Origin of the sequence: Sphingopyxis sp. QXT-31, assembly GCF_001984035.1 — a bacterium.
GTDB lineage: Bacteria > Pseudomonadota > Alphaproteobacteria > Sphingomonadales > Sphingomonadaceae > Sphingopyxis.
In genome coordinates, this window is sequence record NZ_CP019449.1 from 171037 (window position 1) to 395237 (window position 224201).

Genomic DNA, 224201 nt, shown 5'->3' on the forward strand with positions numbered 1-224201 from the left:
CGATCGTTGTGGTCGAGAATGTCGAGCGCAATATGGAGCACGGCCTGTCCCCACGCGAAGCCGCGCACACCTCGATGGACGAGGTGTCGGGCGCGCTCGTCGCGATCGTGCTCGTGCTCTGCGCGGTGTTCGTGCCGACGACCTTCCTCACCGGCATCACCGGCGAATTCTACCGTCAGTTTGCGGTGACGATCGCCACCGCCACCGTGATCTCGCTCATCCTCTCGCTCACCCTGTCGCCCGCGCTCGCCGCGATGCTCCTCCGCCCGCGCGCCATCGAGGCGCCCGCGTCGGGATGGCGCCGCTACGCCTGGCAGGCGGGCGACAAGTTCAACCGCAGCTTCGACCGGCTGAGCGACTGGTACGCCGATACGGCGCGGCGCATCGTCGCCGCGCCGCGCAAGGCGCTCGCTACCTATGGCGGGCTGATCGCCGCGACCGCCGCGATCTTCTGGGCCACCCCCGCGGGCTTCGTCCCCGCGCAGGACCAGGGCTATGCGCTCGCCGCGGTCCAGCTCCCCCCGGGCAGCTCGATCCAGCAGACCGACGCGGTGCTCAAGAAGGTGGTGAAGAAGCTGCTCGAGGTGCCCGGCACCGAGGCGGCGGTGATGTTCGCGGGCTTCGACGGCGCCTCGGGCACCCAGGCGTCGAACGCCGGCGCCGCCTATGTCACCTTCAAGCCCTTCGCCGAGCGCGCGGGCACCGACCGCACCGAGGCGAATATCGAGAATGACATGCGCGCGGCGCTCGCCGACGTGAACGACGCCTTCGTCTTCGTCATCCCGCCGCCGGTCATCCAGGGCATCGGCAACGGCGGCGGTTACCGCATGATCGTGCAGGACCGCAGCGACGCCGGTTATCAGGCGCTCGAACAGGCGGGCGGCCAGCTGATCGGCGCCGCGCACCAGCAGCGCCAGCTCGCCAACGTCTTCACCCTCTACAACACCGCGACGCCGCGCGTATATGCCGACATCGACCGCGCCAAGTCCGACATGCTCGGGGTGCCGCCGGCGCGCGTGTTCGAGGCGCTGCAGGTCTATCTCGGCTCGGCCTATGTCAACGACTTCAACCTGCTCGGGCGCACCTTCCGCGTCACCGCGCAGGCCGATGCAGCGGCGCGCGACGATCCGGCGGACATCGCGCAGCTGAAGACGCGCTCGAACAGTGGCGAGATGGTGCCACTCGGCGCGGTCGCGACCTTCAGCGACCGGACCGGCCCCTATCGCGTCACCCGCTACAACCTCTTCCCCGCGGTCGAGGTCGATGGCGAGACCGCGCCGGGCTATTCGACCGGCCAGGCTATTTCGGTGATGGACAAGGTTGCCGAGGATCTGCCCGCGGGCTTCGCGGCCGAATGGACCGACCTCGCCTTCCAGCAGAAGGCGGCGGGCAATGTCGCCGCGCTGATCTTCGCGCTGTCGGTGGTGTTCGTCTTCCTCGTCCTCGCCGCGCAGTTCGAAAGCCTGACGCTGCCGCTCGCGATCATCCTGATCGTGCCGATGACCCTGCTCGCCGCGATGGCGGGGGTGAACGTCAGGGGTCTCGATAACAATATCCTGACCCAGATCGGCCTCATCGTGCTCATCGCGCTCGCCGCGAAAAATGCGATCCTGATCGTCGAATTCGCCAAGCAGGCCGAGGAACGCGGCGCGAGCATCGTCGAGGCGGCGGTGGCGGCGGCACGGGCGCGGCTTCGCCCGATCCTGATGACCAGCTTCGCCTTCATCCTCGGCGTCGCGCCGCTCGTCTGGGCTTCGGGCCCGGGCTACGAGCTGCGCCAGGCGCTCGGCACCGCGGTCTTCTACGGAATGATCGGGGTCACCTTCTTCGGGCTCGTCTACACGCCCAGCTTCTATGTCGTCTGCCGCACGCTCGGCGACCGCCTCGCCGCTCGCCGCGGCCGCGGTAGCGCCGCCGATCCCGTGCTGCAGCCCGCCGAATAAGGAGAAAGCCCATGCGCAATTTTCTCATCGCCACCGTGTCCGCGTTCACGCTCGCAGCGTGCGCGGTCGGGCCGGACTTCGCCACACCCTCCTCCCCCGTGACGGCGTCCGGCCCCTTCCTCTCGACGAAAGCCGGGGTCACCACCGCCGCGCCCGCCGACGCCAATTGGTGGCGGCTCTATGACGACCCGGTGCTCGACGGGCTCGTCGCCGACGCGCTCGCCGCCAACACCGACGTCCGCGTCGCGGTGGCGCGCATCGCCAAGGCGCGCGCCGCCCTGCGCGAAGTCCGCGGCGACCGGCTACCGAGCACCAACCTCAGCGCCGGCGCCAACTACGGCCGCGTCAGCGAAGGGCAGGTGCCCGCGGGCGCCGACCGCGAGGGGTGGCAGGTCGATGCCGGGCTCACCGTCGGTTACGAGGTCGACCTCTTCGGCCGCGTCGGCCGCGGGGTCGAGGCCGCGCGCGGCGACCTCGCCGCCGCCGAGGCCGATGCCGATGCGGTGCGCGTGACGATCGTCGCCGAAACCGCGCGCGCCTATGCCGATGCGGCTTCGTCGGCCGAACGGCTCGCGGTCGCCGAGAAGATCGTCGCGCTGCTCGACCAGTCGGTGAAGCTCACCGCGCGCCGCGCCGAGGTCGGGCTGACCACCCGCCTCGACACCGCGCGCGTCGCGGCTTTGCGCAACCAGCGTGCCGCCGACATCCCCGCGATCGCCGCCGAGCGCGACGCCGCGCTCTTCCGCCTCGCGACGCTCACCGGGCGCACCCCCGCCGACCTGCCGCCGATCGCCGCCGCGCGCACCACGACCTTGCGCCTCGACCAGCCGATCCCGGTCGGCGACGGCGCCGCCCTTCTCGCACGCCGCCCCGACGTCGCCGCCGCCGAGCGCCGCCTCGCCGCCGCGACCGCGCGCATCGGTGTCGCGACCGCCGACCTCTATCCGAAGGTCACGCTCGGCGCCTCGGTCGGTCAGACCAGCAGCGGCCTCGGCGACCTGTTCGGCGGCGGCCCGCTGCGCTGGCTGCTCGGCCCGCTGATCAGCTGGAACTTCCTCAACCAGGAAGCGACGCGCGCGCGCATCGAGGGGGCCGAGGCCGATACCCAGGCCGCGCTCGCGACCTTCGACGGCACCGTGCTCCGCGCGCTCGAGGAGACCGAGACTGCGCTCTCGGGCTACGCCCACATGCTCGACCGGCGCACCGCGCTGCAATCGGCGCGCGACGAAGCGCAGGTCGCGGTCCGCATCACCCGCGCCCAGCAGCGCGAAGGCGCGATCGACGGCCTCGCCGCGCTCGACGCCGAGCGCACCTTCGCCGAAGCCGAGGGCGCGCTGGCGCTGGCCGACGCCCGCATCGCCGACGCGCAGGTCGACCTGTTCCGCGCGCTGGGCGGGCGGTGGGATAGCTGAAAAAGCCCTCCCCTTCAGGGGAGGGCAACGAGACTTGGCAGCTTGCTGCCTAGTCGCAGCGGGTGGGGGCCAGCGGCGTTACGCTACGCTGCGGACCCCCACCCCAACCCCACCCCTGAAGGGGAGGGGCTTCTAAAAAAATTTGCGCCCCGCATCCAAACCTCATCCCCGCACCGTCTACTCCCTGACCGGCCCATACCGCCGGTCCTTGCGGCGGCCTCGATGCGGGCCGTCGGCGGGCAGCCGCTCTCCCCGGGGCGCCCCGCCAGACCGGCCTTGCCCGCGGCCGCCGCCTGTGGTTTCACCATGCCCCCGGGGCATGCAGGGAGGGTAAACTATGTTCCAGATTTTGGCCGCAACGCAGGCCGCCGCCACTGCCGCCGCCCCGCCGGCCGCCGCGCCCGCCGCCGCGGTCGCCGTCCCGGTCACCGTGCCCGCGCAGGCGATGCCTGCACAGGTGATCAGCCCCGCCGACGTCGCCGCCTATATCGACCCGCGCGATATCGCGGCCTATCTGCCGGCGCCGCCGCCGACCACCGAATTCGTTGCGGTCAGCGACAGCTTCTTCCGTCTGATGGAAAACATCACGATGGTGGCGCTGTTCGTCGTCGGCTTTTTCCTCGTCTCGCGGCTGATCCACGCGTGGATGATGCACCGCTCGATCCGCCGCGCGCTCGAGGCGAAATCGGACGCGGTCGCCCCGCTGATCGAAAAGCTCAACAAGCCCTATGAACATCTCGGCCCGTGGAAGGCCAGCAGCAGCACCGCGAACACCGCCAGCAACGAGGACCGCAACGGGCTCGTGCTGCTCGCGATCGGCCTCGCCATGGCGGGTTTCGGGCTGATCCAGGGCGACGGACAGACGATCCGCGAGGCCGGCGGCGCCGCGCTCTTCCCCGCCTTCGTCGGCATCGCGCTGCTGGTCCGCCGCCGCCTCGCGCGCGCGGCCGCCGCCGAGGACCGCGCTGCGGACCTCGGATGAAAGCGTGGCCGATGAGGATTTTGCCCTCAACCAGCGCGTTGCCGGGGGAGATCGCGCCGCTTTCCAGCTCCTCGTGCTTCGGCACGAGGGGCGTCTGCGCGCCTTCCTTGCGCGCGCCGCGGGCAGCGAGGCCGACGGCGACGACCTGGCGCAGGAGGCCTTCGTGCGCGCCTGGCGCCGCGCGGGCGATTATCGCGGGCAGGGAAGCTATGCCGCCTGGGTCATGGGGATCGGCTGGCGCCTCTTCCTCGACCAGCGCCGCACCGCGAAACGCCGCGAAGGTCTGGCCGCGCAGGACGAGGATGCCGTCACCAGCAGCAACCCGCACGGCGCGATCGACGCCGCGATCGACGCCGACCGCCTCCTTGCTGGACTGTCGGCAAATGAACGCGCCGCCCTCACCCTCTGCTTCGGCCATGGCTGGTCGCACGGCGAGGCCGCCGAGATCATGGGCGTGCCGCTCGGCACGCTCAAATCTTTGGTCTTGCGCGGCCGCGCCAAGGCGCAGAGACTGATCGAGGAAGGAGCCGCGGCATGACCGGACCCGACGACAGCGCGATGGACGCGATGCTGAGCGCGATGCTGGCGCCGCCGACGCGCGCCGGCGACCGCGCCTTCGCGGTGCAGGTCGACCGGGCGATCGACGCGCAGGCGGCCTACGCCCGCGCGCGATCGCGCTTCTGGTCCAGCTTCGCCTTCGAGGCGCTCGCCGTCGCGGCTTTGCTCGCGGGGCTGTGGCTCCTCTCGGGCACGCCGTTGCTCGCGCCGCTCGCCGGCCCCGCGCAATGGGGCTTCGCGCCGCCGCTGCTGCTCGTGCTGCTGCTGTGGTTCGGCGGCACGCAAAGGCTGCGCAGCGCCTGATCCGCCCAAAAGGAAGCCCGCCGGTTTCCCGGCGGGCTTCAAACGAACAGGATGGTCCCGGCGGGGCCATCCTGTCCTTGGGTCGCCCCCATGAAATGACCGATTTGACCGCGGCCCGCGCTACCCATATGGGTAGCAGGCGAAGTTTTTTGTCGCCCGCGATTACATATTGATCAGGCGCGTTTTTCCGCCGCTCCCTCCCACCGATCTTCCTGCCGGGGATATCGATGCCGAACGAAGTGCTTTCGCCCTTTCCACCCGGTCACAATGCGGTGGCCGAATGGGAAGTCCTCAATGGGCTGATCGGCGAAATCTATGATTCGGTGCTGCACCCCGAACATTGGAACGACACGCTCGCGCATATTACCAACACGCTCTGCCCGCTCGGCTGGGACGCCGCCTTCCTGCTGTGGGAAAGCGGCAACCCGCCCGCCGCGCGCTTCGTCGCCGCGACGGGGCTCGCCGCCGGGGTGCAGGAGATCTACGCCGCGGTCTATGCCGGCCGCCACGAATGGTCGCGCAAGATGATGCGCTATGCCAGCGGCAGCGTCGTCGACAGCAACGACATCATGACCCGCGAGGCCTTTGCCGAGACCGAATTTTCGCGCAATTTCCTCGCGCCCTGGGGCATCGACCGGCTCGTCGGCGTGCTGCTCGACCGGCGCGGGGGCGAGCATCTGGGGCTGATGATCCCCGGCCCCGGCGACCGCGACATCGAGAAACTGAAGCGCGGCATGCGCACGCTCGCCCCGCATATCCAGCGCGCGATGCGGATCAGCGACCGGGTGGCAACGCTCGAACTCGCCGCGGGCGCCGCGCGCGCCGCCGCCGACGTCGCGCCCTTCGCGATCTTCAGCCTCGACGACCAGCTCAACATCCTCGCCGCCAACAGCCGCGCGGAGCAATATGAGCGCGCGGGTTTCGTCCGGCTCGAGGGCGGCCGCTTTGCCTTCACCCATGCCGCCAGCCAGAAGCTCCTGCTCGACCTGCTGCGCAACCCTAACCCCGCGGGGCTCGCTTTCCAGACGTTGGGAAAGGGGGGCAAGGAATGCCCCGTGCTCGCGGCGCGGATCACGCGCCAGTCGGTGCCGCAGATCGGCGGCGTCGCGCTCGGCGCGTCGCTGATCGTGACGCTGGGCAGCGCGCCGGGCGAGACCCCGGTGGTCGCGGTCGACCGCATCGCGCAATGGTTCGGGCTCACCCCGGCCGAGGCGCGGCTCGCGGTCGCGCTCGACGCCGGCCAGTCGCTCAACGATTATGCCGCCGAGCGCGCGATCAGCCTCAACGCGGTGCGCTTTCTTTTGAAAGGCGTGTTCCGCAAGACCGGCGCGACCAGCCAGGCGCAATTGCTCGCCACACTCGCGCGCCTGCCCGCGGCGAGCGAGGCTTAGCGGGCGGGATCAGGCGGGCGCGCCGTCCTCGTCGTCGATGCCCTGATATTTGAGCTGCAGGTAACGCTCGCGCGTCGCCAGCTTGTCGAGCTCGCCCGCCGCCAGGCTGCGCGCGGCCTGCCCGATCTCGCTTTCCAGCGTCTTCAGCCCGCCGAGCAAGGTCTCGTCGGGGGTGCGCCCGGCATGGGCTTCGGTGCGCAGCCCCGCCGGGATGCGTTGATAGCCTGCGACCAGCTCGGGCAAATCCTCGCCGACCAGCTTGCGGATATTCGCCGCCGCGGGGCTCGACGCGTCGAGCGTCTGGAGCTGCGGCGCGAGCAGGTCGAGCTGCACCCCGATCCCGTCGATCAGCTGGCGCGCGGGGGCGGGCAGGGCAGGGCGCTGCGCCTCGAGCCAGATTTCGGTGCGGCCCGCGAGCTGCTTCAAATCCGCCTTGGGCAGGTCGGCCTGCTGCGGTTCGGGAAAGGGCGACCGCCCGAACAGCACCGCGACCCCGATCAGCAGCACGACCAGCGCCAGCAGCCCGGTGAAACCCAGCGGTTGGATCAGCGCACCGAACAGCGCCGCGCCGATCAGCACCACGCCCGCCGCGATCAGCATCCGGCCCAGCTTCTTGTAGAGATGCTGGCGGCGCAGCGCGACGCTCTTGGTGCCGATCGGCCGCCGCCGCTCGCGCGATCGCTCGATCGCGGAGGCGGCCGACAGCCGGACCTTGTCGACTTCGCTCATGCTCATCGTCGCCACTTATCCCTCTAGCGCCGCGAGCGGGCTCGCGGCGCCGCCGACGCTCGCCTGCGCCTGGCTCGCGCCCTCGGCGCGCGCGATATAGCCCTTCGACTTGGCGACCTCGCCCTCCAGCGTGGTGACCGTGGTCTTCATCGTGTCGAGCGCCTTCAGCTTGAAGGTGTCGATCGCGTCCATCGTGTCATAGATATTCTGGAAGGCGCGCTGCAGCGTCTCCATCGGGATCGTGCTCGACGCCGCCTGCTCGTGGATGCGCGCGGTATTGTCCTTCAGCATCTGCGACGTGCCGTCGATGATGTTCGCGGTCGTCGTATTGAGCGCGGTGATCTGTTCGAGCACCAGCTTCTGGTTGGTCATCGCCTGCGCGACGGTGATCGCGGTCTTGAGCGCGCCGACGGTGGTCGTGCTCGCGCGGTCGACGCCCTTCACCAGCTCGACATTGTTCTTCTTGACCAGGTCGAGCGCGAGATAGCCCTGCACCGTCACCGCCATCTGGGTCAGCAGGTCCTGCGTCCGCTGGCGCGCATAGAAGAGCGCATTCTCGCGGATCACCTTCGCCTTGGCGGGGTTGGTGCCGTCGAGCTCGGCCGCCTTCGCCTCGAGCCGCTCGTCGAGCTTGCCGGCGATGTGGATCATCTGCTCGAGCTTGCCCATCGCCTCCCACAGCTTGCGGCGCTCGACGTCGATCGCCGCATTGTCCATCAGCAGCTCGTCCTTGCCGTTGGACAGCGCGGTCAGGATACCGCCGATATGCGTCTGCGCGCTGCGATATTGCGCGAAATAATTGGTGATCTTGCTGCCGAAGATCTTGTCGAGGAAGCCGCGCTTGTCGAGCAGCTTGCCGTTCGCCGACGGGTCGAGCCGCTCTACGGTGTTCCTGAGCTCGATCAGATTCTGGCCGATGTCGGTGTCGCGGTCCATCGCCTTGATCGGGCGGTCGAGAAAGCGGTTCGACTGGTTCGCCGCCTCCAGCATCTCCTTACGGCCCATATTGGTGATCTGGTCGATCTTCTGGCCGAAGGCAGGGCTATTCTCGTCCTGCGCGACCAGGTCGTCGATGAAGCTGTCGACGCGCTCGTCGAGCTTGGTGCGCTGCTCGCTCGACAGCGGCACCAGGCCGGCGGCCTTCTCGGGCGTCACGGGGGGCATCGGCTCGGGCGGCGTCAGTTTCAGCTCGTCGGTCGCCGTCGCGGTTGCGGTCAGTTCGCTCATTCGTCTTCCTTCCACCCCTTTGCCGCCCGCCTATATGGCATGGCGAACTGTGTTATTCAAGCATCACACCTCGTCGATCTTGCGCAGCCCGGGCGCGAGCCAGGCCGACAGGATCAGCTGCGCCATATGATAGACGAGGATCGGGACCAGCACCATGCCCGCGACCGCGGGCGGAAACAGCGTTGAGGCGAGCGGCGCGCCGACCGCGATGCTCTTCTGCGCGCCGGCAAAGAGCAAAGTGATCCGGTCCGCCCGCGCCAGCTTCAGCAGCGCGCCCAACCCCCACGCCCCGCCGAACGCCAGCGCCAGCAGCACCGCCACGACGCCGCACACGATCCCGATCTCGCGCGCGTCGAGCAATTGCCAGATCCCTGCGACCACCGCGGCCGAAAAGGCGACATAGACCGCGATCGCGATCGCGCTGCGATCCATGAAGGTCGCCAGTTCCTTGTGCGCCAGCACCCAAGGCCGCAGCCAGCGCTGCACCAGCTGCCCCGCGACAAAGGGCAGCAGCAATATCGCGACGATGCGCAGCACCGCCTCGCCATGAATCTCGCCCGCGCTCCCCGCCAGCCCCGCGAACAGCAAAGGCGAGGCGACGACCCCGGTCAGGTTGAGCAGCGCCGCCGCGACGACGCTCGCCGCGACATTGCCCCCGGCAAGCCCGCTCGCCGCGGTCGCCGACTGCACGGTGGAGGGCAGGATGCCGAGGAACAGGAACCCCAGCGCCAGCGTCGCGGGCAGGAACGCCGCAGTCGCCGCCTGCGCGCCGAGCCCCAGCAGCGCCATCGCCCCGAAACAGAAAGCCAGCGCGCCGCCCTGGAGCTTCCAGTTGCGGATGCCGTGCAGCACCTCGTCGCGCGGCAGCCGCACGCCGTTGAGGAAAAACAGGAACACCACCGCCGCGGTCGAAACGCCCTGCGCGACGGGCACCATCGCCCCGCGCACCGGCAGCAGGCTGGCGAGCAGGATCGTCGCGAGGAGCAAAGGAACGAAACGGTCGGGAAAGATGCGCGAAAGCATGGGGCAGCGATGGCGGGGCGGCGCGGCGTTGGCAAGCCAATGATCTTCCCCGTGGCGAAGCCATGGGGAGGGGGACCGCCGCGAAGCGGTGGTGGAGGGGCCAGCAACGTCGCGCCATTACCCCTCCGTCAGCCCTTCGGGCTTCCACCTCCCCATGGCTTCGCACAGGAAGGATTAAGGGTTGCCGTTCGTCCCGAGCGAAGTCGAGGGACGTCCGGCGCCGCGCGAGCGTGTCTCGACTTCGCTCGACACGAACGGACGGGGGCTTAGACAGAAGCCATGACCGCGATTCTCATCCTCGCCGCCCTCTCCGAAGAAGCTGACGCGTTGTTCGCGGGCACCAGCACCGCGATCCACGGCGCCTTCCCCGTGCGCCGCCTCGTGGCCCATAACCACGCCATCAACATCGCCACCTGCGGCCTCGGCAAGGTCAACGCCGCGCTCGCCGCGGGCCTGTTCGCGACCGATGCCGACATCCTGCTGATGAGCGGGACCTGCGGCGCGCTCGGCGCCGAGCCGGGCCGCGCCTATTGGCTCGCCGAGGCGGTGCAGCATGATTATGGCGCGAACGAACCCGGCCTCTTCCGCCGCTACCGCGCGGGCGACTGGCCGATGGGCGAAGCGGGCGAAGCGCATTTCGCGGCGATGCCCGATCCCGGCCTCGGCCTCCCCCACGCGCGCATCGCCAGCGGCGACAGCTTCGTCGCCTGCCCCGCCGCCGCCGCCGACCTGAAGGCGAATCTCGGCGCGACGCTCGTCGACATGGAGGTCGGCGCCGTCGCACAGGTCGCCGCGCGCCTCGCCAAGCCCTGGGCCGCGATCAAGGCGGTCACCGACGACGCCAACGACGCCAGCGGCGGCGACTTCCAGGCCAATCTCGTGCGTGCCGCGCGCCAGGCCGCGGTCGAGGTCGAACGACTGGTCGCGATGCTGTGAAGCGCGCGATGGCCGCCGCGCTGCTGTTCGGGCTCGCGGGCGCCGCGATCTGGCTGCTGCTAACCCGCGCGCTCGTCCCGATCGCGGGCATCGCACCGCAACGGGACGCCGACCTCTTCGCCGCCTGGCGCCTCGGCGCCGCTTGCCGTCCCCCCGCGCAAGCTCTGGCCCGCGATGGTCCCCACCTTGCGCTATATCCGCGACGAAGTCGTCCCGGTGATCGGCCCCGTCCGTATCGTCTCGGGCTACCGCGACCCCATCGCCAACGCCTGTTTCAAGGGCGCCAAGGCCAGCCGCCACCTCCGCTTCGCCGCGCTCGACCTCACCCCCGTCCGCCCGCTCTCCCGTGCCGACCTCATCGCCAAACTCTGCCCCCTACACGCCCGCACCGGCGCGCGCTTCGACGTCGGCCTCGGCATCTACGCCATCACCCGCTTCCACATCGACACCGCCGGCCACCGCCGCTGGGGCGCCGACTATCATGCGGCGTCTTCACCATGCTGCTGAACGTCGGATCGCGGGCGGCGGCTGTTCCCTTACCTTGTCATCCCCGCGAAAGCAGGAACCTAGGGTAGGGTGAGACTATGCACGCTCTGGGTCCCGGCTTTCGCGGGGATGACGAGCAAGGATGTCCCACCCCAAAGCCGCAGCCACCGCCGCTAAACTTCGCCGGGTTTCATAATTGACAAAATAATTTGTCTATTATAGCCAGTCCCCATGAGCGACTCGCTGGCCCTTCTCGACGACGCATCGACCGCCCGCGTGGCGCTGTCGCCGATGCGCCGCGAATTGCTCGGCCGCTTGCGCACGCCAACGTCCGCCGCGGGCCTCGCCGAGGCCCTCGCCATGCCGCGGCAGAAGATCGGCTATCACCTCCGTCTGCTCGAAAAGGCGGGGTTGATTGCGGCGGTCGAGACGCGGCAGCGCCGCGGTTTTACCGAGACGCTTTTCGAAGCGCGGAGCGACGCGCTGCTGATCGACCCGATGATCCTCGCTCCCGCCGACCTCGAGACGGTCGACAAGCAGGACCGCTTCGCCGCCGACCATCTGGTGCGCACCGCCGCAGGCATTGTGCGCGACGTGTCACGGATGCGCGAGGCGGCAGCCGACGAGGGCAGCCGCCTGCTCACCTTCACCCTCGAGGCCGACGTCGCCTTCGCGCGCCCCGCCGACATCGAGGTCTTCGCCGCGCGCCTGTCCGACGCGCTCGCGATTATCGCCGCCGACTTCGCGCCTGCAGTGGAGGGGCGAAGCTACCGCGTCACCGTCGCCGGCCACCCCGCCGCCGGCACTCGTACCAAAACCACCGTGAATTGAGGGAGAGCCCAAAATGAGCGAACCCGCCGATCAGCCGACCGTCGATCGCATATTGGTTGAAATGACGATTGCCGCGCCCGCCGCGGAAGTGTGGGACGCGCTGCGCGACCCCGACAAGCTCATGCACTGGTTCGGCTGGGACGCGCCGAGCCTCGAGGAAGAGGTCGACTATATCTTCTTCCAATATACCAGGCCCGACGAGGAGGCCGGCATCCTGTGGTTCGAGGGCGTGCCCGACCGCTTCGAGGTCGAGCCGACCGGCGCCGAAACCTGTATCCTGCGCGTCGTGCGCGCCTCGCCCGCGGGATCGAGCTGGGACGGCATCTACGAGGATATGGTCGAGGGCTGGATCAGCTTCGTCCAGCAGCTCCGCCTCGCGATCGAGCAGAACGATCTCGCGCCGCGCCGCACGCTCTATCTGGAGGGCAATGCCAAGGAAGGCGGTTCGGGGCCGATCGCGGCGCTGGGCCTCACGGGCCTGCGCGACGTGCCCGACGGCGCCGCCTTCGTCGCCGATCTGCCGACCGGCGAGGTGGTCGAGGGGCAGGCTTGGCACCGCACCCCGTGGCAGCTCGGGCTCACCGTGCCGCAGTGGGGCAATGGCTTGCTGATCGCCACCGACAAGTCGGTCAAGGACACCGCTCCGCACGGCCGCGGCGCGCTGATCCTGACCACCTACGGCCTGTCCGAAGCCGCTTTCGCCGAACTCGAAACGCGCTGGCGGACCTGGTGGGACGCGCATTACGACGCGCCGCCGCCGAGCGCGGAGGCGTGCAGCTAGGGTGCAATGCGGCCTTCGTCGCGGCCGGGCATCGGCGCGACGGCGTGGAGGATCGGCACCGACAGCGCCAGCCAGCCGGCGCCGGTCAGCACGGCTGCGGTCAGCGTCGACAGGTCGGCGATCATCCCGAAAATCCACGCGCCGAGCGCCAGCGCGCCGAAGGTCACCGCCTGGTAGATCGACAGGCAACGCCCGAGGATCGCGTCGGGCGAGCGGAGCTGCATCGCGACGTTGAGCGACGTGAGCGTGCCGACCCACGCCATGCCGGCGACGAAGGCCGCCGCGAGCACCGCGAGCACCTGATCGGTCAGCGCGACGGGGACCAGCGCCGCGGCAAAGCCCAATGTTGCGACGCTGACGACCGTCTCGCTGCCCCAGCGACGCCGCGCCGCGCCGACCCATAACGCGCATATAATTGACCCCAGCCCGAAGGCGCCGAGGCAGAGCCCGTAATCGAGCTCGCCGCCCTTCAACTGGTCGCGGACGAGCGAAGGGAGTAGCGCCTGGAACGCCGCGGCGCCGAAGCCAAAGGAAAAGCCGCGCATCAGTACGCGGCGCACCGGGTTCGACTGCGCGCAGAAGCGGATGCCGGTCGCGATGGCGGCGAGCATCGGGCTGCGTTTCGGCGGCTCGGTCTCGGGCTTCCACCGCAGCAGCACGACGATGAGCACCAGATAGCTGAGCGTGTTGAGGGCGAAGGCCGGCGCGGGTCCGGTCAGCGAGATCAGCAGGCCTCCCAGCGCCGGCCCGACGCTGCGCGCGAGGTTGAAGGCGATGCTGTTGAGCGCGATCGCCTGCGGCAGATGCGCATGCCCGACCTGCTGGCGCACCGACGCCTGCCAGGCGGGCGAATTGACCGCGGTGCCGCAGCCGACCGCGAGCGTGAAGAAGAGCAAGGACAGGGGGCCGATCGCGCCAGCCCAGGTGACGACGGCGAGCGCCGCCGAGGCGGTAAGCATCCCGATCTGCGACCACAGCATCACCCTGCGCCGGTCATAATTGTCGGCGATCGCGCCCGCGAACACGCCGAGCATCAGGATCGGGATCGTCGCCCCCGCATTGACCAGTGCAATCAAGAGGTGCGACTGCGTCAGCTCGGTCATCAGCCAGGCGGCGCCGACCGACTGGATCATCGACCCCATGTTCGAGGCGAGATTGGCGATCCAGATCGCGCGGAAGGCGGGAAATTGAAACGGCGCGAGCGGCGACACCGGGGCGGGGCGCGGCTCGCTGCCCTCGGCCATCAGTTGCGGCCCCCTACCAGCCCGCGCGCGATCACCTGCGCCTGTATCTCCGCGGCGCCTTCGAAGATGTTGAGGATGCGCGCGTCGCACAAAACCCGGCTGATCTCATATTCCATCGCATAGCCGTTGCCGCCGTGGATCTGCAGGCTTGCGTCGGCGTTCGACCAGGCCGCGCGCGCGCCGAGCAATTTCGCCATGCCCGCCTCGATATCGCAGCGCTTGCCGCCGTCCTTGGCGCGCGCGGCGGCGTAGCTCAATTCGCGCGCCGTGACGAAATCGACGAGGCTCATCGCGATCTTGTCCGACACGCGTGGGAAATTGAGGATCGCCTTGCCGAATTGCTTGCGTGTCACGGCGTAATCGAGCGCCAGTTCGAGCGCGCGTCGCGCGACCCCGACCGCGCGCGCCGCGGTCTGGATGCGCGCGCCCTCGAAGGTGCGCATCAACTGCTTGAAGCCTTGCCCCTCCTCGCCGCCGAGCAGCGCGTCGGCGGGCGCCTGCATGGCATCGAACTGCAGCGCATATTCGCGCATGCCGCGGTAACCCAGCACCTCGATCTCGCTGCCGCTCATGCCGGTGGCGGGGAAGGGCGCCTCCTCGCTGCCGCGCGGCTTGGGCACGAGCAGCATCGACAGCCCGGCATAGCCCTTCGCCTCGGGCAAGGTGCGCGCGAGCAACGTCATCAGGTCGGAGCGCGCGGCGTGGGTGATCCAGTTCTTCGCCCCGTCGATCACCCAATGATCGCCCTCGGGCCGTGCGCGGGTCTGGAGCGCGCCCAAGTCCGATCCGACGTCGGGCTCGGTGAACACCGCGGTGGGCAGCACCTCGCCGCTGGCGATCCGTGGCAGCCATTCGGCCTTCTGCGCGTCGGTACCGCCCAGCACGATCAGCTCGCCCGCGATCTCCGACCTTGTGCCGAGCGACCCGGTGCCGATCCAGCCGCGCGACAATTCCTCGGTGACGATGCACATCACCAGCTTGCCAAGGCCGAGCCCGCCAAATTCCTCGGGAATGCAGACGCCGAAGGTGCCGAGTTCGGCCATCGCCGCGACCATCGCATCGGGGATCAGCGCATTGGCGAGGTGCCAGCCATGCGCGTGCGGCAAAATCTCGGCATCGGTGAAGCGGCGATATTGCTCCCGGATCGCGTCGAGATCGGCATCGTGCAGCGTCTCGCTCGGCCATTGCCCGGCAGCGAGCAGCGCGGTCAGCTCAGCGCGCCCCGCCGCGTAGTCGGCGTCGAGCAGCTCGGCGCAGTCCGCCGCAAGCTTCGCCGCGGCCTGCGCCAGCCCCAGATCGGCGGGACGGAAGATCTCATTTTGCCCCATGGGCAGCCCGCCCACGAGTTGGCCGATACCCTCGGCAAAGGCGAGCTGGGTCACCAGCGCATCGACCCGCGGCTTCTCGCCCGCCTCGACCCAGCCGAGCGTCGCTTCGAGCGCCGCCACCGTCGTCGCCACCCACGCAAAACCATGCGCCGCGCGCTGTTCGGCGTCGATCGGCGCCGTCTCCAGCCGCGCCGCGAGCGCCGCCTGCGCCGCGGTCCGATAATCCTGCGCAGCGGCCAGCGCCTGCCTCAAATCGCTCATTCGATCATCCCGTTCGTCGCGGCGGCGATGCACCGAACGCGGGCGCTCTGCAACCCTCAGTTAGTATACTATCTGCTGTTCTGCGGCCGCATTCGCCGCCGCGAAATAATCGCGCCCCGCCCACTGGCGCGCGCGGCGCCGACTGGTTACATGGGCCGCCACCAAACGAATCGCGTGTGCCGCACCTTTCGAGGGAGCCAGGCGCCGCCAAGAGCAGAAAGTGGCACCCATGGAAATCATCACCGGCCTGACCTTCGACGACGTGCTGCTGGTGCCCGGCGCGTCGGACATCCTGCCCTCCGACGCCAATCTGCAGACCCAGCTGACCAGCGACATCACGCTCAACATCCCGATCCTGTCGTCGGCGATGGACACGGTGACCGAGGCCGACATGGCGATCCTGATGGCGCAGATCGGCGGCATCGGCGTGCTCCACCGCAACCTCACCATCGAGGAACAGGCCGCCGCGGTGCGCCAGGTCAAGCGCTTTGAAAGCGGGATGATCGTCAACCCGATCACCATCACCCCCGACGCGCCGCTCTCCTATGCGACTGCGCTGATGGACCAGCACCGCATCTCGGGCATTCCGGTGGTCGAGACCGGCGGCAAGCTCGTCGGCATCCTCACCCACCGCGACGTCCGCTTCGCCGACAATCCCGGCCAGCCGGTGCGCGAACTGATGACCGCGGAGAATCTCGCGACGGTGCGCCCCGGCGTCGGGCAGGACGAGGCGCGCAAATTGCTCCACCAGCGCCGCATCGAGAAATTGCTCGTCGTCGATGACGATTATCGCTGCATCGGCCTGATCACCGTCAAGGACATGGAAAAGGCCGTCAATTTCCCTGACGCGACCAAGGACGGCACCGGGCGCCTGCGCGTCGCCGCCGCGACCAACACCGGCGACAGCGGCATCGAGCGCGCCGAGGCTTTGCTCGAGGCCGAATGCGACCTGATCGTCGTCGACACCGCGCACGGCCACAGCAAGGGCGTGGGCGAGACTGTCGCACGGATCAAGAAGCTCTCGAACCGCGTCCAGGTGCTCGCGGGCAATGTCGCCACCGGCGACGCGACCAAGGCGTTGATCGACGCGGGCGCCGACGGCGTCAAGGTCGGCATCGGCCCGGGTTCGATCTGCACCACGCGCGTCGTCGCGGGCGTCGGCGTGCCGCAGCTCACCGCGATCCTCGACAGCGTCGAAGCGGCGCAGAAGCTCGGCGTGCCGGTGATCGCCGACGGCGGCCTGCGCACCTCGGGCGACATCGCCAAGGCGCTGGCGGCGGGCGCGTCGAGCGTCATGGTCGGCTCGCTCCTCGCGGGCACCGCCGAGGCGCCGGGCGAAACCTTCCTGTTCCAGGGACGGACGTACAAAAGCTATCGCGGCATGGGCAGCGTCGGCGCGATGGCGCGCGGCTCGGCCGACCGCTATTTCCAGCAGGACATCAAGGACCAGATGAAGCTGGTCCCCGAGGGCATCGAGGGCCAGGTGCCCTTCAAGGGCCCGGCCAAGGACGTGATCCACCAGCTCGTCGGCGGCGTGAAGGCGGCGATGGGCTATACCGGCAGCCGCACGCTGAAGGATTTGCGCGAGCGCGCGAAATTCGTGCGGATCACCAACGCCGGGCTGCGCGAAAGCCATGTCCACGACGTCGCGATCACGCGCGAGGCGCCGAATTATCCGGTGGGCTGAGGCAAGTGATGCGCCCATGCGCTGATCACCCCCTCCCGCAAGCGGGAGGGGCAGCGAGACTTGGGAGCTTGCTCCCTAGTCGCAGCGGGGTGGGCAGACGCCACGCCGCTAGCCTACCCCAAACCCCTCCCGCCTGCGGGAGGGGCTTCATCGCATGACCCCCGCCGCCCGCGTCCAGACCGCCATCGAAATCCTCGACGCCATCGCCATCGCCGCACGCGACGGCGGCCCGCCCGCCGATGCGATCTTTGCCGACGCGATGCGCGCGCGCCGCTACGCCGGGTCGAAAGACCGCCGCGCGATCCGCAATCATGTCTATGATGCGATCCGCGGCGTCCGCTCGGTGCCGCCGTCGGGCCGTGCCGCCATGCTCGTTCTCGCCGATGCCGACGCGGAACTGGCGGCGCTGTTCGATGGCGCGGCGTATGGGCCCGCCGTCATCAGCGCCGACGAACCGCGCGCCGAAACCGGATTGGCGTCGAAGGCGCTGGTCAGGCTGTTCGATCCGTTGGTCGGGAAGGCCGAGCAGGCGGCGATGCTCGCCCGCGCCCCGCTCGACCTGCGCGCCAACCGCCTGCGCTCGAGCCGCGACGAACTCGCATCGATCTTCCCCGACGGCGAAGCGATCGACGGTCTCGCCGACGGCTGGCGCCTGCCCGGCGAAACCGCCGCCGTGCAGCATTCGGCCTATGCCGAGGGGCAGTTCGAGGTCCAGGACGCCGCGAGCCAGCTGGCGGCGGTCGCGCTCGGTGCCGAAGCCGGCCAGACCGTCGTCGACCTGTGCGCGGGCGCCGGCGGCAAAACCCTTGCTATAGCCTCGGCGACCAATGACGAGGCCGCCATCCTCGCCTGCGACACCAACCGCGCGCGGATCCAGCAACTGCTGCCGCGCGCCAACCGTGCCGGCGCGACGCGCATCGAGACGCTGTTGCTCAACCCTGGGCAGGAACCCGCCATGCTCGCCGCCCATATGGCCAAGGCCGACCGCGTCATCGTCGATGCGCCCTGTTCGGGCAGCGGCACCTGGCGGCGCAGCCCCGAATTGCGCTGGCGTCTCAACCCCGCTCGGCTCGACCGCCATGCCGCCGACCAGGCGAAGCTGATCGATCTCGGCGCCGATCTGGTGGCGCCGGGGGGCAAATTGCTCTATGCCGTGTGCTCGATCATCGCACGCGAGGGGCGCGCCCAGGTGGACGAATTTCTAACCCGTCATCCCGGCTGGACGGCCGATGCCGATGTGCTTCCGGCGGGTATCGGGCGCGCCGCGGGCGGCGGTTTTCTGCTCACCCCGGCGCATGACCGCTGCGACGGATTTTTCCTCGCCCGATTGACCGCACCGTGTTAGCCTCGCGGGTGATGAAGCGATGGGAGAATGCGATGCGCGTCAGTTTCCTGGCCCTTGGTGCCGGTCTTGTCCTTGCCAGCCTGCCCACGGCCTCCGATGCGCAGCGCGCCGACAACGACATATTGCCGGTCTCGATCGCGCTCCAGCAGGCGGGCGTGAAGGCACAGGGCGCGGGCGATCTCGACGGCGCAATCGACGCCTATGAGGCCGCGCTCGCCGCCGACCCGCGCAACCGCAGCGCGATCGTCGCGCTGGCGCAGGTCGCGCGCGCGCAGGGCCTGCCGGGCAAGGCGATCGGCCTTTATCGCGAGGCGTTGATCCTCGAACCCAATGACATTATTGCGCTGACCGGCCAGGGTGAGGCGCTCGCCGACAAGGGCGCGCTCGAACTCGCGCGCGAAAAGCTCGCCGAGGCGAAGCGCGTCTGCGCCGAAAAATGCCCCCAGGTCGCCGCGCTCGAAAAGACGATCAATACGAGTGCCGAAAAGAAGGTCGTCGCGGCGGAAGCGCTGGTCCCGAAGACCGTGGTGACGACCAGCCAGAATTGACCTAGCGGCTCAGCACCCGCGCCAACTCGACCCATTCCGCCACGCTGACCGTCTCCGCGCGCCGCGTCGGCGCGATCCCGCAAACGTCGAGCGCGTCGATCGCGCCCGGCATGCCCTTCAAGCTCTGCCGCAGCATCTTGCGCCGCTGGCCGAAGCCGTGCTCGGTCAGTTTCGACAGGATCCGCGGGTTCACCCCCTCGGGCTGCGCGGCGGGCGTCACATGGACGATCGCCGACATCACCTTGGGTGGCGGGGTGAAGGCCGAGCGGTGGACCTTCATCGCGATCCTCGCGTTCGAACGCCACTGCGCGAGCACCGCGAGCCGGCCGTAGGCCGAGGTATCGACCTTCGCGACGATGCGCTCGGCGACTTCCAGCTGGAACATCAGGGTCAGCGATAGCCACCGTGGCGGCCATTCCGCCGGCTCCAGCCAGCGCGTGAACAGCGCGGTGCCGACATTATAGGGCAGGTTGGCGACGATATGATAGGGCCCGCCCGCGAGCGCGTCGGCGTCGATCGCCATCGCATCGTCGGCGATCACCGTCAGCCGCCCGTCGAAGGCTTGGCTCAGTTCGCCGAGCAGCGGCAGGCAGCGGTCGTCGCGCTCGACCGCGATCACCTTCGCCCCGGCGCGGAGCAAAGCGCGCGTCAGTCCGCCGGGCCCCGGCCCGACCTCGAACACCGTCGCGCCCTCCAGATCGCCGGGCAGCGCCGCGATGCGGTCCAGAAGCTGCTCGTCGAACAGGAAATTCTGGCCCAGCGCCTTGCTCGCCTGCAGCCCATGCGCGCGCACGGTTTCGCGCAGCGGCGGCAGGACCGGGTTCGTCACGCGGCGGGGGCGCAGCTGCGGTCGCGCATCGCCGCAAGCTCCGCCGCCATGCGGATCGCGGCGATCGTCGGCCCCGGATCGGCGACGCCGGTGCCCGCGATGTTGAACGCGGTGCCATGATCGGCCGAGGTGCGTACGATCGGCAGCCCGAGCGTGAGGTTGACCCCATCGTCGAAATGCAGCGCCTTGAACGGCGCCAGCGCCTGGTCGTGATAGCAGCAGAGCAACGCGTCGTAACGTGCGCGCACATGCGGTGCGAACAGGCTGTCGGCGGCGAGCGGGCCTTCGATGGCGATGCCGTCGGCGAGCAATTGTTCGACCGCGGGGCGGATGATGCGGAGTTCCTCGTCGCCCATCTCGCCGCTCTCGCCGGCGTGGGGGTTCAGACCCGCGACCGCGAGCAGCGGCGTTTCGATCCCGAAATCGCGCTTCAGCGCGCGCGCGACGATGCGGCCCTTGGCGACGATCAGCTCGCTGGTCAGCCGCTCGGGCACCTCGGCGAGCGGCACATGGACGGTGAGCGGCACGACGCGCAGCTTCGGCCCCGCGAGCATCATCACCGCATTGGTCGCGGTGACGCCGCAGCGCTCGGCGATGAATTCGGTTTGCCCCGGATGCGTATAGCCGACGCCATAGAGCTGGGCCTTCGACACCGGCCCCGTGACGAGCGCGCCCGTGGCCTGGCCGCGGGTCAGGCCGATGCCGGTTTCGAGCGCGTGAAGCGCACAGGTCGCGCCGGCCTTGGTCGGCGATCCCGGAACGACCGGGCCGCTATCCTCCAGATGCCAGACGGGCAGGGCGCCGTCGAACAGCCGCTCGGCCTCGGCGATGTCGCCGATGCGCGCCGTGGGACCGTCCCACACCGCAGCGATCGACGCGATGTCGCCGATCGCCACGAAGGGGGGCAGGTCGTGCTCGTGCCGCGCCGCCCAGGTGCGCGCGGCGACTTCGGGCCCGACGCCGGCCGGGTCACCCAAGGTGACCGCGATCGGGCGTCGCTTGCTGTCACTAGACATCAGCTGAAGTCGATGACCGCGTCCCGGCGCAGGTCGCGCAGATAGCGCTGGGCGCGCTTCTGCACCTTTTCCTCAAGCAGGCGGTTCTCGATTTCCTCGAGATTGGGCTCGGAGGCCGTGTTGGGCAGGTCGCGGCCGCACAGCACGAGGACGCTGACACCCTCGTTCGCAGCGCCGAAGGGCTGGGTGGTCTGGCCGACCTGCAGGCTGATGAGCGTCGCCTGCAGCGGCGGCGGCAACTGACGCATCTGGATGCCGTCGCGCGACACGACCGTCGCGCCCAGGGTCTGCGCAACGCCGTCGGCGGCGCCGCAACCGGCGATGCCGCGCGTCGCCTCGGCGAACTGGCCGGCAAGTTCGGACGCCTTGGCCTCGCTAGTGCCCGCGGGGAAATCGAGCGAAATCTGCTTCAGGCTGAGCACCGCGTCGCGCGGGTCGGCGGTCAGTACCTGGCGTCGGTCGACCATCAGCATGATCGACACGCCGCCCGGAACCTCGACCGGCCCGACCAGCTGGCCGGGTTGCATCTGGCGCGCGGCATCGGCCATGCTGTCGGGCAACTGCCCGGCCTTCACCCAGCCGAGGTCGCCCCCGACGACTGCGGTCGAGGCTTCGGAAAACTGGCGCGCATAGGCGGCGAAGCTGCCGCCGGCCTGCAGCGCCTGGACGATCTTCTGGCCGTTTTCGGCGACCGACTGGATCGTTTCGGGGGTCGCGGTCAGATAGATTTCGGCAAGGTGGAATTCGTCCTGCCCCTTGGCTTCCATCGTCCGCTTGTAGATCGCATCGACCTCGTCCTTCGACACGTTGGTGGTCGACTGGACGTTGCGCGCGAGCAGGCGGTCCCACGCATATTCGCCGCGAATCTGCTGCTTCACCGCTGCGGCCGACGAGCCTTTCGACGCGAGATAGGCGGTGAACTGGTCGGGGGTCTGCTTGTAGCGGGCGGCGAGTCGCGCGAACTGGTCGTTGATGACATTTTCGTCGATCTCGATCTCGGCCGCACGCGCTTCCTGGATCTGCAACTTCTCGTCGATCAGGTTGCTGAACACCTGCTGGCGCAGCGCCTGAATCTGCTCGGGCGGCAGTTCGGCGTTGCCGTTGGCGACGCGGATCAGCCCCATGCGCTGTTCGATATCGGTCGCCGTGATGATCTCGCCGTTCACGGTCGCCGAGGGGCGATAGACGTTCGCCTTGGCATCGCCATAGACTTGGACATTGCCCGGAATGTTGAGCGCGGTGGTCGGCACGTCGTCGTCGGAAACGGTCTGCGCCAGCACCGGGGTCACGCCGATGGCAGCGACGGCGGCGAAGCCGATCAAGGTCGAGAATTTGGTCATTTTTACCCTATAAAGAAGGTTCCGGCTCGCTCCGTATCAGCGGAGACGCCCCATGGTCCAGCGCAAACGCGCCTCTGCACATCATTACGGCCGCTATACTGGCGATCCGACGCTGAACGCAAGCTGAGCGGGATGGGGTTCGTCAGAAGCCCAGATTGCGGAACGCCACGCGGAACGAGAAGCTGTTGCCGCGCCGCGCGTCGCCGGTGTCGATATAGTCGCGGCGCCAGGTCAGTGCGATCGACAGGCAGTCGTCGTCGTACGCGACCCCCAGCCGGTGGCGGATCGGCTCGAACCCGTCGGCCAGACTCAGCGGATCGTCGGCCTTGCTGGTCAGGTCGACGATCGCCGAGCCGAAGATCGACCAGCTCTTCGCCACCGCGACGCGGCCGCCGACGCGCACTTCCTCGCGGTCCTGCAAATCTTCGCCGAGCAGCGCGATGTCGCGGTTGAGCCGCGAATAGCCGAGCACGGCATAGGTCGCACGGCTGCCGATCGTCGCGTCGAACTCGTTGCGCCGCACCGCGAGGTTGTCCTTGTCGAGGCGGAAGCGGTGCGTCAGCCGCAGGAAATCCTTGTACGCGACGGTGGTGCGCCCGACGACGTCGGATGTGCGGTCGGTCAGGCCGGTGCCGTCGGGGAACAGGCTGGGCTTGTCCGACAGGCGATAGCTCTGCCCGACGATGCTGTTGATGTTGAAGCCGGGCCGGCTGTAATTCCATTCGGCGCCATAGGTGATGCGCGCGCCGTCCTCGAAGCGGTCGTAGCCGGAGAAGCGATTGATCGCGAAGAGATTGCTGTCCTCGAGATCGAAGGCGCGGCTGTCCTCGTTCGGGATGGCGAGATTCTTGATCTGCGGCGTCGCGACCAACTGCACGCGCGGGGTCAGCGTCTGCGTGCCGCCCATGAATTCGCCAACGAACGGCCAGCGCATATCGACCGCCGCGGCCGCGATGCCGCGGCCTTCCCAGCCCGACTTGCCGCGGTAGCCGGGGATGGCGGTGAGCAAATTCTCGTCGCTGTGATAGACGTCGCCGCGCACCATCGCGGTGAAGGTTACTTCCTGCCCCAGCGAGGTCAGGCGGCGAAGGTCCCAGCGCACGCCCGCAAAGGCGCGCTGGGTGTCCTGCCCCGCGGTGCGGCCGATGGCCAGCGTGTTGACCTGCAGCTCGAACTGGCCGCCGAACACGGGGTCGGTCAGCCGTTGGCGATAGTCGAGGATCGGCAGCGCGATCGGCTGCTGCCCTTGCTTGTCGCCCGCACGCAGCGTCTGCGTCGCCCAGCCGGCGATCGACAGATAGCTCTGGTTGCCGATCCGCTCGACCTCGAAGGTCGAGCGCAGCCGGTCGTCGCGCGTAATATCGTAGCGGCGCAGGAAGGTTCGGTCGCTCGCGATGCGCCCCGAGTAGGTGATGCTCCAGCGCGGGCTCAGCTGGAACTTGCCCGCGCTCTCCAGATAGCCCCGGAATTTGTTGTTGCCGCTAACCGACGGGCCGGTGAGGGGGACGGCCGAACTGTAGGTTCCATAACCGTTTACCCGGAACGAGCCGATATCGGTAAGGGCGCGGAACTCACCCTCGATCATCGGCGCGGCGCCGGTATAGAGGTGCGGCGTGATCGTTGCGTCACGGTCGGGCGCGATCCGCAGGTAATAAGGCAGAGCGATCTCGAAGCCGTTCGATCGGTCGAGCCTGATTTCGGGAACCAGCAGCCCGCTGGTCGCCTCCCCGCCGATCGAATGGCTGAGTCCGGGCAAGGGGATCAGCGGCAGGCCGAAAATCTCGACCCGGGCGCCTTTGTAGCGGACCTTGTTCTTCAGCTTGTCATAGGTCACGCGAACGGCGCGGACCTGCCAGCTGGGGTTCTTGGGACAGCCTTCGTCATCGACCACGGGGCAGGGCGTGTAAGCGGCATTTTCGAGTTCGATATTGCCGTTGTCGAAGCGCGTGCCTTTTACTGCCGCCAGGCGCGAGCCATTGTCGAGGACCACCAGCATATCCTCGACGATCCCGTCGCGCAGGCTGTCGGTCAGGACGATGCGGTCGCCATAGGCCGTGTCGCCCTCGGGATTGGTGATGGCGACGTCGCCCTCGGCAACGACTTCGCCGGTCTTGCGGTTCCAGGTCACCTTGTTCGCGCGCATCTGGATCGCCTCGCGATTCATCTGCACATTGCCGTCGGCAACGACGATCTCGGTATCACTGTCGTAATTCAGATTGTCGGCGGCAAAGCCGACCTGATCGGCGCCGGCGACGGCGGGCGCCCCGCCGGGTGGCGCGGCGATATCGGGCGTCTGGAGATCGGGCTCGCCTTGCGGCGCCGACACGACCGATGGTTCGGCGTCGGTCTGCGCGGCGGCGGGCACGGCGAATAGCGCCAGCACGCTGGCGGACGCGAGCCACAGCGGCCGGTTGCCCCCTTGGAACAAAGTCCCCTTCATTTACCGCCTTTGTCCCATATATTTGAGCCTTCGGCCCGCTTGGACCGCCCGCTTTGTTTTTGCAACTCGCAAGCGAAACCCCTATCGGTCCGCCACGTTCCAATCAATCACCGCATAAGAAAGTTAAGGCATGAACATTCAGTTTGTCGCGCAAATCGATGCGTCTGCCGACGTCGTCGCTTTCCCCGTCCGCAAGGGCGGGGCCGCTGCGCTCGGCGCGCTGCTCGGCGCCGCCGCGACGCAGGCACGCTTCGACGGCGCGGCGGGCGCGGTCGCCGAAACCGCGGCGATCGACGGCGACAAGGCGAAGCGGCTGCTGCTCGTCGGCATCGGCGAAGGCTCGGTCCAGGATCTCGAACGCGGCGGCGCCGCGCTGACCGCGAAGCTCCAGACCAGCGGCGTGACGACGGTGCACGTCGATTTCGCGAGCGCGGGCGACAGCGATGCGCAGGATGTGCTCGCTTTCGCGACCGGCGCGCTGTTGCGGAACTGGCGCCTCGATACCTATCGCACGCGGCTCGCCGACAATGCGAAGCCCAGCCTTCAGACGGTGATCGTCGCCTCGCCGCACGGCACGCCTGCGGGCTGGGCCGAGGCGCAGGCGATCGCCGAGGGTGTGGCCTTCACCCAGACGCTCGTCGCCGAGCCGCCGAACATCCTCTACCCCGAAAGCTTCGTCGAGCGCTGCCAGCATCTCGCCGACCTCGGCGTCGAACTCGAGGTGCTCGACGAGCGCCAGATGAAGGCGCTCGGTATGGGCGCTTTGCTCGGCGTCGCGCAGGGCTCGACGCGCCCGCCGCGGCTGCTCGCGATGCGCTGGAACGGCGGCGAGCCGGGCACCAAGCCGATCGCCTTCGTCGGCAAGGGCGTGACCTTCGACACCGGCGGCATCAGCATCAAGCCCGCCGCGGGCATGGACATGATGAAATGGGACATGGGCGGCGCGGGCGCGGTCGCGGGCGCGATGAAGGCGATCGCCGGGCGCAAGGCCAAGGCGAATGTCGTCGGCATCGTCGGACTCGTCGAAAACATGCCCGACGGCAATGCAATGCGCCCCGGCGACATCGTCACCACCATGTCGGGCCAGACGGTCGAGGTGCTCAACACCGACGCCGAGGGCCGCCTCGTGCTCTGCGACGCGGTGACCTGGACGCAAAAGGTCTACGAACCCTCGGTTATCGTCGATCTCGCCACGCTGACCGGCGCGATGGTGATCTCGCTCGGCCACGAATATGCCGGCATCTTCGCCAATGACGACGGCCTCGCCGACCAGCTGATCGCCGCGGGCGAGGCATCGAACAACAAATTGTGGCGCTTCCCGCTGTCGGCGGCCTACGACAAGCTGATCGACAGCCCGATCGCCGACATGAAGAATGTCGGCCCGCGCGAGGGCGGCTCGATCACCGCGGCGCAGTTCATCAAGCGCTTCGTCGACGAGGGCGTCAAATGGGCGCATCTCGATATCGCGGGCATGGCCTGGCACGACAAGGACGGCCCGGTCTATGCCAAGGGAGCCACCGGCTACGGCGTGCGCCTGCTCGACCGCTTCGTCGCGGATAATTTCGAGGGATAGGGCGGGCAAGGGATGCCCCGCGTCGATTTCTACCGCCTGACCCGCGACCCGGTCGAGCGCGTGCTGCCCGCGGTCGCGACGCGTATCCTCGCCAACGGCGACCGGCTGCTCGTCGTGGCGGGCCCCGCGATGCAGCGGCAGGCGATCGATGAGGCGCTGTGGACGCTCCAGCCGGCGAGCTTCCTGCCGCACGGCGCCGCGGGCTCGCCCGACGAGGAGATCGAGCCGATCCTCATCGCGGGCACGCTCGCCGCCGCGCCGCCCAATCGCGCGACGCATCTCGCGCTCGCCGACGGCGAATGGCGCGAGGAAGCGCTGGGCTTCGAACGCACCTTCCTCTTCTTCGACAACAGCCGCATCGACGACGCCCGCGCGCTCTGGCGCGCGCTCGCGGCGCGCGACGACGTCGACAACCGCTTCTGGAAACAGGACGAAAATGGCCGCTGGAGCGAAGGGCCATAAGCTTGCCTTGCGATGCAGCGAAAGCGCGGCTAGAGGCGCGCGCATCATAAGAACATCCACGCAGGAGCTTTCCCATGGCGGTCACCCGCACCTTTTCGATCATCAAGCCCGACGCGACGCGACGTAACATCACGGGCGCCGTCACCAAGATGCTGGAAGACGCCGGCCTGCGCGTCGTCGCCTCGAAGCGCATCCACATGAGCCGCGAACAGGCCGAGGGCTTCTATGCGGTCCACAAGGAACGCCCCTTCTTCGGCGAGCTCGTCGAATTCATGATCAGCGGCCCGGTCGTCGTCCAGGTTCTCGAGGGTGAAAACGCGATGCAGCGCAACCGCGACATCATGGGCGCAACCAACCCCGCGAACGCCGAACCCGGCACGATCCGCAAGGAACTGGCCGAGAGCATCGAAGCGAACACCGTCCACGGCTCGGACAGCGACGAAAATGCGGCGATCGAGATCGCCTATTTCTTCAAGCCCGAAGAAATCGTCGGCTGATCCCTTCGGGATAGCGAAACAGAAAAGGGCCGCCGGAGTGATCCGGCGGCCCTTTTCTTTGGTTCGCGCCGCGGTTATTCTGACCGGATGGGGAGGCGATCATGGGCAGGACAAGATCGGTCGCGGTGCAGGGCGGCAATCTCTACGAGATCGGCGAATATGACGGCACCTTCTATGTGCGCCGGGTGAAGGTGAAGCTGCTGCTCAACGCCAAGTCCGACATCGGCAAGACGCGCTCGCTCGACGATGCGCTGTCGCTGATCCGCTCGCATTCGGGGCGCGAGATCAAGAGCATCGACTGAGGCCTAGTCGAGCGCGGCGCGCGCCCAGCCGAATTGCGGCAATGGGAAGTCGGCGGCGGGGCGGCTCGCCGCGGCGGCATCGCGCAGCACCTGCACCGATTCGGGCCGGCACTTCTCGTCGAAGCCCGGAAAGCGCACCAGTTCGTCCGCCTCATCCTCGGCGGCGCCCTGGACGGGTTCATATTTTCCGCACATCACCATCCAGAAACCGATCGCGCGCAACGGCGCCGTCGTGGCGGGTTTGTTGTCGAACGCAACGAAGGTAAAGGGCGTCGGATCGACCGTGCCGTCCTCGCCGGGTTCGGATTCGAGCTGGACAATCGCGATGTCGCCGTTCGACACCACCACGGCCTCGCGCGGCACGGGCTTGGTCGCGATCCCGCTATCGCCGTCGCGCGCGAACCACTGGCCGTCCTTGTGCAGCGCCCAGGTCGCGCAGTCGGGCCAGCTTGACACCGGCTTGGCGGCATCGACCGCGCAGTCCGCCTCCTCGTCGAATTCGGGCATCAGCCATACACCGTCCGCAAATTGCGGCGCCCCCGCGGTGTCGGCGGCCGCCAGCATCGGCTTGTCGGAAACGGCGATGCCGCAGCCGCTTAGGGTGAGGACCAGCAGCGCCGCGAGAAACCGCATCGTCAAAACTCCTCCGCGACCCCCATCAGGCCGGCCAGCTTCTTCGGCGCCACCGCGAGCCAGCTCTTGCGCAGCCATTCGCCGATCGCGTCCCAGTCGGTATCGCCGAGGTCGAGGCGGATGCCGACCCAGCCGTCGCCGAAATAGGCGGGGCGGTAATAGCGCGCCTCGTCCATCTCGATCAAGGCCGCCTGCTCGTCGGCGCCGCTGATCTTGACGAGCAGCGCGATCTTGCCGTCGCCGTGATGATCCTCGGTGAAATAGGCGAATTTCTTGCCCTTAATGATCCCGAAGCAGGGCATGCCGTGCGAGGTCACCTCGTCGGCCTCGGGCAGCGCCAGCGCAAGTTCGCGCACTTGGCCGCGGAGATAATCGGGCGAGCGCTCGCGTGAGACGAAGGCGGCAAGGGTGGCGGGATAGAGCTGATGCTCGGCAAAGCGCACCCGCGCCGCGAGGCTCTCGACCGTATCGCCGGGCACGATCGCCACGCGCGTCTGCGCCAGCACCGGGCCGTCGTCGACCCCGGCGGTCACGATATGCACGCTGCACCCGCCGAATGTGTCGCCCGCGTCGATCGCCTGCTGGTGCGTATCCAGCCCCTTGTAGAGCGGCAGCAGGCTCGGATGGATATTGACCATCCTGCCCGTCCACCTAGCGACAAAATCGTCGCTTAATATGCGCATATAGCCCGCGAGCGCGACGAACTCGGCATCCACCTTGCGTAATTGCACGTCGACCAGCGCATCGAAGGCGTCGCGGCCCAGGCCCTTGTGCGACCGGCTCCAGGTCGCAACGCCCTCGGCCGCGGCGATGCCAAGCCCCGGCGCGTCGGGATCGTTGCTCGCGACCAGCACCAGTTCATAGGGGCAGTCCGCGGCCTTCGCGGCATAGAGCAGCGCCGCCATATTGGTCCCGGCACCCGAGATCAGGACGGCGACGCGCGCCTTAGCCATTATGCGTGGCGCTCCATGCGGCCAACGCGCTCCACGTCTCGGCCCCGCCGCTGACCGTGCAACCCTTCGGCCCGTCGCCGATATGCCCGATCCGGAACACCGTCTCGCCCGCCGCTTCCAGCGCTGCGGTCACCTCGGCGACGTCGGCCTCGGCCACGACCACCGCCATGCCGATCCCGCAGTTGAAGGTGCGCGCCATTTCCTCGGGCTCGATATGCCCCTGCGCCTGCAGGAATGCCATCAGCCGCGGCTGCTCCCACGCATCGGCATCGACGAACGCATGCAAATCGGCAGGCAAAATCCGCGGAATATTCTCGAGCAATCCGCCGCCGGTGATATGGGCCAGCGCGTGGACCTTGCCGCTTTTGACCAGCGGCAGCAGGCTCTTCACATAGATGCGCGTCGGCGCCATCAGCGCCTCGATCAGCAGCACTTCCTGGTCGAACAGCGCGGGGCGGTCGAGCTTCCACCCCTTGTCCGCGGCGAGCCGGCGCACGAGCGAGAAGCCGTTCGAATGCACGCCCGATGAGGCGAGGCCCAGGATGACGTCGCCCGCGGCGACCTTGTCGGCGGTCAGCACTTCGTGGCGCTCGACCGCGCCGACGCAGAAACCCGCGAGGTCGTAGTCGCCCTCGCTGTACATGCCCGGCATTTCCGCCGTCTCGCCGCCGATCAGCGCGCATCCCGCCTGCTTGCAGCCCTCGGCGATGCTCGCGACGACCGCGGTGGCGACGTCGTTGTCGAGCTTGCCGGTCGCGTAATAGTCGAGGAAGAACAGGGGCTCGGCGCCCTGCACGATCAGGTCGTTGACGCACATCGCGACCAGGTCGATGCCGACCCCGTCGTGCTTGCCCGATTCGATCGCGAGCTTGAGCTTAGTGCCCACGCCGTCGTTCGCCGCGACGAGCAAAGGATCGCTGAACCCCGCCGCCTTGAGGTCGAAGAAACCGCCGAAACCGCCGAGGTCGGCGTCGGCGCCGGGGCGGCGCGTCGCACGCGCGAGCGGGGCGATGGCACGGACCAGCGCATTGCCGGCGTCGATCGAAACCCCGGCCTGGGCATAGGTATAGCCCACGGGTTGGTTGTGCTTGGAATCCATGGCACGCGCGACTAACGGTTCCAGCCGACAAATGCCATGATTTCCTTGTCCTCGACGCGGGTTCGGGGCAGAGCATAGAGAAGTGATGATTTCGGCCGCGCCCTCCCGTTTCGCCCCCCGCTTCGACCTCGCCCGCCTTCTCGGCCGCGACCGGCGGATTGCCGCGCTTCTAGCGCTGCTCGCGCTCGCGCTCGTCGTCGGGGTGGTGCAGGGACAGATCGGCCGCGGCAACCGCGGCATCACCCCGATCAACAGCAGCGGCGACTTCCTGACCAGCGGCATCCTTGTCGACGTCACCGGCGACAATGCCGACGACGCGCGGACCAAGGGCTGGCGCGAGGCGCAGCGCAAGGGCTGGGCGCAGCTCTACCGCGCGACTAACGGCACCGACGGCCCGGCGCTCGGCGATTCGGTGCTCGACGGCATCGTCACCGCGATCGTCGTCGAGGAGGAGCAGATCGGCCCGCGTCGCTATGTCGCCAGGCTCGGCGTCCAGTTCGACCGCGTCCGCGCGGGGCAGATCCTCGGCGTCAGCGGCCGCACTTTGCGTTCGCCGCCCTTGCTCGTCATCCCCGTCTATTCGATCGACGGCATGCAACAGGTGTTCGAACAGCGCAGCGCCTGGCAGCGCGCCTGGGCCGAATATAATACGGGGCAGAGCGCGATCGACTATGTCCGCACTGCGGGCACCGGTGCCGACACTTTGCTACTCAATTCGGGGCAGATCGGCCGCCGCGGCCGCGTCTGGTGGCGCGTGATCCTCGACCAATATGGCGCGGCCGACGTGCTCGTGCCGATCGCGCGCGTCGAATACAGCTATCCCGGCGGGCCGATCACCGGCCATTTCACCGCGCGCTTCGGCCCCGACAACAAGCTGATCGGCGGCTTCACCATGACCGGCCCCAGCCCCGCGGCGCTGCCCGACATGATGGAAAAGGCGGTTGCGCGTATGGACCGCCTCTACACCGACGCGCTCGCCGCCGGGGTGCTGCGCACCGACACCTATCTGGTGCTCGAAAAGCCGGGCGAGATCGAGGAATTGCCCGAAGTGACCGAAAGCGCCGACGCGCTGCCGACCGAGATCGACACCAGCGTGTCGACCGCGCCCGTCGCGGGCGCGCAGAGCTTTACCGTCCAGTATAGTTCGCCCGACGTCGAATCGGTGTCGGCGACCGAGCGCAACATCGGCGCCATCGCAGGCGTCCAGTCGGCCGCGACCTCCAGCCTCGCGCTCGGCGGCATGTCGGTGATGCGCGTGACCTTCCGCGGCGATCTCGCCGCACTGAAGGCCGCGCTCGAAGCGCGCGGCTACAAGGTGCAGGCGGGCGGGAGCACGCTGCGGATCAGCCGCTGATGGCGCGCACCGGACAGATCGCGCTCCCGCTCGACTGGAGCGCGGGGGGCAGCAACGACGGTCCGCTGATCGTCGGCACCAGCAACGCTGATGCGGTGCGTTACCTGCGCCACGTTGCCACCTGGCCCGTGCGCACCGCGGTGCTCACCGGCCCGCGCGGCTCGGGGCGCAGCCTGATCGGCCGGCTTTTCGCGCGCGACACCGGCGGGCGCGTGATCGACGGGCACGACAGCGTCTCCGAGGAAGAGATTTTCCACGCCTGGAACGCCGCGCAGGCCAGCGGCACGCCGCTGCTGATCATCGCCGACGCGCCGCCGGCCGAATGGGGAATTGTGCTTCCCGACCTCCGCTCGCGGCTCGCCGCGGTGCCGGTGCTGGCGATTGGCGCGCCCGACGACTGCCTCGCGCGCGATCTGATCGAGGCGCTTTTCGCGCAGCGTGGCATCGCGCTCGCCCCCGGCGTCGCCTCCTATATCGTCCCGCGCATGGAGCGCAGCTATACGATGATCCACCGCATCGTCGCCGCGCTCGACGAAGCTTCGCTCGAACGCGGGCGCGGGATCGGCGTTCGTCTCGCGCGTGAAACATTGTTGTCACAAGGGCTGATCGACCCCGATCTCCTCGAAAGGCAGGATGAAGCGACATGTCGATAGCCGGTGGACCTCTTCGCGCCGACAATGATGCCGCCACGGCGGCCTCCGATTTCGGCCCCGAACGCTTCTTCAACCGCGAACTCAGCTGGCTCGCCTTCAACCGGCGGGTGATGGAGGAGGCGCGCAACCCCGCGCATCCCCTGCTCGAACGCCTCCGCTTCCTGTCGATCTCGGGCAGCAACCTCGACGAATTCTTCATGGTCCGCGTCGCCGGCCTCAAGGGCCAGCAATTGCAGGGGATCGACGATCCCAGCGCCGACGGCCGCTCGCCCGGCCAGCAACTCGCCGAGATCGAGGCCGAGGTGAATCGCCTCGTCGACCAGCAGCAGAGCGAGTGGCAGCGGCTGCACCGGCTGCTCGGCGAACAGGGGATCGTCGTCCACGGGCCCGGCTCCGACGCCGACAAGCTGCGCACCGCGCTCCGCCAATATTTCATCGACCAGATCTTCCCGATCCTCACCCCGCAGGTGCTCGATCCGGCGCATCCCTTTCCCTTCACCCCCAACCGCGGACTCGGCGTCATCTTCGACCTCGAGCGCAAGGCGGGCGGCGAGAATATCCGCGAACTGGTGATGATCCCGTCGGCGCTGGCGCGCTTCGTCCCGGTGCCGGACGAACCATCGTGCTTTGTCCCGATCGAATATCTGATCGAATTGTTCGGCGACACCTTGTTCCCCGGCTATCGCATCCGCTCGCGCGGGGTGTTCCGCATCATCCGCGACAGCGACATCGAGCTCGAGGAAGAGGCCGAGGATCTTGTGCGCCTGTTCCGCACCGCGATCCGCCGCCGCCGCCGCGGGCGCGTCATCCTGCTCGAACTCGCCGCCGACATGCCCGGCGAACTCGCCGCGGTGCTCGGCGACGATATCCAGGGGCATGAGGCGATCGTCGCCAAGATCGACGGGTTCGTCGGGCTGGCAGCGCTCTCGGCGCTGGTCGACGTCGACCGCCCCGACCTCAAATTCCCCGCCTTCTCGGCGCGTTTTCCCGAGCGGATCCGCGAGCATGGCGGCGACTGTTTTGCGGCGATCCGCAGCAAGGATATCCTCGTCCACCACCCCTATGAAAGCTTCGAGGTCGTGCTCGCCTTCCTGCGCCAGGCGGCCGCCGATCCCGACGTCGTCGCCATCAAGCAGACGCTCTACCGCGCGGGCGACCAGTCGCCGGTGATCCGCGCGCTGATCGAGGCCGCCGAGGCGGGCAAGTCGGTGACCGCGGTGGTCGAACTCAAGGCCCGCTTTGACGAGGAGCAGAACCTGCTCTGGGCGAACCAGCTCGAACGCGCCGGGGTGCAGGTCGTCTACGGCTTCATCGAGTGGAAGACCCACGCCAAGATTTCGATGGTCGTGCGCCGCGAAGGGCAGGGGTACAAGACCTATTGCCACTTCGGCACCGGCAACTACCATCCGGTCACCGCGCGTATCTATACCGATTTGAGCTTCTTCACCGCCGATCCGCGTGCGGGACGCGATGCCGCGCAATTGTTCAACTACATCACCGGCTATGTCGAGCCCGAGCGGCTCGATATGATCACCATGTCGCCGCTCAACATGCGGAAACATCTGAGCGAATTGATCGATGCCGAGACCGCGGCGGCGCGCGCCGGGCTGCCCTCGGGAGTCTGGGCCAAGATGAACAGCCTCGTCGACCCCGACATCATCGACAAGCTCTACGAGGCGAGCGCCGCGGGGGTGCCGGTCGAGCTCGTCGTGCGCGGCATCTGCTGCCTGCGTCCGGGCGTGCCAGGCTTGTCCGAGACGATCCGCGTCAAGTCGGTCGTCGGCCGCTTCCTAGAACACAGCCGCGTGTGGTCTTTTGCCAATGGCGCGGCGCTGCCCAATCGCAACGCCAAACTCTATATCTCCAGCGCCGACTGGATGCCGCGCAACTTCGACCGCCGCGTCGAATATATGATTCCGATCGAAAATCCGACCGTCCACGACCAGATATTGGACCAGGTGCTCGTCGCGAACCTGATCGACAATGAACAAAGCTGGGTTCTGCAACCAGACGGCACTTACGTGCGCGTAGTTCCGGACGATAAGCCATTTAATTTGCACCATTATTTTATGACGAACCCGTCGCTCTCGGGCCGCGGCACGACGCTGAGCCAGCGCCAGGACGTCCCGACGCTCATCCTCGACATGCGGAAAGATTGACAGCATTGCCCTTCCGCCGAACCCCCGCTTCCAAGGTTCACCGCTCCGCCGTCATCGATATCGGATCGAACTCGGTCCGCCTGGTCGTCTATGAAGGCCCGCCGCGCGCGCCCGCGGTGATCTTCAACGAAAAGGTCGCCGCCGGCCTTGGCCGCGGCCTCGCGATCGACGGCCGCATCGCCCCCGAAGACGCCGAACGCGGCCTCTATGCGCTGCGCCGCTATGCGCTGCTCGCAAAGCATATGGAGGTCCAGGACCTGCAATGCGTCGCGACTGCCGCAGTGCGCGACGCGCCCAACGGCGCCGACTTCATCGCCGGCGCCGCCGAAGCGGGGCTCGAAATCCGGCTGCTATCGGGGCAGGAAGAGGCCGAGGCGGCGGGATATGGCGTGGTCGCCGCGATCCCCGACGCGCACGGCATCGCGGTCGATCTGGGCGGCGGCAGCCTAGAACTCGCCGAAGTCGTCAATGGTCAGGTCGGCCGCCGCAACAGCTTCCCGCTCGGCGTGTTGCGGCTTCCCGCGCTGCGCGAGGAGGGCGATCAGGCGTTCGAGCGCGCGGTTCGCAAGATGCTGCGCGCCAAGGGCTGGCCGGGCGATTGCGCCGGGCTGCCGCTCTATCTGGTCGGCGGTTCGTGGCGCGCGCTCGCACGCCTCGACCTCGAACTCACCAAGGATCCGCTCGCGGTGCTCGACCAGCACACGCTGCCGCGCGCCGCGCTTCGCCGCCTGACCCGCGCGACGCGGCGGCTGAGCTTCGAGGAATTGAAGTCGATCCCCGGCATGGCGTCGAACCGCGCCGCCTCGCTGCCCGACGCCGCGGCGCTGCTCGCCGCGCTTGCCAACATCATTGACGTGCCCGAGATGACCGTATCGTCGTCGGGGCTGCGCGAAGGATTGCTCTATCAGGCGCTCGATGCCGGCACGCGCGCGCAGGACCCGCTGATCGTCGCCGCCGAGTTCGAGGGCCGCCGCCTCGCGCGCTTCGCGCCGCACGGCCCCGCGCTCGCCGACTGGATCGCGCCGCTGTTCGCCAGCGAGGACCAGGCCGACAGCCGCATCCGCCTCGCCGCGAGCCTGCTCAGCGACGTCGCCTGGTCGGCGAACCCCGACTTCCGCGCCGAACGCGGCACCGAGATCGGCCTGCACGGCAATTGGCGCGGCATCGACATCCCCGGCCGCATCCTGCTCGCGCGCGCGCTGCACGCGGGGTTCGGCGGCGCAGACGGCGATTTCCCCGCAATGGGCAGCCTGGTGTCCAGCGAGCGGCTGGCGCGCGCGCGGCAATGGGGGCTTGCGATCCGCCTCGCGCAGCGGCTGACCGGCGGGGTCGAGGCCCCGCTCAAGGCGAGCCGCATCGCGCAGGAGGATGGCAAGCTGGTGCTCCGCCTCGACGCCGGCTGGCACCATCTGGCGGGCGAATCGGTCGACCGCCGCCTGCGCTCGCTCGCGCAGGCGCTCGACGCGAAACCCGAACTCGTGCTGCTTTAGGCGACGTCGTCGATCGGCGTCGCCGCGGCGGGGTCGATGACGCTCATCACCAGCTTGCCGTTGACGACCGCAAAGCCCATCCGCCCCTCGACCAGGTCGAGTGCGGCATGGCCGAACACGTCGTTACGCCAGCCCTGGAGCATCGGAATATCGTCGCGCCGCCCCGCCGCCAGCGCCTCGAGATCGTCGCTGCGCGCGATCAGCCGCGCCGCGACATTGAGCTCGCGCGCGCGAATTTTGAGCAGCAGTTTGAGGAGGTCGGCAACGAGCACGCCCTCCTTGCCGAGCCCGGGCCCGCGCGGTGCACGGTCGGGCATGTCGTCGCGGCCGAGCGGCTGGGCATTGGCGAGCGCGTCCATCAGCCGGCTGCCGATGTCGTTCGAGCGCCATGTTGCCGACAGTCCACGCACGCGGCCGAGACCGTCCTGGTCCTTCGGCGGATGCGCGGCGAGATCGGCGAGCGTCTCGTCCTTGACGATGCGCCCGCGCGGCAAGTTCTTGCTCCGCGCCTCGCGCTCGCGCCATGCGGCGAGCGATTTCAGCCGGCCGAGTACGTCGGGCTTGCGCGACGGGATCTTGATGCGGTGCCAAACCTGCTCGGGATCGATATTGTAATTGGCGGGATCGGCGAGCTTTTCCATTTCCTCGTCGAGCCAGTGGCCGCGCCCGGTCTTGACCAGTTTTTTGAGCATCATCGGGAAAATCTTCGCGAGATGCGTCACGTCGCCGATCGCATAGTCGATCTGGCGCTTGTCGAGCGGGCGGCGGCTCCAGTCGGTGAAGCGTGCGCCCTTGTCGAGCTGGATGCCGACCCATGCCTCGACCAGGTTCGAATATCCGACCTGTTCGGCCTGGCCCAGCGCCATCTGGCCGATCTGCGTGTCGAAGATCGGGTGCGGGGTCTTGCCGGTCAGGTTGAAGATGATTTCGACATCCTGCCCACCGGCATGGAAGACCTTCAGCATCTCCTCGTTGTCGACGAGCAGGTCGAGCAGCGGCTTCAGGTCCATGTCCTTCGCCATCGGGTCGATCGCCGCGGCATGCTCGCTGTCGGCGACCTGGATCAGGCAGAGTTCGGGCCAGAAAGTGTTCTCGCGCATGAACTCGGTATCGACGGCGATGAAATCGCTGTCCTTAATCAGGTTACAGAATTCGACGAGCGCGGCGCTGGTTTCGATGAGCGGATGGACTTGCATGCCGCGCCTATACAGCTAGTTGATGCAGACGGGCAGGAAAAATTGCCCAAGCTCTTCGGGGTCGTTGAGCCGGAAAACCGGCCGGAAACGCGAAGGGGTATCGACATGCATTGGGTCGGTTGGGGGCTGGCGGCGCTGGGATTCGCGCTGCTTTTCGGGCAATATCTGGCGGGGCAGGCCGACATCTTCGTGTCGATCGCCAATCCGCGGCCGCTCGACGAGGAGCGGATGACGGTGACGATGCGCTGGTGGGGCCTCGCAGCCGAGTCGCACCAGCCGTTCGTGACGCCCGAATCCGACCATGGGCTGTGCGACGTGCGCGTCTACGCGACCCGAAAGCAGATATTGACCGCGATCGCCAGTTTCGGCGCGGTGCGTCCGGTGATGGTCGCCTGGCGCGCCAATGCCGGCATCCACCCGCTAGGAGATGCGTGATGCCGATCGTGAAGCTCGGCGCCGAGGCCGACTGGACCAATTATCACGGCACGGGCGTCTGCGAGGGCGCGGTGCGCTATGCGCTGCGCAGCGGCGACGCGGCGCGCGGGCGCGACGAACTGGCAGCGGCCTCGGCCGCGGTGCGCGAATGGCTGGCCGACGCTCAGCGAGAGGGCAAGCGCGTGCGCCCGCTCGGCGCCGGCTGGTCGCCCTCGAACATCAATATCTGTTCGCAGGCCTGGCTGCTCCACACGCGCCGCTTCAACCGCTGCTTCCGCATCGGCCCCGGCGACGTGCGGCCGGGCGTCGATGCCGCGGGGTTGATGCTCGTCCAATCGGGGGCGCTCGTCGATGAGGTGTCCGACAAGCTCGAGGAGCAGGGGCGCTCGCTCTGGACCAGCGGCGCGGGCAACGGCCAGACCTTCGCGGGCGCCGCGGCGACGGGCACGCACGGCTCGATGGTGACGCGCGGGGGCATCCAGGACCATATCCGCGCGGTGCAGGTCGTCACGCCCTCGGGCGTTCATTGGGTCGAACCCGCGGCCGGGCTGATGAGCGACGCCTTCATCGCCGCCACCGGGTCGGCGGCGCTGCGCGACGACGATCTCTTCGCGGCGGTCCAGCTTCCGGTCGGGGCGCTCGGCATCGTCACCGCGCTGGTGGTCGACAGCGTCCCCAAATTCCTCGTCCGCCCGATCCAGAATCTGCGCAAAGTCGACTGCGCGGCGCTGGGCTGGCTCGCGGTGGGCGATTTCCGGCGTTTTTCGGCGGCCTATGCGCTCGATCGCGAGCCCGATTTCGTGCAGATGATCGTCAATCCCTTCAAGCCGCTCAAGCGGCCCGCGATGCTGCGTTTCCTGTATCGCGAGGAATGGCGCCAGGACTATCCGCACGCCACGCCGGGCCAGATGGGTGCGGGTTACGACGCGCTGAGCCTTCTCGGCAAATTGCTCGATGATTATCCCTGGGCGCGCGGCGCGCTGCTCCAGTTCGCGATGAAGCAGGGCTATGCCGCGGGCCCCGATGTCGACGATCCGCCGGTGTACGGGACCTGGGGCGAGGGGCTCGACACGCACCGGCCGCTCGCGGACCTGTTCAACGCCTCGGTGACGATCGACCGGAGCGAACTGGCACGCGTGTTCGAGCTGATCTGTGCGGTCTATACCAAATATGGCGGCTCGACCGCGGTGACGATCCGCTTCATGGAGCGGGCGCAGGGGCTGCTCGCGCCCGCGCGTTTCGCGCATAATGCGGTGATCGACTTCGATGGGCCGCGGAGCCAGCGCACCGCCGATGCCTATAGGCGCGTCGTTGACCTGCTCGACCGCGAGGGTGTCGCGTTTACGCGCCATTGGGCGAAGAGCTGCCACCTCGACGCGGCACGCATCGCGGGCGACTATGGCGACGACCTGACCCGCTGGCGCGCCGCGCGCGACCGGCTGCTGCCCGACCCCGCGCATCGTGCGCTCTTCGGCAGCCCGGTGCTCGACGGGCTCGGCCTGACGGTCTGAATCGCCTACAAGTCTTGACAAATGGCGCGCCGTGCTGCCTTGGGCGCGGCCATATCGGTGCGTTTCCGCGCGCGCCTCCCCGGACATTCGAAAGACGAAAAAATGCACGCCTATCGCACCCATACATGCGCCGATCTTCGCGCCGCCAACGTCGGTGAGGAAGTTCGTCTCTCGGGCTGGGTGCACCGGACGCGCGAGCATGCCAATGTGCTCTTCGTCGATCTGCGCGACCATTATGGCATCACCCAGATCGTCGTCGAGACGGGCTCCGAGCTCTACCCGCCGGTCAATGGCGTCGGCCCCGAGTCGGTCCTGACCTTCACCGGCAAGGTTGCCGCGCGCTCGACCGAGACGCTCAACCCGAAGCTCGCGACCGGCGAGATCGAAATCTACCCGAGCGCGGTGACCGTCCAGTCGGCGGCCGATCGCCTGCCGCTGCCGGTGTTCGGCGAGACCGAATATCCCGAGGAAATCCGCCTCACCAACCGCTTCCTCGACCTGCGCCGCGAGCGGCTGCACAAGAATATCGTGCTGCGCTCGAACGTGATTTCGTCGCTGCGCCGCCGGATGATCGACCAGGGCTTCACCGAATTCCAGACGCCGATCCTGACCGCGAGCAGCCCCGAGGGCGCGCGCGACTATCTGGTGCCCAGCCGTGTCCACCCGGGCAAATTCTATGCGCTGCCGCAGGCGCCGCAGATGTTCAAGCAGCTGCTGATGGTCGCGGGCTTCGACCGCTATTTCCAGATCGCCCCCTGCTTCCGCGACGAGGACGCGCGCGCCGACCGTTCGCCCGGCGAATTCTACCAGCTCGATTTCGAGATGAGCTTCGTCACGCAGGACGATGTCTTCGCTGCGATCGAACCCGTCCTGCACGGCGTGTTCGAGGAATTCGCCGATTTCGACGGCAAGGGGCGCACCGTGTCGCCGCTGCCGTTCCAGCGCATCCCGTACCGCGAATCGATGCTGAAATATGGCAGCGACAAGCCCGACCTCCGCAACCCGCTGCTCGTCCACGACGTCGGCGCCTTCTTCAAGGGTTCGGGCTTCGGCCGCTTCGCGTCGATGGTCGAGGAAGGCCAGGTCGTCCGCGCCGTCGCCGCCCCCGAAACGCACGAGAAGAGCCGCAAGTTCTTCGACGAGATGAACAGCTGGGCGCAATCGGAAGGTTTTCCGGGCCTCGGCTATGCGACGCAGAAGGACGGCGTGTTCGGCGGCCCGATCGCCAACAACCATGGCCAGGACGGCATGAAGGCGATCGCCGACGCGATGGGTCTCGGCCCGAACGATGGCATCTTCTTCGCGGCGGGCGCCGAGGCGAAGGCCGCGAAGCTTGCGGGGCTTGCCCGCACGCGTGTCGCCGAGCAGCTCGACCTGATCGACAAGAGCCGCTTCGAATTCTGCTGGATCGTCGATTTCCCGATGTTCGAGGCCGACGAGGACACCGGCAAGATCGATTTCAGCCACAACCCCTTCTCGATGCCGCAGGGCGAGATGGACGCGCTGACGAACAAGGACCCGCTCGATATCCTCGCGTACCAATATGACATCGTCTGCAACGGCGTCGAACTGTCGTCGGGCGCGATCCGGAACCATCGCCCGGACATCATGTACAAGGCGTTCGAAATTGCGGGCTACAGCCAGGCGGACGTCGACACCAATTTCGCAGGCATGATCAACGCCTTCAAGTTCGGCGCGCCGCCGCACGGCGGTTCGGCGCCGGGTGTCGACCGCATCGTGATGCTGCTCGCCGACGAGCCGAACATCCGCGAAGTGATCGTCTTCCCGATGACGCAGAAGGCCGAGGACCTGATGATGGGCGCGCCCGCGCCGGTCAGCGAAAAGCAGCTCAAGGAACTGCACATCCGCCTCGTGGACGGGCCGAAGAGCTGACCGCATGAGCGAGCCGCGCGAACACCGGCTTGCGACGCCGGATGGCGACCTCTGCTGGTTCGAATGGGGCGGGCGCTCGGAGCGGCCGTCGGTGCTGTTGCTCCACGCGACCGGCTTTCACGCGCGCCTGTGGGACCAGGTCGTCGCGGCGCTGGCCGCGGGCACGCACGTCGTCGCACCCGACAGCCTGGGACATGGCCGCAGCGCCAAGCCCGCGGCGCTGTTCGACTGGGCGAAGACCGCCGATTTCCTGCTGCCGCTGGTCGATCGTTTTGCGGGCACGCCGCTCGTCGGTTGCGGGCACAGCATGGGCGGGTATCTGCTGACGCGGCTCGCCGCCGAGCGGCCTGCGGCGTTCCGCCACCTGATCCTGATCGACCCGGTGATCATGGACCCGGCTTTCTATGCCGATGCCGCCGGGCAGCCCTTGCCCGATCCCGCCGAGCATCCCGTCGCGCGCCGCCGCGCGCGTTGGGAGGGGTGGGAGGCGATGCTCGCGCATTTCGGCAAGCGGCCGCCCTATATGCATTGGGACCCGGCGGTTCTGGCGGACTATTGCCGTCATGGGCTGCTGCCCGCAGCCGACGGCGAGGGGTGGGACCTTGCCTGCCCGCCGGCGGTCGAGGCTTCGGTCTATCTCAGCGCGCTCCGCACCAGCCCGCACGACTGGTTCGCCCGCATCGCGGCGCCGGTCAGCGTGATCCGCGCCAAGACCGGTGAACGCGCGGGCAATCTCGACTTCTCGGTCAGCCCGACCTGGCCCGCGCTGGGCGCCGCGCTCGGTGCGGTCCGCGACGAGCAGTGGGGCGAGCTCAGCCACTTCATTCCGATGGAGGCGCCGCAGCGCCTCGCCACCCTCATCGCTGCCGAGCTTTGACAGCTCCGCCGGGCTGCGATAGCCAGCCGGTGGGATCGACGGGCATCGGGGGACAAGATGAGCCAGTTGCGATGGATGCTGGGCGCGGCGCTGATCTGCGGCGCGGTGCCGGCGGCGGCCGAGACGCTGACCGTGACGGGGACCTACCCAGCGGGCAATGGAAACGTCAACGACCTGATCAGCATCGCGGTCGACCGCTTCGAGGGCGAGGACGGCAGTGCGCTGTCGCAGGCGCTCGAGGGCGAACTCACCGGGGTGCGCTTCGGCGGACAGCCCTATTTTCGCGTCGTCGCGCCCGAATCGGGGGTGCCGACCGACGCGCTGGTGACCGGCAATGTGCGCACCGGGGTCGAGGAATCGGGCTATACCGAAAAGCGCAAGCGCTGCGTCGAACAGGATCCCGCCGACAAGAACAAGTGCCTGAAGGAAGAGGAATATGACCTCCGCTGCCGCCGCCGCGTGGCAACAGTCAGCACCAATGTCCGGCTGGTCGCGATGGACGACGGGAGCATCCGCTACACCCGGCCGTTGAATGCACGCGACGAACAGACCTATTGCCCCGACCGCAAGGCGAACCGCACGGTCGAGAGCTTCGTCGACCAGACGGTGCAGTCGCAGGTGCGCACGATCCGTTACGACCTCGCGCCGAGCAGCTTTTCGGACAATGTCCGCGTCGACGAGAATCGCAAGGGCCTGCCCAAACCCGCCGCCGAGGCGTTCAAAAATGCGATCCGCCAGACCAAGAGCGACCAGGCCGGCGCCTGCGACAGCTGGGCGGCGATCGCCCGCGACGTAGAGCCGACCGCAGCGCTCGCCTTCAACCTCGGCCTCTGCGCCGAGGCGCGGCGCGACTTCGCCGCGGCGATCGACTGGTACGGCCAGGCGCAGCGGCTGGGGTCGAAGAACCGCGACATCGGCGCGGGGCTGACGCGCATCGATCGGCACCGCCGCGCGCTCGCCGACTGGGACGCGCGCCAGCAACTGCTCGCCGGGCGGTAAGGAAGGTGCGCCGCGCTGTGCCAAAGGGCGACAGGCGATCATCGCGCGCTTGGTGATCGCGCGTTCGTTGGGCTAGGGTCGCGGCATGACCATATCGCTCTCCGACTTCGAATCCGGCGCCAAATATGACGGCGATTATTCGGGCGACCTCGCCGAACTGCAGGAGCGGCTCGGCCGCATCCAGGCCGCGCACATCACCCACGGCCAGCGCAGCGTCATCATGTTCGAGGGCTGGGATGGCGCGGGCAAGGGCGGCATCATCACCCGCCTCACCGCGCCGCTCGACCCGCGCTATTTCGAGGTGTGGCCGATCGGCGCGCCGAGCGACGAGGAAAAGGCGCGCCATTTCCTGTGGCGCTTCTGGAAGCGGCTGCCGGGCAACCGCGAACTCTCGATCTTCGACCGCAGCTGGTACGGCCGCGTCCTTGTCGAGCGCGTCGAGGGGTTCGCGAGCGAGGGCGAATGGCGCAAGGGTTATGACGAGATCAACGAGTTCGAGGCGCAGCTGACGGGCTCGTCGACGCACCTCGTCAAGCTGTTCGTCCACATCACGCAGGACGAGCAGGACGAGCGCTTCGCCGACCGGCTGAACGACCCGTGGAAACGGTGGAAGACCGGGCCCGAGGATTATCGCAACCGGTCGAAGCGCAAGGATTATCTGGCCGCGCTGCACGACATGTTCGAGCAGACGAACACGCGCTGGGCGCCGTGGAAGGTGATCGACGGCAACAACAAAAAGGCCGCGCGCATCGCCGCGCTGACGCACATCGCCGACTCGCTCGAGGCCGCGGTGCCGATGACGCCGCCCGAGCTCGACCCCGCGACGGTCAAGCTGGCGCAAAAGGCGTTCGGCTACAAACCTGAGGACTAGGTTTTTCGGGGCCTCGGCTAGCCATTGCGGCCCCCAATCGCTACATGGGGCAGATGAGCCGCGCCAAGAGATCCGACGACTGGGGTTTTCCCCGCTGGCGCCCCTATGGATCGTCGCGCGAGGCGCAGAAGGTGCGGCTGTGCGACCGGCACGGCTGCACCGAGCCCGGCAACTGCCCCGCGCCCAAATCGCCGAACAGCCCCGAACGCTGGTATTTCTGCGAAACCCACGCTGCCGAATATAATCGCGGCTGGGATTATTTCGAAGGCCTCAGCGCCGAGGACGCGGCGGCGCGCGCGGCCGAGGAAGCGCGCGGCGCGCGCAGCTATGCCAAGGCGCAGCATTACGCGTGGGGCGGATCGGGCGACGGCAGCCGCAGCGCCGACGAGATGCGCGCGCTCGAACTGCTCGGGCTCGACCCCGACGCCGATTTCGACGCGACCAAGAAGGCGTGGCGCGCGCTCGCCAAGGAATGCCATCCCGATGTGAAGCCCGGCGATGCCGATGCCGCGAAACGCTTCGCCGCGGGGCAGGCGGCGTTCGAGGTGTTGAAGCAGGCCGAGGATCGGAAGAGCTGGAGACCGGCCTAATCGGCGGTGGCCCAATCGCGATCGATGTCAATTTCTATTGACTCCATGTTATATATTTTTAACATGAGATGATCGGGAACTTGGGGGATGACAATATGCGAAGGATGATTGCCCTGCTGCTCGCTGCGGCGCTGACGACGCCTGCGCTCGCCCAGTCCGCGGGCTTTCGCGATACCGGGCTCGGACGGACCGAGGGCCTTGTCGGCATCGGCTTCACGCTCCCCTTGGGTAATGGACGGAAAGCGGAGCCGCCACGCCTCGAACTGCGGCTGGCGCGCGACACGATCAACATCGACGGCAGCCGCCAGTCGAATCGCGAGGCGCGGCGTTTCGAGAGCCGGATCGGCATCGCGCTCGACGGCCAGCAGAGCTTGCTGCTCAATGGGCGTCCGGTCGAGCGTAAGCAGCGGAACAATCTGTCGACCGAAGCCGGGATTGCGATCGGCGTCGTCGCGGTGCTGGTGATCGGCGGGCTGCTGGTCGCCGACGCGGCGCGCGACGCGTCGGAATAGGGGACGGGTTTCGGGTGGAAGCTGCCGTTCAGATCCTCCCCACGCGAAGCGATGGGGAGTTGGCAGCCCGCAGGGCTGACGGAGGGGTCGGCGACGTCAAAGGTCAGCGCTGCGCCGCGACCCCTCCACCACCGCTTCGCGGCGGTCCCCCTCCCCAACGCTTCGCGATGGGGAGGATCTTAGGGCAGCTCCCCACCGCAAACCCGCCGCTATTTATAAATGCACCCATCCAGCCCATCGCGCCCGACCACCCCGATCCGCGCGCGGATCGTGTTGCCGTATCGCCGCGTGAAGCCCGAGGGGCTGATCGCCTCACGCTTCTTGGGCAACGGTAGGATCGCCGCGATGCGCGCCGCTTCGGTCGGGGTCAGTTTCGCCGCGCCATGCTTGAAATAGCGCTGCGCCCCCGCCTCGACGCCATAGGTACCGAGCCCGGTTTCGGCGACGTTGAGATAGACCTCCATGATCCGGCGCTTGCCCCAGATCTTTTCGATCAGGAAGGTGAACCAGATTTCGGGGACCTTGCGGACGTAGCGCGTCCAGCCGCTGCCCTGCCACAGGAAGACGTTCTTCGCGGTCTGCTGGCTGATCGTCGAGCCGCCGCGCAGCCTTTTGCCCTTGGCGTTGCGCTCGATCGCATCCTCGATCGCGTCGCGGTCGAAGCCGTCGTGGCTGCAGAATTTGCCGTCCTCGGCGGCGATCGCGGCGCGCACCATGTTGCGGTCGATGTTTGACAGGCTCTCCCAATCCTTGGTGATGCCGTTGCCGTCGGTCAGCATCGTCACCGTCACCGGCGGCGGCACGACGGCATAGATCAGCACCCAGACGACCGTGACGACGACGAACCACAGCAGCCATTTGAAGGGCCGCAGATACCAGGGCAGCTTGCGGCGTTTGGGTTTCGGCTTCGCGGTGGTCATGCCCGTGTCTTAGCCGCTTGGCCGCGCGCGGCAAGCCGGTGCGTCTATGGCGTCGTCGGATCGAAAAGGATCACCGCATTGGCGGGCGGCAGGCCGTCGATCGGGCGCTGCATCTCCGCCTGCCAGGGCTTTCCCGCGTCGAAGTCGGCTTTGTCGGTGTAGCGACCGGCGATCCGCCCCGCGCCGAAATGATAGGGTAGTCCCTCGCTGTCGAGTGGCGTGGGGCCGTCGGCGACATGGAAATGCAGATGCGGCTGGGTGACATGGCCCGAGGCGCCGACCTTGCCGATCACCTGTCCGCGCCGCACACGCATGCCGGGGCGGAGGCGGAGGCCGGGGGCGAGATGCTGGTAGAAGGCATGGCGGCCGTCGGCGAGGCGCAGCACGATCATCGCGCCGGTCTCGTCCTCGACATTGGCGCGCGCGTCGGCGGCTCGCTCCGCCTTGACGGTGACGATCTCGGCATCGGCGACCGCTAGTACGTCCGCGCCCGATCCGTCGGGGGCGACGCCGGTGCCCGTCGAGACCGGATCGAAACCCACGGCGGGCATCCAGTCGATCGCGTGGCGGCCGGGAATGTGGACGCGGCCGCGTACCGCATAGGGAAAGCGGCGGTGGCCGTTGTCGACGCCGGGAAGCGCGACGGCGGTCCAGGGGCCGCCGCGCAGCGGGGCGCCCAGCCTGGCCTCGAAAGCCGGGCGCGGGTTGAAGGCCGCGCCGGCGATGGTCACCGGGTCGGACGCGCCCTCCTTGCGCTGGGGGACGAAGGTGATGTGATGGACCAGGGGCACCGCGCCGTCGCCGCTCCATGGCACCGAGAGGTAGAAGATCGCGCGCTGGCCTGGGGCGAGGTGGTTCGTGGGTCCGGTCGCGGCGCCGATCCGCCGCATCGTGCCGGCGGGGTCGATCCGCGCGACGCGCTTGTCATCGGCTGCGACGCGCACATCGACCGAGGTGATCGCAAGCGTCCGCGAAGAGAAATTGGTCGCGTGCAGCTCGTAGATCAGCCGGTCCCCGCCATCGATGCGCGCGATCGGGGGCGTGTAGGGCAGTTCGAGGTGGAGCGACTGATAGGGGCGGATGTCGGCCGGCGGCTCGGCGGGGACGGCGGCGAGGGGCGGGGCGAGCAGGACGGCGAGGAAGGGCAGCGGCATGGGGCGATCTCCAGCGGGACGGGCCCGCCGGTTGCGTCAGCCGACCGCCGCGCCGCGAGCGCCGATCTTTGAGCGGGACTATTCGGCCGGCTGGGCGGGCGGGTGCAGCAGCGTCGCCAGATTCTCGCGGAAGCGGCGGCTGAGGCGGAGGTCCTGCCCCGTCGTCAGCCGGACATGCGCGTCGCCGCGGCCGATCGGGTCGATCGCGCGGACGCGGTCGAGGCGGATCAGCGCGCCGCGATGGATGCGCGCAAAATCGTCCGCGGGCAGCCGTGCCGCGAGCGAGGTCAGCGATTCCTCGATCAGATAGGCGCGGCCCTCGCTGTGGATTTCAGCATAGTCGCCCGCGGCGCCGATCCAGTCGATCGCGGCAAAGGGGATGCGCTGCACGCGCCCGCGCGCGCGGATCAGCAGCGCGTCGTCGTTTGCCGGGCGCTGCACGGGTTCGGCGCGGCGCGGCCAGCGCGTCCAGCCGATCGTCAGCGCGACGAGCGCGGCATAGAGCATCGTGTTGCTGTCGAAATTGCGCACGAACATAAGCTCGACCATCGCGCCGCGCGTCGGCACCGCGTCGCCGCGATACACCGGCCAGTAGATCAGGCCGAAGAGCAGGACATGCGCCCCCGCCACGACGGGCCAGAGCGCGAGATAGGCGGCGAGGCGCAGCCACCAGCGGCGGATGCGGCGCTCGATTGTCAGCATCGCGCGGACGATCGGCCAACTGAGCAGCACCCAGATCGAATAGATCGCCGCGCTATAGCCGATCGACGGCCACCAAGGCTGCGGCTGGCCGCGCCAGGCGGCGACGCCATAGCCTTGCGCGGCCTGGACCAGCGCGATCAGGCTCCAGCCGAAGAGCACGACGGCGACCCACCCGCGCGGGCCCGCGGGCGCGCGAAGGCGGATCGCCGGCATCGATTATCCGGTCAGGCGCCGACGAGGCGGCGGTCGCCGGCGAGCTTGAGCATCGCCTTCTGCAGCTTTTCGAAGGCGCGCACCTCGATCTGGCGGACGCGTTCGCGGCTGACGTCGTAGACCTGGCTCAAATCCTCGAGCGTCTTAGGATCGTCGGTCAGGCGGCGTTCGGTCAGGATGTGGCGCTCGCGCTCGTTGAGCGTGTCGAGCGCCTCGTTGAGCAAAGAATGGCGGATGTCGCGTTCCTGCGTCTCGGCGACGCGCTCGTCCTGCAACGGGCCTTCGTCGCCGAGCAGGTCCTGCCATTGGCTGTCGCCGTCCTCGCCCATTGGCACGTTGAGCGAGGTGTCGCCGCCCATCGCCATGCGGCGGTTCATGCTGGTGACTTCCTCCTCGGTGACGCCGAGGTCGGTGGCGATCTTGGTCAGATGCTCGGGCGACAGGTCGCCGTCCTCGAACGCATCGAGGCTGTTCTTCATCCGGCGAAGGTTGAAGAAGAGCTTCTTTTGCGCCGCGGTGGTGCCCATCTTGACGAGGCTCCACGAGCGCAGGATGAATTCCTGGATCGAGGCGCGGATCCACCACATCGCGTAGGTCGCGAGGCGGAAGCCGCGGTCGGGGTCGAATTTCTTCACCCCCTGCATCAGCCCGATATTGCCTTCGCTGATCAGTTCGCTGACCGGCAGGCCATAGCCGCGGTAACCCATTGCGATCTTCGCGACGAGGCGGAGGTGGCTGGTCACCAGCTGCGCGGCGGCTTCATTGTCGCCATGTTCCTGGAAACGCTTGGCGAGCATGAACTCCTGTTCGGGGGTGAGCAGGGGAAATTTTCGGATTTCGGCCAGATAGCGGTTCAGGCTCGCCTCACCGCCGAGCGCGGGCACCACTGCCGGAACATTGCTTTTGTTAGCCATAGGAGAGCGTCTTCCCTATCAATCTTTGGATCAAAATATGCCGCGGTTGGCTCCGGCGGTCGAGATAGATTTTCATTCGAAACTTAAACGCGCAATTTGTCGATCAGTTGCCGCATGTCCGCGGGTATTTCGCTGTCGAGCGCAATAGCGTTACCGCTTACCGGATGAATAAAGCCCAAATGGGCGGCGTGCAATGCCTGGCGTGCGAAACCCAACGTTTTGAGCACGTCCGAAAGCGGCTTTTTGGCGCGGCCATAGACCGGGTCGCCGACCAAGGGGTGGCCGATGTGCGTCATATGCACGCGCACCTGGTGCGTCCGCCCGGTCTCGAGCCGGCATTCGATCAGCGTCGCGCCGGTGAGCGGCTCGATCGTGCGGTAATGCGTCACGGCGCGCTTGCCGCGGCCTTCGGCGACCACCGCCATCTTCTTTCGGTTGGTGCTCGACCGCGCGAGCGCGGCGTCGACCGTGCCGTTCGCGGGCATCGGGCGCCCCGTCGCCACCGCGAGGTAGCGCCGGTCGATGCTGTGCGCGGCGAATTGCTTGGCGAGCCCTTCGTGCGCCTTGTCGTGCTTGGCGGCGACGATCAGCCCGCTGGTGTCCTTGTCGATGCGGTGGACGATCCCCGGCCGCGCGACCCCGCCGACCCCCGACAATTGCCCCGCGCAATGGTGCAGCAGGGCGTTGACGAGCGTGCCGTCGAGATTGCCCGCCGCCGGATGCACGACGAGCCCTGCGGGTTTGTCGACGACGATCAGATGTTCGTCCTCATAGGCGACGACGAGGTTCAGGTCCTGCGCGACATTATGCGCCGGGGCGGGCTTCGGAAGCCGTAAGGCGAGCGTCGCGGGGACGGCCTTCGCCGCGGGATCCCAAAGCGTCGCACCCTGCGCATCGGTGACGCGGCCGCCCTTGATCAGGGTCTTCAGCCGTTCGCGCGAAAGTTCGGGCAGGGCCTCGGCAAGCGCACGGTCGAGGCGCAGGCCGGCGGCGCTATCGCCGAGCGCCACGGTCAAAACTTCGTCTTCCCCCTGCATTGGTCGGGATATGGGGTTGGGGCCCCAAAATTCAAGGGCGTGGCATTTTAGGAGCGGCGGGAATAATCGTCGATTCTTCGCGAGAAGTTGGAGCACATAGAATGGATTTGAAGGCGTTGGAAACATTGGCGCTGCTGGAACGCAAGGCATCGGCGGGGCCTTGGTACGTTCGCCGTCTGGACGACGAACTTTGCATGGGCGCGCTCGCGGTTTCGACCCGTCCAGACACCGGCGCTTGCGAAAGCATGCGTGCCGGCAATTGGCCCGGCGGGGAGATCGTCGCCGCCTGCACAATCCAGAGTCCGCCTTATGTCGTGCCCGCGGACGAGCGGGATGAAGACAATGCGCGACTGATTGCCGAGGTGAGGAACGCATTGCCGGAGCTTCTTCGGCTCGCACGGCAGGCGCTGGACGAGAAGTGATCGTCGCTGGTCGACGGCGATGCGACACCGCTCTTGCCCGATAGGGTCTGCCTGCCCTAACAGCGTCGCGAGCCGGAAACTGCCGGACCGCGGGGAGCTTTACCATCCATGTCCGACGATCGCGTCGATTTCGCCTCCATGCTGGCTTCGCGCCTGTGTCACGATCTGCTCAGCCCCGTCGGCGCCTTCGCCAACGGGCTCGAACTGCTCGCCGACGAACAGGATCCCGCGATGCGCGCGCGCTGCATCGACTTGCTCGAACAGAGCGCGCGGACTTCGGCGAACAAGCTCAAATTCTTTCGCCTCGCCTTCGGGTCGGCGGGCGGTTTCGGCGAGATGGTGCCGCCCGACGAGGCCCGGTCGGCGATCCAGGGGATCATCGGCGACCGTGCGATCGACCTCAACTGGATGATCGGCGCCGATCCGCTGCCCAAGCCCGCGGTGAAGATCATCCTCAACCTGTCGCTGCTCCTCGTCGATGCGCTGGTGCGCGGGGGGCGGCTCGACATCGGGTGCGAGCGCCAGGGCGGAGCGATCGAGATCGCGCTGCACGTCGAGGCCGAGCGCCTCTTCCTCGACGCCGACGTCGAGCGGATTCTGGCGGAGGGTGAGGGCGCATCTGCGATGACCTCGCGCACCGCGCCCGCGATCCTGGTGCAGGCGGTGGCGGCGCAGAATGGCGGCACGGTGATGCTGGCGCGCGAGACGCCGACCTCGCTGCTGGTAGGCGCCGTCCTGCGCGACTGACGCCGCCCGTATCGAGCCCGATCCCCCCGACCGCGCACTTGGCGCGTCTACCCATTTGCTCCTTCCGATTGGGCAGACCTGCCGCCGGGGGCCCACACCCTCGGCGGTCTTCGTCCGGGCGCGGCGACGCATGCGCCGAAACTGCCGGAAACGGCAGCTTTCGCGTCGATATGTAAAGCCCTCCTTAACCATTGTCCTTCATGGTGACGGCCTGATTTTGGGGGCGCACCAACACCGTGATCGACGATCTGCTGAACGATTTCCTGGCCGAGACGGCGGAAATATTGGCCGAAGCCGGCGGGGCGCTCGTCGCGTGGGAGGCCGACCCGGCCGATCGGGCGCAACTCGACGCGATCTTCCGCCTCGTCCACACGATCAAGGGCAGCTCCGGTTTCCTGTCGCTGCCGCGCGTCACCGCGCTGTCGCACGCCGCCGAGGATGCACTCGACCAGGTGCGCCGCGGCAACCGGGCGGCCAATGCCGCGCTGGTCACCGCGGTGCTCGCGATCATCGACCGCCTGTCGGGGCTGTGCTCGTCGCTCGGCAACACGGGGACCGAGCCGCAGGGCGACGACAGCGACGTCATCGGCGCGCTGGCGCTGGTCGACGACACGCCCGCCGCGGTCGCCGCCGCGCCGGTCGAAGCCGAAGCCGGCGAAGAAGATATCAACACCGACCTGCTCCAGAGCTGGCGCTCGATCCGCGTGCCGCTGCCGCTGCTCGACAGCGTGATGACCGGGGTCACCGACATCGTGCTGGCGCGCAACGAATTCGCCCGGATGCTGCGCGAATCGGGTGCCGAGGCGTCGGTCATCGCGTCGTTCGACCGCCTGTCGGACTCGATCGCGGGCATGCGCCAGTCGGTCAGCCAGATGCGCATGCAGCGCATCGACAAGCTTTTCGCGCCGCTGCCGCGCATCGTCCGCGATCTCGCGCAGGACCTGGGCAAGAAGATCCGTTTCTCGACCAGCGGCGGCGAGGTCGAGCTCGACCGCGAGATGATGGAGAATATCCGCGACCCGCTGATCCACATCGTCCGCAACGCGATCGACCATGGCATCGAGCCGCTCGACGAGCGCGTCGCCGCGGGCAAGGGCGTCACCGCCAATATCGCGGTGTCGGCGCGCCAGTCGGGCAACCAGATCGAGATCGAAGTGCGCGACGACGGCCGCGGCCTGTCGCCCGACGCGCTGGTCGCCAAGGCGTTGTCGGCGCGCGTCATCGGCGCCGCCGAGGCCAAGGCGCTGAGCCCGCGCGAGAAACTCGAACTCGTCTTTCGCCCCGGCTTTTCGACCGCCGCCAAGATCACGTCGATCTCGGGCCGCGGGGTCGGCATGGATATCGTCAAGGCGAACCTCGAGAAGATCGGCGGCGTTGTCGAACTGCGCAACGACGAGGGCCGCGGGCTGTCGATCGTGCTGCGCGTGCCGATGACGCTGACGATCATCTCGGGCCTGATGGTCCGTGCGTCGGGCCAATATTTCGCGATCCCGCGCGGATCGGTGCGCGAAATCCTGCTCGAGACGAGCGATTCGGTGCGCATCGACCGCGTCGGCGGCGGCGAACTCGTCACCGTGCGCGGCGAACAATTTCCGCTGCTGCGCCTCGAACTGGTGCTGGGCGGCGAAATCGACGCCAGCGAAGACCGCGACGACCGCGCGATCATCCTGATCCGGCCGGGGCAGGGGATGAGCTATGCGCTGAGCGTCGCCGCGATCCACGACCATGAAGAACTGGTGATCAAGCCCGCCGCGCCGATGATCATGGCGACCGGACTCTACGCCGGCACGACGCTCCCCGACAACGGCCGCCCGGTGCTGCTGCTCGACGTCCAGGGGCTGCTCGCCGCCGCCGGGGTCGACGCATCGGAGGCCGGGCGCCTGAACGACGCCGACGACGAGGCGGCCGCGGAGGCCGCGGTCGCGCGCGACGCCGCGCAGTTGCTGCTGTTCTGTGATGTCGGGGGGCAGATGCGGGGCGTCCGCCTGTCGGTGATCGAACGCGTCGAGGAGGTGCCGGCGGCGGCGCTGTTCGAAAGCGCCGGCGCCGTCCAGGTGAAGATCGGCACCGACATCTTCCCCGTCCACGCCGCCGGGGGCCCCAGGGGCCGCGACGCGGTGAAACTGCTGCGCCTGCACGACGGCCAGTCGGTGCTCTGCTATCCGATCGAGGCGGTGATCGACATCGTCCGGCTGCCCGACGCGGTGCAGACGGCACCGGCGCCCGGCCTGATTGCCGGAGTCGTGCTGATCGGCGGCCAGCCGGTCGAACTGATCGATCCCTTCTGGCTGATGGCGCAATATGAAGCGGGCGAGGCGGTGTCCGCCGGACGCCGGCCGCTCTGCCGCATCGCCGCCGACGCCGACGGCTGGGCCAGCAATTTCCTCGCGCCGATCCTGCGCAGCGCGGGCTACCGCGTCATCGGCGGCGATGAGGCGAGCGAAGAACGCCCCGACGTCCAGCTCTGCCTGACCGAAGCCGCATCGGGGCCGATCGCCGCGGATGTCCCGCTCGTCCGGCTGCGCGCCTCGCCCGCCGCGACGGGCCCCGAGGACGACAGCATCTATCGCTACGATCGCGCCGCCTTGCTCGAAGCGCTGCGCAGGCAGGTCGGAGGAGCCCGCTCATGATGGAAAAACTCTATTTGATCGCGCGCATCGCCGACACGCGCGTCGCGCTGCGCAGCCGCGCGATCAATTCGGTGGTGACGGTGGGCACGCCCGTCCATGTGCCCGCCGCGCCGTCGCATGTCGCGGGGCTGTTTGCGCTGCGCAGCCGCGTCTTCACGCTGATCGACCCGCATGTCGTGATCGGCCTGCCGCCGGTCCCCGTCGCGCCGGGGCAGCGCGTGATCGTCGTCGACGTCGGCGAGCACGGCTATGCGCTGCTCGCCGACGCGATCGAGGATGTCTGCTTCATCGAGGCGCCCGAAACGCGCGTCGCGGGCAAGCTGCTCCCCGGCTGGGCGCGCGTCGCCGACGCGATGATCGAGCATGACGGCCATTCGCTGCTGGTCGTCGACCCGTCGCATTTCATCACTTTGCCGGTCGCCAAGGCGGCGTGACATTAACGCGCTGAATACGTTTCCTGCGGTATCCCCACGCAATCCCCGGGGCACGGAGTAAATCATGTCGAAATCCTGTCTGGTCGTCGATGACAGCAAAGTGATCCGCAAGGTCGCGCGTCATATCCTTGAAAGCATGGCGTTCGAGGTGGACGAGGCGGCCGACGGGCAGGAGGCGCTGACCTTTTGCCGCGCCAACCGCCCCGACGTGATCCTGCTCGACTGGAACATGCCCGTGATGAGCGGCATGGAGTTTCTGGGCGCGTTCAACGACCTCGATTACGGGCATGAGGAGCGCCCGCGCATCGTCTTCTGCACCACCGAGAACAGCATCGATCATATCCGCGCCGCGATCGAAGCCGGGGCCGACGAATATGTGATGAAGCCGTTCGACCGCGAAACGCTCGAAGGAAAATTGCAGCTCGTCGGCGTCGCCTGAGGCGGCGCGGGTGGCGGCATCCCCAAATCTGGCCCGCGCGGCTCCGCTGGACGAGGCGATACCGGCTCCGCGCGACGTGCGCGTCATGCTGGTCGACGACAGCCTGGTGGTGCGCAGCATCCTCGAACGGATCATCGATCAGAGCGCGGGGCTGACGGTCTGCGCCTCGCTCTCCTCGGCGCACGACGCGCTCGCCTATCTTGCCTGCGAACCCGTCGATGTCGTCGTGCTCGACATCGAAATGCCGGGGATGAACGGCATCACCGCGCTCCCCCTGATCCTCGACCGCGCCGAGAAGGCGCGCGTGCTGATCCTCTCGTCGAACTGCCTCGAGGGCGGCCCCGCGGCGATCGAGGCGCTGGCGCTCGGCGCGAGCGACACGCTCGCCAAACCGGGGCGCGGCAGTTTTTCGGGGCGCTTCGCCGAGGTGCTGACCGAGCGCATCCGCACTTTGGGGCAGCAGCCGCGGCACGGCATCGGCGTGATCCGCGCCGCCGCGCCCGCGCCGGTCGCGCCCGCGCCGGTCGCGATCGACACCGACCAGCCGCTCGAATGCATCGCGGTCGCTGCCTCGACCGGCGGCATCCCGGCCTTCACCAGCTTCCTCAGCCATCTCGACCCGCGCATCGCCGCGCCGATCCTGCTCACCCAGCACCTTCCCGACGCCTTCATGGAGTTTTACGCGAAGCAGATCGCGACGATGACGTCGCGCAAGGTCGTGGTCGCGGCGGCAGGGATGCCGGTCGAGAAGAACCATATCTATCTCGCGCCGGGCGATGCGCATCTGATCGTCGTCGGCACCGGCCGGCGGCGCGAGATCGCGCTCGACCGGCGACCGGTCGCCAACGGCTGTTGCCCCTCGGCCGACCCGATGTTCGATTCGCTCGCCGAAGTCTATGGCCCGCGCGCCGCCGCGGTGGTGCTGAGCGGCATGGGCCGTGACGGCGCCGACGGCGCGGCGCGCCTCAAGGAAGCGGGCGGCACGGTGTTCGCGCAGGCGCCCGAAAGCTGCGTGATCTGGGGCATGCCCGGCGCGGTCGCCAAGGCGGGGATCGCCGCGGCGACGCTCAACCCCGATGCGATCGCGCTGATGCTGGGGAGCTTCCTGAAAGGGCGCGCGAAGTCATGATGGGCGGGACCGCCAGCGAATCGGCCTACCGCGTGCTCATGGGCGTGCTCGAATCGCGCACCGGCCAGACGCTGTCGCCCAGCCGCATCTGGCGCATCGAAATGTCGCTGAAGCCGGTGATGCAGCGCCACGGCATCGCCGACCTCGACGGGCTGGTCGCGGCGCTGGTGACCTCGACCAGCCGCCAGCTGCTCGACGATACGGTCGATGCGATGCTCAACAACGAGACCTTTTTCTATCGCGAACACAGCGTGTTCGACGACATAGCGCAGACGGCGCTTGAAAAGATCAGGGTGATCAACGCCGACAAGCGCCGGCTCACCATCTGGCATTGCGGCGTCTCGACCGGGCAGGAAGCCTATTCGATGGCAATGCTGCTCGCCGAACAGGAGGCACGCTGGGCGGGGTGGCAGGTCGACATCGTCGGGACCGATGTCAGCTATCATGCGATCAGCCGCGCACGCGTCGGCCTCTACAGCCAGTTCGAGATCCAGCGCGGGCTGCCGGTGCAGCGCATGGTGCGCTGGTTCGACCAGACCGAGGGCGGCTGGCTCGCCAAGGCGGATCTGCGCCGCCGGATCGACTTTTCGGTACAGAATATGCTGACCGACCGGCCGCCGCTCGCGAGCCCCGCGGACCTCATTTTCTGCCGTAATTTGCTGCTCTATTTCTCGCTGCCGATGCGGCAGAAGGCCTTCGCGCGGCTGCGCATGGTCGCGGCGCCGCAGAGTTTCCTCATACTCGGCGCGGGCGAGACGGTGCTGGGGCAGACCGACCAGTTCGTCGCCAGCCCGCGCCTCCGCGGGCTCTACGAACCTGCCGACCAGCAGGTGCGCCGTCCGCAAGCCGCCTGATCGCCGCCTTGCATTTTGCGTTGCGGTAGCGCAGGTGAGGGCAGGTTTTGGATGATCGGGCCGCGACACGCATGAGCGAATCTATCGAACGCTGGTCCCCCAATTTCGACGAGCGCGCGCTGCCGGTCTCGATGATCGTGCTCCATTATACGGGTATGAAGAGCGGCGACGAAGCCATTGATTGGCTTGCCAATCCCGAATCGAAAGTGTCGGCGCACTATGTCGTCAGCGAGGACGGGCAGGTCACCCATATGGTGCCCGAGGAAAAGCGCGCCTGGCACGCGGGCAAGTCGCACTGGCGCGGGATCAGGGACATCAATTCGGCGAGCGTTGGGATCGAGATCGTCAACCCGGGGCACGAGCATGGCTATGTGCCCTTTCCCGATCCGCAGGTCGCGGCGGTCGTGCGGCTGGTCCATCTGATCAAGGATCGCCACGCGATCACGCGCGGCAATGTCGTCGGCCATTCGGACATTGCCCCGACGCGCAAGCAGGACCCGGGCGAGCTTTTCCCGTGGGAGGAACTCGCGCGCCGCCGCCTCGCGCTGCCGCGCCCGACCAAGAAATTGACCGATCCCTTGTGGACCGACGCGGGTTTCCTGCTGGCGCTCGAGCGCTTCGGTTACGATGTGACCGACGGTTTTGCCGCGACGGTGGCTTTCCAGCGGCGCTTCCGGCCCGAGCTGATCGACGGCACGATCTGCGGCGAATGCCGCGCGATCCTGCTCGCGCTGCTGCTGCCGCAGCCCGAGGGCGACTAGCCCTCGCAAACCCCGCCGAAGCGCGCTATACTCGCTCCCGCCAGAGGGTTGGGCGATCGCCGCCGCGCAAGCGGGGGAGGAAAGTCCGGGCTCCACGGAAACCACGGTGCCGGATAACGTCCGGCGGCTCCGGGAAGCCGGAGCAAGGGAAAGTGCCACAGAGAGAAGACCGCCAAAGGCTTCGGCCCGGCGAAAGGTGAAAGGGTGCGGTAAGAGCGCACCGCGCGGACGGCAACGGACGCGGCACGGCAAACCCCACCGGGAGCAAGGTCGAATAGGGATGGCACGAGGCAACTCAGGGCTGGTTCCGGCCCCGCCGTCCGGGTTGACTGCTTGAGCGTCCGGGCAACCGGTCGCCTAGAGGAATGATCGCCCATCCCCCGTCAAACGGGGTGGACAGAACCCGGCTTACAGACCCTCTGGCATTTTCTCTCCCCATGCGCGCGGGAACCGCGCCGGGAAGGCCCGCGTATTAGGCGGACCAGAAAAGGAGACGAACCATGAAAGTCGTCGATGACCATGTCGAGGTGACTGAAACCGAGGCGAGCAGCGGGGTAAAAGGCCATAATGTCCGCTATGTGCTCGCCTTTTCGCTGATCGCAGTGATTATCGTGCTGTCGGCGATCTGGATCGTCCCGGCGTTGCTGCAGCCCTGATCATTTCGCTTTGGTGACGCTGATCAGCTCGAATTCGGGCTCGGGCGTATCGTCCATATAGATGGTGCGCGCCGGCCGCTTGAACTTGCGCGTGTAGAGCGTTTCGTAGCTCTTGTCCTCGCCGCTGCCCTTCACCTTGAGCAGCGAGGTCACGGTATCGCCGGTGACGACGTTCCAGCTCATCTCGTCGCCGTCATGCGCCCAGGTGCGGCTGTAGAGCGTGACGTCCATCCCGATCAGCTGCATGCGCGCCTGCCCCTTGGCGACGCGGTAGCGATAGGTGGTCGACATCGCGGTGGTGCCGCCGGTCAGATCCTCGATCACCAGCACGCCCTTCTTGATCGACAGCATGGCGCCGCCGAGCCGATCGGGCTGGAGCTTGAAGGTACCGCCCAGCGTCTGGCCGGCCTCGAACCCGCTGCGGACGCTCAGCACGACGTTGACGGTGCGCTCGTCGGGGCTGGCGACGACATAGACCGTGTCGAGATCGCCGTCGCCGTTGAGGTCGCCATCGACGCGCGCCTCGATTTCCTGCCCCATTTCGAGCCCCGCATTGAGCTGTTCGTCGGTGATCGGCGGGATCTTCATCGTCAGCGGCGAGGGTTCCGCGGCGTGCGCGGTTCCGGCGAGCAGCATGGCGGCGGCGAGAATGGCCTTCATAAAATCCCCTGGCTTCGGTCGTTCAGATTATCAGCTCCTGCCCGATCGTCCAGCGCGCCGCGGTGACGCGGCGCACAGGGCGCCTTTTTCGCTTTGCCATGCGATTTGACCGGCTTAGGGTCGCACGGGGTCGCAGAATCGAACGATAATGCGAAGGGCGATCAGGTGAACATGATATGGCGAGGCGCCTTGGCGGCGCTCTTCCCGCTGCTGCTCGGCTCGGCCGCGCCGGCGGCGGCGCAAAGCTGCGGCAGCGGCCCGCTCCACGGCGACCGCGTCGCGCTGCTGATCGGCAACAGCGCCTATGACGGTTATAGCTGGGCCGCGCTCGCCAACGCCCGCACCGATGTTGCGCATATCTGCTCGACCCTCACCGACGCCGGCTATGCCGTGCGCGTGATCGCCGATGCCGAGCATGACGACCTGCTGGCCGGGCTCGACCGCTTCGCCGCCGACGCGGCCAGCGCGGGAACGGTCGTCGTCTATTACGCCGGCCACGGCTTCCAATATGCGCAGAAAAATTACGTCGTGCCGACCGACGCGCCGCCGATGACGCGGCGCAGCGACCTCGACCTGCGCTTCGTGTCGCTCGAGACCATTGCCCGGCGCGTGATCCCCGACGGCGCGGTGGCGCTGTTCTTGGTCGATGCGTGCCGCACCGCCGACCCGATCGTGCGCCTCGCCGACCAGCCCGCGGTCGCGACCGAGGGCGGCGTCGGGCCGATCGGCCTGCTCTCGCTACCGCGCGGCGCGGTGCTCTATTCGACCGCGATCGGCGCGCCCGCCTATGACGACGCGCCCATCGGCTCGCGGCTCAGTCCGTTCGCCACCGCCGCCGGCCGCTATCTGTCGATGCCGGTGCCGCTGACCACGATGTTCGGCGCGATCGAGAGCGAAGTGCCCGAACTCACCGAGGGTATGCCGCGCGGCGAGCAGGAGCCCTTCCACTATGGTCGCAAGCTCGGCGGCCTCTATCTGGTCGAGCCGCGGAAGCTCGATCCCGCGATGGTTGCGCCGCCGTCGGTCAGCCCGGTAGCGGCGGCCGCCGCTGCTCCGGCGCAAGCCGCGACGACGCGCGGCGGCCCGGCCGCGATCGCGCCGCTGGACCTGCCGCTCGCCCGGCTGGCCGTCGAGGACGAGCCGATCATCGTCGCGAGGCTGCTCACGACCCGTTCGACCGCCGACATCGCCGCGCTCGCCAGGGGCGGCGACCCGGTCGCGCAGCATATTCTCGGCTATATGCTCGAATTCGGGGTCGGCGTGGCGCGCGACAAGGGCGCGGCGCGCGAATGGCTCGCGCGCTCGGCCGCCGCCGACTATGCGCCCGGCCAGCTCGAATATGGCTATCTGCTGATGGGCAGCGCGCCGGGCACCCCCGACCGCATCGAGGGCGAGCGGCTCTACCGCGCCGCCGCGGCGAGCGGCTACGCCAAGGCGAAGACGCACCTCGCGCATCAATTGTGGATCGGCGGCTTCGGCAAGCCCGACCTGGCGGGCGCAGAGCAATTGTTCGTCGAGGCGGCCGAGGCGGGGCACCCGGCGGCGATGTTCTTCGCCGCTGCGGTCAATCCCGCGCGCCGCGGCGACATGGTCGCCCGGCTCCGCGCAATCGCAGAGGGCGGCGATGTCGAGGGCAATTTGTGGCTGTGCGAAATCGGCGTCTACAACAACAGGATCGCCGACGCCTTCGACGACTGCGCCATCGCGGCGCGCAGTTCGGCGCTGTCGGGCGACGGAACGGGCACCGAAACCGCCCACGCCAACGCGATGGCGATCGTCGCGCTCGGCTACCAGACGGGGCAGGGCGTCGACCCCAATGCCGCGATGGCGCGCCAATGGGCGATGCGCGCGGTCGAATATCCCGATTTGCGTAGCGATTTGCGGGCGCAGATGGAGGGGATCATTGGGAAATAGCGGTCAGGCGTCCGGATACCCCACCGCCATCACCTCCAACTCCTTCGGCCCCGCGGGCAGCTGCACCGTACGCAGATCCCCCACCGCCGCGCCGCGGAGTGCGCGGGCGAGGGGACTGTTCCAGCCGATCCGGCCGGTGCCGGCATCGGCTTCGTCGTCGCCGACCAAAGTGACCGTGCGCCGTGCATCGTCGTCGTCGGCCAGTTCGACCGTCGCGCCGAACCAGATGCGGCTCTTGTCGGGCTGTTCGGCGGGATCGACGACGCGTGCCGCCTTCATCCGCCGCGCGAGGAAGCCAAGCCGCCGGTCGATTTCGCGGAGGCGTTTGCGGCCATAGATATAGTCGCCATTCTCGCTGCGGTCGCCATTGCCCGCGGCCCAGCTGATCACCTCGACCAGCTTCGGCCGCTCGTCGCCGAGCAGCGCGTCATATTCGGCGCGCAGCGCGGCATAGCCGGTGGGACTGATGATATTGGTCTTGTCCCCCGCCATTGTTCCAACCTTCGTCTGTCATTCCGGCGAAGGCCGGAATCTCGCCCGTGCGGCAAAGTCAGAGGGCGAGATCCCGGCCTTCGCCGGGATGACGATGAAATGCAACGGGCGGCTCAGCCGGGGGTGCGCTTGCCGAGGTAGAAGCTCAGCGGCGCCTGCGGCAGCGGCTGGTCGCGCAGGGTGTCGTAGACGACGGCGTTTTCGAGCACGCGCTGGACGTAATTCTTGGTCTCGAAGATCGGGATCGCCTCGATCCAGTCGATCATCTCGATCGTGCCCGCGCGTGGGTCGCCGTTGGCGCGCAGCCATTTGTTCACATTGCCGGGCCCGGCGTTATACGCCGCGACGGCGAGCGGATAGCTGCCGCCGAAATAGCGCAGCATCTGCTGGAAATAGGTCGAGCCCAACGTCATGTTATAATTGGTGTCGGTGGTCGGCGCCTCGCGGATGTACGAGAGGCCGAGCTTGCCCGCGACCTCGCCCGCGGTGCCGGGCATCAGCTGCATCATGCCGCGCGCCCCGGCGTGGCTGATCGCGGCGCGGTCGAACTGGCTTTCCTGCCGCGTGATCGCGTGGATGAAGGTCCAGTTGCCCTCGTGCCCCGCGGGGACGCGCACGGTCGGGAAGCCCGACACCTCGACCGCGTCGAGGCTGTTCGCCTGCGCGCTGCGGCCGATCATGACGCCGAGGTCGGGACGGCCGATCTGCGAGGCGAGTTGGCCCGCGAGGACATGGTCGGCGGGCGAGCTGGCCTTTTGCGCGAGCGCGCGGAGGAACAAGGACTGCTCGCGCCACGCGCCGATCTCGCCCAGCGCGCGCGCCGCGCGGACGAGGCGGTCGTCGTTGAAGGCGGTGCGTTCGGCCGGGCCGACCTGGATCGACGGGACCGGCGCGGGCTTGGGCTGCGGCCGACCAAGCCGCTCCAGCGCGAGCTGGCCGTAGAATTGGTCGTAATGCTGCGCGGCGTCATTGAAATGCGCGTTGGCGGTGTCGCTGTCGCCTGCGGCGAGCGCAGCGCGGCCGGCCCAGTAGAAGCCCTTGGTGCGCGTCTGTGCCGAGCGCGCGGCCTCGCCATATTGGCGGAACATGCGCGCCGCGTCGGCGGGGCGGCGCAGGTCCTTGAGCGCGATCTGGCCCGCGAGCCAAGCGAGGGTGGTGTAATCGTCGCGGACGCTGAGCGGGGTTTCGCGCACCACCGTGCCCGGCGGCAGCGCGTCGTCGAGCTGGCTCGCGATGTTGAAGGCGGTGCGTTTGTCGCCGCTTTCGGACGCGCCCTTCGCGTTGGTGAGCAGGGTCGCGAGCCATTCCTCGGCGTCGGTCGGTGCTTTGGCGAGCGACCGTGGCGCAGCGAGCAAAGCGCGCGCCTCGCCGGCGCGATTGGCCTTGCGCAGCCAGGTCGCCTTGTCGGTGATATAGCCCGCGTCGGTGCGCGTCAGCCCGGGGTTGGCCGCCTCGACGGCATTGGCCTGCAGCGCGGCGTCGACCGCGCCCGCGCGCATCGCGAGGCGGGCGGCGAAGACAGCGCGCCTTTCGGGCGAGACATAGGCGAGCTGGCGCCCCGCGGCGCTGGTCGCGCCCGACCACAGCAGCCGGTCCATGCGCGCGTCGTGATCGGCAGACGAAAGCGCGCCGGGGAAGAGCGACAGTACGCGGCTCGTCTCATAATCGTCGAGCGTGCCGCCAGTCCACGCGCGGCGGACGGCGGCATAGGCTTCGTCGCGGCGCCCGCTGGCGTTGAGCGCGAGCGCCTGGCGCAGATGGCCGCTCGCGGTCTGCGGCGGATAGGCCTGAAAATAGGCGAGGGTGCGCGCCGGATCGAAGCTGTCGAGCGCGATCGCCTTTTCGGCGCGGGTGCGCATCTTGGCGGCGTCGGGCCAGTCGCGATTGGCGAGCAGGAAGCGCGACAGCTGGTCGAAGGAGGCGCCCGTGTTGGCGGTCAGCCGGCGCCATTCGAGCACCGCGTCGCCGACGCTGTTGCCGCTGATCGGCGGTGTGTTCGACGCGGCGGCGAGCCCCATCTGCGCACGATACCACGCCATTTGTTCGGGGGTGAGTTCGCTCGCATGCGCGATGGTCGGGAAGAAAAGGGCGGCGGCGAGCGCCAGACGCGAAACGGGAAGCAGCGAATTCATAAGGGCCATATTAGTGGCAAACTCCTTGCGGGGCGCTGAATAGGCGTCCAATAGCGGCGCGCTGGCCAATCCTATCGGCCGCGCGGAGTCTTTGTAAAGGAGCCCAGCATGTTTTCCGGGTCGATTCCCGCCTTGGTGACACCGTTTCGCGACGGGGCGTTCGACGCTCCGGCGTTCAAACGGCTCGTCGACTGGCAGATCGGCGAAGGAACGAGCGCGCTGGTTCCGTGCGGCACGACGGGCGAAAGCCCGACGCTGGGCTTCGACGAACATTATCGGGTGATCGATAGCTGTGTCGAGGCCGCCGCCGGGCGCGTGCCGGTGATCGCGGGCTGCGGGTCGAACGATACCGCGACCGCGGTCCGCCACATGCTCTACGCGCAAAAGGCCGGTGCGACCGCGGCGCTGATCGTTGCGCCCTATTACAACAAGCCGACGCAGGCGGGGCTGCTCGCGCATTTCCGCGCGCTCGCCGATGCGTGCGACCTGCCGATCGTCGTCTACAACGTCCCCGGCCGCACCGTCGCCGACATCAGCGCCGAGATGATGAACAAGCTCGCCGAGATGCCGAGCGTGGTCGCGATCAAGGACGCGAGCGGCGACCTCGCGCGCGTCACGATGCACCGCGCCGGGGCGGGCGCCGATTTCTGTCAGCTCAGCGGCAACGACGATCTGTGGCTGCCGCACGCGGTGATGGGCGGCGCGGGCTGCATTTCGGTGACCGCCAATGTCGCGCCGCGGCTCTGCGCCGATTTCGCCGCGGCCTGCGCTGCGGGCGACTGGGCGGGGGCGCTGGTCCTGCACGACCGGCTGTTCGACCTGCACAAGGCGATGTTCAGCGATGCGTCGCCCGCACCGGCAAAATATGCCCTGTCGCACATCCACGACTGGTTTTCGCCCGAAGTGCGCCTACCTATCATCCCGGCGTCCGAAACATCGCGTGCGGCCGTCGATGCCGCACTGTCCGCGGCCGGAGTGATCTGAGCTTTCGTCATGGCCCGTCCGCAGTCCGCCGCCGAATTCGACAAGAAGAAGGTCGTCGCCGAGAACCGGCGCGCGCGCTTCGATTACAGCATCGAACAGGTGTTCGAGGCGGGCATCGCGCTGCAGGGCACCGAGGTGAAGTCGCTGCGCTTCGGCGAGGGCACGATCGCGGAAAGCTATGCCGAAGTGACCGGCGGCGAGGTGTGGCTGATCAACGCGAATATCCCCGAATATAGCCACGGCAACCGCCTGAACCATGAGCCGAAGCGTCCGCGCAAGCTGCTGCTCAACTGGCGCGAGATCAACAAGATGCACGCCGGCGTCGCGCGGCAGGGCATGACGCTCGTGCCGCTGTCGGTCTATTTCAACAGCCGCGGCCGCGCCAAGGTGGAGCTGGCGCTCGCCAAGGGCAAGAAGGCGCACGACAAGCGCGAGTCGATCAAGGAACGCGACTGGAAGCGCGACAAGCAGCGGTTGATGAAGGACCGCGGATGAGCGGCGGAGGCTCCCGCGACAAGGCGGGTCTGATGAACTGGATCCGCCGCAACTCGCCGACGCGCGAGGAGCTGCTCGAGAGCCGCTTCATCAAGCCCTTTGCCCACCGCGTGGCGCACAGCCATTTGTGGCGCTTTTCGCGTACCTCGGTCCGCCGCGGCACCGCGCTCGGGCTGTTCGTCGGCATCTTCTTCCTGATCCCCGGGGTCCAGATCTTGGGCGTCGCGCTGCTCGCGCTGCCCTTCCGCGCCAATATCCCGATCGGCGCGGCGATGACCTTCCTGTCGAACCCGGTGACCACGCCGTTCATTCTCGCCGCGTCGATTTGGGTGGGCAGCTTCCTGTTCGGGCTGCACACCAATGTGTCGAACCTCTATATCCTTTATGACGAAGGCGCCTCGCTGACCGAGTGGTGGCACTGGTTCACCGCCAATGCCGGAACCGCGCTGCTCGGCGGCCTTGCCGGGCTGTTCGTGATTTCGGCGGTGTCGGCGGTGATCGGCTATGTCCTCGCTTCGGTGATCTGGGACAATTGGATCCGCCTGCGCTGGCGGCGCAAATTGCACCGCGCACGCGACAAACGACTTGAGGCATCGACGAGCGACACCGCCGCCGGTTGAACCGGACGCGCGCGGGTTTATAGCTTCCCCATCATCGATCGCCCCGCGCGCGCCGCGGGGCCAGTATACCGGGGAAAATCATGATCCGTACCACGCACATTTCGCGCCTGCTCGCGACCGCGGCGCTCGGCGCCCTGCTGCTCGCCGCCGCGCCAGCGACCGCCAAGGACAAGGCCGCCGCGCCCGCAAAGACGGCGCAGCCCGAGCTCGGCACCTTCGGTTTCGATTCGGCTGGCATGGACAAGAGCGTCCAGCCGGGCGACGATTTCTACGCCTTCGCCAACGGCACCTGGGCCAAGAATACCCAAATCCCCGCCGACAAGTCGAATTACGGCATGTTCACTGCGCTCGGCGACCTGTCGCAGGTTCGCACGCGGGAGATTCTCGACGCCGCCAAGGCCGACCCGAACAGCATGATCGGCCGCGCCTATTCGTCGTATCTCGATAGCGCGACGGTGGAAGCGAAAGGCCTCGCCCCGATCCAGCCGTGGCTGGGCAAGATCAAGACCGTCGAAAAGGCGAACCTAGCCGCGCTGCTCGCCGAAGCCGACCGCAACGGCGTCCAGCATTTCTTCGGCGGCTTCGTCGGCCAGGACGACAAGAACCCCGAAGTCTATATCTACACCATGTTCCAGGGCGGCATCGGCATGCCCGACCGCGACTTCTATCTGAAGGACGGCGAGCGCAACACCAAGCTGCAGGCCGCTTACCTCAAGCATCTCGAAAATGTCCTGACGCTCGCGGGCGAGAGCAATGCCGCGGCGCGCGCGCAGGCGATCTACGACTTCGAAAAGCAGGTCGCTGCGGTCCATTGGGACAAGAACGACAGCAGCGACGCGACCAAGGTCTATAACAAGATGACGATCGGCGAGCTGGCGCAGGCCGCGCCGGGCTTCGACTGGACGACCTTCATCCGCGGCATCGGGGTCAAGGAGGATTCACTCCTCGTCTCGCAGCCGAGCGCCTTCACCGGCGAGGCCAAGCTGCTCGCCGACGCGCCGATCGGCGTGATCCGCGATGCGCTGATCGTGCGGAGCCTCGACAGCTTCTCGGGCGTGCTGCCCGACGCCGTCGCGCAGGAGGCCTTCTCCTTCTACGGCACTGCGCTGTCGGGAACGCCGCAGATGCAGGAGCGCTGGAAGCGCGCGGTGGACTTCACCACCGGCAACATGGGCGAAGCCGTCGGCCAGGATTATGTCGCGAAATATTTCCCGCCCGAGACGAAGGCGGCGATGGACGTGCTGGTCAAGAATGTGCTCGCCGCGATGGGCGACCGCATCGACGGCCTTGCCTGGATGCAGCCCGCGACCAAGGTCAAGGCGAAGACCAAGCTCGCCAAATTCACCACCAAGATCGGCTATCCCGACCGCTGGAAGGACTACAGCAAGCTCGAGATCAAGGCCGACGATCTGTTCGGCAACCAGCTGCGGTCGAACCATTTCGCGCACGACGACAATATCAGCCGCCTCGGCGGGCCGATCCGCCGCTGGGAATGGGGGATGACCCCGATGACGGTGAACGCTTATGCCAATTTCGGCATGAACGAGATCGTCTTCCCAGCTGCGATCCTGCAGCCGCCCTTCTTCGATCCCAATGCCGACGCGGCGATCAACTATGGCGGCATCGGCGCGGTGATCGGCCACGAGGTGAGCCATCACTTCGACGACCAGGGCGCGAAGTACGACGAGACCGGCAAGCTCGCCGATTGGTGGACGCCGGAGGACGTCAAGGCGTTCGAAGCGGCCGGACAGGCGCTGATCGAGCAGTATAACGCCTATGAAGTGCTCCCCGGCGAGCATCTCGACGGCAAGTTCACGCTGGGCGAGAATATCGGCGACCTCGCCGGCCTCGCCGTCGCCTACGACGCCTACAAGAAGTCGCTGGGCGGCAAGGAAGCGCCGGTGATCGACGGGCTGACCGGCGACCAGCGCTTCTTCCTCGGCTGGGCGCAGGTGTGGCGGCGCAACTATCGCGAGCAGAATCTGTCGCAGCGCATCACGACCGATCCGCATTCGCCCTCGATCCAGCGGACTTGGGTCTCGCGCAACCTTGACCCCTGGTATAAAGCCTATCAGGTGCAGGAAGGGCAGAAGCTCTATCTGAAGCCCGAGGACCGCGTCCGCATCTGGTGACGCCCGAGTAGAAAGTTCCGCATTGACCGCGACGAGCCTGCCTTCCGCTGATCCCGACATCGGCAGGGGGGCGGGATCGGGCGCGGTCGTGCCGATTCCGGGCGGACTGTCGCGCCTCGACGCGGCGCTGCTCGCCGGGCTCGCGGTCCTCTCGGTCGGGCTGCTCTTCTGGGCGACGCGCGACGCGGTGCTCGCCGCGGGTTTCCTCGGCGGGCTAGCGCTCGCCGCCGGCGGCGTCATTCTGTTCCGCCGCCTCTGTCCGGCCGCGGCCGCGGGCGAGGCGGCGCTGCCCGACTGGACGATGCTGCGCACCGCGGTCGATCATGACGATATCGCGGTCGCGATCACCGACCGGGCGGGGCGGCTCGTCTGCGCTAACGATTTGTTCGCGACCTGGATGGGCGGCTTCGTCACCCCGCCGGGGTTGCCGCTCGAAGGGCGCGGTGCCGAACTGCTCAAGAACGCCGGCCGCGCCGCGTGGCGCGACGGCGAGGGCCATGTCGACGAACTCGCGGTCGGCACGCTGCATCTGAGCGCGCAGGTGCTGCGCACTGGCCTGTCCGAAGATTATCTGGTGTGGCGCTTTTCGGCGGTCGAGCGGCTCGATCTGGTGACCGAGATCAGCCGCCACCTCGACGGGCCCGCGGGGCGCACGCTGGCGCAGGCGGGGGTGATGGCGGCGCTGGTCAGCGCCGAGGGGCGGCTGCGCGTCGCCAATCAGGCGTTTTTGCTCCGCGCGCTCGGCGAGGGCGACGCCAGCCATTATGCCGGGCGCGACGTCGCGCCGCTGCTGCGACTCGACGACGCCGGCACGCTCTATTTCGGGCGCGAGGGCGAGCGCGCGCCGCCGGTGCGGCTGATCCAGATCCCGCTGGTCCCCGCCGACAGCCACGGCCCGATGCTGCTCGCACTCATCGACGAGGAGATCGGCGTCGCCGACCGCGGCACCGCGCAGACCTATGTCGAGACCTTGCTGTCGCTGCTGCCCGTCGGGCTCGCGATGGTCGATCGCGACGGCCGCTTCCTCTATATGAACCGGGCTTTCATCCGGGCGGCGGGGCTCAGCGAGGCGAAGATGCCGCGCTACCCGGGCGATATCGTGGTCACCGAGGACAAGGGCCCGCTCGCCGACATGGTGCGCCGCCACAGCACCGGGCAGCAGGTCGGTGGCGACCTGTCGATCCGCCTCGCGGGGCAGGGCGACGAGCCCGTGTCGATGCGCGTCGTCGGGGTGCGCGGGCTGGGCGAGGCGGCGGTGCTGCTGAGCCTCAAGGATTCGAGCGAGGAATCGCGGCTGAAGCGCCAGGTCGCGCAGGCGTCGAAGATGCAGGCGGTCGGCCAGCTCGCCGGCGGCGTCGCGCACGATTTCAACAATATCCTGACCGCAGTGCTCGGCAGCTGCGACCTGATGCTGATGCGCCATACGCCCGGCGACAGCGACTATGACGACATCCAGCAGATCCGCAGCAACGCCAACCGCGCCGCCAGCCTGACGCGGCAATTGCTCGCCTTCTCGCGCCAGCAGACCTTGCGCCCGCAGATTCTGCAGCTGCCCGACGTGATTTCGGAGGTGTCGCACCTGCTCAAGCGCCTGATCGGCGATTCGGTGCAATTGTCGGTCCGCCACGGGCGCGGGCTCGGTGCGGTGCGCGCCGACCCCGGCCAGCTCGAGCAGGTGATCGTCAACCTCGCGGTCAACGCACGCGACGCGATGGGCGGGCACGGCACGCTGACGATGGAAACCTATCCGGTCAGCGCCGCCGAAGTCCGCGCGATGGGCAGCGACATCATGCCGCCCGCCGATTATAGCGCGCTCAAGGTCAGCGACACCGGCAGCGGTATCCCCGCCGACGTGCTGCCCAAGATTTTCGAGCCCTTCTTCACCACCAAGGATGTCGGCAAGGGCACCGGGCTCGGGCTTTCGACCGTCTATGGTATCATCAAGCAGTCGGCGGGCTTCATCTTCGCCGACAGCAAGCCGGGCGAGGGGGCGAGATTCAGCATCTACCTCCCCGTCCACCGCGCCGAAAAGGATGCGCCCGTCGCCGCGCCGCCGCCGCCCAAGCCCAAGAAGAGCCAGTGGGGCACGGGCACCATCCTGCTCGTCGAGGACGAGGATATGGTGCGCGCGGTCGCCGAGCGTGCGCTGACCCGCGCAGGCTATACCGTCGTCACCGCGTCGCAGGGTGAGGAAGGGATCGAGCGTTTCGGCAAGATGGACAAGGTCGACCTGATCCTGAGCGACGTGATGATGCCGACGATGGATGGTCCCGCGATGGTCCGCATCCTGCGCGGCCAGCGTCCGGACGTACCCGTTTTATTCATGTCGGGCTATGCCGAGGAACAATTGCGCCAGTCGATCGATATTGACCATGTGTCTTTCCTGCCCAAACCCTTTTCGGTCGCGCAGCTGACCGAGGCGACCTCGGCGGCGCTCGATGCCGCGGCGCAGCGGGCGGCGGCGCATGGCTGACCGCCGCATCCTGCTCGTCGAGGACGATGTGCTGATCGGCATGATGCTCGCCGACATGTTCGACGCGCTCGGTTATCCCGAACCCGCGCAGGCGGCGAGCGTCGAGGATGCGCTCGCGGCGATCGCCGGGGGGCCGATCGACGGCGCATTGATCGACATCAACCTCGGCGACGCCAAGGGCTGGCCCGTCGCCGACGCGCTGGCGGAGCGCGATATCCCCTTCGCCTTTACCTCAGGCGGCGGCGACGTGATTCCTGCCACGCATGCGCACCGCAAGCTGGTGTCGAAACCCTTCCGGCTGAACGAGATCGAGGCTGTGCTGGACGGGTTCTTTGGCGGTTAGCCCTGCTTCGCGGCGCGCCGAAATAATTTTTGTTCCACTCTTGTTCCAATAGAACAAACGCTGTACACAGGTCCGGCGTTGCGATGCTTCTGCCTTCGCGATAGAGCAGGAAAGGTACGGTCATGGCCGGTCAATTGTCACTCGTGGAATCGGGGAAATCAGTGAATAGCTCGGACAGGCAGAAGGCGCTCGACGCCGCCTTGGCGCAGATCGATCGCGCCTTCGGCAAAGGCTCGGTGATGAAATTGGGCTCGAAGGAAGCGATGCAGGTCGAGTCGATCTCGACCGGATCGCTCGGGCTTGACATCGCGCTCGGGGTCGGCGGGTTGCCGCGCGGCCGCGTCATCGAAATCTACGGTCCCGAAAGCTCGGGCAAGACGACGCTCGCGCTGCACACTTTGGCCGAGGCGCAGAAGGGCGGCGGCACCGTCGCCTTCGTCGATGCCGAACATGCGCTCGACCCCGTCTATGCCAAGAAGCTCGGCGTCAACATCGACGAACTGATCGTGTCGCAGCCCGACACCGGCGAACAGGCGCTCGAAATCGTCGATACGCTCGTGCGCTCGAACGCGATCGACGTGCTCGTCGTCGACTCGGTCGCCGCGCTCGTGCCGCGCGCCGAAATCGAGGGCGAGATGGGCGACAGCCATGTCGGCCTGCAGGCGCGTCTGATGTCGCAGTCGCTGCGCAAGCTCACCGGCTCGATCAGCCGCTCGCGCTGCATGGTGATCTTCATCAACCAGCTGCGCATGAAGATCGGCGTGATGTACGGCAATCCCGAGACCACGACCGGCGGCAATGCGCTGAAATTCTACGCGTCGGTCCGCCTCGACATCCGCCGCACCGGCCAGATCAAGAATGGCGACGAGATCGTCGGCAACACGACGCGCGTCAAGGTCGTCAAGAACAAGGTCGCGCCGCCGTTCAAGCAGGTCGAATTCGACATCATGTACGGACAGGGCATTTCGAAGATCGGCGAGATCCTCGACATCGGCGTCAAGGCCGGGCTCGTCGAAAAATCGGGCGCTTGGTTCAGCTATGATTCGATCCGCATCGGGCAAGGCCGCGAGAATGCCAAGACCTTCCTCAACGACAATCCCGAACTGCGCGAGCGCCTCGAAGCCGCGATCCGCAGCCGCACCGACGCGGTGGCCGAAGAAATGATGGCCGGCCCCGACGACGACGGCGACGACGACTGATAGCCTCGGCCGGTCTGCCCCCGCGGACCGGCCCACCAACGGCGGCGGGTTCCTTGCCCCTCAGGTCCGCACCCTCTCGAGGACCGGCCCGCCCGCCGTTGGCCTTGCGCGGCGCCCTTTGGCTTGCGCGGCCCTTATGAGCGGCTACAGAAGGGCGATGCCCGCGATCCGCCTCTTCGGCCTGCCAACCGACATCAACAGCAGCTTCGAGCGCGGCGCCGCCGCAGGCCCCGCCGCGATCCGCGCGCAGCTCTGGAGCGAGCGCGGCAATATGGCGAGCGAGCTCGGGCCCGAGCTCGGCACCGACATCGCCTTCGCCGACGACGGCGACCTCGCGCTCACCGAAGATACCCCGCGCGACGATGCGATGATCCGCCGCCACGTCGCTTATATATGTGAAGATGGTGAAGTTCCGCTCGCGCTCGGCGGCGACCATGCCGTGACCCTGCCGCTCGTCGAAGCCGCGGCGGCCTGCTTCGGTCCGGTGAACATCCTCCATATAGATGCGCACCCCGACCTTTACAATGATTTCGGCGGCAATCCGCGCAGCCACGCCTCGCCCTTCGCGCGCATCTTCGATGGCGGCCATGCCAATCGGCTGGTGCAGGTTGGCATCCGCACGCTGAACCGACATTGCCGCGATCAGGCTGAGCGCTTCGGGGTTCAGATCGTCCCGATGGCGGGTTTCACCCCCGACGCGGTACCGGTGCTGGGTGGCCCGCTCTATATCTCGATCGACATGGACGGCATCGACCCGTCGGCGGCGCCCGGCGTCGCGCATCCCGAGCCCGGCGGGCTGACCGTGCGCGAGCTGCTCGCCGTCCTCCACAAGCAGACCGCGCCGATCGTCGGCGCCGATATCGTCGAACATCACCCCGGCCGTGACAGCGGCGACGTCACCGCGATCCTCGGCGCCAAGCTGGTGCGCGAACTCGCGGCGCTGATCGACCGCAACGGACATTATAATCTATAAAGGAGAGCGACATGAGCCTGATCGTCCACCACCTCAACAACAGCCGTTCGCAGCGCATCCTGTGGCTGCTCGAGGAACTCGGTGCGCCCTATGAGATCAAACATTATCAGCGCGACGCGGTGACCAACCTCGCGCCGCCCGAGCTCAAGGCGGTCCACCTGCTCGGCAAGTCGCCCTTGCTCGAGGATGCGGGGCGGGTGATCCAGGAATCGGGCGCGATCGCCGAATATCTGTGCGAAAATTACGGCGGCGAGGCGCTTGTCCCGGCGCGCGGCACCGACGACCATGTCCGCCACCTCGAGCTGATTCATTTCGCCGAGGGCTCGGCGATGACGCCGATTCTGCTCAACATCTATCTCGGCCGCCTCGGCGACGCCGCCGCGCCGGTCAAGCCGCGGATCGACGAGCAGCTCGATGCGCATTTCGCCTATCTTGAAGGCGAACTCGGCGCGTCGGGCCATTTCGTAGGCGACAGCCTGTCGGCGGCCGACATCATGCTGAGCTTTCCCGCCGAGGTCGCCGCGATGGGCGGTGCGGCGCGCTATCCCAAGCTCGCGGCCTTCGTCGCGGCGATGCACGCGCGTCCGGCGTGGCAGGCGGCGCGCGAAAAGGGCGGGGCTTATTTTGTCTTCTGAGCGCGCTTCCTTCATCTCGGCGCTCCTGCTGGCACTCGGCTTGACGGCGCCTGCCGTCGCGCAACCCGCCGCCCTCGATCCGGCGGTCGAGCGCAGCGTCGAGACCTTCGGCAGCGCGGCCTTCATGCCGACACCGGACGACGAAGGCGCCGCGATGGCGCGGCTGTCCGACTATACCCTCGCGCTCGAAAAGCGCGATTTCGCGGCCGCCTATGCGATGCTCAGCCTGGCGCGGCAGGCGGTGACGCCGCGGCTCGAATGGGAGGGCAATCTGCGCAAGCAGGACGGGCTGTGGGCCGACGGCCGCATCCGCATCCTGCGCCTGCAATGGTATCTCGACCCGCCGACGCAGACCCCCGGGCTCTATGCGGCGTTCGACTTTCGCAGCGATCGTGCCGACGGGACGATGGACTGCGGCTATGTCGTCGTGCACCGCTCGGCGCCGGGCGCCGCCTTTGCCGTCGCGAGCAGCAATGTGTCGATCGTCCCGCCCGAGCTGATCGAGGATGGGGTGCCCAAGGCCGATGTGCTGCGCCAGCTGCCCTGCTACCTCGGCAAGGGCATCGCGACCGCGATCTGATCCGGCCGCGCCGAGACCCAAGGAAATTCGGCTTGCCGCGCCAGAGGTGTCGCGGCAAGGTCCCCGCGCCGCCGCCCGGCGGCTTCCGGTGGGGGAATCACGATGGCGATGATGGCACTGGCGATTCTGGCGGCGGCGGCCGCTGGGCAGCCCGAGATCAAGGTGTCGCCAGTACCTGGTAAGGGTTTCGTCGCGACCGTCGCGGTGATCGACGCCGACCAGTACGACCCGACAATCGACCGCATCAAGGTGCTGGCGACGCAGCGCTGCGGCGCGCTCAAGGTGCGCTTCGGGCGCTATTATTTCGACAACCAGATCGACGTCGATCGCGGCGTCACGGTGATCAAGGACTTCCGCCAGAATTTCTCCTGCTTCGACCCCGCAACCGATCCGTACAAGCCGGTCCCCGCCGACTGGAAGCCGAGTGCGGTCGAAGTCACCGCGGCGACGAGTTTCGCGAAGAAATTCGTCGATTATCTCGACGCCGGCAACGGCGCCGAACTGGCAAAGATGATGGACCCCGCGCTGGAATCGACGACGGCCGAGATGAAGCGCTTCAGCGACGAAGCCAAGATGCACCAGACGGGGCCGGGCGCATTCAGCGTGCGGCTCGACGGCTGGCTCAACAATCCCGAAGATGCCGCCTATCCCGGCGCCTATGCCTTTTTTGCGGTGATCAGCAGCCACGAGGGGATCGCCGGGACGTGCGGCGGGCTGCTGCTCTATCGCGAGCGGACGGGGGTCTATAAAATCTCGCAATATGATGTGCGCTATGTCTCGCAGGCGCTGATCGACGAGGAAGGTTATAGCGACGAAGAGCTCAACCGGCTCTGCCAGCGGTAAGCACGTCTTCAACCAAGCATCGCGCTTGAGAAAAGCCGCGTAGCGCACTAGATCGCGCGCATGACTTCGACCAACGACATTCGCCGCTCGTTCCTCGACTATTTTGCGGGGACCGGCCACCATATCGAGCCGTCGGCACCGCTGGTGCCGTATAACGATCCGACGCTGATGTTTGTCAACGCCGGCATGGTGCCGTTCAAGAATGTCTTCACGGGTCTCGAGAAGCGTCCGTACAGCACCGCGGCCTCGTCGCAGAAGTGCGTGCGCGCGGGCGGCAAGCACAACGACCTCGACAATGTCGGCTTCACCGCGCGCCACCATACTTTCTTCGAAATGCTGGGGAATTTCTCCTTCGGCGACTATTTCAAGGAACAGGCGATCCACCACGCCTGGACCTTGATCACCAAGACCTGGGGGCTGGCGCCCGAAAAGCTGACCGCGACCGTCTATCACACCGACGACGAAGCCTATGACCTTTGGCGCAAGATCGCTGGGCTGCCCGAGGAGCGGATCATCCGCATTCCGACGAGCGACAATTTCTGGTCGATGGGCGATACCGGGCCGTGCGGGCCGTGCAGCGAGATTTTTTACGACCATGGCGACCATATCTGGGGCGGCCCGCCGGGATCGCCGGAAGAGGATGGCGACCGCTTCGTCGAGATCTGGAACCTGGTGTTCATGCAATATGAGCAGCTGCCGGGCGGCGAGCGCGTCGACCTGCCGCGACCGAGCATCGACACCGGCATGGGGCTGGAGCGCGTCGCGGCGGTGCTGCAGGGCGTCACCGACAATTATGACACCGACACCTTCAAGGCGCTGATCGCGGCATCGGTCGACCAGACCGGGGTGCCCGCCGACGAGGCGCATAAGGCGAGCCACCGCGTGATCGCCGATCATTTGCGCGCGTCGAGCTTCCTGATCGCCGACGGGGTGCTGCCGTCGAACGAGGGCCGCGGTTATGTGCTGCGCCGGATCATGCGCCGCGCGATGCGCCATGCACATCTGCTGGGCGCCAAGGATCCGCTGATGTACCGGCTGCTGCCGTCGCTGACCGCCGAGATGGGCGCCGCCTATCCCGAGCTGATCCGCGCGCAGCCGCTGATCGCCGAGACGCTGGAGCGCGAGGAGACCAAGTTCCGCCAGACGCTCGATAAGGGGCTGCGGCTGCTCGACGAGGCGACCGTCGGCATGGGCGCCGGCGCGACGCTGCCCGGCGACGTCGCGTTCAAGCTCTACGACACTTACGGCTTCCCCTATGATTTGACCGAGGATGCGCTGCGCACGCAGGACATCGCGGTCGACCGTGCGGGCTTCGACGCGGCGATGGCGCAGCAGAAAGCCGCGGCGCGCGCGGCGTGGAAGGGCAGCGGACAGAAGGCGTCCGAAGAGATCTGGTTCGACCTCGCCGAAGCGAACGGCAGCACCGAATTCACCGGATACGGCGCGACCGTGGGCGAGGGCGAGGTGATCGCGCTGGTCAAGGACGGCGTGCAGGTCAGCGAAGCCCAGGCGGGTGACGAGCTGGTCGTGCTGACCAACCAGACGCCCTTCTATGGCGAGAGCGGCGGCCAGATGGGCGACAGCGGCACGATTTCGACGCTGGGCGGCGCATCGGCGTCGGTCAGTGACACCAGCAAACCGCTCGGGCGACTGCACGCGCATCAGGCGAAGCTGGAGGTGGGCACGCTCAAGGTCGGCGACACGGTGCAGATGACCGTGGACGCCGAGCGCCGCGACCGCATCCGCGCCAATCATAGCGCGACGCACCTGCTGCACGCGGCGCTGCGCAACCGGCTGGGCGGGCATGTGACGCAGAAGGGCAGCCTGGTTGCCGAGGACCGCTTCCGCTTCGACTTCTCGCATCCCAAAGCGCTCACCCCCGAGGAGATCGCCGACGTCGAGGCGGACGTGAACGCGCAGATCCGCGGCAACGAGGCGGTGACGACGCGGCTGATGACCCCCGACGATGCCGTCGCGGCCGGCGCGCTGGCGCTGTTCGGCGAGAAATATGGCGACGAGGTGCGCGTGCTGTCGATGGGCAAGGCGACCGAGAATCATTACTCGGTCGAGCTGTGCGGCGGCACGCATGTCCGCGCGCTGGGCGATATCGCGCTGCTCAAGATCGTCAGCGAATCGGCGGTGTCGTCGGGGGTGCGGCGGATCGAGGCGCTGACCGGCGAGGCGGCGCGCCAGTGGCTCAACGGCCGCGACGAGGCGCTGAAGGCTGCGGCGGCGGCGCTCAAGACGTCGCCCGACGATGTCCCGGCGCGTGTCGCGGCGCTCGCCGAGCAGCTCAAGAAGGCCGAACGCGAACTCGCCGATGCCAAGAAAGCCCTGGCGATGGGTGGCGGCGGCGGGGCCGCGGCGGGGCCGGCGGTCGAGCAGGTCGGCGACACCGCCTTCCTCGCGCAGGTCGTCGAGGGGCTCGACCCCAAGGAGCTGCGCGGTACGGTCGATGGCCTCAAGAAGCAGGTTGGCAGCGGCGTCGCGATGCTGGTCGCGGTCAACGACGGCCGCGCGTCGGTCGCGGTCGGGGTGACCGGGGGCGTCGCGCATAATGCGATCGACCTGGTCAAGGCCGCGGTCGCCGCGCTCGGCGGGCAGGGCGGCGGCGGGCGGCCCGACATGGCGCAGGGCGGCGGACCGAACGGCGGCGCGGCGAACGACGCCGTGGCGGCGGTCAAGGCCGCGCTGGCTTGAAACCCACCAAGAAGACGCGGCGCACCGATCATGCCGAGCGGCTGATCGCGGCGCCGCTGGTCGACGTCTTTGCCGCCTTTACCAGCGCCGACCTGCTGGCGCGCTGGCTGCCGCCCGAGGGGGCGACGGGCGAATTCGAGCATGTCGAGCTGGTCGCCGGGGGCGGGTTCCTGATGCGGCTGACGTTCGACGATTCAGGCGACGATGCCGATGTCGAGACGAAGAGCGACGACGACAGCGATGTGGTCGAGGTCCATATCCCGATCCTCGACGATGGGCGGCTGATCGTCTGGGAAGTCGAATTCGTGTCGGACGATCCGCGCTTTTCGGGGACGATGGCGATGCACTGGTATCTGTCGCGGCAGAGCGGCGGGACGCTGGTGACGATCGACGCGCATCAAGTGCCGCCGGGGATTTCGGCGAAGGATCATGTCGAGGGGCTGAATTCGTCGCTGGCGAATCTGGCGGGGGTGGTGGAGGGTTAAGGCAGCTTACAACATCGAGCGTTTTATTCGGACCGCTACCCCTCCCCGTTTGTCCTGAGCTTGTCGAAGGACCGTCCTTTTCTTCGACGCTGGAAAGAAAGAACAGCCCTTCGACAAGCTCAGGGCAAACGGTTCATATTTTGCGACGATGCTCTAGAAAAACCCGTTTGCATCGAGCGCAGTCGAGATGCCTCGATGGCGTGCACCCCATGGGTGTCTCGACTTCGCTCGACACGAACGGGATTTGAGGTGGGTTCGCTGCTATTAGCTCTCCACCCCCTTTGCCTTCCCCCACGCCCTAGCGGCGGTGTAGCCGAGATAGCCGGTGCCGAAGAGCGCGTAGAGCGGTTCGGGGATGCCGGCGAGATAGGCGTTCATGCCCTCGGCGATGCCGCGCGCCATGTCGGGGCGCGCCGCGGCGATCAGCCCCATCGGGATCGCCCACAGCAAGAGCGCGTACATGACGTAGAGGAAGCTCGGCCGCGCGCGGCTGGTCCAGGGGTCGGCGCTGTTCGCCTCGGCGACGATCGCCGCCATGCGCGTCCTGATCGCTTCCATCTCCTGGCTGCCCTCAAGCTTCAGCAGTTCGAGCTTGGCGCGGTCGCGCGCTTCGGGGTCGGGGATGATCTTGTCGATCAGCTTGGCGACGGGGCCGATCAGCCCTTCGATGATGCTCATTTCGATGCTCCTCGGTTTCAAAGTTCAGGAAAGTTCAGCCCAATGACGCGTCTTCACGCGTGGCCCTGTCCGATGCGGTTCGCGAGCCAGCCGTAGAGGAACGCCTCCTGGCTCGGGCGGCGTTCGGCGAGTGCGATATAGCGCTCGCCCTGCAGCGCCTCGATCGCGCGCAGCAGCACCGTTTCGCCTCCGGCGCCGCGCACGCGGAGGAAGGCGTCGAGCGCGGCGAGGGTGCGCGGGCCGATCTCGCGGTCGACCGCGATATCGGGATAGTCGCGCGCGGCGCGGTTGAGCGCGTTGAGCGCGCGCTGGAGGAAGCCGGTCGCGGTGCCGCTGCCCATATTGACGCCGGTGTCGAAGAGTTCGGCGGCAATGGCGGGCGCGCGGCGCGCGACGCGGTCGAAGCCGGGGCGCTGCCAATAGAGGCGGCGGTAGATCGCCGCCGCGGCCTCGCGCGGCAGGTCGCGCATCGCGCCGCCATAGCCCTCGGCGCGGGCGACCGCCTGGGTGATGCCCCAGCAGGTTGGGCCGCCGCGGTCGGCGGGGTGGTTTACATAGCGGCCTTCGCGGTCGATGACGGCTTCGATCAGCGCGTCGGCTTCGAGCTCGGATGGGTGGGGTCTGGGCATGATTCGCGTCTCCGGTTGGTTGATTCGGCTATAATGAACCATATGGGTGTTTTTTAGGAAAGGCTTTTCTCCATGCGCGCATTATTGGTCGGCGAATTGGCGGAAAACCACGGCGGTTGCGCGCTGGTCGACTTGCCCGTTCCCGAGCCGGGGCCGGGCGCGGTGCGCGTGCGCGTGCGCGCGGCGGGGGTCAATTTCCCCGACCTGTTGATGACGCGCGGCGCCTATCAGCTGAAACCCGAGCTACCCTTCATGCCGGGGCTGGAGTTTGCGGGTGAGGTCGACGCGCTGGGAGAAGGCGTGTCGGGCTGGCAAGTTGGCGACGCGGTGATCGGCGGCAACCGCTTCGGCGCGATGGCGGAATATATCGTCGTTCCCGCGACGAACCTGCGGCGCAAGCCTGAGCGGCTGAGCTGGGAGGAGGCCGCGGCCTATGGCGTCGCCTATCTCACCGCCTGGGTCGCGCTGACGCGCTGCGGGCAGGTGCAGTCGGGCGAATGGGTGCTGGTGCACGGCGCGGCGGGCGGCGTCGGGCTGGCGACGGTCGATCTGGCGCGGGCGCTTGGCGCGCGCGTGATCGCGGCGGCAAGCAGCGCGGAGAAGCGCGCGGCGGTGACGGAACTCTATGCCCCCGATGCGGTGATCGACGGCGCGCCGGGGTTTCGCGAGACGGTGAAGGAGCTGACCGATGGCAAGGGCGCCGATGTGATCTTTGATCCGGTGGGCGGCGACGTGTTTGACGAATCGACGCGCTGCATCGCCTTCGGCGGCCGGCTGCTGGTGATCGGTTTCGCATCGGGGCGCATCCCCGAGGTGTCGGTCAATAGGCCGCTGATCAAGGGCTTTTCAGTCGTCGGGGTGCGCGCGGGCGAATATGGCCGGCGCTTTCCCGCGCGCGGCGCCGAGAATATCGCCTCGATCGACGCGCTGGCGGCCGAGGGAAAGATTCGGCCGCACGTCCATGCCGCGCTCGACCTTGCCGACTGGCGCGCGGGCTTTGCGATGCTCGAGCGGCGCGAGGTGGTCGGCAAGGTGGTTCTGACCGTCTGACGCCGGGCTCCGCCCGCGGTCGAGCCGCCGTGCATTCGCGGCGACCCGCACGGCGGTCCTATGGCCTTTGAACAATCGCATCGTCATAGCCGTGCCCGGGGGGTGAAGGCGGCCCCGCCGCCAAACCCGAAAGGAATAGACGTGAAGACATTGCTACTGATCGCCGCGCCGCTCGCGCTGGCCACCGCGGCGCATGCGGCCCAGACCGCGGGCGATGGCGACGCCCTGTTCGCCAAGCTCGACGCCAATGGCGACGGCAAGATCGACAAGGCCGAGCTGACCAAGGCGCATGAGGCGAAGGCGGCCGAGAAGGGCGACAAGACCCCGGTCGACAGCGCGAAGATCGACGCGATGATCTCGCGGATCGACACCAATGGCGACGGCGCGGTCGACAAGACCGAAATGGCCGCGACGCGCAAGGCGCCTGCCGCACCGGCCGAGCCGAAGCGCTGATATCGGGGCGGCGGCCCTCGCGGGTCGCCGCCGACCGGTGGATCAGGTGAGCGCGATCTGCGCCGCCGCCTGCACCCGAAAAGCCCAGCCCGACGATGTAACGAGGGGCGCGACCGTCGCGCGCCTCGCCGATCGCTGAGAGAAGCGGGCGCCGGCCATTGTGCCCTAGAACGGTGGGCGTTTTCGAACAGATTCGTTCGGCTTGAGCTTGTCGAAGAACTGCTCTTTCGTTCCGGGGTAGAAGCGAAGCAGGGTCCTTTGACGAGTTCAGGACGAACGGTGCCCGGTGGCGATGCGGTTATAATGCAGGACGCCCCAAAGGGCCATCGCCGCGCCAGAGCGCCGTGCGACTGGCAAGCGGTGGCCGGGCTCGCGCCATCGCACACGCCATACCGATTTGATGTAATTGGTCGGGACGAGAGGATTCGAACCTCCGACCCCCACACCCCCAGTGTGATGCGCTACCAGGCTGCGCTACGTCCCGACCGGCCCTGTTGGGCAGGCGAGGCCCCTAGCGCGGGTCGGCGGGGGATGCAAGGCCCCTGCGCGCGAAGATCGCATATGCGCCTTGAACTCGCGCGCCGCGGCCCCATTTCGGCCCTGCCTGCCGCGGGGGGACGGCACGCAGCCGCCGGTTGCACGCTCCGCCCCCGCGTGATAGGCGCCGCGCCATTATCTTGCGCGCCGACCCGGGTGGGGACGGCGGTGCTTTCGAACGGAAAGATTCTCATCGATGTCGACGAATTTGCTTCTGAGCCAGGCGGCCGGATCTGGTGGTGGTGCTGCGGCCTTGGCCGCGCAGGTCGTCCCGCTGATCCTGATCTTCATCGTCTTCTGGTTCTTCCTGATCCGCCCGCAGCAGACGCGGATGAAGGAGCATCGCGCTAAGATCGCGGCGGTGAAGCCGCGCGACCAGGTGGTGACCGGCGGCGGCATCGTCGGCAAGGTCACCCGCGTCGACGATGATTTCGCCGATGTCGAAATCGCGCAGGGCGTGAAGATCAAGGTCGTCAAGTCGACCCTGTCGGACGTGCTGCAGCCCGGCGCCAAGCCCGCCAACGACTGACGCGGCGGCGCCCGCCGCGGTGGGCGCGCGCTCCTGGTATCGGACCAAAGACATGCTCGATTTCCCGCGCTGGAAAACCATCAGCATCTGCATCTCGTTGCTGCTCGGCATCCTGTTCGCCATCCCGACCTTCCTGCCGCAAAAGACCTTCGACCAGCTGCCGGGCTTTGCGCAGATGAAGGTCAACCTTGGGCTTGATCTCGCGGGCGGTAGCCATTTGCTGCTCGAGGCCGACATCGCCGACCTCAACAAGACCCAGCTCTCCAACATGGAAAAGACCGTGCGCGTGTCGATGCGCGGCGAGACGGGGCCCGACGACGATATCGCGATCGGCGATTTCAAAGCGTCGGGGAGCACGATCAGCTTCCTGGTGCGCGACCAGAATCAGCTCGACGATGCGCGCGACCGGCTGTTCCGCGAGACGCAGGGCGCCGGGCTGACCGGCCAGCGCGACTGGCAGATCGACGTCGTCGACAATACGCGGATCGTGATGACGCTGACCGCGGCGGGCCGCGACCAGGCGATCGACCGCGCGATGGAGACCGCGCGCGAGATCATCGACAAGCGCGTCAACGAACTCGGCACGCGCGAACCGACCATCATCCGCGAGGGCAGCGACCGTATCGTCGTGCAGGTCCCGGGCCTGCAGGATCCGAAGGCGCTGAAGGACCTGCTCGGTCGCACCGCGCGGCTCGAGTTCCGGATGGTCGATCCCAATGGCACGGTCGGACCAGAGGGTCCGCTCAACGTGCCGATCGGCAGCGAATTCGTGCGCTATGCCCCCAATGAGGGCGGCGGCGCGCCGGGCGAAATTTTGAGCCGGCAGGTCATGATCAGCGGCGACCAGTTGATTGACGCGCGGCAGGATTTCAACCAGCAGCAGCTGCCCGCGGTGTCGATCCGTTTCGATTCGGCGGGGTCGAACACCTTCGCGCGCGTCACCGGCGCCAACGTCAACAAGCGCTTTGCGATGGTGCTCGACGGCCAGGTGCTGTCGGCACCGACGATCAACGAAGCGATCCTGGGCGGGCAGGCGCAGATTTCGGGCAGCTTCACGGTCCAGACCGCTAACGAGCTGGCGATCGCGCTGCGCTCGGGCTCGCTGCCGGTGAAGCTCGACGTCGTCGAGGAACGCACGGTCACCCCCGAACTCGGCAAGGATTCGATCGAGAAGGGCGCGATAGCGGGGATCATCGCGACGCTGTCGGTGCTGATGCTGATGCTCGTCGTTTACGGCCGTTTCGGCGTCTATGCGAATATCGCGCTGGCGTTCAACGTGGCGCTGATCATTGCGATCATGGCGTTCTTCAACGCGACGCTGACCTTGCCGGGCATCGCCGGCTTCGTGCTGACGATCGGCGCCGCGGTCGACGCGAACGTGCTGATCAACGAGCGAATACGCGAGGAATTGAAACGCGGGCGACGCGTGTTCCAGGCGGTCGAGCTCGGCTATAGCGAGGCGAGCCGCGCGATCTTCGACGCCAACGTCACCAACGTCATCGCCGCGGCGCTGATGTTCTGGTTCGGTACCGGGCCGATCAAGGGCTTTGCCGTCGTGCTGACGATCGGCATCGTTACCAGCGTCTTCACCGCCGTCACCGTCACCCGCATGTTCGTCGCCCATTGGCTGCGCAGCGCGCGGCCGACGACGATCAACATTTAAAGGAGGGAGCAGAGAGATGCGCTTGCTGAAACTCGTCCCCGACGACACCAACATCGACTTCCTGCGCTGGCGCAAGCTCGCGTCCTTCATGAGCTTTTTCCTCGTCGCGGTGTCGATCGCGCTGGTGGCAGTGAAGGGGCTGAACCTCGGCGTCGACTTCGTCGGCGGCCAGTCGGTCCGCGTCGAATTCACCCAGACGATGCCGCCGATCGACGACATTCGCGAAAAGGTCGGCGAGATCGGCCTGGGCGAGGCGACGATCCAGCAGTTCGGATCGGACAAGGCGGTGTCGATCCGCACCGCGCTGCCCGAGGGCGACAAGGCCGTCGCCGAGCGGGCGGGGCAGCAGCTGGTGGCCGGGATCCAAAAGGCTTTCCCGACGGCCAAGACGGGCTCGGTCGAGACGGTGTCGGGCAAGGTGTCGGGCGAATTGCTGCGCACCGGTGCGATCAGCCTGGCGCTCGCGATCCTGGGCATCTCGATCTACATCTGGATCCGCTTCGAATGGCAGTTCGGGGTCGGGGCGCTCGGGCGCCTGTTCCACGAGGTGGCGCTGACCTTCGGCCTGTTCGCGGTGACGCAGATGCAGTTCGACCTGAACAGCGTCGCGGCGCTGCTGACGATCGTCGGCTATTCGCTGAACGACACGATCGTGGTCTACGACCGCATTCGCGAAAACCTCAAGAAATACCGGAAGATGGAGATCATTCCGCTGCTCAACCTCAGCATCAACGAGACGCTGTCGCGCACCGTGATGACGACCGTTGCGATGCTGCTGGCGCTCGGCGTGCTGCTGATCTTCGGCCCCGACGTGATCTTCGGCTTCACCGCGGCGATGCTGTTCGGCGTGTTCATCGGCGGCTATTCGTCGGTGCTGATGTCGACCCCGGTGCTGGTCTGGCTGAAGGTGGGGCCCGACAGCTTCGTGCCCAGGACGAGCGCCGGGATCATGGGCGGCGAACGCGTCGAGCGGAAGGACGACGGCGCGGTCGTCTGATCGCTGCGACGGTCCTGACGGAACGGTGAGGGGGGCTTCGGCTCCCCTTATTTTTGCGCGCAGCGGCGGAGATGCTCGGCGAGTTCGCGGCCGTTGCGGTCCCAGTCGAAGCGGCCGGCGAGCGTCGCGGCGACGTCGGCGGGGGCGGGCGGCGCGGCGAGAATCTCCTGCACCGCCGCGGCGATGGCGGGCGCGGTGCGCGGGGCAATGCGACCGGCGACGGGCGAAGTGACGAGTTCGGCGGCGCCGCCGGCATCGCTGATCACGATCGGGGTGCCGCAGGCGAGCGCCTCGACCCAGGCGTTGGCGAGGCCTTCGCTGGCCGAGGGCATGACGACGATATCGGCGGCGCGGTAGAGCTGCGGCAGGTCGGCATTGGCGACGGAGCCGAGGAAGTGGACGCGGTCGGCGACGCCGAGTTTGGCGGCGAGCGCGCGGTAGCGGCCTTCCTCTTCGCCCGCGCCGGCAAGCCAGTAATGGACGCCGGGGAGCGCGGGGATGGCTTCGATCACCAGCGCCTGTCCCTTGCGCGGGATGAGCGCGCCGACGGTGAGGATCGCGGGCGCTTCGCCCATGCCGAGCGCGACGCGCGCGGCGGCGCGGTCGCCGGGATGGAAACGCGCGGTGTCGATGCCGGTGTAGTGGACCGCGATCTTCTGCGCGTCGATGCCGATGGCGGCCATATCGCGGCGCATCGCGTCGGAGACGGCGAGCAGGCCCGCGGCCTTGTCGGCGGCTTCGAGCAACTGCGGTGCGGTGGCGGGGGCGTGGCCGAAATGGCTGATGTCGGCGCCGCGTGCCTTGGCGGAGAAGGGGAGACCCAGCGCTTCGGCGACGCGCATTGCAGCGGGGCCATCGGGGTAGAAGAATTGCGCGTCGATCACGTCGGCCGCGGCGGCGCGGGCGATTGGGAGAGTCGCGCGGGCGATGGCGGCAGGGTTGAAGCGCGTGCCGACCGTGGGGATCAAAGTGAAGCGCGGGCGGTGGACGGTGAGGCCGTTCCAATCCTCCGAGCGCGGGAGGCTGCGCCGCGCGCGGTAGTGCGGGTGGAGCGAGAGCGGGAAGGGGGGGAGGCCGACGGGCGCGACGACGGTGAGGGCGATCCCGGGCTGCGCGGCGAGCGAACGCAGGCTCTTTTCGACGAAGAGGCCGAAGTTCGGATGCGCGGCATCGGGGAAGAGCGTCGCGATGCTGAGGACGCTGAGGGGCGTGTCGGCGGGCACTTGGCTCAGAGGCTGCGGATCAATCGCACCGCGACCGCGGCCCAGGGCGGGTTGCTAACGACCTGCTGCCGCTGCCCGACCCCGAGCGGGAGCAGGTGCAGTTTCTCGCCGTCGACGTTGAGCAGGCGCGCGAAGAAGAAGCGGCCTGCGGGGCGCGGGACGAGCAGGTCGCGGTTGAGCGCGCCCGCCCAGTCGCCCTCGATGCGTCGGCACCAGATTTCGTCGCCCGCGCGATAATCGCCGATCGACGAGGTCACGCGCACCGCGACCATATCCTCGCCCGGGCGCGCGGTGAGCGCCTGCTCGACGCGCGTCGGCGCCTCGACCCCGTCGGCGCCGAGCAGCGCGGTGACGGTGAGCTGGGTGTCCTGCGGCAGTTGCACGAGCTCGGCGGCGTCGACGCCGAGCGCCTTGGCGATGCGGTTCATCCAGCCCAGCGACAGCGTGCGCGTGCCCGTCTCGAGGCGGCCGATCGTCTGCGCGGTGGTCGGCGGGTCGCAGCGTTGCGCCACATCTTCGAGGGTCAGGCGCTTGGCGCGGCGCACGGCGCGGATGCTGTTGATCATGGCGAACCTATCATGCAATTTTTCCGATAACCAAATCGGTTTCTTCTTTCCTAAAAAATAATCCACTGTCAAGCCGCTTCTCCAATCAGAGGAGAATCTTATGGCCGGCCCCCGACTCGAAACGCGCATCCACCCCGACGACCGGCTCGATCCGGGCAATACGGGGCCGCAGATGATGCGCCACGTCAGCGTCAATGTCGCTGAAAGTCCGATCGCCTGGCTCGCCGCGCGCGGCCATCTGAGCGCGGCGCAGCTCGGCGCGGGCGAGCGGCTGCGCGCCGATTACGAGCGCGCGGGGCTCGCGGCGCGGGTGACGATGCGCTGGGACGCCGCGGCGCCGGCCAAGACGCGCGGCGGCGCGAAGGCAGCCGATGCGTCGCTGGCGCGGATCGACGCGCGCCGGCGCTTTCACGCCGCGCTCGACGCAGCGGGGCCGGGGCTGGCCGACATCTGCTGGCGTGTGATCTGCGCGGGCGAGGGGATCGGCTGCGCCGAGAAAGGGCTGGGGTGGCCGGCGCGGTCGGGGAAGCTGGTGCTGGGGCTGGCGCTCGACCGGCTGGCGCGGTTTTACGGGACGGGGTGACGCTGCCGCAGACTAAATAATATTCGCGCAGAGGCGCAGAGGCCGCGGAGAGGATGGCCCTTCGTCTCTGCGGCCTCTGCGCCTCTGCGCGCATTAAATTTGCATGGCGTAATTCGGCGGGTTTCGGGCGGGAGCTGACAAGAGCGATCCTCCCTCAACGGGGGGGGGGGACCACCCGAAGGGTGGTGGAGGGGCACGTGAGGTTTGCGCAGCGCCAAACCGACAAGCCACCCATTTCCGGTAACGTATCTGTGATGCGTTCCGGTAAACCGCCTGTGCCCCTCCACCAGCTTCGCTGGTCCCCCTCCCCGTGCCGGGGGGGATCGGTGATGGCCGCTCGCCACCCTAAAGCGGACGGTGGGTTATCCCAATGCCTCGACGGCCTCGGCCAGTTCCAGCCAGCGGTCCTCGGCCGCGGCCTTTTCGGCGCGCAGCGCTTCGAGCTTGCCCGTCAGCGCAGTGAAGCGCGCATGGTCGCGCACGAAGAGGTCGCCGTCGGAGAGATCGGTTTCGATACCGGCCATTTCCGTTTCGATTTTCTCTATCCGCGTGGGAAGCAGGTCGTAGTCGCGCTGGTCCTTGTAGCTCAGCTTCTTGCGCGCCTGCGGAGGCGGCGGGGGGGCTTCTGCCGAAGCCGACTTTGCCTTGGCGGCGTTCGGCTTCGTACGCTTCGCTTCCCAGTCGGCATAGCCGCCGGCGACAATGTCGACCTTGCCCGATCCGTCGAGGCCGAGCGTCACGGTGACGGTGCGGTCAAGGAAGTCGCGGTCGTGGCTGACGAGGAGGACGGTGCCGGCATAGTCGGCGATGACCTCCTGCAGGAGGTCGAGCGTTTCGAGGTCGAGGTCGTTGGTCGGCTCGTCGAGGACGAGGAGGTTCGATTCGCGGGCGAATTCGCGCGCGAGCAGGAGCCGCGAGCGCTCGCCGCCCGAGAGCGCGCCGACGCTGGCCTCGACGACGCCGGGGTCGAAGAGGAATTCCTTGAGATAGCCCTGGATATGCTTCTTGACGCCGCGCACCTCTACCCAGTCGCCGCCGTCGGCGAGGATGTCGCGGACGCGCTTTTCGGGCGACAACAGGCTGCGCTGCTGGTCGATGACGATGCCGTCGAGCGTCGGGGCGAGGGTGATCTTGCCGCTGTCCGGCTCGATCTCGCCGGTGAGCAGCTTGAGCAGGGTCGACTTGCCCGCGCCATTGGCGCCGACGATGCCGATGCGGTCACCGCGCTGGACGCGGAAATCGAAATTCTTGATGATCGCGCGGTCGCCGAAGCTTTTGCTGACATTTTCGGCGACGATGACCGATTTCGAGCGGACGTCGTCGTTGGCGAGGCCCAATTTGGCGACGCCCGGGCCGCCGATCATCGCGGCGCGCGTGGCGCGCATTTCCTTCAATTTCTCGAGTCGGCCCTGGTTGCGCTTGCGGCGCGCGGTGACACCGCGTTCGAGCCAATGCGCCTCGAGCCGGAGCTTGGAGTCGAGGCGCTGCGCGGCGCGGGCTTCCTCGGCGGCGACCGCGTCGCTCCATTCCTCGAAGCCGCCGAAGCCGATCTCCTTGCGGCGGATGCTGCCGCGGTCGAGCCACAGGGTCTGGCGCGTCAGGCGGGTGAGGAAGGTGCGGTCGTGGCTGATCGCGACAAAGGCGCCGGTGTAGCGCGCGAGCCAGCTTTCCAGCCAGTCGATCGCGGCGAGGTCGAGATGGTTGGTCGGCTCGTCGAGCAGCAGTACGTCGGGATTCTGCGCGAGGGCGCGGGCGAGCGCGGCGCGGCGGCGCTCGCCGCCCGAGGCGCTCGCGGCGGTGCGGCTCATGTCGATGCCGAGCTGATCAGCGATCGCCGCGACTTCATGCTCGGGCGGGGCGTCCGTCCCGGCGATGGCGAAATCCATCAGGGTCGCGAAGGGGCGGAAGTCGGGCTCCTGCTCGAGCATCACGACATGGGTGCCGGGGACGATGACGCGCTTGCCCTTGTCGGCGTCGATCTGGCCCGCGAGCAGTTTGAGCAAAGTGGTCTTGCCCGCGCCGTTGCGGCCGATCAGCGCGAGCCGGTCGCGTTCGCCGACATAGATGTCGAGGTCCTGGAACAGCCAGCCGCTGCCCTGCACGAGGCCGAGGCCTTCATAAGATAAGATCGGGGCTGCCATGATGAACGGCTCGCTACGGAGATGTTCAGCATCATGCAAGCGCCGTGGGGGCAAAGGCCGGAACGCACTCGCTCCGTCTGCGTATGGGGCGGGCGTTCATGACGGCCGGGGGTTCCGGTCACAGGAGAAGAAAATGACGAAGCATATGCTCATCGCTATGGCCAGCGCCCTCGCGCTGACGGCGGCCACGCCGGTTCTTGCGCAGCAGCAGGGAGGTTCGACGGTGACGACAGCAAGTGTGCAGGGGCCGATCCTGAGCTTCAGCGTCAACGAGGAGGTGCGCTCGCGCCCCGACCAGGCGACCGTCGGCGCCGGGGTGCAGACCACCGCGCCGACCGCGGTCGAGGCGATGCGCCTGAACGCCGCGGCGATGGACAAGCTAATCGCCGCCGCCAAGGCGCGCGGGATCAAGGCGGAGGATATCCAGACGAGCGGCATCAACCTGTCGCCGCAGTACGACTATAATAATCAGGGCAACGGCCAGCCGCCGCGCTTCATCGGCTATCAGGTGAACAACAGCGTGCGCGCGACGACGCCCAAGATTGGCGATATCGGCCCGCTGCTCGACGCGCTGGTCGCGGCGGGCGGCACCAACATCGAGGGACCGTGGTTCGGCATGAAGGACGCCGAGGCGCAGCTGGTCGGCGCGCGCGGCGCGGCGATCAAGGAAGCCGAAGCCAAGGCGGCCGATTATGCGCGGCTCGCGGGTTTCCGCGGCGCCGAGCTGGTGTCGATCAGCGAGGGCGGCAGCTACGCGAGCCCGCCGCCGCCGATGCCGCCGATGGTGCGCCTGCAGGCGATGGACGCCAAGGCGACCCCGGTCGAGCCGGGCCAGGTGTCGAACACGCTGACGCTGAGTTTCCAGTATCGGTTGGTGAGGTAATTCCAGGCGAGGGGTCGGTGAGAGCCGACCCCTCTTTCCGTTCGTGTCGAGCGAAGTCGAGACACCATGCGGAGCGCGCGCCTTCGCGTGTCTCGACTTCGCTCGACACGAACGGGTTTTTGTGGGGCTTTAATCCAATTCCCCCTCCGCCCACGGCCACGGCCGTTCGCGGAACCATTTGGTGATGATATATTTGCGCCCCTTGCGCACCTTCATCCCGTGGTGGAGCGTGTCGTCGTTGGTCGTGCCGTCGGGGCGGACATTGTTCCAGGCGAGCAATTTGCCGGCCTCGGGCTGGTGCATCTTGCCGGTCGCGAGGAAGCGCGTTGCGCCGCCCGCGGGGGGCGCGTTGAGATAGATCATCAGGGTCCAGCTGCGCTGGCCGGGGATCGCGCAATAGGTCTCCCAGTCGGCGCCGCGCGGGTCGAAGAAGTCGGTGTGCGCCTTGAACTCCTGCCCGACGTCGTAGCGCTGGCCTTGGAGCGGCTCGCCAAAGGGAAGCGGGATGCCGGTGAGCGCGTGGAGCCGGTCGTTGACCGCGCGCACCACCGGGTCGCGGTGGTCGAGGTCGCAGGTGGTGCTGGTACGGAAAGCCTCATCGCCATTGGGATCGGCGATCGTCGAGGGGCGGACATCGCGGTCGATCTGCTCGATCAGCGCGGCGCAGGTCGCGGCGTCGAGGAAGTTCGACAGCATATATTGCTGCAGCTTCGGGGTCGGCGCGCGGCGGATGCCGGGCACGGCGGCGAGCCGCTCGGCGGTTCGGTCGGCGCCCGATGTGGCCATATCGACGATCTTGTCGGTCATAAGGCGCTTTTAAGCGGCAGATGTGACACGAACAATGCTTGACGAACCGGCACACACGCGCCTATCGCCGCGCGCTGTCGAGGCGGTTTCGCCCGGCGTGTGGCGACCATAGCTCAGTTGGTTAGAGCGCCGGTTTGTGGTACCGGAGGTCGCGGGTTCGAGCCCCGTTGGTCGCCCCATTTTTCCTGTCATCGCGCCCAAGCGCTTTAGGGGTGACTCGCCGCACTCGTTGCATTATTGCGTTTCTACGTAATTTTCTAACGCTGAGGAGTCGCGCATGTCTGCTGTCTGGGATTTCGCCGATTTCGACGATCATGAGCATGTCCACATGTTCCGCGATCGCGCCAGCGGGCTGACCGCGGTGATCGCGGTCCACTCGACCCACCTCGGCCCCGGCGCCGGCGGCGTGCGTTACTGGCATTACCCGCAGCGTAAGGCCGCGATCACCGACGCGCTGCGCCTGTCGCGCGGCATGAGCTACAAAAATGCGATGGCTGGCCTGCCGATGGGCGGCGGCAAGGGCGTCATCCTGGCCGACGAGGGCGTCGAGAAGACCCCCGAACTGCTCGCGGCGTTCGGGCGCGCGGTCGATTCGCTGGGCGGCGCTTATGTCACCGCCGAAGATGTCGGCATGTCCGTCGCCGACATGGTCACGATTTCCCGCCACACCAAGCATGTCAGCGGCCTGCCCGTGGCGAGCGGCGAAGTCGGCGGCGACCCCGGGCCGCAGACCGCGCTCGGCGTCTATCTGGGTATCCTCGCCGCGATCAAGCAGGGTCTGGGTACCGACAGTGCCAAGGGCGTCCACGTCGCGATCCAGGGTGTGGGCAGCGTCGGCGGCGGCGTCGCGCGGCGGCTGGCCGCCGATGGCGCGATCCTGACGCTGGCCGACGTCAATCTGGCGCGCGCCAAGGCGCTCGCCGACGAACTGGGCGCCGAGCTCGCCGATTCGGCGGCGATCATGGAGATCGAAGCCGATGTGCTGAGCCCCAATGCGCTCGGCGCGATCCTGACCGAAGAGAGCATTGCAAAGCTTCGCGTGCCGATCGTCGCGGGCGGGGCGAACAACCAGCTCGCGACCGCGGCCGACGGTCAGCGCGTTCACGACCGCGACATCGTCTATGCCCCCGATTATGTGATCAACGCGGGCGGTATCATCAACGTCGCGCTCGAATATCTGGGGCAGGGCAGCCGCGAAGAGGTCGAAGGCCGGATCCACCAGATTCCCGGGCGACTTGCCGATATCTGGGCTGCGAGCAAGACGAGCGGAACACCAGCGTCGGTGGTGGCGGACCGGATGGCGCAGAAATTGATCGGGCGGGGTTAGGTTTCACAGCTTACCCAAATCCGTTTGTGCTGAGCTTGTCGAAGCACCGTCCTTCCATTGCGACGCCGAAAGAAAGGACGGCCCTTCGACAAGCTCAGGGCGAACGGAGGCGAGATGGCCTTTGGGCGCAAAAGCTGGCGCGTCCCTGAATTTCCGCTAAGCCAGCCTCGCATGAAGCGGCATTTCTACCTCGTCTGCGGCTGGCTGTCGCTCGCGCTCGGCGCGATTGGCGCCTTTCTTCCTTTACTGCCGACGGTGCCGTTCGTGATCCTCGCCGCCTTCTGCTTCGCCCGCTCGTCGCCGCGGCTCGAGGCTTGTCTAGTGAATCACGCGACCTTCGGCCCGCATATCACTGCGTGGCGCGAGAAGGGCGCGATCAGCCGCAAGGGCAAGGTCGCGGCGAGCGTCATGTTCGCGGCGAGCATCGTGCTGGCCCTGCTCTTTGCGCCCTGGCCGTGGATGATGGTGCCGGTCGTCGTCGCGGCGGTGACGGGGACGTGGATATGGACAAGGCCGGAAGCTTAGCTTCCGGCCTTGCCGTTTTCCCAATGTTTCAGCGGCTTAGAAGTCGACCGAGATGCGTCCGTAGACGAAGCGGCCGTTGAAGCCGAAGGGCGACTGCGAGCTGTACGGCAGGAAGGCGTTGTTGAAGCCGTAATTGACGCCGTCGACGGTGCCGAAGGGCAGGCGGTCGGGATAGACGTCGAACACATTGTTTGCGCCGATCGCGATCTGCAGCGCTTCGAGCGGCTTGATGCGCAGCTCGACGTCGGTGACCCATTTGGGCGACAGGAAGATGTCGCCCGGCACCTCGCCCGGGGCGAGATCGATATTATTATTGTTCGCGGCGGTCGAGAAGCTGCTGGGCAGGAACACCTCGCCATAGCGGTTGGTGCGCAGCGTCAGCCCGACCATGTCATAATCCCAGTCGAGGCTGACGTTGAGCTTGTCCTGCGGCTGGCCGTCGGTCAGGCGGTAGCTTTCCTGCCGCGCGAACAGGCGCTGCGCGGTGAAGCCCGAGAAGGTCCGGCGGTCGGTGATCTTGGTGTTGTTGAGGTTGAAGCCCGCGCTGAGCCGGAAATTGCCCAAACCGAAATCGGGAAGGCGATAGGAGGCGACGATGTCGAGCCCTTCGGTCTTCGTGTCGATGCCGTTGATGAAGAAGCGCGCCGAGCTGACCCCGGTGATGCCCGCCGCGGTCAGCGTGGCGACGATGTCGGCGCCCTGCAGATTCTCGGTCAGCGTGATGCGGTCCTTGATCTTGATATTGTAATAGTCGGCGGTGATGCTGAGCCCGTCGATCATCGTGAAGCTGACGCCGCCGCCGAAGTTGAGCGACTTTTCGGGTTCGAGCGGTTCGGCCCCGAGCGCGACGGCGACCGGCGAGCTGACGGGGAAGGTCCCGATTTCGATCAGCACGCCGCCGACATTGTTGGTCGAGGTGGTCTGGAAGGATTGCTGCGCGAGGCTGGGCGCGCGGAAACCCGTCGACACCGAGCCGCGCAGCGCGAGCCCGTCGATCGGTTCGAAGCGCGCCGCGGCTTTGCCGTTGACCGTATCGCCGAAGTCGCTGAAATGTTCGTAGCGGCCGGCGAGCTGGACGGTGAACATGTCGCTGAGATCGGCGTCGATTTCGGCATAGCCCGCGAAGCTGTCGCGCGACACGTCGGTCGCGTTGCTGGGGCGGAAGCCAGGGAAGACCTGTGACCCGCCCGCGGCGCCGAAGGGCGCCGAGGAGAAGGGGCCGTTGATCCAGCTCTGTTCCTCGCCGGGGACGATCTTGTAGTTCTCGTTGCGCCATTCGCCGCCGAAGGCGAGCGAGACGCTGTTCCCGATCCCGATGTCGATGTCGCGGCGGACGTCGAGGTTGACCGAGGTCTGGCCCGAGCGCAGGCCGCCCGCGTTGAACTTGCGGTTGCTGTTGAGCCCGCCGAGCGAGGTGTTGACGCTGTTCGACACGCCATAGTCCAGCCGGTTCGAACCATAGACGAGCGAGAGGTCGTAATCCCACGCGCCGATGTCGCCGCGGATCCCCGCCGCGGCCGAAATGTCGCGAATCTCGCTTTCGATGATCGGCAGGAAGCCGTCGGCGTAGATCGGAACGAAGCTGGTGGTCGAGGCCGACCAGTCCTGGTTGCGGATGTCGAGCGAGCGGCGATAGAAGCCCGCGCCGTTGCCGTCGCGGACGCCGTAGCTGCCGAAGGTGTAGAATTCGATCGCTTCGGAGAGGTCGAAGCCGGCGTTAACGAAGAAGTTCATATCCTTCGATTCGCCGTCGCCATAGCGGTGCCAATAGCGGTCGAGCGTCGTTTCGCGCGGATCGCCCGCCGCGAAATAATTGCGCCGGATGTCGGGGCCCGAGCGGTTGGTGGGCGAGCGGTCCTTATATTCGGCGGTGAAGTTCAGATAGCCGGTTCCGCTGATCGGCAGGCCGATGTTGGTCGCGAAGGTATAGGTGTCGCCGTCGTTCCGCTTGCGGTCCTTGCCCGTGTAGGTGATCACCGGATTGTCGCCGCCGGTCACGGCGAAGAAACCGTTCGAGCCGATCGCGAAGGTCGGGTTGGTGAGCGTCGGCGCGACCGACGCGACCTGATCCACATCCTCCATCCGGGTGATATATTTGCCGTAGGAGACCTGCGCCCGCCCGCCGACGCTGCGTTTCAGCTGGACGTTGATCACCCCCGCGATGGCGTCGGAGCCATAGAGCGACGAGGCGCCGTCGCGCAGCACTTCGATCCGTTCGATCGCGAGCGGCGGGATGGTGTTCAGGTCGACCGCGGTCGAACCGCGCCCGACCGAGCCGTTGAGGTTGATCAGCGACGATTGGTGGCGCCGCTTGCCGTTTACGAGCACGAGCACCTGGTCGGGGGCGAGGCCGCGCAGCGTTGCCGGGCGCAGCGAGTCGGTGCCGTCGGTCAGCGAGGGCTGCGGGAAATTGAACGAGGGGACGAGCTGATTGAGCAGCTTGTTCGTTTCGGTGGTGCCGCTGTTCTGGAGCGCGTCGCCGCCGATGACGTCGATCGGCACGGTGCTGTCGGCGACGGTGCGATCGGTGCGGCGCGTGCCAATGACGACGATCGTGTTGCTGTCGGCGTCGGCGGCATCGTCGACCGCGGCGTCCTGGGCGAGGACCGGGGCGGACCAGACGGTCGCGGCGAGAGCGGCGGCGAGGGCGAGCGCGGAGATTTTGTTGGTATTGGGCATGATGTGCAGTCCCCTTTTTTGCGGACCCGGCGGCCCGGTGCGAGGAGGATTGACTCTAAGACGCTGTCCCGCCAGCCAAAAGCGACCGGCGGGGCGGGGTTTGTTACATTTTTGCTGCGTTTGTTGTAATTTAGTCACGTTGCCGCCCGCGGCGGCGGGCATGCGGTGGCGAGGCTGGCGACGAGACTTGACCTCGCCAGCAAGGCACGCGACAGAAGCGCCGCCGGGTCGCGCCGGGCAATTCACTGGACCGATATATCGGCCTCCCCTAAAGACGACGCGAAACCGATGCACGCTTACGCCAATCCCACCCGTTTCCTCGCGATTGCGAAGCCGCTGACGCCGTGGCTGCTCGGCGCCGGGCTGCTGCTTGTGCTGGGGGGCGCCTTTGCCGGGCTGACGGAGGTGCCGGGCGATTACAAGCAGGGCGAGACCGCGCGCATATTGTACGTCCATGTGCCGTCGGCGTGGCTCGGCATGGGCGGCTGGACGAGCCTTGCGGTCGCGGGGCTGGTGCAGTTGGTGTGGCGCCATCCGCTCGCGGGCATCGCGGCGCGCGCAATCGCGGTGCCGGGCATGCTGTTCACCGCGCTGTGCCTCGCGACCGGGTCGATCTGGGGCAAGCCGACCTGGGGGACCTGGTGGGAATGGGACGGACGGATGACCTCGATGCTGGTCCTGCTGTTCCTTTATGCCGGCTTCATCGCGCTGACGAGCGGCGATGAGGGGCAAAGGCAGGGCGGCTCGCTCTCGCGCGGCGCGGCGATCTACGCGCTGGTCGGCGCGATCAACATCCCAATCATCAACCGCAGCGTCATATGGTGGAACAGCCTGCACCAGGGGCCGAGCATCACGCTGCGCGGATCGAGCATCGACGGCGCGCTGCTGTGGCCTTTGGGCTTGACCGTGCTGGGTTTTTCCTTGCTGTTCGGCGCCATCGTGCTGATGCGGATGCGGCGGATCATCGCCGACAACCGCGTCGCGGCGCGGCTGCGGCGGCTTGCCGACGACGAGGGGAGTTGACGCGTGACGGGGGTGATCAGCGGGGGTGGCCAATGGGCCTATGTCGTGGCCGCCTATGGGCTGACCGCGCTGCTGACCGGCGCGGTGCTGTGGGCGAGCTGGCGGGCGATGAAGAAAGCCGAAAAGCGCAGCGACGCGCTGCGTAGGGACCGGACATGAAGGCGAAGCATCAACGTTTGATTCTGGCGCTGGTCGCGGTCGTGGGGATCGCGGGTGCGGGCGTGCTCGGCGCGAGCGCGCTGCGCGACGAGGCGGCCTATTTCCGCACTCCGGCCGAGGTCAAGGTGGGCAAGGCGCAAGTCGGCGAGCCGATGCGGCTGGGCGGCATGGTCGCCGCGGGCAGCATCGTGCGCCAGCCCGACGGGCTGACCATCCGCTTCGTCGCGACCGACGGCAAGGCGTCGGTGCCGGTCGAGTTCAAGGGCATCGTCCCCGACCTGTTCGCCGAGGAAAGCGGCATGGTCGCCGACGGCCGGATGCGCGCCGACGGGACTTTCGTCGCCGACCGCATCTTGGCGAAGCACGACGAGCGCTATATGCCGCCGCAGATGGGCGAGATGCCCGAGGGCGTCGCGAAGATGGCGCCGAAGGTATGAGCAACCGCCATTTCATCGTCATCCCGGCGAAGGCCGGGATCTCACCGGTGCGTATTGACGCTGACGGCGGGACCCCGGCCTTCGCCGGGGTGACGGGGGTTGGGTTGTGATCGCAGAACTCGGTCTGGCCCTGCTGTGGATCGCGGCGGCGCTCGCGTGCCTGTCGCTCGTCGCCGGGATCGTCTTCCTGCGCGGCGGGCCCAAGGATCTGGCGTCGCTGGTACGGCCGGCGAGCGTGGCGCAGGGAGTGCTGACCACCGCGGCCTTCGGTCTGCTGATCGCGCTGTTCGTGCGCTCCGACATGTCGGTCGAGCTGGTCGCGCGCAACAGCAACAGTTTGAAGCCGATGATCTTCAAGATCGCGGGGACGTGGGGCAATCACGAAGGATCGATGCTGTTGTGGCTGATGATCCTGTCGCTGTCGGGGGCGCTGATCGCGATCTTCGAGCGACGGCTGCGCGAGGATACGCTGGTCGCGACCTTGAGCGCGCAGGCGGCGCTGAGCCTGGGTTTCTTCGCCTTCCTGCTCTTTTCGTCGAACCCGTTCAACCGCCTGCCCGTCGCGCCGCCCGACGGGCAGGGGCTCAACCCGCTGCTGCAGGACATCGGCTTGGCCTTCCACCCGCCGACGCTCTACGTCGGTTATGTCGGGCTGTCCGTGGCGTTTAGCTTCGCCGTCGGCGCGCTGATCACGCGCGAGATCGGGCCGGCCTTTGCGCGTGCGATGCGCCCGTGGGTGCTGTTCAGCTGGATTTTCCTGACGCTCGGCATCACCGCGGGCAGCTATTGGGCCTATTACGAGCTCGGCTGGGGCGGCTGGTGGTTCTGGGACCCGGTCGAGAATGTCTCGCTGATTCCCTGGCTCGCGGGCGCGGCCTTGCTCCATTCGGTCGCGGTGACCGCGACGCGCAACGCCTTGCGCGCGTGGACGGTGATGCTGGCGGTGATCGGCTTCTCGATGTCGATGGTCGGCACCTTCATCGTGCGCTCGGGCTTGCTCACCAGCGTGCACAGCTTCGCGGTCGATCCTGAGCGCGGGACCTTCCTGCTGGCGCTGATGGCGATCTATATCGGCGGCGCGCTCACCTTGTTTGCGGTGCGCGCGGGATCGGTCGCCGAGGGCAAGAAATTCGCGCTGATGAGCCGAGAGGGCTCGCTGGTGATCAACAATCTGCTGCTCACGACGATTCTGGCGCTGGTGCTGCTCGGCACGCTCTATCCGATCGTCGCCGAGGCGCTAGGCGAGAAGATTTCGGTCGGTCCGCCCTATTATAACAAGGTCGCGGGGCCACTGGCGCTGATCCTGTGCCTGGTGATGGTCGCGGGGCCGCTGCTGAGGTGGCGCAAGGACGACGGCAAGAAACTCTGGTCGCGGCTGCCGATGGCGGTGTTCGCCGGGGCGGCGGTGCTGTTCGCCCTCATCCTGTTCGGCGGCAAGGTCGGCATCCTGCCGCTGCTGGGCATGACCGTCGCGGGGGTGGTCGCGGTCGCGAGCCTGGCGCCGCTCTGGGGCCGCAACCTTCGCCGCACGCCGCTGCCGACCTGGGGCATGGTGATCGCGCATTTCGGCGTCGCGGTCGCGCTCGCCGGGATGGGCGCCGAAAGCGCCTTCATCAAGGAGAAATTGGTCGCGGCGAAGCCCGGCGACGTGGTCAAGGTCGGCGATTTCGATGTCCAGTTCGAGGGCGTGAAGCCCGTCGCGGGGCCCAATTATACCGCGATCGAGGGCACGTTGGTCGCGACGACGCCGGGCGGCGGATCGCATGTGATGAAGCCCGAATCGCGGATGTTCCCCGGGCTGATGGGCACCGCGCCGACCGAGACCAACGAGGCCGCCCTGCTGACGCGGCCGGGCGGGCAGCTTTATGCTGTGCTGGGCCAGCCGGTGGTCGGTGCCGACGGCGCGGGCCGTTATCAACTGCGCCTCTGGTGGAAGCCGCTGGTGTGGTGGATCTGGCTGGGCGGCGCGCTGATCGCGATCGGCGCGGCGCTGTCGATGCTGGGCCGCGCGCAATTGCTGACGCTGTGGCGCGCGCGCCGGGCGCGCAAGGAAGAAGGTCGCTGGAAATGAAGTCGCGCTGGGTCCTGTTCGTGCCGCTGGCGATCATGGGATTGCTGTTCGGCGCCTTCATCTATCGGCTGACGACGCCCGCCGAGACGCTGATCCAGTCGCAGTGGATCGACAAGCCGATGCCCTTGTTCGACCTGCCGCCCGCGACCGCGGGCGTGGCGGGGCTCAAGAGCAGCCAGCTCGCCGACGGGCGGCCGCGGCTGGTCAATGTCTTTGCCAGCTGGTGCATCCCGTGCCGCGCCGAGGCGCCGCAGCTCGAGGCGCTGAAGCGCGCCGGCGTACCGATCGACGGCATCGCGATCCGCGACCGGCCCGAGGATGTCGCGCAATTCCTCAATGAGTTCGGCAATCCCTTCGACCGGATCGGGTCGGACATGCAGTCGAGCGTGCAGATCGCGCTCGGATCGTCGGGGGTGCCCGAGACCTTCCTGATCGACGGCAAGGGGATCATCCGTGAGCAGATCCAGGGTGTGATCCTCGAGGAGCAGGTGCCCGAGATCATCGCCAAGCTGGAGAAGATGAAGTGACGGTGCGGCGCGCCACGCTGGGCCTGCTGGCGCTGGCGGCGGCGGGGCCGCTCGCGGCGCAGGACCGGCTGCCGCCCGCGCCCTATGCCTATCAGCAGCTCGCCGACCCCGTGCAGGAGGCCAAGGCGAAGCGGCTGATGGAGGAACTGCGCTGCCTGGTCTGCCAGGGCCAGTCGATCGCCGATTCGGATGCGCCGCTGGCGGGCGACATGCGCAACGAAGTGCGCAGCAAGATTGCCGCGGGCGAGAGCCCCGAGGAAATCCGCAGCTGGCTGGTCGCGCGCTATGGCAATTGGGTCGATTACGACCCGCCGTTCGATGCCGCGACCGCCTTCCTGTGGTTCGGGCCCCTGCTGTTCCTCGCGCTCGGCGGCTGGCTGGCCTTCGGGCGCTTCCGGCGCGGCGCCGGCGAAGGGGAGGGCGAGGCATGATCTGGCTGTGGGTCCTGCTCGCCGCGGCGCTGACGATCGGCGGGTTGCTCTTCGTCGGGCGGCTGCCCGCGGCGACGCGGCCGCTCGCGGCGGCCGCAGTGATGCTGGGGCTCGCCGGCTATGCGCTGCAGGGGCATCCGTCGTTGCCGGGGAGGCCCGTAGTCCCGGTCGACAAGCTGGAGGGTTTCGGCGAGCCGATCACCGACCGCCAGCAGGGCATGGCCGACCGCTTCGGCCCGGCGTCGCAGTGGATCGCGGCCTCCGACGGGCAGATGCGGCGCGGGCGCACCGAAAATGCGGCGAAGATGCTGCAGAACGGGCTCGCCAAATATCCCGACAATGTCGATCTGTGGGTCGGCCTCGGCAATGCGCTGGTCGCGCATGGCGGGGGCATGATGTCGCCCGCGGCGGCGCTGGCGTTCGACGAGGCGGCGAAGCGCGACCCGACGCACCCGGGACCGCCGTTCTTCGCCGGGCTGGCGCTGGCGCAGGGCGGCGATCTGAAGGGCGCCGAGGCGGTGTGGAGCGAGCTCTTGGCGCGGAGCCCCGCCGATGCGCCGTGGCGCGCCGACCTCGAGATACGGCTGGCGCAGCTGCGGCAGGCGCTGGGACCGCAGCTGGCGCCGCCGCCCGTCGAAACGCCCGACGCGCCATGATGCACGTGCTTTCCTTTTTCTGCGGCTCGTCTAAAGGCGCGCGATGACTGCTGAGTCGCAACAGGCGGCCGGCGGCGCCGAAAGCGCTGCCCCCAACGCCGCCGACACCGGCCATTACGGCCACGGCCATCAAGGCGACGGCGTGCTGAAGCTCGCCGTTGGCGCGGTCGGCGTAGTGTTCGGCGACATCGGTACCAGCCCGCTCTATGCGTTTCGCGAGACCTTTGCCGGGCACCATCCGATCGAGCCGGACCGGCTGCACATCTATGGCGTGCTGAGCCTGGTCTTCTGGTCGATGATGCTGGTCGTGACCTTCAAATATGTGCTGACGATCATGAAGGCCGACAACAAGGGCGAGGGGGGCAGCCTGGCCCTGCTCGCGCTGATCAGCCGCTCGTCGGAGGGCAAGCGCTGGACCTGGCCGATCGTGCTGCTCGGCGTGTTCGCGACCGCGCTCTTCTATGGCGACTCGATGATCACCCCAGCGATGTCGGTGCTGTCGGCGACCGAAGGCCTCGAATATGTGAACCCAGGCTTTGCGCCCTATATCGTGCCGATCGCGCTCGCGATCCTGATCGCGCTGTTTGCGATCCAGTCGCGCGGGACGGCGAAGGTCGGGGCGCTGTTCGGGCCGATCATGCTCGCCTATTTCGTCATGTTGGCCGCGCTCGGCATCATGCATATCGGCGACAATCCGTGGATCATCGTCGAGACGATCAACCCGATGAACGCGCTGCGTTTCTTCTACATCGACGGTTTCACCGCGTTCATCGCGCTGGGCGCGGTCGTGCTCGCGGTGACGGGGGCCGAGGCGCTCTATGCCGACATGGGGCATTTCGGGCGCAAGCCGATCGGGGTGAGCTGGCTGGTCTTCGTGCTGCCCGCGCTGATGCTCAACTATATGGGGCAGGGCGCGATGGTGCTCGCCGCCGAGGCGGGACCGCGCGCCGAGCTGATCTCCGATCCCTTTTTCCAGATGATGCCCGACATGTGGCGCGTGCCGGTGGTGATCCTGGCGCTGCTCGCGACGATCATCGCGAGCCAGGCGGTGATTTCGGGCGCCTTCTCGCTGACGCAGCAGGCAATCCAGCTGGGCTTCATCCCGCGCCTGCGCGTCGAGCATACCAGCGCGTCGGCGGCGGGGCAGATATATATCCCGGTGGTGAACTGGTTCCTGATGATCATGGTGATCATCCTCGTCCTGTTCTTCGGATCGTCGAGCAACCTCGCCGCGGCCTATGGCATCGCGGTGACGGGGGCGATGTTCATCGACACGTGCCTGCTCAGCGTCGTGCTGTTCACGCTGTGGAAGTGGCCGGCGTGGAAGGCGCTGCCGGTGCTGGCGGTCTTCTTCATCGTCGATGTCGCCTATTTCGGCGCCAATCTGATCAAGGTGCCCGACGGCGGCTGGGTGCCGCTGGCGATCGGGCTCGTCATCTTCACGATGCTCACCACCTGGTCGCGCGGGCGCAAGCTGATGCAGCAGGAAATGGCCGAGGGCGCGATGCCGATCCCGATCTTCGTCAAGTCGGCGGCGAACAGCGCGACGCGCGTGCCGGGGACCGCGGTGTTCATGACCTCGTCCTCCGACGGGGTGCCGCATGCGCTGCTCCACAACCTCAAGCACAACAAGGTGCTCCACGAGCGGATTATCCTGCTGACGATCAAGATCGCCGACGTGCCGTTCGTCGAGGAAAAGAAGCTCTGCCAGCTCGACGGGCTGGGGCAGGGTTTCCACCGGCTGATCCTGAATTACGGCTTCATGCAGCCCGTCGACGTGCCCGCGGCGCTGCACCGCGTCACCGGCTGCGGCGGCGATTTCAAGATGCTTGAGACGAGCTTCTTCCTGTCGCGCCAAACGCTGATCGCGGCGGCGAAGCCCGGCATGCCGATCTGGCGCGAGAAGCTCTTCGCGTGGATGCTGCGCAATTCGGAAAGCGCGATGGAATATTTCCGCCTGCCGACCAACCGCGTGGTCGAACTGGGCAGCCAGGTCGCGATCTGACCCACCGGCTTGGGGCTCGATCCGCTTCGGACGCATCGCCGCAATAAGCGTTTGAACAAGACGGGCAGTCTTGCGATGCTGGCCGCCTGGGAAAAGGTCGGCCGGCAGCATGGATAGTCCCCTCCGCGAAACGATGGCGCAGCCGGCGGCGGCGACGCGGACGCCCTTTGCGTTGCTCGCCGGACCGGCGATGGCGGGCGATGCGGTCGCGGCGCTGATGCGGCGCATGGGCCTGCAGCCCGAGGTCTGTGGCGCGGATGCACTGCCGCTGCGGCTGGCGCTGGGACCGCTGACCGCGACGCTCGATCGCGCGGCGGCCGCGCTGCTCGATTTCGCCGACCCGGCGGACCGGGCGACGAGCAGCCTGGGGATCGGTCTCCTTGGGGACTGGCGTACCAAGGGGGGCTGCTGGGTGGTCGAGCTGGGTGGGGCGGATGGTGCCGCCGATGCGCCGTCGCCGCCGCTGGTCGATTATCTCAAGCTGCTCGTGCTGTTGATCGATGCCTTCGATGCGGCGCAGATTTTCTGGTCGCCGGCGCGGCTGTGGACCGGCGCGCCGCAGTTTCGCGGCGCGATCGCCGAGATGCAGGCAAGCGGCATGCCGCCGGTGCTGCACCTCGTCGCCTTTCGCCGCCGCGACGACGCGGGGGGCGAGCGTGTCGGGACGCGGGGGCTCGCGGCGTTTGCCGGGCAGGAACTGGAGGCGCCGGTGCCGCCGGGATGGGACATGGCGGCGATGGTCAAGCGGCTGGCGCGGCTGGCGCTCGACATGATGCTCAACGGCGCGGTGGCACGGGCGCAGCAGGCGCCGGGGCTGGAGCGCGGCGAAACGGTCGCTCTGACCCCGCAGCCCGCGAGCGGCGCGCGGCCGGCGACGGTGCTGGTCGAGTTCAGCGCCGATCGCTGATGGCCGGGGGCGATCCGCCCGGTCCGCCCCGTTGCCGCTGGTCCGGCGCCGCACCGGCCGAAGCCGGATACCAGCGCCACCATCTGATCCCGGTCGCGCTTCTGCAACGGCCGCAGATGGCGGCGATGTTCGCCGATCTCTGCGGCGAGGGCTTCGTGCTGCACCGCTTCGACCTCAACGGGCTGGTGCTGCCGGGGAACGAGCGGCTGGCGTGGCAGTCGGGGCATGCGCTGCACCGCGGGCCGCACCAGGCGTATAGCGACGTGGTCGCCGCGCGGGTCGAGCAGATCCGGGCATGGCATGCGGGGGCGGGCGCGGCCGACCCTCCGGCCGCGCGGCGGGTTGCGGCGATGCGGCTACGGCTGTTGCAGGACACGCTGCGCCGTGCGCTGACCGACAGGCACGGCGCGGCCTTCTGGCTCAACCGCCGCGACCCGATGCGGCTGTTCGCCGACCGGCCCTATCTAGATGCGGCGATCGAGCGGTTGTTCGGGGAGTAGCGGGTGCCGGGTTTCGGGCGGGAGGGGGCATTCCTAACCCCTCCTCTGACGAGGAGGGGTTTGAGGTCTTAAATCGAACCCAAAGCCGACCTATCCCAGAACTACAGCCGCACCTTCGCCTCCAGCTCGCGCCGGGCCGCCAGATATTGCTCCTCGAGCTGCGCGACGAACGCCGCGACCGGCAGCACGCCGCGCACGGGGCTGATGCCCTGGCCCGAGCCCCAGATGTCCTTCCACGCCTTGACCTTGGTGTTGCCGCCCGAGCCGAAGTTCATCGTCTTGAGGTCGCCTTCGGGGAGGTTGTCGGGGTCCATGCCGGCGTTGACGATCGAGCCGCGGAGGTAGTTGCCGTGGACGCCGGTGAAGAGGTTCGAATAGACGATGTCGGCGGCGCGGCCCTCGACGATGCCGTTCTTGTAGCCCGGATCGGCATTGGCTTCCTCGGTGGCGATGAAGGCGCTGCCGATATAGGCGAGGTCGGCGCCGCAGGCCTGCGCGGCGAGGATCGAACGGCCGTGGCCGATCGCGCCCGACAGCGCGATGGGGCCGTCGAACCATTCGCGGATTTCCTGCACCAGCGCGAAGGGCGACTGGACGCCGGCATGGCCGCCCGCGCCCGCGGCGACGGGGATCAGGCCGTCGGCGCCCTTTTCGACCGCCTTGCGCGCGAAGCGGTCGTCGATGACGTCGTGCAGCGTGATTCCGCCCCAGCCATGCACCGCCTGATTGAGCTCCTCGCGCGCCCCGAGCGAGGTGATGGTGATCGGCACCTTCCATTTGGCGCAGGTCGCGATGTCGGCCTCGAGCCGGTCGTTCGACTTGTGGACGATCTGGTTGACCGCATAAGGCGCCGAGAGGCGTTCGGGATTGTCGCGGTCCCAGGCGGCCAGCTCCTCGGTGATCTGGTGCAGCCATTCGTCGAGCAGGCTCTGCGGGCGGGCGTTGAGCGCGGGGAAGCTGCCGACGACGCCCGCCTTGCACTGCGCGATGACGAGTTCGGGGCCCGAGACGATGAACAGGGGCGAGCCGATGACGGGCAAGCGCAGGCGGTCGAAGATCGGGGGAAGGGCCATGGAATCACACTCTCCGGTTGCTGTTTGCAACTGACCTTAACGTAAACGGAAGGTGTGGCAAGGGGGCGCGATTATCGAAATCGCCAGCGGGTCAGAGTCGCGAAAGGTCGATTTCGCCGTGCCGATCGAGCCACTGCGGCGCCTCGGGCATCGGATATTTGAGCCCGGTCGCGCAGTTGAACAGGACGGTGCGCTCGTCGGGATCGACGAAGCCGTCCTTCACCGCCTGATGATAAGCGGCGAGCGTAGCGCCGCCTTCGGGACAGAGCAGCAGGCCGTCCTTGCGCGCGGCGGCATCGACCGCGGCGAGGATCGCGGGGTCGCCGACCGCGAGCGCACGGCCGCCCGAAGCGCGCACGGCGCGGAGGATCAGGAAGTCGCCGACCGCGCGCGGCACGCGAATGCCCGCGGCGACGGTCGCGGCATCCTCCCATCGTTCGGCATGCTCCTCGCCCGCCTCAAAGGCGCGGACGATCGGGGCGCAGCCCGAGGCCTGCACGGCGTACATGCGCGGGCGCTTCGGGCCTATCCAGCCGAGCGCTTCGAGTTCGTCGAAGGCCTTCCACATGCCGATGAGGCCGGTGCCGCCGCCGGTGGGGTAGAAGATCGCGTCGGGCAGTTCCCAGCCGAACTGCGCCGCGAGTTCGAGCCCCATCGTCTTCTTGCCCTCGATCCGGTAAGGCTCCTTGAGCGTCGAGAAATCGAACCAGCGCCCCTCGGCGGCGCCGCGCGCGACGATCGCGCCGCAATCGTCAATCTGGCCGTTGACGCGCCAGACGCGCGCGCCCTGCGCAGCGATCTCGCGGACGTTGATCTCGGGGGTTTCCTCGGGCGCGAGGACGATGGCCTCGATCCCGCAGCGCGAGGCATAGGCGGCGAGTGCGGCGCCAGCGTTGCCGTTGGTCGGCATCGCGATGCGCGCGACGTCGAGTTCGCGCGCCATCGCCACCGCCATGACGAGACCGCGCGCCTTGAACGACCCCGTGGGCAGGCGCCCCTCGTCCTTGACCAGAACTTGGGCGCCGCCCGAGCGCGGGATGGGGACGAGCGGGGTCTCGATCTCGCCGAGCGAGACGATGCTGGCGGTGCGGCGCACAGGCAGCAGCTCGCGCCAGCGCCAGAGGTCCGTGGGCCGCGCCTCGAGCGCGTCGCGGCTGAGCGCGGCGCCGGCGGCGGGGAGGTCGTAGCGGACCAGCAAGGGCCGGCCGGCGGCGGAGAGGCCGTGGAGTTGGTCGGCCGCATAGGTCTCGCCGGTCAGCGAACATTCGAGATGGGTGACGAAGGTCGGGCGGTCGGTGTGGAGATTGGCGTTTATCATCAGCGCGACCCGATGCCCGGCGCCTGCGCGTCCTTCCAGTCCACCCGATAGAGGTCGAAGCGGCGGTCGCGGAGGTTCTGGACCGCGCCGCTCTGGCGGCTGGTGAGCAGGTCGGCGAGGCTCAAATCGGCGATGGCGATCGTTTCGGTATTGGGCGCGGTGTCGGCGGCGACGCCGTCGCGCGCGAAGGCGAAGTCCGACGGGGTCAGGATCGCGCTCTCCGCATAATGAATGTCCATATTCTCGACGTTGGGCAGATTGCCGACGACGCCCGAGGTGATGACATAGCATTGATTCTCGACCGCGCGCGCATGGCAGCAATAGCGGACGCGGAGATAGCCGCGGCGCTCGTCGGTGCAGAAGGGAACGAAGAGCATCATCGCGCCCTGGTTGACGAGGTGGCGCGCGAGTTCGGGGAATTCGCTGTCGTAGCAGATCATCACCCCGATCGGCCCGCAGTCGGTGTTGATCGCATCGGCGCCGTGGCCGCCCTTGATGTTCCACCAGCGTCGCTCGGATGGGGTGGGGTGCAATTTCTGCTGCGTATGCACCGATCCGTCGCGCAGGAAGACATAGGCGATGTTGCGGATGTCGCCATTGGGCATGCGCGTCGGGTGCGAGCCGCCGATGATGTTGATATTATAGCCCACCGCGAGCTTTTCCATGAAGGCGACATAGCGGTCGGTGTAATCGGCGATCTTCTCGATCGCCTGTTGGGGCTCCAGCTTCTTCTTTTCGATCGACAGCAATTCCAGCGTGTAAAGTTCGGGAAAGACGACAAAGTCTGCCTTGTAGTCGGCGGCGACGTCGACGAAATATTCGACCTGTTCCTCGAACTCCTCGATCTTGGCGATGCCGCGCATCTGAAACTGCACGGTCGCGACGCGCACCGAGGCGGGCAGGCGGTCGGGGACCGCGCCACGCGCCTTGGGGTTCGCGGCATCCTGCGGCTCGAGCGGGTTTTCCCAGTACATCAGCACCGCATGGCCGCCGCTGTCGAGGTCGCGGCGATCATAGTGGTGAAGCACGCGGCGCGCCTCGAAGCCCTGCGCGATCTGGAAGTTGATGACGGGATCTCGCAGCTGCTTTTCGACGACGGCGTCAAGATAATCCTGCGGGTCGGGATATTTGCGGCGGCGGCGGGCATAGCCCGGCATGCGGCCGCCGAAGGCGATGCCCTTCAGCTCCCAGGATTGGCAGAGCTCCTGGCGCTTGCGGTAAAAACGCTGGCCGATACGCAGGCGGCGGTAATCGGGGTCGACGCACACCTCCATGCCATAGAGGATGTCGCCGTCGGGGTCGTGGCTGGTGCCGAAGCCGCCGCCGCTGATCGCCGACCAGCGATGGTCGGTGAAAACCTCCTCCTGCGGCACGATCAATGTTGCGCAGAGGCCGACGATCGTGCCTTCATATTCGGCGACGAACTGGCCTTCGGGGAAATTGTTGATCTGGCCGCGGATCTGCGCCGCCGAATAGCCTTCGCCGCGGCCATAGACCTTGGCGGTGAGGCGCGCGATCGCGGCGGCGTCGCGGGGGGCGGAGTTGCGGATGACGAGCTTCGCTTTGGTGGAGTCCATGGGGCCTGCATAGGGGGAGTGGGGACGGGCTGTCCATCGCCACTACTGGCGAAGCGCGGTTCGGGTTCCCATCTTGGCGGCGAAGGAGCACCGTCATGACCGAACGCAGGATGCTGATCCCCGACGCGGGCCACCCGACCACGATCGCACCGCACCCGGGGCGGGTCGAAGTAAGGATCGGCGACCGAGTGATCGCCGATACGAAAGCGGCGGTCGCTCTGCGCGAAGCGAGCTATCCCGTAGTGCTCTATATCCCCCGCGCCGACGTCGACATGGCGCAGCTGCAGGCGTCGAGCCATAGCAGCTATTGCCCGTATAAGGGCGAGGCGGGCTATTTCGACCTGCCGGCGCTGGGCGCGGCGGGGGCGAATGCGGTTTGGACCTATGAGGCGCCTTATGACGCGGTGGCCGCGATCGCGGGGCACCTTGCCTTCTATCCCGACCGGGCGACGTTCGTCGAACATCCGGCGGGATAGGCGGCCCTACTCCGCGCCGGCGATTTCGACCCGGTTGCGGCCGTTCTGCTTGGCGCGGTAGAGCGCGTCGTCGGCAGCCTTGAGCGCCGCGCGCGCGTCGCCGAAGCCGAAGATGTCGGCGACCCCGCCCGAGAAGGTGATCTGGCCGAAGGGCTCGTCGGTCTTGCGGTTGATCAGGCGGCGCGCGGCGAGATGCTCGCGCGCCTGGTCGAGCCGTTCGGCGGCGGCGGCGGGATTCTTGCCGCGGAAGAGCATGACGAATTCCTCGCCGCCGTGGCGCGCGACATGGCATTGGTCGTCGCTGATCTGCGACAGCGTATCGGCGATGGCTTTCAGTACGCGGTCGCCGGCCTCGTGGCCGTGCGCGTCGTTGATCGCCTTGAAATTGTCGATGTCGCAGAAGGCGACGCTGAGCGGTTCCATCGCCGCCTGCGCGTCGCGATACTGGCGTTCGAGCAGTTCCTCGAACGCGCGGCGGTTGGGCAGGCCGGTGAGATAGTCGATCTCGGCATCGCGCTTGGCGCGTTCGAGGCTGCGGCGGAGCGACTTCGCTTCCTCCTCGCTCTTGCGCATCTCGTCCTCGGCCTTGCGCGTGCGTTCGAGCATCGTCTTGGCGAGGTCCGCGAGGTTCGAGACGATCTGGCCGGTTTTCTGGAGCTGCTCGAGGTCGGTGACATGCTGTTCGAGCTCGCTGCCGTAATCGGCGGCGTGCTTGTGCGCGGATTTGCTCTGCGCCTGGAAGGCGTCGAGATTGGTCTCGAGCCGTGCCATCAGCCGTTCGAGCTCGGCCTGCGCCGAGCTGCCGGCGACTTCCTCGGTCAGCTCGTCGAGCCAGGCTTGGGTGACGCCGCCATTGCCGGTGCGCGCGGTGATCTGGCGCGCGAGGCGTGGGTTGTTGCCCGAAAAGGCGCTGTGCGCGAGCAGCAGATTGGGCGGCGTGACGTCGAGGCCGTTGTCGAGCAGGAAGGTGCCGATCGCCTCGATCAGGTCGCGGCGCGCGAGCCGCGCGAGGTCGCGCACCCCGCCGGGTTCGGTCGCATCCTGCTGCGAAGCCTCGCCGGCCCGGGATTGTCGAAGCCCCAGCCAGCCAAGAAGCCGCCCGACCGGCTCACCAGAGGAAGATGCGAAAGTGGTCATGCGACGTTTAACGGCCGCGGCCGGACAGGATTAAGCGCGGTTTACCATGAGCGCGCCGATCCGCGGCAAGCGCCCGATATGACGCATTTTTTTCTCCATCGACCCGCGAGATTATGGCGCGATCCGAAAAAAGATGAAAAAAAATCGCAAGGCCTGTCGATTCGAGCGCGCGCCGTTCGTCGTCTGGACAGGAGGCCGATGCCGGCTTTCGATTTTGAGGAGGAATACGATGCGTGTGATGGTTTTCGTCAAGGCGACCGAGGACAGCGAAAAGGGCCTGCCGCCGACCGACGAGATGACCGAGATGTTCGAGGCGATGGGCAAGTTCAACGAGGAACTCGTCAACGCCGGCGTGATGGTCGACGGCGACGGGCTGAAGCCCTCGTCGCACGGCAAGCGCATCGCGTTCGACGGCCCGAACCGGTCGGTGATCGACGGTCCCTTCGCAGAGACGCGCGAGTTGGTCGCGGGTTACTGGGTCTGGGAAGTCAAGGACATGGACGAGGCGGTCGCCTGGGCGAAGCGCTGTCCGAACCCGATGCCGGGGCCGAGCGAACTCGAAATCCGCCCCTTCTACGAGATGGAGGATTTCGGCGATGCGGTGACCCCCGAGATCCTGGCGCACGACCAGATGCTGCGCGACAAGCTCGCCGGCGAATAAGCGCCGCGCGCCGCCGCCATGCTTGCCTCTCCCGGCGCTTTCGCCGAGAAGGCCGGCATGGCGGAATCGGCCGCAGAGCACACCCACCGCGCGATCGAGGCGGTGTACCGGATCGAGCGCGCGCGGCTGATCGCCGGCCTCGCGCGGATGACGCGCGACGTCGACCGCGCCGAGGAACTGGCGCAGGAGGCGCTGCTCACTGCGCTGACCGACTGGCCGCGGATGGGCGTCCCCGACAATCCCCGCGCCTGGCTGATGGCGGCGGCGAAGCGGCGCGCGATCGACGGCTTTCGGCGCAGCGCGATGGCGAGCCGCAAGCATGACGAACTGGCACGCGACATGGACGAAGCCGACGACAGCGTCGCGGCGATCGAGGCTGCGATCGACGACGAACTGGGCGACGAACTGCTCGGGCTGATCTTCGCCGCCTGTCACCCGGTGATCGCGCCCGAAGCGCGCGCCGCGCTGACGCTGCGGCTGGTCGGCGGGCTGACGGTCGAGGAGATTGCGCGCGCCTTCCTGTCGAACGAGCCCGCGATCGCGGCGCGGATCACGCGTGCCAAGAAGGCGATCGCCAAGGCGGGCGTCGCGTTCGAGGTGCCGCGCGGCGCCGAGCTGGCGGCGCGGCGCGCGTCGGTGCTCGAGGTCGTGTATCTCATCTTCAACGAGGGCTATGCCGCGACCGCGGGGCCGTCGCTGGTGCGCCCGCCGCTCTGCGCCGAGGCGCAGCGGCTGGGGCGCATTCTGGCGGGGCTGATGCCGGACGAGCCCGAGGTGCTGGGGCTGCTGGCGCTGATGGAGATCCAGGCGTCGCGGCTGGTCGCGCGCGCCGGGCCCGACGGGCGCTTCGTGCCGCTGACCGAACAGAACCGGGCGCGCTGGGACCAGCTGCTGATCCGCCGCGGGCTGAAGGCGCTGGAGCGGGCCGAGGCGCTGGGCGGTGCCGACGGGCCCTATGCGCTGCAGGCGGCGCTGGCGGCGTGCCATGCGCGGGCGCGGCGCGCCGAGGATACCGACTGGGCACGGATCGCCGGGCTCTACGACCGGCTGGGGCAGGTCATGCCGTCGCCGGTGGTCGAACTGAACCGCGCGGTCGCGCACAGCATGGCATTCGGCCCCGAGGCGGGGCTGGAGCTGGTCGATGCAATCGCGGACGAGGCGCTGCTGCGCAACTATGCCCCACTGCCCGCCGCTCGCGGCGATTTCCTGTTCCGCGCCGGGCGGCTGGGCGAGGCGAAGGCGGCGTTCGAGACGGCCGCGACGCTCGCGCGCAACGACCGCGAGCGCGAATGGCTGCTGGCGCGGGCGATGCGATGTGAAACCCGGTGAGGGCGGCTTGGCCTTTCGCGCGGCTGTCGATATGGTTTTCGCCAGAGGCCGGTAAAGACTAGCGGGAGCCGATCGATGGCGGGCAATAAGGAGGTCGTGCTGCTGTCGGGCGGCAATCCGCAGATCGCCAAGGGCGACGGCGACCGGCCGGTGCAGGAGTATATCGCGGCGATGCCGGGGTGGAAGAGCGCGGCGGGCAAGAAGCTCGACGCGCTAATCGTCGCCACGGTGCCCGAGGTCGAGAAGGCGGTGCGCTGGAACTCGCCCTTCTATGGCGTGCCGGGGCAGGGGTGGTTCCTCTGTTTCCACTGCTTCAACAAGTACATCAAGATCACCTGGTTCCGCGGTCGGCAGCTCGACCCTGTGCCGCCGGTCGGATCGAAGGACCCCGATGCGCGCTATTTCCATATCCATGAGGATGAGGCGATCGACGAGGAATTGCTGGTGAGCTGGATCCGGCAGGCGGCCGCGATCCCCGGCTGGATATCCCATGCAAAGGACAAGGCGAAATGAGCGAGAAGAGCCCCTCCGAACGGATCGACGGCCGTATCGCCGAGCTCGGCGACTGGCGCGGCGACGTGCTGGCCAAGGCGCGCGCGCTGATCAAGGTGGCGATCCCCGACGTCGTCGAGGAATGGAAGTGGCGCGGGGTGCCGACCTGGTATGCGGGCGGCAAGATCGTCTGCACCGGCGAGACGTACAAGGACAAGGTCAAGCTGACCTTTGCCAAGGGGGCGGCGCTGGACGACCCCAAGCGGCTGTTCAATTCCAGCCTCGACGGCAATGCGCGGCGCGCGATCGATATCGGCGCGGGCGACGGCATCGACGAGGGCGCGCTGAAAGCGCTGTTAGTGGCGGCCGCCGATTTGAACGCAGGGCGCAGTTAGTCGTCCTCGTCCAGCGGCGGCGGCGCGGCGACTGCTTTCGGGCCTTCGACCGACGGCGCCCGCCGGGGCGCGATCCTGCGGGCTATCGCGTGGAAGCCGTCGATCACCCGATGCCGGATCGATCGGCGTAACAACAACGTGTCGGCAAGGTAGAGAAAGAGGAAGGCGATAGCGATCCCGCCGCCGATCATGTGCATCCATTCATAGGGTGCGGGCTGCGATTTGAGCAGGCCATAGCCATAATAGAGCGCCGCGACGATGCCGATGTCTTCGGCACGTTCGAGCAGTTTTCTCGTGTCGTCGCCCTGCCGGACCGATGCTTCGGTCGCCCGCTTGACCTCGCCCGTCTGTTCGACCGATGTCGCCGCCTGGAGCATGATCTCCGCTGTGTGGCGCCACGAATGGAAGCGGTCGATTCGCCGGCCGAGCGCGCCATAGCGGATGCCGAAACCGGCAATCTGTTCGAACAGCTGGAAGACATAACGGCGTGCGAATTCGTCATAGGGCTGCCAGCCCTCGATGCGCCGGATTCTGAGGTCGGGCATCCGCCGGTCATAGGCATCGGCATAATAGCGCGATCGTTCGACGCGGAAGACGAGGCCGCCGCTAGCGCAGGCGTTGATCGCCGAATAGTCCAGCGAGATGTCGAGCAGGCCATCGAACTGCCGCACGAAATCATCGGCGCCCGCTGTCCCGCCGCGGACCGCGCCCAAGGATTTCATCTTTGCCTCAAGCTGGTTCAGTTCCTCGCCGATCCGGCGGATTTCCTGCCCCGCCTGCACCAGATTGCGGACGCGCTGATATTTTTTGAGCAACTCCGGCGGCGTGTCTTCGCCAAGCGGCACCGCATATTTGTCGCGGATTTCCATCTCGAGCTCGTCGTTGCGCCGCTTGCCGTCGAAGTCCATCAGCGCCGACAGACGAAGCTCGCCCATCACATGCAGGCGGTGGATAAAGCGGCCGAGCTGTGCCTCTGACGTACCGTCATAGGCGACGAGATAATTGACCTGGCTGCGCTGATCGAATTTCATCGAAATCGGGGAGGCATAGAGCGCGCGGCCGCTGAGCATGCCGCACACCACCGCTTCGGCCGCGAATTCGTCGGTGTCTCCGCCGTCGCCGCCATGGTGCCAGCGGGCGCCGATGAAATTGCGGATGAAACCCGCATGGGTATCGGTGAATCTCTGCGTCATTTTGGTCAGTCCCTGCTCGGGCGCGGGCGCTTGATGCAGGCTGTCGACGCTGGAGAATTTGGCGGCGGCCGCGGCCGGCAGAACTAGTCCGTGAAATTCGGCGACCGCCCGCTCGAACATAGGTACCTGGCCGCCGAAACCGATCGTCGAGTCACGGAACAACCGCGCCTTGTCGCGGCCGATGGTGCCGATGGCCGAGCGCATTGCGTCGGCATCATAGGATATTTCTTCGGACATCAGTCGGCTGATGTCGGGAAAGGGCATGCCGCAGCCGCGGTCGAAAATGTCTCCGATGGCAGCGATCTGCCCGTCGCCGGCGGTCGCGGCCAGCGCGGCGTCGATCTTTCGACGGGGTTCGCAACCCGCCTCCATCTGATCGACGATGAAGGTGAAAGCCAGCGTCTCCAGATAGACCGCGACGCGCAGCCGGACCCGGTAGGCTGCGCCTGCTTCGGGCGTCAGCAGGAAGGTCGAGCTTTCGCTGGCATATTCCTGATTGGCGGCCGGCGTCTCGCCGTGGATCAGCTTGATCCAGAACAGGCGATCCTCGGTACCGCCGAACGCGGCGCGGCAGGCCGATATCGTCCGGTTCATGCGGAACAGCAGCGCCGCCCAGATGTCCTGACGGTTGGTATTGTGCGGGCGCCAGCGTGGATTGCGGCTGCCGGGGATACGAAACAGCAGGTGGCGGGTCAGCGCCGGTGCATCCATCGGCACCGAGGGGCGCTGGCTCGACACCGCGCGCCGGGCCTTCTCCCGGGCAAACTCCTCCTGTGCCGCGCGCCGCGCACCCTTGTTCATCGCCCATTCTCCCACCCTCGGTTCCGGTGCCGCTGGCCTAAGTCATCCCGGAATCATTATTATATTATTGTCTTCCTTCCGGGGCATGAGTCAAATATCTTTCAATATCGGGCCGAAAGATGACTTGAGCGATGCTTTGTCAACTTGGTCCATACCTTGATTTGTTTCCGCCCGAAGCAATTTCCCCATCCTGATCAGCGGGACGCTCACCCCGCCGGGGCCGGGGGCTTCGACGCGCTCGATCGGGGTGTAGCCGCAGGCGCGGTAGAGCGGCTCGCCCGACAGCGTTGCCATCATTTCGGCGCGGGCGAAACCGGCGGCGCGGGCGGCGTCTTCGCAGAGCTGCATCACCAGCCGCCCGACGCCGCGGCGGGCGAAGGCGGGGTGGGTGTACATGGCGCGGATGCGCGCGGCATCGACCGCGGGGTCGAGCGCGGCGGGGTCGCGGAGGTCCTTGCTGTGGTCGCCGCCGTAGAGCGTCGCGCGGTGCGACCAGCCGCCGCATCCCGCGATGGTGCCGCCCGCATCCTCGACGATGAAATAGGTGCCGTCGGCGATGAGCTGGGTATCGAGGCCCATGACGGCGTGGCTCGCGGCGATCTGCTCGGGGTTGAGAAAGTCTTTTTGCAACTCGGCGATGGCGAGCGCCATCACGGCGCGCAGCGCATCGAGGTCGGCGGGGGCGGCGCGGCGGTGGGTGAACATCGGCTTGCCATGACGCGTCCGCGCCGCCCGCGTCAATCTTGCTTTGTCGTCAATAGCTGCCCGGCGGGCCCGGGGCGCGATAGAAGCGGTGGCGCGCTACCGTGCCCTCGATGAGATGTTTCTTGAGCTTGCCGCGCATCAGTTCGGCGTCGTCCGGCGAGACGCAGACGAGGCGCGTGCCGCCGTTCGGCAGCGGTTCGATCGCGCTGATCACGATGCCGGCGGTGCGGCACATGTCGGTGACGCCGGCTTCGTCGAGCGTGACGTTCATCGCGCGGCTCATGCGGCGCCAGCCGGGACGGCCGAGGCGCGGATGATCCCGGCGACGCGGACATAACCTTCGGCGCTGGCGGTGGCGATGTCGAGCGGCCGCCCGCCGAGTGCGGGATGATCGCTGTTCAGAAAGGCGATGGCGGGATCGCGCCCGCCCATCTGGAGATAGGCGAGCTGGCTGATGTCGCCCTGGCGCCGGGCGTCGGCGGGGGGAAGCGGGGTGCCGCGCTTGCGGAAATGGCTGTTGGTGCGGCGGGTGGCGGCGGGTTTGGCGGGCGGCTGGTCCATGGGACGGCTCCTGTCGGTAAGCGGGAGCGCACGTCGGTCTCTCAGTCGCGGCGGCCTACGGATGACGTGTGCCGCGATACGAATGATATGGGGGCGCGGGGGGCGGATTGTAAGGGCGTCGGCGTGGGCGTTCGTCATGGCTTCTCCGGTGGCGGCGGCGCGGCTTTGGACTCTCGTTCGATCCGGCATGCGGTGGGCTTCGATCTGGTTCGCGCGAAGACGCGAAGGCGCGAAGAGGCTGGCGCGCATTTCGGATGGCGGTTTTGGGGTGGAAAGCTGCCGTAAAGCCCTCTCCCCTTGAGCGAAGCTTGGAGAGGGGTGCTTGGACGCTGGCGGTCGGAAACCCCTCTCAACTCCGGCTAGGCAGCAGGCTGCCAAGCCTGCGTATCTCTCCCCTCAAGGGGAGAGAGCATAACCCTGCGAACGGCCACTTCCGCCCGAAAACGGCTCTCCACGCCTCACCCCTTCCGCGTCTTCGCGGCTTTGGACGCGACGTTTTCATGCCCGCCCTCACGGTCGTTCGCGGGTTCGGGAAAGCCGAAGAAGGCGCGGCGGGCGGCTTCGCCGGCGGCGCGGAGGGGAGCGAGTTCCTGGTTATAGGCGTCCTCATAGGCCTCGATCTCGTCGGGATCGAGGGTGCGTTCGTAATCGGGGTCGCCGAACTGACCTTCCTCGTCGCCGAGAAAGTCGCCCGGCGGCGGGAAGTTGGTGCGCAGCTCGTCCTTTTCCTCGTCGTGCCAGACGGTCATCGCCTCGGCCTCTTCCTCGGGGGTCGGATCGGGGAGCGGCGCGCGGTCGGGATCGGCGGAAAACTGCGCAACTTCATTCGCGATCGGGGTGTCCTGCCACAGCGAAGCGAGGGGGTTAGCGCGATTGTCGCGGGCGGCGAGCCAGAGCGCCAGCGCGGCGGCCATGCCGGGTTGCGGGGCGCTTTCGGGGCGGTCGGCGCCGGTGTCGTCGGCGGCATGCGTGTCCGCAAGGACGGCGCGTGCGGCTTCTGCAACGTCGAAGAGCGACAGGAAGCCCGGCCAGTCGCCGGCGATGACCTGCGCCAGCATTTCCTCGCCGGCGCGCGCACGGGTTTCGACCATGCGGTCGAGCCGCGCGAGCATCGCGAGGCCGAGGCGGCTGTCGATGCGGCGGCGCTTATAGAGGCTGCGCTCTTCCTCGCGATAGACGATGGTCGTCTCCTCATGGCCATAGATGGCGCGGTCGAGCAGCTCGTCGGCGATCCGCCCGCGCGCGATCAGCACCGCCGCCGCCCAGCCGAGCCGGAACGCTGCGCCCGCGGGCCGCTGCTTCAGCTGATAGGCGGCGGTGGGCGACATGCCGACACGGTCGCACGCGATGCGCACCGATCCGGTGACGGCGACATGCTCGAGGAACTCGCGCTGGAGCCGCGGGGTCCAGTGGTAGCTGGCGGGGGTGGGGATTTGCGTGGGGTCGTGGTCGAAGTCTTCCATTGATTCGCTCCTTCGGTTAGGTGAAACCGACAGAATGAACCATATGGGTGTTTTTTAGGAAAGGGAAAATTTGATTGCTTGCCTCAATGCAAATGCTCTTGCACTTTTTGCCCCGCTGTAGGAATTTGTCGCCTTGAAAACTTTTCTAAAGGGAATTCTGTGGCCCAGATTTCTGACGAAATTGCTGTAGCTCAGCGAAGTGTCCGTACCGATGCTTATCAAATGTCGATCGGGGAACTGGTCAGCCTTTACGAAGAAGGTGACTTGATAATAGACCCGGAATTCCAGCGCCTGTTCCGCTGGGAACCTGGTCAAAAATCTAAATTAATTGAATCTCTTCTATTAGGAATACCTCTTCCCTCGATATTCGTCTTTGAGAAAGAAGACGGAAAGTGGGAACTCGTGGATGGACTTCAACGTTTGTCAACGATTCTAGAATTCATGGGAAAGCTTCGTGATCCCGATCGAGGATTGCTTCCTCCTTCGTTCCTTGAATCAACTCGTTACTTGCCTGCTCTTCACAATGCGGTTTGGGAAAGATCCGACCTAGTTGTCGGCTTGCCGGCCGAGCAGCAAATGCCGTTGGAGCGGACAGAGCAACTGGCGATCCGTCGCGCACGAATAGGTGTCGAGATTCTGAAACGTCCTAGCGATGAAGCGACCAAGTTTGACCTTTTTCAAAGGCTCAATTCCGGTGGGACTGTAGCGAATGCTCAAGAGATTAGGAACTCTATCGTTTTGATGGTTGATGCCGATTACTTCCGAGCCGTTAGAGAAGTTGCTGAATTGCCGCTCTTCAAGCGTATGGTAGGCGTTTCTGAAGAGCAGGAGCAAAAGCAGAGGCACTTAGAGCTCGCGATGAGATTTTTAGTTCATTCTTATATTCCCTATGACGGACGGCTCGATGTGGAGGAATATATCGATGAAGGCGCGATAGAATTAGCAAGGGTGGGCGAATCCCAGAGAGACGCAGGCGTGTTAAGGAAAACTTTTGAGCTCCTGTCAGAAGCTGTGGGTGAGGATGCCTTGCGGCGTTACGATAACGGTCGCCACGTCGGGAGGATCGGGTTGGTAGCAATTGAAGGAATAGCTGTTGGAGTGGGTAAGAATATAGATGCGATATTGGCCCTTCCCGATCCAGCGGGATTTGTAAAAGACCGAGTGCGCAGCTTTTGGCAGCAACCAGATGTCGCAACCTTCACGTCACCCGGCATGCGTGGTACCACTAGAGTGCAACGCACGGTGCCATTTGGGGCGAGTTGGTTTGCTCCGTGACTAAGCCGTATACGGAAGACGATCTAGCTAGCCAGTTGAGCCAAGATGTGGCTTGGCGAGTTCGAGAGATTAGCGATCTAAAGGCCGCAGTTCATCGTGCGGACGCGACAGCTAAGAATTCGCTGCTGAGGGCGCTGGTTACGATTTGTTATGCTCACTGGGAGGGGCATGTAAAATTTTCTGCTCAAAAATTCATGCAACACATCACTTTGAGAAAATTTCAGTTTTCAGCATTGGATAGGCAATTTTTGAAGAATCATTTTTTGCCTAGGTTGGGATCTCTAGCACAAAAAGGCATCTTTGATCGAAGTGAACTTATTGATCTTATCCTCGATTCTGGAAACGATAGATTTTCTAAGATAAATGACGATCTTATTAATACAAGATCTAATTTAAACTACGAAGTTTTATTAGAATTATGTCATGTTTGTGGCATAAATGGAAGTTTATTTGAAGAGAAGTCAACATTTATTGATGTGGTCTTGTTGAAGAGAAGAAATTCGATCGCGCACGGCGAGGATACGTTGGTCGGTGTTGAAGAGATTGACAGCCTGCCTGATGATACAATTGGGCTTATGCGAACCTTCTCTAACGAGCTCCAAACCAAGGCCTATTTGAAGGGCTATATGGCTGCGTAAAAGCAGTTAGGCGTCAATCTAAGCCCCATTCGCCGCCGACAAGATCGCCCGCACGCTAGCCGTCGCGACGTCGGTGTCCAGCCCGCACCCAAACAAGCTCTTCCCGTCGGCGGTGCGGCACTCCACATACGCCGCCGCCTGCACGCCGCTGCCCTGGCCGATCGCGTGCTCGCTGTAATCGACGATGTCCATGATCGGGCCGCCTGACTCGGCAAGCGCAGCGATGACGCTCGACATCAGGCCGTTGCCGCGGCCGCTGACGCTGCGGGGGGTGCCGTCGATGGTGAGCTTGCCGGCGAAGATGCGGTCGGCGCCCGAGTGGGTTTCGTGCCAGTCGACGAGCTGGAAGCGCTTGCCCGACGTCGCCAGATACTGGCCCTCGAACGCCTGCCAGATATCCTCGGCGCCGAGTTCGCGGCTCGTCTGATCGGCCAGCGCCTGGACGATGTGGCTGAAGCTCGCCTGCATCTTCTTGGGGAGCTTGAGGCCCTTGTCCTGTTCGAGCACCCAGGCGACGCCGCCCTTGCCCGACTGGCTGTTGACGCGGATCACCGCTTCGTAGCTGCGGCCGAGGTCGGCGGGGTCGATGGGCAGATAGGGGACTTCCCAGCGCTCGTCGTTCTGGCGCTCGCGCGCGGCGAAGCCCTTCTTGATCGCATCCTGATGGCTGCCCGAGAACGCCGTGTAGACGAGCTCGCCGCCATAGGGGTGGCGCGGGTGGACGGGCAGGTTGTTGCAATATTCGACCACCCCGATGACCTCGTCGATGTTCGAGAAGTCGAGTTCGGGATCGACGCCCTGCGTGTAGAGGTTGAGCGCGATGGTGACGAGGCAGGTGTTGCCGGTGCGCTCGCCATTGCCGAACAGGCAGCCCTCGACGCGGTCGGCGCCCGCGAGCAGGCCGAGTTCGGCCGCCGCGACGCCGGTGCCGCGGTCGTTGTGGGTGTGCAGGCTCAGGATCGCGGCGTCGCGGTTGGGCAGGTTCTTGCCGAAATATTCGATCTGGTCGGCGTAGATGTTCGCGGTCGAGGCCTCGACCGTCGCGGGGAGGTTGAGGATGATCGGGTTGGCGGTGGTGGGCTGGAGTATCTCCATCACCGCCTCGCAGCATTCGAGGCTGAAATCGAGCTCGGTGGTCGAGAAGCATTCGGGGCTGTACTGGAAGCGCCAGTCGGTGCCGGGCAGGCGCGCGGCATTGTCGCGCAGCTGCTTCGCGCCCTCGATCGCGATCGCCTTGATGTCGGCCTTGTCCATGCCGAAGACGATCTTGCGCCAGGCGGGGGCGACGGCGTTGTAGACGTGGACGATCGCGGTCTTTGCGCCCGCGAGGCTGTCGAAGCTGGTGCGGATGAGGTCGGCGCGGCTTTGGGTGAGCACCTGCGGGGTGACGCCCTCCGGGATGCGGCCGCTGCGCACGAGGTTCTGGATATAGTCGAAGTCGGTCGCGCCGCTGGCGGGGAAGCCGACCTCGATCTCCTTGAAGCCGGCTTTCACCAGCAGGTCGAAGAAGCGCGTCTTTTTCTCGGCGTCCATCGGGTCGATGAGCGACTGGTTGCCGTCGCGAAGGTCGGTGGAGAGCCAGATCGGCGCCTTGGTGGTGACGCGGGAGGGCCATTCGCGGTTCGTGAGCGGAACCTGCGGGAAGGCGCTATACTTGACCGAGGGGTCGCGGAGCATGGTCATGGACGGGGTTTCTTCTGCTGTCGGTTGCGTCTGTGTCGATCGGACCCTTGAGCGGGTGGCCGCGACTAGCGCGCAGCCAGTGTCACGCCCAAGGGCGTGTAAGTCGCAGAAGAAGAAGGGCGTTGCCGCGCATGGCCGTCCCAATGATGCAAAATGTCGCGGCGTGCAAGGGGGGAATGATAAAATTGCGCGGGAGGGGCGGGATCAGCCCTTGACCCACTCCACCTTCGGATCGTCGAAATCGACGACGTCGGCGAGTTCGTAGACATTGGCATAGCCATAGCCGACGAGGTTGATGAAGGTCTGGATATTGAGCGCGAGCGGCGCCGATTTGAGCGGCACGGGGCTGCGGTGGTTCGAGAAATTATTGTTGCAATAGATGAGGATCGGGCGGTCCGGGTCGGCGCCGATCACCGCGGCGAGGCTTTCGGCGGTGAAGTCGGTCAGCGGCAGGTTGACCGCGCCGGCGATATGGCCGCGCGCGAAGGCGTCCTTCGAGCGCGCGTCGAGGAGCAGCACGCCGGGCTCGGCGGCTTCGGCCTTGAAGGCGTCGAAGGGCATCAGCCGCGCCGCGCGCTGCGGCGCGACCGCGGCGGTGAGCGCCTGGAAGCCCGGATAGTCGATCTGCGGATTGGCGGGTGCCTGGGCGAGGGCGGGGGCTGCGGCGAGCGCGGCGGCGAGCAGGATGATGCGCATGATGGTCCTCCCTTGATGGAAGGATGCTAGGCGCGGCGAGCTGCACCGGCGATGAACCCCGGGCCGCCCGAGCGTCAGGCCGCTTCGTCTTCCGCGCCTTCCTCCTCTTCCTCATATTCGAACAATTCTTCCTCGATCATATTGTCGATGGCGTGGACGCGGACGCCGAGGACCCAGTCTTCGAGCGGGCCTTCCCACGCGGCCTCGACCGGGGTGAGGACGTCCGCGGCGGCTTCGGACGGGCGGTCGCCGACGAGGTCGAAGTCCTGAAAGCCGTCCTCGGGTGCGTCGATGTAGATATGCGCCTCGAGCCGGACGTTGGTCCAGCCGGCGGTGGGGGCGAGGCCCTCGGCCTCGACGGTCAGCTGCTCCTGCTCGTCGTCGCCGGTGACGAAGGCGGTGATTTCGACGATTTCGCGTACCAGTTCGCTCATGTCACGGGCTCCTGCGGGCAAAAAAAAGGGGCGGGGGCCCAAGGGTCTCTGACCCTGGCCCGCGCCCCGATTCTTAGCCGCGGCGTGTGACAGATTGGCGCGCGCCTACTGTTTTTCGAAGGCGGCTTGGATCTCGAGCTCGACCGTGTCGCTGACCGCGGGGATGCCGTAGGCGATGCCGAAGTCGCTGCGCTTGATGGTCGCCTCGGCGTTGAAACCGACGGTTTCCTTCTTGTTATAGGGGTTGGTGCCCGCGCCGTGGAAATCGACGTCGAGCGTCACCGGCTTGGTGACGCCGTTCAGCGTCAGGTTGCCGGTGACCTTGGCCTCGTCGCCATCTTCGTCGACGACGACGCTGGTCGAGACGAATTTGGCGTCGGCGGGGGCGGCGCCGAAGAAGTCGGGCTTGCCGCCGTCCTTGCCCGCGCGCAGCAGGTGGCCGGTGAGGCCGGTGCTGGCGGTGGTGACCTTGGCAACGGGGATCGTCACCTCGACCTTCGACGCGGCCGGGTTGGCGGGGTCGAGCACGAGCGTGCCGGCGACGTCGCCGAAGAGGCCCGAATATTTGCTGAAGCCGAAATGGTCGACCTCCCACACGACGAGCGTGTGGCCGGGGTCGGCGACATAAGTGCCCGCGGCGACGCGGCTCTTGTCGGGCGCGCCCGGCGGGCCGCTGTTCTGCGCGATGACGGGGACGGCGATCGCCGCGGCGATCGCGGCGAGGGGAAGGGCGGTGCGGAAGAGCTTGTTCATGACCGGGGGGACTCCGTGCAGATGGGAGGGCGCAGGCTAGGGCGGCAGCGGGGGCTGCGTCAATGCTTCGGGACGGACGGCGCGGAAACGCTGGGTTTCCGATGCGGCGGCAATCGGGTTTGTCGGCGGCGCGGGGCATGCTATCCGGGCGGCATGAGCCTTTCTGCCACTGCCCTCGCCGACGCTGCGCAGTGGGTCGCCGCCGTCGCGACCGGATCGGTCGCTACCGGCGTTGCGACGATCGCGGTGGCGGCGGTCGGCTTTGCGATGCTGGCGGGGCGGATCGACGTGCGGCGCGGGGCGAGGGTGATCCTGGGGTGCTTCATCGTCTTCGGCGCGCCGACTATCGCGGCGGGCTTCACGCAATGGCTGGGGGAGGGCGAGCAGGTCGCGGTGCAGGCGGCGGCGCTGCCCGCCGCGCCCGCGCCGCCGCCTGCGCAGCCGCATGATCCTTATGCCGGGGCTTCGTTGATTCGGTGAGCGAGTTAGCGCCGGTTTGCCCACCCCGCTGCGACTAACGAGCAAGCTCGTAAGTCTCGCTGCCCAGTGCCGGGTGAACAGTCCCCCGGACTGTTCAGGTCATGCCGGGGGCATGACCGACCCGAAACTCGCTTGCGGGAGGGGTTAGCGCGCTCAGCGCGTCGAGCGGCGTTCCGCGAACCATTGGCGCAGCATCGCGCTGGTGCAGCCGGTGAAGCCGTAGCTGCCTACCGCCGAGCAGCTGTTGGGGCGGCTCAGCCGGGCGATATCGTCGTGCGCCTCGACGGTCGAGGCCCAGCTGCCGCCGCCGCCGACATCCTCTTCGCGCAGTTCTTCGCGCAGTTCCTTGGGGACGCGGTAACGATCGGCCTCGGGCTCCTGCGCGCAGACGACGATCTCGTCGCCCTCGGCCTCGGGGCATTCGTCATTGCCATAGGCGATGAGGAAGGAGAATTTCTCGGGCGGCTGCGACGTTTGCGCCAGATCCTCGACCTGCGCCGCGGCAGGCGCGGCGAAGGCCAGCGCCGCGAGCAGCGGGAGCAGGAGGCGGGTCGGCTTGGTCATCGCGGCGTCATTCCCTCAACAAACCCCTGTCCCCGCATCTATGCTTAGGCGGCGAAGATGAACATAGGCCGAATTGCCGTGGCGCGCGCGTAACTTTCGCGGGGCGGGGGGCGAACCCAAGGCAACGCGCGCCGCGGCATCGGGCCGGGCAGCGCGAAGATGGAGATACCCCATGAAAAACCAAGCCCTGTTCGTGCTGCTCGCGGCGCTGCTCGCCCCGCTGTCGGTCGCGGTGTTCACCCCGCAGGCCTATGCCAAGCCCGTCTATGTCGGGGTCGAGGGCGGCAAGGTGGCGGTCAGCGGCTATGACACGGTCAGCTATTTCGACGGCGACGGCGTGCCGGTGAGGGGCGATGCGAATTTCGCGGTCGAGCATGACGGCGCACTCTATCATTTCGCCAATGCCGCCAATGCCGCGCGCTTCCAGGCCAATCCGCAAGCGTTCGCGCCCCAATATGGCGGGCACTGCGCCTGGGCGATGTCCCGCGGTTACCTCGCGCCGGGCGATCCGCTCGCTTACGCTGTGGTGGACGGCAGACTGTACCTGAACTTCAACCAGGAGGTGAAGGCGAAGTGGGACGCGGACCGCGCGGGCTTCATCGCGGCGGCGGAGAAGAATTGGGCGGTGGTGCCGGAGGATGCCAAGTTCGGGGGGTGAGGCTGGATTGGGGGTGGGGAGCGGACGGTCCTCTATTTCCGTTCGTGTCGAGCGAAGTCGAGACACGCTTGGAAAGCGCCGGCCTTCACGTGTCTCGACTTCGCTCGACACGAACGGGTTTTGTAGCGCGGTTTGTCCGCTTCCGCCCGATACCGGCCATTTCTAGATCGCGTCCAGCGACGCCCCGATCACGCCCCACACCTGCGCCAGTTCCTCCGCCGCGATGCAATAGGGCGGCATGACGTAGACGGTGTTGCCGAGCGGGCGGAGGAGGACGCCGCGGTCGCGATGGAAGGCGATCAGGCGCGGGGCGAGGGTCGAGAGATAGCCCGAGTCCGCCACGACGATGTCGAGCGCGGCGATGGTGCCGAGACGGCGGGGATTCGCGACGCGCGGGTCGTGGCCGAGCAGCGACAGGTGCGCGGCCTGCGCGTCGGCGAGCGCGTCGATGCGCTGCTGCACCGGCTCGTCGCGCCAGATTTCGAGGTTCGCCGCCGCCGCGGCGCAGGCGATCGGGTTCGCGGTGTAGCTCGACGAATGGTAGAAAGTTTTGCTGCGGTCGGTCGAGAAGTGCGCTTCGTAGATCGGCTCGATGCAGAGCGTCACCGCGAGCGGCAGGCTGCCGCCGGTGAGGCCTTTGGAGAGGCAGACGATGTCGGGGATGACGCCCGCTTGGTCGCAGGCGAAACGCGTGCCGGTGCGGCCCCAGCCGGTCATCACTTCGTCGGCGATGAAGAGCACGCCGTGGCGCGCGCAGATGGCGCGCATCTCGGCGAGCACCCACGCGGGGTAGATGAGCATGCCGCCGGCGCCGAGGATGAGGGGTTCGACGATGAAGGCGGCCGGCTTTTGGGCGCACGCGGTTTCGAGCGCGTCGAGGGCGGCTTGCTCCATGCCTTCGTGCGGGAAGGGAATGGTGTCGACCTCGAACAGCAGGGGCTGCCAAGCGCGGTTGTAGACGCCGCGCTCGCCGACCGACATCGTGCCGATGGTGTCGCCATGATAGCTATGCTCGAGCACGAGGATGCGGCTGCGCGGCTCTCCGATGTTGAACCAATAGCCGAGCGCCATCTTGAGCGCGACCTCGACGCTGGTCGAGCCCGAGTCCGAGAAGAAGACGCGGGTCAGCGGATCGGGGGTGATGCGGATCAGTTCGGCGGCGAGACTCTCGGCGGGCTCGTGCGTCCAGCCGGCGAAGATGAGCTGGTCGAGCCTTTCGGACTGCTCGCGGATCGCGGCCATGATGCGCGGGTGCGCGTGGCCGTGGGTGGTGACCCACCAGCTGCTGATCGCATCGATCCAGTGGTTGCCGTCGGCGTCGTAGAGGCGCGCGCCTTCGCCGCGGGCGATGAGCGGAATGGCATCGCCGAGCCCGTGCTGGGTGAAGGGGTGCCAGATGGGGGATTGATGGTCGAGTTTCATGGGCGCGCCCTATATTACATCGTCATCCCGGCGAAGGCCGGGATCTCGCCAGTACGTCATAATTCGAGGTCGAGATCCCGGCCTTCGCCGGGATGACGAATATCTATTGGAAGTCCGTGAGATCGAAGTTTGCTGCGAAAGCCTGCGCAAGAGCCTCGGGGGTCAGCGGATCGACGATCGGCAGGCGGCCGAGGCGGCGGACGCCGCTGAGCTCCGCGATGATCGCTTCGCTGTCTTCGACCGCGTCGCCGAGGAAGGCGAGGCCGTGGATCGGGACGTTGCGGCTTTTGAGGGCTTCGATGGTCAGCAGGCTGTGGTTGATCGTGCCGAGGCTGGTGCGCGCGCAGACGATGACCGGGATATGCCAGCGCGCGAAGAGATCGGCGTAGAGCAGGGCGCGCGTGACGGGGACGAGTGCGCCGCCGGCGCCTTCGACGATGAGGTCGCCGGGCGGAGGCGTCAGGGCGTCGGGGTCGATGGTGACGCCGTCGATCTCGGCGGCCAGGTGCGGCGAGGCGGGGGTGGCGAGGCGATACGCCTCGACGCGCACGGGCACGCCCGCGAGGCGCGCGACGGCTTCGCTGTCGGTTTCGTCTTCGAGGCCCGACTGGATCGGTTTCCAATAGGGGGCGTGCGTCGCGCCGGCGAGCGCGGCGCTGAAGATCGTCTTGCCGATGCCGGTGTCGGCGCCGGTGACGACGAAGCGCGTCATGCCGCGGCCATCGACGCGGCGAGCGTGTCGGCCATGCGGTCGATGTCGGCCTCGGTCACATTGAGCGTGATCGCGATGCGGAGCCGCGCACTGCCGTGCGGGACGGTCGGCGGGCGGATGCCGCGGATGTCGAAGCCCGCCTCCTGCAGCGCGCCCGCGATGCGCATCGTGCGCTTGTTGTCGCCGATGACGACGGGCAGGATCTGGCTGCGGCTGGCGGGCAGGCCGAGCGCGGCGAGGCGGGTTTCGGCGTGCGCGACGAGCGCGTGGAGATGCGCCGCGCGCTCGGGCGCGTTGGCGACGATCTCGAGCGCCTGGTGGACGAGCCACGCCATCAGCGGCGACGGCGCCGTCGAGAAGATGAAGGGGCGGCCGCGGTTGATCAGGAAATCGCGGACGATTTGCGGGCCGCAGAGGAGCGCGCCCTCGCAGCCGAGCGCCTTGCCGCAGGTGTGGAGGGTGACGAGGTTGTCGCGGCCCGCCAGCCGGTGCGCGAGGCCCTGGCCCGCGGGGCCGTAGACGCCGGTGGCATGCGCCTCGTCGACCACGAGGATGGCGTCGTGGCGGTCGGCGACCTTGGCGAGCGCGGCGAGCGGGGCGCGGTCGCCGTCCATGCTGTACAGGCTTTCGACCGCGATCCACGCCGTGCCCTTGCCGCCGCGCGCGCGCCAGGCGGCGATCGCGTCGTCGAAGGCCTGCGGATCGTTGTGCAGCGCCGATGCGCGCTCGGCGCGGCCGAGCTTCATGCCGTCGTGCGCGCTGGCGTGGATGAGCGCGTCGTGGACGATGAGGTCGCCGCGCTGGGGCAGCGTGGCGAAGAGCGCGGCGTTGGCGGCGAAACCCGTGGGGAAGAAGAGCGCGGCCTCGCTGCCATAATGGCGCGCGGCGTGCGCCTCGAGCGCTTCATGCTCGTCGTGATTGCCGCGCAGCAGGCGCGAGCCGCCCGAGCCGGCGGGGATACCGCGGCGCAGGCCCTCGGCGAGCGCCTCGTTGAGGAGGTAGGAGTTCGCGAGGCCGAGATAGTCGTTCGAGGCGAAATCGACGCCCGCGCGCGGGCTGAGCGCGCGGCGTCGGTTTTCGGTGGCGAGGCCGGCGAGGTCGGCGTGGTGCGCGGCGAAGGGGGAGGTCACCATGGTCTTCTCTCTTCGGTCTTCATCGTGCAGGCGGGCATCCCGGTCCCGGTATCTTCTCTTCGTGCCTTTGTGCCTTCGTGCGAGATTTTTTTGACTCGCACAAAGGCACAAAGGCACGAAGAGGAAAATGACGGATTTCCGCTGACGCGGGAGTGACGAAATTTGTTGAACGGCGGGTTAGGCGTTCCGCAAGGCCTGCCGTTCTTCGGCGGTCAGGCGGTGGGGCGGGGCGATCGGCTGGAGCGTTTTGGGGTCGAAGAGCGGACAGCGGCGGCGGTCGCCCGAGATCAAGTCCTTGATCATGCGCGGGAAGAAGCGGCGCATGAGCTTGCCCATGCTCATTTTGTGCAGCGCGCTGGTGTCGCCGGTGCCGTCCTGGGTGAACAGATGCCCGAGCGGGGGACCGACCAGCGCGGCGCGCTTTGCCGGGTCGCAGGCGGCGAGCTGGGTCGTGATATAGGGGATTTTCCCGTTGGCATAGGTGTTGAACAGCGGCATGCCGCAGCAGGCGGCGTACCAGCGGAGCGTCGGCTTGTCGGTCATGTGGAGGCAGGCGAGCCGCTCGCGGCCGGTGTCGAGGCGCAGGCGCGCGCAGCGCGACTGGTATAGCGCGCTGCCGCCATGCGCGTCGAGCATATCCGCAGCGTGGCCGAGGTGGCGCGTCAGCTGCTGGCAGTCGGTGCAATGGCATATCACATGATCGCCCTGGCCGGGGCCGACGTCGAGCAGGGTTCCGGAAACGCTGCCGCAGCGGCAGGCGAAGGTTAGGTCGGAGGACATGCTCGGGTCCTAGCGCTTCGCTGGCGGATGCGGAAGGGCGTTGGAACTGCTGCGCGGCTTGATCTCCCTGTCGCGCAGCGATGGGGAGGTGGCAGCGCGGAGCGCTGACGGAGGGGCATTGGCTCGACGTTGCTGCCCCTCCACCACTCGCTTCGCGAGCGGTCCCCCTCCCCATGGCCTGCGGCCACTGGGAGGATGAGACGTGTCAGTTCTTTGTCTTGTCGACGAGCTGGTTCTTGGCGATCCAGGGCATCATCGCGCGCAGTTCGCCGCCGACCTGTTCGATCGGATGCGCCGCGGCGGCCTTGCGGCTGGCCTTGAGCTCGGGCTGGCCGGCCTGGTTGTCGAGCACGAAGTCCTTGACGAAGCGGCCCGACTGGATGTCGGCAAGCACGCGCTTCATTTCCTTCTTGGTCTCTTCGGTGATGATGCGCGGGCCGGTCTTGATGTCGCCATATTCGGCGGTGTTCGAGATCGAGTAGCGCATGTTCGCGATGCCGCCTTCATAGAGGAGGTCGACGATCAGCTTGGTTTCGTGGAGGCATTCGAAATAGGCCATTTCGGGGGCGTAGCCCGCGTCGACCAGCGTCTCGAAACCCGCTTGGATGAGATGGGTGATGCCGCCGCAGAGCACCGCCTGTTCGCCGAAAAGGTCGGTTTCGCACTCTTCCTTGAAGGTCGTCTCGATGATGCCGCTGCGGCCGCCACCGACGGCGCTCGCGTAGGAAAGGGCGAGCGCCTTGGCGAAGCCGTTGCCGCTGTTGCCGGCGGCTTCCTGCGCGACTGCGATCAGGCAGGGGACGCCGCCGCCCTTCTGATATTCGCTGCGCACCGTGTGGCCGGGGCCCTTGGGCGCGACCATGAAGACGTCGATGTCGGGGCGCGCCTCGATCAGGCCGAAGTGGATGTTGAGGCCGTGCGCGAAAGCGAGCGCGGCGCCGGGCTTCATGTTCGGGCCGATGTCGTCGGCGTAGATCTTCGCCTGATGTTCGTCGGGGGCGGCGATCATGATGACGTCGGCCCATTCGGCGGCTTCCTTGTTCGAAAGCACCTTGAAGCCCGCGGCCTCGGCCTTTTTCGCGGTGGCGGAGCCGGGGCGGAGCGCGATCGCGACTTCACGCACGCCGCTGTCGCGCATATTCTGCGCATGGGCGTGGCCCTGGCTGCCGTAACCGACGACGGCGACCTTCTTGCCCTTGATCAGATCCTGGTCGGCGTCGCGATCGTAATAAACCTGCATGTCCTAAACCCCTTCGTGTATTTGCTTGATCGTCATCCCGGCGAAGGCCGGGACCCCGCCCTCGCGTCCATCTGCAACGGTGAGATCCCGGCCTTCGCCGGGATGACGAAGTTAGTGGTAAACTTTACAGCGCCTCCGACCCGCGGCCGATGGCGACGACGCCGGTGCGGCCGACCTCGACCAGCCCGCATTCGCGCATCAGCGCGATGAAGCGGTCGACCTTGTCGCTGTTCCCGGTGATTTCGAAGATGAAGCTGGTGAGCGTGGTGTCGACGACCTTCGCGCGGAAGACGTCGGCCATGCGCAGCGCCTCGATGCGCTTGTCGCCGGTGCCCGCGACCTTGACCAGCGCGATCTCGCGTTCGACATGCGCGCCCTGGTCGGTGAGGTCGGTGACCTTGTGCACGGGGACGAGCCGGTCGAGCTGCGCGATGATCTGGTCGATCACCGCGGGTGGACCCGAGGTGACGATGGTGATCCGCGATAGCGCATGGTCGGCGCTGATGTCAGCGACGGTCAGGCTCTCGATATTATAGCCGCGCGCCGAGAACAGCCCGGTGATCTTGGCGAGGATGCCCGCCTCGTTATCGACGGTGACGGCGAGCACATGGCGCTCGCCCGCTTCGGTTTTGATTTTCATGTCAGTGCCCCGCGACCGGGAGGTCGATTTTGACGGCGTGGGTTTGAACGGGTTGGAGCAGGATGGCACCGGCGCCGCCGAACAGCGCGATGGTCGCCGGGCCCCAGCCTAGGCGCTGGCCGCGCTCCGGGCCTTGAATGGTCCGAAAGGCGGCATAAAGGCCCGCAGCAAGGCATATGGCCGCAAGGACCATCGAAATCCGGAGCATGTCCATCAAACCAGTGCCTTGGCTTCGTCGTCCATCGTGCCGATGATGTCGTTCGGCTGGAGGATCATGTCGGTGTGCGCGGCTCCGCTCGGGATCATCGGGAAGCAGTTGGCGAGCTTGGCGACGCGGCAGTCGACGATCACCGGGCCCGGCGTGTCGATCATCGTCTGGATGCCTGCCTCGAGCTCGCCGAGCGTGTCGATGCGCAGGCCCGTCCAGCCGTATGCCGCGGCGAGCTTCACGAAATCGGGCAGGCTGTCCGAATAGCTGTTCGAATAGCGGCTCTCATAGGTGAGTTCCTGCCATTGGCGGACCATGCCCATCCACTCATTGTTGAGGATGAAGATTTTCACCGGCAGGCGGTACTGGCTGACCGTGCCCATTTCCTGGATGTTCATCTGGAGCGAGGCTTCGCCCGCGATGCAGACGACGAGGCGGCCGGGGTGCGCGATTTGCGCGCCGACCGCGGCGGGGAAGCCGTAACCCATCGTGCCCAGCCCGCCGCTGGTGAGCCAGCGGTTGGGCGCCGAAAAGCCGAAATGCTGCGCCGCCCACATCTGGTGCTGGCCGACCTCGGTGGTGATGATCGGGTCGCGGCCGCGCGTCGCGTCGAACAAGGCCTTCACCGCGCGCTGCGGCATGATGTCGGCCGAGGCTTCCTTCTTTTCGGGGAAGTCGAGGCAGCGCGTGGCGCGCCAGCCGTCGAGGCGGCGCCACCATTCGCCAAGGTCGCGCGGCTTGTGGCCCTTGTCCTGCCAGGCCGCGATCAGCGCATCGAGCGCGCGGCCGGCGTCGCCGACCACCGCGAGGTCGACGGGGACGATCTTGTTGATCGAACTGCGGTCGATGTCGATGTGGATCTTCTTCGAGTCCGGCGAGAAGGCGTCGAGGCGGCCGGTCACGCGGTCGTCGAAGCGCGCGCCGACCGCGATGATCAGGTCGGCGCGGTTCATCGCCATGTTCGACTCATAAGTGCCGTGCATGCCGAGCATGCCGAGCCACTTGGGATCGTCCGACGGGAACGCGCCGAGGCCCATCAGCGTCGAGGTCACGGGCGCGCCGGTCAGCGACACCAGCTGGCGCAGCGCGGCGCTGGCGTCGGGGCCGGCGTTGATCACGCCGCCGCCGGTGTAGAAGATCGGGCGCTCGGCGGCGGCGATCATGTCGATGGCCTGGGCGATCGCGTCGGCGTCGGGCTCGACCTGCGGGCGATAGCTTTGATGCTCGATCTTTTCGGGCAGCTTATATTTGCCCGTCGCGACCTGCACGTTCTTGGGGATGTCGATCACCACCGGGCCGGGGCGGCCGTGGGTCGCGATGTAGAAGGCCTCATGCATGATCGCGCCGAGCCGGTCGGGATCCATGACGAGATAATTATGCTTGGTGCAGTGGCGCGTGATGCCGACGGTGTCGCATTCCTGGAAAGCGTCGGTGCCGATCAGGTTCGTCGGAACCTGGCCGGTGAGCACGACCATCGGAATGGAATCGAGCAGCGCGTCGGTGATGCCGGTGACCGCGTTGGTCGCGCCGGGGCCCGAGGTGACGAGCACGACGCCGGGCTTGCCGGTCGAGCGGGCATAGCCCTCCGCCGCGTGGGTCGCCGCCTGCTCGTGGCGGACGAGGATGTGCTGGATCGTCGGATGCTTGTAGAGCGCGTCATAGATCGGAAGCACCGCACCGCCCGGATAGCCGAACACCGTATCGACCCCGAGGTCGACCAGCGCCTGAACCACCATGTCGGCACCACTCATTTCCGTCACGACGAAACTCCTTTTCTCACCCTGCCACGTCTTTTGATGCGCGCCTTGTGCGCTGCAGCAGGTCGGCGGGCAATAGGTGCATGATTCTATCCTGTCAACAGCCTATCTCGTAATATTATTACCAATTTCTTGATAGAATCGTTGTTTAGCGACTCTTCGTGGCGCGGCCAGTCGGCGGGGGGCTGGTGGCGGAACCACGTGAATTGGCGCTTGGCATATTGGCGGGTGGCGGCCTGCGCTTGAGCCAGCGCTTCGGCGCGGGAGATGTCGCCGCGAAGATACGCCGCGATCTGGGGCACCCCGATCGCGCGCATTGCCGGGAGATCGGGGTCGAGGTCGCGCGCGAGTAGGGCTTCGACCTCCTCGATCGCGCCGCCGTCGAACATCTGGACGAGGCGCGCGTCGCAGCGCGCGCGGAGCCAGTCGCGTGGCGGGAGGAGGATCAGCGGGGTCAGCGCGATCTCGCCGACGATGCCGCCCTCGCGCGCCTGCTGCCAGTCGGCAAGCGTGCGGCCTGTCGAGCGCACGACCTCGAGGGCACGCGCGACGCGGGTGGTGTCGGCGGGATTGAGGCGCTGGGCGGCGTCCGGATCGGCGGCGGTCAGCGCGGCATGGGCTTCGGCCACCGGCAGCGCGCGGACGGCTTCGCGTACGGCGGGGTCGATCACGGGCACCGGGGCGATGCCGTACAGGAGCGTGCGCAGGTAAAGGCCGGTGCCGCCGACGAGGATCGGCGCCGCGCCCGCTGCGTGTGCTTCGACGACCGTGGCGCGGGCTTCGCTCGCCCAGCGCGCGGCGTTATGGGCCTCGGCGGCATCGACATGGCCGAACAGGCGATGCGGCACGCCTTGCATCTCTTCCGCCGTCGGTCGCGCCGACAGGACCCCGAGGTCGGCATAGACCTGGCTGGCGTCGGCATTGATCACCACCGCCTTTTCGAGCGCCTGCGCGAGCGCGACCGCCAATGCGCTCTTGCCGCTGGCGGTGGGTCCGGCGATAAGCGCAAGTGACGGCCGTGCGGGGCCCGGGGAAGAAGGAGCAGCCATGTTCGTAGCCACGCTGATAGCAGCCGGGAAGCTGACCGACGAGGTGGTTCGCGAGGCGATCGACAGACTCGCCGCGACGGGGCACGAAGTCGGCGCGCCGCACTGGCTGGACGAGCATGACGCCGCGGACATCGTCTTTCAGGGCAGCCTGGTCAGCGCGCGCGCCGAACTGGCGAAGATGGACCATGGCGCGCTCGACGTCGTCGTCCAGCCGCTGGGCGACCGCACCAAGAAATTGATCGTCGCCGACATGGATTCGACGATGATCACCGTCGAATGCATCGACGAACTCGCCGATTACGCCGGGATCAAACCCGAGATCGCGGCGATCACGCAGCGGGCTATGCGCGGCGAGCTCGATTTCCGCGCGGCGCTGATCGAACGCGTCGCCGCGCTCGGCGGCATGGCCGAGGCGACGCTGACCGAATGCCGGATCGAACGGGTGAAGCTGACGCGCGGCGCGCGCACCCTGGTGCAGACGATGAAGGCGCATGGCGCCTATTCGGTGCTGGTCTCGGGGGGCTTCACAGCCTTCGCCGATCCGGTGGGCGAGGCGATCGGTTTCGACAAGGTGGTCGCCAACACGCTCGAGATTTCGGGCGGCAAGCTGACCGGCCGGGTGGCCGAGCCGATTGTCGACAGCCAGACCAAGCTCGAGACGCTGAAGGCCGAGGCGGCGAAGCACGGCCTGCCGCTGGCCGAGACGCTCGCGGTCGGCGACGGCGCGAACGACATCCCGATGATCACCGCGGCGGGGCTGGGCATCGGCTTCTACCCGCACGCCTCGGCGGGCGAGGCGGCGGCGGCGGTGATCCGGCACCATGACCTCACGGCCTTGCTGTGGGCGCAGGGCTATCCGCGGCGTAGCTGGGTGATGGGGTGATGGCGGGTTTCGGGTAAAATTCGACCGTCTTGATCCTCCGTGCGGCGAAGCCGTGGGGAGGGGGACCGCCGAAGGCGGTGGACGGGCCGATGCCTGAAGCGTCGGTGGAGGGTGGTCGCCCCTCCACCATGCTTCGCATGGTCCCCCTCCCCATCGCTTCGCGACAGGGAGGATCGGGTTGCCCGCCCCCCCCCAAAAAAGAGACCGTACCCGGAAAGTGGATGCCGGTCAGCTCCGGGATGACGGAAGGGCGCGTTTGGCGTAGGATCAAAAGAACATGACCAGGCACCGCATCTATTCGATCAGCGTCGCGAGCGTGTATCCGCATTATATCGCCAAGGCCGGGAAAAAGGGCCGAACCAAGGCCGAGGTCGACGAGATTTTCCGCTGGTTGACGGGCTTTGACCAGAAGGGGCTCGAGGCCGAGCTGGCGGCGAAGACGAATTTCGAGGATTTCTTTGCCAAGGCGCCGCAGCTGAACCCCGCGCGGTCGCTGATCACCGGCGTGGTGTGCGGCATCCGCGTCGAAAATATCGAAGAGCCGCTGATGCGCGAGCTACGCTACCTCGACAAGCTGATCGACGAGCTCGCCAAGGGCAAGAAGATGGAGAAGATCCTGCGGGGGTAGGGGGCGGCCGCCAATGCGCCGCCCAATAAAACCGTTCGTGTCGAGCGAAGTCAAGACACGCCTGGGACGCGCTGGCCTTCGGGGTGTCTCGACTTCGCTCCGCACGAACGGAATCAGAGGGTTGTCGGGAAACTGAGCCGAACCCGTCGGTTCGCTCACTGCACCCGCGTCACCTTCAACCCTTCGGCCTCCAGCAAATTCGGCAGGCCATCGCTACCGATCAGATGGCCAGTGCCGACCGCGACCAGTACCGTCCCCGGCCGGTCCATCCGCGCCTTGGCCCAGCGGCTCCACGCATGGTTGCGCTTGGTGAGGAGCGCCGCGCGCGCGGCGGGGACGGTGTCGATATCCTCGTTCACGATCTTTTCGAGCGCGCCGACGTCGCCGCGCGACCAGGCGGCGGTGAGCGCGCCGACCTCTGCCACGGCGTCGTCGGCACCCGCGGCGGCGTTGGTGAGCAGCGCACGCTGCGTTGCGGCGTCGAGCGTTTCGAAAGCCATCAACTGCCCTTCGGCGCTTTCGAGGCCGCCGACCGGCTTGCCCGCGTCGTTGAAACTGGCGGTCAGCACGGTCTCGACGCCGTTCGCGGGCGACAGCGCGGCGTTCTGCGCGACGCGCTGGCCCATCAGCACCATCACCGCCCAGTCGTCTAGCGGGTCGCCTCCGAAGGGTTGGCCGGACCCGCTCGCCTCGAGCGCGCGATATCCGGCAAGCGAGTCGGCGGGCAGGCGGCGCTCGACGGGGAGCGTCGCGACGCGCGGGGCGAGGCGCTGGAACACGCGGCCAACCTTGGCGAGCTCGGCGGGTGAGAGTTCGAGCACCAGTTCGTCGGCGGCGGCGATCGCGGCGCCGACCTGACCATGGTCCCAGTCGGTCGTCGCGGGCAGCGCGTGCATCGTGCCGAGCAGGTAAAGCTGGGTGTCGTCGTCCTCGACCAGCCACATCGCGGGTTTCGCGATCTCTTTCTCGGCGGGCGAGGGCGTGCCGCAGGCGGCGAGCAGGCAAGCCGAAAGGGCCGCCGCGGCGCGGCGACCCCAGCGGAAGAAAGGCTTTGCCGCGGCGTTCAATAGTCGACCCGCTGCACAGTCAGCCCGCGCTCGGTCAGATAGGCCTGGACGCTCTTGTCGCCCGCGAGATGGCCCGCGCCGACCGCGACGAAGACCGTGCCGGGCTTGTCCATGCGCGTTTTGAGCGTGTCGGCCCAGCGCGCGTTGCGATCGTAGAGCAGGATCTTCGCGAGCTCGGGGGTTTCGGTCATGCTTTCGTTCATCGTGACGGCGAGCGCGGCGGGATCGCCCTTGACCCATTGCGCGACGAGCGTGTCGAGGGTGGGTACGACCTTGTCCATGTCGCGTACGACGGTGTCGAGATAGGCGAGCTGCGACGCATCAGACAGATTGTCGAAGAAGCCGTACTGCTCCTCGATGGTTTCGAAGGCGCCGATCGGCTTGCCGCCGGCCTTGGCGGCGCCGGTCAGCACCATCTCGGGGCCGAGCTGGGGGTTGTAGCCCTTGATCAGCAGCGGCAGCACCGACAGGTTGACCGCGACGAACCAGGGTTCGTATTTCTCGAATGCCTCGGGCGGCAGGCCGACCGACACCATCGACGCGGCATAGGCGTCATGCGCTTCCTTGCTCATCCGGCTGGCCATGGTGCGGCCCGCGGGATCGATCGCCATCTTGTCGGTTACCGCCTTCACCGCGGCGGGATCCTCGGGCATCAGCATCTCGAGCATCAGCTCGTCCGAGCCGTCGAAGGCGCTCTTCACCGCCTCGTCGAACCAGCCGAGTCCGGGCTTCAGGAAATGGACGGTGCCGAAGAGATAGATGGTGGTGTCGTCGTCCTTGACCACCCAGAGGGCGGGGTCGGCGTCGACAGTCGGCGCCGCGGCCTCGGCCGCGACGGGTTCGGCGGCGCGCGCGGCACCGGTGCCGGGGAGCAGGGCGCACTGCGCGAAGGGGATGATCGCACAGGTGGCGGCGAGGGTCTTGAACAGGGATTTCATGGGAGCGGTACTTTCGGTTTGGAGGGGGGCGGGGTCAGCGGAATTTGAACCAGAAATAGACGAGGGCGTTGACGACCAGGCTGGCGACGAAAAGGATCATCGCGTCGATCGGCGGCGCCAGCCCGGCGCGGTGGAGCACCCACCAAGCGGGGCAGGGGATGACGAAGGCGTAAAAGCCCCAGAGGCCGCCAAGGCGATAGGCCTGTTGCTCATGATCGTCGATCGTGCGTTCATAGGCGATGAGCGAGAGCGCGAGCCCGACCACCCACAGGGCCGACAGCGCAACCGCGACCGTCGGCGACAGCGCGGCGTTGCTATAGAGGTCGCCGCCGCCCGCCTGGAGCGTGATCGCCGAGACCATGCCGAGCGTGCCCGCGCCGAAGATGCTGGCCCAATAGAGCCGCTTGCGCGGCGACCAGCGGCGGAAATAGTCGGCGTGGCTGCGGATATAGAGCGCGATCGCGGCCACGCCGAAGGCGATCGCGGCGACCGGCCCGACCCACGGCGCGAGCGCCGGATCGCCCGAATTGATCTGCGCCTGGTTAAAACCGGCGATCCCGCCCGCGAGCATCGCGGTGCACAGGCCGATGAACACGGGCATGATCATGTTCGGCGCGCGGGGTTCCTTTGGCTCAGTTGCCATCGTCATGTCCTTCGCCATAATCGAAAATCTCCTCGATCGGCATGTCGAACAGCCGCGCGAGCTTGAAGGCGAGCGGCAGCGACGGGTCGTATTTGCCCGTTTCGATCGCGTTCACCGCCTGCCGCGAAACGTCGAGCCGGTCGGCCAGTTCGGCCTGGCTCCAGTTGCGCATCGCGCGCAGCACTTTGAGTTTGTTGTTCATCGGCGCCTCGCCAGTCCCAGCCTTTGCTCCGCCATGGCAAGCCAGGGCGCTGTCGGCAAACGGCAATTTGGGGTCGGCCCTGCGGGCGTGGTGCTGCGGGTCGTGCATGTCCTGGCTTCCCAAGGGCTGGAGCGCCGTCGCGGAGGGCGCCCCAGCCCGGCTCGCCTGCCGACGCCGGGGAGGATCGGACGGGGCAAGACATCGAACATTGGCCTGATGCGGCTCAGCGCGCGCGCTCGAGCATCAGCAGCGCGAGCTGCGTGCCGCCCGCGGCGCGGGCGATGGCGCGGTCGGCCTGCGGCTTGGCGGCGGCGAGAGCATCGGCGATGCACTGCGTTTCGCGGGCGCGCTCGGCGGTGCCGCCGATGCCGGCGTTGCAGAGGCTGCGCGCGGCGCTCTTCACGCGGGTTTCGAGGCGCTGCTGACCCTTGGCGGTCGACAGGTCGAGGTCGGCGATGCGGACTTCGGCGGTCTGGCCCTCCGCGGCGATCGCGGGAACGGCGGCGGTCAGCGAGAGGGCGAGGATCAGGGTGCGGGTCATCATGTCGGGTCTCCTTGGGCTAGATAGTTGGTCATGGCCACCTGTCTTTGTGTCAGGTGTTGTTGACTATATGTCGCGATTCGCTGACTATGTCAATAAGACCTGACAAAAAGTTTTGCAGACCTGACAAAGGCGCCGGATTCCGGCGCGCGCGGTGGGGCACGGAGCCTTGACCGTGGCGCCCCGCTGGGCCAATGCGGCGGCGATTTTTGCACCTGCGAAGGAAGACCGGCCGTGGCCGAGGCGGACGCCAAGCAACCCCTGAGTTTCCAGGACATGATCCTGACGCTGCACGCCTATTGGAGCGCGCGCGGCTGCGCGATCCTGCAGCCCTATGACATGCGCGTGGGGGCGGGGACGTTTCACCCCGCGACGACCTTGCGCAGCCTGGGGCCCGAGCCGTGGAACGTCGCCTATGTCCAGCCGAGCCGCCGCCCGACCGACGGCCGCTATGGCGAGAACCCCAACCGATTGCAGCATTATTATCAGTATCAGGTGATCCTGAAACCGTCGCCCGCCGACCTGCAGGAACAATATCTGGGGTCGCTTGCCGCGATCGGCATCGATCCGCTGCTCCACGACATCCGTTTCGTCGAGGACGATTGGGAATCGCCCACATTGGGCGCATGGGGGCTGGGCTGGGAAGTCTGGTGCGACGGGATGGAAGTCACCCAGTTCACTTACTTTCAGCAGATGGGCGGCTTCGACTGCAAGCCCGTCGCGGGCGAGCTGACCTACGGGCTCGAACGCCTCGCCATGTATATCCAGAATGTCGACAATGTGTACGACCTGCGCTTTTCGGACGCGGTCGGTGACGTCGCGGCGGTCAGCTATGGCGACGTGTTCCTCGAGAATGAGCGCCAATTCTCGAAATGGAATTTCGAGGTCGCCGACACCGACAGCCTGTTCGCGGGGTTCAAGGCCGCCGAGGCCGAGTGCCAGCGCGCGATCGCCGCGAACGTGCCGCTGGCGGCCTATGACCAGGCGATCGAGGCGAGCCACCTGTTCAACCTCTTGCAGGCGCGCGGTGTAATCAGCGTGCAGGAACGCGCGAACTATATGGCGCGCGTCCGCGACCTCGCGAAGGGCAGCTGCAAGGCGTGGATCGACAGCCAGTCCGAACGCTGGACCGCAAAATATCCGGGATGGACGCTGTGACCGACTTTCTTCTCGAACTGCGCAGCGAGGAAATCCCGGCGCGGATGCAGGCGGGCGCGCGCGCCGAGCTTGAAAAGCTGTTCCGCGCGCAGTTGAGCGCTGCGGGTCTCGAAACCGGCGAACTCACCATCTGGTCGACGCCCCGGCGGCTGGCGCTGATCGCGCGCGATCTGCCCGAGGCGACCGCTGCGGTCAGCGAGGAACTCAAGGGCCCGCGCAGCAGTGCGCCGCCGCAGGCGCTCGAAGGCTTCCTTCGCAAGACCGGGTTGACGCAGGACCAGCTCGAGGATCGCGATGGCGTGTATTTCGCCGTGATCGACAAGCCCGGTCGCGCGACCGCCGAAGTGCTCGCCGAGGCGATCCCCGCGATCGTCCGCGGCTTTTCGTGGCCCAAGTCGATGCGCTGGGGCAAGAACAGCGCGAGCAGCGAAAGCCTGCGCTGGGTGCGTCCGCTGTCGGGCATCGTTGCGATCTTCGGCGAGGAGCTGGTGCCGTGCGAAGTGAGCGGGATTTCCGCGGGTTTCGCGACGCGAGGGCACCGCTTCCACTGCCCGGGCGAGATAACCATCGGCTCGGCGTCGGATTACACCGAGAAGCTTCGCGCGTGCCACGTCATCGTCGATCATGAGGAGCGGCAGGCGATCATCCGCGACGGCGCCGCCAAGGCCGCGGCCGATGCGGGGCTGGTGCTCGTCGAGGACGAGGGGCTGGTGATCGAGAATGCCGGGCTGACCGAATGGCCGGTGCCCTTGCTCGGCCGCTTCGACGAAGCCTTCCTCGAAGTGCCGCCCGAGGTCATCCAGCTCACCGCGCGCGTGAACCAGAAATATTTCGTCGTGAACGGGGCGGACGGGAAGCTGGCGAACGGCTTCGTCTGCACCGCGAACATCGACGCGAAGGACGGCGGCGCGGAGATCGTCGCGGGCAACCGCAAGGTGCTCGCGGCGCGGCTGTCGGACGCGCGCTTCTTCTGGGAACAGGACCAGAAGAAGACGCTCGCGCAGCACGCCGAAAAGCTCGCGAACATCACTTTCCATGAAAAGCTGGGGACGGTCGCCGACAAGGTCGAGCGCGTTGCGAAGCTCGCCGAATGGCTGGCAAGCGAGGGCATCGTGCCGAACTGCGACCCTGCGCTCGCGCGGCAGGCGGCCGAGCTGGCCAAGGCCGATCTCGTCACCGAAATGGTCGGCGAATTCCCCGAATTGCAGGGCCTCATGGGCGGCTATTACGCCCGCGCCGAAGGCTTGCCCGCCGCGGTCGCCGACGCGATCCGCGACCATTACAAGCCGGCCGGGCAGGGCGATGACGTGCCAACCGCGCCGGTGACGGTGGCTGTGGCGTTGGCGGATAAGCTGGATTCAATAATTCAGTTCTTCTTGGCCGACGAGCGGCCAACTGGTTCTAAAGATCCATTCGCACTCCGTAGGTCCGCTATCGGCGTTGCGAGCCTGCTTATGGGAAATCGCCTGAGGCTTAATTTGCATAAGGCGTTTGCTAAGCCGATGGCGGATATATTGCGCCAAGTTGCGGATGAATTTGAGGGATATGCCTCTCATAAGGAGGCCGCTGAGGCTCTCTACAGCGAACTTATGAAAACCGTTGGACGGATCGACGAAAGATTGGAGAGCCTCGATCTACCGACGTTGCGACGTTTCAAGAAGATCGTGGAGGATGCTCAACGTGCGGGGATGGTTTCACCTCGAATGTCATACTTTGCGACACTTCAGGATTATCCGGTTACGTACTTTGGAAAGGTGAGCGATTCCGCGGTGACATTCCTCGCCGACCGCCTCAAGGTCCAGCAGCGCGAGGCCGGCGTTCGCCACGACCTGATCGATGCGGTGTTCGCGCTCGGCGGCGAGGATGATCTCGTGCGCCTGCTCGCGCGCGTAAAGGCGTTGCAGGCGTTCATGGCGACCGAGGACGGCACCAACCTGCTCGCGGGCTACAAGCGCGCAGCGAATATCCTGAAGCAGGCGGGCAAAGATACCGTCATCCCAGCGGAAGCTGGGATCGCTGGCGATGGTGCTTCGACGGTAGCGGCCCCAGCTTTCGCTGGGGTGACGGAAATGGACAAGGCCCTCCTCGCCGCGCTCGACGCCGCGGAGCCTGCCGCCTCCGCCGCGGTCGCCGACGAGCGCTTCACCGATGCCATGGCGGCGCTTGCGTCGCTGCGGGCGCCGATCGATGCCTTTTTCGAGGGCGTGATGGTCAACGACCCCGACGGAGCGGTGCGCGCCTATCGGCTCGGGCTGCTGGCGCGCTTTACCGGCGCGGTGCATGGGGTCGCCGATTTCTCGAAGATCGAGGGCTGACGCCATCATGCCGCAGGAGCCGACCGGCCGGTGAAGGAAGAGTACCTCCCTTGGCTGGTCCTACTGTTTCCAGTCGTGTTCGCCTGTTTTTGGACGCTGATGGCCGGCATTCTTGCGCAAATGGGTTGGGCCAAATTCGCGCGTCGTTTTGCGTCGGACCGGCCCGTTCCGGATCGGGCGCAGCGCTATTTATGGGGATCGCTCTCCATCGGGCGCTCTTTCGGTTCGGCGAGCTACAACAATTGCATCAACATCTGGATCGACGATCAGGCGGTCTATCTGCGCCCATCGCTGCTGTTCCGCCCGTTTCATCCGCTGCTGCGCGTGAACTGGCGCGACATTGCTTCGGTCGGGCCGCGCCGAGTGTTTCTGTTCAACGTGGTCGAGTTGCAGGTGAAACAAGATTTGCCTCCTCTGCTCTTCTCGGGCCGCTCGGGCCGCGCGGTCGCCGCGCAGTGGCATTCGTATGGCGGAGGCAGCCGCGCCTGAAGCCGCTAAAGGAAAACTGAATCGACGATAGAGGGCAAGGTCCCTATTCCCCGCCAACCTCCTCCCCGGGGCAGCAGGAGCATGAAATGACGAGCATGGTGCATTTGTTCGGCGGCGCGGCCACCACGGCCGAGCGTTCGAAGGAATTGCTGGGCGGCAAGGGGTCGAACCTCGCCGAAATGGCCTCGATCGGCCTGCCGGTGCCCCCGGGCTTTACGATCACCACCGACGTCTGCACCCAATATTATGCGAACGGCGAACAATTCCCCGCGGGCCTCATCGAAGAGGTCGCGAGCGGTATCGCGCATATCGAGGGCATCACCGGCAAGCGCTTCGGCGATGCCGCCGATCCCTTGCTCGTCTCGGTCCGCTCGGGCGCGCGTGTGTCGATGCCGGGGATGATGGACACCGTGCTCAACCTGGGGCTCAACGATCAGACCGTGGTCGGCCTCTCCGAAGCGTCGGGCGATCCGCGTTTCGCGTGGGACAGCTATCGCCGTTTCGTCCAGATGTACGCTGACGTCGTCATGGGCCTCGACCATGCCGAGTTCGAGGAGGCGCTGGAAATCGCGAAGGAAGACAAGGGCTTCTACCTCGACACCGAGATGTCGGCCGAGGACTGGCAGGCGCTGGTCAAGGAATATCAGGCGATCGTCGAGCGCGAGACCGGCGCGCCCTTTCCGCAGGAGCCCAACGACCAGCTGTGGGGCGCGGTCGGCGCGGTGTTCGCGAGCTGGGAAAGCGACCGCGCGAAAGTCTATCGCCGGCTGAACTCGATCCCCGCCGAATGGGGCACCGCGGTCAATGTGCAGGCGATGGTGTTCGGCAATATGGGCGACACTTCGGCGACGGGGGTGGCGTTCACGCGCGACCCCGCGACCGGCGAGCGCGCCTGGTACGGCGAATGGCTGATCAATGCGCAGGGCGAAGACGTCGTCGCGGGCATCCGCACGCCGCAGTACCTGACCCTCGCCGCGCGCGAGCGGGCGGGAGCCAAGCCGCTGTCGATGGAAGAGGCGATGCCCGAGACCTTCGGCGAGCTGGGCCGCGTCTTCGACACGCTCGAAACGCATTACCGCGACATGCAGGACATCGAGTTTACCGTCGAACGCGGGACGCTCTGGATGCTCCAGACGCGTTCGGGCAAGCGCACCGCAAAGGCGGCGTTGAAGATAGCGGTCGATATGGCGGCCGAGGGGCTGATCACCGAAGAGGAGGCCGTGGGCCGCGTCGATCCGGGCGCGCTCGACCAGCTGCTTCACCCGACGCTGGATCCGAAGGCGCCGCGCGACGTGCTGACCAAGGGACTGCCCGCCAGCCCCGGCGCGGCGTCGGGCAAAATCATGTTCGACGCCGACAGCGCGGAAAAGGCCGCGGGCATGGGCGAGGCGGTGATCCTCGTTCGCGTCGAGACCTCGCCGGAAGACATCCACGGCATGCACGCGGCAAAGGGCATTTTGACCGCGCGCGGCGGGATGACCAGCCACGCGGCGGTCGTCGCGCGCGGGATGGGGCGTCCCTGCGTCTCGGGCGCGGGCGGGCTGTCGATCGACGGCGCGGCGCGCGTGCTGCGCGTCGGCGGGCGCGAACTGCGCGAGGGCGATATCCTCACGCTCGACGGATCGACCGGCGAAGTGATGGCGGGCGAGGTTCCGACCCTGCTGCCCGAACTGGTCGGCGATTTCGGCACGCTGATGGTGTGGGCCGACAAGGTCCGCCGCATGAAGGTGCGCGCCAACGCCGAAACCCCCCAGGACGCCCAGGTCGCGCGCGATTTCGGCGCCGAGGGCATCGGGCTTTGCCGTACCGAGCATATGTTCTTCGACGCCGCGCGCATCACCGCGGTGCGCGAGATGATCCTCGCCGACAGCGAGGACGGCCGCCGCGCGGCGCTCGCGAAATTGCTGCCCGAGCAGCGCGGCGACTTTGCCGCGATCTTCGGGGTGATGGCGGGGCTGCCGGTGACGATCCGCCTGCTCGACCCGCCGCTCCACGAATTCCTGCCGACGCGCGAGGAAGATTTCGCCGACGTCGCCGCGGCCGCGGGGGTGGGCATCGAGGCGCTGAAGGCGCGCGCCAACGAGCTGCACGAGTTCAACCCGATGCTCGGCCATCGCGGCTGCCGCCTCGGCGTAACCTATCCCGAAATCTACGAGATGCAGGCGCGCGCGATCTTCGAGGCGGCGTGCGACGTGGCCGCCGAGACCGGCGCGGCGCCGATTCCCGAGGTGATGATCCCGCTCGTCGCCACGCGCCGCGAGTTCGACCTGATGAAGGCGGTCGTCGATGCGCAGGCGAAGGCGGTGTTCGCCGAAAAGGGGCGCGAGATCGCCTATCTGGTTGGCACGATGATCGAACTGCCGCGCGCCGCGCTGATGGCGGGCGAGATCGCCGAAAGCGCCGAGTTCTTCAGCTTCGGTACCAACGATTTGACGCAGACGACGATCGGCATCAGCCGCGACGACGCGGGGCGCTTCCTGACGCAATATGTCGACAAGGGCATCTTCCTGACCGACCCGTTCGTCAGCCTCGACGTCGAGGGCGTGGGGCAGCTGATCGAGATCGCGGCGGAGCGCGGGCGGGCGACGCGCCCGGGCGTCAAGCTCGGCATCTGCGGCGAGCATGGCGGCGACGCGCCGAGCATCCATTTCTGCGAAAAGACCGGCCTCGACTATGTCAGCGCCTCGCCCTACCGTGTGCCGATCGCCAGGCTTGCCGCCGCACAGGCAGCGCTAAAGAGGGGGTAGCCCCATCTTCGTCATCCCGGCGAAGGCCGGGATCTCACCCTCGCGTCACGACGCATCGGCGAGACCCCGGCCTTCGCCGGGGTGACGGGTGAAGGAAGGGGATAGGCGCATGAAGAGCTGGCACCGCTATGCGATCACCTTGGTGGGCGGGTTGGCGGTGGGGCTCGGCGCGGCGTGGGCGCTCACCAACGGCGGGCTCGGCGACGGCGGCATCCGCAACGGCCCGTGGACAACCTCGCTCGGTTACGGGACCAAGGCGACCGATCCGCTGACGCGCGCGATGGTCGCGCGCTCGGGGCTGCTCGCGCTGCCGGCGAAGGAAACCGTCTACTGGATGGCGAAGACCGACGCGGCGGGCGCGCCGCTCGACGGCAATTGCCGTTACAGCCTGTCGGGCACGCCGCTCGACGCGCGCTGGTGGAGCGTCACCGTCTATGACGAGGCGGGCTATCTGGTGGATAATCCGGCGCGGGTCTGGTCGGTCAACGGCGCCAATGTCGCGCTCGACGCTAAGGGCGAGTGGCGCGTCACCATCGCGCCCGACAAGCCCGCGGGGGCCTGGCTGCCGGGGATCAAGGGGCAGAAATTCCAGCTGACCCTGCGCATGTACAATCCGGGCAAGGCGTTTCGCGCCGACCCCGAAAAAGCCGTGCTGCCGCGGCTCGTGAAAGAGGGCTGCTGAGATGGCCGGCTGGTTCCGTCCGCTCGTTTTCGGCGCGGTCTTTGCCGCGGCGACCGCTTGGGCCGCGATCGGCGCCATCCCCTATGCGCTGATGAACGTCGCGATGGACCGGCTGGGGCAGGGGGGCGTCAACCGCATGTCCTACGGCAATCTCGCGACCCCGGCGCGCCAGCCCGTGGTCCGGCCGAGCCCCGACCTCGCCTATTCGAGCTGCCCCTACGACCTGTCGGCGGGACCGTTGGCGATCGACGTGACCCCGGTCGCGGGGCGCTACAGCTCGCTCAGCGTCTTCGACGCGGCGACCGACGTGATCTTCGTGCGCAACGATGTCGAGGCGGGAGGCAAGCCCTATCGAATCGTCGTCGCGCGCGACGGGCAGGCGGTGCCCGCGGGGGCCGAGGTCGTGCGCACCGACCACGACCGCGGCATCGCGCTGATCCGTCTGCTGCTCAAGGATCCAGCGGAAATCGGGGAGCTCGACGCGGCGCGGCGCGAGTCGTCGTGCGCCGCGGTCACAAATCGGAAATAGGGGGTTGCGCCCCCGCGCATCGGGTCTTAAAGGCGCCTCTCCACGCACCCGTAGCTCAGCTGGATAGAGCATCAGACTACGAATCTGAGGGTCGGACGTTCGAATCGTTCCGGGTGCGCCAGCTTTTCCTAGGCCTTCCGCATTTCGGTGCGGGAGGCCTTTTGCTGCTAGCAATCACATAGCAAGCGCGGCGCCCATTTTCAGGCTTATGAGACGTTGCGAGCGGCGCGGCACTGATCGAGCTTCGCGGCTATCGCCTTCCATCGCTCCACGCCTGCCATGTCACCGGCAAGGGCTAACTCCCCGATCCGGGTTGCGATCCACAGTGGCGCGGCCTCGCCGTGCTGGCGCTCGACCAGCAGCGCACAGGCCCACAGTTCCCGCTCAGGCGTCACGTGCACTTGAATGAAGCGAGAACGGCTTCCCCGACGAGCAGGGACGCTGACATATGCCGCTTCGCCGGATTGTCCCGAAGGTAGCCCGCCACGACATCGGTTAGCTGTCCCAGCGTCACGTTCGCGGGCAGGCAAAAGCTTCCCTTGTTGAACGCCGACACCATCAGCAGCGAGTCAGCGGCTCCCGCGATGTATGCGGTACATCGACCAATTCGAGTGAAATACTCAGCGTCGCGCTCGCTCACGCGGCAATCTTCCCAAAGGTCGTTGCCAGATTTGAAACCCGCCGCCGAGGCGGGCGCGGGAATGTGCATCGCCCCCGCTGCGAGGATAGCAAGCGCGCCATACCCAAACAGACTTCTCATATCCGCCTCCCCCGAGTCACGCGGGCGAGCATAGACGGCTACTCCACCACCTCAAAGCCCGGCGGCGGCGGCGGATCGGAGCGACGACCGGCTGCGCTGCCGCGCTTCTTCTCGGGCTGCGAGGTTGGCAGCGGCTCACCGCCTAGCACGTTCGAGCGAGCGGCTTTGCGGGCATTGGTCATCACCTTCCCGATGGCGCTCTTTTGATCCTCAATCGACATCGCGCGATAGTCGGGCTGCTGGATCAATTCCGACACCCACTTATGGGCGAGCGTGCCGCCGACATATTGCAACTGGTTATAGACTGCGGGGCTGAGCTTCTTGCCCCCCACCGTCTCGTTTGGAGGCGAGATGACTGCGCCGACCCGAATAGCTTCATGCGTCGCCGGATCGCCCTTTTCGGTGCTGGTCCAGATCGGCGACATGATGTCAGGCCCGAGACCGCCCTCGCTTACCATCTCCCGCCCCCATGCGTCACGCTTGGGCAGCAGATTGTCGGACAGCCCAGGAATGCGCGACTGGATATATTCCAGCGTCCCATCGGTCTCGCGTGCGGTGGGGTCCATTGCGCGGGCGAGCTGGGCGACGCCGGTCGGCACCAGTGCGGAACCGGCGAAGCGATCGATAAAGCGCCCGCCGTAGCGTTCGGGATCGCGGAGACCCGCGAGAGCATCGGAGAGGCCAGACAACCACGTCTTGTTTGCAAGGTTGCCCATGATCGCCGCAACGACCAGCCCCGCCCCCTTGTCCTTCTGCCCGCTCGTCATCCCGTCGCCGAGAGTGACCAAGTCGGCAGCAGTGCCAATCGTCAGCGCGAAGGGATCGAGACGGCGATAGCTGTAATACTTGTCGCCGATTTTGATGCTGTAAGGCTCCCAGCCGTCCGCATCGAGCAGGCGACGCTTGTTCTTGTCCCGAGGGGCCGACCCGGTAATCAGCCCTTGTTCCGCAGCCTCCGCGACCAGCGCGCCGATCCCCGAGCCGATTGCCGCGCGAGCCACGGCAAGGTCTCGCGACGCACCACCCGCAGCGAAGTCCTTGCGCCACTCCCGCAGCAGTGGCGCCGCAGGCGAGCGCTCCACCGCAAACTTGAACAGGTTAGTGGGGGTGCGGACGAACGGCAGAACGACCTTTAGAATCGGTGCAGTTTGGGTGGCTCGCGTCACTAGTGATCCAAGCTCGCCGAGCGGGCGCTGAAAGGTCGCATAGCGCGCATAGTCCAACGCCTTCGACCACATCTCATCGGTCGGGTTCGCCACCAGTGCGGCGGCGCGCGCCTTGGCAGCTTCGCCCCGCAACCCTTCGCGCCGTGCAATGCGAACAGCCTGCCCCGCCATTTCCGAGCGGCGGGCAATCGCCTTGAACATCTCGTCCTCAATCGTGAGGGCCGAGGTCGGCAGGCGCAATACCTTACCCTTAACCCCGCTCACCGCGCGTTGGCTGTGCGCCTCGACCTTGGTAGCGAGATCGGCAGGCTCAATGTCGGCGACGGCATTACCCCAGCGCTTCGCGGTATTCCATGCGCCGGGGGCGTCCCCCTCCTTGGCGGCGAAGCGCGCCGCCAGCTCTTGCACACCCTCTCGGGCACCGGTCATCAACCCGGCTGCGCGGGCGCCGACTTCGCTAAAGGCGAGACGTTCCGCCGCCCGCTTATTGAAAGCATGGCGAGCGGCGCCGAAGGCCGCAGCGGTCGCATGCTCGGGGATTTGAGCCAGCGTCGTCATTGTGTTCGACATGACGTTAACAGCATGGGTCGCCGGGCCGCTAAGGATAAAATTGTACCAAACCTCGACCAGCTTATCTTTCAGCTTGGGCTTGTTGGCAGCCTCCACAAACTTGTTCAGGCTGGCGGGATCGCGCTCTAGCGTAATGATCATATCAGCGGCCTGGCGAACACGCTTGGTGCCGCCGCCCGCGCCAGCCAAACCCGCGAGAATGCGGCTCGGTGCGTCCTTGCTGCTCGCCGCCATCCGGAACTGTTGCAGCACGCGCCCAGCTTCCGCAGTCGCGCCGGCCACCTGCTCCTGAATCGCTACGTGACGGATCATCGCCTTGTGAAAAGCAGCCTCCAATTCATCGCCGGGATTTTCCGTGCGCTGAATTTTTCGAGCGAGTGCCACAAGCTCGTCGCCGGACTTCGACAGGATCGCGCGGGCGGCGTAGGCTTCTTCTGCGTTGAGCGCCTGCCCCTTGCGGCGGGACAGCAGATCATCGGCGGTCATCCCGAGTTGGCGGGCAAGCGCCTTGGTTTCCTCGTTCGAGATCGTGCCGCGGCGAGCAGCGTCGAAGCCTTCCGCCACGTTGTCGGCGATCTTGAGCGCCTGCGAAATGTCCTGCGCGCTATCGAGCTTATCGACGCGGATATTGCCGACCTTGGAGAGAACCGCATTGTTCCAGTCGTCATAGGCCGTTGCGGGCGGGGTGTTCGCAATCAGGTCATCAAGCGTTGCAGGGGCGGACGTGTCGGAGTGCAGCGGCGCACCCTCTTGCCGCGCACGCTCGACCGCAAGGCGCTGATCGCGGGCGCCCTCGTAGGCCTGTATCTGTCCCTCATCCTCGGGCAGGAAGCGCCGACCGACACCCCGATAGGTGTCATCCAGCGCAGCGACAAACTCGGCATTGGTCGGCGGCGCGTCCAGTTCGGGGAAGTACCCCGCGCGCCATGCGCGTTCGGCGGCTTCGTCCAGTCCGATGCCCTCAGGGTTGACCAGCTTGCCGAGGCGGTTTTCGCCCCCGGCGAAGTCCTCGCCCTTGCGCGCTGCGTTGCTGATACCGGCAGCGGTTAGCTCGCCGCCGTCATCGCGAACGCCGTTCAGCGAGCGCATGAAGGTCACAAGGTCGGTCGGACCTTTGCGGGTTATCGTGGTCTCGGGATTGGCGCGCGAGGGAAATTGCGAGGTTTCCAGATAGTCGCGTTCGCGGGGAGGCTTCACCGGATCGAGACCGCCCCGAGCCAGCGCGGCAGCTTCCGCTTCTGTTAGTTCATTGGACGGACGCGGCAGCACGTCCCCCGGCTCCACGCGGGCGGTTGCGGCGCGCATCATCGCATCGGTCGGACCCTCGCCCATAGGACGGGTGCGAGTGGCGTTGACGTCGATTACATCGCGCTCGCGGGGGCCAGTGATCGAAGGCAGCGGCTCGCCACCCATATCTGCTCGCGCGCCGGGGGCGCCGCGCGCTGCTTCGTCCGCCGCCTCAAAGGCTCGTTGCATCTGAGCTTCGCTGATTTCTGCCGCGTCGTCACCGACCTGCGTCCGCAGCGATTCCTCGAAAGCCGCAACCCGCTGACCGTCCTGCGCCATTTCCGCCGAGGTCTCACTACCGCGGAGGCGCAAGGATCGAGCAAAGCGCCCGGTCGCCCGCTTGACTAGATCGAAACCCTTGCCGAGAACGGCGCCGCCGCCAGCCCCCATCGCTGCATTCAAGGGGACGTTGGCGACACGCTGCATAAAAGTGCCGTCGCCGGACCCGAAACCATAGACGCCGCCGTATGCGCCACCGACCTTGGCGAAGCCAGCAGCGCCGCGCACACCAGCACCGACCGGCAAGGCAACTCCCGAGGTCAACTGACCGCCGAAGCGCATCCACGGGTGGTTTGTCTCGTCGTAGTCAATGATCGCGCGATTCTGGCGAACGTTGTTGTCGTAGATCTCGCCGAACGAGCGGTCGCTATTCCAGATGTTTTCGCGGTACTCGGTGCCGCCAATGGCATCGACCACACCCCCCATTTCGTCGAGGAAGCCGATAGGGTCACCGAAGCCGCGAGCAAAAGCGCCCGTCTTACCGTCGCCGGGGTTGATGATGGGAAGCGGAATAGGCGCATCCGTGCCCGCAGCCTTGGCGGCAAAGAAGGCGTCAACGTCGCGGGGATCGAAGGTCATGCCGTTCACGTCGGCGAACTGCTTTAGCGTCTCCGGCGTGCTGCCAGGCGCCGCGAGCAAGGCGCCATAGGCTTCCTGAACCTCAGGCCGCATGCCGGCGAAAGCGTTTTGCTTTTTGAAGTCCGCGAGGGTCGCGGCGTCCCAAGACGAATAGTCGATCATGCCGAACTTTTCGCCCTTGCGGATCGCCTCGATAAACTCAGGATCGGCGACCGAGGCCGCTTTGCCTTTCGACTTCCAATAGGCGTCAAGGTCGGCTTGGCTAAACGTCTGATCGCCCGACTTGCTGGCTAGGAAGCCATAATAGGCCTGCTCTTCCTCAGTCGGGAGGCGCTGAAACTCGGGGCGCAATTCCGGCAGATCGGCAGTCCATGCCAATTCCTCATCGGCACGCAGCTTGATCGGGCCGCGCTCAGCCATGCGCTGCACCTTGGGGGAAAGATGCTGCGTCCCGTGACCGCCTTGCAGATTGAGGCGTGCGAGGCGTTCCGCTTCCGTATAGATTGCGCTGCGCTCAGGGTCGGCCTTAAGATATTCGGGCGCGGCATAGCCATGACCCTCGCGAAGCATCGGAACAATCGGGTCGGCGCCGCTGTTGTCGAGCGTCACGACCGGGCGCCCAAAGGTCTTTGCGCCGATACCGCGGACGCTGGTTTGCGGCGTCACGAGACCGTCAAGGGCGCTGGTTGCAAGTTGCCCCAGCGGGACGAGGCTACCGTCAGGGGAAACCCCCGGCTGGTCGGCCTCGAATGCGTCGAAACCCTGAACCCGGCCATTGCGCTTATCGCCGAGGCGGATCGTATCGCCGTCAACCACATCGCCGGTTGCTTCCAGAGTAAAGCCAGCGGGGAGCGGCGAAACCTTGCGCTCGTCGGTTTCCCCCGGCGGTTGCGTGCCGAGGTCCACAATATCGCCAGCGGGCGTGTAGTCAGGCAAGCGCAGCGGCTTACTCTTGCGGGGGCGCTCGACTTCAAAACCGGGAGGAAGCGGGGGCAGACCTGCCATGTTAGGCATCTCCAATAGGCTGCAGGACTTGGGCCCAAAAAGTGCGGGCTTCTTTCGTGATGGCGTGAGCATACGGCTCGGACGCGTCGGACATTTCGCGCAGCCTGTTCTCCATCGCATCGAATTGCTCGGGCGGGGCGCGGTCGGCGGCTACATCGAACAGGGCCATAGCGTCCGCCTGAAAGCCGGGACGGCGTGGGCCGAGAATTGTCGGCGCCACCATTTCCGAGAGTGCCGCCGAGAGATGCGCCGCTAAATTGATGGCAGCAAAATCACCATGCGCGGCCGCCAATCGTGCAAAGCAGAGCGCGTACAGGTGAACCAGCAAGTCAAAGCCGACGTCCTCGCCGTCAGCGATCCCCATAAGGTCAAGCGCGATTGCTAACTGGCTCTTGCCGCACCCATGAGCGGCAGCGTGCAGCATCGCGGCAGGGGAGGTGTCGCGGCTCACCCCTCGGCCAGTACTTTGTCGCGCACTGCGGCGCGGTACAATTCGGGGAGGCTCATACCGAGCGATCGGGCGCGAGCCTTAGCCGCTTCGACCAGCACGCTATTAGCCCGAAAGCTAATCGCCGTGTCGTGAACCACATTGCTGACTTTCTCTTTTTCGCCGGTCATCAGTTCAACCTTTCTCGCTTGGCGGGGGCTGGCATTTCGCCGAGGGTGATGTCGGCGGGAACGTAAAACGCTGGTTCGCCCTTGGCTTGTCGGCGCTCAACAAGGCGGCGCTCTTGGCTCTGGCGCAGGGCCTCGCCAAAGGGGCTCGCGGCAATGGCGGCGAAGATGCCCATTAGAACTTCACCCATTTGCCGTTGCGCAGGATGACCCGCTGGCCGGTCTTGGGGTTGACCGCAGTGGGCGCGTTCATGTCGCCAACGGTGACCTTTTCAACCGGCTTGCCCAGCGCCTTGCCGCGCCTTGCAATCTGCCTCCGAGCCTTAGCGAGCTGAACCCCGCCCTTTGCCACAGACAGCGCGTTCTTTGCTTCCTGCCAAGCCGAGTTGCTTTCCGCCACGTCAGCGTCGGCGACCTGCTCGCGGGCTCGCCCCCCATAATAATCGGGCGCGGTCTCGGCCTCTGCCTCGGCGGTGTCCGCCTTCGCCCGCTGTTCGCGCGCACGGTCTGGCTGGACCTCCCTGTCGCGGGTCTCGTCAAAGACAGCGTTCCACATTTCGGCGGTGTTCTTTGCGCCGACGCCAGCCGCGAGGCGATGCGTCAGGATGCCGACAATCTGCGCGCGTTCTTCGGGCGTCCCGGCTTCAAGAATGCGGAGAACTTCGCGGTCGTTCTCGTCGCCTTGTCCCGCCTCAATATCCGCATCGACCATTTTGGCAGCGGTGCGGGCAGCCAAGTCCCAACGGCCATTGCGCGCCGCGCCGATGGTTTCCGCGATGAGCGAATTGCTGCGGTCGGCGTCGCGCTCGGCAGCGTTCTTGTATAGCGGTTCAAGCGCCTGATGATGCTCCGGGAAGCGCAGCGCGATCTCGCGGTAGCCCTCATAGGTGGGGTTGGTGCCTAGGGATTTGACAGCTTCAAGGTAGGATTGTTCCCGCTCGCGTGCCGCCATGAACTTTGCTGACGCAATCTGCTGCTCGCCTCGCACCCCTGCGATTTGCGCTCGGGTCAGGTCCGACAGAAGCTGTTGCTGAACCTGCGCGGCATAGTCCGGCACAAGCGACATGCCCGCTCGGATAATTTCAGCATCGTTATAAGTCATAGCAAACCCTACCTGTTGAAGATGGTCCCGAAGCCGGTCGGCAAACCCATGCCGCCGCTCGAACCGGCGGCGCCGCGACCTCCGCCGCCGAAACCACCGATGATCATTGAGAGCGCGTCATCGAAGCCTTGGCCGATGTTGCTCCAGTTCTGCGCGTTGATACCGCCACGGGTCAGGATGCCGTTTGCTCGGGCCTCGCCCTGCTGGGTCAAGAGATTGCTGACGTTGTTAGCCCTGTCGGCACCGAACGCTGCGACGGCACCAGTAGCGCCCGAACCCAAACCAGCGGCGCCCGCAAGCTGGGCCAACTGGCGGTCAAGCTCGCTCGCGTATCTATCGGCTCGGAAGTCGGCAAGGCCGCGCTGCGTGTTGCCGCCGCGAAGCCCGCCAGTCGCCGCGGCATTTGCCCTAATCGCTTCCTCGCCGTTGCGAATCTGCGCAAGAAGCTGGGGGCTGGTCTGAACGTACTCCATGAACGCTTGCTGCTTGGCGTCGCCGTTCAAGCCGATGCCATCACCAAGGCGCGACACCGAGGGCGCGAGCAGCGAGAGAAGCGGAGCATAGTCCTGCCGCGTCAAATCGAATTGGCGCGTTTGCTCGGCAATCGCCCGATCCATCGCCGCGACGCGCGCAGCTTCGGCCTTGCGGCTGGCCTTTTTCGCCTTTCCGCCGCCAATCAAGCCGCCGATTACGGAAAACAATCCCACAGTCTCAACCCTCCTAGAGAACAGGCTGGCACTTTACCGGGCGCCGTCCGGTTGAGCATTTCAACAGATTACATATGCCCCACAGGCGCCACACGCGCTCTTGTGCGGATTACAGCGTCCGCATCCTATGCCCCTGATTGCGGGGGCCGAGGGGGAGAGGGAGCGAAGCGGGCGGGCGCCCATAGAAGGCCGTACAGCGCCAAGGCGCGCGAGCGCTAGGTAGGTAGCGCGCAGGTCTGAAATCGCCCTGAGGGAGTCTCAGCGGGCGCGGAGCGGGCTAGATCGAGAGGAGGTAGCCAACGCCCGCGAAGCCGAGCGAGAACGCCACAGCAACCAAAGCCTCAGACAGTCCGTGCAGATCGGTGGGAAGCCCTTGCTTGGCCCGCCGCTCGCGGAGGACGACGAAGCGAACGAGCAGGGCGCTAGCCGCTATCCCGGCCAAGGCCGACAGTGCGTAAAGCTCAGGTATGCCCCCATCCATAATTGAGCTTGTCGCGGAGGATCGCGGGCGCGTCAAGGTTGCGCCTGGAGCGACTCCACCCTCGCTCTGTTGGCCGGTGCGAGCGAGGCTGTCCTGCCTGTTACGGCGCGAGCGCGCCCCCGGAAGCTCGAAGCTTATCGGCGAGGGTGCAACTTTACGATGATAGCGTAAAGTTGCCGACAGGCGCTAACTCGCTAGAAACAAAAGGCCTTATGTTCGCTGGGTACAGAAATGACCGCAACTTGCCGGCAGCGTCAGAGCGTCAAGGTTGCCCGCAAATGGAAATCGGCAGGGGGTACGATTCGGCGCTGGCTTGAATACCACGGAAAACCGCCAATCCCAGTTGACGCAGCCACGGTTTTCTGCGGTTTTTTATACCGATTCGGCGTCGGCAGGAATTCGCCCCGGCGGCTCGAGATTTTTCCCGCGCGCTGAGGCGGGACACCGCGCGAAACCGCCATTCCCTGCACGAGGTAAAAGGTCAGCCAGAATTACCATTTGCGGAGCGCTCCGCAGGCTCAGGCGCGCGGCCATCCATCAACGCCAGTCGTGCGTCGTCGGATGTGCCCATCGAGAGCGCCTATAGCGACCGCCGCCGAGGAAACCGGCGGGCTTGGCAGTCCGTCCCGATGTGCGGCAATCACATCGGTTATCGTCGAGCGGACCCGCCTCATAAGCTCATGCTCTTGTGGACCGCTCAGCGCGGCCTCGACTAATTGGACCTTGGTCCAGAGACCGGCAACGCCGTCATCTGTCAGTGGGCCGATAAGTGCGGCGCGAAGCTCTGCGATCCGCTCCAGCGCTTCCGTCATTCCGGCACCGTCACACCGACGCGCCCCGCCTTGTGCGAGAAGTCGGCGCCAGCTTCGACCAGCGCAGCGCGCATGGCATCAACCGAGGAAGCCGCGACTTGATTGCCGCTCTCAAAGCGGGCGATTGTTTCGCGCGTCAGGCCGCATAACCCAGCCAGATCGGCGGCGCGAAGGTTCAGCCCAAGGCGAGCCATTTTGCATTGGATCGGTGTCATCACTGTTACACCGTATGACATTTAGGGGATTGACGCAATGGTTAACGTCTGTCACACCATGTAACAGCCAAGGCCAGAAGCCAAGGCGGACCGAGGCAGGGCGGCAACCCTAACCCCGGTCCTATCGCAAACCCTGATCTAGAGGGATTACGACTATGGAGCGTACTAGCACCACCGCGCCCGAGGGCGCCACCACCTTAACCACGAACCCCGACGCGGCAATCCTCGCAGCGTTCGAGCGCAGGGCAATCGCCTTTGAGACGACCCGCGCGCTGCCGTGCGACCCCGTAACTGGGGGAGAGTCGGACGCGCAATCAGAGCAGTGGGCGATTATCGACGCAGCGGAAGAAGAAATGCGCTCGACCATCGCCACCACACCGCGCGGCGCCGAATTGCAGATATGGCTTGCAGCAACCTACTTGTTCGACTCCGACAAGGACGAACCCCGCTGCTACAGCGCCGATCTCGATTATTTCGAGGCGCAGGGCAACAAGCGCGACTGGACGGATCGCCTGCTTATCTCTGCAATGCGTTCGCTTCGGGAGCAAGGCAAGTGAGCGCCGCCGCCGCGAAACCGCACACCGCTTTCAGCATTCACGCCGTCGCGTACAAGATCGCAAGGCAGGCTTTCGAGCAGCACCGCGCAATCTGCCTTCCCGACGACGACGCGCCGCTTATGCACGACTACGAAAGCGCGTGCGCCCCGCTGATCGAAGCGCTCTTGAACACGGCAAGGAAGGCAATCCAGACCCCCGCCGCGTCGGTCGGCGAGGTATGGCAGAAGCTGACCATTTTCGCCGCCGAGGACATGCAAGACCTTGTGGATGCGAAAGACGTCATCGCCCACATCACCGCCGACGCGCTGCGGCTGGCAGGTGCGGAATGAGCGCCGCCGTTGTGAAGCTGCCCACGGCAGCGCCGCGCAAGGTGAAGAATTGCACCCATGTCCCTTCGCGATGGGCTGCCATCAAATTGCGGGAGGGGCAGGCGGTCAAGTTCGAGAAGCGCCCGCCGTCGATCCGCGAGGCCGAGCAGGTCGCCGAGGCTATCAGCCCCATGACGCCCGAGCGTTGGCTCTTGCTGGCAATGCTCCACGCCATGCCCGCCGACCAATTCGAGCGGCTGGCTGCGTTCGGGGCGCATGGTCATCCCGCGATCCGGGGATTGATGAAACTCGCCAAGGGTAACGCGGGTCTCAATCTGGACGTGATGAACGCGCTCGAAAGGCTCGGCAAGTGAGGGCGCGGCGGCAGGGGGACACCACCCCCATGACGCTCGCAATGATCGTGACGGCGTTGGGAGTGTCGTGGTTTACCGCCCAGTTGGTAGACCTCGCATTCGCGGTCCTGAAATGAGCGCCGCGAGCAAGAAAGGAGGGCAGCGCCTTTGGGCGCTGTTCACCGCCACGCCGCTCCTGTCCGATACCGAGCAATGGTCTGCGCTAGTCGAGGGGCGCAACATGCTCCCGGCAGAGCAGCGCCAGCCGAGGGAGCCGGAGAAGCCGAAGGGGCCGGGGTGGGACACCGACAACCCGCCGCCGCGTCATTGCGCCTTCGCGCAGCGCGGTCACGATCATCTGACGGTTTACTTCATCTTCGCGAATTGCACAGCGGCGCAGGCCGCAAGGCTTCGCAAGGCGATGCAGGAAGGCGCGGACACGTCCGATTGGGAATGGCCGCTGACACACGCGCCCAAGATCATTCAGCGCCTTAGCTGGAACGAGCGGCAAGAGGCGTGGCGCCTGTTTGGCGAAGGGGGCCAGCCGTGAGCGCCCGCATGGTCGTCTATGTCGGTCGGGGGCAATCGCTCCCGGCAGATATAGCCCTTTCGCTTATCCCGTCGCTGCCGCGTCCCGCGCTCGAAAGGCTTGTGCAGCGCCTTATCGACGGGCTGGACGATATGGACGCGCCCGCCGAGGATATGGAGGATGACGACCCCGCAGGCATGATGGACGAGGACGAGCTAACCACCGGGCCCGGTGTCTTTGTCGAGCATGGCACTTTCTATCGTGGTAGCGGCTGCCCGATCGCTGACCCCGGCGAATTGGGATGCACCGACTTGCCTATGGTGACCCATGACGGCGAGGATCAAACCGTCGTCGTCCTGCCCGCGCCGAGAGAGATCGAGCCTTACCGGTTTCGCGTGAGCTGATCCAACCGGCGCCAGTTACTTTGAAGGCGGGGGTTTCGGCCCCCGCCTTTTTTTGTAACCTACGCCCCGGAGTGACGTCCGAGGGGATAGGTCAGGTGCTTCGCGGGTATTTCGACGACAGCGGGACGCATGGAGACTCTGAGATTGTTGTTTGGGCTGGCGTGATCGGCACCGAGAGCGCTTTTTCAAAGTTGGATAATGCGTGGCGCAAAATGCTGGCCGAGCCGCTGCCGGGGAAGCCTGCGCTACGGAAATTCAGCTTGGGTGATTGCAGATCGGCCCAAGGCGAATTCAAAGACTACCGCCCTGTAGAGCGAGACGCGCTCCGGTATGAGGTCCGGCAGATAATCGCCGCCGCGGACCTTCACAGCATTGCCTACTGCATCCCGATAGCGACATATGACCGCATAATCCGCGGGCGGGTGCGAAAGGCGTACGGGCCGCCAGACGGCGTGGCGTTCGCGTCCTGCGCAGACTATGCACTCCAAGTCGCCGAGACACTCCGAGGCTCCCCTATCGCGTGCATATTTGATCAGGGCCAAGAGCGCCCTTGGCTCACTGCATTTCTGCGCGCAGCCGAGGAAAGGGCAAGTGCCAAAGGTATTACAACATCATACTCATTCGGTGCGGTTATAGATCATTGCGGGCTACAGGCAGCCGATACCATCGCGACAGAGCACTACTGGCAATACAAGAGGAATGCTGGCGCCGATGTGCCCGTGAGCGATCCTCACTTTGACAGCCTGCTGAGGCACAACAAGCCAGCGGGCTGGATTTTACACGAAGCGGATTTGCAGAGATTGCGGCGTGACTATCTGAGGGAGCGTCCGTTGCGAGACTACCTGAAAACGGCAAAAAAGAGGTACGATTAAGCCGGTCGCGTGAGTTGCCCTCAATCTGGTTTTTGTTCCGCTTGCACAGGTCGGCAAATTTGCCGAGGCTCGGCCCCGCTGGTCGGCGCCCGTCGTAGGAAGCAGGTGCCTCAGGGCGCGGCGTCGGGTCTCACTGTAAACTCTTACAGTGAGGGTCGCGCCCGCCAGTCACGGCCCGCCTATACTGCCTCGCAAAATTCAGCCGCTTATAACGCGCGGGCGCGATACATGCCGCAGACCTTAGGGTATCTTAGGGTGCCAGCCGTTCGGCCTTGCCGTAATCTTGCCGTCCTGGGGCTCGCCGATGTCAGGTTTTGTAAGGTCCGCGGTTTCAAGTTTTTTCAAGTCGCCTGCCCTTAATATAACGCGCGCGCGCCCGCGTTGGGCTGACAAAACTCCGGCCCCCTATACTGCCTGACAAAACTCGCCGCCTTAAACGCGCCCGCGCGTACTGCTCCACAAACCCCCACTTTTTACCCCCACCTTGGATTTCATATTCTCGGACCCTGATCCCTACCCCCACCACCCACCCCCTATAAGGGGGGGTGGGGGTGGTGGGGAAACGGTCAGGAGGGATTGCCGACCCCCACTTTCCCCACTTTCCCCACCTTGATTTTGAAGTGGTGGGGAGGCCTAGACTTCGGATGGATCGACCGCGTTGCCGACGACCACGAACGGGCGGTCATTGCCCTTGTTGTCAACGCGACGCTCGACCGCGAGCGCACCCGAGGCGAACCACGTCCGCAAGATTGCCTTGATCCGTCCCTTGTCCCGCTCAGCCGACAGGCAGGCCACTTCGGCGAGCGCATGGCCCACCCAATCTTTCGCCTGCACGCTCTCGCGATACTCCCCTGCCTTCACCCGCTGCTGCACCTCGTACAGATCGGCGGCGGTCAGGCCGTGGAATATGTCCGGCTTCTCCCACGGCGTCGCCACACCGACATAATCGGACGGCTCGCCATCCACGCCATTGCCGAGGCTCTGGCTTTCCAGCTTAATCCACGTCGCCGCGTCGGGCGGGGCCCGGTTGGCCTTGCCCATGTCGATCCGAACCAGCGACCGACGCAGTTGCGGGTCGGTAATGCCCAATTCGTCTGCCTCCCGGTCTGACATGGGATTGATCGGAAGCACGACGCGGGCGGCATCGCGAAGCGCCACAGCCCCGCGCCCGTCCTCTGCCGTGACTTCGCGACCGCCGAGCTTCTTGGTATGGTGGACCAGCACGACCGCGCAGCCAGTGCTTTTGGCAAGGCGCTTCCATCGCTTCGTGATCGCGTCAATCGCTCCGTTGTCGCTTTCCTGCGCTTGGTGGCTCGACACGAACGGGTCAACGGTGACCACCGCGATAGAGCGCGCCCGAATCGTCGCCTCAAGCTGCTGAAAGACGTCCTCAGCGAGGGCGAAACCGTCGCGATCCTCTGTTGCTGTGCAAAGGGGCTGGTCTAGCCCGCTATCGACCAGCAGGCGCCCCGCGCACTCGTCGGGACCGATGCCGTAGAACAGCGCCGCCGCCGAGATTTGCCGGTCAAGTTCCTCTTGCCCGTCCTCTAGGTTGTAGATCCACGCGGCTTGCGCTCCCCGAGGCAGAGCCTTCCCCAGCAGGGGGCGACCGGACGCGAGCGACAGGGCAATGGCGTTGCCGATCGTGCTCTTGCCCGTCCCCCCTGGCGCAATCACAACAGTGACCTCGCCGCGCAGCAGCCAATGGCCCATGAGCCAAGGGCGCGTCGGGATTTTCGACGGATCGGGCCAGCTATAAGGCGTGGCATTCAGCGGGCGTAGCGGTACGGTCGGTTTGCTGCCGACCACCCCCATACCGGGCATGAAATGCGGGCCGTCTATTTCGTCGGCAAGACTACGCGGCGGCGACATTAGCATTTCCCATCTCTACGGTTATCGGCGGCACGCGCCGGGGCTGCGACAAGCGTCTTCGCAGTCGGGCGGCAAGCATTGTCGTGTCGCAGAGGATTTCGTTCTGATCGCGCAGCGCGGCGACCTCGCAATCGGGCAGACCCCAATCAAGAATGCAGCAGGCTTGCCCCTCAGCGGCGATCCAAGCGAGCGGCGTTCCCACCACCAGCAGCTTGTCACCAGGCCAGACGCTACGCTCCATCACATCAGCCCCGAGGATCGACCCGCACCCCACCCGCCACCACCAGCGCGCAGGCTGAGACGAGCGAAAGGCAACAATGTCGATCAGCTCGCCGCGCTCGATCACCGGCACGACGAGCGCGGGCCTGCCTTCGGGATCGGGCCACCAGCGCCCAGCGTCGTCCGTGTCGATGCGCTCGACCCCGAACGGCATCTGACGCGACCCTAGCCCCGCCAAAGCGTCTGCGGACACTCCCAGCGCCAACAGGTGGTCGATGTGCGCCTGTCGCACGTTCGACAGCGCGCGGCTGCAATCATCCAGCAGGGACACGGGCGCCCCCTTTGGTTTCGTCGATGACGGGCAGCGACAGCAGCTTGGAGACCGTATCCGCAGCGGTGCAGGCCGAGAGATACCCGACATGGGTTTCCGCCACCAGCGGGCGGGGTGGGCCCGCGTCAGGAGGTAAGACCCTGACGCGGTACAGCACCCCGTCGCGGCTGAGATGGACCGCGGGCATTTCAGGCAGCTTCCCCGAACAGGTCGCCTTGGCCGTCATCGCGCGTGACGTAACGAGCGGCAATCCAAAGGTTCACGGCAACGCCAGCCTCTCCCGGTGTGCGCTCACCCTTTTTTGCGATTTTGCCCTGTTTTTTGAGGTCGCTCAGTCTGGCGCGACAGATAGCAAGCTCGCTCCACGTCGCGCCGGGCGCGCGGAATACGGCATAGCTGCCAATCCCTTCAGGTCCGGCCTGCTCGACCACGGCGAGGGCGAAGGCGCATTGCGACAATCGGGAGCCGTCGCGGTTGACCTTTCGGGCGCCGTCCTTGCTCGCGTCGTCATCGCGAAAGCCAGCCCCACGGGGATAGCGCGGCAGTTCATTATCGTTGCTCATTTGGCATCTCCCGCCAAAGGGGGGTGGCCGTTGCGTTCAAGCAAGAGCGCAAGCCAGTCCCGTTGTTTCATGGAAAGGGGGCGATCCGCGCAGCAGCATTGCCCAAGGAATGAACCATTGCGCCAATTGAGCTTGGCCTCAGGATCGTTCAGCAAGGCGAGCGCGGCAGCGCGCACGGTGGGAAAGGCGGCGCTCACGTCCGATGTTCCCGCTGCAACCGGGGATCGCGGCGAGGATAAGCCAGCCGCTTCCAAGTCGTGCGGGCGCCGCGCCAGCCGCATGACAGACGTTGCACTTCCGCGAAGGAGAGGCTATTCGACGGGAACCCAATGCCTGTCAGCTTGAGGGTTTCGAGCCGTCCCGCGCCAACGGGGCGGCTCATTCGTTTATGGGGCCGACGCCCTTTCGGATGCGGCACGGGTCAAGCCGCCTCGCTCGTCGAGGTGCGGGCACCGGCAGCGGCCCAAGCGTCCAGATCGGCGCGGGCATACACGACCCGGCGCGTTCCAAGGCGGCTCCACGTAGGCCCATCGCCGCGCACTCGCATATGGTTTAGGGTTGAGACGCCCATGCGCAGATATTGCGCCGCCTCTTCGGTGTTGAGATAATTCGGTTGCATGAAAGTCGGTCTCCGCTCGCCAGCAAGAGACAATCACTTGCGGCGACGGCATACCAACTAAGGCACGTTGCGGCCAAAGTCGCATCCACAAATTACCAGGCCGTTTATAGGGTTAAGCTACTGATCTTGCATGATAATCTGAGATAGTAGCAATGGCTACTTTGCGGCGCTGATCGGCACTACATTGTCACCAACGGCAAGCAGGCCCGCCACATGCCCGCCCCATGTCGCCAGCGCTTCCCGCTTTTCGTCGGCGAAGGCGTACCGCTGATAAGTGCCAGCCACCCCGGCCTTGCGACGATTCTGGATAGCCTCGATCCAGTCGGACGGGATGCGCAGCCGTTGCAGGCCTGTTGCAACCGAGCGCCGCAGATCGTGGAAGCGCCAAGGCAGCACGGGCGCCGCGTCATCCTCGATAAGGTCGGCAATCTCACCGTCTAGCTTGCGCTTCGCCTTGGAATAGCCCGAGACGTGCGACTTGCCGCCGTCAGTGGTCAGGACGTAACCCTTGCGAGGCCAAGCCTCACCGCCCGCCAGCGCGTCCAATTCAGCGACCGCTTGCGGCGACAGGGGAACAAGATGCTCCCTGTTGTTTTTCGCCCTGGCACTCGGCAGCAGCCATTCGCCGCGGTCGCGGTCAAGTTCCTGCCATTCGAGCGCGGCAACCTCGTCCCGGCGCTGCCCGGTGAGCAGCAGCAGGCGAACCAGCGCGCAGAAGGCGCGGGGCAGCTCGTCGCTCGCGATCCATACTAGGCGCAGTTCATTGTCGGAAAGCACGCGGTCACGACTGGCGACCGGCTTAGGCGCTTCGACACCCTCTAGCGGGTTGCGGTCAATCTCACCCCGGCCTTGCGACCAGCGGAACAGGCGATGTGCGACGGCGTAGACATTGCGGCGCATGGCAGGCCCGCCCTTGAGGTCATCGAGCAGCGCGACAATCTCTTGCCCCGTGATCGACGGCAGCGCCCGCTTGCCCAGCTTGGGACGCAGATGCAGCCGGAGCGCATCCTTGACGAACCCGCCCGACTTTACCCACCGCTTAGGCACTTCCAATGTCTCGAACCGATCCGCGACCGCATCAAAGGTTAGGTCCGTAGCTTCGCGGACACGCTGGCGCTTATCGTCGGCGGGGTTTTTGCCTTGGCTTACCAGCATCAATAGGCGCTTTGCCTCGGCCTCAGCAGCGGCAGGCGTCCAAGCGCCATGCGAGCCGATAGTATAGCGCCGAGTCGTGGCGCCCCTGCCACCCATGCGATATTGCAGCAGATAGACCCGCTTGCCCGCCGGGGTGATCTTGACCCCGAAGCCGCGCGTGTCGGTGTCCCATAGGAAGGCGTCCCGATCCCCGGCTTGCATCGCATCCACAGAGCGCTTCGTGATCTTTCCTTGTGCCATTCGCAAGCACATAGCAATCACGCGAGCGGCAAGCAACGACAACGTAGGGCAACCCGCAATATGATGGGGCGCGGAATTGCGAGGTTTAAGGGTGACAGGAACAATCGGCGGCAACTCGCGACAACGCAGACCACAAAACTACGAATCTGAGGGTCGGACGTTCGAATCGTTCCGGGTGCGCCATTTTCCTCAACGCCCCGTTATCAGGCCGGTTTTCGGCCCCGGGCGGCTTGTGCGCGAGGGGCGACGGGGCCGCGCCGGCGCTGCCGATGTTGGCCGCGAGGCCCGATGCAAGTGGATGAATACCCCGGGCAATACGTCCGAAACGTCTCGCGGTTTTTGATCGCGGGGCCTGTTATACCCCCCAGGCAGACGTCCGTGGCCGCTCCCGCGATCAACCGCCTATAGTGCGATTCGCGGCGAATTTACAGTATTGTCATTATGCCGATCGGCGCGCCGCTATTGTGCCGATCGGCGCTGTTTCTTGGCCCATCGGACAAGCCACGCATAGCTATGCCTGGTTGCCAGCCGCGGGGCCCTCGGCCAGTCTGCAAAGCGGGACAAGGCGCGGCCGCGCAAGGGAGAGATATGAGCGAGAAGATCGTCACCGTCGACATCGGCGGCACCCATGCGCGCTTCGCGTTCGCCGAGGTGGCGGGCGGGCGCTGTACCGCGCTCGGCGAGGCGGTGACGCTGCACACCAGGGACCATGCGAGCTTCCAGACCGCGTGGGAGGATTTTGCCGAGCAGCAGGGCGGCAGCCTGCCGCGCGGGGTCGCGATCGCCATCGCCGGGCCGACGCGCGGCGAGATCATCCGTTTCACCAACAATCCGTGGATCATCCGCCCCGCGCTGGTCGGCGAGAAGCTGGGTGTCGACCGCTGGTTGCTGGTCAATGATTTCGAGGCGGTGGGGCATGCGGTGGCGCAGGCCGACGCCGGCTATTTCGAGACTTTGTGCGGTCCCGACGTGGCGCTGCCCGATGGCGGGACGATCAGCGTCATCGGTCCGGGCACAGGCCTCGGCGTCGCGCATATCTGGCGCGATGGCGCCGACTATCGCGTCCAGGCGACCGAGGGCGGGCATATCGACTTCGCGCCGCTCGACAGCATCGAGGATGCGATCCTCGCACGGCTCCGGAAACGTCACCGCCGCGTGTCGATCGAGCGCATCGTCTCGGGTCCCGGCATCGTCGATATCTATGAGACGCTCGCGGCGATGGAGGGGCGCGCGGTGACGCCGCTCGACGACCGCACGATCTGGACCAACGGCACCAGCGGCGACGACAGCCTCGCCGCCGCCGCGATCGACCGTTTCTGCCTGTCGCTCGGCAGCGTGTCGGGTGACCTGGCGCTGGCGCAGGGGGCGAGCGGGGTGGTGATCGCGGGCGGGCTGGGGCTGCGGATCAAGGACAGCCTCGTCAAATCGGGTTTCCCCGAACGCTTCGTCGAAAAGGGGCGCTTCGAGGGCTTCATGAGCGCGCTGCCGGTCAAGCTGATCACCCATCCGCAGCCGGGACTGTTCGGCGCCGCGGCCGCCTTCGCACGCCTTTATCCCTGACGCGGTGCAACATCCCCTTTCGCATGGGAGTTTCGCTGGGTAGAGCAGGCGAAACGCACAAGGGGATTTCACGCATATGCCTTCAGGACTTTTCGCGTTGCTCGACGATGTGGCGACCATCGCCAAGGTGGCAGCGGCGAGCCTCGACGATATCGGCGCGGCGGCGTCGAAGGCGGGGGTGAAGGCGGCGGGCGTCGTCGTCGACGACACCGCGGTGACCCCCCGATATTTGACCGGCTTTACCCCCGACCGCGAACTGCCGATCATCTGGCGCATCGCCAAGGGGTCGATCTTCAACAAGATCGTGCTGATCCTGCCGGTGCTGCTGCTGCTGTCCGCGCTGGCGCAATGGGCGATTACGCCGCTGCTGATGGTCGGCGGCGCCTATCTCTGTTTCGAGGGTGCCGAGAAGGTGCTGCACTCGCTGCAGAAGAGCAAAACCACGCTGGCGGAAGATGCCGCCGTGGTCGCGGATGCGAACCATGAAGAGGCGATGGTGAAGGGCGCGATCCGCACCGACTTCATCCTGTCGGCCGAGATCATGGTGATCGCGCTCAACGAGGTGCTCGACGAACCGCTGGGCATGCGCGCTGCGACGCTGGGCGTGGTCGCGCTGGCGATCACCGTCGCGGTCTATGGCGTGGTGGGGCTGATCGTGAAGATGGACGACATCGGGCTTGCCATGAGCAAGGGCAAGGCCGCCGCGGGCCGCGCGATCGGGCGCGGGCTGGTGGCCTTCATGCCGAAGCTGCTCGCGGCGCTGGCCTTCATCGGCACTGCGGCGATGCTGTGGGTCGGTGGGCAGATCGTGCTGCACGGGCTCGACGAATATCATATCGGCGGTCTCGGCCACGGCCTGCACGACTTCGCGCATGCGGTCGCGGGCGGGCTGCCGGGTGCGGGGGTGTGGGAATGGCTGATCAATGCCGGCGGGGCGGGCATCTTCGGGCTGCTGCTCGGCGGGGTGATCGTCGGAGCGCTGCACCTGCTGCCGGGCAAGAAGGCGGCGCACTGAGGCGAGCGAAAGGAGGTCGGACATGCAGGGCGAGAATGATCCGCTGGCGGCCTTCTGGATGCCCTTCACGGCGAATAAGGCTTATAAATCCAACCCGCGCCAGCTCGTGTCGGCGAGCGGCATGTTCTACCGGAGCGCAGACGGGCGCGAGATCCTCGACGGGACCGCGGGCCTCTGGTGCTGCAACGCCGGGCATTGCCGACCCGAGATTGCCGAGGCGATCGCCGAGGCCGCGCGCACGCTCGATTTTGCGCCGACCTTCCAGCTCGGCCATCCCCTGGTGTTCGAACTCGCCAGCCGCGTCGCGGCGATCATGCCCGAGGGGCTCGACCGGATATTCTTTACCAACAGCGGCAGCGAATCGGTCGACAGCGCGCTGAAAATTGCCCTCGCGGTGCAGCGCGCGCGTGGGCAGGCGAGCCGGACGCGGCTGATCGGGCGCGAGCGCGGCTATCATGGCACGGGTTTTGGCGGGATCGGGGTCGGCGGGATCGGCAACAATCGGCGGGCGTTCGGGCCGGGGATCGCGGGGACCGACCATATCCGGCATACGCATGGGGTGGCGGGCAATGAATTCGCGCGCGGTTTCCCGCCGCATGGCGCCGAGCTCGCCGACGATCTGCAGCGGCTGGTCGACCTGCACGGCGCCGAGACGATCGCCGCGGTGATCGTCGAGCCGATGGCGGGATCGACCGGGGTGCTGATCCCGCCTGTCGGCTATCTCCAGCGGCTGCGCGAGATCTGTGACCGGCATGGCATTTTGCTGATCTTCGACGAGGTGATCACGGCGTTCGGCCGTGTCGGCGCGGCGACGGCGGCCGAGGCTTGGGGTGTGACCCCCGATATCATCACGCTGGCCAAGGGGCTTACCAACGCCGCGGTGCCGATGGGCGCGGTGGCGGTGAAGCGCGAGTTGCACGATGCCGTGATCGAAAGCGTGGCGGGCGGGATCGAGCTGTTCCACGGCTATACCTATTCGGGTCATCCGCTCGCAAGCGCAGCGGGGCTCGCGACGCTCGACCTCTATGCGCGCGAGGGGCTGTTCGATCGTGCAGCGGATCTCGCGGCTTATTGGAACGAGGCGGCGCACAGCCTGAAGGGGCGGCGGCATGTGATCGACATCCGCACGATCGGGCTGGTCGCGGGGATCGAGCTCGAGCCGCGACCCGGCGCACCGACCGCGCGCGCGACCGAGCTGTTCCATGCGTGCTTCGACAACGGCCTGCTGGTGCGGGCGACGGGCGACATCATCGCGCTGTCGCCGCCGTTGATCGTCGAGAAGGCCGAGATCGACCGGATGTTCGGGATGCTGGGGGATTTGGTCGAGGGGATCGGGTGAGAGCCGAAAAATCCTCCCCGCTTGCGGGGAGGGGGACCGCCGAAGGCGGTGGAGGGGGCTGCCGGCCCGAAGCGACGTCGCGTAAGCACGCGAGCCCCCTCCGTCAGCGCTTCGCGCTGCCACCCCCCCGCGAGCGGGGAGGATTTCTTGTTACCGAACCCGCAACCCGCCCTTCCACATCATCGTCGCGCGGCCCTGCACGGGCATGCCGTCGAAGGGGGTGTTGCCCGCCCAGGCGGCCATCTTCTTGGTGTCGACCTGCCACGGGGTGCCTTCGTCGATCAGGATCAGATCGGCCTCGAGCCCCGGCTCGATCCGCCCCGCAGCGACGCCGAGCAGCTTGGCGGGATTGGCGGCAAGCAAGTCGAAGAGGCGCGACGGGGTGACATGACCGTCGCGCACGAGCCCAAGCCCCATCGCGAGCAACGTCTCGGCGCCCGCCATGCCGGGCAGCGCCTCGGCAAAGGGCAGGCGCTTGTCCTCGGGGCCGCGCGGGTCGTGGCCCGAGGTGAGGATGTCGATCGTGCCGTTGGCAATCGCCGCCAGGCAGGCGTGGCGGTCGTCCTCGCTGCGCAGCGGCGGCGAGAGGCGCGCGAAGGTGCGGAAATCGCCGATCGCGGTGTCGGAGAGGAACAGATGCGCGGGGGTGATGCCGCAGGTGACGGGCAGGCCCTTGGCCTTCGCCGCGCGGATCAGGTCGAGCCCGCGCGCGGTGGTGACCTGGCGGAAATGGATCGGCGCGCCGGTCTCCTCCACCAGCATCAGGTCGCGCGCGATCGCCATCGCTTCGGCGATCGCGGGGGCCGAGGCGAGCCCGAGGCGCGTCGCCATCTCGCCGTCGGTCGCGACCGCGCCCGCGGTGAGCCCCTCATCCTCGGCATGCGCGATGACCGTGAGGCCGAGCGAGGCGGCATAGGCGAGGACGCGCCGCATCACCCCTGCGTCGGCGATGCGCCCGCGGCCGGTCGCGACGGCGCGCGCGCCCGCCTGTTTCATCAGGCCGATCTCGGCGAGTTCCTTGCCCTCGAGGCCTTTCGTGGCGGCGGCAAGCGGGTGGACCCAGAGGTCGGGTTTGCCGCCCTTCGCGGCGCGCTCGACCAGCCCGGCGCCGTCGAGCGGGCCGCTGTCGGGCATCAGCGCGGCGCGCGTGATGCCGCCGAAGTGGAAGGCGGGCTTGTCGGTCGCGAAGACGCCGAGGTCGATGATGCCGGGGGCGAGCCACTGGCCTTTCGCATCGACCGTCTCGACATAGCCGGGCGTTTCCGGCGGGTTCAGCGCGGCGATGCGGCCGTCCTCGACGCGCAGGCTGACGGTGTCGCCGCCGAGCAGGCGCGCGTTCGTGATCAGGAGCGGGTTCAGTTCCATCCCGCCACTCCCCGCTTGCGCCGCGTCAATATGTCGAGGCACGCCATGCGCACCGCGACCCCCATCTCGACCTGCTCGGTGATCGTCGAGCGGGCTGGATCGTCGGCAACACTGCTGTCGATCTCCACCCCGCGGTTCATCGGACCGGGGTGCATGACGATCGCCTCGGGCTTGGCCTTTTCGAGGCGCCTGGGGGTGAGGCCGTAGAGCGCGTGATATTCGCGCGCCGAGGGCAGGTAGGCGCCGTCCATGCGCTCGTTCTGCAGGCGGAGCATCATTACGACGTCGGCATCCTTGATGCCCTCGTCCATGTCGGTGAAGGTGGTGACGTGCATCCGTTCCATCGCCGGAGGGGTGAGCGTCGGTGGCGCGACGATGCGCACTTCGTTGCCGAGCAGGGTGAGCGCGAGGATGTTCGAGCGGGCGACGCGGCTGTGGAGAACGTCGCCGCAGATCGCGATGGTGAGGCCTTCGACGCGGCCGAGGCGGCGGCGGATGGTGAGCGCGTCGAGCAAGGCCTGCGTCGGATGTTCGTGGCGGCCGTCGCCCGCATTGAGCACGGGGCAGTCGACCTTGTCGGCGATGAGCTGCACCGCGCCCGACGACGCATGGCGGATCACCATCGCATCGGCGCGCATCGCGTTGAGCGTCATCGCGGTGTCGATCAGCGTCTCGCCCTTCTTCACGCTCGACTGCGCGGCGTGCATGTTGACGACGTCGGCACCGAGACGCTTGCCCGCGATCTCGAACGACAGCAAAGTGCGCGTCGAATTTTCGAAAAAGGCGTTGATGATCGTGAGGCCCGCGAGCCGGTCGTCGTGCTTCGCGGCGCCGCTGCGGTTGAGTTCGACCCATTGTTCGGCGGCGTCGAGGACGTAGCTGATCTCCCATGGGGTCAGCTGGGCGATGCCGATCAGGTGGCGATGGCGAAAGGCATCGCCGCCGGGCGGATAGTCGCTGGCGGGTCGGGTGGTGAAGCTTGTCATTAAAGCCGAGCGTTTAAGAGGCGGCGCGCCAATAGGCAAGCGCCGTGGCGGCCAGCGGATCGAGCAAGCCCAAGAGCCACAGGCCGAGCAGCAGAAATTGCAGGCCCAGGTAAGCGATCATGATGGCGGCGAAGGGCTGTTTGCGGGTTTTGTGGCGGACGAGCCGCGACGCGGCGAAGGCGCCGGTCGCGCCGCCGAAAAAAGCCCAGCCGAGCAATGTGCTTTCGCTGATCCGCTGGCCGCCCGTTTCGGCGCGGCGCTTGTCGACGACCATCAGGATGAAGGCGATGCCGTTCGCCGCGATCAGCCAGTAGAGGATATATTCGGTCATGCCCGCGTCAGCGCATCGATCGCGCCCTGCAGGATGAAGGCCGCGGCGGCGCTATCGACGCGTTCGGCGCGTTTGGCGCGGCTCACGTCGGCGGCGATCATCGCGCGCTCGACCGCGGCGGTCGACCAGCGTTCGTCCCAGAGCAGGATCGGCAGCCCGAGCGGCAGCAGGTTGCGCGCGAAGGCGCGCGTCGACTGCGTGCGCGGGCTGTCGCTGCCGTCCATGTTGAGCGGCAGGCCGACGACGAGGCCGGTGATGCTGTGCTGGGCGATGAGCGCCTTGAGCGCTTCGAGGTCGACCGAGAATTTCTTGCGGATGATCGTCTTGTCGGGGGTCGCGAAGCTCCAGTTCACATCGCAGAAGGCGACGCCGATCGTCTTGGTGCCGACGTCGAGGCCCATCAGGCGGCCGCCGTTCGGCAGCGCGGCGGCGAAATCGGGGGCGGCGGTGGTGATCATGGCCCGCCCTCTCTACCCGTTCGTGTCGAGCGAAGTCGAGACACCCCGAAGCGTTACGCGTCCCAAGCGTGTCTCGACTACGCTCGACACGAACGGAATTCGGGTTGGGCACCCTGAATCAGGACTTGGCTTTGTCCTTAGGCGCCTCGGCCTTCGGCGTCGCAGCCGCCGGCAACGGCAGCGGCGCGGCCGCCGGTGGAACCGGCGACGGCTTGCCCTCGTAGGTTGCCAGCCGCCGCAGCACGTCGGCGCGGACATTCGCCCAGAAGAGGGTGATGTCGAAGACATGATAGTTGTTGCCCGGCAGGACGTAGCTCGGCGCATAGTCCTTCGCGATGTCGGCGTCGCCGATCATCAGCAGTCCGCGCGTGTCGTCGCATTTCGCACCGATCTTGCCCGCGATCAGCGAGCCGCCCTTGAAGCCATCGATGGGCTTCAGCGTGCCGATATTGTCGCTGCGCCTGGCTGCGGTGTCGGGAATACCGGTGATCGGATTGGTGCACAGCATGCGCGTGTCGCGGCGCGGGCGGCCGTCGAAACCGACGGTGCCGTCATAGGCGTCGAGCACCATCTGCGGGTCGGCGGGCTCGGCGAAGCTTGCCCAGCTCAGCACGCAGCCCTTCTCCTCGGGGGTCTCGCACGCGGGCAGGCCGAGCCCCGCGATGTCGGTGTCGCGGCTGACCGGCCAGCCGATGACATAGGCCGCAACGATGCGCTTCGCGAGCGGGGTGCCCGCGATGCGGTTCTTGAGCAAAGTGGTGAGGTGGAGCGCGCCCTGGCTGTGGCCCGCGAGGATGATCGGTTTGTTCGCCGGAATATTCTCCAGGAACGCGTCGAACGCCTGTTCGACGTCGCGATAGGCGGCGTCGATCGCCTTGCCCGCGGTGACGCGGTCCTCGGCGAGGAAGGCGCCGAGCGTCGCCTGGCGGTAGCGCGGCGCCCAGACCTCGCCGGCATCGCCGAACGAGCTCGCCATGCCCTGCATGAACAGGGTCGCGCGGTGGTTGGCGTCGCGGTCGTCTAGCGGGGCGTTCCAGCTTGAGCGGCTGTAATAGCTGGTCGGATGGACGAAGAAGATCGCGGCGTCGCCCTTTGGCGCGGCTTCGGCCTCGTCGGCGGCAGCGGTCTGGGTCGCGGCGTTGGCGGGCGGGATCAGCTTGTCGGTCGCGGCCTTGGCGCTGTCGGGCGCGCGGGCATCGCCGCCGGTTGCGGGCGGGCGCCAGTCGGACGGATCATTCTCCAGCCCCGGGCGCGCGAACCACATCTTGGGATCGTCATAGGCGTTGGGCGCCGCCGCTGTCTGTTCGACGAATTCGGTGCTGGGCACCAGCGCGGTGCGCGCGAACCAGCCGGGCGCGAACTGGTAGGCGAGGCCGACGCCGAAGATGAGGAAGATGATGACGGCGATGAGATAGAGAAATTTGCGGGCCATTGGGGCTCCAGTGGGGAGGGGAGAGCGGCGAGGCGGCTTTGACTTTTAGTCCCTTTAGCCGTTCGCATCGAGCGAAGTCGAGATGCCCATCGGTCGTGCGCCGCTTCGGGGTGTCTCGACTTCGCTCGACACGAACGGGAATGGGTGCGCTATCTGGCTTGCGCGCGCGGCTTAAACAAGCCCAGATGTGGGACATGACCGACGCGCCCGCAAGCCCGCCCGCCCCCGAGTCGCCCCCGTCCTCGTCACGCCTCGACGAAAGCGACGCGCCCTGGCCGCTGCGGCCGTGGATCCTGGCGGCGATCTGCGCGCTGGCGGGGATCGCCTTTCACCTGACGATCGACTGGCGTTACGCGCCGGACCTCGACCCCGGCCGCAATGCGCTGGCAGCGTTCATCACGGTATCGACGCTGGTCTTCGTGCTCGGGGTCGAACTGCGGCGCTGGCACTGGGCGCTGGGCTTTGCGCTGATCTGGGGTGCGGTGATCGGGCTGATCGTCTGCACCTCGGCCGGATATAATATCAACGCCTCGCCCTTCGAATGGCCCTTCTGGTCGGGGCTGCTCGCGGTGCTGATCGCGACGCCCCTGTTCCAGACGCGGCGCGACGTCGCGCCCGACTGGCGCTTCTGGAAATTGTGGACGATGCCGTACGATCGGCTGCACAGCCACGCCTGGACCGACGCCGTGATCGGTGCCGCGGGGCTGGCCTTCACTGGATTGAGCTTCCTGCTCGTGCTGCTGATCGGGCAGATGTTCAGCCTGATCGGGATCGACCTGGTCATGGAGATGTTCGAGACCGGCTGGTTCCCGTGGATGCTCGCGGGCGCGGCGTTCGGCGGTGCGGTGGGCCTGCTGCGCGAGCGCGACAGGCTGGTCGCGACGCTGCAGAAACTGGTGATGATCGTGCTCGCGGTGCTGGCGCCGGTGCTGGCGGTCGCGGTGCTACTGTTCCTGCTGTCGCTGCTCGGCACGGGGCTGACCCCGCTCTGGGATTCGGGCTTTTCGACCGCGGCGCTGATGATGGCGGCAGCGGCCTTTGCGGTGCTGCTCGCCAATGCGGTGATCGGCAACGGGCGCGAGGAACGATCGGGCAATCGGCTGCTCCACGGCGCGGCGGCGATGCTGGTCGCGGCGGTGCTGCCGCTCGCGGTGATCGCCTTTTATTCGATGCATCTGCGCGTGATCCAGTACGGCTGGACCCCCGAGCGCCTATGGGGCGTCGTCGCGGCGATGGTCGCGCTTGCTTATGGCGCGGCGGGGCTGTGGGCGGTGGTGCGCGGGCGGCTCGATTTCGACGATCTGCTGCGGCCGCTCCAACAGAAGCTGGCGATCGGGCTGGCCTTGCTCGCCTTGTTCCTCGCGCTGCCGGTGATGGATTTCGGCGCGATCTCGACGCGCGATCAGCTCGCGCGACTCCAAAGCGGGACGGTGAAGGCCGACCAGTTCGACTGGGCGGCGATGGCGTTCGATTTCGGGCCCGAGGGGCGGGGGGCGCTGGCCGACATCTCGAAATCGCCCGACAAGGCGAAGGCCGACCTCGCCAAATGGGCGCTGGCGACGAAGAACCGCTGGGACCTGAACATCGCGGGCGAGCCGGTCGATGCCGCGGAGGTAAGCTTTGGCGCCAAGCCGATCCGCGAGAAGGTGCGCGTGCTGCCCGCGGGGCAGGTGCTGGCCGACGATGCCTATAAGGCGATCGACGAGCGCGGGCAGTGCCGTGCGGCGCCCTGCGCGGCCTATATGCTGGGGCCGGACCAGATGGTGGTGATCGGCAAGGGCGACAATGTCGTGCTGTTCGCGCGCGATGCGAAGACCAAGGCGTGGCAGGAGGATTATCAGGGCTTTTCGGGCGCCGCGATGGCGCAGCAGAGGGCGATCGATGACGTCGACAAGGCGGTCATCGAGGTGCGACCGATCCAGCGGCGGCAGGTCTTCGTCAACGGCAAGCCCGTCGGCGAGGATTTCGAATGAATTGATCCTCCCTGTCGCGAAGCGATGGGGAGGTGGCAGCGCGGAGCGCTGACGGAGGGCTTTGACGCGACGTCGCTGGCCCCTCCACCACTCGCTTCGCGAGCGGTCCCCCTCCCCATGACTTCGTCACAGGGAGGATCAGGACGGTTGAAGCGCGCGGGGGAGGATGCTAGCGGCCCAGCTTCTCCCGCAAAGGCACAGAGAATGGCAATCGATCAGGCAACGGTCAGGAAAATAGCGTCGCTGGCGCGCATCGCGATCAGCGATGCGGAAGCCGCCGCGATGGAAGGCGAATTGAACGGCATCCTCGGCTGGGTCGAGCAACTCGGCGAAGTCGACGTGACCGGGGTCGAGCCGATGACCGCGGTGATCCCCAACACGCTGCGGCTGCGCGACGATGTGATCGACGCCGACCCGCTGACCGGGGGCAACCGCCGCGACGATGTGCTGGCGAATGCGCCGGCGGCGATGCACGGCTTTTTCGGCGTGCCCAAGGTGATCGAATAATGACCGACCTGACCAATCTGACCGTCGCGCAGATCCGCGACGGGCACCGCGCGGGCGATTTCAGCGCCGTCGAGGTCGCCGAGGCGTTCAACGCCAATGTCGCCGGCGCCAAGTCGCTTAATGCGTTCATCGTCGAGACCCCCGAGCATGCGCTTGCCGCCGCGAAGGCGGCCGACGCCGACCGCGCGGCGGGGACGCTGAAGCCGCTGTCGGGCGTGCCGATTGGGATGAAGGATCTGTTCTGCACCAATGGGGTGCAGACGACCGCGGCGAGCCATATGCTCGAAGGTTTTGTGCCGCGCTATGAATCGACCGTCAGCCAGAAATTGTGGGACGCGGGCGCGGGGATGCTGGGCAAGCTGAACCTCGACCAGTTCGCGATGGGGTCGTCGAACGAGACGAGCTATTTTGGCAATGTGATCAGCCCGTGGAAGCGCAAGGACGGGGGCAATGCCGCGCTCGCGCCGGGCGGCTCGTCGGGCGGGTCGTCGACCGCGATCGCGGCGCGGCTGTGCCCCGCGGCGACCGGCACCGACACGGGCGGTTCGATCCGCCAGCCCGCGGCCTTCACCGGGATTTCGGGGATCAAACCGACCTATGGCCGCTGCTCGCGCTGGGGCATTGTGGCGTTCGCGAGCTCGCTCGATCAGGCGGGGCCGATGGCGCGCGACGTCAAGGACTGCGCGATCATGCTCGAAAATATGGCGGGCTTCGATCCCAAGGATGCGACCAGCCTGAATATGGCGGTGCCCGATTGGGAAGCGGCTTTGTCGAGCGATCTCAAGGGTAAGACGGTCGGTATTCCCAAGGAATATCGCCTCGAAGGCATCGATCCCGAGATCGACGCGATGTGGGATTCCGGTATCGCGATGCTGAAGGATGCGGGGGCCGAGGTCGTCGACATCAGCCTGCCGCACACCAAATATGCGCTGCCGGCCTATTATATCATCGCGCCGGCCGAGGCGTCGTCGAACCTCGCGCGCTATGACGGCGTGCGCTACGGCCTGCGCGACCTGCCCGATGGCGCGGGGTTGCAGGATATGTACGCCGCGACGCGCGCCGACGGCTTCGGGCCCGAGGTCAAGCGCCGTATCATGATCGGCACCTATGTGCTGTCGGCCGGCTTCTATGACGCGTACTATACGCAGGCGCAGAAGGTGCGGACGCTGATCGCGCGCGATTTCGAGGCGGCTTTTGCGAGCTGCGACGTAATCCTCGCCCCGACCGCGCCGTCGGCGGCGTTCGGCCTCGGCGAGAAGATGGCCGATCCACTGGCGATGTACCTCAACGACGTGTTCGCGGTCCCTGCGAGCCTCGCCGGCCTGCCCGCGATGTCGGTCCCCGCGGCGCTGAACCGCGAAGGGCTGCCGCTGGGGCTGCAGATCATCGGCAAGGCGTTCGACGAGCAGGGCGTGCTCAACGCCGGTCTGGCAATTGAAGAACGGGCGGGCTTTACGGCGCGGGCGGAGAAGTGGTGGTAACCCGCCATATCCTCTTCGCCGCGATAGTGGCTTGCGCAGCCCTGCTTTCGCCAGGTTTCGCTTTGGCCAAGGAGAGCAAGGCCTCCGCGATCGATTGTGTCGACCATGCCGACCCGATCAACCGGGCCGCCACCGCAGGCATGGTCGCATTGCTGAGCGCGAATGCCGACAAGTGGAACCCCGACTACGCCTTTTCGATCGGGGCCACGGGGAGCCTGGGACGCCTGTTCGACAGCGAAGGGCGGGCGGTTCATCCGAAGGAAATGGCACGCATGATCTCGGGCGCGCCGAGCTTTTCGGGTAAAAAGCGCAAGCGCGTGGAACTTGGCGTCAGCGACAGCGCGTCGGGCGACCGATCCTATGCGAAGGCGCTTGGCGACGCACTGGGTGTTCGTGTCGAGGGCTGCGACGGTGACGCCTATTTCCTGAGCGGCGGCGCGATGATGTGCGGCAACCGGCCGGTCTATCCCGAGGCGGCGGGGGGCGACATCGGGCGGTCGGCGCCGTCGGGCTTCGCGCTGGGCGGCAACTTCACGATGATGTTGTGCGCGCGGCCGGGCGAGTCGATCAATCCGACAAGCGCTTTGTCGGCGGCGGTCGCCTATGGTCTGTATCGCGACGAAATCGAGCGGCTCGAAGCAACGGCGGCCGGCGATAGCGCAGCGGCCTTTCGCTTGTATCAATATAATTGGATTGCGCGCCGCGACCGGGGCACCGCGATGCAATGGCTGACAACGGCGGCCGATTTGGGGCATGATGTGGCGCGGTATAACCTAGCCTATGAATATCTGGAATCGGGCGATGCCGCGAAGATGGCGAGCGCCGGGGAGATCATGGACGAGCTGGTTGCAAAGCGCTTTGCCGGCTCCGATTTGCGGGCATATTATGGTGGATGAAAACGTGACGGAATCGACATATCGCATCAAGGGCGAAACTGGCGAGTGGGAGGTCGTGATCGGCCTTGAGGTCCATGCGCAGGTCACCTCCAACGCCAAGCTGTTCTCGGGCGCCGCGACGGCGTTTGGCGCGGAGCCGAACACGCAGGTGAGCCTTGTGGACGCGGCCATGCCGGGCATGCTGCCGGTGCCGAACCGCGAGTGCATCCGCCAGGCGGTGCGTACGGGCATGGCGATCGACGCGCAGATCAACAAATGGTCGCGGTTCGACCGCAAGAATTATTTCTACGCCGACCTGCCGCAGGGTTACCAGATTTCGCAGCTTTATCATCCGCTTGTCGGTGAAGGTTCGCTGACGATCGAGGCCGATGAAAAGGCCGGTCTGCCCGAGGCAAAGGTGATCGGAATCGAGCGCATCCATGTCGAGCAGGACGCCGGCAAGCTGATGCACGACCAGCATCCGACGATGTCCTATGTCGACCTCAACCGCTCGGGTGTCGCGTTGATGGAGATCGTGTCGCGCCCCGACATGCGTTCGCCCGCCGAGGCCGGCGCCTATGTGCGCAAGCTGCGCTCGATCCTGCGCTATGTTGGCTCGTGCGACGGCAATATGGAAGAGGGCTCGATGCGCGCCGACGTGAACGTGTCGGTCCGCAAGCCCGGCGACGAATTCGGCACGCGCACCGAGACGAAGAATGTCAATTCGGTGCGCTTCGTAATGGCGGTGATCGAGGGCGAGGCGAAGCGTCAGGTCGAACTGATCGAGAGCGGCGGCACGGTGGTGCAGGAAACGCGGCTGTACGATCCCGACCGCAACGAGACGCGCTCGATGCGATCGAAGGAAGATGCGCATGATTACCGCTATTTCCCCGATCCCGATCTGCTGCCGCTCGAACTCGACGATGCGTTTCTCGCCGAGTGCCGCGAAAGCCTGCCCGAACTGCCCGACGCCAAGCGCGCGCGCTATCTCGGCGAGGGCATCAGCGCCTATAACGCCGATGTGCTGACCGCTGAGGTCGAGGCGGCGCGCTGGTTCGATACGCTGCTCGATGCGGGCGCGAAGCCGGTTGCCGCGGCGAACTGGGTGACGAGCGAGCTGTTCGGCGCGCTCAACCGGCTGGGCCGCGACATTTCGGATTCGCCCGTCAGCCCGGCGCAGGCCGCCGAATTGCTCGGCCTCGTCGCCGACGGCACGATTTCGGGCACCATTGCGAAACAGGTGTTCGAGAAGATGCTCGAAAGCGGCGACGGCGCCGCGGTTATCGTCGAACGCGACGGCCTCAAGCAGACGAGCGATACCGGCGCGATCGAAGCCGAGATCGCCAAGATCCTGGCCGCCAATGCCGACAAGGTCGAACAGTATAAGGGCGGCAAGGAAGCGCTGTTCGGCTTCTTCGTCGGGCAGACGATGAAGGCGATGCAGGGCAAGGCGAACCCGCAGGTCGTCAATGAATTGCTCAAGAAGGCGCTCGGATGACGCTTCCTCTGTGATCCGCATTACGGCTATCCGGCCGCTTCGGCGTCATAGGCATTGATATCGATGCAAAAATGATGACGAAGGACGGGATGATGAGGAAGTTTAATCTGATCGTGCTCGGCGCCATGCTGGCGTTGGGCGGCATGGCGAACGCCGCGCCGGCGGTGAACGAAGGCTATGACTGGGCGCTGCGCGTCAGCAACGAGGATCGCGCCGACGCCGCGATCCTCGCCTATGAGGTCGACGGCACCGACGACCAGCCGCTCAATTTCACCTGCGAGCAAGCCAGCAACCGCATCTTCGTCGGTATCTCTGGTCATTCGCCCGACCTGAGTGCGATCGACCTGGTGTCGGGCGACGCGGCGCTGCACGTCGCCGGGACGACCGAGACGGAGGAAATGCCCTATTTCTCCTCGACCGAGGAAATCGCGGGCGATGCACCCTTCTTCCGCGCCTTCGTCGCGAAAGGATGGCTGCGGATGACCGACGGCACCGCGAGCTTTGAGATGGCGGCGACGGCGAGCGGCAAGCAGGCGATCGCCGACTTCGCCCGCTTCTGCACCGGCTGACATGCGGCCCGCGCTCCGCGCGTTGCTGAGCCTGTGGCTGGTGCTGGCGGGCGCCGGGGCGGCGCGCGCCGAGACGATTGTGTTCACCGACGTCAACGTCGTGCCGATGGACCGTGAGCGCGTGATCCCGCGCACGACGGTGATCGTCACCGACGGCGTCATTTCGAGCATCGGGATCAAGGCGAAGCTGCCCGCGGGAACCCCCGTCATCGACGGCAAGGGCGCCTGGCTGCTGCCTGGGCTTGCCGACATGCACAATCATGTGACGTCGCGCGACGATCTAGCGCTGCTGCTCGCCAATGGCGTGACGACGATGCTCAACATGGGCGAGGCGACCAACGCCTTTGCCGGTCGGACGCGGATTGCGGTGAACAAGGGCGAGGTGCCGGGGCCCCATATCTTTACCGGCTTCGTCGTCGACGGCGACCCGCAATATGGGCATTTCGTCGTGCGCACGCCCGAGGAAGCGCGCGCGACCGTACGGCTGGCCAAGGCCAACGGCTACAGCTTCATCAAAGTCTATAACAACCTCTCGGCCGAGGCCTTTGCTGCGCTAGCCGCCGAGGCGAAAGCACAAGGGATCGGCGTCGTCGGGCATAATGTGAAGGCCGTCGGCCTCGCGAAGCAGCTCGCCGCGGGGCAGGCGATGGTCGCGCATGTCGAGGAATTCTTCTACGGCTTCTTCCCCGAACCGCCCGAGGGCGATCAGCAGGCGCCCCCCGACGACGCGCGGATCGCCGAGGCAATCGCGCTGCTGAAGGCGCATGGCGCGTTCGTGACCTCGGACCTGTTCACCTATCGCACCATCGCGGCGCAGTTCGGCAAGCCCGACGTCGTGCAGGCCTATCTCGCCGCGCCCGAGGCACGCTATCTGGCACCGGGCGACCGGATCGACTGGGCGCGCTCGGGCTATCAGAAGAAGGCGATCGACCTGTCGCGGCGCGTGGCGTTCGAGGCGCGTTTCGTGAAGGCGATGGCCGATGCCGGGGTGCCGCTGATCACCGGCGGCGACGCGCCGTCGATCCCGGGGCTGGTGCCTGGCTGGGCGCTGCATGGCGAGATCGACGCGATGCTTGAGGCAGGGCTGCCACCGTGGCAGGCGCTGTCCGCGGCGACGCGCACGCCGGGGGAGTTCATCGCGAAGACCGTTCCGGAAGCGCCGAAGTTCGGCATGGTCGCGCCGGGCTATCGCGCGGACCTGTTGCTCGTCGCCGACAATCCGCTCGCGAAACCCGCGACTCTGCGCACGCCGCTGGGCGTGATGGCGAACGGGCGCTGGCACGATGCCCCGGCGCTGCGGGGGATGCTGGAAGCCGTCGCTGCCGTGCGCCAAGTCCCCTGAGCGAGCCGTCAGGGCGCCGGTTCGATGTGGACCAGCCCCTTGTGCCAGATGAGCAGGCCGCCGCGCCCGTCGTCGTCGCGCGACACGAGCGGGCCATAGGTCCCCGCGGCGAACGCCTTTTCACGGTTCTTGGCCTCGAAACCCTTGAGCTCGGCCGCCGACAGCGCCAGCGCATAGGGGATCAGCCGTTCGATCTCGGCAAAGGCCGCGGCCAGCGACGTCTCGGCCAGCTTGCCGCCCTCGGCACTCCACTGCGCCACATTGGCGCCATGGTCGTAGGAGCGCTTGGGAAGTTCGACGATGCTGGAAATCGTCTGGCGATAATGCGCCGGCGCCGCGGTGTCGGATTTGCCGCCCTTCCCGGTCACGCGCCGCGCCAGCGCGATCTCGGCATTGACGCGGATCTGGGTGAAGTCGGGCGAGAGCCCGTAATTATAGGTGACGAAGGCGAATTGCGGCGCGTCGGTCGCGGTGACGAACGCCAGCCGGCCGGCGGGCGAAGCCTCGCGCGACGTCGCGATCGTCTGCGCGGCGAACCATTCGGGTGTGCGGAGCGCCGCCTCGGTTGTCGCGAGCGCGAGCGCGTCGACGTCGAAATCAGCGAGCGCTTCGCGCAGCGGCGCGACCGTCGCGTCCGCGCGCGCCTGCGCATTTTCGCTCATTCGCTCGCGCTTGTCGTCCATCGCGCCGATGATCAGCGACCCGAGCAGCCCGCCGCCGCCGCTGTCGTCGTCGGCGACGCGGCCGATGTCGATGCTGGTGCCGATGCTTTTCTGCGGAAGGATCAGCTCGACCGCGCGGCCGCCGGCGACGAGGCGGTCCTTTTCCGCGAGCACCGGCGGTGCTGCGAGCGGTTTGGGCTCGGCCGAGGCAGCGGTCGCGCTCGCGACGACGAGGAAGGCCGTGAGGCCAAGTCCGGTGAGTGGACGCAAGATCGCCTCCGAAAACTGGAGAATACGGGCCGCCTGACCATGTCCGGCGGCCCGATATCTCAGGTGCGGCTTATTTCGCCGCTTTGATGCCCTTGGCATATTCGACGAAATTCTTGACGAAGACTTCGCGCAGTTCCTTTTCGGCGGCCTCGGTCTCGTCGGTGGTTTTCGGCGGGAAGTAGGACAGGCCGTTGCCGCCACGTCCTTTGACCATGTTGGTCTTGGTCTTGCCGTTGCGGAAGTCCTTGAAGATGAAGCGGTTGTTGAGCGAGCGCCCGTAAATCGCCTTTTTGGTGTAGAAATTCTGCGTGATCACCAGCTCGACATAGCAGGGTGCGGTCGACGAACTGAGGCGCGTGTCAGCCTTGGTCGTGATCTTGCGGTCGGCGATCGGGGTTTCCCAGATGATCTGCGACGGCGGCAGCTTGAGCTCGGCGAGCAGGTCGATCGACTTCAGCGCATCGACCTGCATCTGCGGGCCGAGCGCTTCCTTCAGATATTCGGCTTCGCTCATATTGCGGTCCTTGTTCGCCGCGGCGTCGGCAACGGCGCCGACGATGCCGAAGCCCGAGAGCCAGCCGGTGGTCTGCGCCTGACCTTCGAGGGTCGGGAAGACATGGAGTTCGCATGCCGGGGCAACGGCGGCTTCGGGTGCGGCGACCGTGGTGGGGGCCGCAGCGGTTTCGACCACGGCCTCGGGCGCGGCGGCTTCGACCGCGGCTTCTACCGCGACGGCGGCCTCGGCCTGACTGTCCTGCGACATGGCAGGGGCGGCCGACAGGCCGACGGCGACGACCGCGATGGCGACCGCGGACGGGACAAACTTCATAACGACTCTCCTTTTGCAAAACTCATTCGGAAATCGGGGGCGAGACGGCATCGGACGTTGCCGCGAACGCCGAGCCCGCGGCGAAGGCGGCGACATCGACCCCGGCGACGGGCAGCGGCGCGATGGCGTAGGAAATCGTCTCGCCGGTGCGCGCCTTGAGTTCGCGGCCCCGGGGGATCACGCCGGGCTTGCCGTGAATGAAGCCCGAAAAGACGCCGACGGCGAACCAGGTCGCGGCGGTCGCGCCATTCTTGTTCGCGCCTTCCTCGCGGTATCGGCCGCTGAGTGCGACTTGCCGGCCGTCGAGGTCGAGATGGCGCAGCGAGATGCCCAGGATGCCGGGCTTGCCGAAGCCGCCCTTGTTGGCCGCGAAGGTGACTTCGCCAAAGCCCTTCGTCCCCTGGGGGATTACGATGCGGTCGAGGTCATAGACGTCGAAGAGAACGGTAACGCCGAACCGGTCGCCGACCGAACTGGCGGTCGTCGACAGTTCTTCGTCCAGCATCAGCAGCACAGAGGTGCCCGCGGCGAGGGTGGCGGTCGGGCCGGAATCGGGTGCCGGTACGGCAACGGCGGCGAGCGATTGCGCCACGACGAGGTCGGGTTCGGTCGCGATCGACGCCGCGACTACCGGTGGTGCCGGATCGTCGATTACGGACGGTTGGGCAACACCGCTCACCCCGAGCAGCATCGACACCGGAACGGCCGCGGACAGACGCGCGGCCCAACGCCCCCAATTCATTCAGCGACCCCCGAGACCCCGCCCCCCGGCGGGATTGATACGACCGCTAATCGGCGGCGGCGGCTTTGCAAGTCTTTTCGTCGCCACTGCGACAGAAACGCGGCGGGCCGAATGATAACGACTGTTTTCGATAATTCACTTCACAAAGTGGCGCCTATTATGTCGCGCAACTGAACAGAAGCCCGTCGAAAACCGGGCAGCGTCGGCGCATTGCTTTCGCCTTGCCGAATCCGTCGGCAGGTTGCATGCCTTGGGAAGGGGAATATCCGCCGCGGGGGCGGCGGACAAAAGGGGGAATTCATGTTCAAATTGGGAATGATCGGCCTGATCGCGGGCGGAGCGCTGAGCTGGTGGGGCGGGCAGGGCCTCTATGAGAGTATCAACGCGGGCAAGCGCGTCGACATCACGGTCGCGCAATTGATGTCGCAGAAGCCGGGGGTCGGCTGGTACCGGATCACCGACGCGCGCTGGTTCCTGATCGACGGTGGCGTGATCACCAGCGGCGAGTCGGGATCGGCGGGCGCCGATATCTACAGTCCCGTGCGCACCGCGACCCCCGGGCCCGGCAAGATCCAGGTGCTGGTGCACCGCGAGGATTCCGCCGAAGCCGGGCTGCTGATGGGGCTGCTGCAGGAACCCGACCCGGCCAAGGCCGAGGCGACGATCAAGGGCAACCCGCTCTATACCAAGGAGCGGCCGGTCGAGGGCATGATCGAGTTCGGGATCAATGCGGACAGCGGCGACAACGACGCGGTCAAGAAGTCCTTCGGACCCGAACTGGCCGACGATTATGTCGTGATCTCCGACGGGGCGAAGCCCGCGGGCTATCTGCTGCCGCTCGCGGGGCTGCTCGCCGGGCTCGCGGTGCTGGGCTATACGCTCTTCGGTTTCATCCGGCGTGATCCGCCGCAGCCCGACTATCGATAGGGCGCGATTTCTGACACATTCAGGACGGGGCGCAGGGAATGATTCAGATCCCCGCCCCGATTATATCCGGGGGGGGACGGGATGCCGAAGATTTACCTGTCGGTCGCCATCGTGGCGGCCTCATTTTGCATAGCGACGACGGCGGCAAACGCGCAGGCGATCAAGGCGCCGGTCCCGATGCGCACGTTCAGCGCCGAGGAGATCGACGCGGTCGCGATGCCCGACACCGCGTTTGAGGCGACCCCCGCCGACGTCGAAACCTATGACAAATATTTCTATTTCCACCGCGACGGCACCGATTTCATACCGCCTACAACGACATCAGCGAATGCGACGCGGTGTCGAGCGGGATCAACTTTTACGCCGGCGGCGACAGCTATATGTCGACTTATTACGCCACCCAATATGGCATGGCGGGCGCGCTGGGCGGCGCGATCGGATCGGCGATGGCCGATGCGATCTTCGGGTCGGCGGAGCGGCGGCGCATCCGCCGGATCAACATGCGCAACTGTATGGGATTCAAGGGCTACGACCGTTATGGCATGGAGAAGGAACGGTGGCAGGCCTTTCACTTCGAGGAAGGCTTTGGCCGGGTGGAGGACGAGAAGCGCACCGGCTATCTGATGAAGCAGGCGCGCGTCGCCTCTGGCCCCAAGCCGAAAGCGGAGGTACTGCCGAAATGATCCGCACCCTGTTTTGCGCCGCCGCGCTCGCTGCCGCGCTCCCGTCCGTCGCCGCTGCGCAGCTCACCTCGGAGTCGATCGAAGAAAAGAACCTGATTTCGGGGAAAGCGAAGATCGAGCCCGACAGCGGCTATATCTTCGTCAGCGGTCCGTTCCGGCAGAATGCGCTGCTGTTGCGGTTGCCCGACGATGCGACCGTCGCCGCCTATGAAAAGGACTGGGCCGAAGCGCTGGCCAAGGTGCAGAAGAAATATCCGGGCAAGCTCAAAAACTGGGAATCGCGAGCCGAGGTGGCGCGGCAGACCAAGGGCAGAATGCCCGAAAAGCCGATCGAACCGACGGCGGAGAATTTCGCGATCGGCGCGATCGAGCTTCGCGATCCGGTGTCTTTCGGCCCGCAATATGTGTTCGCGAAGAGCGAGAGCCCCGAAAACTATAGTTATCTGACCAAGGTTAAGCCTGGCCGCTATGCCTATTACGGCCCGATCTTCGTCGCCGGCGGCGGCGCGATGGCAGGCTTCTGCTATTGCATGGGCACCGTCGCGTTCGAGGTGAAGCCGGGAGTCATTACCGATACCGGCAACTTCTTCCTCGTCGGTCCGGGGCTGGACCCCGATTTTCCGCAGACAGGGCCGTTGGCCGGTTCCGAAGCGGGGCTGTACCGTCCGCAGAACCTCGGCGCCGAGCATGGTCCGCTGCGCTTTGGCGTGCCCGACTCGCTCAAGGCCTTTCCCTACGCCGAGGCCGATTTTCGCGCTTATGGCAAACTCGACAATTTCTATGGGCTATCGGTCAGCCGTATGCCGCCCATTCCGGGTGTGCTCGCTTATGATCGCGACAAGATTGTCGACTTAAAGGCGGTCGCGCCGACCGACGGCGCCCGGGCATCCGAGGCGAGCGCGGCTACTAGCGTAGCGGTGCCTGCCACACCATCTTCGCTTCCTTGATCGTCGCAACGACGCGGATGTTCCTGATCTGCTCGACAGGCGTCGTCAGCGGGTTCTTGTCGAGGATGACGAAATCGGCGAGCAGGCCGGGCTTGATCCGGCCCTTGCGATCCTCCTCGAACGCTTGCCACGCCGGGCCGGTGGTGAGCGCCTGTAACGCTTCATAGGCGTTCAGCCTCTCGCCCGCACCGCTGACCACGCCGGTGGGCGAAACGCGCGCCATCGAGGTCCAGAGCATGAAGCGCGTGTCGAGCGGAGTGACGCTGAAATCGCTGTGGTTGGAGGGTATCAGCCCCGCGGCGCGCGCCGAGCGCAATGGGCTGATGAAATCGACGACCTCGGCCGGGAAATTGGTGCGGTGGACGTCGGCCCAATACCAGGCGTGGTTCGAGAAATAGGCGGGGCCCACGCCGATGCGGGCGTAGGCGGGAAGCTGGTCGCGGCGCTGGAACTGCGAGTGGATGACGACCGGGCGGCGGTCGTCGGCCGCCTTGATGCCGAGCGCGTCGAAGCCCCGGATCGCCATGTCGATCGCGGCGTCGCCATTGGCGTGGACGAAGAGCTGCCAGCCGCTATCGTGGACCTTCTTTGCCTGCGCGATGAAATCGGCCTCCGACAGCACGGGCTGGCCGTGCCAGGGATGCGTCCCCTCGGGGCTGCCGCGTGCGTAGTCGCGGGTGAAATAGCCGGTGCGCGCCTGCACCGATCCGTCGAGGACGAATTTGATGCCCTGAAGCTTTACATGGTCGGTGTAGGTTCCGAATTTGAGACCAGGCTGCGCGAGCAGCGCGTCGAGGCCGGTCGAGAAGGGCAGTAGCGCGAGGTCGATCTTGAGCCGCTTGCGTGCGGCGTCGCTCGTCAGGAAGGCGATATCGGGCGCCAACGTCGCGCCGTCCTGCGCGTGCGTATAGCCCTCGGCGAAATAGGCGATTTGCGCGGCGTCGAGCGCGGCGAGCTTCTGCTCCGCGGTCGGCTGCGGCATCTTGGCGAGCATCAGGAACATCGCCTTTTCGAGCAGCACGCCGTTGAGTTTTCCCGCTTCGTCGCGCGGCATGATGCCGCCGGGCGGAACCGGCGTCGCTTCGTCGATCCCCGCCGCGGCGAGCGCGGCGCTGTTCGCGACCACGCCGTGGAGCGAGACGTGCAGCAGCAGGATCGGCCGGTCCGCCGCGACCGCGTCGAGTTCGGCGCGCGTGATGTGGCGCTTCTCGGCGAGCGCTTCCTGGTCATATTGCCACACGATCGCCCACTGGCCTAGCGGCATCGCCCCGGCGGCGATATGGGTGCGGATCGCGGCCTGCAGATCGGGGATGTCGGCGGGCGGTGCTGCGGCGGCGCGCAGGTCCAGCCCGCCTGCCATCTGCGTCGCGACGGTGAAATGCGAATGGGCGTCGATGAAGCCGGGAAGCATCGTCGCGCCCTTAAGGTCGTGGACGGCTGCCTTGCCGCCCGCGACTTTGCGCGCTTCCTTCTCGCTGCCGGCGAAGGCGATGCGCTCTCCCTCGGTCACGACCGCCTCGACCGTCTGCGGCGTGTTGCCGTCCATCGTGACGATCGTCCCGCCATGATAGAGTGTGGTTTCCTGCGCCGCGGCTGGCGTGGCGAGCGCTAGCAGCAGCGCGGCGAGCGCGGTCGGTCTTCTCATAGGTCTCTCCCCGGCCGCCATGCTGGCGGGCGAGGAGGGGGCGGGTCAAGACCTGCTATGCAACCAATGGGGCGTGCGCTCAAATCTGCTGCGGCGGCACCTCGTCCGGCCCGCGGCCGGGCTCGTCGATATCGCCGCCGCCGGGCGCACCGGGGACTTCGAGCGGCTGGCCGGCGGGGTCTTCGAGCGGGGTCGGCTGCACCGGCTGTTCGGGCGGCGCGACGGGGTCGATCACGTCGGGTTTGGGTTTGGGCAGCGGGTCCGCCGCATGGACATGCAGGCTGGAATTGAAGGTCATCCTTTTTCTCCTTGCCCGATCAACGAGCGGGGCAGGGGTGCGTTCCGCAAGTCGGCGCGGATCGCGCACTTTCGGGGTGTTCCGGGCCTTGCCCTTGGCCGCGCGTCTGCTATAGCCCCGCGCGGCCCGCACGGGCGTGCGCGGCTTTGCGCGCTTCTTCGTGCACCCGGCCGAAGCTTCCCAAGCGGGCGTGGCGGAATTGGTAGACGCGCTGGTTTTAGGTACCAGTATCGCAAGATGTGGGGGTTCGAGTCCCTTCGCCCGCACCAGTTTCGCCCTCGCGCAAGGCCGGAAAACCAAGAGATTTTGAGCAAGGATAAGACCAAGGCAATGAAGACCGTCGAAACGCTGAACGAAGGCCTGAAGCGCGAATATCGCGTCACCATCACCGCCAAGGATATCGATGCCCGCGTCGATGACGAGGTGAAGAGCATCGCGCCGACCGTGCGCATGCCCGGCTTTCGCCCCGGCAAGGTGCCGCCGAACCTGATCCGCAAGATGCACGGCGCCGCGCTGTCGGCCGACGCGCTGAACAAGGCGATCGAGGCGGGCGTCCGCGACCTGATCGCCAAGGAAAAGCTGCGCCCCGCGCTGCAGCCCGCCGTCACGCTCGGCGAAGATTATGAAGCCGGCAAGGATGCCGAAGTCACCGTCGCATTGGAAGTGCTGCCCGACATCGAGGCGCCGTCGATCGAAGGCCTGAAGCTCGAGCGCCTGACCGTTCCCGCCGACGACAAGGCGGTGATGGCCAAGATCGAGGAATTCGCCGCGCAGATGAAGCGCTTCGAGGAAGCGCCGAAGACCAAAAAGGCCGCCCAGGGCGACCAGGTCATCATCGACTTCGCCGGCAGCGTCGACGGCGTCGCCTTCGACGGCGGCACCGGCGAGGACATGGCGGTCGAAATCGGTTCGGGCCAGCTGATCCCCGGCTTCGAAGACCAGCTGGTCGGCGTCAAGACCGGCGACGAAAAGGTGCTGAAAGTCACCTTCCCCGAGGATTATCCGGTCGAAAACCTCAAGGGCCAGCCCGCCGACTTCGCCGTCACGGTGAAGGAAGTGAAGGTCCCGGCCGCGGCGTCGATCGACGACGAATTCGCCAAATCGCTGGGTCTTGAGAGCCTCGACAAGCTCAAGGAAATCATGAAGGACCAGGTCGAGCAGGAACTGAACGGCCTGACCCGCACCCATATGAAGCGCAAGCTGCTCGACCAGCTCGCTGCTGCCCATGATTTCGACGTGCCGCCGACGATGGTCGAGGCCGAGTTCGGCCAGATCTGGCAGCAGCTCGAGCATGAAGCGAGCCACGAGGAAGACGTCGAGGCGGCGAAGGCCGAGCTCGAAAAGGACCGCGACGAATATCGTTCGATCGCCGTCCGCCGCGTCCGCCTGGGTCTGCTCCTCTCGGAAATCGGCCAGGCGCACGGCGTCCAGGTTTCACAGCAGGAAATGCAGCGCCTGGTCGCGCAGGCCGCGCAGCAGTATCGCCCCGAAGACCGCCAGCGCTTCATGGAATATGTGCAGCAGGACCCGCTCGCCGCGGCCCAGCTCCGCGCGCCGCTCTATGAGGACAAGGTCGTCGATTTCCTGTTCGACAAGGCCGAGATCAGCGACCGCGAAACCACCCGCGAGGAGCTGGAAGCCGCGATCGAGGCCGATGACGACGGCGGTCACGTCCATGGCCCGGGCTGCGGCCACGACCATGACCACGACCACAAGCCCGCCAAAAAGGCTGCCGCGAAGAAGCCGGCCGCCAAGAAGGACGCGGTGAAGGAAGAGGCCAAGGCCGAGGAAGCTCCGGCCAAGAAGGCGCCGGCGAAAAAGGCTGCGGCTCCCAAGGCCGAAGCCGAGGAAAAGCCGGCTGCTGCCAAGAAGGCTCCGGCCAAGAAGGCCGCTGCGAAGAAATAAGCTTCTCGCCGAGTGAATAGGGAAAAGGCCGTGTGGAGGATGTTCCGCCCGGCCTTTTCTTTTTGGGGCTGGAGCGGCTGCGGGGTGGGCGTTGTCAGCTTTGGGGCGGAGAGCTGTCGTAAAGCCCTCTCCCCTTGAGGGGAGAGGATAGCGCAGCTTGCTCCGTCAGGAGCTAGCGAAGCTTGGAGAGGGGTGCTTGGACGCCTCTGGCGGTCGGAAACCCCTCTCAACTCCGGCTAGGCAGCAGGCTGCCAAGCCTGCGTATCTCTCCCCTCAAGGGGAGAGAGTATAACCCTGCGAACGTCGCGTTCCGCCCGTAACCTGCCATCTGCCGAGGCTAAAGCGCCCGCGTCCAATATTGCAGCTCGTGTCGCTCTTCGCCTTCCCCGCCGATCGTCTTCCAGTCGAACCGCGCCGTGACACCCGCCAGCGGCGCATAGCCGCGCCCGCGCCAGAAGGCGTCGAGGGGGCGGTGGTCCGCTGGGCGGGCAGGGTGATTGCCCGCGCGGATGACGCTGCAGAAGGCGACGTGCGATGCGCCGAGCGCGCGCGCCTGGGCTTCGCGGTGGTCGAAGAAGGCGTGGCCCATGCCCTGACCGCGATATCTGGGCAGCAGCACCGATTCGCCGAAATAGAAGCAACGCGCGATGTCGAAACCGGCGGCGGCGAGCGGCGCTTGCCAAGCCTCGTCCTGCGTGACGAGCGGCGCGGCGGTAGCGGCGCCGACGATCGTCTCGCCGTCGCGCGCGACGACGATCACCGCACCCGCGGCCGCGGCGAAATCGGCGAGATAATCGGCCTCATAGGCGGCGTTGCCGTCGTAGAGATAGGGGAAGGCGCGGAAAACCGTAATGCGCAATGCGGCGAGCGCGGGAATGACCTCGGCCAGCCCCGCGCCCGTCACGGGCGCGACGGTGACACTCATGCGCCGACCTGTTTCAACCAGTCGGCGAGGTTGTAATAAGTAGTGATGCGGTCGATCAGCCCGGCGTCGTTGACGGACAGGAAGGCGCCCGCGGGAAGCACATAGGTCTGGCCGCTCGCTTCGGGCTGGCCGTCGTCGGTCGCGAGATAAGTGCCATTGACGGTGAATTCGGCGGCGGCGCGGTCGCCCTCGGCGAAGACCACCATGTCGGTGAGCCGCTCGCGGTAGCAGCGCGTCATGTGCGTGTTGAACTCAGCGAAAAGCGCCTTGCCGTGGCGCGGTGCGCCCTGGTTGACGTCGTGGCGCACATCCTCAGCGACGAGCGCGAGCATTGCGTCGGTGTCGCCGGCGTTGAAGGCGGCGTAATAGGCGGTGACGATGTCGCGGGTGGTCATGCGTATGGCTCCAAATCCTGTTCCACGTCCCCCATATCGTCATTCCCGCGAAGGCGGGAATCCAGCTTTTTCCTTTTTCGTGCCTTCGCGCCTTTGCGTGAGATTTTTCTGGTTTCACGCAAAGGCGCAAAGGCGCAAAGGCACGAAGAGAAGACGAAAGAAAGGAAGCTGGATTCCCGCCTTCGCGGGAATAACGAGGCTAGCGTGAGGACCCCTAAATCACGTCCATATTATAGCAATGCCAGCTGAAGATCGCCGCGGCGCCGCGGTGGGGGCGCCAGGCTTCGGCGAGTTCGCGGATCGCTTTCTCGCTGGGGCGCGCGTCGAGTTGCATGATACGCCCGACCGCTTCCTGTACGGCTAGGTCGCCCGCGGGCCAGACGTCGGGGCGGCCTTCCGCGAAGAGCAGATAGATTTCGGCCGACCAGCGCCCGATGCCCTTGACCTTGGTCAGCAGCGCGATCGCCTCCTCGTCGTCGGCGGGCAGCGCGTCGAAGGCGAGGTCGCCATCGATCACCAATTGCGCGAGGCTCTTGGCATAGCCCTGCTTCTGCGCCGACAGGCCGCAGGCGCGCAGCGCGTCGAACTCGGCCGCCGCCATCACCTCGGCGGGGCAGCCCGCGCCGAATCCCGCTTCAAGCTTGTTCCAGATCGAGGTCGCGGCGGCGACGCTGACCTGCTGGCCGACGATGGTGCGGAGCAAAGTCGCATAGCCGGGCTCGCGGATGCGCGGCTCGGGATAACCGACGTGGCCGAGCGCGCGCGCGAAGCCCGGCTCGATCCGCGCGAGCGCGTCGATCCCGGCGTTCAACTGCTCCTGGCCCAGACCCATGCCGATATTCCCCTTTTGTTCACATCGCTAACTAGCAGCGCTTGATTTGCGGTGCAACGCGGGACATAGGCCAAGCCGAATCAAACCTATGGGGACGAGCATGGCCAAGCTGATTGTCGTGACGCGCGACGGAACCGAGCATGAGATCGAAGGCGACACGAGCCTGACCGTGATGGAAAATATCCGCGACGCGGGTTTCGACGAACTGCTCGCGCTGTGCGGCGGCTGCTGCTCGTGCGCGACGTGCCACGTCCATGTCGAGGCCGGCGCGACCGACCAGCTGCCCGCGATGAGCGAAGACGAGAACGACCTGCTCGATTCGACCACCGACCGCGACGAAAATTCGCGCCTGTCGTGCCAGCTGCCGTTCAGCGAAGCGCTCGACGGACTGAAGGTGCGCATCGCCGCGGAAGACTGATCCAGCCGCGTCATCCCCGCGAAAGCTGGGATCGCTTGCATTCCTTATGGACGATAGCGGCCAGTTAAGGGTTGGACATGCCCCGCATGTCCAAGGTTGTCCGGGGACAACCCGACCCTTCACTCTTTCGCTGGGGCGACGATTAGGGTGTAGCCGTCGCGACCGCATAGAGCGCGATCGCCGCGGCGTTGGAAATGTTCAGGCTTTCCATGCGCGGCGAGATCGGCAGTTTTGCCAGCACGTCGCAATGTTCCATGACATTGTGGCGCATGCCGTCCCCCTCGGAGCCCAGCACCAGCGCGACCTTGTTGCCGTCGAGCACCGAGCCGAGCACCGTGTCGGTGTCGCCCATCAGCCCTATGCGCCAATATTGCGCCTCGGCGATCTCTTCCAGCGCGCGCGACAGGTTGACGACGCGCACCCATGGCACGGTTTCGAGCGCGCCCGACGCCGAGCGCGCGATGACGCCGCTTTCGGGCGGGCTGTGGCGGTCCTGCGTGACGATCGCGGCGGCATCGAAGGCCGCAGCAGAACGCAGCACCGCGCCGATATTATGCGGGTCGGTGACCTGGTCGAGGATAATCAGCGGACGCCGGCTGTCGGCGTCGACCTCTTCCTGCAGCAGGTCGCCGAGATAGATGCTTTCGAGCGGGTCGACTTCGATCACCAACCCCTGGTGCGGCGCGTCGCGCGCGACGAGGCGCGCGAGGTCGGTGACGTCGGCATAGTTGATCGGAACCACCGGCGGCAGGTCGAGCTGGCCCAGCGCCTCGCGCGTGCCCCAGATGCGCTTGACGGTGCGTTCGGGATTGGCGAGCGCGGCGAGCACGGCGTGGCGGCCCCAGAAACGGATGGGCTGGCCCTTGGACGACTGGCCGGCGGGGCGGCGATGGCGCGAAAATTGTCTCATAACGCCGCGCCTTTCCCACGAGCGGCATTGACAGGCAAGCCCGCTTTCGCCAATGGACCGCTTCCCGACGCGGACCCCATGGACAGGTGGCCGAGTGGTTAAAGGCAGCAGACTGTAAATCTGCCCGGTTTTCCGTACGCTGGTTCGAATCCAGCCCTGTCCACCACCCTCCCATCCGAGGGTGTCCGCCGAACCCCCTAGAAATCCCAGAAAACTTAGCGTATCATCCACGCATCGTCCGCATGCGTCCGGGGCAATTTGCCTGCAGCCGCAGCGTAGTGTGGGGGAAGTGTGGGGGAAGATTGTCTTTCCCCCACACTCGTGTCCCCCAGAATGTGGGGAGAAAGTGTGGGGGAAGATTCCCATGGGCAAACTCACGGCGGTTGCAGTCAAGGCCGCTCTCGCGAATCCGGGCACGTACCAGGATGGTGACGGCTTGTTTTTGAAGGTCGACAAGCGGGGAGGGGCGTCCTGGACCCTTCGCCTGCAGCGCGACGGCAAGCGTCAGGACATCGGGCTGGGCAGTGCGAAGTTGTTCACTTTGGCGCAGGTCCGCGAGAAGGCCGGCGAGCTTCGCAAGGCGGTCAAGGTCGACCGGCGCGACATATTGGCTGAGCGGAAGGACGAGGCGTCTGCTAAGGTGACGTTTCGCGAGGCGGCGAGGCAATATCACGCCGAGAACGAGGCGGGATGGAAGAGCGAGATCTACGCCCGCCAATGGCTTTCCAGCCTTGAGAATTACGCCTTCCCGAAACTGGGCGACGAGCAGACCGGTGCGATTGTCGCCGCTGACATCATAAACGTGCTCACGCCGATTTGGCAGGAGATACCGGAGACCGCCCGTCAGGTGCGCAACCGGATCTGCACCGTGCTGGATTATGCGCATGCAAAGGGCTGGCGTTCACGCGAGGCTCCCTCAGGTAATAGCAGCCTGAAAGCGGGGCGTGGCTTGCCGCGGCAACTCAAGAAAACCGAGAATCGCAAGGCGATGCCATATGCGGCTTTGCCCGGTTTCATCACTGCACTGCAGCGCAAGCCATCCTACAGCAGGCTTGCGCTGGAACTACTCATCCTGACCGGTGCGCGCAGCCAGGAGGTGCGTCTGGCGACTTGGGACGAACTCGACATCGAAGCGCGGCTATGGACTGTGCCCGCCGATCATATGAAGCGTGGCAAGTCGCATATCGTGCCGCTGTCCGATGCCGCGCTGGAAGTGATTGCAAAAGCGCATGCTTTCAGGCTCCCGGACACAGACGTGATTTTCCCCGGTGCGAGTGGGAAGAATATGTCCGATATGACGCTGCTCAAAGTCCTTCGTGACATGGCTGAGCCTTTTCATGTCCACGGCTTCCGGTCGACATTCACCGATTGGGCGGCGAACGAGGGTTTTCCTGACGCTGTCGTGGAAGCCGCTCTAGCGCACAAGACGCCCGATGCAGTGCAGGCCGCTTATCGCAGAACAACATATCTCGGCACGGAGGATAAGCCCGGCGCACGCGTCAATCTCATGGGCGCCTGGGGGCATTATTGTCTCGGAAGGGAAGCGGTTACGAAAGCCGGAGAAGGTACGGACGTTGGTGAAACCTCAAAGTCATAGGAGCGGTCATTTCGACGATGCCGGGATGAGTGGCCATCTTCCGCGCGATTCGCGGGCGCTGTCTGCTGGGGTAGAGGCCGCGATTGGTGATCCGTTCTACACCGTAGGGACACACTTTCTCGAAATGGCCCGGCCTGCGGCCGGAGAGAGATAGAGGCGGATTGGCCTTTGCGGCGCACATGGAGCGGGGAGAGAGTCTTCCGGCGGTGCGCCTCGGAGGTGGCTTATGGCCAAGCATCAATCCAAACTCGTCCTTAACCCGTCGCGCGACATCCCGCTCGACCGGCTGGAGCTTTCCCAATCCAATGTCCGGCGCATCAAGGCCGGCGTATCCATCGACGCACTCGCCGCGGATATTGCGCGTCGCGGGTTGCTCCATGGCCTCAATGTGAGGCCCATTCTCGACGAGACGGGGGAGGAAACCGGCCGGTATGAGATACCGGCCGGTGGTCGGCGCTACCGCGCGCTCGCCCTGCTCGTAAAGAGGAAGCTTCTCGCGAAAGATGCGCCGATCCCCTGCGTTGTCCGCGCCGCTAACGATGACATCCTCGCCGAAGACGACAGTTACGCTGAAAACGCGATGCGCGAGGCGTTGCATCCCCTCGACCAGTTTCGGGCCATGCAGGCGATGGTGGACAAGGGCGACGATGTCGAGGCGATCGCCGCGCACCATTTCGTCACTCCGGCAGTGGTCCGTCAGCGCCTGAAGCTCGCCGGGGTCTCGCCAAAGCTGCACGACGCCTATGCGGACGACGAAATCTCCCTCGAACAGTTGATGGCATTCACCATCTCGGACGATTTCGAGCGGCAGATCAAGGTCTTCGAACTTCTGACCGAGAGCCGCAGCCTCGCGCCGCATCTCATCCGCCAGAAGCTCACCGAAAATGTCGTCCGCGCGGCTGACAAGCGCGCACGCTTCGTGACCGCCGACGCCTATATCGAAGCCGGCGGCGGAATCGTTCGTGACCTGTTCGAGGCCGATGGCGGCGGCTGGCTCACCGATCCCGCGCTGCTCGACCGTCTCGTCGACGAGAAACTGAAGGCCGAGGGCGACGCGTTGCTCGCAGAAGGCTGGAAGTGGGTAGCGACCTCGGTCGATCTTCCCTGGGATGCGCTCCGCGACCACCGCGAGATCGATCGGGACGAGGTGCCGATGACGGCCGAGGAGGAGGCGCGTGTCGCCGAGCTCGAAGCCGAGGGCGAAGAAATCGATCGCGAATGGTCGGAAGCCGAGGAGGTGCCGGACGACATTCACGCGCGCGTCGACGCGATCAATGCCGAATATGCGGCGATCGAGAAGCGGCCGCTGACCTTCGCGCCGGAGGAGATCGCGATCGCCGGCGTGTTCGTGTCGCTCGAGCGCGACGGTTCGATCCGCATCGACCGGGGTTATGTCCGGCCCGACGATGAGCTTGTCGATGACAACGAGGCGATCGGCGACGACGCTTCTGGTACCGAGGTCGCGCCGGTCGCGGAAGCAGATTCGGCCCTGAGTGCGCAACCGCCCGAGAACGCCGACGATGGCGAATGGGCCGAGGAGCTGAAGCCGCTACCCGATCGTCTTGTTTCGGATCTGACGGCCTGGCGGACGCTCGCGCTGCAAGATGCTTTCGCGCAGGATTCGGCAACCGCCTATCTCGCGCTGCTGCATGCGCTCGTGCTCGGCTGCTTCTACAGCTTCAGCAGGGAGAGCTGCCTGCAGGTCGCGGCGAGCCGGGTCTATTTCAGCAACGCCCCGTCCAACCTCCGCGATTGCGCGCCGGCAGAGGCGATCGATGCGCGCGGGGCCGAATGGAAGGAACGGCTGCCGAAATCGGACAAGGACGTGTGGGCGTATCTGCTCGGCTTGGGTGACGAGGACCGGGCGATGCTTCTCGCTCACTGCGTGTCGGTCGCGGTCAACGCGCAGGCCGAGATCGTCCCCAAATATGACAGTGGCCGGGTATCGGCGCACGGCGTCGCGCGGCGTCTCGCGCACAGCGACATCCTCGCACGCGCGGTCGGTCTCGATGTCTATGCCGCCGGCTGGCGGCCCACCGAGGGCAATTACTTCCGCAGCGTGACGAAACCGCGGATCATCGCCGACGTCACCGAGGCGCGGGGCGAGAATATTGCCGCCATGATCGACCATCTCAAAAAGGGGGAGATGGCCCGCGAAGCGGAGCGGCTCCTTGAGGAGAGTGACTGGATTCCCGCCTGCATGCGGACGCCCGACATCGAGGGTGAAGGCGCGCCTGCGCTCGGCAAAGACGACGACAAGGGGGAACTGCCCGCCTTTCTGGCGGAAGACGGGGAAGGAGGTGACGACGCAGCTGCGATCGCGGCCGAATGATTCCGCGCCGCTCTACGCGGCGACTTGACCTCTCAACTTCGAAAGCCCGGCCATCGCGCCGGGCTTTCGCTTTTTCGGAGAAGTGAAATGAACAGTTTTCATCTTCAGGCCGCGCTTGTTTGCCGGCCCATCGCGTGGGGAGGTCGTCATGGCTGACCGCGTTTCCGTCACCTTCACCCTTGGCGGCCGGATTTCGGCTGCCGACTTTGAGGCATTGGTCTCGGTCATCGTCGCCGAAGGTCTGTCGACCGAGTGGGACGGACCGGCCTTCGAAGCCTCGCATCGTACTGAGGGCGAGCCTCTCGAACTTTTTGCCAATGAGGTTGCGTGGGGCAAAGTCGAGGCTCTCGAGAATTTCTGCGCCGACCATGGTCTTGCCTACCACTTCTGGGCCGGCGGCTACTTCGCAGAATGGGGCGCCGAGCGGATCATATACCGGGGCGAGGGCGCGCCCGACTCCTTCGTTGCGGACGAATCCGATCGGGTCCTGATCGATCGCGGTGAAGTTGAACGGCGCGGGAGCATCGACGCTGTGCTCGCCTATTTCGATGCCGCCGAATTCACCGTGCCGCCGCTTGTCGTCGACGGCGATCGCGAGCCGGGCGTGGAAGGTGCGACGGCCGCGAACGCGCAGGAGGGTGATCATGGCTGATTATCACTCTCCTACGATCGTTCGGCCCGACATTCCTCGCAGCGCCATGACACTGCTGGAGCATCGACTGCTCATCGGAATGTTCAGCTTCGAGGGCGAGGAGGACGCGATTTACTTCTTCGCCGAAGACTATGTGAACGACCTCCTCCATCTTCGGGTTTCCGAGGTGCTCTGGCTCATGCAGTCCGATCCAAACCCTGACCCCGCCAGCTATGCGAGCAGGACGGTCAGCGAGGCGTTGGACAAGCTCGATCCGGGCGAAGATGAACTCGCGCTCGACATGTCCGTTATCGGCTATGACGACATCTTCCAAGACATCGTGAGGCGTTGCGATGCGCTCGACGATGTCGAGGTCGTAACGGCCTGGACCTGCACCAAGATGCAGCCCGACGGGTTTGGCGGCATGGCAACGCTGATCACGGCGGATGCGATAGCATCGATGAACACCGGCAGCTTTCTCGAGGAGGCCCGCGCGCGGATCAAGGACGGCGTCGCGCCGAAAAACTGACCATCACTTAGTTGTCCAACTTGGCCCGGCCCATGCGCCGGGCCTTTTTCATTTTTGGAGGCTGCCATGCCCGAAATTATCGAAACAACCGTCTATCAGATTGGCGAGCTGTCGGACGAAGCCCGCGAGAAAGCGCGGGGATGGTACCGCCAGGGCGGGTTCGACTATGACTGGTGGGAATTCGTCTACGACGATTTCGAGCGCATCTGCACTATGCTCGGGGTCGAACTGCATACGCGGCCTGTCCGCCTCTATGGTGGCGGAACGCGGCGAAAGCCGAGCATCTGGTTCTCGGGCTTCTGGAGCCAGGGCGACGGCGCCTGCTTCGAGGGCAACTATAGCTACGCGAAGGGCTCGTCCGCCGCGATCCGCGCCTATGCCCCCACGGATGAGGAGCTTCATCGGATCGCCGATGCGCTCGCCGACATCCAATGGCGCAATTTCTTCCAGCTGCGCGCATGCGCGACGCATCGCGGCCGATACTATCACGAATATTGCATGGCGATCTCGGTCGAGCGTGACAGCCCGGTCTATCAGGAGATGACCGCGGCCGCCGAGGATGATGTGACCGAGGCGCTCCGTGATCTCGCGCGCTGGCTCTATCGGCGACTCGAGGAGGAGTTTGACGGCTTGAACGCCGACGAGGCCGTCGACGAGGCGATCGCCGCCAATGAATATAGCTTCACCGCGGAGGGCAGTCGCTTCGGCTGAGAGCAAGAGAGGGGCCGGGAAGGGGGAACGGCCCGGGTCCGAGAGAGAGCGGCGGGCGGTTCGTCCCTTCCTTCTCTCTCGAGGACTTACCGATGCGAAACATTCTTCCCGAGGCGGCGCCGGGCGCCGCCGCGTCCTCCGGTGCGGCGGTTCCAGCGAGCGCCGCTGAACGGATCATCGCCGCTGCCGAGCTCATGCAGCCGCTGCTGGAGGCCGGAGCGCCTTTCGACACCAGCCAGCTCCGCGAGGCGATGGTCGGCGCCTTCGGCTCGGGCGACGCGGAAGGAGCCTGGGACTGGAAGACCGCTTATGACGCGTGCGAGGTCGCGCAGGTGATGCTGCTGCGCCGCTATGGCGGCGCCTTGGCGGTCCGCAGCCGGTCCGACCAGAGCCGCCTCGCTATGTGGCAGCGGCTCGCGAGCCGCATCCCGACCCAGACGCGCCGCTCCGAAGAGGGGCAATCGTTCCAGCAATTTTCGACGCCGCTGCCGCTCGCCTTCGTCGCCGCGCGCGCGGCGTCGATTTCATCGGGCAACGTCGTGCTCGAGCCGTCCGCCGGCACGGGGATGCTGGCGATCCATGCCGAGCTTGCCGGTGCCGGGCTATTGCTCAACGAGTATGCGGACGCACGGGCCGACATTCTCGGCCTCGTTTTTCCTTCCGCTGCGGTGACCCGCCACGACGCGGCCTCGATCGACGATCGTCTCGGCGCCGGCGTGGTGCCCGATGTGGTGCTCATGAACCCGCCCTTTTCGGCGGCGGCCAATGTCGACAGGCCCATGCGCGATGTTGCGCTCCGCCATGTCGCCTCCGCGCTTGCGCGGCTCCGCGACGGCGGCCGGCTCGTGGCGATTGTCGGTGCGAACTGCTCGCCCGAGGCCTCGGCTTTCCGGTCCCGCTTCGAGCGCCTGCAGGAGCAGGGGACTTTGCTCTTCTCTGCCGCCGTTGCGGGCAAAGTCTATGCGAAGCATGGGACGACCACCGCAACTCGCCTGCTTGTCATCGACAAGATTGCGGTGAAGGATCCGACTTGCTTCATTGCCAGCCGCGGCGAGGCCCCCGATGCCGAGACGCTGCTGCAGTGGGTCGAAGATGAGCTTCCGCCGCGCTCGGGGCCGCCGACGGGCGCACAGCCCATTGTCGTACCGCAGATCGCGGCCTCCCGCGTTGGTCAGCGCCAGCGCGGTGCCGGACGTGGCGACCCGGCGGCCGCGTACATTGGCGGCACGGTCGATGAACTCGACTATGAGCTCGTCGACTGGACATCACCCGAGGGTCAGCTCGCCGACAGCATCTATGAGCCCTATGCGCTCCAGTCGCTCCGGATCCCGCTCGCCCGTCCGCATCCGACGGCACTCGTCCAGTCGGCGGCGATGGCGTCGGTTGCGCCGCCCAAACCTTCATATCGCCCGCATCTGCCCTCGCCGCTGATCGCCGAATGCATATTGTCGGACGCGCAACTCGAATCCGTCATCTATGCGGGCGAGGCGCATCAGGGGCACCTATCGGGAGCATGGAACGTCGACGACGACTGGGACAGCGTCGGCGCGGCCAGCGACGATGCTGAGGCGGCGGTCCACTTCCGGCGCGGCTGGTTCCTGGGAGACGGCACCGGCGCGGGCAAGGGGCGGCAGGTCGCCGGGATCATTCTCGACAATTGGCTGAAGGGTCGCCGGCGCGCGCTGTGGATTTCGAAGTCGGACAAATTGCTCGAGGACGCGCAGCGCGACTGGTCGGCGCTCGGCCAGGAGAAATTGCTCGTCACGCCGCTCTCGCGTTTCAAGCAGGGCACGCCGGTCAAGCTCGGCGAAGGCATCCTCTTCACCACCTATGCGACGCTTCGGTCGCAGGGGCGCGAGGGCAAGGCGAGCCGGATCGAGCAGGTCGTCGAGTGGCTCGGCCGCGATTTCGACGGCGTCATCATCTTCGACGAGGCGCACGCCATGGCCAATGCGGCGGGCGGCAAGGGCGAGCGCGGCGACCAGAAGCCCTCGCAGCAGGGGCGGGCCGGGCTTCGCCTGCAGCATGCGCTCCCCGATGCGCGTATCGTCTATGTGTCGGCGACCGGCGCGACGACGGTGCAGAACCTCGCTTACGCGCAGCGTCTCGGGCTCTGGGGCGGCACCGACTTCCCCTTCGCGACGCGCTCCGAATTCGTCGCGGCGATCGAGGAGGGCGGCGTTGCTGCGATGGAGGTGCTCGCGCGCGACCTGAAAGCGCTCGGTCTCTATGCCGCGCGATCGCTGTCCTTCGATGGAGTGGAATATGAGTTGCTCGAACATGCGCTGACCGAGGAGCAGCGCCGCATCTACGACAGCTATGCCGGCGCCTTCCAGGTCATCCACAACAATCTCGATGCTGCGATGGAGGCTGCTGGCGTGACAAGCAGCGAGCATGGGACGCTAAACGCGCAGGCGAAGTCGGCGGCGCGATCGGCGTTCGAGAGCACCAAGCAGCGCTTCTTCAACCATCTCATCACCGCGATGCAGACGCCGAGCGTCGTCGCGAGCATCAAGCGCGACCTCGACGAGGGCCATGCCGCCGTTGTCCAGATCGTCTCGACCGGCGAGGCGCTGCAGGAACGGCGGCTCGCCGAGATCCCGGCGGAGGAGTTCGACGATGTGTCGCTCGACATCACGCCGCGCGAATATGTGCTCGACTATCTCCAGCACAGCTTTCCTGTGCAGCTGTTCGAGCCCTGCACGGATGGCGAGGGCAATCTCTCGTCGCGCCCCGCCTATGACGGCGACGGCAATCCGATCGTCAATCGTGAGGCGGTCCGACGCCGCGATGCAATGATCGAGAAGCTTGCATCGCTGCCGCCGGTGCCGGGGGCCCTCGACCAGATCGTCCAGCATTTCGGGGCCGAGGCGGTCGCAGAAGTCACGGGGCGGTCGCGGCGGATCATTCCGAAGACAAATGGTGACGGGTCGGTGCGCTTCGCGGTGCAGAACCGACCTGGCAGCGCCAATATCGGCGAGACGCATGCCTTCATGGACGATGCCAAGCAGATCCTCATTTTTTCCGAGGCCGGCGGGACGGGGCGCTCCTATCATGCCGACCTCGGAGCGAAGAACCAGCGCCGCCGCATCCACTATCTGCTCGAGGCGGGCTGGAAGGCCGATGCTGCGATCCAGGGGTTCGGACGCACCAATCGCACCAATCAGAAGCAGCCGCCGATGTTCCGGCCGGTCTCGACCGACGTGAAGGCGCAGAAGCGCTTCATCTCGACGATCGCCCGGCGTCTCGACTCCATGGGGGCGATCACGCGCGGCCAGCGGCAGACCGGCGGGCAGAATATGTTCCGGCCCGAGGACAATCTGGAATCGCATTATGCGCGCGACAGCCTGCGTCAGCTCTATGTCCTCGTCGCCGACGGCAAGGTCGATGGCTGTTCGCTCACGGCCTTCGAGAGCGCGACCGGCCTGTCGCTGTTGGATGCCGACGGCGGGCTCCGCGACGAGCTGCCGCCGATCACGACCTTCCTCAACCGCATGCTCGCGCTCACCATCGACCTCCAGAACATCCTCTTCGAGGCCTTCGAAGGTTTGTTGGTGGCGCGGATCGAGGCGGCGGTGGCGTCGGGGAACTACGAAATCGGGCTCGAGACCCTGCGCGCCGCGAGCTTCGTCGTCGATGCGCGGCAGACGATCTACACCCATCCCGGCACAGGCGCTGCGACCGAATTGCTGACGGTGAGCCGCAAGGACCGGGTGACGCCGATGTCGATCGACGAGGCGCGAGCGCTCGCCGGGGCGCGCGAGGGCGCGCTCGTGGTCAATGCGCGCTCGGGCCGCGCGGCCGTCCGTCTTCGTGCGCGGAGCCTCTTCGACGATGACGGCGAAATTCATCGCCGCATCCGGCTGCAGCGACCGCTCGAGAAGCTGCACATGCTCGAAGCCGATTATCTGACGTCGCATTGGGAGACGGTCGATGCTGGACGCTTTGCCGAGGCCTGGAACGCCGAGGTCGCCGAGCTTCCCGAGTTTGAAGCCTCGACGATGCATATCGTCACCGGTCTGCTGCTCCCGATCTGGGGACGCCTGCCGAAGGAATCGTCGCGCGTGTACCGGCTTCAGACCGATGCCGGCGAGCGGGTTATCGGGCGCAAAGTGTCGGCAGCCTGGGCGGCGGCGGTGACCGGCGTCGCCGAGGTCAAGCTCGCGCCGTCCGATGCCTGGCGCATGCTGCTCGCGGGCGAGGCGGGCCTCGAGCTCGCCGAGGGGCAGGCACTGAAGCGGGTACGGTCGATGAACGATTGGCGGATCGAGCTCTCGGGGTTCAACGATCTTGGCGTCGAGCGCCTCAAATCGATGGGCTTGATCTCCGAGATCGTCTCGTGGAAATTGAAGCTCTACGTGCCGGCAGGGGCTGCTGGCGCCGATGTGTTCGAACGCCTGGTCGATCGATTTCCGATTGTGCGGGTTCTCGAGCGCAAGGCCGCCTGAAGGAGCCCCGCATGACCAGCACAGCCGCCGATATCGCACGCCGCCTCGCCGACAATGCCGAGGCCGTGTGCCGCCGCTATCTCTCCAACGGCCGCCGCGAAGGCCATTATTGGATGGTCGGTGACATAAGGAACAGTCCCGGCCGCAGCCTCTATGTCCGTTTGTCGGCGCGCGGCGAAGGCGGCGGGGCGGCGGGAAAGTGGACCGATGCCGCGAGCGGCGATCATGGCGATCTCCTCGACGTCATCGCCGCAAGCTGCGGGCATATGGGCTTTCGAGAGACGCTCGACGAGGCACGGCATTTCCTCAGCCTGCCGATGCCGGATCCATCGCCCCCGGGGCCGAAAGCGAAGAAGACCGCGCAGGGATCGCGGGAGGCGGCGCGGCGCCTATGGGCGGGGTCGAGGCCGATGGCGGGCACGCTGGTTCGCTTCTATCTAAATGCTCGCAAGATCATCGACCTCAGGGCCGGGGATCCGCTCCGCTTTCATCCGCATTGCTTCTATCGACCTTCCGGGGAAGACGAGCCCGGCGGCCCGCCGGCATGGCCCGCCATGATCGCCGCGGTCACGAGTGAGGATGGCCGCGTCACCGGCGTTCATCGAACGTGGCTCGATCCGGCGACGACGGACAAGGCGCCCGTCGCCTATCCCCGGCGCGCCATCGGGTTTCTGCTCGGTCACGGTGTGCGCTTCGGACCGGCGGCGCCCATTATGGCCGCGGGGGAAGGGATCGAGACTTTGCTGTCGCTCCGCGAGCCGATGACGGCGATGTCGATGATCGCCGGGCTTTCCGCCGCGCATCTCGCGGCGATCGAATTTCCAAGTGCGCTGCGCCGCCTCTATGTCGCCCGCGATGACGATCCCGCCGGTGCCGGCGCCCTCGCTACGCTGACCGAGCGCGGCGCCGGCGCCGGTATCGAGGTCGTGCCGCTCGAGCCGGAGCGCGGCGACTTCAACGCCGATCTCGTACTTCTCGGCCGCGATTGTCTTGCGCGGTCGCTGTCGCGTCAACTCCATCCATCGGACCGTCATCGCTTTCTCTGACGATCGCTAGTCGGCCGGAAAGGGAAGCAGGTGGCGAGAGCGGGAACGGCCGTGGTGTCCCGGTAATGCCGCGCTCCGGCCTTCGCAGAGGGCGACTGCGGCAGACGGACCGGCATCGCAATGGCGGCGTTCGCGGCAATTTTCCGCCGGGGCCTTGGGGCCCCTTTGCATCGCGAAGCAAAATTGCCGCGCGCTCGCCATCCTCCGCTGCGCTTCGGCCCCGCCCCTTGGGCGGGGTGCGGTCCCGTGCCGCCTGCCGCTGCCTGTCGCCGCGAAGGCCGCGCGGGGCGCGGTCACAGGAGACCCGAAATGACCGATGCCAGCGACGATCCCGACACCAATGCTGCCGAACCCGGCTCGACCGCCTATCTCCTGCAGGAGATGCAGCTCTTCGGCTACCGGCCCTATGAGGACGAACCCGATCCGCGGCCTTTGCCCGACGCGCAGCTAGCCGGCGGCGCGATCGCCGACATGTTCGATGGGCTCGCCGCTTGTCTCATCGAAACGCGTATCGAGCCCGACCTCGAGGACCTGTTGTGGAACCTCGTCAATCTTTTCCACCGTGCCGGCGAGCGCATCGAACGCACCCTCGACGACAATGAGCAGCTCCAGCGGCGGCTGCAGCGCGAGCAGGATGGCAGCGAAATCCGTTCGGTGGAACTCGAGCGCGCTACCCGCGAGGGCATCTCGCTGATCGAAAGGCGCGATGCCATGGAATTCTTTCGCGAAGCGTCCGCTGAACAATTCCGCCTGCTCGTCCGCAAGGCCTGGGCACCGCGAGCGGGATCGCGCGTCCGGCACCAGACGTTGACCGCCTCGCTGATCGACAGCCGCGACTTTCTCGACGCCAAACTTCGCGAACGCGCGGCCGCCTTGCTACCTGCGGGCACCCGCATCGCTTTCACCGGCGGCAGCGATGTCGGCGAGCATCGGGCGATCTGGGATGTGCTCGATCGGACGCGCGAACGGCATCCCGACATGATCCTGCTTCACGGCGCGACGCCAACGGGCGCCGAGCGGGCCGCAGCCTGCTGGGCCGAAGCGCGCGGCGTCGCGCAGGTCGCCTTCCGGCCCGAATGGAACCGCCACGGCAAGGCCGCCCCCTTCAAACGCAACGATCGCCTTCTCGAGGCGCTTCCGGTCGGTCTCATAGTGTTTCCGGGAACCGGAATTCAGGACAATCTTGCCGACAAGGCGATCAAAGCGGGCATTCCGCTCTGGGATTTCCGAAAGCGAGGCGGCTGATGTGACGATTTTGCGTCTGTTTCGACAGATTGCCTCAATATGGTTCTATCTTCTGAATATACTTGGAAAATATGGAGTTAGCCCGCACTTTCAGATTCTCCCACGATCGCGTCGACCAGCAGCGATCGATCGCGAGCGGGTCGCCCGGCTTTGTAAGGGGGCAGGGCCATCCGCACTGACGAGGGGCACGCGGACCGGATCGGTCGGAAACGCCGGTCGGCGCGCCATGGGTCGCAATGCCAACGATCGACGCCGCGCACGCGTTTGCGCTCGACGTCACTCGGGTGAAGGACAAGGCGGGTCTCGCCGACCTGCTGCAGGAGGCTTGCCGTTTGATGGGCTGCTCCTGGTTCGCGCTCAGCCATCATGTCGATTTTCTCGCCGCACCCGACCGCGGCGTGCGGGTCCACAACTACCCCGAGGAGTGGGCGCATTGGTTCGACGAGCAACGGCTCGGCGTGACCGATCCTGTTCACCGCGAGAGCCAGCGGAATATGTCGGGGTTTCTTTGGCACAATATGAAGCCTGATCGCCCCGAGGACGAAATGATCCTTGCCGCGGCGCAGCGCCACGGCATCGGCGACGGTCTCACCGTTCCGGCGCATCTCCCCGGACATGCGCATGGATCGGTGTCCTTCGCCTGGAAGCCAGGAGTGTTAGCCAGCGCGGATGCTCTGCAGTTCGCCCGGATGATCGGCGGCCCGGCCTTCGACGCGGCGCGTTTGATCGCCTACCCCGACCTCGCGCACATCGGGCCGAGGCTTACCCGTCGGCAGCGGGAAGTGCTGATCTGGTCGGCAAAGGGCGAAAGCGTCCGAAGGATTGGATTGAGGCTCGGCCTCAGTCCCGACACGGTACGCGAGCATCTACGGAACGCCCGGCAGCGCTATGAGGCGAACGGCGGCATCATGCTCACCGTACGCGCGCTCTACGATGGCGATATCAGCTTCGAGGACATCGCCAAGCGCTGAGAAAAATCACTGACACCCCCCTATCATGCTATGGTGCGGCGGCAAAAAGCCCTTCAATTGGAACGCCTCGTTTTCAAACGGAGGCAAATCCATGCTGCTTATTGTCGATTCCACCAACCGGGCGCTCGAGCATAAGGCGATGCGCACGATGTTCGAGGCGCGCAAACGCGTGTTCATCGATCTTCTGAAATGGGATATCCCCGCGCTCGCTGATCGGTTCGAACTCGACCATTTCGACGATGTCGACGCGACCTACCTGATCGTGACCGATACGGAAGGGGAGCATCTCGCTTCCGCGCGGCTGCTCCTCACGACCCGGCCCGCGTTGCTCGACAGTCTCTTTCCAGGTCTGGTTGCCGGCGACGTGCCGCAAGGGGCGGAGATTCTCGAAATCACGCGCTTCTGCCTGTCGCCGGGCATCGGCGCTCGCCAGCGGCGGGTCGCGCGCGACGTGCTGCTGGTCGGCCTTGTCGAGTTCGCGCTCGCCAATGATGTTACCACATACACCGGCGTCGCCGAGCTCCCCTGGTTCCGCCAGATTCAGACCTTCGGCTGGAATTGCTGCGCGCTCGGCGAGCCAGCGCTTCACCGCGGGCAGGCACTTGTCGCCCTCCGCATCGACGTCGATGCTTCGACGTTGGTGAAGCTCTCCGACGCCGGGATCGTCAGCAAGGCGGTGGCGGCCTCGTCCGCCTGCGCAGCTTGAGGAGGGTGCGATGATGATCAATCCCGCCGCGCTCGACGCCTCTGCTCCCCGATCCGCCGCCGGTCGCGAGCTCATGGACCAAGGCTATACGATATTGAGAAACGCGGCTTCGCCGTCGCTGATCGGTGCCGTCGCCGAAGACCTCGAGCCCCGCTATGCCTCCACGCCTTTTTGCGAGGGCGGCTTCTACGGCGAGCGCACGAAGCGTTTTGGCCGGCTCCTGATCCGCTCGCCGCACATGGCCGACTTGGTGATGAACTCTGAGATCCTCGGCCTTGCCGAACTTGCGCTCGGGAACTGGTGCGACCGGATCCAGCTCAATCTAGCCCAGGCGATCGAGCTGCACCCCGGCGCGCTCGCGCAGTTTCCGCACAGGGACCAAGATATGTGGGCGGGCGCGCTTGGCGAGGTCGAGTTCCTCATCAACGTGATGTGGCCGCTTACCGCCTTTACGTTGGAGAATGGCGGAACGATCATCTGGCCGCGCAGCCACGGCGTCGAAGCGCTGGTCGAGGAGCCGAAGGAAGCGCCGATCGTTGCGGAAGCCGAACCCGGCGATGCGATCGTCTTCCTCGGATCGACGCTGCACGGGGCCGGTGCGAACAACAGCGGCGCCGTCCGGCGCGGTATCATCGTCAGCTACTGCCTTGGCTGGCTCAAACCCTATGAGAACATGTGGCTGGCCTATCCGCCCGAGATCGCGCGCGGCTTTCCGCCCGATCTGGCGGCGCTCGCAGGCTATGCGCAGCACCGGCCCAATCTCGGAAATTTCGAGGGACAATGCCCTTCGATCCTGTTTGGCGGCTACCCCGACGATCCCATCGCTGCGGTCGATGCGCTACGGCCCGACCAGCAATCGCTTCTTGCCGACTATGTCGCCGCGCAGCGGCCGGAACAGGAAGGCGGGCGCGGGGGTGGGGCGCTGGCGGCATGAGCCCCGGCGCGACAATGGAGCGGGTCTATCTGGACCTGAAGGCGCGCATCTTGTCGGGCGCCTATCCGCCGGGCACCCGTCTAGAGCCCGCGCAGCTTTCGAAAACGCTCGCCTCAAGCGCCACCCCGGTCCGCGACGCCCTCTATCGTCTGTCGGGCGAGCGGATCATCGAGAGCTGGCATCAGGAGGGGTTCCGCCAGCCCCTCCTCAGCGAAGCGGACCTTGTCGATCTTTACGGCTGGGCCGGCGCGCTCCTCTCGATGGCGCTCAAAGGTCGATCGCCGCGGCCGGATTTGCCCGGTGGCCTGGTCGAGCTTGCGACGCACGACTCATATCCGGACACGATCGAAAGCCTCTTCAGGGCCATCGGGATCGGCAGCTCGAATGGCGAACTACGCGCGGCGATCGTCAATATTGTCGAGCGAAGCATGATAATCCGCGCATTGGAGGCTCGCATCGATGCTTCCGCAGTGGATGCTCTGGCGGCGATGGTCGAGGATTATCGCTTCGGCCGCTGGAGCGCATTGCGCAGCAAAATCACGCGCTTCCATCGCCGGCGGGCAGGTTTTGCCGGGCGGGTCGCAGCCGAGATCCGTAAGCGGTCGGAGCCGCTCAGATAATATTCGGACAATATGTGTCGTATAAAATTCCTATACCAACGCGCCGCCTTAGCTTCCGAGGTGCCGCAATTCCGCGGCATTTTGGAAGGAAGCGATCATGGACCGCGAAACCAACGATCTGGTCGAGCTCGGCAGCGTCAGCGACGACACCGCCGGCGACGTCGGCCTCGGCGCCGAAACCAGCGGCAAGTTCAAGCCGCTCGGCCTCAGCGCTGAATGACCGGGAGCCGGGGGTCGGCGCCGCCGGCTCCCGGCACGCGGCCTCCCTATGATCCAGCACAAGGAAGAGATGATGGAACGCGAAGAAAGCAGCCTCGTCGAGCTCGGCACCGTCAGCGCGGACACCGCGGGCGACTGGGGCCCTCCGTTCGAGCCCGCCGGCCGCATGATCCGTCCGGCGATCGAGCAGGACTGAGCGGGTGTCGGGAGCGGCGGTTCGCCGCTCCCGAACCTGCGAGACGATATGATGGGATGGCAGCTCGGACCCGGTGTCGGCTTTTGCCAGGTGGCCGGCGATCCTGTTTTCCTCGATCTCGCGCGCGACAAATATTTCGCGCTGCGGGGGCAAGACCGCGCGGCGTTCGAACGGCTGCGTCGGGGTGAGCCGAATGACAGTGACGCCATGACCCGGCTCGTCGCGACCGGCTTGATTGCGCGATGTGACAGCGCGACCAGTCTCGAGCCTTCGCAGGCAGCCGTGCCCTTGGGGGACCTTGCGTCGCATGAAGACAGTCGCTTCGGCTGGCCCATGGCCCTTCGGGCGGCCCTTGCGCTTCGCTGGGCCCGCCGCGCCATGCAGCCTTCCGAAATCGCCGCGACTGTCGGCAAACTGGCGCAGGCGAAGCGGCGGCTCGGTGTTGCGGGGGACGAAGGCGCGGTCGTCGACATCGCCCGGCGCTACGCCGCCTGCCGCTGGCTGGTTCCCGTCCGGACACGCTGCCTCGTCGATGCGTTGGCGCTCGATCACCTTCTTTTGAAGCGGAGGCTGGCGACAACCCTGGTGTTCGGCGTTCGGCTAGATCCTTTCGCGGCCCACTGCTGGCTCCAGACCCCTGACACGGTCCTCACCGGGACGTCGGCCGAAGCCCGCAATTATACGCCAATCCTCGTCGTCCGATGAAGCGCGCGCTGCTTGCCTATCTTGGCCATGAAGGCGCGGCCGGGGCGGTTGCGGCCGTCGCCGCACGCCTGGAATTGCGCGGGCTTTTCGAAGGACCGGGTCTGCACCTGTTCGCGGGGGACCGGGTCGCGCACCGGGTCATGCCCGATGGCGCAATCCTGCTGGGCGACATCTTCTCGGCCACCGGTGCCGCCTGTCATTCGCCATTGGATGGCTGGGGCAGTTTTCTTGCGTTCGGCCGCGAAGGGAGAGGGTGGCGGATCGACCGCGCGCCGCTGACCGGACTGCCGCTCTACTGGATGCGGTGGCGCGGCGGAACCCTTTGCGCCTCGCGTCTCGAACCGCTGATCGGTCTGGTCGATGCCCCCCGCATCGACTGGGATTTCGCCGCACAGGCGCTGGTCTACAGCAATTTGCGAACCGAGCGCACGGGCATCGTGGGGTTGCGCGAACTGCAGCCAGGCATGCGGCTCTTATGGGACGGCGATGAGCCGCGAACGGACATGCTTTGGTCGCCATGGGAACATGTCGGCAAAGTCAGATCGGCCGGTGTTGCCGAGCTCGCGCCCGAGCTCGAAACACGACTCATTGGAGCCACGCGGTCGTGGAGCAGCGCCCGCTCGAACATCATGCTGGAGCTCTCGGGCGGTCTCGATTCCTCGATCGTCGCCGCGGCGCTGGCAGGCGCGGGCGCCGATTTTACCGCCGTGAACTTCGTAACCCAAGGTGCGGACGGCGACGAGCGGCCCTATGCGCAGGCCGTCGCCAGCCATTGCGGCATCGAGCTGATCGAAGCCGAACTTACTTCCTCGGACCTCGATCTGGTGGCCGCGCCCGCGATTGTCGGCCCCAGGCCGGGAGCCTATGCCGTGCTTCGCGGCATCGATCATGCGTTCGAGAGGGCCGTGGGGGGACGCGATGTGTCCGTGTTCGGGGGCATCGGCGGCGACAACATATTCTCGTTCGACGGGTCCGTCTTGCCCTTCCTCGATGCCGCGCGGACCTACGGTCTCGGGCGCCGTGCCTTCGAGGTCCTGCGCGATGTCGCGCGCGGCGGCGGAGCCACGCTATGGGATGCCAGTCGTCTCGCGTGGCAGGCATGGCGGCGCGGACCGCGCGATGGCTGGCGCCGCGAAACCGAATTTGTCCGTCAGGAAGCGATCCCCTCGTCCCCGTTCGCACATCCGTGGGATGAGGGCGCGCGCGAGCATGCGCAGGCCAAGCGCAACCATGTCGAGGCCATGCGCCGGATCCTCGATTTCGTCGATCGGCCGCTGCGCTGGGCCGACCGCGACGTTGTCGCGCCGCTACTGTCGCAGCCTGTCGTCGAATATTGCCTGTCGGTGCCGAGCTGGACCTGGATCGAGGGCGGCCGCGACCGCGCGGTGGCACGAGCGGCCTTTGCCCGCCGCCTTCCTCCCGAAGTCGTCTGGCGGCGCGGAAAGGGGCGGATCGAATCGCTGGCAACCCGCGCCTATCTGCGGCAGCGGTCGGAGATCCGCGACCTGCTGCTGGAGGGGCGGCTTGCCGCGCAAGGGTTACTCGATCGCGTCGCGGTCGAGGACTATCTGGCGCGCGACCTCGCCGACGGCGATTTTCTCTATTTTCGCTTGCTCGAAATCGCCGACGTCGAGCTTTGGGTGCGATCGGTGGAAGGCCTTGGATGGGCAGGGGCCAGCTTCGACCAGCGCGCATATTGAGCCGCCTTTGTCGGATCGGGATCGACCTTATCCTTGAGCCAATAGAGGAACCAGTCGAGATTGCGCTGATAGACGGCGAGCTTCTGTCGCGGCTCGAACTTGATATGCGGTGCCAGCGGAAAGACGTGCAACTCACCCATTTTCGCAGTCGCGAGCTTGCTTTGCAGCTCGATCGTTTGCCGGGCCTCGCTCTCCGGCAATTGCATCAGGATAGGGGCCCGGATCCGGTCGACCATCGCGGCGGGTGACATATGTTTCCATCGGTCCGGATCGGTGTCAGGCGATCCGAGCCCCCAGTTGCGACGGAGATTGTCCGCGAACATCTTGCGGCTCGGCCGTTCGTTGAACCAGTAGTAGGCGGGACCAATACTGGTCGAGGCGATCGCGGCCGCTTTGATCAGATTGCTGCGCGTTACGGTCCACATAGTGACCTCGCTTCCGAAGCTTAACCCGCCCATTCCGACCCTCGTCCGGTCGACCAGCCCTTGATCTGCCAGATAGTCGATGGCGGCGCGAACCGCCTCGAGTCCCAGAGTGTAGCGTGCTTCGGAGGAATCGGCACTCGGCAGCACGTTGATGCAGAGTGTCGCAATACCCTTCGCGGCCATCGCGCGGAGCGGATATTCATCGCCGAGACCGCCGCGCAAATAACCCGGGCAGCGATAATAGGTGATGAAGAGCGGCAGCCGCCCGGGGATCTTCGGGCGGATCAGGATGCCCGACGCACGGCTGCCGCTCACCTGCCAGGCGATGGTTTCGGCAAGGAGCCCGTCGTCGCTGTCAGGAAACTTGTTTGGGGCGTCGATGACCAGCGTCGTCCCGTCGAGGCCGAGACGCACGAGACGCGGCGCGACCGATGGCGTTGCTTCGACGCAAAACAGGGCCGACGTCGTCGCTGCGCAAGGCGCATCCTCGTCGCGGCCACCCGACAGCAACCCGTCGGTTTGCGCAAGAAACTCTAGCGCGTCTTTCGACGGCGACCAGATATAGATCGCCTCGCGAATGACGCGATCGCGCAAAGTCACGGCTATGCGCCCGCCGGCGAGGGGCAGTATCGCTGCCAGCCGCCGCGATCCTTCCCCGCAACCCAAGATTTTGAAGCAAACGCCGCTCGCCTGGAGCCTGGAACGTAGCGCCGCGGACGGCTCGCCCGTCGGGCGTGGCAGGGGCGGGGGCAACAATGCCCGCTCGTCTTCGGTCGCGGAGCGAGACAGGCCGGTTACCGGATCATCGACGCGGAACAGGCGTCGCCGATCCGCGAGCAGCGGCGCGCGGTCGAACCAGTCGCCGGTGAGCCGCTGCGTGACCGCGCGGCCGTTGACCAGCGCGCCGCGGTAAAGCGGCGCCGCCAGATCGACGCCGCCGTCGACGAGGATGCCGGCTTCGCGTTCTGCATCCTCGGCGCGCGCGATCGCGTCGCGCGATGGTCCTTCGCTTGCCACAATCGATCCGTCGGGCTGGACCACGAAGGCCTCGATGTCGCCGTCGCCGGCGACAACAGACTCGAATCCCGACCCGTCGATCCTGCTGCGCCACAGCGCGATCCGGCCGTCAACGAGCGCGCGAACGATGAGGCTTCGGCTATCCGGAGACCAGGCCGCCTCCCCGGGCATGACGACGCCGACCTCATAGAAGAGTGCGGTGCCGAGGCGGCCGAGCGTGCGGGGCGGTGTCGCCCCGTCCGCTGCGGCGATGTACCAGTCGATCTCGATCCGGTTTGTCGCGGTCGAAGGCCGCTCGACCCGGTACGCGATCCAGCGGCCGTCGGGGGATGTCGTAAGCCCCGAGATATCCGCGACTTCGGCAATCTCCCGCGGCGTCGTCTGGCCGGCTGCGGAAGGCGCCGCAGCCAGCATGGCAAGCAGAAGCGCTTGGCGGCTCACCATCGGATTACCGCCTGGATCGCGACGGTCCGCCCGTAGGGATTGGCCTTTTCGGGATCATAGCCGAGGGCCGAGATGCTGCTTTGAAGCTCGGCGAAGGGCGGGTCGCGGTCGAACAGATTCTGGATGTTCAGCGACAGCGTCAAACCGCGGTCGCTGCCGGCGTCGCCGCCGACCCGCTGCGAGAGGCTGGCATCGACTGTGGTCCATGAGGTCACTCTCGCCGCGGGCAACGCGGTCTGGTTCGTGTAGCGATCGATATAGTTGACGAAGGCATTGGCCGAAAAGCCGCCTTTCGACCAGCCGGCACGGCCGCGCAGGCGCCATTTGGCCGGGCTGGCATAGAGCCCGACGACGTCGACTGAGGGGGCGCCTTCGGTCAGCTGCCGCTTGATCGAGAAGATGTGGGTGCCTGCGATACCTAGATTGAGTGTGCCGCCGGCAAGCTCGGGCGCGTAGCCGAGATCGAAGTCAATCCCGCGCTGCCGTTCAGCCGAGAGGTTGCGGGTCCGTCCGTCGAGGATGGCTGAGATATCGCCGGGCGCGAAGCCGAATGGGTTGAAGAAGAGCGGCGAGTTGAAATAGCCCTGCACCAAACCGGGCGCGGGATTCTCGGTCACCACGCCTGCGAAAGACTCGCGATCGACGAGGAAGCGGAGATAGTCCTCGCTCGCGCTGCCGATCCGGTCGCGATAATCGACGTCATAGTAGGTGAGCGACGCCTTCAATCCGGGGATCGACGGCGGCGCGATGTCGAAACCGGCGGTCCAGGTGGTCGCAGTCTCGGGCTGCACATTGGGCGCATAGCCGAAAAGGCCGATGACATTGGCCACACCCGAAGGCCTTGTCGGATCGGGCACCTGCAAAGTCGTGTAGAAGGCGACCGTCTCGCCGATCAGTTCGGAGAACAGCGGCGCGCGGAACGAGGTGCCATAGGACGCGCGAAGCGCGATCCCGCCGACCGGTTCCCAGCGCAAGCCGAGCTTCGGATTCTCGGTACGGCCGAACTGGTTATAATCCTCGATCCGCCCCGCGAGCGTCAGGTCGAGTTTGCGGAAGCCGGGCACCTCATTGTCGGCGCCGAAGATCGGCACGAGCAGCTCGGCATAGATGGACTTCACGCTGCGCGGACCCGGAAGTCCGAAGAAGGGGGCCGCGTCCGGGGCTGCGAAGCTGATGTCGTTGATCGTGAAATAATCATAGGCCTCGCGCCGATATTCGGCACCGGCGGCAACCCGAACCTCGCCGCCGGGCAGGCGGAACAGCGGGCCGTCGGCGCGCAGCGCCGCCGACCAATTGTCGAAGGTGTCGATCGTCGTGTAGCTGCCGCGAATGCTGTCGATCGTCGCCGGGTTGTTGGCGGTGCCGTCGCCGAACACGTTGAAAGCCGTCGCGGGATTGGTGTCAGCCAGCGCGGCGCGGAGGCGCGCGCTGTTCACGGCATTGTCGAAGCTCGCCCGGCTCCTCTGGCGCCCATAATTGCCGCCGAACTGGACCCGCCAGGCGCCGATCTGCTGTTCGAGAAGAGTCGCGGCCGAAATCGCCCAGACCCGGCCATGATTGATTTGCGATCCGAGGTCCTTGGTGAAGTCATAGGCGACGGAGACGGGCTCGTTCGACCCGATCGGATCGACATAGAATGGGTTGCTGACCGGGACGACCGCAGTGCGGAAGAAATCGGTCTTGCCTTGCTGGCGATAGCGGCGCTCGGCGGCGAGGATATTAGCCCGGAATGTCAGCGTATCGGTGATGTCGACCTCTCCGCTCGCATAGAGGCTGTGGACGCGTTGCCGTGGCACGAGATCGGATGCAGCGCGGTTGTCGTGCCGGTTCTGGACGCCGGCAAGGAGGTCGGACGGGTCGAGCGCCGTTCCATCCTGGCCCGCAGGAATGGCAAAGATGCGTCCGTCGGCGGCAGTGATTGTGCCGGGCGCGGCGAAGAGAGAGCGGTAGTCCCCGCCGCCGAAGGGCCTGAGATCCTCGCGGGCATAGTCGCGCTTCGCTGCGGCGAGCGCCCCGCGCTCGGAAAACTGATAGGCGATCATGACGTGGCCGCCGTCCCAGCTTTTACCGAAAATCTGGCTGAACTGGAGGTCGGTCATGTCGCCATCGGAGGTGCCGGCGCGCAGCAGCGTCTCGGCGCCCTCGAAGCGGTTGCGGAGGCGGAGGTTGACGACCCCGGCGACGGCGTCTGCGCCGTAAATCGCGGAGGCGCCGTCGGTCAGGACCTCGATCCGCTCGACTGCGGTTACGGGGATCAGCGAGATATCTGCGAAGGCGCCGCCAAGCCCGCCGAGCGCTGGGCGGGTCCCGTCGATCAGTACGAGCGTCGACGAATTTCCGAGACCGCGCAGATTGATGCCGCTGCCGTAGGTCGCGTCTGACCCGGCGCCGTTGCGCGTCGTGGCGCCGAGGGTCGTTTCGGTCACGCCGCCCCCCAACGCCTGCGGAAGCGATTGGAGCAGCTGCTGGACGGATCCGTAGCCGCTCTTCTCGATCGCTTCGCGGTCGATGCTCACGACGGGAGAACCGACCGGCCCCGCGCCACGGATCCGCGAGCCGGTGACGACGATCGCTTCACCGCCCTGCGCTTCAGTCGATCCAGCCTCTTCGGCAGCGACGTTTCCCTCGCGGATAACAAGCGCGCCATCAACGAGCTCTGCGACCAAGCCAGTGCCGGAGAGGAGATGTGAGAGAGCGGCGTCGGCCTTATAGCGACCCTGTACGCGTGCGCTGCGCTTGCCCTGGACGACGCTGGACGAGGCGATCACCTCGCGACCGGACGCTCGCGAATAGAGTTGCAGCGCCGTGCCCAAATCTTGCGCGGCGATATTGTAGCTTTGTTGAGTGGGCTGCGCTTGCGCCTGCACGGCGGGAACCTGAATGGCGATTGCCGCGGTGCCCACCGAGAGCATCGCCGCCAGAGACTTGTACTTCATGAAACCTCCCCAAGCGGCCTCCGATGGCCGTCTGGGGGTGCAAAACACCGGGAAGGAGAATTCCCCCCTTTCCGATCGGAAATATTACTTGCGAAGTGTAATCGCGTCGGGACTTTCGGCTGTCTCGAGGCCCAAGGCGGCTGCAAGCTTGCGAGCAAGGCTTGCGCCGTCGGCGACATCGAACCGACCAGTGACAGGGAGCGATGCGAGGGCCGGGTCTGCGAGTTGTATCGGCTTCGCGTTCGCCTTATTGGCGGCATCGATAACCGCACCTAGAGGCAGCCGATCGGCCACGAGCATCGTCGCAGGCTCAGTTGCTTGCACCGGACTGGTCATCGCGGGAATGAGGCGGGGGCCGGTACCTGACACTTCGGCGCTCTCGCCCGGCGCGAGACGGACGGCCTTCGCCGTGCCACCGAGGCGAACCTCGACCGAACCGCGCAACAGCTTGACCTTGGGAACGTCCGACCGCGCGTCGACCTCGAATACAGTGCCGAGGGCCGTCGTTTCCGAGATGCCGGCGACGACGATGAAAGGGCGTGCGCTATCGTGTGCAACATCGAACTTGGCCCGGCCGCCGTGCAGCCGGATGCGGCGCCCGGTCTCGGAGAACTGGGGTTCCGCCCAAGCGCCGTCCATCAACGTAACCGTCGAACCATCGGCGAGGCGGAGCTGACCGGGCAGCATAGGCCCGGTGGCAATTTGCGGCGTTTCGGTCTGCCCGTTCATATGCCAGGCGAAAGCCAAGGCGATGCCGACCGCGGCGATCGTCGCGACCGCCCAGCGCAAGCCGCCGGCAGCATTGCGTTTACTCCCCGCCTTGGCCTCGATTCGGCTGCGCGATCCGGTGCGGGCCAGTGCGACATCATCCTCGGACATAGCAAAGGCTTCGGCATTGCCGGGCTTTGCATACCATCGCTCGAATGCCTCGCGGTCGGCCTCGGTCGGTGTGCCGCGCATCCGCACGGCCCATTCGGCCGCCTCGCGCTCGACGGAGCTCACGGTTGCGCGTCTCGCGCCTTGCGGATCGCTAAACGCGCTTTGACGAGATGTTTTTCCACGGCTTTTTCGCTCATGCTTTTGATTCGCCCGATCTCGGAATAGCTGAGATCGTCGAAAGTTTGCATCAGGAATATATCCCGTGTGGTTGGATTCAGCCTTGCAAGCGCGTCCTCGACCCGCCGCAGCGTGTCGCGGTGCTCAAGCGTTGTGTGCGGGTCGGGACCTGCGACGTCATGGTCCTCGAAACTATGGTGGGCGTGGGTCTGGTTGCGAGCCCCGGAACGAGCCCGGTTCTTTAGGATCGCTCGTGCGGCAGTCGCGACATAGGCCCGCGACGCCTGGAGGAGCCCTGTTCCCGTTCCCTTTGCGCTGAAGAGTCGGCGGAATGTCTCCTGCACGAGGTCGGGCACCTCTTGCGGCGGTACGCTGCGGCGGAAGATCGCGGTCACATAAGGCCGTTCGGCCGCATAGATCGCTTCCGCGCGACCGGCCGCACCAGCACCTTCCCAATCGCCAGGCGGCAGCGGATCGCCCGACGACAGCGCGCGCCGATTTGAGGGGTCGTCTTCGAAATCCATTTGCCATCGCCTACCGGTCGGGCAGGGGCGATCGAGCCGGGCGGTAAGAACATATTCGGAAATATGTGCCGCCGCCTTTAGCCCGAGGGCCTGGACATACGCGTCGGCCACCCGGCAAGGATGGGAAATCACAAGGCCTTCCGAACGAGCCTCTTACAACTCGGCATCGCGCGCCTTCTTGCCCGATGCAGGGCAAGCATAGCTCGCCGTAGCGGCAGGGCAAGCCTGTGTCGCGCAACTTCGTCCAATATGAATCCATCTCCATGCCGGCCGCTTGAAGACAGCGTGCGCGCCGGCGAGGCGATGACGGCGGAATCGACGCAACCCAGGTTAACTTGCTGCAACCGCGGTAAGAGAGGTCGGTTTCAGCAGCATGCTACCACCAACCGACGACAGTTCCCATCCTCTGGCTCAACGCTTCCAGAACTTCATCCGTTCGGCGGATTTTCCGTGCGTCGGAGCGAAGTCGGCGCTGGCGCGAAGCCAGATCCGTTTCGTCGTCGGCCGCGACATGCGCTCGGCATGGGACGATTTGCGCATCTACCCCAATCTCCTCGATCTCGCCTGGAGTTATGCGCGTTCGCCGAGCCTCTTCCATTCGCTCGTGGTGATCTTCGAGGAGGATGGTGGGCTCGACGAGCAAGCGTTCGAGACATTCCTGTGGGAGCGTATCGACTCGCTGAGCCGGAAGGACGACTGGGCAGGCCAGCCGCCAGATCCACGCGTCAGTCACAGCCCCGATGATCCGCACTTCTCGCTGAGCTTCGGCGGCGAGGCCTTTTTCGTCGTCGGCCTCCACCCCCGAGCCAGCCGTCCCGCGCGCCGCTTCGAACGCCCCGCTCTGGTGTTCAACCTCCACGACCAGTTCGAGAAACTGCGCGAGACCGAGGTCTATGAGACGATGCGCGGAAAGATCATCGCACGCGACATCGCCTTGGCCGGAAGCGCGAACCCCATGCTTGCCCGTCACGGCGACGTGTCGGAGGCACGGCAATATTCGGGGCGGGCTGTCGGACCCGATTGGCGGTGTCCCTTCTCCGGACGTAACGCGGCGCCCTGAGCGCCGTTGCGCAGCCTATTTTGCCGGGCGGCGCGGCGCCAGGTCGAAACTCTCCCCATCGCGCAGCGCGTGAAGCGTCGCGCCGTGAAGCGATACGATGCCGCCGGACGAGGCGCCCGCCGCGGCGGAATGGCTCGCCCGCGACGCGTCGACGATCGTGACGCCGCCGCATCCGATCACCCGCGCGGTGCCGGCCTCGATCCGGAGCGCGGTGTCCTCATCGATCCCGATTCCGAGACAGTCGGGACGACGGCTGACCGCGCCGAGAAGCCGCCCGATGCGCCCGCGCTCCGCGAAATGCTGGTCGATGATGCAGTCGGGGATGAGGCCAAGCCCCGGCGCCAGTTCGATGTCGCCGATGCGCGGCGTCTCTTCGCCGCTTCCGCCGACGAGCATCGTCTCTCCCTGCGCCGAGGCTCCCGCCGACGTTCCCGCGATAAGTCCCCCGCGATCGTGGAGCGCGTGAATGGCCGCCTCAATCGGCGTACCTCCGGTCAGGCTCATGAGGCGCGACTGGTCGCCGCCGGTGAAAAAGATACCGTCGGCTTGGTCGATCATCCGTACACGCGCCGGATCCCGGGCTTGATCCCGATCATCGAGGTAAAGCTCGACGAGCCGGCCGATCCCAAGCGGCGCAAAGCCCTCGCAATAGGCCTCGAAATATCCATCGCGCTTCGCGCTGGCGATAGTGGCAATGACGAGCGTGCCTTGGCCCAGCTCAGCAGCGATGGCACCGAGTATCTTGCGGCTGCCATCCTTGTCTTCATGGCCGCCGATCACGAAAAGGGGGCCGCGATTAATGGGCATGGTGATCCTTCCAGACGATGTCGGAAACCGCGGACATTCCCTCGCGGGCGTAGGCGGCGGCGAAATGCGGACTGTTGTGCGCGATTCCGATCGCGCCGTCGCGGTCGAGAAGGATGACGCCCGCCTCGGCTCGGAGGCGCGCCATCGGCTCGAAAATCGTTGTAACCGCCGCGCTGGCGCTCATTGTCTCGAGCGCGCGCATCACGCGCGCGGCAAGCAGCGTCCGTGCGATCGCCTCACCGTCGCCCGAAAGCGACACCGCGCCGATGCCGTCCTCGGCATAGAAGCCGCAGCCGGGAAGCGGTGCGTCGCCGACGCGCCCGGCGAGCGTGCCCGCCAGTCCGCCGGTCGATGTAGCCGCGGCAACATGTCCTGCGCGGTCGCGCGCAACGCAGCCGACCGTATCATGGTCGCTCTCGCCCGCTGTCGCCGGGCGCATGGCTTCCATGGGTTCCGCGATGCCGCTCGCTCGTGCGAACGCCTCGGCGCCGGCACCGACGAGGAGCACGGGCGGCTTCCTAAGCATGGCATGCGCCGCTTCGACGGGATTGTAGAGGAACCGCACGCAAGCAACCGCGCCGACGTCGAGCGTGGCGCCATCCATGATACCCGCGTCCATCTCGACCTCGCCGTCTGCATTCGCCACCGATCCCCGGCCGGCGTTGAACAGCGGATCGTCCTCGAGCAGGCAGACCGCGGTCTTGACCGCCTCGAGCGCGCTGCCGCCGCGCTCCAATATCATCCTGCCGGCTTCCAAGGCTGCCGCGCACCCCTCGCGGCGCGGCGCCTGCAGTGCCGGCGGGATCCGGCACGCTCCGCCGTGGACCGCGATCGCCCAGCGTCCGTCAGCCATGCGCCGCCTCCAGCAACCGGGCGTCCTCAGGACCGGCGCCCGCCGCCCAGGCTTCGACGATCCTCCATATCCCGTCGACGTCGGTCGGCGTGAGCACCACGATATCGCCGGGGCGCGCGGCCGCAAGGCAAGCCGAGGCAGCGTCATACTCACCATCGTGCATACCGATCGCGGCCGCATCGAGCCCCGCTGCGAGGGCGCCCTTGCGCATCAGGGCATTGGCTTCGCCGGGTGGGCGTCCCCTGAGGTCAACATTCTCGCGCAGCATCAGGACGTCGAACATCCCGCCCGAGAGAGCGCCGATATCGACGAGATCGCAATCGCGCCGGTCCCCCGGGATGCCGATCATTCCGATCACACGGGCGTCGCTGTCGCCGCGCATCGAGCTGAGCAACTCGGCGAGCGCGGTGAGCGCGGCGCGGTTATGGGCATAATCGACGACGATCCTTACCCCGTGCGCCTCGGCAAGGCTGAGACGCCCCGGCGAATCCTCGAAGCTTGGGCGAAAGGATGCGAGGGCTGAGGCGATCATACCCGGAGCAATCCCATAGGCGGCGGCCATCGCGGCGGCCGCGGCGGCATTCTCGACATTGAACCGGGCCGTCCCGTTCAGCGTCACCGGAATATTCGCGATGGGAATGATCGGCATGGATTCGCCGCCCCGGTGCAGCATGAGCGTTCCGCGCTCGCCGCTTACCGCCAGTCCGCCACTCTCGAGATGCGCATGGATCGGTGCCAACGCATCCGCTGCAGCTCCGCCGGTGAACCAGACGATCCGTCCGCGGGCTCGGCGTGCCATCCGCACGGTGAGCGGGTCGGCGGCGTTGAGAACGCAGGCGCCGCTCTGCTTGACGTTGCGGGCAACGATCGCTTTGACGCGCGCCAGGTCGGCGAGCGTCTCGATGCCCTTGAGGCCGAGATGGTCGGGCGTGACATTGAGGACTGCCCCCACGTCGCACGCATCGAAGGCGAGCCCCTCGCGCAACATCCCGCCGCGCGCGGTCTCGAGAACTGCCGCTTCGACGCGGGGGTGGCGCAGCAGCATGCGCGCGCTCTTGGGACCGCTCGCGTCGCCCCCGGCGCTGCGGGTCTCGCCGACATAGACGCCCGAGGTGCAGGTGAAGCCGGTGGTGAGGCCATGGTGTTCGAGGATCCGCGCGAGCATGCGCACCGTCGTCGTCTTGCCGTTCGTTCCGGTCACCGCGAAGACGGGTATGCGGCTCTTTTGGCCTTTCGGAAAGAGCGAGGCGATGATCGGCCGCGCAACGTCGCGCGGCGTCCCTTCGGACGGCGCGAGATGCATGCGAAGCCCGGGCGCGGCATTGACTTCGACGATGCCGCCCCCCGACGCACGGACGCTTTGTGCGATATCGGGGACGATCATGTCGATGCCGGCGACGTCGAGTCCGAGCGCGGCGGCGGCGTCGATCGCGATCGCCGCATTTTCGGGGTGAATGACATCGGTGCGGTCGATCGCGCTCCCGCCGGTCGAGAGGTTGGCGGCGCCGCGGAGCGTTATGATCTCGCCTGCCTTGGGCACGCTCGCGAGAGTAAACTTCGCCTCGGCGAGAAAGGCCTCGAGCGCGGCGTCGATGCGGATCCGGGTGAGAACGGCCTCATGCCCGACACCGCGGCGTGGATCGTTGTTAACCGCCTCGATCAGATCCGCGATGCTGTTCCTGCCATCGCCGGCCACATGCGCGGCGACGCGCTCGGCGACCGCGACCACGGCTGTGCCGACGACGAGAATGCGGTGATCGGCTCCAACGAGCTGCTGCTCGACGATGACGCGCGGTGCGATGGCTTGCGCTCGCTCGAAGGCGTCGCGGAGAGCTTCTTGGTCGGCGACGCTCGTCGTGACGCCGCGGCCCTGATTACCGTCGAGCGGTTTGACGACGACGGGCCAGCCGAGCTTTTCCGCAGCGCGTTCCGCCTCGGACACCGTCCGCACGAGTTCGCCGCGCGGTACGGGGATACCGATGCTCGTGAGCATCTCTTTCGCCGCCTGCTTGTTCGCGGCGAGTTCGGCGCCGATCAGCGATGTCGCGCCGGTCACGCTCGCGCGGATGCGGCGCTGGCGGTGGCCGGTGCCGAGCTGGATGAGGCTTGCCTTGTCGAGCCGGAAGACCGGGATATGCCGGCGCCGCGCTTCGGCGACAAGCGCCGCGGTGCTGGGGCCGAGCCCGTTCTTGCGGACGATCGCTCGAAGCGCGCCCACTCTCCTGTCTGTATCGGTCGCTCTGCCGTCCAATTCCGGGGCGATACGATCGAGCCCTTCGGCACCCTGCATCGCAGCCGGAAGCAGCGCGTTCACGAGTTCTATGGCAGCCCGCCCGGCGGCAAGGCCGCTCGGCGCATCGGCGTAGCAGTAGAGAATATCATATTGACCCGGCTTGCCGCGCACCCTGCGCGTCTTGCCCCTCGTGACCGCGGCCCCGGCGCTGGTCTGCAGCTCGATCGCCACATGTTCGATGATATGGCAGAGCCGGGTTCCGTCGGCGAGCCGGCGGAGAAAGCCGCCAGGCGCGCCATAGCTGCAGCCATGGCCCGCGAGGCCGGGAAGCAGCGATTGCAGGGCGTCGCCGAAACCCGGGAGGCGGTCGCTCGGATAATCGTCGAGGATCCCGAGATCGACGCGGATCCGGATCATCGGACGCCGGCTGTAGAGGTTGGGGCCGTTATAGACCGAGCGTTCGAGCACGCGCAGCTGGGCGAAGCTCAATGCCCCGGCCTTGCAGGGGGCACCGACCGGATGCCGCGGTCGAGGGGCGCGGTTCGAGCCGGCGCGCGCGAAAAGATGGGGCCGGAAGGGGAGAGGGGGAAGGGCGGCATGCTTGTCCTTGGGTTGGGTCCTGCAGCTGCCAACGCGAGCGGCTGGGCGCGGTTGCCGGGGTTAACCTGGATCATGGCGATTGTTGCCGGCGGGTCGGCAACTGCACGCGCGGGGGCGCGTTTGGGAAGCAGGCGATGACGCATCTCCTGCCAGAGCGGGGCGCGCCCTTGGGCTCGACCGTTCTCCTCTGAAACCCGTCTCGAGGGGAAGAAGAGCAAGGTCGATGCGCGCGCCTGTTCTTCATTCGGGGGGACCGGACAGAAGGCACAACGATGAAATTCGACAGCGAGACCAGCTTCCTTACCGCATTCGACAATGAAGAGAGCCGCCACGGCGGGCCCGTTGCCAGTATTGCCGCGCGCGCCCGGCGCCTCGCGCTCATCGGCTGTTTCCGGCCGCGCCAGTGCGGGATCGCGACCTTCACCGCCGACATTTACGACCATCTGACGACCGCGCGTCCCGACATGGCGATCGATGTCTATGCGATGGCAGCCAGGCCGGGCGATGCGAGCGATTCCGCAGCCGTTGCTGGCATCGATGAGAAAGATGCTGATGGATATCGCGCTGCCGCGGAGGCGATAAACGCAAGCGGTGCCGACGCGGTCTGGCTCCAGCATGAGTTCGGGATTTTCGGGGGTCCCGCAGGCAACATGGTGCTGGGGCTCGTCGATCGCGTTGCGGCGCCGCTGATCGTCACCTTCCATACCATCCTCGCCGAGCCGAGCGCCGACCAGCGGCGCGTGATGGAGCATCTCGTCGCGAAGGCGGCGAAGCTCGTCGTGATGAGCGCCTTCGGCCGCGAGACGCTGATCCGCGTCTATGGCGCGAAGGCCGAGCGCATCGAGTTCATCGAGCATGGCACCCCCGACCGGCCCTTCGAAGCATGTTCGCCGCTTCGCGAGCGGCTCGGCCTTGCGGGCCGTCCGGTCGTCTCGACCTTCGGCCTCCTCGGCCCGGGCAAGGGGCTGGAAGCGGCCATCCGCGCGCTGCCGGCGATTGCCGCCCAATATCCCGACATTCTCTATCGGATCGTCGGCGCCACCCATCCCAATCTCGTCGCTGCCGAGGGCGAAGCCTATCGGCAGAGCCTTGCCGACCTCGCCGGGGAGCTCGGCGTCGCGGACAATATCGCCTGGGAGAACCGCTTTCTCGACCTGCCCGAACTCCTCGAACAGATCGAGCTATGCGATATCTATCTCGCGCCCTATCCCAATCTCGCGCAGATCACCTCGGGTACGCTCGCCTACGCGGTGGCGCTCGGCCGCGCGGTCGTATCGACGCCCTTCGTGCATGCGCGCGAACTGCTCGCCGACGACGTGGGCATCCTGCTCGGCGGGGCCGACAGCGACGCGATCGCCGAGGCGGTATTGCTGTTGCTCGCGCACCCCGGCGAACGGCGCGCGCTCCAGGAGCGCGCCTATGCGCGCGGCCGGTCTACCGCCTGGCCGGTCATCG

The 224201-nt window shown here is 66.7% G+C and carries 219 protein-coding genes, 5 tRNA genes, 1 other RNA gene and 1 pseudogene (2 of these 226 only partly in view); 132 read left to right on the top strand and 94 right to left on the bottom strand.

The features are described 5' to 3' along the window. From BWQ93_RS00855 to BWQ93_RS00880, 6 genes are all read left to right on the top strand, one after another. Window positions 1-1943: the 3' portion of an efflux RND transporter permease subunit gene (locus BWQ93_RS00855; protein WP_077028867.1), read on the top strand. Its footprint begins 1234 nt before the window's first position; 1943 of the gene's 3177 nt are visible here — the last part of the coding sequence; its start codon lies beyond the left edge, outside the window; it ends in the stop codon at window positions 1941-1943. Between the two features lie 11 nt (window positions 1944-1954). Continuing rightward, window positions 1955-3355, top strand: a complete 1401-nt coding sequence (locus tag BWQ93_RS00860; protein ID WP_077028868.1) for an efflux transporter outer membrane subunit — start codon at window positions 1955-1957, stop codon at window positions 3353-3355. 337 nt (window positions 3356-3692) lie between these two features. Then, the gene (locus BWQ93_RS00865) at window positions 3693-4337 is read left to right on the top strand and encodes a hypothetical protein (RefSeq protein ID WP_077028869.1); all 645 of its coding nucleotides are present in this window, start codon (window positions 3693-3695) and stop codon (window positions 4335-4337) included. 4 nt (window positions 4338-4341) lie between these two features. After that, window positions 4342-4875, top strand: a complete 534-nt coding sequence (locus BWQ93_RS00870) for an RNA polymerase sigma factor (RefSeq protein WP_198040443.1) — start codon at window positions 4342-4344, stop codon at window positions 4873-4875. Continuing rightward, a complete protein-coding gene (locus tag BWQ93_RS00875) occupies window positions 4872-5198 on the top strand; it encodes a hypothetical protein (RefSeq protein WP_077028871.1) in 327 nt (108 codons plus the stop codon). Before BWQ93_RS00870 ends, BWQ93_RS00875 begins: the two co-directional genes overlap by 4 nt. A gap of 227 nt (window positions 5199-5425) precedes the next feature. Further along, window positions 5426-6589: a helix-turn-helix transcriptional regulator gene (locus tag BWQ93_RS00880; RefSeq protein WP_077028872.1), complete on the top strand. Its 1164-nt coding sequence runs from the start codon at window positions 5426-5428 to the stop codon at window positions 6587-6589. Between the two features lie 9 nt (window positions 6590-6598). Here BWQ93_RS00880 and BWQ93_RS00885 read toward each other — a convergent pair whose 3' ends face one another. The 3 genes from BWQ93_RS00885 to BWQ93_RS00895 form a co-directional block, all read right to left on the bottom strand. Beyond that, window positions 6599-7324: a hypothetical protein gene (locus BWQ93_RS00885; RefSeq protein WP_083721097.1), complete on the bottom strand. Its 726-nt coding sequence runs from the start codon at window positions 7322-7324 to the stop codon at window positions 6599-6601. A gap of 9 nt (window positions 7325-7333) precedes the next feature. Beyond that, the gene (locus BWQ93_RS00890; protein ID WP_077028874.1) at window positions 7334-8545 is read right to left on the bottom strand and encodes a toxic anion resistance protein; all 1212 of its coding nucleotides are present in this window, start codon (window positions 8543-8545) and stop codon (window positions 7334-7336) included. A 63-nt stretch (window positions 8546-8608) separates the two neighbouring features. Then, window positions 8609-9568 carry a bile acid:sodium symporter family protein gene (locus BWQ93_RS00895; RefSeq protein WP_077028875.1) on the bottom strand — a complete coding sequence of 320 codons (960 nt, stop codon included), beginning with the start codon at window positions 9566-9568 and terminating at the stop codon, window positions 8609-8611. Between the two features lie 279 nt (window positions 9569-9847). On the opposite strand from BWQ93_RS00895, the gene BWQ93_RS00900 reads away from it, so the two are divergent. The 4 genes from BWQ93_RS00900 to BWQ93_RS00915 all read left to right on the top strand — a co-directional run bounded on the left by BWQ93_RS00900 (window position 9848) and on the right by BWQ93_RS00915 (window position 12602). Further along, the gene (locus BWQ93_RS00900; protein WP_077028876.1) at window positions 9848-10504 is read left to right on the top strand and encodes a 5'-methylthioadenosine/S-adenosylhomocysteine nucleosidase family protein; all 657 of its coding nucleotides are present in this window, start codon (window positions 9848-9850) and stop codon (window positions 10502-10504) included. Window positions 10505-10678: 174 nt separating this feature from the next. Continuing rightward, the gene (locus BWQ93_RS00905; RefSeq protein ID WP_077028877.1) at window positions 10679-11011 is read left to right on the top strand and encodes a D-Ala-D-Ala carboxypeptidase family metallohydrolase; all 333 of its coding nucleotides are present in this window, start codon (window positions 10679-10681) and stop codon (window positions 11009-11011) included. 210 nt (window positions 11012-11221) lie between these two features. Further along, the gene (locus BWQ93_RS00910) at window positions 11222-11821 is read left to right on the top strand and encodes an ArsR/SmtB family transcription factor (protein ID WP_077028878.1); all 600 of its coding nucleotides are present in this window, start codon (window positions 11222-11224) and stop codon (window positions 11819-11821) included. A 13-nt stretch (window positions 11822-11834) separates the two neighbouring features. Next, a complete protein-coding gene (locus BWQ93_RS00915; protein WP_077028879.1) occupies window positions 11835-12602 on the top strand; it encodes an SRPBCC family protein in 768 nt (255 codons plus the stop codon). Here BWQ93_RS00915 and BWQ93_RS00920 read toward each other — a convergent pair. Further along, the gene (locus BWQ93_RS00920) at window positions 12599-13846 is read right to left on the bottom strand and encodes an MFS transporter (RefSeq protein WP_077028880.1); all 1248 of its coding nucleotides are present in this window, start codon (window positions 13844-13846) and stop codon (window positions 12599-12601) included. The two genes, BWQ93_RS00915 and BWQ93_RS00920, sit on opposite strands and share 4 nt — an antisense overlap. Next, the gene (locus BWQ93_RS00925; RefSeq protein WP_077028881.1) at window positions 13846-15435 is read right to left on the bottom strand and encodes an acyl-CoA dehydrogenase family protein; all 1590 of its coding nucleotides are present in this window, start codon (window positions 15433-15435) and stop codon (window positions 13846-13848) included. Before BWQ93_RS00925 ends, BWQ93_RS00920 begins: the two co-directional genes overlap by 1 nt. Before the next feature lie 229 nt (window positions 15436-15664). Between BWQ93_RS00925 and guaB the strand changes: the two genes are divergently transcribed. The 3 genes from guaB (at window position 15665) to BWQ93_RS00940 (ending at window position 19015) form a co-directional block, all read left to right on the top strand. After that, a complete protein-coding gene (gene guaB, locus BWQ93_RS00930; RefSeq protein WP_077028882.1) occupies window positions 15665-17122 on the top strand; it encodes an IMP dehydrogenase in 1458 nt (485 codons plus the stop codon). Window positions 17123-17276: 154 nt separating this feature from the next. Then, window positions 17277-18467, top strand: a complete 1191-nt coding sequence (locus BWQ93_RS00935) for an RsmB/NOP family class I SAM-dependent RNA methyltransferase (protein ID WP_077028883.1) — start codon at window positions 17277-17279, stop codon at window positions 18465-18467. 32 nt (window positions 18468-18499) lie between these two features. Beyond that, entirely contained in the window at window positions 18500-19015 is a 516-nt protein-coding gene (locus BWQ93_RS00940) for a tetratricopeptide repeat protein (protein WP_077032122.1), read from the top strand. Between the two features lies 1 nt (window position 19016). Here BWQ93_RS00940 and rsmA read toward each other — a convergent pair whose 3' ends face one another. From rsmA to BWQ93_RS00960, 4 genes are all read right to left on the bottom strand, one after another. After that, the gene (gene rsmA, locus BWQ93_RS00945; protein WP_077028884.1) at window positions 19017-19844 is read right to left on the bottom strand and encodes a 16S rRNA (adenine(1518)-N(6)/adenine(1519)-N(6))-dimethyltransferase RsmA; all 828 of its coding nucleotides are present in this window, start codon (window positions 19842-19844) and stop codon (window positions 19017-19019) included. Next, window positions 19841-20860 (bottom strand): 4-hydroxythreonine-4-phosphate dehydrogenase PdxA, encoded by a 1020-nt coding sequence (gene pdxA, locus BWQ93_RS00950; protein ID WP_077028885.1) that lies wholly within the window; start codon window positions 20858-20860, stop codon window positions 19841-19843. The genes rsmA and pdxA overlap by 4 nt, the downstream gene beginning before the upstream one ends. After that, window positions 20860-22200: a peptidylprolyl isomerase gene (locus BWQ93_RS00955; RefSeq protein WP_077028886.1), complete on the bottom strand. Its 1341-nt coding sequence runs from the start codon at window positions 22198-22200 to the stop codon at window positions 20860-20862. The genes pdxA and BWQ93_RS00955 overlap by 1 nt, the downstream gene beginning before the upstream one ends. Window positions 22201-22342: 142 nt before the next feature. Continuing rightward, on the bottom strand, window positions 22343-24640 hold the full coding sequence (locus BWQ93_RS00960; RefSeq protein ID WP_077028887.1) for an LPS-assembly protein LptD: 2298 nt from the start codon (window positions 24638-24640) through the stop codon (window positions 22343-22345). A 130-nt stretch (window positions 24641-24770) separates the two neighbouring features. Between BWQ93_RS00960 and BWQ93_RS00965 the strand changes: the two genes are divergently transcribed. The 4 genes from BWQ93_RS00965 (at window position 24771) to BWQ93_RS20585 (ending at window position 27474) form a co-directional block, all read left to right on the top strand. Next, the gene (locus BWQ93_RS00965) at window positions 24771-26213 is read left to right on the top strand and encodes a leucyl aminopeptidase (RefSeq protein ID WP_077028888.1); all 1443 of its coding nucleotides are present in this window, start codon (window positions 24771-24773) and stop codon (window positions 26211-26213) included. Window positions 26214-26225: 12 nt separating this feature from the next. Then, a complete protein-coding gene (locus tag BWQ93_RS00970; RefSeq protein WP_058808956.1) occupies window positions 26226-26675 on the top strand; it encodes a DNA polymerase III subunit chi in 450 nt (149 codons plus the stop codon). Between the two features lie 74 nt (window positions 26676-26749). Continuing rightward, window positions 26750-27172, top strand: coding sequence for a nucleoside-diphosphate kinase (gene ndk, locus BWQ93_RS00975; RefSeq protein ID WP_077028889.1), 423 nt, complete (start codon window positions 26750-26752; stop codon window positions 27170-27172). 101 nt (window positions 27173-27273) lie between these two features. Further along, window positions 27274-27474, top strand: a complete 201-nt coding sequence (locus BWQ93_RS20585; protein ID WP_156878074.1) for a hypothetical protein — start codon at window positions 27274-27276, stop codon at window positions 27472-27474. Between the two features lie 3 nt (window positions 27475-27477). Here the strand turns inward: BWQ93_RS20585 and BWQ93_RS00980 are convergent, their stop codons facing one another. Genes BWQ93_RS00980 through purM form a run of 3 tightly spaced genes read right to left on the bottom strand, consistent with a single transcriptional unit; the run spans window position 27478 to window position 30159 of the window. Continuing rightward, window positions 27478-28107 carry a hypothetical protein gene (locus BWQ93_RS00980; RefSeq protein ID WP_077028890.1) on the bottom strand — a complete coding sequence of 210 codons (630 nt, stop codon included), beginning with the start codon at window positions 28105-28107 and terminating at the stop codon, window positions 27478-27480. 2 nt (window positions 28108-28109) lie between these two features. Next, a complete protein-coding gene (gene purN, locus BWQ93_RS00985) occupies window positions 28110-29060 on the bottom strand; it encodes a phosphoribosylglycinamide formyltransferase (protein ID WP_077028891.1) in 951 nt (316 codons plus the stop codon). Next, entirely contained in the window at window positions 29053-30159 is a 1107-nt protein-coding gene (gene purM / locus BWQ93_RS00990) for a phosphoribosylformylglycinamidine cyclo-ligase (RefSeq protein ID WP_077028892.1), read from the bottom strand. Before purM ends, purN begins: the two co-directional genes overlap by 8 nt. 85 nt (window positions 30160-30244) lie before the next feature. Between purM and BWQ93_RS00995 the strand changes: the two genes are divergently transcribed. The 4 genes from BWQ93_RS00995 to BWQ93_RS01010 are packed head-to-tail and all read left to right on the top strand — an operon-like array spanning window position 30245 to window position 35815. Then, window positions 30245-31513, top strand: a complete 1269-nt coding sequence (locus BWQ93_RS00995) for a hypothetical protein (protein ID WP_077028893.1) — start codon at window positions 30245-30247, stop codon at window positions 31511-31513. Next, window positions 31513-32166 carry an HdaA/DnaA family protein gene (locus tag BWQ93_RS01000; RefSeq protein WP_077028894.1) on the top strand — a complete coding sequence of 218 codons (654 nt, stop codon included), beginning with the start codon at window positions 31513-31515 and terminating at the stop codon, window positions 32164-32166. The genes BWQ93_RS00995 and BWQ93_RS01000 overlap by 1 nt, the downstream gene beginning before the upstream one ends. After that, window positions 32157-34325 (top strand): RNA degradosome polyphosphate kinase, encoded by a 2169-nt coding sequence (locus BWQ93_RS01005; protein WP_077028895.1) that lies wholly within the window; start codon window positions 32157-32159, stop codon window positions 34323-34325. Before BWQ93_RS01000 ends, BWQ93_RS01005 begins: the two co-directional genes overlap by 10 nt. Continuing rightward, entirely contained in the window at window positions 34322-35815 is a 1494-nt protein-coding gene (locus BWQ93_RS01010; protein WP_232314696.1) for a Ppx/GppA family phosphatase, read from the top strand. The genes BWQ93_RS01005 and BWQ93_RS01010 overlap by 4 nt, the downstream gene beginning before the upstream one ends. Here the strand turns inward: BWQ93_RS01010 and rnd are convergent. Further along, on the bottom strand, window positions 35812-37011 hold the full coding sequence (gene rnd / locus BWQ93_RS01015) for a ribonuclease D (protein ID WP_077028897.1): 1200 nt from the start codon (window positions 37009-37011) through the stop codon (window positions 35812-35814). The two genes, BWQ93_RS01010 and rnd, sit on opposite strands and share 4 nt — an antisense overlap. Before the next feature lie 105 nt (window positions 37012-37116). On the opposite strand from rnd, the gene BWQ93_RS01020 reads away from it, so the two are divergent. From BWQ93_RS01020 to BWQ93_RS01055, 8 genes are all read left to right on the top strand, one after another. Further along, window positions 37117-37446, top strand: coding sequence for a hypothetical protein (locus BWQ93_RS01020; RefSeq protein WP_077028898.1), 330 nt, complete (start codon window positions 37117-37119; stop codon window positions 37444-37446). Further along, window positions 37446-38957: an FAD-binding protein gene (locus tag BWQ93_RS01025; protein WP_077028899.1), complete on the top strand. Its 1512-nt coding sequence runs from the start codon at window positions 37446-37448 to the stop codon at window positions 38955-38957. The genes BWQ93_RS01020 and BWQ93_RS01025 overlap by 1 nt, the downstream gene beginning before the upstream one ends. Before the next feature lie 102 nt (window positions 38958-39059). Further along, window positions 39060-40850, top strand: a complete 1791-nt coding sequence (gene aspS / locus BWQ93_RS01030) for an aspartate--tRNA ligase (protein WP_077032123.1) — start codon at window positions 39060-39062, stop codon at window positions 40848-40850. Between the two features lie 4 nt (window positions 40851-40854). Further along, window positions 40855-41727, top strand: a complete 873-nt coding sequence (locus tag BWQ93_RS01035) for an alpha/beta fold hydrolase (protein ID WP_077028900.1) — start codon at window positions 40855-40857, stop codon at window positions 41725-41727. A 57-nt stretch (window positions 41728-41784) separates the two neighbouring features. Continuing rightward, window positions 41785-42726, top strand: coding sequence for a hypothetical protein (locus tag BWQ93_RS01040; protein WP_156878075.1), 942 nt, complete (start codon window positions 41785-41787; stop codon window positions 42724-42726). 85 nt (window positions 42727-42811) lie between these two features. Next, window positions 42812-43597 (top strand): polyphosphate kinase 2 family protein, encoded by a 786-nt coding sequence (locus BWQ93_RS01045; RefSeq protein ID WP_077028902.1) that lies wholly within the window; start codon window positions 42812-42814, stop codon window positions 43595-43597. Between the two features lie 53 nt (window positions 43598-43650). After that, window positions 43651-44187, top strand: coding sequence for a J domain-containing protein (locus BWQ93_RS01050; protein WP_077032124.1), 537 nt, complete (start codon window positions 43651-43653; stop codon window positions 44185-44187). A gap of 104 nt (window positions 44188-44291) precedes the next feature. Then, the gene (locus BWQ93_RS01055) at window positions 44292-44699 is read left to right on the top strand and encodes a hypothetical protein (RefSeq protein ID WP_077028903.1); all 408 of its coding nucleotides are present in this window, start codon (window positions 44292-44294) and stop codon (window positions 44697-44699) included. Window positions 44700-44908: 209 nt separating this feature from the next. On the opposite strand, the gene mtgA is transcribed toward BWQ93_RS01055, so the two are convergent. The 5 genes from mtgA to BWQ93_RS01080 all read right to left on the bottom strand — a co-directional run bounded on the left by mtgA (window position 44909) and on the right by BWQ93_RS01080 (window position 49639). Continuing rightward, window positions 44909-45619, bottom strand: a complete 711-nt coding sequence (gene mtgA, locus BWQ93_RS01060; RefSeq protein ID WP_077028904.1) for a monofunctional biosynthetic peptidoglycan transglycosylase — start codon at window positions 45617-45619, stop codon at window positions 44909-44911. Between the two features lie 44 nt (window positions 45620-45663). After that, window positions 45664-46773, bottom strand: coding sequence for a M23 family metallopeptidase (locus BWQ93_RS01065; protein WP_077028905.1), 1110 nt, complete (start codon window positions 46771-46773; stop codon window positions 45664-45666). Window positions 46774-46851: 78 nt separating this feature from the next. Next, window positions 46852-47688: a LytR/AlgR family response regulator transcription factor gene (locus tag BWQ93_RS01070; protein WP_077028906.1), complete on the bottom strand. Its 837-nt coding sequence runs from the start codon at window positions 47686-47688 to the stop codon at window positions 46852-46854. An 11-nt stretch (window positions 47689-47699) separates the two neighbouring features. Further along, on the bottom strand, window positions 47700-48602 hold the full coding sequence (rpoH, locus tag BWQ93_RS01075; RefSeq protein WP_077028907.1) for an RNA polymerase sigma factor RpoH: 903 nt from the start codon (window positions 48600-48602) through the stop codon (window positions 47700-47702). Between the two features lie 83 nt (window positions 48603-48685). Beyond that, window positions 48686-49639, bottom strand: coding sequence for an RluA family pseudouridine synthase (locus BWQ93_RS01080; protein ID WP_077028908.1), 954 nt, complete (start codon window positions 49637-49639; stop codon window positions 48686-48688). Window positions 49640-49740: 101 nt separating this feature from the next. Between BWQ93_RS01080 and BWQ93_RS01085 the strand changes: the two genes are divergently transcribed. The 10 genes from BWQ93_RS01085 to BWQ93_RS21010 all read left to right on the top strand — a co-directional run bounded on the left by BWQ93_RS01085 (window position 49741) and on the right by BWQ93_RS21010 (window position 57711). Next, window positions 49741-50061, top strand: coding sequence for a hypothetical protein (locus BWQ93_RS01085; protein ID WP_077028909.1), 321 nt, complete (start codon window positions 49741-49743; stop codon window positions 50059-50061). A gap of 108 nt (window positions 50062-50169) precedes the next feature. Beyond that, on the top strand, window positions 50170-50808 hold the full coding sequence (locus BWQ93_RS01090; protein WP_077028910.1) for a histidine phosphotransferase family protein: 639 nt from the start codon (window positions 50170-50172) through the stop codon (window positions 50806-50808). A 236-nt stretch (window positions 50809-51044) separates the two neighbouring features. Then, window positions 51045-53438, top strand: a complete 2394-nt coding sequence (locus tag BWQ93_RS01095; RefSeq protein WP_232314697.1) for a chemotaxis protein CheA — start codon at window positions 51045-51047, stop codon at window positions 53436-53438. Then, window positions 53435-53872 carry a chemotaxis protein CheW gene (locus tag BWQ93_RS01100; RefSeq protein WP_083720468.1) on the top strand — a complete coding sequence of 146 codons (438 nt, stop codon included), beginning with the start codon at window positions 53435-53437 and terminating at the stop codon, window positions 53870-53872. Before BWQ93_RS01095 ends, BWQ93_RS01100 begins: the two co-directional genes overlap by 4 nt. 64 nt (window positions 53873-53936) lie before the next feature. Beyond that, window positions 53937-54311, top strand: coding sequence for a response regulator (locus BWQ93_RS01105; RefSeq protein ID WP_077028912.1), 375 nt, complete (start codon window positions 53937-53939; stop codon window positions 54309-54311). A gap of 10 nt (window positions 54312-54321) precedes the next feature. Continuing rightward, on the top strand, window positions 54322-55440 hold the full coding sequence (gene cheB, locus BWQ93_RS01110) for a chemotaxis-specific protein-glutamate methyltransferase CheB (protein WP_232314698.1): 1119 nt from the start codon (window positions 54322-54324) through the stop codon (window positions 55438-55440). Continuing rightward, window positions 55437-56294 (top strand): CheR family methyltransferase, encoded by an 858-nt coding sequence (locus tag BWQ93_RS01115; RefSeq protein WP_077028913.1) that lies wholly within the window; start codon window positions 55437-55439, stop codon window positions 56292-56294. The genes cheB and BWQ93_RS01115 overlap by 4 nt, the downstream gene beginning before the upstream one ends. 71 nt (window positions 56295-56365) lie before the next feature. Next, window positions 56366-57055: an N-acetylmuramoyl-L-alanine amidase gene (locus BWQ93_RS01120; RefSeq protein ID WP_077028914.1), complete on the top strand. Its 690-nt coding sequence runs from the start codon at window positions 56366-56368 to the stop codon at window positions 57053-57055. Between the two features lie 40 nt (window positions 57056-57095). Continuing rightward, an RNA gene (rnpB, locus tag BWQ93_RS01125) (RNase P RNA component class A) lies at window positions 57096-57482 on the top strand. A gap of 73 nt (window positions 57483-57555) precedes the next feature. Continuing rightward, window positions 57556-57711: a hypothetical protein gene (locus BWQ93_RS21010; protein ID WP_198040444.1), complete on the top strand. Its 156-nt coding sequence runs from the start codon at window positions 57556-57558 to the stop codon at window positions 57709-57711. Here the strand turns inward: BWQ93_RS21010 and BWQ93_RS01130 are convergent, their stop codons facing one another. Continuing rightward, the gene (locus BWQ93_RS01130; RefSeq protein WP_077028915.1) at window positions 57712-58371 is read right to left on the bottom strand and encodes a hypothetical protein; all 660 of its coding nucleotides are present in this window, start codon (window positions 58369-58371) and stop codon (window positions 57712-57714) included. Window positions 58372-58542: 171 nt separating this feature from the next. Here BWQ93_RS01130 and BWQ93_RS01135 point away from each other — a divergent pair, with 171 nt between their 5' ends. Further along, complete coding sequence (locus BWQ93_RS01135) at window positions 58543-60285, top strand: caspase family protein (protein ID WP_198040445.1); 1743 nt, start codon at window positions 58543-58545, stop codon at window positions 60283-60285. Window positions 60286-60288: 3 nt separating this feature from the next. Here the strand turns inward: BWQ93_RS01135 and greB are convergent, their stop codons facing one another. Both greB and BWQ93_RS01145 read right to left on the bottom strand, forming a co-directional pair. Continuing rightward, the gene (greB, locus tag BWQ93_RS01140; protein ID WP_077028917.1) at window positions 60289-60777 is read right to left on the bottom strand and encodes a transcription elongation factor GreB; all 489 of its coding nucleotides are present in this window, start codon (window positions 60775-60777) and stop codon (window positions 60289-60291) included. Between the two features lie 113 nt (window positions 60778-60890). Then, complete coding sequence (locus BWQ93_RS01145) at window positions 60891-62918, bottom strand: lytic transglycosylase domain-containing protein (RefSeq protein WP_077028918.1); 2028 nt, start codon at window positions 62916-62918, stop codon at window positions 60891-60893. 99 nt (window positions 62919-63017) lie between these two features. On the opposite strand from BWQ93_RS01145, the gene dapA reads away from it, so the two are divergent. The 13 genes from dapA to BWQ93_RS01210 all read left to right on the top strand — a co-directional run bounded on the left by dapA (window position 63018) and on the right by BWQ93_RS01210 (window position 77371). Continuing rightward, window positions 63018-63893 carry a 4-hydroxy-tetrahydrodipicolinate synthase gene (dapA, locus tag BWQ93_RS01150; RefSeq protein ID WP_077028919.1) on the top strand — a complete coding sequence of 292 codons (876 nt, stop codon included), beginning with the start codon at window positions 63018-63020 and terminating at the stop codon, window positions 63891-63893. Between the two features lie 9 nt (window positions 63894-63902). After that, window positions 63903-64388, top strand: coding sequence for an SsrA-binding protein SmpB (gene smpB / locus BWQ93_RS01155; protein ID WP_077028920.1), 486 nt, complete (start codon window positions 63903-63905; stop codon window positions 64386-64388). 32 nt (window positions 64389-64420) lie between these two features. Then, window positions 64421-65008: a DUF2062 domain-containing protein gene (locus BWQ93_RS01160; protein WP_077032127.1), complete on the top strand. Its 588-nt coding sequence runs from the start codon at window positions 64421-64423 to the stop codon at window positions 65006-65008. 80 nt (window positions 65009-65088) lie between these two features. Next, window positions 65089-67140 (top strand): M13 family metallopeptidase, encoded by a 2052-nt coding sequence (locus tag BWQ93_RS01165; RefSeq protein WP_077028921.1) that lies wholly within the window; start codon window positions 65089-65091, stop codon window positions 67138-67140. Window positions 67141-67228: 88 nt separating this feature from the next. After that, window positions 67229-69613 (top strand): hybrid sensor histidine kinase/response regulator, encoded by a 2385-nt coding sequence (locus BWQ93_RS01170; protein ID WP_083721100.1) that lies wholly within the window; start codon window positions 67229-67231, stop codon window positions 69611-69613. Beyond that, the gene (locus BWQ93_RS01175; RefSeq protein ID WP_077032128.1) at window positions 69606-69956 is read left to right on the top strand and encodes a response regulator; all 351 of its coding nucleotides are present in this window, start codon (window positions 69606-69608) and stop codon (window positions 69954-69956) included. Before BWQ93_RS01170 ends, BWQ93_RS01175 begins: the two co-directional genes overlap by 8 nt. A gap of 122 nt (window positions 69957-70078) precedes the next feature. Then, entirely contained in the window at window positions 70079-71155 is a 1077-nt protein-coding gene (gene recA, locus BWQ93_RS01180; RefSeq protein ID WP_077028922.1) for a recombinase RecA, read from the top strand. A gap of 136 nt (window positions 71156-71291) precedes the next feature. Further along, on the top strand, window positions 71292-72128 hold the full coding sequence (speB, locus tag BWQ93_RS01185; RefSeq protein ID WP_232314700.1) for an agmatinase: 837 nt from the start codon (window positions 71292-71294) through the stop codon (window positions 72126-72128). A gap of 11 nt (window positions 72129-72139) precedes the next feature. After that, complete coding sequence (locus BWQ93_RS01190; RefSeq protein WP_077028924.1) at window positions 72140-72763, top strand: glutathione S-transferase family protein; 624 nt, start codon at window positions 72140-72142, stop codon at window positions 72761-72763. Window positions 72764-72803: 40 nt separating this feature from the next. Then, entirely contained in the window at window positions 72804-73343 is a 540-nt protein-coding gene (locus BWQ93_RS01195) for a hypothetical protein (RefSeq protein ID WP_232314701.1), read from the top strand. A gap of 102 nt (window positions 73344-73445) precedes the next feature. Beyond that, window positions 73446-74186 (top strand): hypothetical protein, encoded by a 741-nt coding sequence (locus tag BWQ93_RS01200; RefSeq protein ID WP_077028926.1) that lies wholly within the window; start codon window positions 73446-73448, stop codon window positions 74184-74186. Window positions 74187-74246: 60 nt separating this feature from the next. Then, on the top strand, window positions 74247-76886 hold the full coding sequence (alaS, locus tag BWQ93_RS01205) for an alanine--tRNA ligase (RefSeq protein WP_077028927.1): 2640 nt from the start codon (window positions 74247-74249) through the stop codon (window positions 76884-76886). Beyond that, window positions 76883-77371: an SRPBCC domain-containing protein gene (locus tag BWQ93_RS01210; RefSeq protein WP_077028928.1), complete on the top strand. Its 489-nt coding sequence runs from the start codon at window positions 76883-76885 to the stop codon at window positions 77369-77371. Before alaS ends, BWQ93_RS01210 begins: the two co-directional genes overlap by 4 nt. Before the next feature lie 264 nt (window positions 77372-77635). Here BWQ93_RS01210 and BWQ93_RS01215 read toward each other — a convergent pair whose 3' ends face one another. Together BWQ93_RS01215 and BWQ93_RS01220 are read right to left on the bottom strand one after the other, a co-directional pair. Next, complete coding sequence (locus tag BWQ93_RS01215; RefSeq protein WP_077028929.1) at window positions 77636-78049, bottom strand: holin family protein; 414 nt, start codon at window positions 78047-78049, stop codon at window positions 77636-77638. A gap of 53 nt (window positions 78050-78102) precedes the next feature. Then, window positions 78103-78678, bottom strand: a complete 576-nt coding sequence (locus BWQ93_RS01220) for a glycoside hydrolase family 108 protein (RefSeq protein ID WP_077028930.1) — start codon at window positions 78676-78678, stop codon at window positions 78103-78105. 72 nt (window positions 78679-78750) lie between these two features. On the opposite strand from BWQ93_RS01220, the gene BWQ93_RS01225 reads away from it, so the two are divergent. Both BWQ93_RS01225 and BWQ93_RS01230 read left to right on the top strand, forming a co-directional pair. Continuing rightward, window positions 78751-79728 (top strand): NADPH:quinone oxidoreductase family protein, encoded by a 978-nt coding sequence (locus BWQ93_RS01225; protein WP_077028931.1) that lies wholly within the window; start codon window positions 78751-78753, stop codon window positions 79726-79728. A gap of 141 nt (window positions 79729-79869) precedes the next feature. Beyond that, a complete protein-coding gene (locus BWQ93_RS01230) occupies window positions 79870-80181 on the top strand; it encodes an EF-hand domain-containing protein (protein WP_077028932.1) in 312 nt (103 codons plus the stop codon). Between the two features lie 407 nt (window positions 80182-80588). Here the strand turns inward: BWQ93_RS01230 and BWQ93_RS01235 are convergent. Then, window positions 80589-80665 (bottom strand) — tRNA-Pro (locus BWQ93_RS01235). 249 nt (window positions 80666-80914) lie between these two features. On the opposite strand from BWQ93_RS01235, the gene yajC reads away from it, so the two are divergent. From yajC to secF, 3 genes are read left to right on the top strand one after another with little or no spacing between them, the layout of a single operon-like run. Next, window positions 80915-81247, top strand: a complete 333-nt coding sequence (yajC, locus tag BWQ93_RS01240) for a preprotein translocase subunit YajC (protein ID WP_077028933.1) — start codon at window positions 80915-80917, stop codon at window positions 81245-81247. A 52-nt stretch (window positions 81248-81299) separates the two neighbouring features. Then, entirely contained in the window at window positions 81300-82910 is a 1611-nt protein-coding gene (gene secD / locus BWQ93_RS01245) for a protein translocase subunit SecD (RefSeq protein ID WP_077028934.1), read from the top strand. Between the two features lie 16 nt (window positions 82911-82926). Beyond that, window positions 82927-83907, top strand: coding sequence for a protein translocase subunit SecF (gene secF / locus BWQ93_RS01250; protein ID WP_077028935.1), 981 nt, complete (start codon window positions 82927-82929; stop codon window positions 83905-83907). Window positions 83908-83954: 47 nt separating this feature from the next. On the opposite strand, the gene BWQ93_RS01255 is transcribed toward secF, so the two are convergent. Beyond that, window positions 83955-85130 (bottom strand): glycosyltransferase, encoded by a 1176-nt coding sequence (locus BWQ93_RS01255; RefSeq protein ID WP_077028936.1) that lies wholly within the window; start codon window positions 85128-85130, stop codon window positions 83955-83957. Window positions 85131-85135: 5 nt separating this feature from the next. Further along, a complete protein-coding gene (locus BWQ93_RS01260; protein ID WP_077028937.1) occupies window positions 85136-85696 on the bottom strand; it encodes a helix-turn-helix domain-containing protein in 561 nt (186 codons plus the stop codon). A gap of 172 nt (window positions 85697-85868) precedes the next feature. Here BWQ93_RS01260 and BWQ93_RS01265 point away from each other — a divergent pair, with 172 nt between their 5' ends. Continuing rightward, window positions 85869-86279: a DUF6456 domain-containing protein gene (locus tag BWQ93_RS01265; RefSeq protein WP_077032130.1), complete on the top strand. Its 411-nt coding sequence runs from the start codon at window positions 85869-85871 to the stop codon at window positions 86277-86279. Window positions 86280-86641: 362 nt separating this feature from the next. On the opposite strand, the gene BWQ93_RS01270 is transcribed toward BWQ93_RS01265, so the two are convergent. Then, window positions 86642-88420: an ABC-F family ATP-binding cassette domain-containing protein gene (locus BWQ93_RS01270; protein ID WP_077028938.1), complete on the bottom strand. Its 1779-nt coding sequence runs from the start codon at window positions 88418-88420 to the stop codon at window positions 86642-86644. A 133-nt stretch (window positions 88421-88553) separates the two neighbouring features. Between BWQ93_RS01270 and BWQ93_RS01275 the strand changes: the two genes are divergently transcribed. Beyond that, window positions 88554-89303 (top strand): SIMPL domain-containing protein, encoded by a 750-nt coding sequence (locus BWQ93_RS01275; protein WP_156878078.1) that lies wholly within the window; start codon window positions 88554-88556, stop codon window positions 89301-89303. 129 nt (window positions 89304-89432) lie between these two features. Here BWQ93_RS01275 and BWQ93_RS01280 read toward each other — a convergent pair whose 3' ends face one another. Further along, a complete protein-coding gene (locus BWQ93_RS01280; RefSeq protein WP_232314702.1) occupies window positions 89433-90110 on the bottom strand; it encodes a prolyl hydroxylase family protein in 678 nt (225 codons plus the stop codon). Window positions 90111-90212: 102 nt separating this feature from the next. Here BWQ93_RS01280 and BWQ93_RS01285 point away from each other — a divergent pair. From BWQ93_RS01285 to BWQ93_RS01295, 3 genes are all read left to right on the top strand, one after another. Further along, window positions 90213-90289, top strand: a tRNA-His gene (locus BWQ93_RS01285). Window positions 90290-90387: 98 nt separating this feature from the next. Next, window positions 90388-91437: a Glu/Leu/Phe/Val family dehydrogenase gene (locus tag BWQ93_RS01290; protein WP_077028939.1), complete on the top strand. Its 1050-nt coding sequence runs from the start codon at window positions 90388-90390 to the stop codon at window positions 91435-91437. Between the two features lie 171 nt (window positions 91438-91608). Next, complete coding sequence (locus BWQ93_RS01295; RefSeq protein WP_077028940.1) at window positions 91609-91962, top strand: YbaN family protein; 354 nt, start codon at window positions 91609-91611, stop codon at window positions 91960-91962. Window positions 91963-91998: 36 nt separating this feature from the next. On the opposite strand, the gene BWQ93_RS01300 is transcribed toward BWQ93_RS01295, so the two are convergent. Next, a complete protein-coding gene (locus tag BWQ93_RS01300; RefSeq protein WP_077028941.1) occupies window positions 91999-94641 on the bottom strand; it encodes a TonB-dependent receptor plug domain-containing protein in 2643 nt (880 codons plus the stop codon). Between the two features lie 288 nt (window positions 94642-94929). Here BWQ93_RS01300 and ccmC point away from each other — a divergent pair, with 288 nt between their 5' ends. The 10 genes from ccmC (at window position 94930) to BWQ93_RS01350 (ending at window position 103357) form a co-directional block, all read left to right on the top strand. After that, window positions 94930-95664: a heme ABC transporter permease CcmC gene (gene ccmC / locus BWQ93_RS01305; protein WP_077028942.1), complete on the top strand. Its 735-nt coding sequence runs from the start codon at window positions 94930-94932 to the stop codon at window positions 95662-95664. 3 nt (window positions 95665-95667) lie between these two features. Then, window positions 95668-95823, top strand: coding sequence for a heme exporter protein CcmD (locus tag BWQ93_RS01310; protein WP_077028943.1), 156 nt, complete (start codon window positions 95668-95670; stop codon window positions 95821-95823). Further along, window positions 95820-96260: a cytochrome c maturation protein CcmE gene (gene ccmE / locus BWQ93_RS01315; RefSeq protein ID WP_077028944.1), complete on the top strand. Its 441-nt coding sequence runs from the start codon at window positions 95820-95822 to the stop codon at window positions 96258-96260. Before BWQ93_RS01310 ends, ccmE begins: the two co-directional genes overlap by 4 nt. 106 nt (window positions 96261-96366) lie before the next feature. Then, a complete protein-coding gene (locus tag BWQ93_RS01320; protein WP_077028945.1) occupies window positions 96367-98331 on the top strand; it encodes a heme lyase CcmF/NrfE family subunit in 1965 nt (654 codons plus the stop codon). After that, window positions 98328-98858 (top strand): DsbE family thiol:disulfide interchange protein, encoded by a 531-nt coding sequence (locus BWQ93_RS01325; protein WP_077028946.1) that lies wholly within the window; start codon window positions 98328-98330, stop codon window positions 98856-98858. The genes BWQ93_RS01320 and BWQ93_RS01325 overlap by 4 nt, the downstream gene beginning before the upstream one ends. Window positions 98859-98860: 2 nt before the next feature. Next, the gene (locus BWQ93_RS01330; protein ID WP_077032133.1) at window positions 98861-99289 is read left to right on the top strand and encodes a cytochrome c-type biogenesis protein; all 429 of its coding nucleotides are present in this window, start codon (window positions 98861-98863) and stop codon (window positions 99287-99289) included. Then, window positions 99286-99945: a tetratricopeptide repeat protein gene (locus BWQ93_RS01335; protein WP_077028947.1), complete on the top strand. Its 660-nt coding sequence runs from the start codon at window positions 99286-99288 to the stop codon at window positions 99943-99945. Before BWQ93_RS01330 ends, BWQ93_RS01335 begins: the two co-directional genes overlap by 4 nt. Window positions 99946-99988: 43 nt before the next feature. Further along, a complete protein-coding gene (locus BWQ93_RS01340) occupies window positions 99989-101950 on the top strand; it encodes a potassium transporter Kup (protein ID WP_077028948.1) in 1962 nt (653 codons plus the stop codon). A gap of 109 nt (window positions 101951-102059) precedes the next feature. Continuing rightward, window positions 102060-102857: a hypothetical protein gene (locus tag BWQ93_RS20590; RefSeq protein WP_156878080.1), complete on the top strand. Its 798-nt coding sequence runs from the start codon at window positions 102060-102062 to the stop codon at window positions 102855-102857. After that, entirely contained in the window at window positions 102857-103357 is a 501-nt protein-coding gene (locus BWQ93_RS01350) for an AHH domain-containing protein (protein WP_077028950.1), read from the top strand. Before BWQ93_RS20590 ends, BWQ93_RS01350 begins: the two co-directional genes overlap by 1 nt. Before the next feature lie 101 nt (window positions 103358-103458). Here BWQ93_RS01350 and BWQ93_RS01355 read toward each other — a convergent pair whose 3' ends face one another. From BWQ93_RS01355 to BWQ93_RS01365, 3 genes are all read right to left on the bottom strand, one after another. Further along, window positions 103459-104430, bottom strand: a complete 972-nt coding sequence (locus tag BWQ93_RS01355) for an NAD(P)H-dependent flavin oxidoreductase (protein WP_077028951.1) — start codon at window positions 104428-104430, stop codon at window positions 103459-103461. A gap of 91 nt (window positions 104431-104521) precedes the next feature. Further along, window positions 104522-105748, bottom strand: a complete 1227-nt coding sequence (locus BWQ93_RS01360; RefSeq protein ID WP_077028952.1) for a threonine synthase — start codon at window positions 105746-105748, stop codon at window positions 104522-104524. Continuing rightward, on the bottom strand, window positions 105748-107325 hold the full coding sequence (locus BWQ93_RS01365) for a bifunctional GNAT family N-acetyltransferase/carbon-nitrogen hydrolase family protein (protein ID WP_077028953.1): 1578 nt from the start codon (window positions 107323-107325) through the stop codon (window positions 105748-105750). Before BWQ93_RS01365 ends, BWQ93_RS01360 begins: the two co-directional genes overlap by 1 nt. Window positions 107326-107420: 95 nt before the next feature. Here BWQ93_RS01365 and BWQ93_RS01370 point away from each other — a divergent pair, with 95 nt between their 5' ends. Beyond that, window positions 107421-107801: a DUF427 domain-containing protein gene (locus BWQ93_RS01370; RefSeq protein ID WP_077028954.1), complete on the top strand. Its 381-nt coding sequence runs from the start codon at window positions 107421-107423 to the stop codon at window positions 107799-107801. A gap of 6 nt (window positions 107802-107807) precedes the next feature. On the opposite strand, the gene BWQ93_RS01375 is transcribed toward BWQ93_RS01370, so the two are convergent. Continuing rightward, window positions 107808-108938 (bottom strand): GGDEF domain-containing protein, encoded by a 1131-nt coding sequence (locus BWQ93_RS01375; protein WP_083720480.1) that lies wholly within the window; start codon window positions 108936-108938, stop codon window positions 107808-107810. Between the two features lie 229 nt (window positions 108939-109167). Here BWQ93_RS01375 and BWQ93_RS01380 point away from each other — a divergent pair. The 4 genes and pseudogenes from BWQ93_RS01380 to BWQ93_RS01395 all read left to right on the top strand — a co-directional run. Further along, window positions 109168-109527: pseudogene (locus tag BWQ93_RS01380) on the top strand (YciI family protein); the annotation flags it as partial. A 129-nt stretch (window positions 109528-109656) separates the two neighbouring features. Further along, window positions 109657-110928: an RNA polymerase sigma factor gene (locus BWQ93_RS01385; protein ID WP_077028957.1), complete on the top strand. Its 1272-nt coding sequence runs from the start codon at window positions 109657-109659 to the stop codon at window positions 110926-110928. Between the two features lie 75 nt (window positions 110929-111003). Next, window positions 111004-111441, top strand: coding sequence for a DUF1801 domain-containing protein (locus BWQ93_RS01390; RefSeq protein WP_077028958.1), 438 nt, complete (start codon window positions 111004-111006; stop codon window positions 111439-111441). Next, window positions 111438-111815 (top strand): DUF1801 domain-containing protein, encoded by a 378-nt coding sequence (locus tag BWQ93_RS01395; RefSeq protein WP_077028959.1) that lies wholly within the window; start codon window positions 111438-111440, stop codon window positions 111813-111815. Before BWQ93_RS01390 ends, BWQ93_RS01395 begins: the two co-directional genes overlap by 4 nt. On the opposite strand, the gene BWQ93_RS01400 is transcribed toward BWQ93_RS01395, so the two are convergent. The 5 genes from BWQ93_RS01400 to BWQ93_RS01420 form a co-directional block, all read right to left on the bottom strand. Continuing rightward, window positions 111812-113809 carry a hypothetical protein gene (locus BWQ93_RS01400; RefSeq protein ID WP_077028960.1) on the bottom strand — a complete coding sequence of 666 codons (1998 nt, stop codon included), beginning with the start codon at window positions 113807-113809 and terminating at the stop codon, window positions 111812-111814. The genes BWQ93_RS01395 and BWQ93_RS01400 overlap by 4 nt on opposite strands. A 90-nt stretch (window positions 113810-113899) precedes the next feature. Continuing rightward, the gene (locus tag BWQ93_RS01405) at window positions 113900-114514 is read right to left on the bottom strand and encodes a GNAT family N-acetyltransferase (RefSeq protein ID WP_083720484.1); all 615 of its coding nucleotides are present in this window, start codon (window positions 114512-114514) and stop codon (window positions 113900-113902) included. A 49-nt stretch (window positions 114515-114563) separates the two neighbouring features. Then, window positions 114564-114797 (bottom strand): hypothetical protein, encoded by a 234-nt coding sequence (locus BWQ93_RS01410; RefSeq protein WP_077028961.1) that lies wholly within the window; start codon window positions 114795-114797, stop codon window positions 114564-114566. Then, a complete protein-coding gene (locus BWQ93_RS01415) occupies window positions 114794-115075 on the bottom strand; it encodes an antitoxin Xre/MbcA/ParS toxin-binding domain-containing protein (protein WP_077028962.1) in 282 nt (93 codons plus the stop codon). Before BWQ93_RS01415 ends, BWQ93_RS01410 begins: the two co-directional genes overlap by 4 nt. Window positions 115076-115533: 458 nt before the next feature. Beyond that, on the bottom strand, window positions 115534-116538 hold the full coding sequence (locus tag BWQ93_RS01420; protein ID WP_077028963.1) for a hypothetical protein: 1005 nt from the start codon (window positions 116536-116538) through the stop codon (window positions 115534-115536). 159 nt (window positions 116539-116697) lie between these two features. Between BWQ93_RS01420 and BWQ93_RS01425 the strand changes: the two genes are divergently transcribed. Together BWQ93_RS01425 and BWQ93_RS01430 are read left to right on the top strand one after the other, a co-directional pair. Continuing rightward, the gene (locus BWQ93_RS01425; protein ID WP_198040446.1) at window positions 116698-117813 is read left to right on the top strand and encodes a DUF262 domain-containing protein; all 1116 of its coding nucleotides are present in this window, start codon (window positions 116698-116700) and stop codon (window positions 117811-117813) included. After that, window positions 117810-118451, top strand: a complete 642-nt coding sequence (locus BWQ93_RS01430) for an MAE_28990/MAE_18760 family HEPN-like nuclease (RefSeq protein WP_077028965.1) — start codon at window positions 117810-117812, stop codon at window positions 118449-118451. Before BWQ93_RS01425 ends, BWQ93_RS01430 begins: the two co-directional genes overlap by 4 nt. Window positions 118452-118469: 18 nt before the next feature. Here BWQ93_RS01430 and leuA read toward each other — a convergent pair whose 3' ends face one another. The 4 genes from leuA to BWQ93_RS01450 form a co-directional block, all read right to left on the bottom strand. Then, window positions 118470-120134, bottom strand: coding sequence for a 2-isopropylmalate synthase (leuA, locus tag BWQ93_RS01435; protein ID WP_077028966.1), 1665 nt, complete (start codon window positions 120132-120134; stop codon window positions 118470-118472). A 204-nt stretch (window positions 120135-120338) separates the two neighbouring features. After that, on the bottom strand, window positions 120339-120830 hold the full coding sequence (locus BWQ93_RS01440) for a rhodanese-like domain-containing protein (protein WP_077028967.1): 492 nt from the start codon (window positions 120828-120830) through the stop codon (window positions 120339-120341). Between the two features lie 74 nt (window positions 120831-120904). Next, the gene (locus BWQ93_RS01445; protein ID WP_077028968.1) at window positions 120905-121264 is read right to left on the bottom strand and encodes a hypothetical protein; all 360 of its coding nucleotides are present in this window, start codon (window positions 121262-121264) and stop codon (window positions 120905-120907) included. A 105-nt stretch (window positions 121265-121369) separates the two neighbouring features. Next, complete coding sequence (locus BWQ93_RS01450) at window positions 121370-122017, bottom strand: YceI family protein (protein ID WP_077028969.1); 648 nt, start codon at window positions 122015-122017, stop codon at window positions 121370-121372. 153 nt (window positions 122018-122170) lie between these two features. On the opposite strand from BWQ93_RS01450, the gene BWQ93_RS21475 reads away from it, so the two are divergent. Next, the gene (locus BWQ93_RS21475) at window positions 122171-122497 is read left to right on the top strand and encodes a TrbC/VirB2 family protein (protein WP_083720486.1); all 327 of its coding nucleotides are present in this window, start codon (window positions 122171-122173) and stop codon (window positions 122495-122497) included. A gap of 153 nt (window positions 122498-122650) precedes the next feature. Here BWQ93_RS21475 and BWQ93_RS01460 read toward each other — a convergent pair whose 3' ends face one another. Further along, entirely contained in the window at window positions 122651-123061 is a 411-nt protein-coding gene (locus BWQ93_RS01460) for a hypothetical protein (protein WP_077028970.1), read from the bottom strand. A 172-nt stretch (window positions 123062-123233) separates the two neighbouring features. On the opposite strand from BWQ93_RS01460, the gene BWQ93_RS01465 reads away from it, so the two are divergent. After that, window positions 123234-123719, top strand: coding sequence for a YHS domain-containing (seleno)protein (locus tag BWQ93_RS01465; RefSeq protein ID WP_077028971.1), 486 nt, complete (start codon window positions 123234-123236; stop codon window positions 123717-123719). 162 nt (window positions 123720-123881) lie between these two features. Here the strand turns inward: BWQ93_RS01465 and BWQ93_RS01470 are convergent, their stop codons facing one another. The 9 genes from BWQ93_RS01470 to miaA all read right to left on the bottom strand — a co-directional run bounded on the left by BWQ93_RS01470 (window position 123882) and on the right by miaA (window position 132660). Continuing rightward, on the bottom strand, window positions 123882-125141 hold the full coding sequence (locus BWQ93_RS01470; RefSeq protein ID WP_077028972.1) for an adenosylmethionine--8-amino-7-oxononanoate transaminase: 1260 nt from the start codon (window positions 125139-125141) through the stop codon (window positions 123882-123884). A 103-nt stretch (window positions 125142-125244) separates the two neighbouring features. Further along, entirely contained in the window at window positions 125245-125853 is a 609-nt protein-coding gene (gene bioD / locus BWQ93_RS01475; protein ID WP_077028973.1) for a dethiobiotin synthase, read from the bottom strand. Continuing rightward, window positions 125850-126986 carry an 8-amino-7-oxononanoate synthase gene (locus BWQ93_RS01480; RefSeq protein ID WP_077028974.1) on the bottom strand — a complete coding sequence of 379 codons (1137 nt, stop codon included), beginning with the start codon at window positions 126984-126986 and terminating at the stop codon, window positions 125850-125852. Before BWQ93_RS01480 ends, bioD begins: the two co-directional genes overlap by 4 nt. Window positions 126987-127163: 177 nt before the next feature. Then, window positions 127164-127766, bottom strand: coding sequence for a DUF6151 family protein (locus BWQ93_RS01485; protein ID WP_077028975.1), 603 nt, complete (start codon window positions 127764-127766; stop codon window positions 127164-127166). A 205-nt stretch (window positions 127767-127971) separates the two neighbouring features. Continuing rightward, on the bottom strand, window positions 127972-129006 hold the full coding sequence (ilvC, locus tag BWQ93_RS01490) for a ketol-acid reductoisomerase (protein WP_077028976.1): 1035 nt from the start codon (window positions 129004-129006) through the stop codon (window positions 127972-127974). A gap of 124 nt (window positions 129007-129130) precedes the next feature. Beyond that, the gene (ilvN, locus tag BWQ93_RS01495) at window positions 129131-129646 is read right to left on the bottom strand and encodes an acetolactate synthase small subunit (RefSeq protein ID WP_077028977.1); all 516 of its coding nucleotides are present in this window, start codon (window positions 129644-129646) and stop codon (window positions 129131-129133) included. A gap of 1 nt (window position 129647) precedes the next feature. Continuing rightward, the gene (locus BWQ93_RS01500; protein ID WP_077028978.1) at window positions 129648-129860 is read right to left on the bottom strand and encodes a hypothetical protein; all 213 of its coding nucleotides are present in this window, start codon (window positions 129858-129860) and stop codon (window positions 129648-129650) included. Next, window positions 129860-131614, bottom strand: coding sequence for a biosynthetic-type acetolactate synthase large subunit (gene ilvB, locus BWQ93_RS01505; protein ID WP_077028979.1), 1755 nt, complete (start codon window positions 131612-131614; stop codon window positions 129860-129862). Before ilvB ends, BWQ93_RS01500 begins: the two co-directional genes overlap by 1 nt. 86 nt (window positions 131615-131700) lie before the next feature. Then, a complete protein-coding gene (gene miaA, locus BWQ93_RS01510) occupies window positions 131701-132660 on the bottom strand; it encodes a tRNA (adenosine(37)-N6)-dimethylallyltransferase MiaA (protein ID WP_077028980.1) in 960 nt (319 codons plus the stop codon). On the opposite strand from miaA, the gene serB reads away from it, so the two are divergent. Both serB and BWQ93_RS01520 read left to right on the top strand, forming a co-directional pair. After that, a complete protein-coding gene (gene serB / locus BWQ93_RS01515; RefSeq protein ID WP_077028981.1) occupies window positions 132659-133543 on the top strand; it encodes a phosphoserine phosphatase SerB in 885 nt (294 codons plus the stop codon). The two genes, miaA and serB, sit on opposite strands and share 2 nt — an antisense overlap. 277 nt (window positions 133544-133820) lie before the next feature. Beyond that, entirely contained in the window at window positions 133821-134171 is a 351-nt protein-coding gene (locus tag BWQ93_RS01520; RefSeq protein WP_077028982.1) for a DUF2200 domain-containing protein, read from the top strand. 155 nt (window positions 134172-134326) lie between these two features. On the opposite strand, the gene BWQ93_RS01525 is transcribed toward BWQ93_RS01520, so the two are convergent. From BWQ93_RS01525 to BWQ93_RS01545, 5 genes are all read right to left on the bottom strand, one after another. Next, on the bottom strand, window positions 134327-135238 hold the full coding sequence (locus BWQ93_RS01525) for a TraB/GumN family protein (RefSeq protein ID WP_083720490.1): 912 nt from the start codon (window positions 135236-135238) through the stop codon (window positions 134327-134329). Beyond that, complete coding sequence (locus tag BWQ93_RS01530; protein WP_077028983.1) at window positions 135235-136176, bottom strand: TraB/GumN family protein; 942 nt, start codon at window positions 136174-136176, stop codon at window positions 135235-135237. Before BWQ93_RS01530 ends, BWQ93_RS01525 begins: the two co-directional genes overlap by 4 nt. Before the next feature lie 34 nt (window positions 136177-136210). Further along, window positions 136211-136819 (bottom strand): hypothetical protein, encoded by a 609-nt coding sequence (locus BWQ93_RS01535; RefSeq protein ID WP_232314703.1) that lies wholly within the window; start codon window positions 136817-136819, stop codon window positions 136211-136213. Next, window positions 136809-137021 carry a helix-turn-helix transcriptional regulator gene (locus tag BWQ93_RS01540; protein WP_077028985.1) on the bottom strand — a complete coding sequence of 71 codons (213 nt, stop codon included), beginning with the start codon at window positions 137019-137021 and terminating at the stop codon, window positions 136809-136811. The genes BWQ93_RS01535 and BWQ93_RS01540 overlap by 11 nt, the downstream gene beginning before the upstream one ends. A gap of 223 nt (window positions 137022-137244) precedes the next feature. Further along, window positions 137245-137565, bottom strand: a complete 321-nt coding sequence (locus BWQ93_RS01545; protein WP_077028986.1) for a UrcA family protein — start codon at window positions 137563-137565, stop codon at window positions 137245-137247. A gap of 273 nt (window positions 137566-137838) precedes the next feature. On the opposite strand from BWQ93_RS01545, the gene BWQ93_RS01550 reads away from it, so the two are divergent. The 7 genes from BWQ93_RS01550 to BWQ93_RS01580 all read left to right on the top strand — a co-directional run bounded on the left by BWQ93_RS01550 (window position 137839) and on the right by BWQ93_RS01580 (window position 145603). After that, window positions 137839-138720, top strand: coding sequence for a glycine--tRNA ligase subunit alpha (locus BWQ93_RS01550; RefSeq protein WP_443029371.1), 882 nt, complete (start codon window positions 137839-137841; stop codon window positions 138718-138720). Then, window positions 138717-141035 (top strand): glycine--tRNA ligase subunit beta, encoded by a 2319-nt coding sequence (gene glyS, locus BWQ93_RS01555; protein WP_077032135.1) that lies wholly within the window; start codon window positions 138717-138719, stop codon window positions 141033-141035. The genes BWQ93_RS01550 and glyS overlap by 4 nt, the downstream gene beginning before the upstream one ends. Before the next feature lie 30 nt (window positions 141036-141065). Continuing rightward, window positions 141066-141524 carry a hypothetical protein gene (locus BWQ93_RS01560; protein WP_156878081.1) on the top strand — a complete coding sequence of 153 codons (459 nt, stop codon included), beginning with the start codon at window positions 141066-141068 and terminating at the stop codon, window positions 141522-141524. A gap of 86 nt (window positions 141525-141610) precedes the next feature. Beyond that, window positions 141611-144271: a pyruvate, phosphate dikinase gene (gene ppdK, locus BWQ93_RS01565; RefSeq protein ID WP_077028989.1), complete on the top strand. Its 2661-nt coding sequence runs from the start codon at window positions 141611-141613 to the stop codon at window positions 144269-144271. 109 nt (window positions 144272-144380) lie between these two features. Further along, window positions 144381-144953: a DUF1214 domain-containing protein gene (locus tag BWQ93_RS01570; protein ID WP_077028990.1), complete on the top strand. Its 573-nt coding sequence runs from the start codon at window positions 144381-144383 to the stop codon at window positions 144951-144953. A gap of 1 nt (window position 144954) precedes the next feature. After that, on the top strand, window positions 144955-145482 hold the full coding sequence (locus tag BWQ93_RS01575; RefSeq protein ID WP_077028991.1) for a DUF1254 domain-containing protein: 528 nt from the start codon (window positions 144955-144957) through the stop codon (window positions 145480-145482). A 44-nt stretch (window positions 145483-145526) separates the two neighbouring features. Continuing rightward, window positions 145527-145603 (top strand) — tRNA-Arg (locus tag BWQ93_RS01580). A gap of 85 nt (window positions 145604-145688) precedes the next feature. On the opposite strand, the gene BWQ93_RS21480 is transcribed toward BWQ93_RS01580, so the two are convergent. From BWQ93_RS21480 to BWQ93_RS01620, 9 genes are all read right to left on the bottom strand, one after another. Next, on the bottom strand, window positions 145689-145883 hold the full coding sequence (locus tag BWQ93_RS21480; protein ID WP_443029356.1) for a DUF6961 family protein: 195 nt from the start codon (window positions 145881-145883) through the stop codon (window positions 145689-145691). Then, window positions 145874-146242: a Rap1a/Tai family immunity protein gene (locus BWQ93_RS01590; protein ID WP_077028992.1), complete on the bottom strand. Its 369-nt coding sequence runs from the start codon at window positions 146240-146242 to the stop codon at window positions 145874-145876. The genes BWQ93_RS21480 and BWQ93_RS01590 overlap by 10 nt, the downstream gene beginning before the upstream one ends. 38 nt (window positions 146243-146280) lie before the next feature. Continuing rightward, entirely contained in the window at window positions 146281-151128 is a 4848-nt protein-coding gene (locus BWQ93_RS01595; protein ID WP_156878082.1) for a thermonuclease family protein, read from the bottom strand. 1 nt (window position 151129) lies between these two features. Next, entirely contained in the window at window positions 151130-151579 is a 450-nt protein-coding gene (locus tag BWQ93_RS01600; protein ID WP_156878083.1) for a hypothetical protein, read from the bottom strand. Continuing rightward, a complete protein-coding gene (locus BWQ93_RS20595) occupies window positions 151576-151746 on the bottom strand; it encodes a hypothetical protein (RefSeq protein ID WP_156878084.1) in 171 nt (56 codons plus the stop codon). Before BWQ93_RS20595 ends, BWQ93_RS01600 begins: the two co-directional genes overlap by 4 nt. After that, entirely contained in the window at window positions 151746-151919 is a 174-nt protein-coding gene (locus BWQ93_RS20600) for a hypothetical protein (protein WP_156878085.1), read from the bottom strand. Before BWQ93_RS20600 ends, BWQ93_RS20595 begins: the two co-directional genes overlap by 1 nt. Further along, window positions 151919-152845 carry a hypothetical protein gene (locus BWQ93_RS01605; RefSeq protein ID WP_156878086.1) on the bottom strand — a complete coding sequence of 309 codons (927 nt, stop codon included), beginning with the start codon at window positions 152843-152845 and terminating at the stop codon, window positions 151919-151921. Before BWQ93_RS01605 ends, BWQ93_RS20600 begins: the two co-directional genes overlap by 1 nt. Window positions 152846-152853: 8 nt before the next feature. Next, window positions 152854-153552, bottom strand: a complete 699-nt coding sequence (locus tag BWQ93_RS01610; RefSeq protein ID WP_156878087.1) for a hypothetical protein — start codon at window positions 153550-153552, stop codon at window positions 152854-152856. A gap of 1289 nt (window positions 153553-154841) precedes the next feature. Further along, window positions 154842-155060 (bottom strand): helix-turn-helix domain-containing protein, encoded by a 219-nt coding sequence (locus BWQ93_RS01620; RefSeq protein ID WP_077032137.1) that lies wholly within the window; start codon window positions 155058-155060, stop codon window positions 154842-154844. Window positions 155061-155215: 155 nt separating this feature from the next. Between BWQ93_RS01620 and BWQ93_RS01625 the strand changes: the two genes are divergently transcribed. From BWQ93_RS01625 to BWQ93_RS01650, 6 genes are all read left to right on the top strand, one after another. Beyond that, a complete protein-coding gene (locus BWQ93_RS01625) occupies window positions 155216-155617 on the top strand; it encodes a hypothetical protein (protein WP_077028998.1) in 402 nt (133 codons plus the stop codon). Beyond that, window positions 155614-155946 (top strand): hypothetical protein, encoded by a 333-nt coding sequence (locus BWQ93_RS01630; RefSeq protein WP_077028999.1) that lies wholly within the window; start codon window positions 155614-155616, stop codon window positions 155944-155946. Before BWQ93_RS01625 ends, BWQ93_RS01630 begins: the two co-directional genes overlap by 4 nt. Then, window positions 155943-156299 (top strand): hypothetical protein, encoded by a 357-nt coding sequence (locus BWQ93_RS01635; protein WP_077029000.1) that lies wholly within the window; start codon window positions 155943-155945, stop codon window positions 156297-156299. The genes BWQ93_RS01630 and BWQ93_RS01635 overlap by 4 nt, the downstream gene beginning before the upstream one ends. 112 nt (window positions 156300-156411) lie before the next feature. Beyond that, window positions 156412-156828: a hypothetical protein gene (locus BWQ93_RS01640; protein ID WP_077029001.1), complete on the top strand. Its 417-nt coding sequence runs from the start codon at window positions 156412-156414 to the stop codon at window positions 156826-156828. Beyond that, window positions 156825-157211, top strand: a complete 387-nt coding sequence (locus tag BWQ93_RS01645) for a hypothetical protein (protein ID WP_156878088.1) — start codon at window positions 156825-156827, stop codon at window positions 157209-157211. Before BWQ93_RS01640 ends, BWQ93_RS01645 begins: the two co-directional genes overlap by 4 nt. 161 nt (window positions 157212-157372) lie before the next feature. Further along, window positions 157373-158083 (top strand): hypothetical protein, encoded by a 711-nt coding sequence (locus BWQ93_RS01650; protein ID WP_198040447.1) that lies wholly within the window; start codon window positions 157373-157375, stop codon window positions 158081-158083. Window positions 158084-158716: 633 nt separating this feature from the next. Here BWQ93_RS01650 and BWQ93_RS01655 read toward each other — a convergent pair. The 6 genes from BWQ93_RS01655 to BWQ93_RS01680 form a co-directional block, all read right to left on the bottom strand. Continuing rightward, the gene (locus BWQ93_RS01655; protein ID WP_077029004.1) at window positions 158717-159955 is read right to left on the bottom strand and encodes an AAA family ATPase; all 1239 of its coding nucleotides are present in this window, start codon (window positions 159953-159955) and stop codon (window positions 158717-158719) included. Beyond that, the gene (locus BWQ93_RS01660) at window positions 159939-160505 is read right to left on the bottom strand and encodes a hypothetical protein (RefSeq protein WP_077029005.1); all 567 of its coding nucleotides are present in this window, start codon (window positions 160503-160505) and stop codon (window positions 159939-159941) included. The genes BWQ93_RS01655 and BWQ93_RS01660 overlap by 17 nt, the downstream gene beginning before the upstream one ends. Before the next feature lie 188 nt (window positions 160506-160693). Next, a complete protein-coding gene (locus BWQ93_RS01665) occupies window positions 160694-161068 on the bottom strand; it encodes a hypothetical protein (protein WP_077029006.1) in 375 nt (124 codons plus the stop codon). Further along, complete coding sequence (locus BWQ93_RS01670) at window positions 161065-161265, bottom strand: hypothetical protein (RefSeq protein ID WP_077029007.1); 201 nt, start codon at window positions 161263-161265, stop codon at window positions 161065-161067. Before BWQ93_RS01670 ends, BWQ93_RS01665 begins: the two co-directional genes overlap by 4 nt. Window positions 161266-161489: 224 nt before the next feature. Beyond that, the gene (locus BWQ93_RS21345) at window positions 161490-161687 is read right to left on the bottom strand and encodes a helix-turn-helix transcriptional regulator (RefSeq protein ID WP_077029008.1); all 198 of its coding nucleotides are present in this window, start codon (window positions 161685-161687) and stop codon (window positions 161490-161492) included. 156 nt (window positions 161688-161843) lie between these two features. Continuing rightward, complete coding sequence (locus BWQ93_RS01680; protein WP_077032138.1) at window positions 161844-163082, bottom strand: tyrosine-type recombinase/integrase; 1239 nt, start codon at window positions 163080-163082, stop codon at window positions 161844-161846. A 588-nt stretch (window positions 163083-163670) separates the two neighbouring features. On the opposite strand from BWQ93_RS01680, the gene BWQ93_RS01685 reads away from it, so the two are divergent. From BWQ93_RS01685 to BWQ93_RS01695, 3 genes are all read left to right on the top strand, one after another. Further along, window positions 163671-164642 (top strand): glucokinase, encoded by a 972-nt coding sequence (locus BWQ93_RS01685; RefSeq protein WP_077029009.1) that lies wholly within the window; start codon window positions 163671-163673, stop codon window positions 164640-164642. A gap of 76 nt (window positions 164643-164718) precedes the next feature. Further along, window positions 164719-165657 (top strand): DUF808 domain-containing protein, encoded by a 939-nt coding sequence (locus BWQ93_RS01690; protein WP_077029010.1) that lies wholly within the window; start codon window positions 164719-164721, stop codon window positions 165655-165657. Between the two features lie 22 nt (window positions 165658-165679). After that, window positions 165680-166996 (top strand): aspartate aminotransferase family protein, encoded by a 1317-nt coding sequence (locus BWQ93_RS01695; protein WP_077029011.1) that lies wholly within the window; start codon window positions 165680-165682, stop codon window positions 166994-166996. Between the two features lie 150 nt (window positions 166997-167146). Here the strand turns inward: BWQ93_RS01695 and BWQ93_RS01700 are convergent, their stop codons facing one another. The 5 genes from BWQ93_RS01700 to BWQ93_RS01720 form a co-directional block, all read right to left on the bottom strand. Continuing rightward, entirely contained in the window at window positions 167147-168361 is a 1215-nt protein-coding gene (locus tag BWQ93_RS01700) for a dihydroorotase (RefSeq protein ID WP_077029012.1), read from the bottom strand. After that, window positions 168352-169347 carry an aspartate carbamoyltransferase catalytic subunit gene (locus BWQ93_RS01705; protein WP_077029013.1) on the bottom strand — a complete coding sequence of 332 codons (996 nt, stop codon included), beginning with the start codon at window positions 169345-169347 and terminating at the stop codon, window positions 168352-168354. Before BWQ93_RS01705 ends, BWQ93_RS01700 begins: the two co-directional genes overlap by 10 nt. 13 nt (window positions 169348-169360) lie before the next feature. Beyond that, complete coding sequence (locus tag BWQ93_RS01710) at window positions 169361-169678, bottom strand: DUF1294 domain-containing protein (protein ID WP_077029014.1); 318 nt, start codon at window positions 169676-169678, stop codon at window positions 169361-169363. After that, window positions 169675-170136, bottom strand: a complete 462-nt coding sequence (ruvX, locus tag BWQ93_RS01715) for a Holliday junction resolvase RuvX (protein ID WP_077029015.1) — start codon at window positions 170134-170136, stop codon at window positions 169675-169677. The genes BWQ93_RS01710 and ruvX overlap by 4 nt, the downstream gene beginning before the upstream one ends. Before the next feature lie 118 nt (window positions 170137-170254). After that, entirely contained in the window at window positions 170255-171568 is a 1314-nt protein-coding gene (locus BWQ93_RS01720; RefSeq protein WP_077029016.1) for a DUF3089 domain-containing protein, read from the bottom strand. A 194-nt stretch (window positions 171569-171762) separates the two neighbouring features. On the opposite strand from BWQ93_RS01720, the gene BWQ93_RS01725 reads away from it, so the two are divergent. The 7 genes from BWQ93_RS01725 (at window position 171763) to BWQ93_RS01755 (ending at window position 179813) form a co-directional block, all read left to right on the top strand. Continuing rightward, window positions 171763-173541, top strand: a complete 1779-nt coding sequence (locus tag BWQ93_RS01725; protein WP_077032139.1) for a DUF4153 domain-containing protein — start codon at window positions 171763-171765, stop codon at window positions 173539-173541. A gap of 204 nt (window positions 173542-173745) precedes the next feature. Next, entirely contained in the window at window positions 173746-174048 is a 303-nt protein-coding gene (gene gatC / locus BWQ93_RS01730; protein WP_056349827.1) for an Asp-tRNA(Asn)/Glu-tRNA(Gln) amidotransferase subunit GatC, read from the top strand. Beyond that, complete coding sequence (gatA, locus tag BWQ93_RS01735) at window positions 174048-175529, top strand: Asp-tRNA(Asn)/Glu-tRNA(Gln) amidotransferase subunit GatA (protein WP_077029017.1); 1482 nt, start codon at window positions 174048-174050, stop codon at window positions 175527-175529. The genes gatC and gatA overlap by 1 nt, the downstream gene beginning before the upstream one ends. 62 nt (window positions 175530-175591) lie before the next feature. Beyond that, a complete protein-coding gene (locus BWQ93_RS01740; protein ID WP_077029018.1) occupies window positions 175592-176425 on the top strand; it encodes a hypothetical protein in 834 nt (277 codons plus the stop codon). 4 nt (window positions 176426-176429) lie between these two features. Further along, a complete protein-coding gene (gene gatB, locus BWQ93_RS01745) occupies window positions 176430-177902 on the top strand; it encodes an Asp-tRNA(Asn)/Glu-tRNA(Gln) amidotransferase subunit GatB (protein ID WP_077032140.1) in 1473 nt (490 codons plus the stop codon). 71 nt (window positions 177903-177973) lie between these two features. Further along, window positions 177974-178471 carry a hypothetical protein gene (locus tag BWQ93_RS01750; protein WP_077029019.1) on the top strand — a complete coding sequence of 166 codons (498 nt, stop codon included), beginning with the start codon at window positions 177974-177976 and terminating at the stop codon, window positions 178469-178471. 1 nt (window position 178472) lies between these two features. Continuing rightward, window positions 178473-179813, top strand: coding sequence for an amidohydrolase family protein (locus BWQ93_RS01755; RefSeq protein WP_077029020.1), 1341 nt, complete (start codon window positions 178473-178475; stop codon window positions 179811-179813). 8 nt (window positions 179814-179821) lie between these two features. Here the strand turns inward: BWQ93_RS01755 and BWQ93_RS01760 are convergent, their stop codons facing one another. The 3 genes from BWQ93_RS01760 to BWQ93_RS01770 form a co-directional block, all read right to left on the bottom strand. Beyond that, entirely contained in the window at window positions 179822-180745 is a 924-nt protein-coding gene (locus BWQ93_RS01760) for a hypothetical protein (RefSeq protein ID WP_077029021.1), read from the bottom strand. A 70-nt stretch (window positions 180746-180815) separates the two neighbouring features. Beyond that, window positions 180816-181574 (bottom strand): hypothetical protein, encoded by a 759-nt coding sequence (locus BWQ93_RS01765; protein ID WP_077029022.1) that lies wholly within the window; start codon window positions 181572-181574, stop codon window positions 180816-180818. A 22-nt stretch (window positions 181575-181596) separates the two neighbouring features. Beyond that, the gene (locus BWQ93_RS01770) at window positions 181597-182316 is read right to left on the bottom strand and encodes a hypothetical protein (RefSeq protein ID WP_077029023.1); all 720 of its coding nucleotides are present in this window, start codon (window positions 182314-182316) and stop codon (window positions 181597-181599) included. Between the two features lie 300 nt (window positions 182317-182616). Here BWQ93_RS01770 and BWQ93_RS01775 point away from each other — a divergent pair, with 300 nt between their 5' ends. After that, the gene (locus tag BWQ93_RS01775; protein WP_077029024.1) at window positions 182617-183243 is read left to right on the top strand and encodes a hypothetical protein; all 627 of its coding nucleotides are present in this window, start codon (window positions 182617-182619) and stop codon (window positions 183241-183243) included. Window positions 183244-183335: 92 nt separating this feature from the next. Here BWQ93_RS01775 and BWQ93_RS21350 read toward each other — a convergent pair whose 3' ends face one another. After that, on the bottom strand, window positions 183336-183470 hold the full coding sequence (locus BWQ93_RS21350; RefSeq protein ID WP_257787755.1) for a hypothetical protein: 135 nt from the start codon (window positions 183468-183470) through the stop codon (window positions 183336-183338). Between the two features lie 111 nt (window positions 183471-183581). Here BWQ93_RS21350 and BWQ93_RS01780 point away from each other — a divergent pair, with 111 nt between their 5' ends. Both BWQ93_RS01780 and BWQ93_RS01785 read left to right on the top strand, forming a co-directional pair. Then, entirely contained in the window at window positions 183582-183926 is a 345-nt protein-coding gene (locus BWQ93_RS01780) for a hypothetical protein (RefSeq protein WP_077029025.1), read from the top strand. Beyond that, window positions 183923-184873, top strand: coding sequence for a hypothetical protein (locus BWQ93_RS01785; RefSeq protein ID WP_077029026.1), 951 nt, complete (start codon window positions 183923-183925; stop codon window positions 184871-184873). Before BWQ93_RS01780 ends, BWQ93_RS01785 begins: the two co-directional genes overlap by 4 nt. Here BWQ93_RS01785 and BWQ93_RS01790 read toward each other — a convergent pair. Together BWQ93_RS01790 and BWQ93_RS01795 are read right to left on the bottom strand one after the other, a co-directional pair. Beyond that, window positions 184833-186518 carry an amidohydrolase gene (locus tag BWQ93_RS01790; protein WP_198040448.1) on the bottom strand — a complete coding sequence of 562 codons (1686 nt, stop codon included), beginning with the start codon at window positions 186516-186518 and terminating at the stop codon, window positions 184833-184835. The two genes, BWQ93_RS01785 and BWQ93_RS01790, sit on opposite strands and share 41 nt — an antisense overlap. A gap of 79 nt (window positions 186519-186597) precedes the next feature. Continuing rightward, window positions 186598-186816 (bottom strand): hypothetical protein, encoded by a 219-nt coding sequence (locus BWQ93_RS01795; protein ID WP_077029027.1) that lies wholly within the window; start codon window positions 186814-186816, stop codon window positions 186598-186600. A gap of 184 nt (window positions 186817-187000) precedes the next feature. Here BWQ93_RS01795 and BWQ93_RS01800 point away from each other — a divergent pair. Then, window positions 187001-187085: transfer RNA gene (locus tag BWQ93_RS01800), tRNA-Leu, on the top strand. Window positions 187086-187146: 61 nt separating this feature from the next. Then, complete coding sequence (gene tig / locus BWQ93_RS01805; protein WP_077029028.1) at window positions 187147-188721, top strand: trigger factor; 1575 nt, start codon at window positions 187147-187149, stop codon at window positions 188719-188721. A 337-nt stretch (window positions 188722-189058) separates the two neighbouring features. Here tig and BWQ93_RS01810 read toward each other — a convergent pair whose 3' ends face one another. From BWQ93_RS01810 to BWQ93_RS01820, 3 genes are all read right to left on the bottom strand, one after another. Beyond that, a complete protein-coding gene (locus BWQ93_RS01810) occupies window positions 189059-189646 on the bottom strand; it encodes a GNAT family N-acetyltransferase (RefSeq protein WP_077029029.1) in 588 nt (195 codons plus the stop codon). Further along, on the bottom strand, window positions 189643-190041 hold the full coding sequence (locus BWQ93_RS01815; protein ID WP_077029030.1) for a ketosteroid isomerase-related protein: 399 nt from the start codon (window positions 190039-190041) through the stop codon (window positions 189643-189645). Before BWQ93_RS01815 ends, BWQ93_RS01810 begins: the two co-directional genes overlap by 4 nt. A gap of 214 nt (window positions 190042-190255) precedes the next feature. Further along, on the bottom strand, window positions 190256-190873 hold the full coding sequence (locus BWQ93_RS01820; RefSeq protein ID WP_077029031.1) for a DNA-3-methyladenine glycosylase family protein: 618 nt from the start codon (window positions 190871-190873) through the stop codon (window positions 190256-190258). Window positions 190874-190973: 100 nt separating this feature from the next. Between BWQ93_RS01820 and BWQ93_RS01825 the strand changes: the two genes are divergently transcribed. Further along, entirely contained in the window at window positions 190974-191291 is a 318-nt protein-coding gene (locus tag BWQ93_RS01825; protein ID WP_077029032.1) for a 2Fe-2S iron-sulfur cluster-binding protein, read from the top strand. 142 nt (window positions 191292-191433) lie between these two features. Here BWQ93_RS01825 and rlmB read toward each other — a convergent pair whose 3' ends face one another. Then, window positions 191434-192201: a 23S rRNA (guanosine(2251)-2'-O)-methyltransferase RlmB gene (rlmB, locus tag BWQ93_RS01830; protein ID WP_077029033.1), complete on the bottom strand. Its 768-nt coding sequence runs from the start codon at window positions 192199-192201 to the stop codon at window positions 191434-191436. Window positions 192202-192281: 80 nt separating this feature from the next. Here rlmB and BWQ93_RS01835 point away from each other — a divergent pair. The 17 genes from BWQ93_RS01835 to BWQ93_RS01905 all read left to right on the top strand — a co-directional run bounded on the left by BWQ93_RS01835 (window position 192282) and on the right by BWQ93_RS01905 (window position 210791). Continuing rightward, window positions 192282-192367, top strand: a tRNA-Tyr gene (locus BWQ93_RS01835). Between the two features lie 198 nt (window positions 192368-192565). After that, window positions 192566-193798 (top strand): tyrosine-type recombinase/integrase, encoded by a 1233-nt coding sequence (locus tag BWQ93_RS01840; protein WP_077029034.1) that lies wholly within the window; start codon window positions 192566-192568, stop codon window positions 193796-193798. Window positions 193799-194024: 226 nt separating this feature from the next. After that, on the top strand, window positions 194025-196130 hold the full coding sequence (locus BWQ93_RS01845) for a ParB/RepB/Spo0J family partition protein (RefSeq protein WP_077029035.1): 2106 nt from the start codon (window positions 194025-194027) through the stop codon (window positions 196128-196130). Between the two features lie 148 nt (window positions 196131-196278). Continuing rightward, window positions 196279-196782: a hypothetical protein gene (locus BWQ93_RS01850; protein ID WP_077029036.1), complete on the top strand. Its 504-nt coding sequence runs from the start codon at window positions 196279-196281 to the stop codon at window positions 196780-196782. Next, window positions 196775-197290 (top strand): hypothetical protein, encoded by a 516-nt coding sequence (locus BWQ93_RS01855; RefSeq protein WP_077029037.1) that lies wholly within the window; start codon window positions 196775-196777, stop codon window positions 197288-197290. Before BWQ93_RS01850 ends, BWQ93_RS01855 begins: the two co-directional genes overlap by 8 nt. Before the next feature lie 66 nt (window positions 197291-197356). Next, a complete protein-coding gene (locus BWQ93_RS01860) occupies window positions 197357-198001 on the top strand; it encodes an antitoxin of toxin-antitoxin stability system (RefSeq protein WP_077029038.1) in 645 nt (214 codons plus the stop codon). 92 nt (window positions 198002-198093) lie between these two features. Continuing rightward, window positions 198094-202449, top strand: a complete 4356-nt coding sequence (locus BWQ93_RS01865) for a strawberry notch-like NTP hydrolase domain-containing protein (RefSeq protein ID WP_077029039.1) — start codon at window positions 198094-198096, stop codon at window positions 202447-202449. An 11-nt stretch (window positions 202450-202460) separates the two neighbouring features. Then, window positions 202461-203495 carry a DUF7146 domain-containing protein gene (locus BWQ93_RS01870; RefSeq protein ID WP_077029040.1) on the top strand — a complete coding sequence of 345 codons (1035 nt, stop codon included), beginning with the start codon at window positions 202461-202463 and terminating at the stop codon, window positions 203493-203495. Window positions 203496-203804: 309 nt separating this feature from the next. Beyond that, complete coding sequence (locus BWQ93_RS01875) at window positions 203805-204740, top strand: DUF2493 domain-containing protein (protein ID WP_077029041.1); 936 nt, start codon at window positions 203805-203807, stop codon at window positions 204738-204740. A 236-nt stretch (window positions 204741-204976) separates the two neighbouring features. After that, window positions 204977-205711 (top strand): helix-turn-helix transcriptional regulator, encoded by a 735-nt coding sequence (locus BWQ93_RS01880; RefSeq protein ID WP_077029042.1) that lies wholly within the window; start codon window positions 204977-204979, stop codon window positions 205709-205711. Between the two features lie 91 nt (window positions 205712-205802). Further along, window positions 205803-206417 carry an acyl-homoserine-lactone synthase gene (locus tag BWQ93_RS01885; RefSeq protein WP_077032142.1) on the top strand — a complete coding sequence of 205 codons (615 nt, stop codon included), beginning with the start codon at window positions 205803-205805 and terminating at the stop codon, window positions 206415-206417. A gap of 10 nt (window positions 206418-206427) precedes the next feature. Beyond that, a complete protein-coding gene (locus BWQ93_RS01890) occupies window positions 206428-207351 on the top strand; it encodes a phytanoyl-CoA dioxygenase family protein (protein ID WP_443029357.1) in 924 nt (307 codons plus the stop codon). Further along, complete coding sequence (locus BWQ93_RS01895) at window positions 207348-207971, top strand: GntR family transcriptional regulator (protein WP_083720496.1); 624 nt, start codon at window positions 207348-207350, stop codon at window positions 207969-207971. Before BWQ93_RS01890 ends, BWQ93_RS01895 begins: the two co-directional genes overlap by 4 nt. 97 nt (window positions 207972-208068) lie before the next feature. Then, entirely contained in the window at window positions 208069-208191 is a 123-nt protein-coding gene (locus BWQ93_RS21355) for a hypothetical protein (RefSeq protein ID WP_257787756.1), read from the top strand. Window positions 208192-208239: 48 nt separating this feature from the next. Further along, complete coding sequence (locus BWQ93_RS20605) at window positions 208240-208386, top strand: hypothetical protein (protein WP_156878091.1); 147 nt, start codon at window positions 208240-208242, stop codon at window positions 208384-208386. Window positions 208387-208434: 48 nt separating this feature from the next. Next, window positions 208435-209091: a lasso peptide biosynthesis B2 protein gene (locus BWQ93_RS01900; protein WP_083720498.1), complete on the top strand. Its 657-nt coding sequence runs from the start codon at window positions 208435-208437 to the stop codon at window positions 209089-209091. Next, complete coding sequence (locus tag BWQ93_RS01905; RefSeq protein ID WP_077029045.1) at window positions 209088-210791, top strand: asparagine synthase-related protein; 1704 nt, start codon at window positions 209088-209090, stop codon at window positions 210789-210791. Before BWQ93_RS01900 ends, BWQ93_RS01905 begins: the two co-directional genes overlap by 4 nt. Here the strand turns inward: BWQ93_RS01905 and BWQ93_RS01910 are convergent. From BWQ93_RS01910 to BWQ93_RS01925, 4 genes are all read right to left on the bottom strand, one after another. Continuing rightward, window positions 210692-212677 (bottom strand): Atxe2 family lasso peptide isopeptidase, encoded by a 1986-nt coding sequence (locus BWQ93_RS01910; RefSeq protein WP_077029046.1) that lies wholly within the window; start codon window positions 212675-212677, stop codon window positions 210692-210694. The two genes, BWQ93_RS01905 and BWQ93_RS01910, sit on opposite strands and share 100 nt — an antisense overlap. Then, on the bottom strand, window positions 212671-215613 hold the full coding sequence (locus tag BWQ93_RS01915; RefSeq protein WP_077029047.1) for a TonB-dependent receptor: 2943 nt from the start codon (window positions 215611-215613) through the stop codon (window positions 212671-212673). The genes BWQ93_RS01910 and BWQ93_RS01915 overlap by 7 nt, the downstream gene beginning before the upstream one ends. A gap of 84 nt (window positions 215614-215697) precedes the next feature. Further along, window positions 215698-216615, bottom strand: coding sequence for a FecR family protein (locus BWQ93_RS01920; protein ID WP_077029048.1), 918 nt, complete (start codon window positions 216613-216615; stop codon window positions 215698-215700). Continuing rightward, window positions 216612-217193, bottom strand: coding sequence for an RNA polymerase sigma factor (locus tag BWQ93_RS01925; protein ID WP_077029049.1), 582 nt, complete (start codon window positions 217191-217193; stop codon window positions 216612-216614). The genes BWQ93_RS01920 and BWQ93_RS01925 overlap by 4 nt, the downstream gene beginning before the upstream one ends. A 373-nt stretch (window positions 217194-217566) precedes the next feature. Here BWQ93_RS01925 and gntA point away from each other — a divergent pair, with 373 nt between their 5' ends. Continuing rightward, window positions 217567-218253 (top strand): guanitoxin biosynthesis heme-dependent pre-guanitoxin N-hydroxylase GntA, encoded by a 687-nt coding sequence (gntA, locus tag BWQ93_RS01930; protein ID WP_077029050.1) that lies wholly within the window; start codon window positions 217567-217569, stop codon window positions 218251-218253. Between the two features lie 15 nt (window positions 218254-218268). Here gntA and BWQ93_RS01935 read toward each other — a convergent pair whose 3' ends face one another. The 3 genes from BWQ93_RS01935 to cphA are packed head-to-tail and all read right to left on the bottom strand — an operon-like array spanning window position 218269 to window position 222635. Next, complete coding sequence (locus BWQ93_RS01935) at window positions 218269-219060, bottom strand: cyanophycinase (protein WP_077029051.1); 792 nt, start codon at window positions 219058-219060, stop codon at window positions 218269-218271. Beyond that, a complete protein-coding gene (locus BWQ93_RS01940; protein WP_077029052.1) occupies window positions 219050-219913 on the bottom strand; it encodes an isoaspartyl peptidase/L-asparaginase family protein in 864 nt (287 codons plus the stop codon). Before BWQ93_RS01940 ends, BWQ93_RS01935 begins: the two co-directional genes overlap by 11 nt. Then, on the bottom strand, window positions 219906-222635 hold the full coding sequence (gene cphA, locus BWQ93_RS01945) for a cyanophycin synthetase (RefSeq protein WP_156878092.1): 2730 nt from the start codon (window positions 222633-222635) through the stop codon (window positions 219906-219908). The genes BWQ93_RS01940 and cphA overlap by 8 nt, the downstream gene beginning before the upstream one ends. Window positions 222636-223018: 383 nt before the next feature. Here cphA and BWQ93_RS01950 point away from each other — a divergent pair, with 383 nt between their 5' ends. Beyond that, window positions 223019-224201: the 5' portion of a glycosyltransferase family 4 protein gene (locus BWQ93_RS01950; protein ID WP_083720500.1), read on the top strand. 1166 nt of this gene lie beyond the right edge of the window; the window shows 1183 of its 2349 coding nt (coding positions 1-1183); it begins with the start codon at window positions 223019-223021; its stop codon lies beyond the right edge, outside the window.

Coding starts and splice junctions, on each gene's coding strand:
- ndk (WP_077028889.1), top strand. CDS start 26,750: ATGGCGGTCACCCGCACCTTTTCGATCATCAAGCCCGACGCGACGCGA.
- gatC (WP_056349827.1), top strand. CDS start 173,746: ATGGCAATCGATCAGGCAACGGTCAGGAAAATAGCGTCGCTGGCGCGC.
- BWQ93_RS01085 (WP_077028909.1), top strand. CDS start 49,741: ATGGATTTGAAGGCGTTGGAAACATTGGCGCTGCTGGAACGCAAGGCA.
- BWQ93_RS00880 (WP_077028872.1), top strand. CDS start 5,426: ATGCCGAACGAAGTGCTTTCGCCCTTTCCACCCGGTCACAATGCGGTG.
- guaB (WP_077028882.1), top strand. CDS start 15,665: ATGGAAATCATCACCGGCCTGACCTTCGACGACGTGCTGCTGGTGCCC.
- BWQ93_RS01485 (WP_077028975.1), bottom strand. CDS start 127,766: ATGTCCTCCGACCTAACCTTCGCCTGCCGCTGCGGCAGCGTTTCCGGA.
- bioD (WP_077028973.1), bottom strand. CDS start 125,853: ATGACGCGCTTCGTCGTCACCGGCGCCGACACCGGCATCGGCAAGACG.
- BWQ93_RS01000 (WP_077028894.1), top strand. CDS start 31,513: ATGGCGCGCACCGGACAGATCGCGCTCCCGCTCGACTGGAGCGCGGGG.
- BWQ93_RS01065 (WP_077028905.1), bottom strand. CDS start 46,773: ATGCCGCTGCCCTTCCTCGCCGTCCTGCTCGCCCCGCCCCTCGCCGCC.
- BWQ93_RS21010 (WP_198040444.1), top strand. CDS start 57,556: ATGAAAGTCGTCGATGACCATGTCGAGGTGACTGAAACCGAGGCGAGC.
- BWQ93_RS01005 (WP_077028895.1), top strand. CDS start 32,157: ATGTCGATAGCCGGTGGACCTCTTCGCGCCGACAATGATGCCGCCACG.
- BWQ93_RS01840 (WP_077029034.1), top strand. CDS start 192,566: ATGGGCAAACTCACGGCGGTTGCAGTCAAGGCCGCTCTCGCGAATCCG.
- ccmC (WP_077028942.1), top strand. CDS start 94,930: ATGCACGCTTACGCCAATCCCACCCGTTTCCTCGCGATTGCGAAGCCG.
- BWQ93_RS01935 (WP_077029051.1), bottom strand. CDS start 219,060: ATGCCCATTAATCGCGGCCCCCTTTTCGTGATCGGCGGCCATGAAGAC.
- BWQ93_RS01325 (WP_077028946.1), top strand. CDS start 98,328: ATGAAGTCGCGCTGGGTCCTGTTCGTGCCGCTGGCGATCATGGGATTG.
- BWQ93_RS01575 (WP_077028991.1), top strand. CDS start 144,955: ATGGCCGGCTGGTTCCGTCCGCTCGTTTTCGGCGCGGTCTTTGCCGCG.
- BWQ93_RS00965 (WP_077028888.1), top strand. CDS start 24,771: ATGAACATTCAGTTTGTCGCGCAAATCGATGCGTCTGCCGACGTCGTC.
- BWQ93_RS01860 (WP_077029038.1), top strand. CDS start 197,357: ATGCCCGAAATTATCGAAACAACCGTCTATCAGATTGGCGAGCTGTCG.
- BWQ93_RS01530 (WP_077028983.1), bottom strand. CDS start 136,176: ATGAAATCCCTGTTCAAGACCCTCGCCGCCACCTGTGCGATCATCCCC.
- BWQ93_RS01595 (WP_156878082.1), bottom strand. CDS start 151,128: ATGGCAGGTCTGCCCCCGCTTCCTCCCGGTTTTGAAGTCGAGCGCCCC.
- BWQ93_RS01640 (WP_077029001.1), top strand. CDS start 156,412: ATGAGCGCCGCGAGCAAGAAAGGAGGGCAGCGCCTTTGGGCGCTGTTC.
- ccmE (WP_077028944.1), top strand. CDS start 95,820: ATGAAGGCGAAGCATCAACGTTTGATTCTGGCGCTGGTCGCGGTCGTG.
- BWQ93_RS01405 (WP_083720484.1), bottom strand. CDS start 114,514: ATGTTCACCCACCGCCGCGCCGCCCCCGCCGACCTCGATGCGCTGCGC.
- BWQ93_RS01725 (WP_077032139.1), top strand. CDS start 171,763: ATGACCGACGCGCCCGCAAGCCCGCCCGCCCCCGAGTCGCCCCCGTCC.
- BWQ93_RS01480 (WP_077028974.1), bottom strand. CDS start 126,986: ATGGTGACCTCCCCCTTCGCCGCGCACCACGCCGACCTCGCCGGCCTC.
- BWQ93_RS00895 (WP_077028875.1), bottom strand. CDS start 9,568: ATGCTTTCGCGCATCTTTCCCGACCGTTTCGTTCCTTTGCTCCTCGCG.
- BWQ93_RS00960 (WP_077028887.1), bottom strand. CDS start 24,640: ATGAAGGGGACTTTGTTCCAAGGGGGCAACCGGCCGCTGTGGCTCGCG.
- rpoH (WP_077028907.1), bottom strand. CDS start 48,602: ATGGCTAACAAAAGCAATGTTCCGGCAGTGGTGCCCGCGCTCGGCGGT.
- BWQ93_RS00925 (WP_077028881.1), bottom strand. CDS start 15,435: ATGAGCGATTTGAGGCAGGCGCTGGCCGCTGCGCAGGATTATCGGACC.
- BWQ93_RS20585 (WP_156878074.1), top strand. CDS start 27,274: ATGGGCAGGACAAGATCGGTCGCGGTGCAGGGCGGCAATCTCTACGAG.
- BWQ93_RS01270 (WP_077028938.1), bottom strand. CDS start 88,420: ATGGCAGCCCCGATCTTATCTTATGAAGGCCTCGGCCTCGTGCAGGGC.
- BWQ93_RS21355 (WP_257787756.1), top strand. CDS start 208,069: ATGGACCGCGAAACCAACGATCTGGTCGAGCTCGGCAGCGTCAGCGAC.
- BWQ93_RS01815 (WP_077029030.1), bottom strand. CDS start 190,041: ATGACCACCCGCGACATCGTCACCGCCTATTACGCCGCCTTCAACGCC.
- BWQ93_RS01190 (WP_077028924.1), top strand. CDS start 72,140: ATGAGCCTGATCGTCCACCACCTCAACAACAGCCGTTCGCAGCGCATC.
- BWQ93_RS01900 (WP_083720498.1), top strand. CDS start 208,435: ATGATGGGATGGCAGCTCGGACCCGGTGTCGGCTTTTGCCAGGTGGCC.
- BWQ93_RS01135 (WP_198040445.1), top strand. CDS start 58,543: ATGATATGGCGAGGCGCCTTGGCGGCGCTCTTCCCGCTGCTGCTCGGC.
- BWQ93_RS01785 (WP_077029026.1), top strand. CDS start 183,923: ATGATCCGCACCCTGTTTTGCGCCGCCGCGCTCGCTGCCGCGCTCCCG.
- tig (WP_077029028.1), top strand. CDS start 187,147: ATGAAGACCGTCGAAACGCTGAACGAAGGCCTGAAGCGCGAATATCGC.
- yajC (WP_077028933.1), top strand. CDS start 80,915: ATGTCGACGAATTTGCTTCTGAGCCAGGCGGCCGGATCTGGTGGTGGT.
- BWQ93_RS20590 (WP_156878080.1), top strand. CDS start 102,060: ATGGATAGTCCCCTCCGCGAAACGATGGCGCAGCCGGCGGCGGCGACG.
- BWQ93_RS01040 (WP_156878075.1), top strand. CDS start 41,785: ATGAGCCAGTTGCGATGGATGCTGGGCGCGGCGCTGATCTGCGGCGCG.
- greB (WP_077028917.1), bottom strand. CDS start 60,777: ATGGCGGGGGACAAGACCAATATCATCAGTCCCACCGGCTATGCCGCG.
- BWQ93_RS01765 (WP_077029022.1), bottom strand. CDS start 181,574: ATGAAGTTTGTCCCGTCCGCGGTCGCCATCGCGGTCGTCGCCGTCGGC.
- BWQ93_RS01055 (WP_077028903.1), top strand. CDS start 44,292: ATGATTGCCCTGCTGCTCGCTGCGGCGCTGACGACGCCTGCGCTCGCC.
- BWQ93_RS01865 (WP_077029039.1), top strand. CDS start 198,094: ATGCGAAACATTCTTCCCGAGGCGGCGCCGGGCGCCGCCGCGTCCTCC.
- ruvX (WP_077029015.1), bottom strand. CDS start 170,136: ATGATCACCACCGCCGCCCCCGATTTCGCCGCCGCGCTGCCGAACGGC.
- BWQ93_RS01090 (WP_077028910.1), top strand. CDS start 50,170: ATGTCCGACGATCGCGTCGATTTCGCCTCCATGCTGGCTTCGCGCCTG.
- ilvN (WP_077028977.1), bottom strand. CDS start 129,646: ATGAAAATCAAAACCGAAGCGGGCGAGCGCCATGTGCTCGCCGTCACC.
- BWQ93_RS00865 (WP_077028869.1), top strand. CDS start 3,693: ATGTTCCAGATTTTGGCCGCAACGCAGGCCGCCGCCACTGCCGCCGCC.
- rlmB (WP_077029033.1), bottom strand. CDS start 192,201: ATGAGACAATTTTCGCGCCATCGCCGCCCCGCCGGCCAGTCGTCCAAG.
- gatA (WP_077029017.1), top strand. CDS start 174,048: ATGACCGACCTGACCAATCTGACCGTCGCGCAGATCCGCGACGGGCAC.
- BWQ93_RS01105 (WP_077028912.1), top strand. CDS start 53,937: ATGTCGAAATCCTGTCTGGTCGTCGATGACAGCAAAGTGATCCGCAAG.
- BWQ93_RS01410 (WP_077028961.1), bottom strand. CDS start 114,797: ATGAGCCGCGCGATGAACGTCACGCTCGACGAAGCCGGCGTCACCGAC.
- BWQ93_RS01375 (WP_083720480.1), bottom strand. CDS start 108,938: ATGACCACTTTCGCATCTTCCTCTGGTGAGCCGGTCGGGCGGCTTCTT.
- BWQ93_RS00920 (WP_077028880.1), bottom strand. CDS start 13,846: ATGGCCGAGGGCAGCGAGCCGCGCCCCGCCCCGGTGTCGCCGCTCGCG.
- BWQ93_RS01100 (WP_083720468.1), top strand. CDS start 53,435: ATGATGGAAAAACTCTATTTGATCGCGCGCATCGCCGACACGCGCGTC.
- BWQ93_RS00885 (WP_083721097.1), bottom strand. CDS start 7,324: ATGAGCATGAGCGAAGTCGACAAGGTCCGGCTGTCGGCCGCCTCCGCG.
- BWQ93_RS21475 (WP_083720486.1), top strand. CDS start 122,171: ATGAGCCTTTCTGCCACTGCCCTCGCCGACGCTGCGCAGTGGGTCGCC.
- BWQ93_RS01395 (WP_077028959.1), top strand. CDS start 111,438: ATGAGCGAGAAGAGCCCCTCCGAACGGATCGACGGCCGTATCGCCGAG.
- BWQ93_RS00890 (WP_077028874.1), bottom strand. CDS start 8,545: ATGAGCGAACTGACCGCAACCGCGACGGCGACCGACGAGCTGAAACTG.
- BWQ93_RS01335 (WP_077028947.1), top strand. CDS start 99,286: ATGATCTGGCTGTGGGTCCTGCTCGCCGCGGCGCTGACGATCGGCGGG.
- BWQ93_RS20595 (WP_156878084.1), bottom strand. CDS start 151,746: ATGACCGGCGAAAAAGAGAAAGTCAGCAATGTGGTTCACGACACGGCG.
- BWQ93_RS01680 (WP_077032138.1), bottom strand. CDS start 163,082: ATGGCACAAGGAAAGATCACGAAGCGCTCTGTGGATGCGATGCAAGCC.
- serB (WP_077028981.1), top strand. CDS start 132,659: ATGTTCGTAGCCACGCTGATAGCAGCCGGGAAGCTGACCGACGAGGTG.
- BWQ93_RS01175 (WP_077032128.1), top strand. CDS start 69,606: ATGGCTGACCGCCGCATCCTGCTCGTCGAGGACGATGTGCTGATCGGC.
- BWQ93_RS01590 (WP_077028992.1), bottom strand. CDS start 146,242: ATGAGAAGTCTGTTTGGGTATGGCGCGCTTGCTATCCTCGCAGCGGGG.
- BWQ93_RS01225 (WP_077028931.1), top strand. CDS start 78,751: ATGCGCGCATTATTGGTCGGCGAATTGGCGGAAAACCACGGCGGTTGC.
- BWQ93_RS01420 (WP_077028963.1), bottom strand. CDS start 116,538: ATGGAAGACTTCGACCACGACCCCACGCAAATCCCCACCCCCGCCAGC.
- secF (WP_077028935.1), top strand. CDS start 82,927: ATGCGCTTGCTGAAACTCGTCCCCGACGACACCAACATCGACTTCCTG.
- aspS (WP_077032123.1), top strand. CDS start 39,060: ATGCACGCCTATCGCACCCATACATGCGCCGATCTTCGCGCCGCCAAC.
- BWQ93_RS01910 (WP_077029046.1), bottom strand. CDS start 212,677: ATGGTGAGCCGCCAAGCGCTTCTGCTTGCCATGCTGGCTGCGGCGCCT.
- BWQ93_RS00935 (WP_077028883.1), top strand. CDS start 17,277: ATGACCCCCGCCGCCCGCGTCCAGACCGCCATCGAAATCCTCGACGCC.
- BWQ93_RS01880 (WP_077029042.1), top strand. CDS start 204,977: ATGCCAACGATCGACGCCGCGCACGCGTTTGCGCTCGACGTCACTCGG.
- BWQ93_RS00955 (WP_077028886.1), bottom strand. CDS start 22,200: ATGACCAAATTCTCGACCTTGATCGGCTTCGCCGCCGTCGCTGCCATC.
- BWQ93_RS01445 (WP_077028968.1), bottom strand. CDS start 121,264: ATGAGCGAACTGGTACGCGAAATCGTCGAAATCACCGCCTTCGTCACC.
- purN (WP_077028891.1), bottom strand. CDS start 29,060: ATGGCTAAGGCGCGCGTCGCCGTCCTGATCTCGGGTGCCGGGACCAAT.
- BWQ93_RS01750 (WP_077029019.1), top strand. CDS start 177,974: ATGATGACGAAGGACGGGATGATGAGGAAGTTTAATCTGATCGTGCTC.
- BWQ93_RS01705 (WP_077029013.1), bottom strand. CDS start 169,347: ATGACAAGCTTCACCACCCGACCCGCCAGCGACTATCCGCCCGGCGGC.
- BWQ93_RS01050 (WP_077032124.1), top strand. CDS start 43,651: ATGAGCCGCGCCAAGAGATCCGACGACTGGGGTTTTCCCCGCTGGCGC.
- ilvC (WP_077028976.1), bottom strand. CDS start 129,006: ATGCAGGTTTATTACGATCGCGACGCCGACCAGGATCTGATCAAGGGC.
- BWQ93_RS01770 (WP_077029023.1), bottom strand. CDS start 182,316: ATGAATTGGGGGCGTTGGGCCGCGCGTCTGTCCGCGGCCGTTCCGGTG.
- leuA (WP_077028966.1), bottom strand. CDS start 120,134: ATGACCATGCTCCGCGACCCCTCGGTCAAGTATAGCGCCTTCCCGCAG.
- BWQ93_RS01690 (WP_077029010.1), top strand. CDS start 164,719: ATGCCTTCAGGACTTTTCGCGTTGCTCGACGATGTGGCGACCATCGCC.
- BWQ93_RS01890 (WP_443029357.1), top strand. CDS start 206,428: ATGATGATCAATCCCGCCGCGCTCGACGCCTCTGCTCCCCGATCCGCC.
- mtgA (WP_077028904.1), bottom strand. CDS start 45,619: ATGACCACCGCGAAGCCGAAACCCAAACGCCGCAAGCTGCCCTGGTAT.
- BWQ93_RS01385 (WP_077028957.1), top strand. CDS start 109,657: ATGGCGGAATCGGCCGCAGAGCACACCCACCGCGCGATCGAGGCGGTG.
- BWQ93_RS01370 (WP_077028954.1), top strand. CDS start 107,421: ATGACCGAACGCAGGATGCTGATCCCCGACGCGGGCCACCCGACCACG.
- BWQ93_RS01870 (WP_077029040.1), top strand. CDS start 202,461: ATGACCAGCACAGCCGCCGATATCGCACGCCGCCTCGCCGACAATGCC.
- BWQ93_RS01545 (WP_077028986.1), bottom strand. CDS start 137,565: ATGATGACCCGCACCCTGATCCTCGCCCTCTCGCTGACCGCCGCCGTT.
- BWQ93_RS01665 (WP_077029006.1), bottom strand. CDS start 161,068: ATGAGCAACGATAATGAACTGCCGCGCTATCCCCGTGGGGCTGGCTTT.
- BWQ93_RS01570 (WP_077028990.1), top strand. CDS start 144,381: ATGAAGAGCTGGCACCGCTATGCGATCACCTTGGTGGGCGGGTTGGCG.
- dapA (WP_077028919.1), top strand. CDS start 63,018: ATGTTTTCCGGGTCGATTCCCGCCTTGGTGACACCGTTTCGCGACGGG.
- BWQ93_RS01700 (WP_077029012.1), bottom strand. CDS start 168,361: ATGGAACTGAACCCGCTCCTGATCACGAACGCGCGCCTGCTCGGCGGC.
- BWQ93_RS01120 (WP_077028914.1), top strand. CDS start 56,366: ATGAGCGAATCTATCGAACGCTGGTCCCCCAATTTCGACGAGCGCGCG.
- BWQ93_RS01795 (WP_077029027.1), bottom strand. CDS start 186,816: ATGACCTTCAATTCCAGCCTGCATGTCCATGCGGCGGACCCGCTGCCC.
- BWQ93_RS01775 (WP_077029024.1), top strand. CDS start 182,617: ATGTTCAAATTGGGAATGATCGGCCTGATCGCGGGCGGAGCGCTGAGC.
- BWQ93_RS01845 (WP_077029035.1), top strand. CDS start 194,025: ATGGCCAAGCATCAATCCAAACTCGTCCTTAACCCGTCGCGCGACATC.
- BWQ93_RS01940 (WP_077029052.1), bottom strand. CDS start 219,913: ATGGCTGACGGACGCTGGGCGATCGCGGTCCACGGCGGAGCGTGCCGG.
- BWQ93_RS01915 (WP_077029047.1), bottom strand. CDS start 215,613: ATGAAGTACAAGTCTCTGGCGGCGATGCTCTCGGTGGGCACCGCGGCA.
- BWQ93_RS00905 (WP_077028877.1), top strand. CDS start 10,679: ATGGTCCCCACCTTGCGCTATATCCGCGACGAAGTCGTCCCGGTGATC.
- BWQ93_RS01260 (WP_077028937.1), bottom strand. CDS start 85,696: ATGATCAACAGCATCCGCGCCGTGCGCCGCGCCAAGCGCCTGACCCTC.
- BWQ93_RS01365 (WP_077028953.1), bottom strand. CDS start 107,325: ATGGACTCCACCAAAGCGAAGCTCGTCATCCGCAACTCCGCCCCCCGC.
- BWQ93_RS01080 (WP_077028908.1), bottom strand. CDS start 49,639: ATGCAGGGGGAAGACGAAGTTTTGACCGTGGCGCTCGGCGATAGCGCC.
- BWQ93_RS00940 (WP_077032122.1), top strand. CDS start 18,500: ATGCGCGTCAGTTTCCTGGCCCTTGGTGCCGGTCTTGTCCTTGCCAGC.
- BWQ93_RS20605 (WP_156878091.1), top strand. CDS start 208,240: ATGATCCAGCACAAGGAAGAGATGATGGAACGCGAAGAAAGCAGCCTC.
- BWQ93_RS01215 (WP_077028929.1), bottom strand. CDS start 78,049: ATGAGCATCATCGAAGGGCTGATCGGCCCCGTCGCCAAGCTGATCGAC.
- BWQ93_RS00875 (WP_077028871.1), top strand. CDS start 4,872: ATGACCGGACCCGACGACAGCGCGATGGACGCGATGCTGAGCGCGATG.
- BWQ93_RS01350 (WP_077028950.1), top strand. CDS start 102,857: ATGGCCGGGGGCGATCCGCCCGGTCCGCCCCGTTGCCGCTGGTCCGGC.
- BWQ93_RS01895 (WP_083720496.1), top strand. CDS start 207,348: ATGAGCCCCGGCGCGACAATGGAGCGGGTCTATCTGGACCTGAAGGCG.
- BWQ93_RS01265 (WP_077032130.1), top strand. CDS start 85,869: ATGATGCGCCACGTCAGCGTCAATGTCGCTGAAAGTCCGATCGCCTGG.
- BWQ93_RS00915 (WP_077028879.1), top strand. CDS start 11,835: ATGAGCGAACCCGCCGATCAGCCGACCGTCGATCGCATATTGGTTGAA.
- miaA (WP_077028980.1), bottom strand. CDS start 132,660: ATGGCTGCTCCTTCTTCCCCGGGCCCCGCACGGCCGTCACTTGCGCTT.
- rnd (WP_077028897.1), bottom strand. CDS start 37,011: ATGCAAGTCCATCCGCTCATCGAAACCAGCGCCGCGCTCGTCGAATTC.
- recA (WP_077028922.1), top strand. CDS start 70,079: ATGGCCGGTCAATTGTCACTCGTGGAATCGGGGAAATCAGTGAATAGC.
- BWQ93_RS01295 (WP_077028940.1), top strand. CDS start 91,609: ATGAAGCGGCATTTCTACCTCGTCTGCGGCTGGCTGTCGCTCGCGCTC.
- BWQ93_RS01825 (WP_077029032.1), top strand. CDS start 190,974: ATGGCCAAGCTGATTGTCGTGACGCGCGACGGAACCGAGCATGAGATC.
- BWQ93_RS01695 (WP_077029011.1), top strand. CDS start 165,680: ATGCAGGGCGAGAATGATCCGCTGGCGGCCTTCTGGATGCCCTTCACG.
- BWQ93_RS21345 (WP_077029008.1), bottom strand. CDS start 161,687: ATGCAACCGAATTATCTCAACACCGAAGAGGCGGCGCAATATCTGCGC.
- BWQ93_RS01070 (WP_077028906.1), bottom strand. CDS start 47,688: ATGCCGGCGATCCGCCTTCGCGCGCCCGCGGGCCCGCGCGGGTGGGTC.
- BWQ93_RS01300 (WP_077028941.1), bottom strand. CDS start 94,641: ATGCCCAATACCAACAAAATCTCCGCGCTCGCCCTCGCCGCCGCTCTC.
- BWQ93_RS01605 (WP_156878086.1), bottom strand. CDS start 152,845: ATGACTTATAACGATGCTGAAATTATCCGAGCGGGCATGTCGCTTGTG.
- gntA (WP_077029050.1), top strand. CDS start 217,567: ATGCTACCACCAACCGACGACAGTTCCCATCCTCTGGCTCAACGCTTC.
- BWQ93_RS01400 (WP_077028960.1), bottom strand. CDS start 113,809: ATGAACAAGGGTGCGCGGCGCGCGGCACAGGAGGAGTTTGCCCGGGAG.
- BWQ93_RS01710 (WP_077029014.1), bottom strand. CDS start 169,678: ATGACCGAATATATCCTCTACTGGCTGATCGCGGCGAACGGCATCGCC.
- BWQ93_RS01160 (WP_077032127.1), top strand. CDS start 64,421: ATGAACTGGATCCGCCGCAACTCGCCGACGCGCGAGGAGCTGCTCGAG.
- BWQ93_RS01855 (WP_077029037.1), top strand. CDS start 196,775: ATGGCTGATTATCACTCTCCTACGATCGTTCGGCCCGACATTCCTCGC.
- BWQ93_RS00995 (WP_077028893.1), top strand. CDS start 30,245: ATGATTTCGGCCGCGCCCTCCCGTTTCGCCCCCCGCTTCGACCTCGCC.
- BWQ93_RS01460 (WP_077028970.1), bottom strand. CDS start 123,061: ATGACCAAGCCGACCCGCCTCCTGCTCCCGCTGCTCGCGGCGCTGGCC.
- BWQ93_RS01200 (WP_077028926.1), top strand. CDS start 73,446: ATGGCGATGATGGCACTGGCGATTCTGGCGGCGGCGGCCGCTGGGCAG.
- BWQ93_RS01165 (WP_077028921.1), top strand. CDS start 65,089: ATGATCCGTACCACGCACATTTCGCGCCTGCTCGCGACCGCGGCGCTC.
- BWQ93_RS01390 (WP_077028958.1), top strand. CDS start 111,004: ATGGCGGGCAATAAGGAGGTCGTGCTGCTGTCGGGCGGCAATCCGCAG.
- BWQ93_RS01885 (WP_077032142.1), top strand. CDS start 205,803: ATGCTGCTTATTGTCGATTCCACCAACCGGGCGCTCGAGCATAAGGCG.
- BWQ93_RS01810 (WP_077029029.1), bottom strand. CDS start 189,646: ATGAGTGTCACCGTCGCGCCCGTGACGGGCGCGGGGCTGGCCGAGGTC.
- BWQ93_RS01470 (WP_077028972.1), bottom strand. CDS start 125,141: ATGAAACTCGACCATCAATCCCCCATCTGGCACCCCTTCACCCAGCAC.
- smpB (WP_077028920.1), top strand. CDS start 63,903: ATGGCCCGTCCGCAGTCCGCCGCCGAATTCGACAAGAAGAAGGTCGTC.
- BWQ93_RS01415 (WP_077028962.1), bottom strand. CDS start 115,075: ATGGACCAGCCGCCCGCCAAACCCGCCGCCACCCGCCGCACCAACAGC.
- BWQ93_RS20600 (WP_156878085.1), bottom strand. CDS start 151,919: ATGGGCATCTTCGCCGCCATTGCCGCGAGCCCCTTTGGCGAGGCCCTG.
- BWQ93_RS01685 (WP_077029009.1), top strand. CDS start 163,671: ATGAGCGAGAAGATCGTCACCGTCGACATCGGCGGCACCCATGCGCGC.
- BWQ93_RS01905 (WP_077029045.1), top strand. CDS start 209,088: ATGAAGCGCGCGCTGCTTGCCTATCTTGGCCATGAAGGCGCGGCCGGG.
- BWQ93_RS01035 (WP_077028900.1), top strand. CDS start 40,855: ATGAGCGAGCCGCGCGAACACCGGCTTGCGACGCCGGATGGCGACCTC.
- BWQ93_RS01025 (WP_077028899.1), top strand. CDS start 37,446: ATGCCGATCGTGAAGCTCGGCGCCGAGGCCGACTGGACCAATTATCAC.
- BWQ93_RS01500 (WP_077028978.1), bottom strand. CDS start 129,860: ATGGACATGCTCCGGATTTCGATGGTCCTTGCGGCCATATGCCTTGCT.
- BWQ93_RS01720 (WP_077029016.1), bottom strand. CDS start 171,568: ATGGCCCGCAAATTTCTCTATCTCATCGCCGTCATCATCTTCCTCATC.
- speB (WP_232314700.1), top strand. CDS start 71,292: ATGAGCGGCTACAGAAGGGCGATGCCCGCGATCCGCCTCTTCGGCCTG.
- BWQ93_RS01550 (WP_443029371.1), top strand. CDS start 137,839: ATGATCCTGACGCTGCACGCCTATTGGAGCGCGCGCGGCTGCGCGATC.
- alaS (WP_077028927.1), top strand. CDS start 74,247: ATGACTTCGACCAACGACATTCGCCGCTCGTTCCTCGACTATTTTGCG.
- BWQ93_RS01355 (WP_077028951.1), bottom strand. CDS start 104,430: ATGGCCCTTCCCCCGATCTTCGACCGCCTGCGCTTGCCCGTCATCGGC.
- BWQ93_RS01290 (WP_077028939.1), top strand. CDS start 90,388: ATGTCTGCTGTCTGGGATTTCGCCGATTTCGACGATCATGAGCATGTC.
- BWQ93_RS01635 (WP_077029000.1), top strand. CDS start 155,943: ATGAGCGCCGCCGTTGTGAAGCTGCCCACGGCAGCGCCGCGCAAGGTG.
- BWQ93_RS01620 (WP_077032137.1), bottom strand. CDS start 155,060: ATGACACCGATCCAATGCAAAATGGCTCGCCTTGGGCTGAACCTTCGC.
- BWQ93_RS01875 (WP_077029041.1), top strand. CDS start 203,805: ATGACCGATGCCAGCGACGATCCCGACACCAATGCTGCCGAACCCGGC.
- BWQ93_RS01145 (WP_077028918.1), bottom strand. CDS start 62,918: ATGGCCCTTATGAATTCGCTGCTTCCCGTTTCGCGTCTGGCGCTCGCC.
- BWQ93_RS01360 (WP_077028952.1), bottom strand. CDS start 105,748: ATGATAAACGCCAATCTCCACACCGACCGCCCGACCTTCGTCACCCAT.
- BWQ93_RS01535 (WP_232314703.1), bottom strand. CDS start 136,819: ATGGCAACTGAGCCAAAGGAACCCCGCGCGCCGAACATGATCATGCCC.
- BWQ93_RS01655 (WP_077029004.1), bottom strand. CDS start 159,955: ATGTCGCCGCCGCGTAGTCTTGCCGACGAAATAGACGGCCCGCATTTC.
- BWQ93_RS00980 (WP_077028890.1), bottom strand. CDS start 28,107: ATGCGGTTTCTCGCGGCGCTGCTGGTCCTCACCCTAAGCGGCTGCGGC.
- BWQ93_RS00900 (WP_077028876.1), top strand. CDS start 9,848: ATGACCGCGATTCTCATCCTCGCCGCCCTCTCCGAAGAAGCTGACGCG.
- BWQ93_RS01850 (WP_077029036.1), top strand. CDS start 196,279: ATGGCTGACCGCGTTTCCGTCACCTTCACCCTTGGCGGCCGGATTTCG.
- BWQ93_RS01925 (WP_077029049.1), bottom strand. CDS start 217,193: ATGGATTTCGAAGACGACCCCTCAAATCGGCGCGCGCTGTCGTCGGGC.
- BWQ93_RS01820 (WP_077029031.1), bottom strand. CDS start 190,873: ATGGGTCTGGGCCAGGAGCAGTTGAACGCCGGGATCGACGCGCTCGCG.
- purM (WP_077028892.1), bottom strand. CDS start 30,159: ATGGATTCCAAGCACAACCAACCCGTGGGCTATACCTATGCCCAGGCC.
- BWQ93_RS01020 (WP_077028898.1), top strand. CDS start 37,117: ATGCATTGGGTCGGTTGGGGGCTGGCGGCGCTGGGATTCGCGCTGCTT.
- BWQ93_RS01275 (WP_156878078.1), top strand. CDS start 88,554: ATGACGAAGCATATGCTCATCGCTATGGCCAGCGCCCTCGCGCTGACG.
- BWQ93_RS01450 (WP_077028969.1), bottom strand. CDS start 122,017: ATGAACAAGCTCTTCCGCACCGCCCTTCCCCTCGCCGCGATCGCCGCG.
- BWQ93_RS01220 (WP_077028930.1), bottom strand. CDS start 78,678: ATGCCCAGACCCCACCCATCCGAGCTCGAAGCCGACGCGCTGATCGAA.
- BWQ93_RS01755 (WP_077029020.1), top strand. CDS start 178,473: ATGCGGCCCGCGCTCCGCGCGTTGCTGAGCCTGTGGCTGGTGCTGGCG.
- BWQ93_RS01790 (WP_198040448.1), bottom strand. CDS start 186,518: ATGAGAAGACCGACCGCGCTCGCCGCGCTGCTGCTAGCGCTCGCCACG.
- secD (WP_077028934.1), top strand. CDS start 81,300: ATGCTCGATTTCCCGCGCTGGAAAACCATCAGCATCTGCATCTCGTTG.
- BWQ93_RS00970 (WP_058808956.1), top strand. CDS start 26,226: ATGCCCCGCGTCGATTTCTACCGCCTGACCCGCGACCCGGTCGAGCGC.
- pdxA (WP_077028885.1), bottom strand. CDS start 20,860: ATGTCTAGTGACAGCAAGCGACGCCCGATCGCGGTCACCTTGGGTGAC.
- BWQ93_RS01520 (WP_077028982.1), top strand. CDS start 133,821: ATGACCAGGCACCGCATCTATTCGATCAGCGTCGCGAGCGTGTATCCG.
- BWQ93_RS01540 (WP_077028985.1), bottom strand. CDS start 137,021: ATGAACAACAAACTCAAAGTGCTGCGCGCGATGCGCAACTGGAGCCAG.
- BWQ93_RS01465 (WP_077028971.1), top strand. CDS start 123,234: ATGAAAAACCAAGCCCTGTTCGTGCTGCTCGCGGCGCTGCTCGCCCCG.
- BWQ93_RS01130 (WP_077028915.1), bottom strand. CDS start 58,371: ATGAAGGCCATTCTCGCCGCCGCCATGCTGCTCGCCGGAACCGCGCAC.
- BWQ93_RS01440 (WP_077028967.1), bottom strand. CDS start 120,830: ATGCGCATCATCCTGCTCGCCGCCGCGCTCGCCGCAGCCCCCGCCCTC.
- BWQ93_RS00910 (WP_077028878.1), top strand. CDS start 11,222: ATGAGCGACTCGCTGGCCCTTCTCGACGACGCATCGACCGCCCGCGTG.
- BWQ93_RS01280 (WP_232314702.1), bottom strand. CDS start 90,110: ATGACCGACAAGATCGTCGATATGGCCACATCGGGCGCCGACCGAACC.
- BWQ93_RS01115 (WP_077028913.1), top strand. CDS start 55,437: ATGATGGGCGGGACCGCCAGCGAATCGGCCTACCGCGTGCTCATGGGC.
- BWQ93_RS00860 (WP_077028868.1), top strand. CDS start 1,955: ATGCGCAATTTTCTCATCGCCACCGTGTCCGCGTTCACGCTCGCAGCG.
- ppdK (WP_077028989.1), top strand. CDS start 141,611: ATGACGAGCATGGTGCATTTGTTCGGCGGCGCGGCCACCACGGCCGAG.
- BWQ93_RS01340 (WP_077028948.1), top strand. CDS start 99,989: ATGACTGCTGAGTCGCAACAGGCGGCCGGCGGCGCCGAAAGCGCTGCC.
- BWQ93_RS01625 (WP_077028998.1), top strand. CDS start 155,216: ATGGAGCGTACTAGCACCACCGCGCCCGAGGGCGCCACCACCTTAACC.
- BWQ93_RS01045 (WP_077028902.1), top strand. CDS start 42,812: ATGACCATATCGCTCTCCGACTTCGAATCCGGCGCCAAATATGACGGC.